Here is a 228,284-nt window from a genome sequence, read left to right as displayed (position 1 = left end):
GGCAACCGGGCACGCTAGCCTCGGGGTGTGGACGACGGGCTGCGGGTGACCGACCGGTGGGTGGTGCCCGCCGCCGAGCTGAGGGAGCGTTTCTCCCGGTCGTCCGGCCCGGGTGGGCAGGGCGTCAACACGGCCGACTCGCGGGTGGAGCTGAGCTTCGACGTCGCGGGCACGCCCAGCCTCCCGCCGGCGCTGCGGGCCCGGGCGCTGGACCGGCTGGCCGGCCGGCTGGTCGACGGGGTGCTCACCATCGCCGCCAGCGAGCACCGGGCCCAACTGGCCAACCGGGAGGCCGCCCGGGAGCGGCTCGTCGGGCTGCTGCGCGAAGCCGTCGCCCCGCCGCCCCCGCCCCGCCGGCCGACCCGTCCGTCCCGGGGGGCCAAGGAGCGCCGGCTCGCCGACAAGAAGCGCCAGTCGCAGCGCAAGCGCGACCGCCGGGTGGACGGCGACTGACCGCCGCAATTCCGGTGCCCGGCACCGGCTCGGCTGTCTAGGCTGCCAGCATGTCCGCCGACACCCTGGCCACCCTGCACGGCCGTACCCTGCTCGCCTGCGCCGTCGACGGTCCGACGCTCTGCTCGGCCGCCGACGCCACGGACGTGATCGGCGACGCGCTGGGCCACGGGGTCGACCTGGTGGTGCTGCCGGTGGGCCGGCTCGCGCCCGAGTTCTTCGTCCTGCGTACCGGGGTGGCCGGGGAAGTGGTGCAGAAGTTCGTCAACTACCGGTTGCAACTGGCCGTGGTCGGCGACATCTCCGCGCACGTCACCCGGAGCAACGCCCTGCGCGACTTCGTCGCCGAGGCCAACCGCGGTCGCCAGCTCTGGTTCGTCGACACCATGGCCGAGCTGGAGGAGCGGCTGCGCCAGCGGGCCACCGCGTAAACGGGTTGAGGGCGGCTCGGGCGGTGCCCAGAATCGCCCGGGTGACCCCCGACTTCGCCACCAAGCCCACGCTCACCGGCGACCTGGTGACGCTGCGCCCCTTCGTCGACGCCGACCTCGCCGTGTTCCGCGACATCCTGACCGACCCGGAGGCGGCGCGGCTGACCGGCAGCCCGCCCGACGAGATCGACGAGGAGCGGCTGCGCTCCTGGTACGGCAGCCGCAACGCGCAGACCGACCGGCTCGACCTGGCCGTGGTGGACAACGCCACCGGCGCGTGCGTCGGCGAGGTGGTGCTGAACGACTGGGACCGGCACCACGACAACTGCAACTTCCGGATCCTGCTCGCCGCCGCCGGCCGGGACCGCGGCCTCGGCACCGAGGCGGTACGCCTCATCGTCGGTCACGGCTTCGAGGGGCTCGGCCTGCACCGGATCTCGCTGGAGGTGTTCGCCTTCAACCCGCGCGCCCGCCGGGCGTACGAGAAGGTGGGCTTCGTCGCCGAGGGAGTGCTGCGGCAGGTGCTGCGCGACGGTGACGGGTGGGTCGACGCCACGGTCATGTCGATCCTCGCGCCGGAGTGGGCGGCGCACCGCGGCCACCCCGACCTTCCGTCCGGGGCGTCCCGGGGCTGACCGGGCCGGTCAGGCGGCCAGGGCGGCGTCCAGCGCCGCCACCAGCCGGGCCCGCAGCGCCCCGGCCCGTTCGGCGAAGCCGCGCTGGGCGGTGGCGTACTCGGCCCGGCCCTCCGGGGTCTCCACCGCGACCGGGGGGTACCCGAGGGCCGAGGCGACCAGCGGGGAGAGTTTGTACGACCACTTGTAGAAGTCAATGCGTATCCTCATCCCAGGCAACTTCGACCGGAGGGACGCAGGGATGGACGTCGTCATCTACGCACGGCTCAGCCTGGACAAGCTGGGTAACGAGCTGGGCGTTGATCGGCAGCTCGAAGCCTGCCGGGAGTTGGCGGCTCGTCAGGGCTGGACGGTGACGCGGGAGCTGATCGACAACAGCATCAGCGCTACGACCGGCCGTGTGCGGCCGGCGTTCGAGAAGCTGCTCACCCTGAGCCCGAAGCCGGACGCCATCATCGTTTGGCATCTCGACCGGCTCGTCCGCCTCACCCGTGAGCTGGACCGGGTGATCAGCTACGGCGTACCCGTCCACGCTGTCACCGCCGGGATGCTGGACCTAAGTAACCCGACAGGCGTCCTGATGGCCAACGTGGTCACCGCGTTCTCTCAGTTCGAGGGTCAGCAGAAGGCTGCTCGTCAGCGCCTGGCAGCCACGCAGCGCGCTTCTCAGGGCCGGCCCTGGTGGTCGGCTCGACCCTTCGGATACGAGCGTGACGGATCGCCTCGTGCTGGCGAAGCCGACGCCGTTCAGCGTGCGTACCAGGATCTGCTGGCGGGGCGCTCCCTGTTGTCGATCGCTGACGAGTGGAACCGCCAGGGCAAGCTCACCACCAGGGGGAGGAGCTGGACGGGCGCGACTGTTCGTCAGCTCCTCATGTCTGCCAGGAACTGCGCTATCCGTACATACGCAGGGGATGAGGTCGGCCCTGGGAACTGGGATGCCTTGGTGCCCGAGGAGATCTACCGTTCCGCTGTCCGTGTGCTCAACTCCCCTGCCCGCAAGACTGGTGGTGGCGGTCCCCGTCGCAGCCTGCTGACGGGTGTGGCTACCTGCGCCAAGTGTGGTGGCCCCATCCGCACGGCACGGCGTGGACGGAAGGGCGAGCAGGGTAGCTACGCCGTGTACGAGTGCAAGCTCAAGCATTGCGTATCCCACCGTCAGGACGAGGCTGACACCATGGTCAGCGAGCGTGTGATCCGCTTCCTGACCGCTCCCCAGTTCGCGGAAGCGTTCGAGCAGAGCGAGGATGACCTGCCTGTTCAGCAGACGAGGGACGAACTGGGGAGCCTGCGGTCACGGCTCGATGATCTGGCCACCGACTACGCCGCCGGGCTCGTTACGCGATCGCAGTTCCTGACTGCATCCCAGACCATGCGCAGTCGGGTGGATGAGTTGGAGGATCAGCTATCCCAACTGGGGAGTGACAGCGCGGTCAAGGGCGTCACCGGGATGACGGACGAGCAGGTACGCCGTCACTGGGATGGGTTGGATGTAGACCGCAGGCGGTCCCTGATCCTCGCGGTTGTCGTGAGCTGCCGTCTCCGCCAGAAGGGGCGTGGCGTCCGCCGCACCGATGAGCGGCATGTCGATGTGTCGTTCAGGGCGGGAGACGCTGCGAAGGTTGCGAGCATCTGACACAGGGGAGGAACCGAACCGGGGAGAGGCCCCGAAGGGGCCCATCTTCGGACTCCTGATCTTCAAGTTCTCCGCCGACGCATGAACACCAGGGAGCGCAGCGATCCTGTGGTGCGGACGCTTCGCGGCAGGGCCCCTGCATCCCAGCGCTACTGGTATCAGCTCTACAGCAAGAGACCCCTTCGGGGTCTATCCAGGGTCTACTGCCCACGAGCCTAGGGAGTGCAACGCCGTGACCATCATCGACAAGATCGCCTGGATCCATCTCGAGAACGGGGCGATCCTCAGCTCTCGCTCACGGGGCAAGGATGTGTACTACATCCCGGGCGGTAAGCGAGAGCCCGGCGAAGGCGACATCGACACCCTCGTTCGTGAGATCCGGGAAGAACTCAACGTCATCATCGCCGCAGACACCGTTCAACACCTCGGAACGTTCCACGCTCAAGCTCACGGACACCCCGATGGGACGCTGGTGCGCATGACCTGCTACACCGCCCGCTACCAAGGAGTTCTGCAACCGAATAGCGAAGTCGAGGAGATCATCTGGCTCACGCACTCCGACCGCCATCGAGTCTCCCCGGTCGATCAGATCATCTTCGATCACCTGCATGAGACGGCCCGTCTGCGTTGAGGCGCACGCCGACACCCGTCCACATGTCTTGGTATTCCTCGCCGTTCTTGGCGGGTCCCCAGCGGCCATCTCCACAGCTCAGAGGGGAGATCGCTGTCTCTGATCGACACCGGAACCGGGGCAAGATGGCGGACGCTATGACACAGCGGTGCGGAGGGAGTGCGTCAGGGGGTCATGCCCCCACCCGTGTCGATGGCTCCGCTTCCTCAAGCAGTTCCGCACAGACACCGATAAGTCGGGCGCGTAGATGGCCAGCACGCTGCGAGAACTCGCGTTGACGAGCCACGTACTCGGCCTTGCCCTCCGGTGTCTCGATAGCCACCGCCAGCTCCCCGTAGGAGGAGAAGTCGTACGGGGATGCCTGCATGTCGAGTAGCCGGATGTCCCTCGCCAACTCGAAGCAGTCGAGCGCCAAGTCCCCCGGAACCGCAGGGCCCAGCTTGGTTGCCCACTTGTGGCAGTCCATCGACGCATGCAAGCAGCCCGGCTGGTCAAGCACTACCTGGCTCTCCCTCGTGGGTTGGAGCCGGTTGAGGCTGACTGCGTCTGGGGTGAAGAACCGGAACGCATCGAAGTGTGTGCAGCGGATCTGGTGAGACTCGACTACCGCGTCAGTACCCTCTTGCCCAAGTCGCAAGGGGAGTGGATGCCGATGCTCACGTTGGCGGTACACCATCGCCCACTCGTGCAGGCCGAAGCAGCCAGTGAACGCCGGTCGCGACGCGATCGCGGACAACAGTCGATGGATGAAGCGCACCGACTCGGCCCGGTCGACGAGGAACGCTGCGACGTCGAAGCTCACGACCCCGTCCGCGTCCGTGGCGTACCAACGCCACTGTCGGTGCGGGGCAGAGCCGTTCGGGCCCGGCTCCAAGGAGATGCCCACGCCCGGGTGCCACCGTCGGAGCACGGAGGGCCTGGTGCCGTAGTAGTCGTACAAGAAGTCATCGATCGCGTGGCGTTCCCTCGTGGCCTTGCGGGCGCGGTGACCCGCCGTGAGGGAGTCTGAGCGCTTCTTGTGCGCTTCCAAGAGGGAAAGCCAGCTTGCGGCGGGGATGCTGGTCAACGGTTTGGGCCCTTGTTGTCCGCTTCGCGCCGCTTGCATACCCCCGGCCTCCGGAAGGTGCCTGAGTTGCGCATGCGCAGATCCTCCACCGGGTGCTTCCCGCCGACCTTGCGGCGGGCCAGGTGCGGCGCCAGCCAGGCGTCCACCCGGGCCTCGTGCGCGGCCCGCCGGGCCTGCCAGTCGGCCGCGTCCAGGGCGGCGGCGGGAGCGAGGGCGGCGGTCACGGACCCCAGGGTACGACCGCCGCCCGTCCCCGCCTCAGGGCACGTCCACCCGCACCCCGGCGGAGAAGACCCCGCTGCGCAGCTCCAGCTGCTTCGGCTTCTGCATGCCGTGGACCGTGAAGACCAGCGGCAGCACCACCCGGTTGCCTGCCGCCACCGGCTGGGCGAAGACGTCCCGCCCCAGGTTCGCCACCCGGGTGGCGTCCTCGTCGGCGCTCACCCAGTTGCCGCCCGGCAGGTAGGCCCGCTGGAGCTGGCCGTGCCAGGTCTGCTGCTCGGGCGTGACGTTGCGCACCCCCACGGTGGCCTGGCACTGCTGGCTGGCCGTCTTCGCCGTGGCGCAGGTGATCCGGTAGACGGTGAACTCGAAGGACTTCTCCCGCAGCGGCGTCCCGAGCGGCCCGCTGGCGGTCTTCCCCGTCCAGGCGCCGCTGCTGGGCTGCTTGGTGGTGTCGATCGCGGCCACCCGTTTGGTGCCCGTCCAGACCGCGGCGAAGACCACCCCGGCCAGCACGGCGGCGGCGACGCCGACGGTCAGCCAGACCGGTGGGGTGCGGCGCCGTGCCGCGGCGCCGGGCGTCGCCGGGCGTGGGTGGACGAGGCCCCCACCGGGCGCCTCGGGCCCTCCGGCGTACGCCGGCTGGCCGGCCGCCGTCGGCGCGGTACCGGTCGGTTCCACCCCGCCCCGCCGCCGGCGGGCCCGCTGCCACCACCAGATCCCGCCGGCGGCGAGCACCAGGAGCGCGGCCAGCGCGGCCGCCAGGACCGGCGTCCGGCGCCAGGTCGGCGTCGGGGTCACCTGGGCCGCCGGCGACGCCGGGGCGGCCTGCCAGGTCGCCGTCGCGCAGTCGTACGGACGGCTGCCGTCGCTGGTGAAGGCGCAGGCCGGTGCGGTGAGCGCCTGACCCGGGGCGGTGGCGGCGAGCGCCGTGTCCAGGGTGGTGGTGCTGCGGGCCGGCAGGGTCAGCCGCCAGGTCACCTCCCCGGTGCCGGTCCGGCCGGCGGGGCGGGTGGTGAGTCCGCCGGCGCTGACCGCCGTGGTCGACGCGCCGGGCGGCAGCTCCTGCCGGACCATCGCGCCGATCGGGGCGGTGCCGGTGTTGCGCACCTGGATCCGGTAGCCGGGCACCGGCGTCCCCGCCGGCGCGACGGTCACGGTCACGGGTGGGGCGGGCCGGGGAGCGCCCGGGTTGGCCGTGGTGGCCATCCCCGGGGCGGGGACCGCCGGTGTCACCGGGATCACCGCGCCGGTCGCCGCCGCTCCGGGCACCGCGGGTCTGCCGGGCGCCGCGGGTCTGCCGGGCTCCGCCGGTGCCGGTCTGCCGGGCTCCGCCGGTGCCGGGTGCCCCGCCGGTCCGGGAAGCGCCGCCGGCCGGGTGGCCGCCGCCTCCGCTCCCGGCGTGGCGGTGATCTCCGCGCGCGGCGTCGCGGCAGCGGCCCGGGTCGGCGGAGCGGTCGTGGGCAGCGCCGGTACGGCGGCGAGGACGCCCAGGCAGTTCACGAACACGGCCAGCGCCCTGTGGTGTCGTCTCGATGCAGGCATACGAACGAACCTCCGGAGCTGAAACTATGGGCGGGCACCCTCCGCGCGGGTACGAAGTGCCGAACCCGGCCCGGGCCGGCGGCCCACGGCGTACGCTGCGCCGACGCGGGGCAGCCGGTGTCCGCCGGCGGGGGAGGGATGCGCCGGCGGCGGGATAGATTGGCCCCGTGCGTATCGCTCGTTTTGCTCATGCCAAGGGAATGTCGTTCGGGGTCGTCGAGGGCGAGCCGGAGGCCGGGCCGCAGGGCCTGACCATCGCCGAGATCGAGGGCCACCCGTTCGGGCAGGTCACGTTCTCCGGCGCCCGGTGGGCGCTCTCCGACGTCCGCCTGCTCTCACCGATCCTGCCCAGCAAGGTGGTCTGCGTCGGCCGCAACTACGCCGAGCACGCCGCCGAGCACGGCAGCGAGGTGCCGAAGGAGCCGCTGCTGTTCTTGAAGCCCTCCACCTCGGTGATCGGCCCACGGGACGCGATCCGACTGCCGATCTTCTCCAAGCAGGTGGAGCACGAGGCGGAGCTGGCCGTGGTGATCGGGGCGCCGGGCGCGCGCCGGGCCGACCGGGCCGCCGCCGAGCGGGCCATCTTCGGCTACACCTGCGCCAACGACGTCACCGCGCGGGACCTGCAGCGCTCGGACGGGCAGTGGACCCGGGCCAAGGGCTTCGACTCGTTCTGCCCGATCGGGCCGTGGATCACCACCGGGCTGGACGTCTCCGACCTGGAGATCCGCTGTGAGGTGGGTCGCAACCCGGAGGAGATGGAGGTGCGCCAGCTCGGCCGGACCAGCGACATGGTCTTCGACGTGCCGGGCCTGGTGTCGTACATCTCGCACGTGATGACGCTGCTCCCCGGCGACGTGGTGCTGACCGGCACCCCGGCGGGGGTTAGCCCGCTCACCGAGGGGGATACGGTCACCGTCCGGATCGCGGGGATCGGTGAACTCACCAACCCGGTGGTTCCGGTCGCCTGATCCGTCCGAGCCCTGTTTCCGCAGCTCACGGGCGGTCTGGGGGGTTGGATTTGGCCTCGCGGCACCGGGAGGGTAAAGTTCATTCCCGGCGCCGCAAGGGGCCAATGGGGTATGGGGTAATTGGCAGCCCGACTGATTCTGGTTCAGTTAGTCTAGGTTCGAGTCCTGGTACCCCAGCGCAGCCGGGGATTCGCGAGAATCCCGGTCGCTGGATTCTGTCGGAGTTCGCTCCGCTTCCGTAAAAGGGGGCGGAGCGGATCTCTGGTAGAGTGCAGTCTTCCCGCCCGAGAGGGTCGGGGAGGCAGGTGAAGTTCTGGCCCCGTCGTCTAGCGGCCCAGGACGCCGCCCTCTCAAGGCGGTAGCGCCGGTTCGAATCCGGTCGGGGCTACAGCGCTGACAGCCCGTTCCACTCCGGTGGGGCGGGCTTCTTCGTGTCCCGGCTCGGTGTTCTCCCGCCGCCTCCCGGCCCGCTGGGCTGCCGGGCTCGGCGTCTCGCCCGCGCTCCGTGCCGGCCGTCAGACGGGCCGTACCGCCACCCGCCCCCGTCGTCGGGCCGGCAGCCGATGCCGCTAGACTATTCCCGCACCGCTCGTCAGGGCGGTGAAGCAGGAAAAGTGCCTGGCCCCGTCGTCTAGCGGCCCAGGACGCCGCCCTCTCAAGGCGGTAGCGCCGGTTCGAATCCGGTCGGGGCTACAGATCCGAACGGCCCGTCTCGCCCCGCGAGGCGGGCCGTCCGCCTTCCCAGGCCCGCCCCCCCGATCGCCCACCCCCACCCCCCCGTTGATCAAGAAGTTTGCGCACGGATCGGGGTCCGACCCGTACGCAAACTTCTTGATCAACTCGGGTCTGGCGGGTGGCTCGCTGCTCGGCGGGGGTTGTTGGGGGGCCGTGGGGAGGGTCAGAGGCCGGAGAGGCGTTGGCCGGCGCGGACGACGGCCATGGCGTGGCGTTCGCCGGGGCGGCGACCGAGGCGCTCGATCGGGCCGGAGATGCTGATCGAGGCGATCACCCGGCCGGTCCGGTCGCGGATCGGGGCCGAGACGCTCGCCACACCCGCCTCCCGCTCGGCGACGCTCTGCGCCCAGCCGCGGCGGCGCACCTCGGCCAGGGTGCGGCCGGTGAACTTGGAGCGCGGCAGCAGCGGCATCACCGCCTCCGGCGGCTCCCACGCGAGCAGGATCTGTGCCGCCGAACCGGCCGTCATCGGCAGCACCGAGCCGACCGGCACGGTGTCCCGCAGGCCGCTGGCCCGCTCGGCGGCGGCCACGCAGACCCGCTCGTCGGCGCGGCGCAGGTAGAGCTGGGCGCTCTCCCCGGTGGCGTCGCGCAGCGCGGCCAGCAGCGGCTCCGCAGCCGTGAGCAGCACGTCCGGTGCGGCGTTGGCCAGCTCCCCGAGCCGGGGCCCGGGACGCCAGCGCCCCTGGGTGTCCCGGACCAGCATCCGGTGGATCTCCAGCGCCTGCGCCAGCCGGTGCGCGGTGGCCCGGGGCAGCTTGGTGCGTTCAACGAGTTCGGCCAGGCTGGCGCCGTCGACACAGGCGGCCAGGATGACCACCGCCTTGTCGAGGACGCCGACACCGCTCATACTGTGTCCCACAAGCCGAAACTTACCTCCCAGAATTTAGGATGTCCAGATGGTGGGAGTCACTCCTGAGCCGAGGACCCTGGCCGAGAAGGTCTGGGACGCGCACGTCGTACGGACCGCCCAGGGCGAGCCCGACCTGCTCTACATCGACCTGCACCTGCTGCACGAGGTGACCAGCCCGCAGGCGTTCGACGGGTTGCGGCTGGCCGGCCGCCGGATCCGCCGTCCCGACCTCACGCTCGCGACCGAGGACCACAACACCCCGACCGGCTACGACGACCCGTCGTTCCGGTTGCGCCGCGGTGACCTGCTCACCATCGCGGACCCGACCTCCCGTACGCAGATCGAGACGTTGCGCCGCAACTGCGCCGAGTTCGGCGTCCGGCTGCACCCGCTCGGCGACGAGAACCAGGGCATCGTGCACGTCATCGGCCCGCAGCTGGGCGTCACCCAGCCCGGCATGACGATCGTCTGCGGCGACTCGCACACCGCCACCCACGGCGCCTTCGGCGCGCTGGCCTTCGGCATCGGCACCAGTGAGGTGGAACACGTCCTGGCCACCCAGACGCTGCCGCAGGCGCGCCCGAGGACGATGGCGGTGAACGTCACCGGGCAGCTCGCCCCCGGCGTCACCGCGAAGGACCTGGTCCTCGCGCTGATCGCCCAGGTGGGCACCGGCGGCGGGCGCGGCCACATCGTGGAGTACCGGGGCGAGGCGATCCGCGCGCTCTCCATGGAGGGGCGGATGACCGTCGCCAACATGTCCATCGAGTGGGGCGCCAAGGCCGGCCTGATCGCGCCGGACGAGACCACCTTCGCGTACCTCAAGGGGCGGCCGCACGCGCCGCAGGGCGCCGACTGGGACGCCGCGGTGGCGTACTGGCGGACGCTGCCCACCGACGAGGGGGCGACCTTCGACGCCGAGGTGACCCTCGACGCCAGCCGGATCACCCCGTTCGTCACCTGGGGCACCAATCCCGGTCAGGGCGCCCCGCTGGCCGCGGCCGTGCCGGACCCGGAGGAGTTCGTCACCGACTCCGAGCGGGCCGCCGCCCGTCGGGCCCTGGAGTACATGGCCCTGACCCCCGGCACCCCGCTGCGCGAGCTCGCCGTCGACGTGGTCTTCGTCGGCTCCTGCACCAACGGCCGGCTGGAGGACCTGCGGGCCGCCGCGGACGTGCTGCGCGGGCACAAGGTGGCCGACGGGGTGCGGATGCTCGTCGTCCCCGGCTCGGCCGCCGTGCGCGAGGCCGCCGAGGCGGAGGGGCTGGACAAGGTCTTCGCCGACGCCGGTGCCGAGTGGCGCTTCGCCGGCTGCTCGATGTGCCTGGGGATGAACCCCGACACGTTGCGGCCGGGCGAGCGCTCCGCGTCGACCTCCAACCGCAACTTCGAGGGCCGGCAGGGCCGGGGCGGACGTACCCATCTGGTCTCCCCGCCGGTCGCCGCCGCCACCGCCGTGGTCGGCCGGCTGGCCGCCCCCGCCGACCTGTAGAGAAGGGCAGCATGGACAGGTTCACCACCCACACCGGCGCGGCCGTGCCGCTGCGCCGCTCCAACGTGGACACCGATCAGATCATCCCGGCCGTGTACCTCAAGCGGGTGACCCGGACCGGTTTCGCCGACGGACTCTTCAACGCCTGGCGAGAGGACCCGACATTCGTCCTCAACGATCCCGCGTATTCCGGTGCGTCGATTCTCGTGGCCGGCCCCGAGTTCGGTACGGGATCCTCCCGGGAGCACGCTGTCTGGGCGCTGCGCGACTGGGGGTTCCGGGCGGTGATCTCCCCCCGGTTCGGTGACATCTTCCGCGGCAACGCGCTCAAGGAAGGGCTCCTTCCGGTCGAGCTGGAATTGAAGGCGGTGGAGGAGATCTGGGACCGGGTCGAGGCCGAGCCGACCACCCCCGTCACCGTCGACCTGACCGCCCGGGAGGTCCGGGTCGGTGAGTCCACCTGGTCGTTCCCGCTGGACGACCACAGCCGCTGGCGGCTGATGGAGGGCCTGGACGACATTGGACTCACCCTCCGGCACGACGCCGAGATCGGCGCGTACGAGACGACCCGGCCGCCGTTCCTGCCCGCCGTCGCATAGCCGTACGCCCGACCGTTGCACGGTTTTCGCCCCCACCGGACCACCCGGTGGGGGCGAATCCGTTACGACACAAGGGCTTTTTTCCATCGAATGTTTGTGTCCCGGCAGCACAGGGCATACCGTGCGCGCAGAATGGCTCGCGTCGAGTCAGTTGCACAATCGGGAGGAAGTCGTGAACAAGGCCGAGCTCATCGAGGCGCTCGCCGCTCGCCTGGGGGACCGGAAGACGGCGACGGCGGCGCTCGACGCGGTCCTCGCCGAGGTCCAGTCGGCGGTTACCAAGGGCGACAAGGTGGCGATCACCGGATTCGGATCGTTCGAAAAGCGCGCCCGGGCCGCCCGAACAGCGCGCAATCCGCGTACCGGTGAGGCGGTGAAGGTCAAGAAGACGTCCGTCCCGACCTTCCGTCCCGGCGCCGGGTTCAAGGAGATGGTGGCCAGCGGCAAGGTGCCGAAGGTCGCCGCCCCGGCGAAGAAGACCGCCGCCGCGGGCGCCGCCAAGACCACCGGCGCGAAGGCGGCCGGCGCGAAGGCGGCCGGCGCGAAGGCGACCGGGGCGAAGGCGGCCGGCGCGAAGGCCGCCGGAGCCAAGAAGACCACCGCCGCCGCCGCGAAGAAGACCACCGCGGCGAAGGCCACCAAGACCACCGCCGCCAAGGCCGCCACGGCCAAGGCCACCACCAAGAAGGCCGCCCCGGCGAAGAAGACCGCCGCGGCGACCAAGGCCGCCACGAAGACCACGGCGGCGAAGAAGACCACCGTCAGCAAGAGCACGGCGGCCAAGAAGGCGCCCGCCAAGAAGGCACCGGCCAAGAAGGCCACCGCCAAGCGCTGAACCACCGCGTACGACGAGAAGGGCGCCCACCGCGACGGTGGGCGCCCTTTCCGCGTGCCGGTGTTCAGAGCCGGTCGGCGGCGACCAGCCGGTCGGCGGCGAAGGCGAGCAGCCACCCGCCGCCCTTCGGGGTGGTGAAGTCGTCCGCCCGCCCGGTCAGCCGCTCCAGGGCCCCCGGGATCACCTTGCCCTGGCTGCACACCCCGACCGGTTCGCCGGTGGCGGCCAGGCCCGCCAGCCGGGCCGCGGCGGCCAGCGCGCACTCGTCGGCCTGCTGGCCCGGCGCCGGCTCGTCCAGGTCCCCGCAGATCTCGATCGGCAGGTCCAGCAGGGCGGCCGTCGGGTCGAGGGTCTGTACGCACCGGCGCGGCGACGCCGACAGCAGCCGGGTCGGGCGGACCAGCGCCACCAGCGGGGCCAGCGCAGCGGCCTGCGCCCAGCCCTCGGCGTCCAACGGGCGGCCGATGTCCGGGCCGGACCAGGTGGCCCGTCTGCCGGCGTGCGCGTGCCGGACCAGGGCGACCGTCCCGGTCACCCGCGGCAGCGCGGCGAACGCGGCCAGCACCTCCGCGTCGTGCGGATAGCTGACCAGCCGGATCGCCTCGTCGACGTCGAGCCAGCGCACGTCGTCGACCTCGGTGCCCGGCTGGAAGCCGCCCACGCCGACCGCCAGCATCGACCAGTAGTCGACCGTCTTCGGCAGCCCCTCGCTGCGGTAGCCGACGGTGGGGAGCCGGACCTGCGGCACCGCCCGCACGTCGGTCTCCTCGGCCACCTCGCGGACCGCCGCCAGCAGCGGGTGCTCCCCGCGTTCCAGCTTCCCCTTGGGCAGCGACCAGTCGCCGTAGCGGGGCCGGTGCACCAGGCAGACCTGCACCCCGTCGGCCGCCGGCCGCCAGACCACCCCGCCGGCCGCCCGGATGCCGACCGGTCCCTCGTCCACCATCTGGCCACCCTACGTCCGGGCGACCCGCCGTACGGGCCGCTCAGCCCCCTCGGCGCACCGCCCGACGGGGCCCGCCACGTCCGGTGGACCGCGCCGGCCGGCCGGTCAGCCGGCGGTGCCGCCGACCCGGCGCAGCAGCAGCTCCTGGAGGTGGCCCAGCGGCTCCTCCGGGGTGCCCGTACGGCGGGTCCAGGTGCCGTCGGCGGCCAGTTCGAACGCGTCCACGTCGGGCCCGAACGCGGTGCTCAGCGCGTGGTCCAGCTCGGCCCGGGCGACCGGGTCGCTCACCTGGACCAGCGCCTCCACCCGACGGTCCAGGTTGCGGTGCATCAGGTCCGCCGAGCCCATCCAGAACTCGGCGTCGCCGTTGTTGCCGAACCGGAAGACCCGCGAGTGTTCCAGGAACCGGCCGAGGATCGACCGGACCCGGATGTTCTCCGACAGCCCTGGCACCCCGGGTCGCAGCGTGCACATGCCCCGGATCAGCAGGTCCACGTGGACGCCGGCCCGGGACGCCCGGTACAGCGCGTCGGTGACCTCCTCGTCGACCAGCGAGTTCACCTTGAACTGCACCAGGCCGGGCATGCCCAGCCGGACGTGGGCGATCTCCCGTTCGATCCGCTCGACCAGGCCGCTGCGGATGCCCTGCGGCGCCACCAGCAGCCGCCGGAACGCGGTCTGCCGGCTGTACCCGGTGAGCACGTTGAACAGGTCGGTCAGGTCCGCGCCGATCTCCGGGTCGGCGGTGAGCACCCCGAAGTCCTCGTAGAGCCGGGCGGTCTTCGGGTGGTAGTTGCCGGTGCCGATGTGGCAGTACCGCCGGATCTGGTTGCCCTCCTGGCGTACCACCAGGGCGGTCTTGCAGTGCGTCTTGAGGCCCACCAGCCCGTAGACCACGTGGCAGCCGGCCCGTTCCAGGGTTCGCGCCCAGCCGATGTTGGCCACCTCGTCGAAGCGCGCCTTCAGCTCCACCAGCACCACGACCTGCTTGCCGGCGGCGGCCGCGTCGACCAGCGCGTCGACGATCGGGGAGTCGCCGGAGGTGCGGTAGAGGGTCTGCTTGATGGCGAGCACGTTCGGGTCGGCGGCAGCCTGCTCGATGAAGCGCTGCACGCTGGTCGCGAACGAGTGGTACGGGTGGTGCACCAGCACGTCGCCGTCGCGCAGGGTGGCGAAGACGCTGCGCGGCACCTCCCCCTCGGCGAGCCGGGGATGGGTGGCCGGTACGAACGGCGGGTCCTTCAGGTCGGGCCGGTCCGCCTCGCCGTAGAGCTGCCACATCGCGGAGAGGTCGAGCAGGCCGGGTACCCGCAGCACGTCCTGGTCGTCCATGTCCAGCTCGCGGACGAGCAGCTCCAGCATGTGGTCGGAGATGGAGGCGGCGACCTCCAGTCGTACCGGCGGGCCGAAGCGGCGCCGGGCCAGCTCCCGTTCCAGCGCCTGGAGCAGGTCCTCGTCCCGGTCCTCGTCGACCTCCACCTCGGCGTTGCGGGTGACCCGGAACAGGTGGCACTCCACCACCTGCATGCCGGAGAAGAGCTGGCCGAGGTGCACCGAGATGAGCTCCTCGACCGGCAGCATCCGCAGCCCCGGCTGGTCCCGGCCGACCCGGACGAAGCGGGGCACGTTGTTCGGCACCTTGACCCGGGCGAACAGCTCCGAACCGCCGTCCGGGTCGCGGACCGCCACGGCCAGGTTCAGCGATCGCCCGGAGATGTACGGGAACGGGTGCGCCGGGTCGACGGCGAGCGGGGTGAGCACCGGGAAGATGTGCTCCCGGAAGTACGTGCGCAGTCGCTCCCGCTCCGGGTCGTCCAGCTCGGCCCAGCGCAGGATCCGGATGTTCTCCTCGGCCAGCTTCGGCAGCACGTCGTCGACGAAGCAGGCGGCGTGCCGGCCGACCAGGTCGGCGGTCCGCTCGGAGATCAGCTCCAGCTGGGTGCGCAGCGGCAGCCGGTCGCCGCCCCGGACCGGCAGGCCGGCGGAGCGGCGGCGCTTCAGCCCGGCCACCCGGACCATGTAGAACTCGTCGAGGTTGCTGGCGAAGATGGCCAGGAACTTGGCCCGCTCCAGCAGCGGGGTGCGCCGGTCCTCGGCCAGCGACAGCACCCGGGCGTTGAAGTCGAGCCAGGAGAGCTCCCGGTTGAGGAAGCGGTCCTCCGGCAGCGGCGGGGCGGCCGGCGGCGCGTCCGGGCCGGTGGGCGGGGCCGGCCGGTCGCCCGGGTCGAGCACCTCGTCCAGCCCGGCGGAGGCGCCCGCGGCGCTCGCCCCGGGGCTGTCGGGGGCGGTGCCCACGGTGTCGTCGGGCGTACGGGGGGTGCGGAAACGGCCGTCGGAGCCGCGGCGTCGGCTGCCGTTGCGGGAACCGGTCGGGTCGGCGGCGTGGGGTGGGCTGGCGGGGTGTTCGCGAGGGGAGCTCACCCGCTCATAATCACCCGATTCCGGTGAACGCAAAATGAACTCGGGCCAGGTTGATCACGCCATGGTCGGCAACGTCACGCGGACGACCGCTCCGTCCGGATCGGTTTCCACCCGCAACCGCTGCCCGAGCCGGAGCAGGCGCAACCCGGAGGCGTCGAAGGCCGGCGCGGGGAAGGCCAGTTCGGTGCCGTCGTCCAGGAGCAGCACGCCGGTGCGGGTCGCCGCGTCGAAGGTCGCCACCGTGCCCTGCATGCCAGCACCGTACACCGGCAGGTCAGCCCGGGCGGCCCGCCGGCTGCCCGGCCAGGGCGGCGGTGCGCGGCCCGAGCCCGAGCCGGGCCGCGGCAGCCAGGTCGGCGGCGGTGTCCACGTCCCGGCGCAGGGTCGGCCAGTCACCGGTCAACGGCAGCGCGCCGCTGGCCCGGTGCGCCGCCGCCGAGCCGACGCCGAACCGGGGGTCCAGCGGCACGCCGGGCGGCGCGGCCAGCAGCACCGTGCCGGTCCCCGGGGCGTCGGCGACGAACCGGCGTACCCCCGGGCCGGCGGTGGCCGCGTGCAGCGCGGCGGCCAGCTCCGTGGGGCGCAGCGCCGGCAGGTCAGCGGTGAGGCCCGCCACCCGTACCCCGGCGCCGGCCGCCGTGGCGAGCCGGGCGCCGTGCCGGAAGGCGGCGTTGAGCCCGGCGTCCGGCGCGTCCGGCACCACCCGGGCGCCCGCGGCCGCCGCGGTGGCCGCCACCGCCGGGTCGTCGGTGACCACCAGGACCTCGGCGACCGCCGCGCACGCCCGCACCGCGCGGACCGTGTCGGCCACCAGGGCCAGCGCCAGCTCCTCGTGGGGTACGACCGGCAGCGCGCCCCGCAGCCGGCTCTTCGCCGCGCCGAGGCGCTTCACCGGCACCACCACGGTCCAGGTCGGCTGACGCACGCCGACAATCCTGCCAGCGTCCCCGGCGGTACCCTCACTGGCCGTACCCGGACCGAGCAGGCATGATTTCGGCTGCGGGCCGCACCGGCGGGTGCGGCGCGTGGGGGCGGGGCGACGAGGAGGCAGGGTGACACGGCGCAGGCTGGGGTTCTGGCCACGGTTCGCCGTGGCGCTGGTCAAGCCGGTGATGCTGCTCTGGACCCGGCGCACCTGGCACGGCGCGGAGCAGCTGCGCCGCGACGGCGGAATCATCATCGTGCCGAACCACCTGTCGCACGCCGACCCGCTGGTCTCCGCGCATTTCATCTACGACGCGGGCCGCTGGCCGCAGTTCCTCGGCAAGGCGAGTGTCTTCCGGGTCCCGGTGATCGGCTGGATCCTGCACCGCTGCCGGCAGATCCCGGTGGAACGGGGCTCGGTCGACGCGGTCAAGTCGCTCGACAAGCTGATCGCCGCCCTCGACGAGGGGGGCGCGGTGGTGATTTACCCGGAGGGCACCATCACCCGCGAGCCCGACCTGTGGCCGATGAAGGGCAAGACCGGGGCGGCCCGGCTGGCGCTGGCCACCGGCGCGCCGGTGATCCCGGTGGCGATGTGGGGGCCGGAGGAGTTGTTCGACCCCCGGACCACCCGGTTCGGACTGCGCCCGCGCACCCCGGTGACGGTGGTCGCCGGCCCGCCGATCGACCTGAGCCGGTGGGCGGGCGCCACACCGAGCCGGGCGGTCCTCGAGGAGATGACCGACGAGATCATGCTGACCCTGCGCGACCTGCTCGCCGGCATCCGAGGTGGCACGCCACCGCCGCTCTGGGAACGTCCCGCCCGTCCGCGTACTCCCGAGGTGACCGAATGAGCCATGTCGCGGTGCTGGGGGCCGGTTCCTGGGGGACCGCCTTCGCCAAGATCCTCGCCGACGCGGGACGGGACGTCACCGTCTGGGCCCGGCGCGAGTCGGTGGCCGAGGCGATCCGGACCCACCGGCGCAACCCCGACTACCTGCCCGACCTGCGGCTGCCGGAGCGGGTCACCGCGACCGGCGACGCCGGCAAGGCCATCGCCGGCGCGGAGCTGGTGGTGCTCTCCGTACCGTCGCAGACGCTGCGCGGCAACCTCGCCGAGTGGGCCGGGCACCTCGCCCCGGACGCCACCCTGGTCTCCCTGATGAAGGGCATCGAGCTGGGCACCACCCGGCGGATGAGCGAGGTCATCGTGGAGACCGCCGGGGTCACCCCGGACCGGGTGGTGGTGGTCTCCGGCCCCAACCTGGCCCCGGAGATCGCCGCCGAACAGCCCGCCGCGACGGTGGTCGCCGGCACCGACTCCCGCCGCGCGACGCTGGTCCAGTCGTCGATCCGGACGCCGTACTTCCGGCCGTACACCAACGACGACGTGATCGGCTGCGAGCTGGGCGGGGCGGTCAAGAACGTGATCGCCCTGGCGTACGGGATCGCCACCGCGATGGGCTTCGGCGACAACACCCGGGCGATGCTGATGACCCGCGGCCTGGCCGAGACCGCCCGGCTGGGCGTGGCGCTCGGCGCCGACCCGATCACCTTCGCCGGCCTGGCGGGGATGGGCGACCTGGTCGCCTCCTGCTCCTCGCCGCTGGCCCGTAACCGCACCTTCGGCGAGCACCTGGGCCGGGGGGAGACCCTGGAGCAGGCGCAGGCCGCGACCCGGCAGACCGCCGAGGGCGTGAAGAGCTGCCTGGCCATCCGGGACCTGGCCCGGGCGCACGGGGTGGAGATGCCGATCACCGAGCAGATCGAGCGGATCTGCCACGAGGGGATGGACCCCCGACTGGCGGTGGACGCCCTGATGAGCCGTACCGCGAAGCCGGAGTCGTACGAGTGAGCTCCGGCGAGTGGCACGACGGCACCCGGTGCGTGCACGCCGGGCTGCCCGAACCGACCCCCGGCGCGCCGTTCCTGCCCGGGCCGGTCTTCGCCGCGCCGTACCACCTCGACCCGTGGCAGGGGCCGGCCGGCGCGGTCAACGGCTACGGCCGGCCGGACAACCCCACCCGGCGTCTGCTGGAGGCGGCGATCGGCGAGCTGGAGGGGGGCGACTGCCGGGCCTTTGCCAGCGGGCAGGCGGCCATCACCGGCCTGCTGCTGGCCGTGCTGCGCCCCGGGGACACCATCGTCCTCCCCGCCGACGGGTACTTCCCGGTACGGGCCTTCGCCACCGCCACCCTGGAGGGGATCGGGGTCCGGGTCCGGTTCGTGCCGACCGCGGGGCCGTACCCGTCGTTCGACGGGGTGCGGATGGTGCTGCTGGAGACCCCGGCCAACCCTGGCCTGGACGTGGCCGACGTGGCCGCCCTCGCCGAGGCGGCGCACGCCGCCGGCGCGCTGGTGGCGGTCGACAACACCACCGCCACCCCGCTCGGGCAGCGCCCGCTGGACCTCGGTGCGGACCTGGTGGTCGCCTCCGGCACCAAGGCGCTGACCGGCCACTCCGACCTGCTGCTCGGCTACGTGGCGTCCCGCTCCGCCGAGCTGCTGGAGACGGTCACCGCGTGGCGCTCCACCACCGGCGCGGTCCCCGGCGCCTTCGACGCCTGGCTGGCGCACCGGTCACTGGCCACCCTGGACCTGCGGCTGGCCCGGCAGACCGCCAACGCGGCGGCCGTCGCCGAGCTGCTCGCCGGGCGGGCCGACGTGACCGGGCTGCGCTGGCCCGGCCGGCCGGAGGACCCGGCGTACCGGGTGGCCTCGACGCAGATGCGCCGGATGCCCGGGGTGCTCTCCTTCGACCTCGGCGACGCCGACCGGGTGGCCCGCTTCGTCGAGGCGTCCCGGCTGGTCGCCGCCGCGACGTCCTTCGGTGGCCTGCACACCACGGCCGACCGGCGGGCGCAGTGGGGCGACGACACCGCGCCGGGCTTCGTCCGGCTCTCCTGCGGGGTGGAGGACACCGCCGACCTGCTGGCCGATCTGACCGCCGCGCTGGACAGCGCGGCGCAGGGTCGTCGGTTATCGTGATCCCGGCCCGCGTGGGCCCTCGACCCGAGGAGGTGAGTCCGATCCGCCAGACACCAGGACGGGCGCTCCCCTCCGAGTCCCCGTCGCCACGGTAGCGACGGCGGGAGCGCCGACGAGCGTTCCCGAAGGGTTTGCCATGGCAACGTCACCGTTCCACCCCGACCGTCCCGCCCTCGTCCAGCGGCTGCGCGCCGCCGGCTGCGTCTACGCCGAGGACGAGGCGCAACTGCTCATCGCCGCCGCCGACTCGCCCGACGCGCTGACCACGCTGGTGCAGCGCCGGGTCGACGGCCTGCCGCTGGAACACGTGCTCGGCTGGGCCGAGTTCTGCGGGCTGCGGGTCGCCGTCGACCCCGGCGTGTTCGTACCCCGTGGTCGTACCGCCCTGCTGGTGGCGGCCGCGGCGGCGGTCACCGGGCCGGCGCCCGCGGTGGTCGACCTCTGCTGCGGGTCCGGCGCCACCACGGTGGCGCTGGCCGCCCGGCTCGCCCCGCGCTGGCTCGCCGCCGTCGACGTCGACCCCGCGGCGGTCGCCTGCGCCCGGCGCAACCTCGCCGGCCGCGACGTGCCGGTCCTGCACGGCGACCTGTACGACCCGCTGCCGCCGCGCTGGCGCGGCAAGCTCGACCTGGTGGTGGCGAACGCCCCGTACGTCCCGACGGCGGCCGTGGCGCTGCTGCCGCCGGAGGCGCGGCTGTACGAGGCGCCGGTGGCGCTGGACGGCGGGGTCGACGGGCTGGCCGTGCTGCGCCGGGTGGCGGCCGGCGCGGTGGACTGGCTGGCCCCCGGCGGTCACCTGGTGGTGGAGATCAGCGACAGCCAGGCGGAACCGCTCTGCGCGGCCATGACGGCGCTCGGCCTGGACCCGCGGGTGCAGCGCGCCGAGGAGTGGGAGGCGACCGTCGTCGCCGCCCGCCGGCCGGCACTCCGCCCGACTGGCGTGGCGGTGGCGTCGGGCGGGAACTAACCTCGCATCAGGCTCGGGCGGGAGGCGTCGGATGGGCAGCACGGATGTGCCGGTGGTGGTCGGCCTCGACAACGGCGGGACGAGCAACAACGCCACCGTGCTGACCCTGGACGGACGGTTCCTGGTCGACGGGCTGCTGGAGATCCCCAGCGAGGTGGGCGACGGCCCGGAGGCGGCGATCGAGGCGCTGGCCCGGGCCCTGGACGGGGTGCTGGCCCACACCGGGGTGCCGCGCGCGCTGGTCCGCGCCGTCGGGCTGGACACGCCGGGGCCGGCCAGCGCGACGGGGGTGATCTCGTCCCGGGGCTCGACCAACTTCTCCCAGCCGGCCTGGCACGGCTTCGACGTGCGGGGCGCGCTGGAGCGCCGGCTCGGCCTGCCCGTGGTCTACCACAACGACGGAAACGCCGCCGCGCTCTACGCGCACCACGTCCACTTCGGAGCGGACGCGATGAGCCGGTCGTCGGTGGCGGCGATCGTCGGCACCGGCCTGGGCGGCGGGGTGGTGGAGAACGGCCGAGTGGTCACCGGCGCGGCCGGGATGGCCGGCGAGTTCGGGCACGTCCACATCCCGCTGACCGGGCTGCTCGCCCTGGACCAGCCGGTGCCGACCTGCGCCTGCGGCTTCGCCGGGGACGCGGAGAGCGTCGCCTCGCTGACCGGCATCCGGCGCAGCCTGCTGCCGTACTGGTTGGGTCGGCACCCCGACCACCCGCTCGCCGCCGAGCCGGCCGACCGGGCCGCGAAGCTGCTGCGCGGGTACGCCGAGCGCGGCGACACGCTGGCCCGTGAGGTCTTCGCCCAGCAGGCGGCGGCGCTCGGCCGGCTCTTCACCATCGCGGCGAACTTCACCGACCCGCACGCGTACTTCGTGGGGGGCGGCGTGGTGGAGGCGGCGCCGGAGTTCCGGGAGTGGTTCCTGGCGACCGTGCGCGAGCACACCGTCCTCCGCGAGGAGCAGGCGGCGGTCGCCACCTTCGCCCTGGTGCCGGACCGGGACATGGCCGGCGCCCGGGGCGTGGCGATCGCGGCGCTGGAGGCGTTGCGCGCCGAGCCGCCGGCTCGGGCGGTGGTCGGCGCCTGACGGAGCCGACCCCGGCCCGCTCAGCGGCGGGGCGGCGCGGCGGCGAAGGCGGTCCAGGCGGCGGGCGGGAAGAGCAGCACCGGCCCGGTCGGGTCCTTGGAGTCGCGGACCGCGACCCGGCCCGGTAGGGCGGCCAGCTCGACGCAGGCACCCTGGTCCCCGCTGTGGCTGCTCTTGCGCCAGGCAGCCGCGGCCAGTGCCGCGCTGATCGTCGGTGTCATGGTCCTACCGTCCCTTCAACAGTTGCAGCAGCTGGTCGCGGCTGTCCGTCGGGCTGAGCGCGACGGTCCGCAGGTGTTCCATGATCTTGGTGCAGGTACGCAGGTCATGCGGCCGGTCGAGGACCATCTGCCCGGCGACGGTCTCCACCGAGGCGATGAGCGGGTCCTCCGGGTCGGCGAACTCCAGGATGTGCAGCGAGCCGCGGGTGCCCCGGTGGTAGCCGGCCGACAGCGGGATCACCTGGACGGTGACGTTCGGCAGCTCGGACATCTTGAGCAGGTGTCGCAGCTGGGCGTCCATCACCGTCCGGTCGCCGACCGGGCGGAGCAGCGCGCCCTCGTCGATGATCGCGTCGAAGATGGGCGGGTCGTCGGCGGTGATCCGGTGCTGGCGGTCCAGCCGGAGCTTGACCCGCTGCTCGACCTGGTCGTCGCCGAGGGTGTGCGGCCCGCCGCGCATCACCCCGCGGATGTAATCGGCGGTCTGGAGCAGGCCCGGCACCACCGAGGGCTCGAAGTTGGCGATGCCGGTCGCCTCCGCCTCCAGGGCGATGAAGTCGATGGTGCGCTTGTCCAGCAGGTGCGAGTACGGCACCCACCAACCCGGCTTGCGGGTGTCCTTGGCCAGCTGCACCGCGGCGGCGATGTCGTCCGGCCCCACGCCGTACAGGTTGAGCAGCGCGCGCACGGTGGCCGGGTTCACCAGGGTCTGCGCGTTCTCGTACCGGGACAGGGTGCTGCGGGTGCTGTTGATCTCGTCGGCGGCGGCCTCGAGGGTGAGGCCGGCCGCCTCTCGGTGGGTCCGCAGGGCGATGCCGAGTCGGCGGGCCCGGGCGGTCTTCGGAGCCATACGTTGATGGTGACATATGTCTGCGGGAACGTGTGCATGAGAGAACGTCGATGAGAATTGCATTCACGCGTGTCCACCTGTCAATCTGCGATGGCGTCCTCACCAGCGGTTGTCGTGGCGACGGCGAGGGTGAGCGACCGGAGGGGATGGGGCGCGTGGCGATCGGGATTTACTCCCCCGTACCCGATCGCCACGTGCCACCGCCACCGACCGTCGGGGAGGGGCTCGGGAATGAGGGTGACCGGATGTCGGGACGGGCGGCGATGACCCGCTTCCTGGTGGTGCTGACCGACGTCCGGCCCGCCGAGGGCGAATTCCGCGACGAGCGCAGCTGCCCCGAGCGGCGCCGCCAGGTGGTGGGCGCCAGCAGCCGCGAGGCCGCCGACCGGATCGCCGGCGCGTTCATGGCGCTGGGCATGGTCCGCGCCGGGCGGCAACGGGTGAAGGTCATCGCGGTGGGCCGGCGGCCCGGCCCCGCGGTTCCGGTCACCGACTGACCGTCACGCACCGTATCGGTACGGACGACCGTTTGCGAGGGACGCCCGCGTCCTCCCGGGTATCACCATCGGGTCGCGGCCACCCACAGTAAGGTCAACCGGGTGAGCCGCTGGCGGCTCCGCAGTCGCGTACCGAGAGGTGACCCAGTGACCACCCCAGGCAAGACCCGCGTGGCGATCGTCTTCGGCGGTCGCAGCCCCGAGCACGGCATCTCCTGCGTCAGCGCCGGCAGCGTGCTCGGCGCGCTCGACCCGGACGAGTTCGAGGTGGTGCCGGTCGGCATCACCCGCCAGGGGCAGTGGGTGCTGACCAGCGGTGACCCGGGGCAGCTCTCGATCCAGGCACGCAAGCTGCCGGAGATCACCGCAGGGTCGGGGGCCGAGGTGGTGCTCCGCGCCGACCCCACCGCCGGTGGGCTGATGGTGCTCGACCCGACCGAGGGTCCCCGGGCGCTGGCCGACGTGGACGTGGTCTTCCCGGTGCTGCACGGCGCGTACGGCGAGGACGGCACCATCCAGGGCATGCTGGAGATGGCCGACATCCCCTACGTCGGCGCCAACGTCTTCGCCTCCGCCGCGGCGATGGACAAGGAGTTCACCAAGAAGCTCTGCGCCGTCGAGGGCATCCCGGTCGGGCCGTACGCGGTGCTGCGCAACGGCATGACCCTGAGCGAGCAGGACAAGGAGCGTCTCGGCCTGCCGGTCTTCGTCAAGCCGTCCCGGGCCGGGTCGTCGTTCGGCATCACCAAGGTCGACGACTGGGCGCAGCTCGACGCCGCCGTCGCGACCGCCCGCGAGATCGACACGAAGGTGCTGGTGGAGGCCGCGATCGTCGGCCGGGAGATCGAGTGCGGCGTGCTGGAGGGCGAGGCCGGCGGTGCCCCCGAGGCGTCCGTCCTGGCCGAGGTGCGGGTCGTCTCCGGGCACGACTGGTACGACTTCGAGGCGAAGTACATCGACGACGCCTGCGAGTACGACATTCCCGCCGGGCTCCCCGAGCACGTCACCCGCCAGGTGCAGGAGTACGCCACCCGCGCCTTCACCGCGCTGGACTGCTCCGGCCTGGCCCGGGTCGACTTCTTCGTCACCCCGGAGCTGGACGTCTACCTCAACGAGATCAACACGATGCCCGGTTTCACCCCGACGTCGATGTTCCCGCGGATGTGGGCCGCCGCCGGCCTGGAGTACCCGAAGCTGGTCCACCGCCTCATCCGCACCGCCCTGCACCGCCCCGCCGGCCCCCGCTGACGCCCGCGACCATCACCACGCTCATTCACCGAAAGAGTGGCCTCCCGGGCCCGGGAAGCCACTCTTTCCGTGCAGGTGCACCCCGAAGGTGGGGTGGGGTGGGGTCAGGCGCGGCAGCCGGCGGGTGCGGTGCCGCCGGAGGGGACGGCGGCGATGATGGTGTCGGCGATCGGCGGCGCCCACTGCAGGGCCTGGCCGTACGAGCGCGGCACCCGCAGGGTGACCGGGGTCTCCCGGTCCACCGTGGTGAGGACCGTGGCGTCGGTCTCCTCCTTGGCGAACCAGCAGACCTTGTTGACCGTCCAGACGTCGTCGGTCGCCCCGACCGTGGGCGAGGCCCCGCCGCAGGAGACGGTCACCGCCGGGTCGCCGTACGCGACGTTCTGCTCGGGCCCCGCGCTGACCGGCCGCTGGCCCAGGTCCCGGATCGTGTCGGGGAGCTGCGAGACCAGCGCCCGGCACACCGTGGCGGGCCGCGCGGCCAGGGCCGGCGCGGCCATCTCGACCGGCCCGGTGGCCTGCGGGCGGGCCGAGGTCACGGTGGGGTTCGGCGCGGCGGACGGGGAATCCGGCGCCAGCTTCGCGAAGGCCACCGCGGCCACCGCCACGGTCACCGGGACCGCGACCAGGGTGGCCACCAGGGCGGCCCGACGGGTCGACCGGTCCCAGCCGGAAGCCTTGCCGGGCCGGCGGGCGGACGCCGTCGCGGCGTCGGGAGCGGGGGTGGAAGTCTTCTCGTCCATTTACAGGCGCACCACCGAACACGTGAGGGTGCGGGTGATCCCGGGCACCATCTGCACCTTGCTGACGATGAGTTTGCCGAGCTCGTCGACGGTGTTCGCCTCGGTGAGGACCACCACGTCGTACGGCCCGGTGACGGCGTCGACCCGTACCACGCCGGCGAGGTCCGAGATCAGCCCGGCCACGTCACGCGCCCGCCCGACCTCGGTCTGGATGAGGATGTACGCCTGTACCACGACTCGACCTCCGTCCGTCGCCGCCCCGGGGCGGCCCGAAGGGTGAAACTACCCTACGGAGCAGGCGTGATCCCTATCGGTGGTCGAGGGGAAGCAGTGAGCGAGCGTGGCGAGAGGATGACATGAGTGTCGCGGGTGTCGGCGAGTTCGGTCTGATCGACCGGGTGACCGCCCGACTGACGTACGGCCCGACCTGCCTGCTCGGCCCGGGCGACGACGGGGCCGTGGTGGCCGCCCCGGACCGACGGGTGGTCGCCTCCACCGACGTGCTGGTCGAGGGGCGGCACTTCCGCCGGGACTGGTCCAGCGCCACGGACGTGGGGCACCGGGCGGCGGCGGCCAACCTGGCCGACATCGCCGCGATGGGGGCCACCCCGACGGCGCTGCTGGTCGCCCTCTGCATGCCGGCGGAGCTGGAGACGAGCTGGGCCGAGGGGCTGGCCGACGGGCTGGGCGCGGAGGCGGGCGCGGTCGGGGCGAGCGTCGTCGGCGGGGACATGTCCGCCAGCCCGACCCTGACCATCGCGGTCACCGCCCTCGGCGACCTGGACGGGCACCCGCCGGTGGTCCGCTCGGGCGCCCGACCCGGGGACGTCCTCGCGCTGGCCGGCCGGACCGGGTGGGCCGCCGCCGGGCTGACCGTGCTCTCCCGCGGCTTCCGCACCCCCCGGGTGCTGGTCGAGGCGTACCGGCGGCCGGAGGTGCCGTACGCGGCCGGGCCGCACGCCGCCCGGCTCGGCGCCACCGCCATGATCGACGTCTCGGACGGGCTCCTGGCCGACCTGGGGCACGTGGCGAAGGCCAGCGGGGTCGGTCTCGACGTGCACCGGGACGCCTTCGAGGTGCCCCGGCAGATGGGCGACGCCGCGCAGGCGCTCGGCGTCGACCCGTACACCTGGATCCTCAGCGGGGGCGACGACCACGCGCTGGCCGCGACCTTCCCCCGGTCGGTGGCCCTGCCCGCCGAGTGGCGGCCGATCGGCCGGGTCGTCGAGGGCGCCGGGGTCACGGTCGACGGCGCGCCCTACGAGGGGCCGGCCGGCTGGGACCACTTCCGGTGAACCGGTGGCGTGCGCGCCGCCGTCTCGGCCAGGCGACACGCCGACGGTCCGCAGGAGGCGTCCGCCACGTCCGGCGACCGGCACCCGGGAGGCGGGCCGCGCCGGTCGTACCCTTCTCCGGTGAGTGAGATCGAGATCCGGCCGCTGGCGTTCGACTCGCCGGTGGCGCAGTCGCTGATCCGGGCCGCCCTGGCCGACCTGGGCGAGCGTTACGGCGGCAGCGGTGACGAGACGCCGGTGGACGCCGCCGAGTTCGTGCCGCCGCACGGCGCGTTCCTCGTCGCCCACCTCGACGGCGAGCCGGTCGGCTGCGGCGGCTGGCGCAGCCACGGCGACGACACCGCCGAGCTGAAGCGGATGTACACCGCCCCGGCCGCCCGTGGGCGGGGGGTCGCCCGCGCGGTGCTCGCCGCGGTGGAGGAGTCGGCCCGGCTGCACGGGCGCAAGCAGATCATCCTGGAGTGCGGCGACAGGCAGCCCGAGGCGATCGGGATGTACATCTCCGCCGGCTACGAGCGGATCCCGAACTTCGGCTTCTACGCCGACGAGCCGGGCTGCCTCTCCTTCGGTCGTACTCTCTGATCCCGCCGGGCCCGGAGCGGCGCCGGCCGCCCGTACCCGGACACGACAGAACCGGCGGACCGTGACGGCCCGCCGGTGCTGGCGAATCTTCGAGCTGGAGGCGCTACCGCGTCAGGCGCGGGTGACCTTGCCGGCCTTGATGCACGAGGTGCAGACCTGCAACTTCTTGGTGTTGCCGCCACCGGCCGGGGTACGCACCGACTGGATGTTCGGGTTCCAGCGGCGGTTGGTCCGCCGGTGCGAGTGGGACACGTTGTGGCCGAAGCCCGGCCCCTTGCCACAGACGTCGCACACGCTAGCCACGGGATACTCCTGGGATTGAAACGTTCATGAGGTCGCCGGCAGGCGCTGCCCGGGCAACCTGGTCAGGTTACCCGATGACCCGTGCGCCGGACCAACCGGCCCGGTCGGGCGGCTCCGGTGTGCGGCCGGTCACCGTCACGATCGCCACGGCCGGCCCGTCCCCGGTACGAAACTTCACGAAGGGACGCGACCATGAGAGTAGTTCTCGCCGGGGCCTCCGGTGCGATCGGGGGCCCGCTCATCCGCCACCTGCGCGGCGCCGGCCACGAGGTCGTCGGCCTCACCCGTTCCGAGGCCGCCGCGGCCCGGCTCGACGCGGCCGGCGTACGCCCGGTCGTCGCCGACGTCCTCGACCGGGACGCGCTGCTGCGGGCCTGCGCCAGCGTCACCGCCGACGCCGTGCTGCACGAGCTGACCGCGCTGCGCCGGCCGCCGGTCCGGCACGCCGACATGACGGCCACCAACCTGCTGCGCACCACCGGCACCGCCCACCTGCTCGCCCTCGCCCGCGAGGTGGGCGCCACCCGGTTCGTGGTGCAGTCGATGGTCTTCGGCTACGGCTACCGGGATCACGGCGAGCGCCCGCTGACCGAGGACGACCCGTTCGGCCGACCGGAGCCGGGCCCCACCGGGGCGCACGTCGCGGCGATGCGGGCCGCCGAGGAGCAGGCCTGCGGGGCGTCCGACCTGACCGGGGTGGCGCTGCGGTACGGGCTGTTCTACGGCGAGGACGCCAGCACCCGGTCCATCGCCCGGATGCTGCGCCGGCGGTGGTTCCCCGTCCCGCGTACCGGGGGTGGGCTGGTGAACCTGGTGACCATCGACGACGCCGCGACGGCGACCGTGGCGGCGCTGGAGCGGGGCCGGGCGGGCGCGGCGTACAACGTGGTCGACGGCGCGCCGGTGCGCTGGGGTGACTGGCTCGACGAGTTCGCCCGGACCGTCGGCGCGCCCCGCCCGCCCCGGGTGCCGGCCGCGCTGCTGCGCCCGCTGCCGTACGTGCACCGGATCCTGACCACCTCGATGCGGGTGTCGAACGCGCGGGCCCGCGCCGAACTGGACTGGGCGCCCGGCGCCTCCGACCATCGCGCCGGGCTGCGTCAGCTCGCCGGCGTGCTGGCCTGACCGGGGGGGTCGACGGACACGCCGGGGGAGGGCGGCCGACCCCGGCGGGTGTCGGTGCGCGCCAGTAGGCTTCTGGCCGTGCTGGACACCCTCGACGCCGCCGCGGTGCGCCGCTGGTGCGCGGGTGGGCTCACCGCGCTCCGCCGCCACCAGGGCGAGATCGACGACCTCAACGTCTACCCCGTCCCGGACGGCGACACCGGCACCAACATGGTCCTCACCCTCACCTCCGCCCAGCAGGCGCTGGCGATGGATCTGGGCACCCTTCCGGAGGACGGGCACACCGGGCACGGGCACGCCCTGCGGCTGATGGCCCGGGGCGCGCTGCTCGGCGCCCGCGGCAACTCCGGGGTGATCCTGTCGCAGATCCTGCGCGGCATGGCCGACGCGCTCGCCGCCGCGCCCGCGGTGCGCGGCCGGGAGCTGGCCGCCGGGCTGCGCGACGCCACCGTCGCCGCGTACGCCGCCGTCGCCCGGCCCGTGGAGGGCACCCTGCTCAGCGTGGTGGCGGCGGCCGCGACGGCGGCCGAGCAGGCCGACAGCGACAACCTGCGCACGGTGGCCCGGGCCGCGGCCGGCGAGGCCACCCGGGCCCTGGCCCGCACCCCCGAGCAACTCCCCGAGCTGGCCCGGGCCGGCGTGGTCGACGCCGGCGGGCGGGGGCTCTGCCTGCTGCTGGACGCCCTGGTCGAGGTGGTCACCGGGGAGAGCCCGCCCCGGCCGGCGCCGGTGACCCGCGCGGTCCGCGCGCCGCTCACCGCCGCCCGGGAGAGCGGCTCCGCCGAGTACGCCTACGAGGTGCAGTTCCTGCTCGACGCCGGGCACGAGGCGGTGGCCGCGATGCGGGCCGAGCTGGCCGCGCTGGGCGACTCGCTGGTGGTGGTCGGCGACGGGGCCTCGCCCGAGGCGTCCACCACCTGGAACGTGCACGTGCACGTCAACGACGTGGGCGCGGCGGTGGAGGCGGGGGTGACCGCCGGTCGGCCGTACCGGATCTCGGTGACCCGGTTCGCCGACCAGAACGTGCCGGCCCCGCGGCCCGGCCTCGCGCCGGACGGCCGGGCGGCCGTGGTGGTCGCCGCCGGCGCCGGCATCGCCGAGCTCTTCGCCGGCGAGGGGGCCACGGTGGTGCCGGGCAACCCGTCCACGGGTGAGCTGCTCGACGCGGTGCGGGCCACCGCCGCCGCCCGGGTGGTGGTGCTCCCCAACGACCCGAACACGCAGGCGGTGGCGAGCGCCGCGGCCCGCGAGGCGCACGGCTTCGGGGTCAAGGTCAGCGTGGTGCCCACCCGGTCGCCGGTGCAGGCGCTGGCCGCGATCGCGGTCCGCGACCCGAAGCGCCGTTTCGAGGACGACGTGATCGCGATGGCCGAGGCCGCCGGCGCCTGCCGGTACGCCGAGGTCTGCTGGGCCAGCCGGGAGGCGCTGACCGTCGCCGGCCCGTGCCGCCCCGGTGACGTGCTCGCGCTGGTGGAGGGGGAGGTGCACCTGATCGGCGCCGACCTCGTCGACACCTGCGCCGCCGTGGTCGACCGGATGCTCGGCGGCGGCGGTGAGCTGGTCACCCTGCTCACCGGCGCGGACGCCCCGGCGGGCCTGGCCGACGCGATCCGCGCCCACCTCGGCCGGCGCTGGCCGTTCGTGGAGGTGCAGGCGTATGCGGGCGGCCAACCGCACTATCCGCTCCTGGTGGGGGTCGAATGACGACGTCCGAGCCGGCCACGGTGGACACCGCGCTCAAGAAGCTGGTCGGGGAGAAGACCGCCAAGGCGCTGGCCAGCCACCTCGACCTGCACACCGCCGGCGATCTGATCTACCACTTCCCCCGCCGGTACGACGAGCGCGGCGAGCACACCGACATCCGCTCGCTCGACGTCGGCGAGCAGGTGACGGTACTGGCCCAGGTGCAGCGCACCGCGGTCCGGCCGATGCGCCAGCGCCGGGGCAACCTGCTGGAGGTGACCGTCGGCGACGGCTCCGGCGGAGTGCTCACCCTGACCTTCTTCGGCCAGGCCTGGCGGGAGCGGGAGCTGCGCCCCGGTCGGTGGGGGCTCTTCGCCGGCAAGGTCACCGAGTTCCGGGGCAAGCGGCAGCTCAACGCCCCGGAATACCAGCTGCTCGGGGATTCGACCGACGGCGAGGCGGCGGCCAGCGAGGAGATCGAGGAGTTCGCCGGCGCGCTGATCCCGGTCTACCCGGCCGCCGCAGCCGTGCCGACCTGGGTGATCGCCCGTTGCGTACGGGTGGTGCTGGACACCTTCACCCCGCCGGAGGATCCGCTGCCGGCCACCGTGCGGGCCGGCCGCAACCTGATCGGCATCGGCGCGGCGCTCCGCGAGATCCACCGGCCGTCCAGCAAGGAGGAGCTGTACCGGGCCCGCCGCCGACTGAAGTGGGACGAGGCGTTCGCCGTGCAGCTCACCCTGGTGCAGCGCAAGCAGCGGGCGGCGTCCTGGCCGGCCCGGCCCCGCCCGCCGAAGCCCGGTGGGCTGCTGGACGCGTTCGACGCCCGGCTGCCGTACGAGCTGACGACCGGCCAGCGGGACGTGGGCGTGGAGATCGCCGCCGACCTGGCCGCCCCGCACCCGATGCACCGGCTGCTGCAGGGCGAGGTCGGCTCCGGCAAGACGGTCGTGGCACTGCGGGCGATGCTCCAGGTGGTCGACGCGGGGGGTCAGGCGGCGCTGCTCGCCCCGACCGAGGTGCTCGCCGCTCAGCACCACCGGGGGATGCTCGACCTGCTCGGCCCCCTCGCCCGGGCCGGCGAGCTGGACGCCGCGGACGACGCCACCCGGGTCGAGCTGGTCACCGGTTCGCTCGGCGCGGCGGCCCGTCGCCGGGCGTTGGCCGAGGTCGCCGCCGGCCGGGCCGGCATCGTGCTGGGCACCCACGCCCTGCTCTACGAGGGGGTCGACTTCGCCGATCTGGGCCTGGTGGTCGTCGACGAGCAGCACCGGTTCGGGGTGGAGCAGCGCGACGCGCTGCGGTCCAAGGCAGACCAGCCGCCGCACGTGCTGGTGATGACGGCCACCCCGATCCCGCGCACGGTGGCGATGACGGTCTACGGCGACCTGGAGACGTCCACCCTGTCCCAGCTGCCGCAGGGGCGCTCCCCGATCGCCTCGCACGTGGTGCCGGCGGCCGAGAAGCCGGCCTTCCTGGACCGGGCGTGGCGCCGGCTGCGCGAGGAGGTCACCGCCGGCCATCAGGCGTACGTGGTCTGCCCGCGTATCGGTGAGGGCCCCGGCTCCGACGAGGAGGCGCCCCGGGAGGACGACAACGGCCGACGGCCGCCCGTGGCGGTGACGGAGGTGGCGCCGCTGTTGGCCGAGGGGCCGCTGCACGGGCTGCGGATCGGCGTCCTGCACGGTCGGCTGCCCGCCGACGAGAAGGACGCGGTGATGCGCTCCTTCGCCGACGGGCAGCTGGACGTGCTGGTCGCCACCACCGTCGTCGAGGTGGGCGTGAACGTGCCCAACGCCACCGTGATGATCGTGCTGGACGCGGACCGGTTCGGCGTCTCCCAGCTGCACCAGTTGCGCGGCCGGGTGGGCCGGGGCAGCGCGCCGGGGCTCTGCCTGCTGGTGAGTGAGGCGGCCGAGGGCTCGTCGGCCCGGGAGCGGCTCGACGCGGTCGCCTCCACCACGGACGGTTTCAAGCTGGCCGAGCTGGACCTGGAACAGCGCCGGGAGGGCGACGTGCTGGGCGCCACCCAGTCGGGCCGCCGCTCGCACCTGCGGCTGCTGTCGCTCAGACGCGACACCGACCTGATCCGGGACGCCCGGGCCGAGGCGATCACCCTGGTCGAGGAGGACCCGGAGCTGGCGCGGCACCCCGCTTTGGCCGCCTCGGTCGCGGCACTGGTCGACGAGGAACGGGCGGAGTACCTGGAGAAGGGCTGACCCGTCGGAGGATCCCCGCACAGCGCGAAGGGCGCGTCGACCGGTCGGTCGACGCGCCCTTCGGCGTCAGGCGGTTGACGCTCAGGCGGTGAAGCGGACCCGGCGGCGGCGGGCCACCACGAACAGGATCGCGCCCGCGGCGAGCAGCACGACGGCCCCGGCGGCGATGCCACCGGTGGCGACACCGGTGACCGGGAGGCCGCCGCCCTCACCCTTGTCGCACTTCTCCGGCTGGGTGTACTCGATGGTCTCCGAGCCCTCGACGATGTCGTAGGAGACGGTGACCTTCAGGCCCTGGTACGCGTCGAAGCTGACCGAGGTGGTCTTGCCCGGGGTGGACTCGAGCTTCTTGGTGACGCCCTTCTCGGTCTTCAGCGTGGCGGTGAAGGGGACGCCCTTCGCCGGGTTCTCCACGATGAAGGTCATCTCGTCGCAGGTCTCCTCGAGCCGGAACACCGGCTCCTCCGGCTCGGCCGGCGTGGTGGCCGCCGGGCTGGACGGGGTCGCCGCAGGGCTGGTCGGCGTGGCCGGGCTCGACTGGGTCGGGGTGGGCTCCGGGGAGCTGGTCGGCTCCGGGCTCGCGGTCGGCGAGGTCGGCGCGGTCGGCGAGGGCGACTCGGCCGGGGCGCAGTCGCCGGCCGGCTGGGCGCTGACGGTGCGCTCCTCGGTGATGATGCGGTCGTCGCGCGTCCACTTCGCCTCGACGGTCAGCTTCAGCTCCGGCAGCTCGCCGGTGAAGGTGTGCGTCTGGGTGGCGGTGGCCGGGCCGTCGCCCTTCTTCGGCAGCTCGCCGCCGAGCTTCAGGGTGCCGGTGAAGTCACCGGGCACGGTCGACTCGAGCTTGGTGACGGTGCCGGTGATGTCGCTCTCGCTGTTGCCGACGGTCCAGGTGACGGTGACCTCGCCGTCCTTGGCGGCGCAGTAGGTGCCCGAGGGCTCGGGGTGGTGGGCCAGGGCGGGGCTGGCGACGGTCGCGACGCCGGCGAGGCCGATCAGTGCGCCGGCGGCGACCGCCGCGACGCGCCGGAACTTCAGGCGGTTCACGTGTACTCCTGACGAGGGATGCGGGGTGTCCGGCCGGGAGGTGGGAGCCGACGCGACCGATCGGTCGCGGGCTCAGCACGGCCTCCCCGGCAGGCAGGCGCGTCCGCGTGGAGCGCGGGCGTGCCGGGTGACTGTACCGAGGGGCGGCGGGGCGTCCCGAACCGATCCCGGGTTGTTGCCGTTTCGAGATCATCAATCCACGGTGAGTCATCGAACGGTCGCGCGGATCCACTTCGGACGATCCGGAGACGAGGGCGCGCCGGCCGGAGTCGGCGCGCCCTCGCGGGTCGGGTGGATCAGGCGGTGAAGCGGATCCGGCGACGTCGGGCGACGACGAAGAGCACCGCGCCGGCCGTCAGCAGGGCGAGCGCGCCCGCGGCGATGCCGCCCCCGGCGACGCCGGTGACCGGCAGGCCGTCCTTGGGCTGGTCGCCGCCGCCGGTCCCGCCGGTCGGGCAGTCCTCCGGCTGCTCCCAGGCCAGCGGGCCGCCGGAGTCGAGGTCGCCGGTGACGGTGACGGTCAGGCCCTTGCTGGCGGCGAAGCGGACCGTCCCGGTGCGGCCCGGTTCGACGGTCAGCGTCTTCGGCTGCCCCTTGCTCGGGGTGAAGGTGGAGGTCAGCCGGGCACCGTTCTCGGGGTTGCTGATCCGGAAGGTCAGCGCGTCGCAGGTGGACTCGTACCCGGCGTCGGGCGCGCCGATCTCGGGCTGCTGGCAGTCCGCGGGCTTCTCCCAGCCACCGGTGAAGTCCTTCATGCCGGCGGCGGCCACGGTGATCTCCTGCGCCTCGCCGGAGCTGAGCTTCCGGGTCTCGATCTTGCGCATGGGGACGGTGACGGTCTCGGTGAAGCCGGCGCTGCCCGTGACGGTGAAGGTCGCCGGGGCGTTGCCGCTGCGGTTGACCAGGGTCAGCTCGACGTTGCCGTCGCAGTCGGACTCGGCGATCACCTCGGGCGCGGCGCTGCACGTGCCCGAACCGCCGTTGTACCAGGCCCGGGGGCCGGTGGAGCGGGCACCGGGGCCCGCGGCGCTGCCGACCTTGCGGTCGCCGTACCGGTCGCTGGTGTCGGTCAGCGGGTCGATGACCCTGCTGCCGAAGACGAAGTCCACCTGGGTGTGGCAGTTCGGCACCTCGACCGTGAAGTCCAGGGTGGCCACGCCCAGCTCGCCGGTGGTGACGCCGCTGAACTTCTTGACCGACGTGTCGAGCACGTACTGCGGCACGGCGAAGGTCGCCGACGGCGTCACGTAGGACACCAGCGCCAGTTCCTGCTCCTCGCCCGCGCAGAGCGGTCCGTTGGTCAGGGTGATGGAGGCCTTGCCCGCGGGCCCGTCGAACGTGTGGGTGTAGCGGGCGTCGGCCGCCTTGACGCAGGTGGGCGTCGGCTCGGCCGGGGTGCTGGGCGAGCCGGTCGCGGTCGGCGGGGCGGTCGGTGACGGCGAGCTGTCGGTCGCCGTCGCCGGCGCCGTGAAGACGAGCGCCGTGGCGAGGCCGGCCAGCGCGGCGGCGACCACGGCGAGCGGTCGCCGTGGCGGCAGGGTGCGGATCACGCGTACTCCCGGGGTGATGATGCGTCAGGGTGCGGCGTGGGGGGTGCTTTTCGTCCCGGTCGCGTTGCGGCACGTCCGTGACAGCGCCTTCCCCGGCACCGCACGGCCGGCGGGAAGCGCCGCCGGCACCGGGCAGACCCTAGCGGGCGGGCCACCGCCGTCACAGCGCTCGAAAACGGCCCACGACGATGTTACGCATCTGAGATCTTTGATATACGAGAAGTGATCATCTGCCCGGTCCGCCGGGACCCACCGTGTCCGCCGGTCCGGCTCGCGCGTCGCGTAGCGTCAGGGCCATGGACAGGGGGCAGCCGTGACCCGGATCGTCGCCGGCACGCTCGGCGGCCGGCGGATCGCCGCGCCGCCCGGCGCCGGCACCCGACCCACCTCCGACCGCGTGCGCGAGGCGTTGTTCAGCGCGGTGCAGGCCGAGGTGGACCTGGCCGGCGCCCGCTTCGCCGACCTGTACGCCGGCTCCGGCGCGGTCGGCCTGGAGGCGCTGTCCCGGGGTGCCCAGCACGTGCTGCTGGTCGAGTCCGATCCCCGGGCCGCCCGGGTGATCAGGGAGAACGTGGCGGCGCTGCGGGCCGCGCCGGCCGCCCGACTGGTCACCGGCAAGGTGGCCACCGTGCTCGCCGCCGGCCCGGACGGCGCCCCGTACGACGTGATCTTCGCCGACCCGCCGTACGCGGTGCCCGACGCCGAGATCGCCGCGCTGCTGACCGCGCTGGTCGACGGCGCCTGGCTGGCCCCGGACGCCCTGGTCGTGGTGGAGCGGTCCAGCCGCACCGGTCCGGTGCCGTGGGTGGAGGGCGTCACGGGGGAGCGCAGTCGCCGTTACGGCGAGACGACCCTTTGGTACGGTCGCCGATCATGAGACGTGCGGTCTGTCCCGGCTCGTTCGATCCGGTCACCAACGGACACCTCGACATCATCGGACGAGCCAGCCGGCTCTTCGACGAGGTGATCGTCGGCGTACTGGTGAACCAGTCGAAGAGCGGCCTGTTCACCGTCGCGGAGCGGATCGAGATGCTCCGCGAGGTGACCTCCTCGTACGACAACGTGCGGGTCGAGTCGTTCCGCGGCCTGCTGGTCGACTTCTGCCGCGCGCAGGAGGCGAGCGTCCTGATCAAGGGACTGCGGGCGGTCAGCGACTTCGACTACGAGTTGCAGATGGCGCAGATGAACATCGGCCTCGCCGGGGTCGAGACGCTCTTCATGCCCACCAACCCGCTCTACTCCTTCCTCTCCTCCAGCCTGGTCAAGGACGTGGCGAAGTGGGGTGGCGACATCTCCTCCCACGTCCCGGACGTGGTGCGCCACCAGCTGGTGGCCCGGCTGGGCCCGGAGCACCGGGCCTGACCCCCGCGGCCACCCCCGCCCGGCGCGCCGCGACGCGCCGGGCCGGGATGGATGGGGCGAGGCTCGCCCGCGCACGACATCATGTGTGGAGCGGGAACCCGGCCGTAACCCGCATCATGTAGGTCGGCCGACGAACGACAGGGAGTGAGGTACCGGTGGACCCGCTCGATCGCATCGACGAACTGATCGCCATGGTGGAGCAGGCCCGCTCCGTCCCGATGTCGCGCAACAACTGCATGGTCGACCGGGGCGAGATGATCGAGGCCCTGGACGAGCTGCGCGGTGAACTCCCGGCCGACCTGCGCCGCGCCGCCGCGCTCCTGGAGGAGCGGGACAAGATCATGGAGGCCGGCAAGCGGGAAGCCGACCGGATCATCAGCGAGGGTGAGGCAGAACACGCCCGCCTGGTGTCGGTGAACGAGATCACGGTCTCCGCGGAGCACGAGGGCGCCCGGATCATCGCGGAGGCCCGGGCGGAGGCGCAGCGGCTGCGGGACGAGGTGGACGACTACGTCGACACCGCCCTGGCCAACTTCGAGCAGTTCCTCACCAGGGCGTTGGCCTCGATAGAGCGTGGCCGGGACAAGATGCACGCGCTGCGGGAGATCGGCACCTTCGCTGGGGACGAGGCGGAACGCCCGCTACCCTTCTGAGCGGCACACCGGAAAGCCGACAGCCCGGTGGTGCGTGGCCCCCGGTTCGACTCGCGGGCCGCCGTCCAGGTAACCTTTTTTGTCGGCCTATCACCGGCCGGAGTCTGACTATGCCCAAGCACTCGCCTTCATCACTCAACCCCAGGGCGCCGCTGGTTCTCGACACGAGAGACCTGCCGCGTCGCCCTGGTGCGTTGCGTACGGTCAAGCGGGTCGTGCCGGCGCCGGCGGACCTCGGCGTGGAGATGATCGGCGTGCCGGAGGGCGCGGACCTCGACCTCGACCTGAGGATGGAGTCGGTGTCCGAGGGCGTACTCGTCTCCGGGACCGTCAGCGGTCCCGTCAAGGGCGAGTGCGGGCGCTGCCTGCGCGAGATCAACGACTCGATGGTCGTGAACGTCCAGGAGCTGTACGCGTACGAGAACAGCACCACGGACGAGACGACCGACGAGGACGAGGTGGGCCGGATGCAGGACGATCTGATCGACCTGGAACCGGCGCTGCGGGACGCGGTGGTGCTCACGCTGCCGACGAACCCGCTCTGCCGGGAGGACTGCCCAGGCTTGTGCCCCGAATGCGGGGTGCACTGGGACGATCTGCCGGCCGACCACAGCCACCAGCAGATCGACCCGCGTTGGGCGGGCCTGTCGCAACTGAACCGTACAGAGGAGTAGGAACCGTGGCCGTCCCGAAGCGCAAGATGTCGCGCAGCAACACCCGGTCCCGCCGGGCGAACTGGAAGGCGACCGTGGTCGCGACCGTGGCCTGCCCGCAGTGCAAGTCCCCCAAGCTGCCGCACGCGGCGTGCTCCGTCTGCGGCACGTACAACGGCCGCCAGGTTCTCGAGGTCTGACCTGGACGCCGAGTGACGCCCCCGACCACGGGTCGGGCGGCGCGCGCACCCAGGCGATCGCCCGGTGCCCCGGCTCCCTCCGACGCCGGCCGGCCTGTTCCGGCCGGCGTTCCGATGGAGCCGGGCACCGCGCGGATCGCCGTTGACCTCCTCGGCGGGGACGATGCTCCCGCCGTCGTGGTTGACGGCGCTCTGCGTGCCGTGCGTGCCGACCCCGACCTGCATCTGCTGCTCGTGGGCCCGACCGAGGTCGCGGCCTCGGTGACCGACGCCCTGACGCCGGTGCAGCGCGCCCGGATCACGGTCCGCCCGGTGCGGGCCGCCGCCGGCGCGACCCACCACGCGCCCCGCGCCGACAGCACCGTCCGTGCGGCCGTCGCGGCCATCCGCGACGGCGCCGCCGACGCCCTCGTCTCCGCCGGTTCCACCGGCGCCACCGTCTCCGCCGCCGCGCTCGGCTTCGGCCGGTGGACCGACGTCCGCCGCCCCGCCCTGGTGGCCACCCTGCCGGCCGTCGCCGGCCCGGTGGTGCTGCTCGACGTCGGCGGCTCCCTGGAACCCCGACCGGCCACCCTGGCCCGGCACGCCCTGCTCGGCGCGGCCTACGCCGCGGTCGCGCACGCCGTCGCCGCCCCCCGGGTCGGCCTGCTCTCCGTCGGCACCGAGGCGGGCAAGGGGGACCGCTGCCGGCGGGCCGCCGATCCGCTGCTGGCCGCCCTCGACCTGCCCTGCGCGGCCCGCTACGTCGGCCTGGTCGAGGGGTACGACGTCGCCCTCGGCGCGCGCGCCGACGTGGTGGTCACCGACGGGTTCACCGGTAACGTGCTGCTCAAGGCGATCGAGGGCGCGTACGCGATGGCCGGCGGACCGCCCGACCGCGGCGGCGCCCCCCGCGCGGCCGCCCTGCTCGGCGTGGCCGGCACCGTGGTGGTGTGCCACGGCGCGGCGTCGGCCGAGGACGTCGCCTCCGGAATCGCGCTCGCCGCCCACCTGTGGCGCCGGGACGCCGCCGACCGGGTCCGCGCGCTGCTCGACGGCACTGCCGACCAAATCCTGAACAGTGACAGCCCCGACACCGAGGTGTGCAAGTGAGCCCGAGGAGTGCGCTTGCCCGCCCTGAGGTCGCGAACGAAGAGGTAACAGCATGACGAACGACAGACGGCGGCGGGTCCACCTCGGTCACCTGGAGGCGGCGTTCGGCGTGACGCTCGATCCGGAGCTGCTGGAGCGCGCCCTCACCCACCGCTCGTTCGCGTACGAGAACGGCGGCCTGCCCACCAACGAGCGGCTGGAATTCCTCGGCGACTCGGTGCTGGGCGTGGTGATCACCACCGCGCTCTTCCGCAACCACCCGGACCTGCCCGAGGGGCAGCTGGCCAAGCTGCGGGCCAGCGTGGTCAACATGCGCGCGCTGGCCGACGTGGCCCGCGGTCTCGGGCCGGACGGCCTCGGCGCCTACCTGCTGCTCGGCAAGGGCGAGGAGAGCACCGGTGGCCGGGACAAGGCGAGCATCCTCGCCGACACCCTGGAGGCGCTGCTTGGCGCGATCTACCTCCAGTACGGCCTGGACACCGCCGCGCTGGTCATCCACCGGCTCTTCGACCCGTTGATGGCGGAGTCGGCGGGCCGGGGCGCCGCCCTGGACTGGAAGACCAGCCTCCAGGAGCTCACCGCCGCGCTGGGGCTGGGCGTCCCGGAGTACCGGATCGAGGGCACCGGCCCGGACCACCTGAAGACCTTCACCGCCTGGGTGGTGGTGGCCGGCAACCGCTACGGCGGGGCCGAGGGGCGCAGCAAGAAGGAGGCCGAGCAGCGGGCCGCCGAGTCGGCCTGGCGGGAGCTCACCGCCCAGGCCGAGCGGGACGCGCAGCCCGAGCCGGACGCGGCCGTCGCCCCGGAGGACACGGCCGCCGAGGCGGGCCTGGGTCGTGCCTGAGCTGCCCGAGGTGGAGACGGTCCGGCAGGGGCTGGCCCAGTGGGTCATCGGCCGCCGGATCTCCTCGGCGGAGGTGCGCCACCCGCGCGCCGTCCGCCGGCACGTCCCCGGCCCGGAGCACTTCGCCGACGTGCTGGCCGACCGGACGGTGACCGACGTCCGCCGCCGCGGCAAGTACCTCTGGCTGCCGCTGGACAGCGGCGACGCCCTGATCGGCCACCTGGGCATGTCCGGTCAGCTGCTGCTCCAGCCGGCCGAGGCCGCCGACGAGCTCCACCTGCGGGTCCGGTTCCGGTTCGCCGACGACGGTCCGCAACTGCGCTTCGTCGACCAGCGCACGTTCGGCGGCCTCTCGGTGAGCGAGGGCGGCGCCGAACTGCCGGCCGAGATCGCGCACATCGCCCGGGACCCGATGGACCCGGAGTTCTCCGATGCCGGCTTCGTCGCCGCGCTGCGCCGGCGGCGTACCGAGGTGAAGCGCGCGCTGCTCGACCAGACCCTGATCTCCGGGGTGGGCAACATCTACGCCGACGAGGCGCTCTGGCGGGCGAAGCTGCACGGCGCCCGGCCCACCGACGCGCTGACCGCGCCGGCCGCGACCCGGCTGCTCGGCCACGTCCGGGACGTGCTCGCCGAGGCGATCAAGCAGGGCGGCACCAGCTTCGACGACCTCTACGTCAACGTCAACGGCGAGAGCGGCTACTTCGACCGGTCGCTGAACGTGTACGGCCGGGAGGGCGAGCCGTGCCGGCGGTGCGGTGCGCCGATCCGGCGGGAGGCGTTCATGAACCGGTCGTCGTACAGTTGCCCGCGCTGTCAGCCGCGGCCCCGGGGTGCCCTGAGGGGATGACCCCGAGCCGGTTCGGGGTTGCGCCGGTGTGCCGACCCCGCGCCGCGCTGGGCAGGCCCCGGACATGCGCCTGATATTCCGCTGATTGTCCGGTTGGCCCACCCCGGCCGGCCCGCCCGGACGGGATCCGCCACGTCCGGGACGAGCCGGGGCCGTTCCCCGATGTCTCCGCCCGCCGTCCTCCCTAGCGTCAGATCGTCGGCAGGGAGCCGGCGTACGGAGGGGGGCCGAGGAGATGGGCAGGAGACCGGTGACGGTGCGGCTGGCGCGGTGGAGCGCCGAGCACCCGTGGCGGGCGATCGCGCTCTGGGTGGTGTTCGTGGCGGTGTGCTTCGTCGGTGGCAACGCCGCCGGGTTGAAGGAGGCCACCGACGCCGACATGGCGATCGGGGAGTCCGGGCGGGCCGACATCATCGTCACCGAGGGCGCCTTCGCCGATCCCGCAGTGGAGAACGTGCTGATCACGCCGCGGGGCGGGACGCTGGACCAGGCGGCGGCGCGGGCCGCCGCGACGGACGCGGCCGACCGGCTCCGGAAGGTGACCGGGGTGGCGTCGGTGGGGACGCCGGTGCCGTCGCGCGACGGCGGGGCGCTGCTGCTGCCGGTCACCATGTCGGGTGACGCGAAGACCGCGTCGGAGCGGGTGCAGCCGCTGCGCGACGCCACCGCCGAGGTGCAGCGGGCCCACCCGGGGCTGCGGGTCGAGGAGGTCGGCGGGCCGTCGATCAACAAGGCGCTCGACGACACCCTGGGCAAGGACTTCAAGCGGGCCGAGCTGCTGAGCCTGCCGGTCACCCTGGCCATCCTGATCGTCGCGTTCGGCGCGCTGATCGCCGCGGGCGTGCCGGTGCTGCTGGCGCTCTCCTCGGTGGCCGCCGCGATGGGCCTGTCCACCCTGGCCTCGCACCTGGTGCCGGCCACCGACACCACCGCCAGCGTGATCCTGCTGATCGGCATGGCGGTCGGGGTGGACTACTCGCTGTTCTACGTGCGCCGCGAACGGGAGGAACGGGCGAAGGGCCGGGCCGGGCTGGACGCCGTGGAGATCGCCGCGGAAACCTCCGGACACGCTGTGGTGGTCTCCGGCTTCGCGGTGATCATCTCGATGGCCGGTCTGCTGCTCGCCAACGACGCGGTCTTCTCCTCGCTCGCCGTCGGCTCGATCCTGGTGGTCGCGGTCGCGGTGACCGGCTCGCTGACCGTGCTGCCGGCGCTGCTGGCCAAGCTGGGCCGCTGGGTCGACCGGCCCCGGGTGCCGCTGCTCTGGCGGCTCACCGCGGCGCGTACCGGACGGCACGGCGAGCCGGCGAAGCCGCGGTTCTGGCCGGCGGTGCTGCGGCCCGCCCTGAAGGCGCCGCTGGCCACCCTAGTCGTCTCGGTCGGGCTGCTGCTCGCCCTGGCCGCCCCGGCGCTCGGCATGAAGCTGAAGTTCCCCGGCATGGAGGACCTGCCGCGCACCACGGCGGCGATGCAGGCGTACGACCGGCTCACCGCCGCCTTCCCGAGCACCGGCACCAGCCACACGGTGGCCGTCCGGGCGCCGGCCGAGCAGGCCGACCGGGTGCGCGGGGCGCTGACCGGGCTGGCCGGGCGGGCCGGCGCCGACCCGCTCTTCGCCCCCGTCGAGGCGGACGGCCCGAAGATCGAGGTGTCGGCGGACCGCCGGGTGTCGGTGCTGGAGATCGCCACCCCGTACGCCAGCCGGGACGACCGGGCGGTGCGCTCGCTGGACGAGCTCCGCGACGACCTGCTGCCGGCGGCGATGCGCGGCATCCCCGGCGTCGAGTACGCGGTCGGCGGCGGGGTGGCCGCCAGCGAGGACTACGCGCAGCACGTCGAGGAGAAGCTGCCGGTCGTGATGGCGTTCGTGCTGGCGCTGACGTTCCTGGTGATGACCTGGACGTTCCGGTCGGTGGTGGTCGCGTTCACCTCGATCCTGCTCAACCTGCTCTCCGCCGGCGCCGCGTACGGGCTGCTGGTGCTGGTCTTCCAGAACAGCTGGGCGGAGGGGCTGCTCGGCTTCACCTCGATGGGAGCGATCGTCTCCTGGCTGCCGCTCTTCCTCTTCGTGGTGCTCTTCGGGCTCTCCATGGACTACCACGTCTTCGTGGTCAGCCGGATCCGCGAGGGCATCCGCAACGGCATGTCGAACCGGGACGCGGTGGCGTACGGCATCACCTCCTCGGCCGGCGTGGTGACCAGCGCGGCCATCGTGATGGTCGGGGTGTTCGGCATCTTCGCCTCGCTGAGCACGATCGACATGAAGCAGCTCGGCGTCGGCCTGGCCGCGGCGATCCTGCTGGACGCCACGATCATCCGGGCGGTGGTGCTGCCGTCGCTGATGACGCTGCTCGGCGATGCCAACTGGTGGGCGCCGCGCTTCCTGCGGGCCCGGGCCGCCGACCCGGCCGACCCGCCGGCGCCGGCTCCGGAGCTGGTCGGCGCCCGCTGACCGGACCGACGGCGAGGGCCCGGACCGGCGACCGGTCCGGGCCCTCCGCGTCGATGCGACCTCGGTTCTCCGGGTCGCCCCGCCATCCGCCTGCCGGCGCGCTCATCCCCGGCTGGCTGACCGACCGGTTCCGCGTCCGCCGGGGCTCACGTCAGGCGGCAGGTCTCCCGCCAGGCGGCCAGGTCGCGGGTCTTGCGGATGGAGGAGAAGCCGTACCCGAGGGTGGTCACGCAGAAGCGCGCGGTCGCACCCGCGTACTCGACGTGGAAGACCGGCTTGTCGGCGTCGGCGAAGGGCAGCAGCTTGGCGCACTGCCGCAGCCGGATGCACTCCTCGTTGACCGCGAAGTCGAAGTCGGGCGCCAGCGCCGCTACCTGCCCCACGTCGTTCATCAGGCCGGGGGAGAGGTCGAGCGAGCGGGCCAGGGTGGCCACCCGCCGGTTGAACAGCAGCTGGTCGTCGTAGCCGAGCGGGAAGCCGGAGCGGTGGGCGTACCCGTCGGCGTCGGCCAGGGCCACCGCGCCGAACCCCTTGCCCCGGCAGAGCCGGAACCGGTCGGCCAGCACCGGTTCGAGGGCGTCCCAGCGGCGTACGTCCAGCCAGCGGCTCTGCGGCCGCCGGGCCGGGGCGCCACGGACCGCCGCCGGGAAGCGGCTGGCGTCCGGATCGCCGGCGGCGTACGAGCCGACGTGCACCTGGCAGACCAGCCGGCGGTCCCGGGAGCGCAGCGCGCCGGTCTCGGCGGCGGTCACCCGTACCGGGTCGAGGAGGAAGACGTCGGCGTCGACCGTGGTGTCGATCGGCCCACTGAGCTGCCACTGCCACTGCCACCGCTGCGCGTACGCGGCCGGCCACGGGGTCGGTGCGCCCGGCGGGACCAGCGGGGCGTGGCAGCCGTACACCGGGCTGAGCAGGGTGAGCGCGACGGCCGCCGGCAGCGCCCGACGGACCGCGCGTCGCCGGCGCCCCATCGGCCGCACGCGCGCCGCCGCCCGCCGCGGCCCGCTCCGTGGCGCGGATGCTGGCAGCCGGATCCGCATCGGCAGCTCCCGGGTCCCGGCCGGCGCCCCACCGCCGGCCTCACCCGGTCAAACGAGCGCCCCCCGACGACGACGCGGTCACGTCGGCGCCGGGGGGCGGCGGGTCCGTTCGGCTCAGCGCGGGGCGGCGAAGTCCTGGGTCCAGTACGGCCCGTTGCTGGTCGCCACGCCCACGCCGATCTCGGTGAAGGCGCAGTTCAGGATGTTGGCCCGGTGCCCGGAGCTGTTCATCCAGGCCTCCATGACCGCGGCCGGGGTCTGCTGGTTCCAGGCGACGTTCTCGCCGTAGGTGCGCCAGGAGTAGCCCACCCGGTCCAGCCGCTCACCGGCGTCGCTGCCGTCGCTGCCGGTGTGCGTCATGTCCTGGTGGTCGGCCTGGTCCTGGCTGTGCCGCTGGGCGGCGAGCATCAGCTTGTCGTCGACCTGCACCGCCCCGCAGCCGGCCCTGGCCCGCTCGGCGTTGACCAGGTCGACGACCTGCTGCACCTGGCTGCTCGCCCCGGCGCTCAGCGTGTTCCTCGTCGGGCTTGCGGTGGGGGCGGTGGTCCGCACGGTGCTCTGCCGGGAGGGCGCCTGGGTCCGCTTCGGCGCGGGTGCCGGCGCGACGCTCCGGCTGGGCGACGGGGTCGGCCGCGCGGTGGTCGGCGACGCGGTGGGCGCGGCGGTGGTCGGCGACCCGGTGGCGGCCAGGGCGTCGGCGGGAGCGCCGCCGAGCCCGGGCGCCACCGGGGCGGCGGCGACGGTGTCGTCGAAGGAGGCCTGGTCGGCGTCCTCGTCACCGCTGGGCAGCACCAACGCGCCCACCCCGAGGCTGACCACCAGGGTGGCCGCCGCGGCGGCGCCGCCGATCAGCAGGGGGCGGGGGAGGCGCCCCTTCTGCCGATGCCGACCCTGCCCGTCGGCCGCCGGCTCGGAGGCGGGCCGCAAGGCACCGGCGCGCGCGGCGAGGTCGACCACCGGGATCGAGCCGGTGGTCTCCGGGCGGGCGGTCAGGTCGACCGGCGGGGTGACCGAGGTGCGGTCCCGGTACGGGGTGGTCTCGGCGGGCGGGCGTCCGAAGCGGCCGGTCGGGGCGTCGGCCCACCGGTCGTCGCCCGGCTGCCCCGGCTCGTCGCCGAAGAGGTACGCCGACCGCGGCTCGGGACGGTCGGTGAGCCAGCTCGGGGGCTCGTCGGCCGGCGGTCGCGCACGCCGATAGGCGCCGTCCGGGTCATCTGCGTCGGTCCAGCCGTTCACGCCTGTCGCCTCCACGGGGTCGGTTGCGGGCCGGGCTGACGCTACGGCTGCGCTCTGAACTGCGGCAACGTGGCTAAGGAAGAGTTAAGGCGAGTGGGCCTCACGAGGTGACCCTACGCACATTCCGAGGCGTAGAGTTGAGGAGTCCGGACAGAGCGTGTCCGAGCCTTGCGGCCCCCGGCAAGTGGACAGGGCAGACGTGGAGATGATCTACGGCCTGCGGGAACTTGACGAAGGAGGGGGTATCGGCTCAATATATAGGTGTCGCCAGTCGCGCCCGGTCATGCCCACATATCGGTGGGAGGACAGCCGCGTACACGAATGGGCGCGCGTTGGCCGGCTCTTCCGGCAGCGCATATCAAGGAGTCAGCATGGCTAAGGCCCTGTACGGCCACGTAGGTGCAGCGCCCGACCGGCGTCTGCTCGACGAGGTCACCCGACTGCGTTCCAGGGTTCAGGCACTGGAGTTCGAGATCACGCGTTTGCGCGCCGACAATGATCGGCTCGCGGCGGCGGCGGCGGAGGCGGACGACCTCCTGCGGCTGGCCGAGCCCGCGCTGACCTGATCTTCCAGGGTCGGAAAACTGAATCGCACCATCACGAAATCGCGCGCCGACACTTTAGTGCCGGCGCGCAGCTCTGTCTCCGCACCATTCGGCGCCGCAATTTCGCGATCTTGTGGAAGTCGTCGTGGAACCGCTCCGTTCGGCCGCCCGTCCCCAATTCCGCCGTTGATCCGTTCCCGCTGGGGCGGCCCCGGGGCGGGTCGCGTGCCCTGCGGTCGCCGGCAACGCGTTAGTCTGCGGGTTCACCAGGTCCGCGCAGCCCGCGACGGTACGGCGGCCACCGGACGAGGATCGAGAAGGTGTATCTCAAGAGCCTGACGGTGAAGGGGTTCAAGTCCTTCGCCTCCGCGACGACGCTGAAGCTGGAGCCCGGGATCACCTGCGTGGTGGGCCCGAACGGCTCCGGCAAGTCCAACGTCGTCGACGCCATCGCCTGGGTCCTCGGCGAGCAGGGCGCCAAGGCGCTGCGCGGCGGCAAGATGGAGGACGTCATCTTCGCCGGCACCGCCGGGCGGGCGCCGCTGGGCCGGGCCGAGGTCACCCTCACCATCGACAACACCGACGGCGCGCTGCCGATCGAGTACACCGAGGTCTCCATCACCCGCCGGATGTTCCGCTCTGGCGAGAGCGAGTACGAGATCAACGGCGACACCTGCCGGCTGCTCGACATCCAGGAGCTGCTGTCGGACTCCGGCATCGGTCGGGAGATGCACATCATCGTCGGCCAGGGGCGGCTCGACGGCATGCTGCACGCCAAGCCGGAGGACCGGCGGGCGTTCATCGAGGAGGCGGCCGGCGTCCTCAAGCACCGCAAGCGCAAGGAAAAGGCGCTGCGCAAGCTCGACGCGATGCAGGTGAATCTCAACCGGCTCACCGACCTCACCGCCGAGCTGCGCCGCCAGCTCAAGCCGCTGGGCCGGCAGGCGGAGGTGGCCCGACGGGCCGCCGCGATCCAGGCGAACCTGCGCGACGCCCGGCTGCGGCTGCTCGCCGACGACCTGGCCACCCTGCGCGCCACCCTGGACAGGGAGATCGCCGACGAGACGGCGCTGCGGGAGCGACGCGAGCAGCTCGACGCCGAGCACACCGAGGTGCAGGGCCGCCTCGGCGAACTGGAGACGGCGCTGGCCGAGGACGCCCCGCTGCTCGCCGCCGCGCAGGACACCTGGTACAAGCTCTCCGCCCTCCAGGAGCGGTTCCGCTCCATCGAGCAGCTCGCCCGCGAGCGGCTGCGCCACCTCAGCGCCGCCGGGGACGACGAGCGCCCCGGCCGCGATCCCGACCAGCTGGAGGCCGAGTCGCAGCGGGTCCGCGAGCAGGAGGAGGAGCTGCGCGAGGCGCTGACCGACGACCAGATCCGGCTCGCCGAGGCGGTGGAGCACCGGCAGGAGCTGGAACGGCAGCTCGCCGCCGCCGAGCGGGAGCTGGTCGCCGCGGCCAAGGCGATCGCCGACCGGCGGGAGGGGTTGGCCCGGCTGACCGGCCAGGTGAACTCTGCCCGCGCCCGGACCACCAGCGCCGGCGAGGAGATCGACCGGCTCGCCGCCGCGCACGCCGACGCGCTGGCCCGGGCCGAGAAGGCCCAGGCCGAGGTGGACGCGGTGGCCGAACAGTCCACCGAGGCCGACCGGGACAACGCCGACCTCGACGAGCGGCACGCCGAGGCGGTCGCCGTGCAGGAGAAGGCGCAGGCGGCCGTCCGCTCGCTGGCCGACGCCGAGCGAACCGCCGAGAAGGACGCGGCGACCTGGAAGGCCCGCGAGGAGGCGCTCGCCATCGGCCTGCGCCGCAAGGACGGCGCCGGTGCGCTGCTCGCCCGCGCCGGCGAGGTGCCCGGGCTGCTGGGCAGCCTGGCCGGCCTGCTCACCGTGGCTCCCGGCCACGAGGCGGCGCTGGCCGCCGCGCTCGGCGGGCTCGCCGACGCGGTCGCGGTCAGCGGGGTGGACGAGGCCGTCGAGGCGATGCGGCTGCTGAAGATCTCCGACGCCGGCCGGGCCGGCCTGCTCGTCGGCAGCCCCGCCGGGCCGGGGATGACCGGGCCGGCCGACGCGCTGCGCCCCCAGCTGCCCGAGGGCGCGCGTTGGGCGCCCGACCTGGTCGAGTGCGCGGCCGAGATCCGTCCGGCCGTGCACCGGGCGCTGCGCGACGTGGTGCTGGTCGACGACCTCGCCGCCGCGGCCGAGCTGGTCGCCGAGAGCCCGGAGTTGCGCGCGGTCACCCCGGACGGGGACGTGGTCGGGGCGTACGCGGCGGCCGGTGGGTCGGCCAAGGCGCCCAGCTTCATCGAGGTCCAGGCGGCCGTGGAGGAGGCCCGCGCCAACCGGCTGACCGCCGAGCGGACGGGCGCCGAGCTTCGCGAACAGCTGGTCGACGCGCGCGCCGAGGTGGCCGCCGCCAAGGAGGCCGTGCAGCACGCCGCCGCCGCCAAGCGGGAGGCGGAGAGCCACCGCAACGCGGCCGCGCGGCGGCTGGCCGAGCTGGGCGCGGCGGCCCGTTCGGCGAAGGCGGAGACCGACCGGCTCGGCGAGTCCCGGTCCCGCGCCGAGGCGGCCCGGGAACGCGACCTGACCGCCCTGTCCGAGCTGGAGGAGCGGCTCCGGCTGGCCGAGGCCACCCCGATCGACGCGGAACCCTCCACCGAGGAACGCGACCAGCTCGCCGCGATGGTGCCCCGGGCCCGGCAGAACGAGATGGAGGTCCGGCTCGCGGTGCGTACCGCCGAGGAGCGGGTCTCCTCGATCGCCGGTCGGGCCGACTCGCTCGCCCGGCAGGCGGCCGCGGAGCGGTCGGCGCGGGAACGGGCCGCGGCCCGCCGGGCGGCGCGGACCCGAGGCGCGGCGATCGCCCGCGCCGTGGTCGGCGGCGCCCGCGAGGCGCTCACCCGGCTCACCGGGTCGATCGCCGCGGCCGAGGAGCACCGCGACGCCGTGGCGCGCGAACGCGCCGCCCGGGAGGCCGAGCTCCAGGAGGTACGCGGCGCGGCCAAGCGGCTCGGCGCGGAGCTGGAACGGCTGACCGGCCAGGTGCACCGGGACGAGGTGGCCCGGGCCGAGCAGCGGCTGCGCATCGAGCAGCTGGAGGCGAAGGCGGCCGAGGACTTCGGCCTGGACGTGGAGACCCTGGTCGCCGAGTACGGCCCGGCGCAGCCCGTCCCGCCCACCCAGGTGGACGTGGCGACGGCCGAACGCGACGGGCTGCCGGTGCCCGAGCCGGTCCGGTACGAGCGGCCGGTGCAGGAGAAGCGGGCGGCCAAGGCGGAGCGGGAACTGGCCCTGCTCGGCAAGGTCAACCCGCTGGCGCTGGAGGAGTTCGCCGCGCTGGAGGAGCGCTTCAAGTTCCTCTCCGAGCAGCTGGAGGACCTGAAGGCGACCCGCCGGGACCTGCTCACCGTGGTCAAGGACGTCGACGAGCGGATCCTGGAGGTCTTCGCCAGCGCGTTCGCCGACACCGCCCGGGAGTTCGAGCAGGTCTTCACGGTGCTCTTCCCCGGCGGTGAGGGACGGCTGATCCTCACCGACCCGGAGGACCTGCTGACCACCGGCGTGGAGGTGGAGGCCCGGCCGCCGGGCAAGAAGATCAAGCGGTTGTCGCTGCTCTCCGGCGGCGAGCGGTCGCTGACCGCGGTGGCGATGCTGGTGGCGATCTTCCGCGCCCGGCCCAGCCCGTTCTACATCATGGACGAGGTGGAGGCGGCCCTCGACGACGTGAACCTGGGGCGCCTGATCACGCTCCTGGCGCAGTTGCGGGAGAAGAGCCAGCTGATCGTCATCACGCACCAGAAGCGGACGATGGAGATCGCCGACGCCCTCTACGGGGTGACCATGCGCAGCGGGGTCACCCAGGTGATCAGCCAGCGGCTCAACCGGGCCGCGGACGACGAGCGGCCCGGCCGCGGCGAGGAGAATCAGTAGTGGCACGGGAACGGCCGACGGCACTCCTGCTGGACTTCGACGGCGTACTGCGCCGCTGGGACCCGGCGGTGGCCGCCGGCGTGGAGCGGGAGTACGGGCTCTCCGAGGGGATCCTCGGTGAGATCGCCATGTCCTGGGGGCTGCTCCGGCCGGTGCTCACCGGCAAGGTCAGCCACGCCGAGTGGATGACCAGCGTGGCCGACGCGCTGGCGCCGTCGCTGGGCAGCCCCGAGCGGGCCCGCGCCGCCGTGGACGAGTGGCAGCGCTACCGGGGCGAGGTCGACAGGGACGTGCTGGACTTCGTCCGGGAGGCCCGGGCGGCTGGCGTCCGGGTCGGGCTGGGCACCAACGCCACCGATGTGCTCGACGCGGACATCGCCGCGCTGGGCCTGGTGGACGAGTTGGACGTGATCGTCAACTCCTCGGTGATCGGCGTGCACAAGCCGGCCAAGGAGTATTTCGAGGCGGCCTGCGAGGCGCTGGAGACTCCGCCGTCGCGGGTGCTCTTCGTGGACGACGAGGCCCGGGCCGTCGCCGGTGCCCGCGTGGCCGGGCTGTCGGCGCACCGCTGGGACGGCCCGGGCGACCTGCGTTACCTCCGGGCGGCGCTGCGGACGAGTCCGGTCTAGTCGCCCTGCCGAGTCTCCGGACGCAGGTCGTCGGCGGCGTCCCGATCCCCGAGGCCTCACCCTGGTGCCGTCCCGCTTCGTGCCGCAGCCGTGCGTCCTGGAGGGTCCGGACGCCTCGCCGCTCGGCGACCCCCTCGCCGGCGTCCACCGGTCCGACCCCGCAACCGGGGGTCTGCTCGGCACGCTACGAACTTGATGACGTGGATGCATCGCCGGCCCGGCGGAGACCGATTCGTTGACGACATCAAGTTCGTAGCGCGGCAGGAAGGGACCCGGCACCCAGCGCCGGCGGGTGGGCGAGGCACTCCGACCGACCCGCACCCACGGCACTGAAGGGCCTCGGTCTCAGTCGCCGGTCACGCCGTCGATGCGTTCGCGGATCAGGTCGGCGTGGCCGTTGTGCCGCGCGTACTCCTCGATCATGTGGACGTAGACCCAGCGCAGGTTGAAGGTCCGCTTCTTCGGCCCGACCTCGGTGAACGTCTCGTCCAGGGAGTGCCCGGCCGCGGCGGCCCGGGCCAGCTCGACCTCCCGGTGGAAGGTGGCGAAGTCGGCCTCGGCGTCGGCGGTGCTGACGTCGTGGTCCGCGTCGGGGTTCTCCGGGGTGAAGTACGGGTAGTCGACCTTCTCCCCGGCGAAGTTCTCCCGGAACCACCAGGCCTCCACCTCGGCCAGGTGCCGGACCAGGCCGAGCAGGGTCAGCCCGGACGGTTCGACGCTCGGGGTACGCAGCTGCTCGGCGGTCAGCCCGGCGCACTTGAGCAGCAGGGTCTGCCGGTGGTAGTCGAGCCAGCCCTCCAGCATGGTGCGCTCGTCGCCGACGGTGGGCTCGGGGGTCCGGGTGATCTCCGGTGCTCTCCAGGTCATGCCGGGCATCCTGCCCGGCATGACTGACAACCCGCGACGGGTTATCAGGGCACCACGACGACGGGCCAGCGGCCGGTGCGGACCAGCCGGGCGGCGACCGAGCCGACCAGACGGTGCCCGGCCTGCTCGGACGACCCGACCACCACCAGGTCCGCGCGGGTCTCGTCGGCCGCCGCGCGTAACTCGGTGTACGCGTCCCCGCGCCGGCACAGGAAGGTCACCGGCACGCCGAGTTCCTCCGCCCCGCGCTGGAACTGCTGCCGCAGCTCGGCGGTGAGCTCGTCGTAGGTCTGCTGCACCGCCCCGGCCACCACGCCGGACATCAGCGCGGCGTACGAGGCGGGCGAGCTGACGAAGACCACCACGAGCACGGCGCCCTGCCGCCGGGCCAGGCCGGCGGCGTACGCAGCGGCGCGTAGCGACGTGCGGGTGCCGTCGACGCCGACCAGCACCACCCGCGGCCCGTCGGTGCCCCGCTCGAAGGGGAGCGGGCGGGCCTGCGGGCCGTACTCCTCACGGTCGTCCACCGGCGTGCTCATCGGTCAGTCCCGGATGCCGGTCCGGACCACGGCCGACCCGCCGCCGGCCGCGACGGTCGACTCGCGCTCCACCTCGGTGGCGATCGGGTCGTTGTTGTGCAGGCGCAGCGGGATCTCCTTGATGAAGCAGACCGCGATCAGGGCGACCAGCCCGAACGGCGCGGCCGCCAGGAAGATGTCGCCGGCGCCGTGGCCGTACGCGCTCTCCACGACCGCGCGGATCGGCGCGGGGAGGGTGTGCACGTTCGGCAGGGTGCCGCCGCTGCCCGAGCCGGCGGTCGGGACGCCGAGGGCGGTCAGCCCGTCGGCGATGTAGCCCTTCACCTTGTGCGAGAGGATCGCGCCGAGCGCGGAGACGCCGATCGCGCCGCCGAGGCTGCGGAAGAAGGCGACCACCGAGCTGGCCGCGCCGAGCTCGTGCGGGCCGACGGTGTTCTGCACGGCGAGCACGAGGTTCTGCATGGTCATGCCCAGCCCGGTGCCGATCAGCGCCATGTAGATGCTCATCTGCCAGTACGGGGTGTCCGCGCGCAGCGTGCCCATCAGCGCGAAGCCGACGGTGAGCAGGGCCGAGCCGGCGACGAGGTAACGCTTCCAGCGGCCGGTGTTGGTGATGATCCGGCCGACGACCGTGGAGGCGACCAGCAGGCCGCCGATCATCGGCAGCGTCATCAGACCGGACATGGTCGGGCTCTCGCCGCGGCTGATCTGGAAGTACTGGCCGAGGAAGACCGAGGCGCCGAACATGCCGACGCCGACCGCGATGCTGGCGATCACGGCGAGGGTGATGGTGCGGTTGCGGAACAGCCGCGGCGGGATCATCGGCTCGCTGGCCCGGTTCTCCACCCGGATGGCGAGCGCGCCGAGCAGCAGCGCGCCGACCACCATGACGCCGCTCTGCCAGGAGATCCAGTCGTACTTGTCGCCGGCCAGGGTGACCCAGATCAGCAGCAGCGAGACGGCCGCGGTGATCAGGGTGGCGCCCCACCAGTCGATCTTGACCGCGCGCCTGACCACGGGCAGGTGCAGGGTCTTCTGGAGCACGATCAGCGCCGCGATGGCGAACGGCACGCCGACGTAGAAGCACCAGCGCCAGCCGAGCTGGTCGGTGTCGACGATCACGCCGCCGATCAGCGGGCCGCCGATGGTGCCGACCGCCATCACCGCGCCGAGGTAGCCGCTGTAGCGGCCGCGTTCGCGCGGCGCGATCATCGTCGCCATGATCACCTGGGCGAGCGCGGTGAGGCCACCGGCGCCGACGCCCTGGAGCACCCGGCAGGCGATCAGCTGCCCGGTGGACTGGGAGAGGCCGGCCAGCACGGAGCCCAGCACGAAGATGGTCAGGGCCAGCTGGACCAGGAGCTTCTTGCTGGCCAGGTCGGAGAGCTTGCCCCAGATCGGAGTGGTCGCGGTGGTGGCCAGCAGCGTCGAGGTGACCACCCAGGTGTACGCGGACTGGCCGCCGTGCAGCTCGGTGATGATCCGCGGCAGCGCGTTGGAGACGACCGTGGAGGAGAGGATCGCGACGAACATGCCCAGCAGCAGGCCGGAGAGGGCCTCCAGGATCTGCCGGTGGGTCATGTCGACGGCGGTCGCCCGGGTGGGCGCTGTCGCCTGGGTCATCGTGGAGTGCCTCCGGTGCCTGTCGGTGAAAGGGTTGCCTCAGGCAACCGTAGGGGTTGGTTGCCTGAAGCAACAACCGGACGTGACGCGGCTCTATTCCGCCCCGACGGGTCAGAACGTGTCGTTGAACCGGTGCAGCAGCCGGGCGAAGTCCGCGACGTCCCGTTTCGGCCAGCTCTCCATCGTCCGCCGGATCTGCCCGAGGCGGGCGGCCCGGGCGGCGTCGAACCGCCGGGTGCCCTCCTCGGTGAGCCGCAGCTGGGACGCCCGCCGGTCGTCCGGGTCCGGATCCCGGCGGACCAGACCGAGCCCCTCCAGGCCGTGGATCTGCCGACTGAGCGTGCCCTTGCCGATGCCCAGCCGGGTGGCCAGGTCGGTCAGCCGGATCGACCCGGACCGGCGCAGCCAGAGCAGCAGCCCGTACGCGTTCGGCTCCAGGTTGGGGTGCACCTCCCGGGCGATCTCCCAGGACAGCGCCCGCCCCCGACGCAGCAGCGCCGCCAGCTCGTCCTCGACCGCGCGCAGCGTCTCCGGCAGGTGCTCGTCGGTGTCCACGCGAAGAGCGTACGGCGCGGGGGTCAGTCCACCGAGGCGAGTCGCTGCCGGGCCACCTCGCGCAGGTGACCGTCGCTGGTGGTGCCCTCGATCACCACCTCGGCGCCCCGGCCGCGGTGCTCCAGCGTGGCCACCGCGTTGCCGAAGTAGGGCCCGGCCAGCTTCTTCCACCGCACCGTCGGTCGGCGTACCCCGGCGGAGCGGGCCAGCGCACGGGTGGTCGAGGCCGGCCCCGGATTCCAGCCCAGCTTCATCAGCGGGCGCATCGCGGCCGGCACCTGGTTGTGGATCGGCGAACAGGTCAGCTGATGCACCGGGGTGCGCACCCCCGGGTCGTCGAACCGGGCCCGGGCCACGTACGAGTGGTGCACGTCCCCGGAGAGCACGCTGATCGAGGCCGGCGGCGCGTACGCCGGCCCGGCGCCCACCCGGTCGCCGGTGCCGCCCGGCTGGCCGCTGCCGAGCCGGGCGAAGAGCGCGCCGAGGGCGTCGAAGGAGCGCCGGAACGCGGCCCAGTGCTCCAGGTCCCAGGCGCGACGCATCTGCTCGGCCAGCCGGGCCACCCAGGCCCGGCGCGACTCGGCGAGCTTCTCGTTCCACGACTCGACGTGGTGGATGCCCGGCGGGAGCAGCCAGGGCAGCGAGGTGCCCACCACCAGATGGTCGTAGACGCCGTGCGCCCGGTCCAGGAACCAGGACCACTCGCCCGGCGGCAGCATCGCCCGGGCGCCCGGTTCGAGCACCCGGCTGCACCGGTTGTCGAGCATGACGAGGCGGGTCCGGCCCAGGTCGAGCGAGTAGCTCCACTGGTACTGCACGGCCCGCCAGCGCTCGGTGTCGTGCGCCTCGTCGGCCTCCCGGTCCACCCGCTCGCCGAACTCGCGCAGCACCTCGGTGGCGTCCCCGGCGGTGACCACCTTGGCGTAGAGCGGGTCCTCGGCGATCTCGTCCGGGGAGAGGTTGCCCAGGTGCTGGTAGACCCAGTAGGAGGCGAGCCCGCTGCGGATCCGCTCGGCCCACCACGCCTGGCCGCGCATGTCGGCCCGCCAGGAGGCCGAGGTGTTCCAGTCGTCGATCACCTCGTGGTCGTCGAAGATCATCGCGCTCGGCACGGTGGAGAGCAGCCAGCGGATCTCCGGGTCGCGCCACGACTCCAGGTAGAGCTTGGTGTACTCGTCGAAGCTGACCACCTGGTCGGTCGGGGCGTCCTTCGGCCGGCGCCGGCGCCGCTTGAGCAGCCGCTTCACCGTCGGCGAGGTGACGTCGGCGTAGACCTGGTCGCCGAGGAGCACCAGCAGGTCGGGCAGGGCCGCCGGGTCCGGGGCGGCGATCAACCGCCGGGCGTACGCGTCGAGCGCGTCGGGCGGCAGCCGCCGGGTGGTGGCGTGCTGGGTGGTCTCCCGGCAGGAGCCGAAGACCAGCCGCACCGGCTGATCGCGGTCGTCGACGGCCCGGGTCCGGATCACGCTGGGCGGGAAGCCGCTCTCCGGCACCGGCCAGGCCACCTCGTCGTCGACCAGCACCTCGTAGCTCGCCGCGCTGTCCGGGGTGAGCCCCTCCACCACCACGAGGGCGTAGTGGTGGTCGTACGCGGAGAAGGTCGGGGCCGTGCCCGTGGCGCCGTCGGTCGTGCGGACGGTGACCACCGCGGGCGCGCTGGTCTCCACCCAGACGGTGGCCCGGGTGCCGACCACCCTTCGCAGCAGGGGACCGATGAGCAGGCGTGCCGCGGGCATGGTGGACCTCCGAGTTGAGCGATCTTCATGTCTACTACCCGGCCGGCGGTCGCACCACTGCTGGCTGTGACCGAGGGTACCGCCGGATGCTGAGCGCCCCGGGGTCCCGTGGTGAAGACGCCGTCGCGGGCATCTGACAGGATTTCGGCATGAAGGAATACCTCCTCGTCGCACTCGCCCTGCTCGGTGTGCTGATCCTCGGCGGCCTCAGCCTGGTGGTGCCCCGGTTGCGCCGGCGCCCCGAGCCGCCGCTGCCGGAGACAGAGGTCGACACCCGGGCCGAGGAGGACCTGGCCGGTCCACCGGTGGAGGCCCGCGAGTCCGATCTGTCCACCGGCGTCCTGGTCGAACCGCCGGTGATCGAGGCGCCGCCGCTGGAGGTCCCGGAGCCCACCGCCGGCCGGCTCGTCCGCCTGCGCTCCCGGCTGTCCCGCTCGCAGAACGTCTTCGGCCAGAGCCTGCTCGGCCTGCTCAGCCGCGACCACCTCGACGAGGACGCCTGGGAGGAGATCGAGGACGCCCTGATCACCGCCGACGTCGGCATCGACGCCACCCGCGACATCGTCGACCGGCTCCGCGAGCGGACCCGGGTGCTCGGCACCCGCTCCGCCGGCGAGCTGCGCGCCCTGCTCGCCGCCGAGCTGGTCAACGCACTCGACCCGAGCCTGGACCGGTCCCTGAGGACCGAGCCCAAGGACGGCCGGCCCGCCGTCCTGCTGGTGGTCGGCGTGAACGGCGCCGGCAAGACCACCACCTGCGGCAAGATCGCCCGGGTGCTGATCGCCGACGGCCGCACGGTCACCCTCGGCGCCGCCGACACCTTCCGCGCCGCCGCCGCCGACCAGCTCGAGACCTGGGGCAGCCGGGTGGGCGCGATCACCGTCCGCGGCCCGGAGGGCGCCGACCCGGCGAGTGTCGCCTTCGACGCCGTCCGCGAGGGCATCCAGGCCGGCACCGACACCGTGCTCATCGACACCGCCGGCCGGTTGCAGAACAAGATCGGCCTGATGGACGAGCTGGGCAAGGTCAAGCGGGTGGTGGAGAAGCACGGCCCGATCGACGAGACCCTGCTGATCCTCGACGCCACCACCGGCCAGAACGGCCTGGAGCAGGCCCGGGTCTTCACCGAGGTGGTCAACGTGACCGGCGTGGTGCTGAGCAAGCTCGACGGCACCGCCAAGGGCGGCATCGTGATCGCCGTGCAGCGCAAGCTCGGCATCCCGGTCAAGCTGGTCGGCCTCGGCGAGGGCGCCGACGACCTGGCCCCGTTCGACCCGGCACAGTTCGTCGACGCGCTGCTCGGCACCGAGCCGCTCGCCCGGGACGCGTAATCTCGCAGTGACGACTGACGATCGCGCGTACGCCGGGTGGCGGGACCCTCGCGACGCGGCGCCGGGCCTCGGGAGGCCGTACGTGACTTCGCAGGAGATCCCGCTGCACGGCGGGAACGTGAGCACGGTGGTGCGGGTCGGCGACACCGTCCGGCGCAACGCCGGCCCGTGGACGCCGTCCGTGCACGCCCTGCTGCGGCACCTGGAGTACGTCGGGTTCTCCGGCGCCCCCCGCGCCCTCGGGATGGACGAGCGCAACCGTGAGGTGCTGTCGTACCTGGAGGGGGAGTGCGGGGAGTACCCGCTGGCCCGGCACTGGGTCACCGACGAGGCGCTGGTGACCGTGGCGACCATGCTGCGGATGTTCCACGACGCCCAGTACGGCTTCGCGCCGCCGCCGGGTGCGGTCTGGCGCTCGTTCGGCCCGCCCCCGCCGGACACCGAGGTGATCTGCCACCACGACGCCGCCCCGCACAACGTGATCTGGCGTCCCGACGGCACCCTCGGGCTGATCGACTTCGACCTCGCCTCGCCCGGCGCCCGGATCTACGACGTGGCGTACGCGGCCTGGACCTGGGTGCCGATCTTCTCCGACCGGGACTCGATCACCCTCGGTTGGAAGCGCCCCGACCGGCCGCGCCGGCTGCGTCTCTTCGCCGATGCGTACGGGCTGATCCCGCGGGACCGGCACCGGCTGATCCGGACCATCCGCAAGCGGATCGTCGACCACGTCGAGGGCATCCGCCGGATGGCCGCGGCCGGGGAGCCGGCCTTCGTGCGGATCGTGCACAAGGGCCACCTGCGCCGCCCGATGCGCGACCTGCGGCTGCTCGACTACGAGCGGCACCACCTGGAGTACGCCCTGCGCTGAGGCGCCCGCACCGCGAAAGAGTGGCCGTTGCGACACCGGACGGCCACTCTTTCCGTTTCCCCGGTCCATGATCGCGGTTCTTCACACGCCGGAAACAACCCGTCACGCGTCGGAAATCGAGCGGTGTCGGTGAAGGAAACAGCGGGCGGCCAGAGTTCCCGCCAACCGGCTGACGGGCGATGCTGCCAGTTCCAGTCGGATGAGGAGGACTTCCACACCGAGAGGAGGCAGCGTGGAGATCAACACCGGCAACACCGCCTGGTTGCTCCTGTCGTCTGCGCTCGTGCTGCTCATGACGCCGGGTCTGGCCCTGTTCTACGGGGGGCTCAACCGGTCCAAGGGCGTACTGAACATGATGATGATGAGCTTCTCAGCGATCGGGCTCATCTCCGTACTCTGGGTCATCTACGGCTTCAGCCTCGCGTTCGGCACCAACGACAGCGCGGGCGTCAACAACGTGATCGGCAGCTTCACCCAGTACTTCGGCACCGAGACGAGCTTCATCGGCGAGGAGTGGCTCTTCCTCGGGGCGGGGACCGGAATCCCCACGTACGTCTTCATGGTCTTCCAGATGATGTTCGCGATCATCACGGTGGCCCTGATCTCCGGCGCGGTCTCCGACCGGCTCAAGTTCTCCGGCTGGCTGCTCTTCGCCTTCGCCTGGTTCACCCTGGTCTACATCCCGGTCGCGCACTGGGTCTGGGGCGGTGGCTTCATCGGCTCCAAGATCAAGGCGCTGGACTTCGCCGGTGGCACCGCGGTCCACATCAACGCCGGCGCCGCCGCGCTCGGCCTGGTGCTCGTCCTCGGCAAGCGGATCGGCTGGCCCCGGGAGAGCTTCAAGCCGCACAACATCCCGTTCGTGGCGCTCGGCGCCGGCCTGCTCTGGTTCGGCTGGTTCGGCTTCAACGCCGGCTCCGAGCTGACCGTCGACGGCACCACCGCGGTGGCCTTCGTCAACACCCAGGTGGCTACGGCCGCCGGTGTGCTCGGCTGGGTCGTCGTCGAATGGGTACGCAGCAGGAAGCCCACCCTGGTGGGCGCCTCCTCCGGCGCCATCGCCGGCCTGGTCGCCATCACCCCGGCCTGTGGCTTCATCGCCCCGCTGCCGTCGGTGCTGCTCGGCCTGATCGCCGGCGCGGTCTGCGCGGTGGCGGTCAGCCTGAAGTACAAGCTCGGCTTCGACGACTCGCTCGACGTGGTCGGCGTGCACTTCGTCGCCGGCTGGATCGGCTCGCTGTTCATCGGCTTCTTCGCCACCCTCCAGGTCAACTCCGCCATCGAGGGCCTCGGCGCCAGCGAGGGCCTGTTCTACGGCGGCGGCCTGACCCAGCTCGGCCGGCAGGCCCTGGCCAGCGGCATCGTCTCGGTCTACTCCTTCGGGGTGGCCGTGCTGATCGCCCTCGCCGTCAAGGCCCTGATCGGCCTCCGGTCCGACCCCGACGACGAGGTCGCCGGCATCGACGTGGCCGAGCACGCGGAGAGCGCGTACGACCTGTCGCCGACCACCGGCAGCTTCGCCGGTGGGGCCTTCGCGATGGCCGGGCTCAGCCCGGGCGCCGCGAAGCCGGCCTCGGAGGAGGCCGCCCCGCCGGCCACCGCGCCGGTGGACGAGAAGGTCGCCGGTTAACGTTCCTGGAATGGAGGGCTTGGACATGAAGCTGGTGACCGCGGTCATCAAGCCGTACCAGCTGGACGCGGTGAAGGAGGCCCTGCACGCCCTCGGCGTGGCCGGCCTGACCGTCAGCGAGGTTCAGGGGTACGGGCGGCAGAAGGGGCACACCGAGGTCTACCGGGGTGCCGAGTACACGGTCGAGTTCCTGCCCAAGATCCGGGTCGAGGTGCTCACCGACGAGATGGACGTCGACAAGATCGTGGACGCGATCGTGGCGGCGGCCCGGACCGGCAAGATCGGCGACGGGAAGGTCTGGGTGACCGGCGTCGAGGAGGTCGTCCGGGTCCGGACCGGCGAACGCGGCCTCGACGCCCTGTAGGAGGCACCACCAGATGACCTCGTCGACCAGGAACGACGCGCCGGAGACCCCCATTTCCGCCGGCGCTGGCCTCCTGGTCGATGGGGTCGTCCGCGTACCGGCCGGGATCGGCGCGGCGGCCCGCCGGGAGCGGGCCGCGGCGTTCGACGACTGGCTCGCCGCGCTGCTGCCGCCCCGGCCCGGCATCGCCCTGATCGCCGTCGGTGGCCTCGGGCGGCGGCAGTGCGCCCCGCAGGGCGACCTGGACCTGGTCCTGCTGCACGCCGGGGTGCCCGGCGTGGACCAGCTGGCCGCGTCGCTGTGGTACCCGATCTGGGACGCCGGCGTGCGGCTGGACCACTCGGTGCGCACCCTCGCCGAGGCGCTCTCCGTGGCCCAGGACGACGTCAAGGTCGCCCTCGCCCTGCTCGACGCCCGCTTCGTCGCCGGGGACCGGGCGCTCGCCGACACCCTGCACCGGACCGCCACCGACCACTGGCGGCGTACCGCCGTGCGCCAGCTGCCCGGGCTGCGGGAGATCACCGCCGCCCGCTGGCGTACCCACGGGGAACTGGCCTTCCTGCTGGAGGGCGACCTCAAGGAGGCCGCCGGCGGGCTGCGCGACGTGGGAATCCTGCGGGGCATCGCCACCGCCGGCGTCACCGACGCGCTGCGCCCCGCCGTCCGCGCCGCCCACCTGCGCCTGCTGGACACCCGCGACGCCCTGCACGAGCAGGTCGGCCGCCGGGTCGACCGGCTGGTCGCCCAGGAACGCGACGGGGTCGCGGCCCTGCTCGGGATGGAGGACGGCGACGCGCTGCTGCGCCGGGTCGCCGGGGACGCCCGCACCGTCAGCCACGCCCTCGACGACGCCTGGCGGGCCGCCGACCGGCTCCGCTCCGGCCGCCGCCGGGGCGCCGACGGGCGCCCGCTGCGCCGCCCGGTGGCCCGGGACGTGGTGGAGCACGACGGCGAGCTGGTGCTGGCCCGCACCGCGATCGGCGCCCACCCCGACCCGAGCCTGTCGCTGCGGATCGCCGCCGCGGCGGCCACCACCCGGCTGCCGATCGCCCGGGCCACCTGCGAGTGGCTGGCCGCGTACTGCCCGCCGCTGCCCGCGCCGTGGCCGCCGGCCGCCCGGGCCGCGCTGACCACCCTGCTCGGCGCCGGCCCCGGTCTGGTGCCCGCCTGGGAGACCTGCGACCGGTACGGGCTGATCGACGGTTGGCTGCCCGAGTGGACCCGGCTGCGCAGCCTGCCCCAGCACAACCCCGTGCACCGGTACACCCTCGACCGGCACCTGGTGCAGACCGCGTACGAGGCGAGCCGGCACACCCGCGAGGTGGACCGGCCCGACCTGCTGCTGCTCGGCGCGTTCCTGCACGACATCGGCAAGGGGCTCCCCGGCGACCACAGCACCGTCGGGGCGCCGCTGGCCGAGGCGGTGGCCACCCGGATCGGCCTGCCCGAGCCGGAGGTGGCGCTGATCGGCACGCTGGTCCGGCTGCACCTGCTCCTGCCCGACGTGGCCACCCGCCGTGACCTGTCCGACCCGGTCACCATCGCCGGGGTGGCCGAGCGGGTCGGCGACACCACCACCCTCGACCTGCTGCACGGCCTGGTCCGCGCCGACGCGGCGGCCACCGGCCCGGCCGCCTGGTCGGACTGGAAGGGGCGGCTGGTCGGCGAGCTGGTCGCCCGGGTGCGCACCGCGCTGGACACCGGCGTGCTGCCCGCCCCGCCCGCCCCGGACCCGGCGCTGGTGGCCGGGCCGCTGCCGGTCGTACACCTGACGGAGGACCGGGTGGCGGTGGCCGCGGCGGACCGGCGGGGGCTGCTCGCGACGGTCGCCGGCTGCCTGGCCCTGCACCGGCTGGAGGTGCTCTCCGCGGACGCCGCCACGGTCGACGGCCGGGCCCTGGTGCAGTGCCGCGTGCAGCCGCGCTACGGCCTCACCCCCGACCCGATCGCGCTCAGCGCGGACCTGCGCCGGGCGGTCAACGGCGACGTCTCGGTCACCCAGCGGCTGCGCGGCCGGGCCCTGGCCGCTCGCGGGGAGGGCGCCGCGCCGCGGGTGGTCTGGCACCGGGAGGCCGCCACCGACGCGGTGCTGCTGGAGCTGCGCGCCGCCGACGCGGCCGGGCTGCTCTACCGGGTCACCTGCGCCCTCGACGAGGCCGGGGCGCAGGTTCGGGCCGCCCGGATCTCCACCCTCGGCGCCGACGTGGTGGACGCCTTCTACCTGGTCGGCGGCTGGCCCGACGACGCCGAGCGGGCCCGGCTGGAGGCCGCGGTGCTGGCCGCCGTCTGAGCGCGGTACGTCCGGCGACGTAGCCGCGGAGCCGCCCGTGGGGGCACGTCGAGGGGCCGGCCGACGGGCAGAATGACCGACGTGCCAGCGGTCGAGGATCCGGACGGGCGTCGCCAGCAGTCGGCGGGCGACCTCGCGCTGGCCCTGCTCCTGCTGCTGCTCGGGGTCTTCGCCACGGCCGCGGCCGGGCGCAACCAGCCCGGCGCCGTCGCCGTCGACGCCGGGGCCCTGGTTCTGGCCGGTGGCGCCGCCCTCGCGCTGGTCGGGCGGCGCCGCGCACCCCGGGTGACCCTCGCCCTGGTCAGCGTCGCGGTCTCCGCCTACCTGGTGCTCGGCTACCCGTACGGCCCGGTGCTGCTCAGCTTCATGGTGGCCGTCTACACGGTGGCGGTGCGGCTGCCGATCCGGGCGGCCGCCGTCGCGGCGGCGGGCGGGCTCGTGCTGATCCTGGTGCACGTCTTCTGGTCCCGGGGCGCCGAACCCGGTGCGGCCGCGGTGCTGCCCGGGTCGGCCTGGGTCGTGGTGCCGTTCGCGCTGGGCGTCGCGGTGCGGACCAACCGGGAGACGACCGCCCGGGCCCGCGCCGAGCAGGCCCGGGTGCTGGCCGACGGGGAGCGGCTGCGGGTGGCCCGGGAGGTGCACGACGTGGTGGGGCACGGCCTGGCGGCGATCCACATGCAGGCGGAGATCGCGCTGCACCTGCTGGCGAAGCGGCCGGAGCAGGCCGAGACGGCGCTGCGGGCGATCAGCCGGACCAGCAAGGAGGCGCTGGACGAGCTGCGGGTGACGCTGACCGTGGTCCGCCGGGACGAGGCGGACGCCCAGCGGGCCCCGGCGCCCGGGCTGGACCAGGTACCCCAGCTGCGGGACCGGCTGGCCGGGGCCGGGGTGCCGGTCACCGTGACGGTGGACGGGGAGCCGCGGCCGCTGCCCGTGGCGGTGGACCTGGCCGCCTACCGGGTGGTGCAGGAGTCGTTGACCAACGTGCTGCGGCACGCCGGGCCGGCCACTGCCGCCGTCCGGCTCCGGTACGCGCCCGCCGAGGTGGCCGTCGAGGTGACCGACACCGGCCGGGGCGCGCCGACGGGGGTCGGGCCGGGCGGCGGGTTCGGGCTGGCCGGAATGCGGGAGCGGGTCACCGCGCTGGGCGGGTCGTTCGCCGCCGGCCCGCACTCCGGCGGCGGTTTCCGGGTGTACGCGGCACTGCCGGTGGAGGAGGCTCAGTGATCACGGTGTTGCTCGCCGACGACCAGGACCTGGTGCGGATCGGGCTGCGGGCCCTGGTGGAGAGCGAGGACGACCTGAGCGTGGTCGGCGAGGCCGCCGACGGGCTGCGCGCGGTGGAGCTGGCCCGTGCGCAGCGCCCCGACGTGGTGCTGATGGACGTCCGGATGCCGGGCGTGGACGGCATCGAGGCGACCCGGCGGATCGTGGCCGACCCCGCGCTGGCCGGTACCCGGGTGGTCGTGCTGACCACCTTCGAGCTCGACGAGTACGTCTTCGACGCGCTGCGGTACGGGGCGAGCGGCTTCCTCACCAAGGACACCCCGCCGGCGGAGCTGCTGCGGGCCATCCGGGTGGTGGCCGAGGGGGAGGCGCTGCTGTCGCCCTCGGTGACCCGGCGGGTGGTCCGGGAGTACGCCGCCCGGCCGGCCCGGGTGCCCCGCCCGCACCCGCGCCTGGACGCCCTCACCGACCGGGAGCGGGAGGTGGTCGGGCTGGTCGGCGAGGGGTTGAGCAACGCCGAGATCGCCGGTCGGCTGGTGGTCAGCCCGGCCACCGCGCGTACCCACGTCAGCCGGGCGATGGTGAAGCTGGGCGCCCGGGACCGGGCCCAGCTGGTGGTCTTCGCGTACCAGTCGGGGCTGGTCGACTCGTGATCGTCGGGGGGTCGGCTGGAGCGGCCGGCGGGACGGCCGGCGGAGGCTACGGAGCTCGATCACGCCGGGCACGGCGGCTGCCGGCGGTGGCGGGGCCGGGCCGGAGCGCGGGTGCGGGCGGCGGGCTACCCTAGCGGTGGCTGGACTCCTGCCCAGCCGCGTTGTGCCCGCCGGAAAAACGACAAACGGGATGTTCGCGTGTTTGACACCTTGAGTGACCGCCTGTCCGGGATCTTCACCAAGCTCCGTGGCAAGGGTCGGCTCACCGACGCCGACATCGACGCCACCGCGCGCGAGATCCGCATGGCGCTGCTGGAGGCCGACGTCGCCCTGCCGGTGGTCAAGGGCTTCATCGCGAACGTCAAGGAGCGGGCCCGGAGCGCCGAGGTCTCCCAGGCGCTCAACCCGGCCCAGCAGATCATCAAGATCGTCAACGACGAGCTGGTCAACGTGCTCGGCGGCGAGGGGCGGCGGCTCCAGTTCGCCAAGCAGCCGCCGACCGTGATCATGCTGGCCGGCCTCCAGGGTTCCGGCAAGACCACCCTCGCCGGCAAACTGGCGCGCTGGCTCAAGGCCCAGGGGCACCAGCCGCTGCTGGTCGCTGCCGACCTCCAGCGCCCCAACGCCGTCGGGCAGCTCCAGGTGCTCGGTGGCCGCGCCGGCGTCGAGGTGTACGCCCCGGAGCCCGGCAACGGCACCGGCGACCCGGTGCAGGTGGCGCGCGCCTCGATCGAGCACGCCAAGCGGGCCGCCCGGGACATCGTCATCGTCGACACCGCCGGCCGCCTCGGCATCGACGCCGAGATGATGCAGCAGGCCGCCGACATCCGCGACGCGGTCGACCCCGACGAGGTCATCTTCGTCATCGACGCGATGGTCGGTCAGGACGCGGTCCGGACCGCCGAGGCGTTCCGCGACGGCGTCGGCATCACCGGCGTGGTCCTCTCCAAGCTCGACGGCGACGCCCGCGGTGGCGCCGCGCTGTCGGTCCGCGAGGTCACCGGGCAGCCGATCCTCTTCGCCTCCACCGGCGAGAAGCTGGAGGACTTCGACGTCTTCCACCCCGACCGGATGGCCAGCCGGATCCTCGGCATGGGCGACGTCCTCACTCTGATCGAGCAGGCCGAGCAGGCCTTCGACTCCGATCAGAAGGAGAAGATGACCGCCAAGCTGATGGGCGGCGAGCAGTTCACCCTGGAGGACTTCCTCGACCAGCTCATCGCGGTCCGCCGGATGGGCCCGATCGCCAACGTGCTGGCCATGATGCCCGGCATGGGGCAGATGAAGGACCAGCTCTCCGAGCTGGACGACAAGCACTTCGACCGGGTCACCGCGATCATCCGGTCGATGACCCCGGGCGAGCGGACCAACCCGAAGATCATCAACGGTTCCCGGCGGGCCCGGATCGCCAGCGGTTCCGGCGTCACCGTGATGGACGTCAACCAGCTGCTCAACCGCTTCGCCGACGCGCAGAAGATGATGAAGCAGATGGGCGGCATGATGGGCCTGCCCGGCGGTGGCCGGCGCAAGGCGACCAAGTCGCCGAAGAACAAGCGCAAGGGCACCAAGGGCGGCAACCGGCCGCGCACCGGGGCGGGCGCCGGGCTGCCGGGCGGCTTCCCGGGCGGCATGCCGCAGCTCCCGCCGGGCATGGACGCGGGCGACCTGGCCGGCGGTCAGGGCCTGCCGCCGGGCTTCAAGCTCCCGAACATCGACTTCAACAAGCTCGGCAAGGGCGACGGCAAGCGCTGACCACGGGTGGCCGGCGCGCGTCGCCGGCACCCCGGTCAGGTCGGGCCGCCCGGGTCGGCCGGGCGGCGGCCGTACCGGTTACCCGGCGCCGGGTCACCGTTCCCGCGACCGCTTCGGTGGGCGCTGACCCAGGAGGCTCTCCCGCCGCGCCTCCTTGTGCGCGGCGCGGCGCCGCTGCCGCGGCGTCAGCTCCGGCCGGCCACTCTGCCGCAGGTAGGTGGGCACCCGTCGGTCGTTCGGAATCGGCATGCTCATGGTGCGACCTCCTCGTCGGGGTGGACGGCCAGGGGGATGTCCCGCAGCGCCGGCACCTCCTGCCGTTGCGGCTCCCGGGTCAGGGGGACGTACCTTCGTCCGGACAGTCATCTTTCCGCCCTGACCTTCCGGGGTCCGACCACCGTCCACCGGCATCGGGTGAGGCCGCCCCACCCGATCCGGGTGAGCGTGCCGGTGACCGCCGCGCGGGGCAGCTCCGGCCCGGCGCGGCACGGCGGGCGGTGATCCGGTAGGACTGTGCACATGGCTCTGCATGTGCGCGGTGTGCTCCTACCGGACGACGAGGTCCGGGATCTCTGGCTGGTCGGCGACCGGGTCACCTTCGAACCGGTGCCCGGCGCCGAGACCGTGGTGGACGGCGGGTACGTGCTGCCCGGACTGGTCGACGCGCACTGCCACATCGGCATCGCCCGGGGCGGTTCCCCGATCACCTCGCTCGACCAGGCCCGCGAGCTGGCCCGGACCGACCGGGACGCCGGGGTACTCGCCATCCGGGACGCCGGCTCACCCTTCCCGTACCCGGAACTCGACGACGAGCCGGACCTGCCGCGCCTGGCCCGCGCCGGGCGGCACGTCGCCCCGCCGAAGCGCTACCTGCGCGACATCGGCGTGGAGGTCGGCGCGGCGGAGGTGGCCGCGACGGTCGCCGCGCAGGCCACCGCCGGCAACGGCTGGGTCAAACTCGTCGGCGACTGGATCGACCGGGGCGTCGGCGACCTGGCGCCGGCCTGGGACGCCGACACCATGACCGCGGCCGTCGCGGCCGCGCACGCCGCCGGGGTACGCGCCGCCGTGCACACCTTCTCCGAGTCGGCCGTGGAGATCATGGTGCGGGCCGGCGTGGACTCGGTGGAGCACGGCACCGGCCTGAGCCTCGACCTGATCGACCTGATGGCCCGGCAGGGCACCGCGCTGATCCCCACGATGATCAACATTCGGACCTTCGGCGGCATCGCCGACCAGGCCCGGGCCCGGTTCCCCGGGTACGCCGACCACATGCTCACCCTGCGCGACCGCTTCCCGGAGGTGGTCCGCGCCGCGTACGAGGCGGGGGTGCCGATCTACGTCGGGACCGACGCGGGCGGCGGCATCGACCACGGGCTGGCTGCCGAGGAGATGCTGCTCCTGCACGAGCAGGCCGGCATGTCCGCCGTGGACGTCCTCGCCGCCGCCTCCTGGGGCGCCCGCGCCTGGCTGGGCTTCCCCGGCCTGGTCGAGGGCGGCCTGGCGGACCTCACCGTCTACCCCGAGGACCCCCGCAAGGACCTCCGCGTGGTCCGCACCCCCTCCCGCACCATCCTCCGCGGCCGCCCCCTCCCCTAACCCCACCCCCACCCCACCCCGCGCCCCCCGCCGCGTTGATCAAGAAGTTTGGGGACGGGAAAGGGCCCGTGGAGGACCGAAACTTCTTGATCAACCCGTCGTCGGTGGGGTGGTGGCCGTGAGGAAGAGGTGGAGGGCCAGGTCGGCGAGGGCGGTGGCGGTGTCGTCGACCGGGGCCTGGGGGAGCACGATGTGGCTGACCACCAGGCGGACGATGGTGTCGGCGGCGAAGGCCAGCGCCGTCGGGTCGGCGTCGGGCAGGTGGTCGCCGGCCCACTCCAGCAGGGCGCCGGAGGCCTCGGTCAGCACCAGCTCGGCCCGGGTGGTCAGGAAGGGCAGCAGCTCGTCGGAGCCGCCCCGGGCGCTGGTCAGGATCGCCTTGATCAGCGGGTTGTCGGCCGCCCCGGCGAGGGTGTGCCGGATGGCCGCGTACGCGCCGGCCCGCACGTCGGCGCCGTGCGCGCGCAGCGCGGCGCGTACCTCGGCGACGAACCGGTCCACCTCGCGTCGGGCGAGGGCCTCGGCCAGCCCGGCCTTGCTGCCGAACTCGTTGTAGACGGTCTGCCGGCTCACCCCGGCGGCGGTGGCCACCCCGCCCATCCGTACCCCGTCCCAGCCGGACGCGACGGTCTGCGCGCGGGCGGCGTCGACGATCATGTCGCGCAGCCGCTGCCGGGCGGAATCCCTCAACTCACCCATCGTGGTCGAAGTCTACGGTCGGCGCGTCGGGCCGCCCACGCCGTCGGAGGGGGCGCGGCGCGACACGACGGACGCCTCCCGGACGCAGCGGCGAGCCGGACGCCGCCTAGGATGTGCGGTCATGGCACGCGTGCTCACTCCCCGTGCGGAGGATTTCCCCCGCTGGTACCAGGACCTGATCGCCAAGGCGAAGCTGGCCGACAACGGCCCGGTCCGCGGCACCATGGTCATCCGCCCCGCCGGCTACGCCATCTGGGAGCGGATGCAGGCCGAGATGGACGCCCGGATCAAGGCGGCCGGCGCGGAGAACGCGTACTTCCCGCTCTTCATCCCGGAGAGCTACCTCAAGCGCGAGGCCCAGCACGTCGAGGGCTTCTCGCCGGAGCTGGCGGTGGTCACCCACGGTGGCGGCAAGCAGCTCGCCGAGCCGGTGGTGGTGCGCCCCACCAGCGAGACGGTCATCGGCGAGTTCATGGCCAAGTGGATCGACTCGTACCGGGACCTGCCGCTGCTGCTCAACCAGTGGGCCAACGTGGTCCGCTGGGAGCTGCGCCCGCGGATCTTCCTGCGCACCAGCGAGTTCCTCTGGCAGGAGGGGCACACCGCGCACGCCACCCGGGAGGACGCCCGCGCCTACGCGCGGCGGATCCTGCACGAGGCGTACGAGGACCTGATGGTCAACGTGCTGGGCATTCCGGTGGTGGTCGGCCTGAAGACCGCCCGGGAGCGCTTCGCCGGGGCGACCGCCACCTACACCTGCGAAGGCATGATGGGTGACGGCAAGGCCCTTCAGCTCGGCACCAGCCACGAGCTGGGGCAGAACTTCGCCAAGGCGTTCGACATCAGCTACTCCTCGGCCGAGGGTGGCCGGGAGCACGCCTGGACGACCTCCTGGGGCACCTCCACCCGGATGCTCGGCGGCCTGATCATGGCCCACGGCGACGACAACGGCCTGCGCGTGCCGCCGAGGCTGGCGCCGATCCAGGCGTACGTGATGATCGTCAAGGACGGCGAGGGCGTCGCCGAGGCGGCGGCCAAGCTCCGTGACGGCCTGCGGGACGCCGGTGTCCGGGTCGCGCTCGACGACCGCACCGACACCGCGTTCGGCCGCCGGGCCGTCGACGCCGAGCTGCGCGGCTATCCGGTACGCGTCGAGGTCGGCCCCCGCGACCTGGCCGCCGGCAACGCGGTCGTGGTCCGGCGTACGGACGGCTCGAAGTCCCCGACCCCGGTCGCCGACGTGGTCGGCGCGGTGCTGGCCGCCCTGGAGGCCGACCAGCAGACGCTGCACGACCAGGCCCTGGCGCACCGGCAGTCCCGCACCGTCGAGGTGTCGACCCTCGCCGAGGCGATCGAGGCGGCGGCCACCGGCTGGGCCAAGGTGCCGTGGGCGGCGGTCGGCGTGCAGGGCGAGGCCGAGGCGAACGGCCAGGGCGTCACCGTGCGCTGCCTGCTCCGCGCCGACGGCTCCGTGCCCGACTCCGAGGACGAGCCCGACCTGGTGGCCATCCTGGCCCGCGCCTACTGAGCAGTCGTACCTCCGGAAGCCGGTCCCGCCCCGCGGGCCCGGCTTCCGTGCTTCCCCCGCACCCTGGCGAGTCGATCTCGGTGGGCGACAGCTGTCCCGGACCTGTGGAGCCCGGAGTGCTCGGTAGGGTCGGGGCATGAGGTTCGAGGCGGGGCGGCTGGTCATGCACCGCAACGTGCGGCGGGGTCGGATCGGGTGGGTGCGGCCGGCACGGGTGGTGGCCGACGACGAGCGTGGGCTGCTGCTCTGGATCGCCCGGGACACCCCGATCGCCAACGAGGTCACCGAGGCCGGGCTGGGCATGCGGGCCATGCCGTTCGTCGAGTGGATCTCCTCGTCGTACCGGCTGGCGCACGGCCGGTGGAACGGGCCGCCGCTGCTGAAGTTCCTGCCCAGCGGGGCCGCCCACTCCGTCTGGTGGTTCCGCGACGCCGCCGGCCGCTTCGCCAACTGGTACGTCAACCTTGAGGAGCCCGCCGTCCGCTGGGACGACGGCCCGGTCGCCGGGGTCGACGTGGTGGACCAGGACCTGGACGTGGTGGTCCACCCCGATCGCAGTTGGCGCTGGAAGGACGAGGAGGAGTTCGTCGAGCGGCTCGCCTTCCCCGACGACTACTGGGTGCCGGACGAGAAGGCGGTGCGAGCCGAGGGGGAGCGGGTGATCGCCCTGGCCGAGGCGGGGGAGTTCCCGTTCGACGGGACCTGGTGCGACTTCGAGCCGCCGGCGGACTGGGCCGTCCCGGACGCGCTCCCGCCGGGCTGGGACCGTCCGCCGGTGCGCTGACCGCGTGATCCCGGTCACGGCGCGCCCGTCCTGAGCGTGGTCTCCGGGTCCGGTGTGAGAGATCGGCGCCGGATCTGGCAGAATGGGTCGCTGGTATCCGGCACGCGTTCGGCGCCCTCTAACCCGGGCGCGTCGCCAGTCCACCGAGCAGTCTCCGGCCCAAACCCCACTGTGCCGGGTGGCTCTCACCCGTGCACCGCCCGTACCGGGTCGGTGAGATCGCAACAGGAGCGAAACAACTGTGGCCGTAAAGATCCGGCTCCTGCGGATGGGCAAGATCCGCAACCCGCAGTACCGCATCGTCATCGCCGACTCGCGCACCAAGCGTGACGGTCGCGCGATCGAGTTCGTCGGCGTGTACCAGCCGAAGGAAGACCCTTCGGTGATCGAGGTCAAGTCGGACCGGGTCCAGTACTGGCTCTCCGTCGGCGCGCAGCCGAGCGAGGCCGTGCAGCGTCTGCTGGAGCTGACCGGTGACTGGCAGAAGTACAAGGGCCTGCCGGCCCCGCCGCCGCTGAAGGTCGCCCCCGAGCGGGCCGACCGCAAGGCGGCGTACGAGGCCGAGGCGAAGGCCGCCGCCGGGCTGGCCCCGGAGGCCCCGGCCCGGCCGGCAAAGAAGGCCGCCAAGGCTGAGGCTCCGGCCAAGGCTGAGGCTCCGGCCAAGGCTGAGGCTCCGGCCGAGGCGGAGGCTCCGAAGACCGAGGCGCCGAAGACCGAGGCTCCGGCCGAGGCCCCGGCCGCTGCTGCCGACGCCGGTGAGCAGGCCTGACGTGGCACTGCGTCCCGCGCTGGAGCACCTGGTCAAGGGCATCGTGGACCACCCGGACGACGTGCGCGTCCGGTTGGTCGACTCCCGTCGGGGCAAGCGGCTTGAAGTCCGCGTGCACCCCGAGGACCTCGGTACGGTGATCGGGCGGTCCGGCCGGACCGCCAAGGCGCTGCGCCAGGTGATCGGCTCCATCGGTGGACGCGGCGTACGCGTCGACATCGTCGACTCGTACTGATGCTGCTCATCGTCGGCAGGATCGGCAAACCGCACGGGATCCGCGGTGAGGTCACCGTGGAGGTGCGGACCGACGAGCCCGAAGCGCGATTCGCCCCTGGTTCGGTGCTCCGCACCGAGCCGGGGGCGGCCGCTCCGGCCAACCCCGCCCCCGGCCCCGGCGTGCTCTTCCGGGTCCCGGCGGAGTTGAAGATCGAGGCGGCCCGCTGGCACCAGGGCCGGATGCTGGTCGCCTTCGAGGGCATCGAAGGCCGCGAGGTCGCCGAGGCGCTGCGCGGCACCCTGCTCGGCGTGGACAGCGCCGACGTCGCCTCGCCGGAGGACCCGGAGGAGTTCCACGACCACCAGCTGGTCGGGCTCGCCGTGGTCACCCCGTCCGGCGAGCGGCTGGGCGAGGTGGCCCGGATCGACCACGCCCCCGCCTCGGACCTGCTCGTCCTGCGCCGCCCCGAGGGGCGGACCGCGCTCATCCCGTTTGTCAAGGCGATCGTGCCCGAGGTCGACCTCGCCGGCGGTCGCGTCGTCGTCGACCCGCCGGCCGGTCTGCTCGACCTCTAGACCGAAAGCCGCCCCCATGCGCGTCGACATCGTGTCGATCTTTCCGGAGTACTTCGCCCCGCTGGACCTGTCGCTGATCGGCCGGGCCCGGGAGAACGGCACGCTCCGGCTGGCCGTACACGATCTGCGCGGCTGGACCCACGACGTGCACCGCACGGTCGACGACACCCCCTACGGCGGCGGACCCGGCATGGTGATGCGGCCCGAGCCGTGGGGCGACGCGCTCGACACCCTGGCCCCCGACGAGCTCAGCCCGGACGGCCTCACCCTGCCCCGGCTGCTGGTGCCCTCGCCGGCCGGGGTCCCGTTCACCCAGGCGATGGCCCACGAGCTGGCCGCCGAGTCGCACCTGCTCTTCGCCTGCGGCCGGTACGAGGGCATCGACCAGCGGGTGCTCGACCACGCCGCCACCCGGATGCGGGTCACCGAGGTCTCGCTCGGCGACTACGTGCTCTTCGGCGGCGAGGTCGCCGTGCTGGTGATCCTGGAGGCGGTCACCCGGCTGCTGCCCGGGGTGCTCGGTAACGCCGGCTCCCTGGACGAGGAGTCGCACGCGCACGGGCTGCTCGAGGCCCCGATGTACACCAAGCCGGCGAGCTGGCGCGGGCACGAGGTGCCGGAGGTGCTCCGCTCCGGCGACCACGGCCGGATCGCCCGCTGGCGGCGCGACGAGGCGCTGACCCGCACCGCCGCCCGGCGACCCGACATGATCGCCGCGCTGCCCCCGGAGAGCCTGGACAAACGGGACGTCGCCGCGTTGGACCGGGCCGGATTTCAGCTGCCGGCGGAGGATGTGGCAAAGTAGAGGGGTTGCCGCATCCGTCCGCGCCCGCGGGCGGCTGCGAGGATCCCCGACCGGGGTCGGCCCGCCGATCACCACCCGGGAATCAGAATCACCCATCCGCGCATCGAGTGACGGTGCGCCGTGAGCCTTACGAGGACGCAGCGATGAACATCCTGGACGCCCTTGACGCCCAGTCGAAGCGGACCGACCTTCCCGACTTCCGTGCCGGTGACACCGTCAAGGTGCACGCGCGGGTCGTCGAGGGCAACCGGTCCCGTGTCCAGATCTTCCAGGGCGTCGTCATCCGCCGCCAGGGTGACGGTCTGCGCGAGACCTTCTCGGTCCGCAAGGTGAGCTTCGGTGTCGGCGTCGAGCGGACCTACCCGCTCAACGGCCCGGGCATCGACCGGATCGAGATCGTGACCCGCGGTGACGTCCGGCGCGCGAAGCTCTACTACCTGCGCGAGCTGCGCGGCAAGAAGGCCAAGATCAAGGAGAAGCGGGAGAAGCTCCCCAGCTGACCTTCCGCTCGCCACGCCGGCTGAGCTGCCCGGGTGTCATATCGACCAGAGCGCATTACCCTGGTCGATACGGGCGCAGGAGGGCGGCGACGACGGTCGCGGCACAGCGAATGTCCACTACCGCCCGTGGGGCCTCGCCGAGGCTCCCGGGCGGTAGTGTCGTTTCTGCGGACCGGGGAGTGACGTGGTACGGGTGTTGGACGAGGGCGACACAGTCGATCCATGGCGCCGACGGGTCCGGCGCGGGCGCCGGCAGATGCCCCTCTGGCAGGAGTTGCCACTGCTCCTGGTGGTGGCGTTCTGCCTCGCGGTGCTGATCCGCACCTTCCTGCTCCAGGCGTTCTTCATCCCCTCCGGCTCGATGGAGGACACCCTCCTCATCGGCGACCGGGTGCTGGTCAACAAGGTCGTCTACGACGTCCGCGACCCGCTGCGCGGCGAGGTGGTGGTGTTCCGGGGCACCGACCGCTGGGTGGCCCAGGAGAGCCAGGAACCGGAGCCGGGCCTCGCCGGCAAGGTGGGCCGCACCTTCGGCGACCTGGTCGGGGTGAGCCGCCCCGGTGAGAAGGACTTCATCAAGCGCGTCATCGGCCTGCCCGGCGACCGGGTCAAGTGCTGCGACGACCAGGGGCGCGTGCTGGTCAACGGCATCCCGCTGGACGAGCCGTACGTGATCCGGAACTCCCCGCTGGACGTCCCGCCGAACCCGCGCGAGTGCCGGTCCCGCCGCTTCGACGAGGTGGCCGTCCCGCCCGGCCAGATCTTCGTGATGGGCGACCACCGGTTGGTCTCCCAGGATGCTCGCTGCCAGGGCCCGGTGCCGATCGAGAACGTGGTCGGGCGGGCCTTCGCCGTGGTCTGGCCCTCCTCGCGGTGGGCGTCGCTGCCGGTGCCGTCGACCTTCGACCCGGTGGCCGGGGCCGCCGCCGCTCCACCCGCCCCGGTGGCGCCGACCCCGGTGGGCGGAGTGGTCCTCGTCCTCCCGCTCACGGCCCTGACTACCGTTGTCGCGCGTTCCGGACGATCGTCGCGCGCCCGGCAACGTAGGCTCCTCCCGTGATTGACGAGCAGACCGAAAAGCCCCGCAGCTCCTTCTGGAAAGAGCTGCCCATCCTCCTGGGTGTCGCGATCCTGGTGGCGGTGCTGGTCCGCGCATTCGTGCTGCAGACCTTCTTCATTCCGTCCCCCTCGATGGAGAACACCCTCAAGATCGATGATCGGGTGCTGGTCAACAAGTTGGTCTACGACTTCCGCTCGCCGCACCGCGGCGAGGTGGTCGTGTTCAAGGCGCCGACCGAGTGGAGCGGCAACCCGGACGGCGAGGACTTCATCAAGCGGGTGATCGGCGTCGGCGGCGACCACGTGGTCTGCTGCGACGCCCAGGACCGGCTGACGATCAACGGCAGGGCCCTCGACGAGCCGTACATCTACTCGGCGAACGGCCAGCAGGACAAGCCGGCCGACCAGGAGTTCGACATCACCGTGCCGCAGGGGCGGCTCTGGGTGATGGGCGACCACCGCTCCGCCTCCGGCGACTCGCTGGAGCACTGGCAGCAGTCCGGTCGGAACATCGACAGCGCCACCATCCCGGAGGGCGAGGTGGTGGGGCGGGCGTTCACCGTCTTCTGGCCGTTCGACCGGGCCACCTGGCTGACCGTGCCGAAGCAGTTCGACGGGATCCCCAACCCGTAGGCCGGCCGCCGTCGCCCCCGGGGCGTGGTCGATCGTCACCCGCGTCTGGCAGGCTGGGGCGGTGACCGTCTACACCCCTCGCCGCGCGGCCCGGGTACTGCTCGTCGACGCGGGTGGCCGGGTGCTGCTGTTCCGGGGCAGCGATCCGGCCCGCCCGGAGCACCACTACTGGTTCACCCCCGGCGGCGGCCTCGACCCCGGGGAGACCCCGGCCCAGGGCGCGGCCCGCGAGCTGGCCGAGGAGACCGGGCTCCGGCTCGACCCGGCCGAGCTGGGCGACGCGGTCTTCGCGCAGACGATCGAGTTCCCCTTCGACGGGGTCTGGTACCGCCAGCAGCAGGAGTTCTTCCTGCTGCGGGTGCCCGACTGGGAGGTGGACACCGCGGGCTTCGACGAGATCGAGCGGGCCAGCGTCTCCGGGTACCGCTGGTGGCCGGTCGACGAGCTGGCGGGCTCCGGCGAGCGGTACTACCCGGAGGACCTGCCCGCCGTGCTGGACCGGGTCCTCGCAGCGTCCGCCGTCTTCGCCGCCGGCCCGGTGCCGCCCCGGGGCGGGGGTGGGTCGTGCTGACGCCGCCGCGCACCGTGGTGCGCCGCGAGGCTGGGCTCTACGCGCTGGAGCGGGCCCTGCAACGGCGGGGCTTCCGGCACGTCGCCGGCGCGGACGAGGCCGGCCGGGGGGCCTGCGCCGGCCCCCTGGTGGCCGCCGCCGCGGTGCTGCCCGAGGGGCGACGCGGTGAGATCGAGGGGCTGGCCGACTCGAAACTGCTCACCCCGGCCAGCCGGGAGCGGGTGTACGCCGAGGTGGTGGCCCAGGCCCTGGCCTACACGGTGGTGATCATCCCGGCCGAGGAGGTCGACGCCCGCGGTCTGCACGTGTGCAACGTGGCCGCGATGCGCCGGGCGCTCGCCTCGCTGACCACCCGGCCCGAGTACGTGCTGACCGACGGCTTCGGGGTGGACGGTCTGGACGTGCCCGGCCTGGCGGTGTGGAAGGGGGACCGGGTGGCGGCCTGCGTGGCGGCGGCCAGCGTGCTGGCCAAGGTCACCCGGGACCGGATCATGGTGGAGCTGGACGGGCGGTACCCGGGCTACGGCTTCGCCGAGCACAAGGGGTACATCACCGCCGAACACACCGAGGCGTTGCGCGAGCGTGGGCCGTGCGTGGAGCACCGCTTCTCGTACGTCAACGTGGCCACCGTCTCCGGCCGGGAGGGGGCCCCGCCCCGGTCCCGACGGCCGGCCGTCGGGCCCGCGCCCGAGCCGATGGAGCGCTCCGGCGCGTCAGGGGGTACCGTCGGCGTGGCGTTGGGCGAGCAGCCTCGGCCCCTGGCGCCGGTGGGGGAAGATGTGGTCATGGAAGGCGGAGTGCGATGAGCGCGGAAGATCTCGAAAAGTACGAGACCGAGATGGAGCTGCAGCTCTACCGGGAGTACCGCGACATTGTCCGCCAGTTCTCCTACGTGGTGGAGACGGAACGCCGCTTCTACCTCGCGAACCAGGTCGACCTGCACGTGCGTAACTCCGACGGCGAGGTCTACTTCGAGGTCGAGATGCACGACGCCTGGGTGTGGGACATGTACCGTCCGGCCCGCTTCGTGAAGAACGTCCGGGTGATGACGTTCAAGGACGTCAACGTCGAGGAGCTCGAGAAGCCGGACATCTCCCTGCCCGCCGACTCCGGCTTCGGCGGCTGAGCCGGCGCGTTCCCGCCCCGCCGGCGTCCCTCCGCCCGCCGGCGACGGCCCGTCCTGTCCGGGTCGCGGCGTCCGATGCTGCCGCCCGGGCCCGCCGCTCACTCGGCGAGCACCACGACCTCGACCCGCTGGACCAGGTTGTTGGCGAAGCCACCCCGGTTCCACGGCTGCTCCACCGGCTGGGTCCGCCCCGACGCGTCGGTCGCCCGGGCGCCGAGCGTGTGGCGGCCCGGCTCCGGTGACCACTCGAAGCGCCAACGCCGCCAGGACCACTCGCCGCCGGCCGGTTCGTCCAGGGTGGCCGGCGCCCAGCTCGCCCCGCCGTCGGTCGTCACCTCCACCGAGGTCACCGGCGCGTGCCCGGACCAGGCCCGACCGTCCACCGTGCACGCCCCCGGGCGCAGCACCCGGGTACGCGACATGAAGTCCGGGAAGCCCGGGGGCCGGACCAGGGCGCGCGGCTCGATCCGGCTGACCGGCACACCCGGGTCGTCGGCGTCCCGGCGCAGCCGGTAGGCCACCGCGTTCTGGTAGCCGTCGAACTCCTCGGTCAGCACGCTGATGCTCCGCAGCCACTTCACGTGCGCCATGCCGTACCAGCCGGGCACGATCAGCCGCAGTGGGGCGCCGTGCTGCGGCAGCAGCGGCGCGCCGTTCATCTCGTACGCCAGCAGGACCTCCTCGCGGAGCGCGTCGGCGGCCGGCAGGGCCCGCTGGTAGTCCTGCTCGACCCCGCGCTCCACCCCGTGGTCGGCGCCGGTGAAGACGATGTCGACCGCCTCCGGGTCGATCCCCGCCTCGCGCAGCAGCGGCGCCAGCGGCGTGCCGGTCCACTCGGCGTTACCCACCGCCTCGACCAGCCACGGCTGGCTCACCGGACGGGGGTGCAGCAGCGCCCGACCGTTGCCCGCGCACTCCAGCGTCACCCGCCGGGTCACCCGGGGACGCCCCCGCAGGTCGTCCATCCCCAGCACCATCGGCAGGCGGACCGCCCCGTCGAGGGTCAGCGTGTGGGTCACCGGGTCGGTGTCCGGGATGTCGTAGTGGATCAGCAGGTAGTGCAGGCCGGCGGGGGTGACGTCGTAGCGCAGCGCTTCCAGGGGGATGCCGTGGTTGCGGGCGGCGAGCTGGAGCTCCTCGGCGCTGATCGCCTCGTCCGGTCCGGCGAGCCGGGACGGTCCGCTCGCGTCGTCCACAGTGGTCATGGTGGTCTCCCTCTCGCCGACGCCGGCCCGGGCAAGTCTAGACGGCGGGGCGCCCCCGGTCGTCGAGCTCGCCACGGTGATCGCCCGGGCGCGCCTCGGTTGGCCGGGCCCGGGTGGTCGTCGGCGCGCCGCTCCTGAATCACCGGCTCGGCCGGATGACCGCGCATAGCAGATCGACCCGTCCGGCGGGCGTTTTCCACAGCCCGCCCGGCCGTCCACAGGGCCGGCGGACGGGGCGGTGCGCGGGCGGTGTTCGGCGGCAGGCTCCGGCCATGCGAGCAGAGTTGTGGCGGGTCATCGCCGGGTGCGCCGTCGTCCTCATCCTCGGCCCGTCGAGCGGTCCGCCGGCCGGGCGCGCGGCGCCGGCCACCGGGGCCGGCCCGTCGGCCCAGGCGTTCCGACGGCCGCCGACGGCCTCAGCGTTACGGTGGCCGCCGACGGCCCCGGCGTTCCGGTGGCCGCTGGACGGCGTACCCCGCCCGGTGCGGCGCTTCGACCCGCCGCCCCGACCATGGCTGCCCGGCCACCGGGGCGTCGACCTGGCCGCCCCCGCGGGGGCCACGGTCCGGGCGGCCGGCCGCGGCACGGTGCTCTTCGCCGGCATGGTCGCCGGCCGCCCGGTGGTCACCGTCGGCCACGCGGCCGGCCTGCGCACCACCTACGAGCCGGTCCTCCCCGGGGTACGCCCCGGCGACCCGGTCGCCGCCGGCACCCCGCTCGGCGAGCTGCTCGCCGGTCATCCGGGCTGCCCCGCGCCGGCGTGCCTGCACTGGGGGCTGCGGCGCAAAGCCGAGTACCTTCACCCGCTGGCGCTGGTCGGCCTCGGCCCGGTCCGGTTGCTGCCGGTCGACGGGTTCGCCGACGGTGCGTCCGGGCCGGTTGGTGCGACGGTCCACGGGTCGGGCCGGCGCTCCGGGCCGGCCTGCCGGTGCGGGCGCCGCGCTCCGGTGCCCGTCATGGACGAGCCGACCGGGGAGCTGGACGGATGGCCCCGGTCAGCCGCGGTCGAGCAGCGGCGGCAACCGGACGGCCAGCCGCTCGTACTCCTCGGGCGCGTTGTAGACCTGGCCGCAGACCCGCAGCCAGCCGCGCCCGTTCCACGCCATCACCGCCACCTCGGCGGCGAGCCGTTCGGCGATCCGGGTACGCAGCGCGCGGGCGGCGTCGATGGTGGTGGCGACCCCCGGCGGCAGCGGCACGATCCGCATCGCGACCGCCGGTCCACCCGGGTCGGGCAGCTCGGCCGGCGCCACCCCGAGCGCGTCCCCCAGCACCCGCTGCCCGTACGCGGCGAGCGCGGCGTTGTGCGCCCGGACCCGGTCCACGCCGAGGCTGCGCAGCGTGTAGAGCCCGGCCGGGGCGCTCAGCCAGCCGGTGTAGTCGAGGGTGGCCTGCCATTCCACGTTGCCGGGGAAGCCGGCCTCCTGCTCCCACGAGACCACCAGCGGCTCGATCCGCGCCCGCCAGGCGGGGGCGACGGCGAGGACGGCGGTGCCCCGCGGGGCGTAGCCCCACTTGTGCAGGTTCCCCACCCAGAAGTCGGCGCCGACGGTGTCCACGGCGACCGGCAGCATGCCCGGCGCGTGGGCGGCGTCCACCAGGACCGGCACGCCCTGCTCACGAGCGACCTGGACGATCGCTGCGGCCGGGAAGAGCCGTGCGGTGGCCGAGGTGAGCTGGTCGACCACGAGCAGCCGGGTACGACCGGGGCGCAACCCGACCCGGACGGCCTCGACGACCTCCTCGTCGGTGGCGGTCAACGGCACCGGCAGGACCCGGGAGACCGCCCCGGTGCGCCGGCACTCGCGGGCGATGGCGAGGCTGACCGCGCCGTACCCGTGGTCGGTGCTGAGCACCTCGTCGCCGGGGCGCAGGCCGAGTGACTGCAGGACCACGGCGACACCGGTGGTGGTGTTGCCGACCAGGGCGGTGCCCTCCGGGTCGGCGCCGAGGAAGGTGGCCAGGTGCCGTCGGGTGTGGGTGATCCGGTCGACCAGCCCCTGGGTGAAGAAGCGCAGCGGGTTGGCCTCCATCTCGTCGCGCAGCCGCTGCTGCGCCCGCTGCACGCCGATCGGCACCGCGCCGAACGACCCGTGGTTGAGGTGGCTGACGGACGGGTCGAGCGAGAAGAGCAGTCGGGCCCCGGGGATCGGCTCGGGCGGCCGGGCGACGGTCACCGGATGATCGTATCGGTTGCCGGATCACCGGCCCGGGCTTCGCGCCGCAGCGCCGGCGTCTGCGACGCGCTCGCTCGATGGGCGGCGGACCGGCGGGTTCAGGCGCGGGGATGTGCCTGCCGGTAGGCGGCGCGCAGCCGCTCGACCGAGACGTGGGTGTAGATCTGCGTGCTGCCCAGCGAGGAGTGGCCGAGCAACTCCTGCACCGCCCGCAGGTCCGCGCCGCCCTCCAGCAGGTGGGTCGCCGCCGAATGCCGTAGCGCGTGCGGCCCCACCCGGGGCAGGTGCAGCGACTCCGCGTAGTCGGCGACGATCCGCCGCGCGGTGGTCGGGTTCAACCGGCCGCCACGGGCACCGAGCAGCAGTGCGTCCCCCGATCCCGGCCCGGCCAGCGCCGGGCGGCCGGACCGCAGCCAGTCGTCGAGGGCGCGCTGCGCCGGCACCCCGTACGGCACCGACCGTTCCCGGCCGCCCTTGCCGAGGACCCGGACCACCCGCCGGCCCTGGTCCACGTCGGCGGTGTCCATCCCGCACGCCTCGCTGATCCGCACGCCGGTGCCGTAGAGCAGCTCGAGCAGCACCCGGTCCCGCAGCCGTACCGGGTCGGCGGCCGGGACTTCCTCGTCGTGCTGCCGGTCCGATGGGACCTCTCCCGCCGCCCCTCCGGTGGGCGGCGCCGGCTCCGACGGCGTCCCGGTGGCTGCTGCCGGCTCGGAGCGGGACGCCGTTCCGGTGGCTGGGGGGCCAGCTCGGGACGGCGTTCCGGTGGCCGCGGGCCCGGCTCGGGACGGCGTTCCGGTGGCGGGGAGCCCGGCTCGGGACGGCGCCTCGACCAGCGCGGCGGCCTGGTCGGCGCGGAGCACGGTGGGCAGTTCGCGGTGCGCCCGTGGGCTCGCCAGGGGTGCGGCCACGTCGCTGGCCAGCAGCCCGGCGCGGTGCGCCCAGGCGCTGAAGGTCCGTGCCGTCGCGGCCCGCCGGGCCAGCGACGTCCGCGCCGCGCCCAGGGTCCGCTGCTTCGCCAACCAGCTGCGCAGCACCGTCAGGTCCAGCTCCGCCGGGGTGGCACAGCCCATCCGTACGGCGTGGTCGAGCAGCGACACCAGGTCGGCCACGTACGCCCGGACGGTGTGCGCGGAGCGGTTGCGCACGGCCGCCAGGTGGTCGGCGAAGTCGTCCACCGCTTCGCGCATCGCGGGTGGCAGCGCCTGGTGGGCCGCGCGGGTCCCCGGGCGCCCCGCCGGCTCCTCACTACCCCTGCCTCGCACGTGCCCAGCGTAGGCGGGTCGGCCCGGCCCGGCACGACACCGCCGCGATTCGGCCGATGGCACGCCGTCGGACGCTGGTACAGACCCCTGTGGACAGGGAGACTGATCAGGGACGAGGTGCGCGCCGCCGCTGACGTCGCGGTGGACGTCGCCGATGGGAGGGGGACCGCTGATGGGCCTGGATGTCGTCCTCTACCGGCGGGTCCGCGGGGGCCCCGGTCATCGGCTCTCCTCCGTCGCCTCCCAGGTGGTGCCCGACCCCGACGACCAGCTCGTCGGGCTGCTGGCCCGGGTACGGGGCGGTGGTCGGACCCCCACCCTGGACCGGATCGACCCGCTGGGCGAGCTGGTGGTCGGTCCGGAGACGGCTTCCCGGCTGCTGAGCGAGCTGGGTTGCCTGGCCGAGGCCGCCCGCACCCCGGCCGAGACCGCGCAGGTGCGCCGGGTGGCGCTGCTCGTTCAGCGGTGTGTGCGGGAGCGGGACGTCGAGATCCGCTTCGAGGGGGACTGAACCGCCGCGTGTCACCGCCGCGGGGCCGGCGTCGGCGTCCCGGCGTCGGGGTCGGGGTCGCTCGGCCGCGTCGGGACCGCCGGTGGGCGCGCCGGTCGGGGCGGTCGGCCCAGCGCGTACCCGCCGTCGCGGCGGACCACCATGGACAGCTCCTCCAGCAGGGCGAGCTTGCGCATCGCGGTGCGCACGTCCACGCCCGCGCGGGCGGCCAGCGCGTCGATGCCCACCACGCCGCGCCGGGGCAGCGACTCCAGCACCACCGTCGCCTCGTCGTCGAGCAGGTCGACCGGACGGTCCGGCCCGCGCGCCGGCGGGGCCAGGTCGGCCCCGATCCGCCCCACCTCCTCCAGGACGTGCGGCACCCCGGTCACCAGCCGGGCGTCCGACTCCTCCCGCAGCACCTCGTGCGCGCCGACCGACATCGCCGAGGTGACCGGGCCCGGCACCACCATGGCCCGCTTGCCCATCGCGATCGCCCGGTTCAGCGTCTGGGTCGCCCCGCTGCGGGCCGAGGCCTCCACCAGCACCGTCCCCCGGGTCGCGGCGGCGATCACCCGGTTGCGGATGAGGAACCGGGGCCGCAGCGGGTCGGAGCCGGGCAACCATTCGCTCACCAGCAGCCCGGTCTCGGCGATCCGGTCGAACAGCGCGGCGTTGCCCATCGGGTAGGGGCGGTCCACCCCGCAGGCGACCACCGCCACCGTCAGCCCGCCGGCGGTCAACGCGCCCCGGTGCGCGGCGGCGTCGATGCCGAACGCGCCGCCGGAGACCACCGTCCAGTCCCGCTCGGCCATCCCGTACCCGAGTTCGGTGGCGACGTGGACGCCGTACGGGGTGGCCGCCCGCGCCCCGACCACGGCGACCGACCGATCCAGCGCCTCGCCGAGCGGCCAGCCGCCGCGTACCCAGAAGCAGAGCGGCGGCGCGGTCTCCAGGTCGACCCGGCGGCTCGCCCCGGGCAGCACCAGGCGGTGCAGGTCGTCGAGGCGGGCCGGCCACTCCCCGTCCTCCGGGGTGAGGATCCGGGCACCCACCCGTTCGGTGCGGTCCAGCGCTTCGGCGGCCGCGGCGCGCGCGTCCCCGGCGGTCGAGCGGGCCGTCACGGCGGCGCGCAGCCGCGAGTCCTGCGCCCCGCCGTCGAGCAGCAGGTCCAGGGTCGCCACCGGGCCGAGCTGCTCGACCAGCCGGTACACGGCCCAGGTCCCCGGCTCGGTCAGCCAGGTCAGCGCCACCCGGGCCAGCAGTCGTTCCTCGCTGGTGGTCATGTCCCTTCCCCCGTCCTCAGTTGGGTGGCTTCGCGGACGTCGTCGCGGTGCGGCCGGTCCCGGCCGTCCAGGTCGGCGACGGTCCAGGCCAGTCGGATGATCCGGTCGAAGCCCCGGGCCGAGATCGCGCCGGAGTCGAGCCGGCCGCGTAGCTCGGCGGTGTCCCGCGCGGGCAGCCGCCACGGCGGCCGGCGCAGGTGCGGGCCGGGGATCTCGGCGTTGAGCTTCCGCCCGACCGGGCCCCAGCGGGCGGCGGCCGCCTGCCGGGCCGCCGCCACCCGGGCCGCCACGGTCGCCGAGGATTCGCTGACCACGGCCGTCTCCATCAGCTCGGCCGCCCGGACCGGCAGCAGCTTCACCTGCACATCGATCCGGTCCAGCAACGGGCCGGAGAGACGGCCCAGGTAGCGGCGGCGGGCCAGCGGGCTGCACTCGCAGTACGCGTCGCCGGCCGGTTTGGCGCAGGGGCAGGGGTTGGCGGCCAGCACCAGTTGGCTGCGGGCCGGGTACTCGGTGGCGCCGCCGCTGCGGGTCAGCTGGACCTGGCCGTTTTCCAGCGGTTGCCGCAGCGCCTCCAGCGCGCCCTTGCTGAACTCGGGCGCCTCGTCGAGGAAGAGCACGCCCCGGTGGGCCAGCGACACCGCGCCCGGGCGGGCCAGCCCCGACCCGCCGCCGACCAGGGACGGCACGGTCGCGGTGTGGTGCGGCGCCTGGAAGGGCGGCCGGCGCAGCAGGCGCCCGCCGGGCGGGAGCAGCCCGGCGATGGAGTGCAGCGCGGTGACCTCCAGCGCCGCGTCGTCGTCCAGCTCCGGCAGGATCGAGGGGAGTCGCTCGGCGAGCATCGTCTTGCCCGCGCCGGGCGGCCCGACCAGGGCGAGGTGGTGCCCGCCGGCGGCGGAGACCTCCAGTGCCCGGCGGCCGAGCCCCTGCCCGGCCACGTCGGCGAGATCCGGGCCGTCCCGGGCCGGTGGTGGCGGGTCGGTGGGCGGTTCGAGCAGCGGGCTGCCGTCGCGGACGAACGAGACCAGCCGGTGCAGGGTGTCCACCGCCCGGACCCGGATCCCCGGGATGACCGCCGCCTCGGCGGCGTTGTCGAGCGGCACGATCACCCGGTCCCGGCCGGCCCGCGCGGCGGCGGCCACCATCGGGAGCACCCCGCGCACCGGGCGGACGGCGCCGTCCAGGCCCAGTTCGCCGAGGACCACCACATTCTCCAGCGGCGCCAGCGGCAGCTCACCGGAGCCGCCCAGCACCGCCACCGCGATGGCCAGGTCGAACGCCGAGCCGTACTTGGGCATCGTCGCGGGCAGCAGGTTGAGGGTGATCCGGCGGTTGGGCCAGCGCTGCCCGGAGTTGACGATGGCGGCGCGCACCCGGTCCCGGGCCTCGTGCAGCGCGGTGTCGGGCAGCCCGGAGATGACCACCGCGGGCAACCCCATCGCCAGGTCGGCCTCCACCTCGACCAGGTGCCCGGTCACCCCGACCAGGCCGACGCAGCACACCTTCGCGTAGCTCACGTCGCCGCCCCGGCGCTCGGCGCGCCCATCAGAAGGCGCCCTTGAGGTGCTCGACCCGGGCCGCGCCGACCACCGGCAGCCGGACCGACAGCACGTCGAAGCGCACCTCGTCGGCGGTCGTCCCGGTCTCGGCCAGCCAGCGGGCGGCCAGCCCGCGCAGCCGGCGCGCCTTGGCCGGTACGACCGCCTCGGCCGGGCTGCCGTAGTCCTCGCTGCGGCGGGTCTTCACCTCGCAGAAGGCGAGCACCGGGCCGTCCCAGGCGATGATGTCGATCTCGCCGTCCCGGCAGCGCCAGTTGCGGGCCACCGGGCGCAGCCCCGCCCCGATCAGGTGCCGGACGGCGCACCGCTCGCCGTACGCGCCGACCGCCTGGTTCCGCTTCGTCATGGCCGTCACGGTGGGGCACCGGCCGGCCGTCCCGCCGCTGCCGCCGGCGCGGCTGTGGACGACGGGCGGCCCTGTGGACGACCGGACGATCAAGGGTCCGGTGTGCTACCGCACCCACGGTCGCGGACTTCTCCCGCCGGCCTCAACGACGGGCGGCCGGACCGGGCGGGAGCCGCGACGCCGATCACTATCCGTATGTGCGTGATGACCCTTTTCGGTGTGGGCGGGTGCGAATGGCGCGGGTGGGGCCGGTCGCATACCGTGCCGGAGGTGGACGCACGACGCAGCTATCCCGAAGATCAGGAGCCGCGCTGGTACCCCGCCGGACGCGAGCGCGACTACGGCGAGTCCGACTGGCGCGGGGCGGGTGACCGCCCGCGCGACGACGAGTTCCGCGCGCCGGAGCCGCGAGTCGCCGAGGAGGGCCGGTACGCCGAGTCGACCGGTCGGTACGGCGATCCGGCACGGTTCGGTGGCGCCGACCCGCTGGCTGAGCCCCGCGGCGATGCCGAGGGATACCGCCGGACCCGTTCCCGCCGGTCGGAAACGGACGACCCGGACGTCTCCGGCGAGCTGCCCGGCGAGCGCGGTGGCCGCCGCGCGGCCCGCGAGCCGGGTGGCGCGGATGCGCTGGCCGTCCCCGCCGGCCCGCGGGGTGCCGGCGGCGTCGACCCGCTGGTGACCTCCGCCGCCGGTCCGCTGGGGGGTGGCCCGGCGGACCGCCCCGAGCCGGCCCGATCGGCCCCGCTGGGCGGGTACCCGATCGTGGAGCCGAGCCGGCCGGCCGAGCCGGCCCACCCGCTGGAGATGCCGACCGGCCCGATGCCCCCGGTGGTGCCCCGCCTGGACGGCGCGGCCGGCCCGGACGGGGCGTACCGTCCCGGCGGCGCGCCCTCCGACGGCGTCTACCGGACCCGGCGCCCGGCGCTCGCGGTGATCCTCGGCGTGCTGGTCGTCGTCTTCGAACTGCCCGCGCTGCGGGTGCTGCTGCACGGGCTCACCGGCGACCCGGTCTCCACCTCCCACGTCGTGGTGGGCACCTTCCTGGTCGCCGGGCTGCCGATCTTCGCGGCCGGGCTGTACGGGTTGCGCACCGGTGGGCTGGCGATGGCCGACGGTGGCCGGGGCTGGCTGCGCCCGCCGACGGCGTACCTGACCGTGGGTCTGGTCCTTTTCGTCGCCGCCGCGCTCGCCGCCGGCTGACGGCCCCTGCGCCGCCGGCCCGGCGGAGACTGCCGGGCCGGCGGTGACAGCGCCGGACGGTCCGGTGGGCGGGGTGACCAGGTCCGCCGGGCCGGGTCCGCGCACCCCTGGGCCAGGTGGCGGGACGAGGGCGTACACTGAGCGACTGGCGACCGCCTCGCGCGGTCGACCTCGCGCGCCCTCTCCACGTTTCCTCGTGGGGCGACGGCCTCCCTGGTCCCGATCTTGGTCGGGCCCACCCTGGCCGGCGACCAGGCGCCAGGACGCCCGGCCACCGGCCGGGCGTGACAACCAGGGATCTTGAGGAGTACCCCACCATGGCCGTCGTGACCATGCGTCAGCTGCTGGAGAGCGGTGTCCACTTCGGGCACCAGACCCGGCGCTGGAACCCGAAGATGAAGCGCTTCATCATGACGGAGCGCAACGGGATCTACATCATCGACCTGCGCCAGACCCTCGACTACATCGAGAAGGCGTACGACTACGTGCGGAACACCGTCGCCGAGGGTGGCAGCATCCTCTTCGTCGGCACGAAGAAGCAGGCCCAGGAGGCCATCGCCGAGCAGGCGACCCGGGTGGGCCAGCCGTACGTCAACCACCGCTGGCTCGGCGGCATGCTGACCAACTTCCAGACCGTGTACAAGCGCCTTCAGCGGATGAAGGAGCTGGAGGCCCTGGGTGACCTGAGCGGCACCGCCGCCGGTTACACCAAGAAGGAGACCCTGCAGCTCTCCCGCGAGAAGATCAAGCTCACCAAGACCCTCGGTGGTCTGCGGGACATGCAGAAGCTCCCGGCCGCGGTCTGGATCGTCGACACCAAGAAGGAGCACATCGCCGTCGACGAGGCCCGCAAGCTGGGCATCCCGGTGATCGCGGTGCTCGACACCAACTGCGACCCGGACGAGGTCGACTTCCCGATCCCGGGCAACGACGACGCGATCCGCTCGGCCGAGCTGCTGACCAGGGTCGTGGCCGCCGCCGTCGCCGACGGTCTGATCGCCCGCTCCGGCCGTCGCCGCGGTGGCGACGAGAAGCCCGAGCCGGGCCAGGTCGGCGCCGACGAGCCGCTGACCGAGTGGGAGCGCGAGCTGCTCGAGGAGCCGGCGAGGAAGGCCGGCGAGCAGAAGCCCGCCGCTGCCGCTGCCGCTGCCGAGCAGCCGGCCGTGACCGAGCAGCCGGCCGCCGCCGAGCAGCCGGCCGCCGCCGCCGCGGAGTGACCGCACGCCGTCTCCCCGCCGCCCGGATGACCCGGGCGGCGGGGAGCGGCGGGTACGCCGGGCACATTCGGCCGCGTTCCGGGTAACCGGCACCTCAGACCATCCACCGCAGTTCCGACATCGAAGAGAGAGTCATGTCCAACTTCACCGCCGCGGACGTCAAGAAGCTCCGCGACCTCACCGGCGCCGGCATGATGGACTGCAAGAAGGCGCTGACCGAGGCCGAGGGCGACTTCGACAAGGCCGTCGAGATCCTGCGTGTCAAGGGCGCCAAGGACGTCGGCAAGCGGGCCGGCCGCACCGCCGCCAACGGCCTCGTCGCCCACTCCGGCAAGGCCCTGCTGGAGCTCAACTGCGAGACCGACTTCGTCGCCAAGACCGAGGCGTTCGTCGCCCTGGCCCAGCAGCTGGTCGAGCACGGCGAGCGCAGCGGCGTCACCAACGCCGAGGAGCTGCTCGCCTCCGAGCTGGACGGCAAGACCATCGCCGACCTGGTCCAGGAGCAGTCCGCCAAGATCGGCGAGAAGCTGGTGCTCAACCGCTTCGCCAAGCTCGACGGCAACGTCGCGGTCTACCTGCACCGCAAGAGCCAGGACCTGCCGCCGGCCGTCGGCGTGCTGGTGGAGTACGCCGGCAAGACCGACGAGGCCGGTGACGCCGACGCTCGCGCCGCCGCCATGCAGATCGCCGCCATGCGGCCGAAGTACCTCACCCGCGACGAGGTGCCGGGCGAGGTCGTCGAGTCCGAGCGGCGCATCGCCGAGCAGACCGCCCGCGAGGAGAACAAGCCCGAGGCGGCGCTGCCGAAGATCGTCGAGGGCCGGGTCAACGCCTTCTTCAAGGACTACGTCCTGCTCGAGCAGTCGTCGGTGGCCGACAACAAGAAGACCGTGAAGCAGATGCTGGCCGAGGCCGGTATCGAGGTGACCCGCTTCCTGCGGTTCGAGGTCGGCCAGGCCTGAGCCGCCGGGCCGGGCGCCTGAGGCGCCCGGTGGGCACGCAACGGAGGACGAGGAGGTCGCTGGTGTACGTGACAGGCACCGCGGCCTCCTCGTCACATAGGGTCGGCAGCGGCAGGTACGCGGTACGCGGCACGCTGGACGTGCGCGGAGAGGGCGGGGCGGATGACGCAGGTTGTGAGTGACCGGAGCCTGGAATCGGACGACCCGACGGCGCCGCCCCCCGGGCGGGCCCGCCGGGTGGTGCTGAAGCTCTCCGGTGAGGTCTTCGGTGGCGGCGCGATCGGCGTCGACCCGGACGTCGTGCAGGCCATCGCCCGGCAGATCGCCACCGTGGTCCGCCGCGGCGTGCAGGTCTCCGTGGTGGTCGGCGGCGGCAACTTCTTCCGGGGCGCCGAGCTGCAGAAGCGTGGCATGGACCGGGCCCGGGCCGACTACATGGGCATGCTGGGCACGGTGATGAACTGCCTGGCGCTCCAGGACTTCCTGGAGAAGGAGGGCATCGAGACCCGCGTGCAGAGCGCGATCACGATGGCCCAGGTCGCCGAGCCGTACATCCCGCTGCGGGCGATCCGGCACCTGGAGAAGGGCCGCGTGGTGATCTTCGGCGCGGGCGCCGGGATGCCGTACTTCTCCACCGACACCGTGGCCGCCCAGCGGGCTCTGGAGATCCGTGCCGACGTGGTGCTGATGAGCAAGAACGGCGTGGACGGCGTCTACAGCGCCGACCCGCGGATCGACCCGACGGCGAGCAAGTTCGACTCGATCACCTTCTCCGAGGTGCTGCGCCGCAACCTGCGGGTGGCCGACGCCGCGGCGTTCAGCCTCTGCATGGAGAACGGCCTGCCGATGCTGGTCTTCGGCGCCCAGGGCGACGACACGATCATCCGGGCGGTCGGCGGCGAAAAGATCGGCACCCTGATCACCGCCTGACCGCCCCGCCGACCGCCGCAGCGGTCCTCCGACGACACCAGCAGAGCCCACGACGAGCACAGAAGGAGGCGAGGAGACCGGTGATCGACGACACCCTCCTCGAGGCCGAGGAGAAGATGGAGCGTGCCATCGAGCACGCCAAGGAAGAGTTCGGCGCCATCCGCACCGGTCGCGCCAACGCCGCCATGTTCTCCAAGGTCATCATCGACTACTACGGCACCCCCACCCCGCTGCCCCAGATGGCGTCCATCGGCGTACCCGAGCCCCGCATGGTGATCATCAAGCCGTACGACAACTCGCAGATCAACGCCATGGAAAAGGCGATCCGCGACTCGGACCTCGGGGTGAACCCGAACAACGAGGGCAACCAGCTCCGCATCCTGCTCCCGCAGATGACGGAGGAGCGGCGCCGCGAGATGATCAAGGTGGCCCGGCACAAGGGCGAGGAAGCCAAGGTCGCCGTCCGCAACATCCGGCGCAAGGGCAAGGAAGAGCTGGACCGCCTCGTCAAGGACGGGGAGGTCGGCGAGGACGACGGCCGCCGCGCGGAGAAGGAACTGGACGACGTGACCCAGCGCTACGTCGCCACCGTCGACGAGCTGGTCAAGCACAAGGAAGCCGAGCTGCTCGAGGTGTAGTCGACCGGACGGAGCGCTCCGTCGGGACGTCACGAGGCCCGCCCCCCCGGTCCGGGGAGCGGGCCTCGCGTCGTCGCGACCACCGATCTGGCCGGCGCCGGGCGCCGGTGCGCCATCGTCCGCCCTGCCGGGACGGCGGGTGCAGTAGGCTCGGCACGATTCCCGGCCACCGTGCGGTGAACGGCGGGGATCGGTCGGCCGACGGGCCGGTCAACCGGACGGAACAGTCACGCCTGTAGGGGATGGTCTTGGTCTTGCGTCATGTGGTGGAACTCGTACCGCTGCCGTTCGGTGCGTGATGTCCCACCTCGACCCCTACGGCGGCACCGAGCCTCGCGGCTGGGACCGGCCGGACCGTCCGGACCGGCCGCTGGCGCTGCCCTGGCCGGAGCATGACGCCGAGCCGTGGACCCGGCAGTCCGGCTCGGACCTCTACGCCGGGCCGCAGGCCCGCCCCCGCCCGCACGCGCACCGGCCCGACGTCGACCCGTACGACGGCCCGCGGTACGACGGCCCTCGGTACGACGGCCCTTCGGGACCGCACGACCGGTACGACCGGGCGCGGCCCCGCGACGACGACCGGTACGCCCGGGCTCGCGACGACGACCGGTACGACCGCGCTCCCGCGCGCCCCTTGCGGGACGACGAGGTAGCCACCTCGCAGTTCGCCCCGGCCCGCGACGACGACCTGCCGACCAGCCAGTTCCCCCCGGTCCGCGCGGAGCGTGAGCCGGAGCCGGAGCCGGAGCCGCCGACCGGCCGCCGGCAGCGCGGGCGACGCCGGGCCGGCGTCGACCGGCCCGCCACCCAGCAGGCCGCCACCGGCCGGGCCGGCCGGAACCTGCCCGCCGCGATCGGGGTGGGGGTCGGCCTCGGCGCCGCGATCCTGGTGCCGCTCTTCTTCTACCTGCCGGGCTTCCTCGCGGTGCTGACCGTCGCGGTCGCGGTGGGCATCTGGGAGATGGCCCGCGCGGTCCGCCGCAGCGGCGCTCACCCGCCGCTGGTCCCGCTGATCGCCGGTGGGGTGCTCACCGTCGGCCTGGCCTGGTTCGCCGGGCCGGACGCGCTCAGCCTCGGCCTGCTGGTCACCGTGCTCGGCACGATGATCTGGCGGTTGGGGGACGGGCCCGCCGGGTTCCAGCGGGACATGACCGCCGTCGCCCTGATCGCCGTCTACGTGCCGTTCCTCGCCGGGTTCGCGGCGCTGCTCGCGGCGGCCCCCGGCGACGGCCGGCTGCGGCTGCTGGTCACCCTGGTCGCGGTGGTGCTCTCGGACACCGGCGGGTACGCCGCCGGGGTGTCCTTCGGCAAGCACCCGATGGCCCCGTCGATCAGCCCGAAGAAGTCCTGGGAGGGCTTCGCCGGCTCGGTCACCGCGGCGGCCGTCGGCAGCGCCGTGCTGATCTGGCTGCTCTTCGACGTGGCGCCGTGGTGGGGCGCGCTGTTCGGGCTGGCGGTCTCGGTCGCGGCGGTCCTCGGCGACCTCGCCGAATCGATGATCAAGCGCGATCTCGGCGTGAAGGACATGAGCAACCTGCTTCCCGGGCACGGCGGCCTGATGGACCGGCTGGACTCGATCCTCTTCGCCGTCCCGACCGCCTATCTGCTGCTGGCGGTCTTCGTGCCGGTGGTGGGATGAGGCATGAATCACCGCCGGTCACCCGCCCGGTCCGCCCGGTGGCGGCCGATTCGGCACCTCCGGACAGCGGCGTCCGCCATTCGGCGTGACAGACTGGACCCGCCATGACGAGCCTGCCTGTGATCCCCGTAGACCCTGACGCCCCGGGGCGTCGGCCCGCGATGCCGCCGCGCCACCTCGCCGACCTGGACCTGACGGGCCGGCAGGCGCTCGTGACCGAGCTGGGCGAGCCCGCCTTCCGCGCGAAGCAGGTCTCCAACCACTACTTCGGGCGCCTGGTGCGGGATCCGGAGCAGATGACGGACCTGCCCGCGGCCACCCGCGAGCGGCTCGCCGGGGCGCTGCTGCCCACCCTGCTCAACCCGGTACGCGAGCTGGCCTGCGACGACGGCGCCACCCGCAAGGCGCTCTGGCGGCTGCACGACGGCGCGCTGGTGGAGAGCGTGCTGATGGGCTACCCGGATCGGGTCACCGTCTGCATCTCCAGCCAGGCCGGCTGCGGCATGGCCTGCCCGTTCTGCGCCACCGGCCAGGCCGGGCTGACCCGCAACCTGTCCACCGCCGAGATCGTCGACCAGGCGGTCTACCTCGCCGGCGTCGCCGCCTCCGGGGCGGTGGCCGGTTCCCCGCCGCGGTTGTCACACGTGGTCTTCATGGGCATGGGCGAGCCGCTGGCGAACTACGCGCGGGTCGTCGCGGCGATCCGTCGGCTGGTCACGCCGGCCCCCGAGGGGCTCGGCCTGTCGCAGCGGCACATCACCGTTTCCACGGTCGGCCTGGTTCCGGCCATCCGCCGACTGGCCAGCGAAGACCTCTCAGTGACCCTTGCGCTGTCGCTGCACGCGCCCGATGATGATCTGCGCGACGAACTCGTGCCGGTCAACCAGCGCTGGAAGGTAGCCGAGGTGCTGGACGCAGCGTGGGACTACGCAGCCCGGACGGGGCGCCGCGTGTCTATCGAGTACGCGATGATCAAGGACGTGAACGACCAGCCGTGGCGAGCCGACCTGCTCGGGCGGCTGCTGGCCGGGAGGTTGGCCCACGTGAACCTCATCCCGCTCAACCCGACACCCGGCAGCCGCTGGGACGCGAGCGCCAAGCCGGTCGAGCGGGAGTTCGTCCGGCGGCTGCGCGAGGCCGGGGTGTCCACCACGGTGCGTGACACCCGCGGGCGTGAGATCGATGGTGCGTGCGGGCAGTTGGCCGCCGCCACGGACAGGGACACCGAAGCGCCGCGCGGGCGTGACCGGGCGTAGCGAACGAGACCAGGAGACATAGTGGCGAGTCAGGGTCAGCGTTTCCGGCGTAAGGCGCTCCGCCGGGGATACAAGGTCGACGAGGTGGACGCCTTCCTGGACCGGGTCGAGGCGACACTCGCCGGCCAGCCGGTCGGCGCGCCCGTGGCCTCCCAGGAGGTCCACGATGTCGTCTTCCGGGTTCGCTTCAACGGTTACGACGAGTGGCAGGTCGACCTGCACCTGGACCGGGTCGAGCGGCAGCTCGCCGAGCTTGAGGAGCGCGGTGGCCTCGGTGGCCGCGGGGGCGACCCGCGCGGCGCCGACCGGCTCGGCCCGCCGATGCGCGACGACCACCGGGGGCTGTCTCCTGTGCCGCAGCCGCTCCCGCCGCGCGGGATGCCGGCCCAGGCCGGCCCGCCGGACCGCTACGGCAACCGCTACGACGAGCCCACCGGCGCGTTCGCCGGCGGGTACGACGCCCCCCGGGGTGGCTACGACGCGCCGCGCGGCCCGGCCGGGCCCGGCGGGCCTGGGCCGATGGGTCCGGGCGGGATGGGTCACGGTGGGCCGCAGCGCGGGCTGCCCGCCGGTCCGGGCGGCTACGGGCAGGAGCCCGGGGGCTACGGCCAGGAGCAGGGCGGCTACGGCCAGGAGGAGCCGCGGTTCGACGGCTTCGAGGCCGGCCGGCACGGTCGGACCGACATGACCGCCGAGATCCGGATGCCGGAGCGGGAGCGCGACATGCGTGGCCGTGGCCCGGCCGGTCCGCCGCCGCAGGCGCTGGGCGGTCCGGCGATGGGTGGTCCGCCGCCGATGGCCGGCCCGCCGGTCGGTGGCCCGCCGATGGTCGGCCCGCCGATGGCCGGTCCGCCCGGCAGTGAGCTCTACCGGGTCGACCAGATCCGCCGCAGCTTCCAGGTGCGCCGCTTCGGCAGCGGGTACGACCCGGACCAGGTCGACCGGTTCTTCGAGAGCCTGCTCGGCGGCATGCAGGGGCGCAACCCGATGCCGGTGAACCCGAAGGACCTGGACACCCTGCGCTTCGGCCTGGTGCCCGGCGGTTACTTCGAGGCCGAGGTCGACGCCGCGCTCAAGGACGTGCAGGACATCCTCTTCGGTCGCTGACCCCGTACGCACGAGGGCCCGCCCCCTGATCGGGGGCGGGCCCTCGTGCATGTCCCGCGCGGTGCGCCGGTCGGATCAGGAGCGCAGGCCGTTTCGGCGCAGCACCGCGTCGGCCCCGACGATGGTCAGCAGCACCACGGCGAACCCGATCAGCCAGATGTCCTCGACCCTGCCCTCGTGGTTGCCGCAGAGCGCCATGACCACCAACACCACCGCCGACAGCACCGCGCCGATGCGCCCCGACTTGCGGTGCCCGGGCTTGTGCTGATCTGGCGCGGTTACCGGCTCGCTTCCTGCCACTGTCGGTCCTTCCCTCGCGATCGGATCTCCGGTTAGTCTGGCACGCCCCGTGCCAGGCCCGGCGCAGGGTCCGACCGGATGGGGGAGCGCATGAGCCGCGCCGACGACCGTGAGCTGCTCAAGACGGCGTACGAGGCGTGGGAGGCGGAGGACTGGCCGGTCGCCGCCGAGCTGTTGGAACGGCTGGTGCGCCGGCACCCGGACCTGCCGCCATCCGGCGTGTGGTGGTATGACGCCGCGTTGGCCCACAAGTTCCTCCGCAACTGGCCGAAGGCGTACGAGCTGGGGCGGGAGGCGGCGGCCCGGGCGAAGGGGGACAGCCAGGATCCGGCGTTCTGGAACCTCGGCATCGCGGCGACGATCCTGGAGGACTGGGCCACCGCCCGGGACGCCTGGCGGAACTTCGGTCTCACCGTGCCCGACGGCGAGGGCGAGATCATGGCCGACTTCGGGGTCACCCCGGTCCGGCTGACCAACGGCGAGGTGGTCTGGGCGCGGCGGCTCTGCCCCACCCGGGCCCGGGTACTGAACGTGCCCACCCCGGATTCGGGCCGCCGGTTCGGTGAGGTCGTGGTGCACGACGGCGCACCCAACGGCGAGCGGACGGTGGACGGGCAGACCTTCCCGGTCTTCGACGAGCTGCTGCTGTTCCGCTCGTCGGACCTGCCGACCACGACCGTGGAGGTGGTGGCCGGAACGCGGGAGGACGTCCGGGCGCTGACGGAGCTCTTCGAGGCGCGGGGGTACGCGGCGGAGCCAGCCAGCGGGGTCCGCCTGCTCTGCGCCTGCTGCAGCGAGGGCACCGTGCACCAGGACCGGGAGCACCAGGTGGCCGGGGGGCAGCCGGTGCACCTCGCCGCCCCGGTAGCCGAGGTGGCCGCGCTGATGACCGAGTGGTGTGCCAGCGCGCCGCAGCGGCGGAGCTGGTCGGAGCTCAGCCGGGCCTGAGCGCCCGGGCCGTTGGACCTGTCTTCGGGTGGGCCGGAACGCTCTACCGGCGTCGCGGGGCGGTGGTCAGACTGCCTCCGGTAGCGTTCTGGCGTACACCTTGATTGTCGTTTTGAGGGGGACTGCGGTGCGAGTGACCGGTACGGGACATGCCAGCATGCGGATCGACACGGCCGCGGGCAGCATCCTGTGCGACCCGTGGGTCAATCCGGCCTACTTCGCCTCCTGGTTCCCGTTTCCCGACAACTCCCTGCTCGACTGGGAGGCGCTGGGCCAGGTCGACTACCTGTACGTGTCGCACCTGCACCGGGACCACTTCGACGCGAAGCAGCTGCGCGAGTTCGTCTCCAAGGACGCCACCGTCCTGCTCCCCGAGTTCCCCACCTCGGAGATGGAGGACGAGCTGCGGGAGCTGGGCTTCACGAAGTTCCTCAGGGCGCCGAACGAGCAGGTCGTGGAGCTGCCCGGCGGCCTGAAGATCATGATTCAGGCGCTGACCAGCCCGACCGACGGCCCGATCGGCGACTCCTCGCTCTGGGTGGAGTACGACGGGGTCCGGCTGCTCAACCAGAATGACGCCCGTCCGACCGACCTGAGCGTCTTCGCCGAGCTGGGCCACGTGCACGCGCACCTGCTCCAGTTCTCCGGCGCGATCTGGTACCCGATGGTCTACGAGCTGCCGCAGTCGGCGAAGACCGCGTTCGGCAAGCAGAAGCGGGAACGGCAGTTCGACCGCACCTGGCGCTACATCGACGACCTGAAGGCCGACCACGTCTTCCCGATCGCCGGCCCGCCCTGCTTCCTCGACGACGACCTGTGGCAGTTCAACGACATCCACGGCGACGAGGGGAACATCTTCCCCGACCAGTCGGTCTTCCTCGCCGAGTACGCGAAGGTCGGCGGCACCAACGGCATCGTGCTGCTGCCGGGCAGCGTCGCCGAGGTGACCACGGAGGGCGCGACCACCACCCACCCGGTGCCGGTGCAGGAGTTCTTCGCCAACAAGGTCGCGCACCTGGAGGAGATGCGGGAGCGCAAGCGCCCGATCATCGAGGCGGAGAAGGCGTCCTGGCGGCACCCCGAGGTGGACGTCCTCGGCGAGATGAAGCGCCGGATCGAGCCGCTGCTCGACGAGTCCATCTACCTGGCCAAGGGCGTCGGCGGCCCGGTCCGCTTCGACCTGGTCGGCTACGACGGCGAGAGCGTCGAGTCGATCGTGGTGGACTTCCCCGGCAAGGAGGTCCGGCCATACGCGGACGAGAAGGTCCGCTACCGGTTCCGGACCGAGCGGGCGCTGATCGAGCACCTGCTGCACATCGGCGAGGTGGACTGGGTCAACTCGCTCTTCCTGTCCTGCCGCTTCTCGGCGGCCCGGATCGGCCAGTACAACGAGTTCGTCTACGCCTTCTTCAAGTGCCTGTCCGAGGAGCGTCTCCAGTACGCCGAGGGCTGGTACGACGAGCACGAGCGGAGCAGCGACGCCGAGGACATCACCCTGGGCGACTGGGTGGTGCAGCGCCGCTGCCCGCACCTGAAGGCGGACCTGACCCGGTTCGGCATCGTCGACGGCGACCAGCTCACCTGCCAGCTGCACGGCTGGAAGTTCGACCTGCCCAGCGGCCGCTGCCTGACCAGCGTGGGCCACAAGGTCCGCGCCCACCGGGTGGACGCGGACACTCCGGCCCCCGCCGGGGAGGCGCTCAGCTGAGTTTCCTCACGCACGCCGTTCCCGCCGGGTGACCATGAGGTCGGAAGGGGGGTGGCGTGACGGGGGCGGGCGCGGGGGAGAAGGAGTACCGCTACGGGCGGGACCGGGAGATGACCCGGGGCGCCTCCCGGGTGGAGACGTTCAGCGACGGGGTCTTCGCGGTCGTGCTGACGGTGATGGCCGTCGAGCTGCTCCAAAACGGCCCGGCCCGGGAGAGCGGGAGGGAGCTCCCCGACGCCCTCGCCCACGCCTGGCCGTCCTACCTGGCGTACGTGATCACCTTCGGAATCGCCGGCCAGATCTGGCTCGGCCACCACAACATGTGGCGGTACGTGGTCCGGGTGGATCAGGTGCTGTTGGTGTTCAACCTGCTCGTGCTGCTCTTCGTGGCCGCGATCCCGTTCACCGCCGACCTGCTCTCGGACAACGTGCGCGGTAGCGCGACCGAGCAGCGGCTGACCGCCGCCCTCTACCTCGGCACCGTGCTCGGTGAGTCGCTCTTCTTCAACCTGAGCTGGTGGTGGGCTCGGCGGCGGCGTCTGCTCCACCCCGACCTGGATCCCCAGCTGGCCCGGGCGGTCTCGCGGCGACTGCTGGTGCGCCCGCTGCTCTACCTGATCGCCTTCGCCTTCGTCTTCGTCGACCCGATCCTCAGCCTGCTCCTCTACCTGCTGCTCGTCGGCCTCTCCCTCGTCCGCCGCCCCGGCGACCTGCCCCCCGCCGAGGCCGGCGGCGAGGTCAGCGACCGAGGTCGGTGAGGATGCGCCGGGCGGCGTTGTGGCCGGCGGCGCCGATGACGCTGCCGGCGGGGTGGCAGCCGGCGCTGCCCGCGTAGACGCCGTCGACGCCGGTGGCGTACGGCATCCGGTCGGTGAACGAGACCGTGTTGTCGACGTGGTGGATGTGCCCGCCGCTGATGCCGAAGTGCGCCTCGATGCCGGGCGGCGGCAGCGGTACCGCGTCGGCGATCAGGTCACCGGTGCCGGGGGCGTACCGCTCGCAGATCTCGATCAGGCGCGACACGTAGCCGGGGAGCGCCTCGTCCCAGGTGGTGCCCGCCAGCTCGTACGGGACCGACTGGACGAAGAGCGCCGACGAGTGGTGCCCGGCCGGGTCGGAGAGCGACGGGTCGACGGTGGTGTGCAGGTACCACTCGATGGTCGGCTCGTCGGGCAGCCGCCCGGCCTGCACGTCCGCCCACATGGCCCGCAGCGCGGCCATCGGCGACTCACCGCCGCCCGCCCCGACCAGCGAGGCCGAGCCGGGGAGCAGGTGGATGGTGGAGCCGAACGGGCTCGGCGCCCCCTCGGGCAGGCAGGAGAAGCGGGGCAGCCCGGTCAGCGCCAGGTTGAGCTTGAGCGTCGTGCCGGGGCGGCGGACCGCCGCCATCCGCTCGCCGAGCGGTGCCGGCAGCGCGCCATCGGGCAGCAGGTCCATCAGCCGGTACGGGTCGCACGCGCCCAGCACCACCCGGGCGGCCACCTCTCGCCCGTCCGCCAGCACCACGCCGCTCGCCGCACCGCCGTCCAGGGTGATCGCGCTGACCGGCGTACCCGTGAGGATTTTCGCCCCGGCGGACCGGGCGGCATCGGCGAAGGTCCGCGAGACGGTGCCCATGCCGCCCTCGGCGATCATCCAGGTGCCGTCCGCGCCCGGCAGCCGGCACATGTTGTGCACCAGGAAGTTGTGCCCGGTGCCGGGGTCGTCCGGGCCGGCGTTCAGCCCGGAGAGCCCGTCGGTGACCGCGTACATGCTGACCAGCAGCTCGGAGCGGAACTCGAAGCGGGCCAGGTAGTCGGCGACCGAACCGCGGACCAGGTCGACGAAGGCCTGCCGCAACTCCGGGCGGACGTACCGTTCGGCGGTCTGGTCCACCGGCAGCGGCTCGGCCAGCCAGGCCGGCGCCAGGTCCGCGCGGAGCTGCGCCAGCTCGGCCTGGAGCGCGTCGTCGGCGGCCGCGTCGGCGGGGGAGAAGAACTCCGCGAGCTGCCGCCGGGTGGCCGCGGTGTCGCTGCCGAAGAGGAGGTACGGCGAGCCGAGGCCGCCCGGGGTGGGCAGGAAGTAGTGCGGGTCGCGGCGCAGCACCGGGATGCGCACGTCGAGGGTGGCGAGCAGCTCCGGCGGCATCAGCCCGAGCAGGTACGACCCGGTGGAGTGGCGCAGCTCGGGCACCTTCGGGAACGGGTTCTCGGTGCGGGTCGCGCCGCCGATCACCTCCGCGGCCTCCAGCATCAGGACGTCCAGCCCCGCCCGGGCCAGCAGGATCGCGGACACCAGCCCGTTGTGCCCGGACCCGACGATCACCACGTCGGCGCGGGAGGGCAGCTCACTCGCTTCGCTCATGCCCGGGCAGCCTAGTGCCGCGGACCGTCCGGCGGGAGGGAGTCAGGCGCCGGCCGCCCGGATGGCCCGCCAGCGGGACAGGGCGAGGGTGGCGGAGTAGCCGGCGAGCACGATCACGTGGAACAGGTAGAGCCAGAGCAGCACCGCCACACCGCCGCCGATCGGGTCGAACCCGCCGAACGGGGCGCCGAGGTCCAGCGGCAGCGAGCAGAACAGCACGAACCCGTGCAGGAAGCCGGAGAGGTTCGCCGCGGTGAACGACCCCACCGCCAGCGTCGACAACCAGTCCGGCGAGGCGGGCCCGACCACCCGGAACACCCACATCAGCACCGGGGTGAGCACCAGCCACACCCCCAGGAACGACAGGACCACGCCGAGCGCGCCGATCCAGCCTCCCTGGCGGACCAGCCGGGTGGTGGTGGGCAGCGCGATCAGGATCGACAGCAGCAGCGCGGGCGCCGGGGCGAGGATCGGCAGCAGCAGCAACCGGCCCCGCCAGCCGATCATCGACTCGTCCGGGTTGGGCGGGGTGGCGACGGAGACGAACGCGCGACGCAGCCCCTCGCCGTAGAGCGACGCGGGCAGCAGCGAGGCGAGCGCCAACAGCGGGGTCAACTGCACCCCGGCGGCGACCAGCGCGTCCACCGCGCGGGGGGCGCCGATCGCGCTCGGCAGCGTGTCGACGGCGTACGAGGTGAGCCGGCGGACCCGCTCGCCGCCGGCCAACAGCGAGGTCAGCCAGATCGCCAGCAGTGCGACGGGCACCACGGCGATCGCCCCGTAGAAGGTGATCGCGGCGGCGTGCAGCGAGAGGTCCCGACCGCGTACCGGCCGGAGCGCGGCGCTGGTGATCCGCTTCGTGCGCTGCCATGCGTCGCCCATCGCGGTCTCCTTCCCCCTCCCGGGGCGGGGCACGCATTACGATCCCGCGACATGACCGTGCTCACCACCGAGCGGCTGCGGCTGCGGGACTGGACCGACTCGCCCGCCGACCTGGGCCGGATCTTCGACATCTACTCCCGTACCGAGATCACCCGCTGGCTGGCCGCGTCCGGCCTGCCGCTGACCGACCCGGCCCAGGCCCTGGACCGGCTGGCCATCTGGCGGAAACGGCACGCCGGCCAGGGCGGCCGGTACGGCACCTGGGCGATGGAGGTCCGGGAGACCGGCCAGGTCGCCGGAACCCTGATCCTCAAGCCGCTGCCCGGCGCGGACGGGGTGACCGAGACCGCCGACATCGAGGTGGGATGGCACCTGCACCCCGACTCCTGGGGCCACGGGTACGCCACCGAGGCGGCCCGGGCGGTGCTGGAGCGCGAGTTCGCCGCCGGCACCCCGCAGGTGTACGCGGTCGTCTCGCCCGGCAACGAACCGTCGATGGCGGTGGCCCGGCGGCTCGGCATGACCCACCTCGGCCGGCGCACCGAGTGGTACGGCGGAGAGGTGCTGGAGACCTTCGTCCGCCGGGCCGACGCCTGACGCCCGCCGCACTGCTGGTCCCGCTGATCCTGCGGGCGCGGGTCCGGCCAGCGTCCTGCCGGATGGTCACGGAGGGTAGTGCCCACCCCCCAGACATACGTCGTCGGCCATGCGGCACGCCGCGGCGTGGGCGAGAGCACGCGGCCGGGCGTATGTGTGCTGGACCTGAGCGTTCCGAGGGACGCACCGGGTGTGCGACGGCTGGCGGGGAGGGGCAGCGCGGCTAGGTGGTTGCCAGCAGGATGTTCCGCTGAGGGGGTGAGCCTGATGGCCCAAGCCGCTTTCGCGCCCGAGCCGCCGCCGCAGCCGGCCGAACCGTCGTTCGACGTGCTGCGCTGGCACGACGAGCCCTGGACCGCCCAGCTCGCCCTCGACTTGTTGCCGGAGACCAACGGTCCCAAGGTCGAGGTCCTGAGCGGAAGCGTGATCGTTACACCACATGCCGGTATCGACCACCAATCGGTTGAGCGGGAACTGCCGTATCTCTTGCACCGCGCTGCCAGACGGGCCGGTCTGTGGGTGTACCCGGAGATCAACCTGATCTCAGGAAAGGATCTCTTCATCCCGGACATCGCCGTGCTCCGGTCGTCGGGCGGCGGGCGGGCCGCGATCGACATCGGGCAGGCGGTGCTGCTCGGCGAGATCGTGTCGCCGGGCAACCGCCGCAAGGACGTGATCGACCGCCCTCGCGAGTACGCCGCGGCCGGCGTCCCGTTCTTCCTCCGGGTCGACCTGCGCAACCGGGTCCCCGCCATGGCCCTCTACGAGCTGGCCGAGGGGGAGTACCGCCCGGTTTCCGCGGCCGCAGCCGGCGCGACCTTCCTGATGAAGGAACCGTTCGAGTTCTCCGTCGACCCGGCCGATCTCCTCGACGAGGAGGCCCCCGCCGAGCAGGCGGGAGGCGAGGTGTGAGGCTCCCAGCGGGCGTACAGCGGGCGCGGGGCAGAATGGGCGCGTGACAGCTCCCCGCGACCTGGTTCTGCTCGGTTCCACTGGTTCGATCGGCACCCAGGCGATCGACATCGTGAAGCGCAACCCGGACCGGTTCCGGGTGGTGGCGCTCGGCGCCGGTGGCGGCAACGTCGAGCTGCTCGCCGCGCAGGCCCTCGAACTGGGCGTGGAGGCGGTCGGGGTGGCGAAGGCCACCGCCGCGCAGGACCTCCAGCTCGCCTTCTACGCCGAGGCGAGCCGGCGCGGCTGGGCCACCGGCGACTTCAAGCTGCCGAAGATCGTCGCCGGGCCGGACGCGATGACCGAGCTGGCGCAGTGGCCCTGTGACGTGGTGCTCAACGGGGTGGTGGGGTCGCTGGGGCTCGCGCCGACCCTCGCGGCGCTGCGCGCCGGTCGTACCCTCGCCCTGGCCAACAAGGAGTCCCTCGTCGCCGGCGGCCCGCTCGTGCGGGCCGCGGTGACGCGGCCGGGGCAGATCGTGCCGGTCGACTCCGAGCACTCGGCGCTGGCGCAGTGCCTGCGCGGCGGCACGCGCGGCGAGGTGCGCCGGCTGGTCGTGACCGCCAGTGGCGGGCCGTTCCGGGGTCGGCGACGCGACGAGCTGACCGCGGTCACCCCCGAGCAGGCGCTGGCCCACCCCACCTGGAACATGGGACCGGTCGTCACGATCAACTCCGCCACCATGGTCAACAAGGCGCTGGAGGTGATCGAGGCGCACGAGCTCTTCGACGTGCCCTACGCCGACATCACCGTGATGGTGCACCCGCAGTCGGTGATCCACTCGATGGTGGAGTTCGTCGACGGCTCCACCCTCGCCCAGGCCAGCCCGCCGGACATGCGGCTGCCCATCGCGCTCGGTCTCGGCTGGCCGGACCGGGTGGCCGACGCCGCCTCCGCCGTCGACTGGACCACCGCCCACACCTGGGAGTTCGCCCCGCTGGACGACGCCGCGTTCCCCGCCGTGGCGCTGGCCAAGGCGGCGGGCGAAACTGGTCGCTGCCGCCCGGCGATCTACAACGCGGCGAACGAGGAGTGCGTCGAGGCGTTCGTCGCCGGCCGGTTGCCGTTCCTGGGCATCGTCGACACCCTCGAGCGGGTGCTCGACGAGGCTCCCGATTTCGGCGAACCAGGTACCGTCGAGGACGTGCTCGCGGCGGAGTCGTGGGCGCGCGCACACGCGCAGGAGATCATCTCGGGGTCGGGGAAGGAAGCCTGATGCTCTATCTGCTCGGGGTGGTCGCGATCGCCCTGGCGATCCTCATCTCGGTGAGCCTGCACGAGGCGGGTCACATGCTGACCGCCAAGGCGTTCGGGATGAAGGTCACCCGTTACTTCGTCGGCTTCGGTCCGACGCTCTGGTCGTTCCGGCGCGGCGAGACCGAGTACGGCGTGAAGGCGATCCCGCTCGGCGGGTTCTGCAAGATCGTCGGGATGACGCCGCAGGACGACGACGTCGAGCCCGAGGACGAGCACCGGGCGATGTGGCGGTACCCGGTCTGGAAGCGGACGATCGTGATGTCCGCCGGCTCGGTCACCCACTTCGCGCTCGCGATCGTCGCCATCTGGCTCGTCGCGATGTTCGTGGGGATGCCGAACAAGGACATCCCCAACCCGCTGCCGGCGCACGTCAAGATCGTGGACTGCGTCATCCCCACCGACGCGCAGCGTGAGTGCGCCCCCGGTGACCCGGCCAGCCCCGCGAGGCAGGCCGGGCTGCGCGACGACGACAAGATCGTCGCGGTGAACGGGACGCCGGTGGCCGACTACACCGAGCTGGTCAAGAAGGTCCGCGACCTGCCCCCGGGCAAGGCCACTATCCGCTACGAGCGCGACGGCGTGCAGAACGACGCCCAGGTGACGCTGGCCGCTGTGCAGCGCAAGCCGCTGGACGACCCGAACGGCGCGCCGAAGACCGTCTCCGCCCTCGGCGTCGCCGGCCCGTCGCTGCCGCCGGGCGTGCCGGCCACCGTCACGTACGGCCCGGTCGAGGCGATCCCGGCCACCGCCGGCTACACCAAGGACCTCGCCGTCGGCACCTACGACGCGATGAAGCGGATCCCGGAGAAGGTGCCCGCCCTCTGGACCGCCGTCACCGGCGGCGAGCGGGACAAGGACACCCCGATCAGCGTGGTCGGCGCCAGCCGGCTCGGCGGCGAGGCGTTGGCGAACGGCTTCTGGCAGATGCTGCCCTTGCTGTTCATCTCGCTGAACTTCTTCGTCGGGGTGTTCAACCTGCTGCCGCTGCTGCCCCTGGACGGCGGCCACATCGCCATCGCCTGGTTCGAGCGGGCCCGTTCCTGGCTGTACGCCCGGATCGGCCGCCGCGACCCCGGTCGGGTGGACTACATGAAGCTCATGCCGCTCACGTACGCGGTGATCCTGGTCGGTGGCGCGTTCACGCTGCTCACCGCCACCGCGGACATCATCAATCCGATCACGCTCTTCTCAAGGTGAGTGCCTGAAGTGACCGCTGTCAGTCTCGGTATGCCCGCCGTACCGCCCCCGCCGCTCGCCCCGCGCCGGGCCAGCCGCCAGATCATGGTCGGCTCGGTGCCGGTCGGTGGGGGTGCCCCGGTCTCGGTGCAGTCGATGACCACCACCCTCACCTCCGACGTCAACGCCACCCTCCAGCAGATCGCCGAGCTGACCGCGTCCGGCTGCCAGATCGTCCGGGTCGCCGTGCCCAGCCAGGACGACGTGGAGGCGCTGCCGGCGATCGCGAGGAAGTCCCAGATCCCGGTCATCGCCGACATCCACTTCCAGCCGAAGTACGTCTTCGCCGCGATCGACGCCGGCTGCGCGGCCGTCCGGGTGAACCCGGGCAACATCCGCCAGTTCGACGACAAGGTCAAGGAGATCGCCAAGGCGGCCGGCGACGCGGGCGTGCCGATCCGGATCGGCGTCAACGCCGGCTCGCTGGACAAGCGGCTGCTCGCCAAGTACGGCAAGGCCACCGCCGAGGCGCTGGTCGAGTCGGCGCTCTGGGAGTGCTCGCTCTTCGAGGAGCACGGCTTCCGGGACATCAAGATCTCGGTCAAGCACAACGACCCGGTGGTGATGATCCGGGCGTACCGGCAGCTCGCCGAGCAGTGCGACTACCCGCTGCACCTGGGCGTGACCGAGGCCGGCCCGGCGTTCCAGGGCACCATCAAGTCGGCGGTCGCCTTCGGCGCGCTGCTGGCCGAGGGGATCGGCGACACCATCCGGGTGTCGCTGTCGGCCCCGCCGGTCGAGGAGATCAAGGTCGGCAACCAGATCCTGGAGTCGCTGGGCCTGCGCGAGCGCGGCCTGGAGATCGTCTCCTGCCCGTCCTGTGGTCGGGCCCAGGTCGACGTCTACAAGCTCGCCGAGGAGGTCACCGCCGGCCTGGAGGGGCTGCCGGTGCCGCTGCGCGTCGCCGTCATGGGTTGCGTGGTGAACGGTCCGGGTGAGGCCCGCGAGGCCGACCTCGGCGTCGCCTCCGGCAACGGCAAGGGCCAGATCTTCGTCAAGGGCCAGGTCGTCAAGACCGTCCCCGAGGCGCAGATCGTCGAGACGCTGATCGAGGAGGCGCTGCGGATCGCCGACGAGATGGGCGCGGAGATCCCCGAAGAACTCCGCGACCTCGTCCCCGGCGCCACCGTCACCGTCCACTGACCCCCACCGCCCGTGAGGGCGCGCATTCATGGAAAGAGTGGCCATTCCGCGTGGAATGGCCACTCTTTCCGTGTGCGAGGGCTGGTCGCGCTCGGGTCACTCGGATTCGGCGAGGATGGCGTAGAGCTTGCGGCGGGTCTCGTCGAGGACCTGGGCGGCGCGTTCGCGCTGGTCGTCGGTGCCGGTCATCATCACCTGCCGCAGCGCGTGCATCGCCTGGGCGCCGGCGTCGCGGATGTCGTGCCAGCTGTTGACGGTGCCCTCGGCGAACTCGGCCCAGGGCGGGGTCTGCGCCGCGGTGGCCGCCTCCTCCCGGCCGGCGTCGGTCAGGCCGAAGCGCTTCCGCCCGCCGCCGGACGGGTCGGTGCTCGCGGCGATGACCCCCTCGTCCTCCAGCAGTTGGAGGGTCGGGTAGATCGAGCCGGGGCTGGGCCGCCAGGCCCCGCCGGTCCGGGAGTCGATCTCCTGGATCATCTCGTAGCCGTGCATCGGCCGCTCGGTGAGCAGCGCCAGCACGGCGCCCCGGACGTTGGGCCGGCGCCCCCGGCCGCGCCCGCGTCCGCCCCGGCCGCCGCCCCAGCCGCCGGGCCCGTGCGGGCCCGGCGGTACGGGCGGGAAGCCGAAGCCGCGTCGACGGGCCTCGTGCATCGCGTGGAACTGGTGGTGGAATCCCATCTTCCGATCCTTCCTGGAACTGTCGCTGATGCATCAACGATATATCGGCAACGCATCACCGACAAGGAAGTTCTCGACCGGGGCAGAAAACCGTACGTACGTCTTGCTAGCGTGTCGGGGTGCGCCTGCTTCCTGAACCGGGCCCGGCCCGGACCCTCGCCCTGTCCACCCTGGTCAACACCGTCGGCCGGGGCACCTGGCTGACCGTCAGCGCGCTCTTCCTGACCCGCTCGGTCGGCCTGACCGTCGCCCAGGTCGGCCTCGGTCTCACCCTGACCGCGCTGGTCAGCCTGGTGGCGAGCGCGCCGATGGGCTACCTCGCCGACCGGTACGGCCCGCGTGGTCTCCAGCTCGCCGCCCTGCTCGCCTCCGGCGCCTTCACCGCCGCCCTGGTGCTGGTCCGGTCGTTCCCGACGTTCCTGGTGGTCGGGGTGCTGATGGCGGTCGCGGACGCGGCCAGCCGGGGCGCCCGGGGCGCGCTGATCGCCGGCGCCGTCCCCGCCGACCAGCGGGTACGCACCCGGGCCTGGCTGCGCGCTGTCACCAACGTCGGGATCTCGGTCGGCGCCGTGGTCGCCGGCGTCGGGCTGGCCGCGGACACCCGGGCCGGTTACGTCTCGCTCATCCTGCTCGACTGCGTCACCTACCTGGTGGCGGCCGCGATCCTGCTCCGGCTCACCCCGGTCCCGCCCGTGCCGGCGCCCGCGCACGGGCCCCGGCTGATCGCGCTGCGGGACCGCCCGTTCCTGGCCTTCACCGTGCTCGACGGGCTGATGTCGATGCACTTCGGGCTGATCAACATCGCCCTGCCGCTCTGGATCGCCGGGCACACCACCGCGCCGCGCTGGCTCGTCTCGGCGTGCCTGCTGGTCAACACGGTGATGGTGGTGGTCTTCCAGGTCCGCGCCTCGCGGGGTACCGAGGAGCTGACCGGGGCGGCGCGATCCGCTCGACGGGCCGGTGTGGTCATCGCGCTCGCCTGCGCGCTCTTCGCCGCCAGTGGCGGCGTGCCCACGCCGGTGGCGGTGGCGCTGCTGCTCGCCGGGGCGTTCGTGCACGTGGTCGGCGAGCTGTGGCACGCGGCGGCCGGGTGGGGAGTCTCCTTCGGCCTCGCCCCGGCGCACGCGCAGGGCCAGTACCAGGGGGCGTACGGAATGGGCATGCAGCTCGGCGGCATGATCGCCCCGGTGGTGGTGACCACCCTCGCGGTCGGCTGGGGCGCGCCGGGCTGGCTGCTGCTGGGCGGGCTGTTCCTGCTGCTCGGCATGCTGGTGCCCCCGGTCGTCCGCTGGGCGGCCCGGACCCGGTCGGCCGAGGCGGTGGCGGAACCGGTGGCCGTCTGACCCGGTCGGCCCGCGCACCCCGCCGCTCATCTGGCAGGCTGGTAGCCGTGCTGACGGTGCCGGTACGCCAACTGGGGGAGTCGGAGCGCCGTGCGGTCGAGCGGCTGCTCGACCTCGACCCCTTCGCGGGCGCGCAGGTCGCCGAGCGGGTCGCCGCCCGCGGGCTGGCCTGGTGGCGGGCCGAGGGGCGGATCCTCGGCTACGGGGCCCGCCGCAGCCTGGAGTCGATCTGCTGGCTCGGCGGCAACCTGACGCCGGTGCTCGCCACCGAGTCGGCCGTCGCCGCGTTCGCCGAGCAGCTCGCCACCGAGGAGCGGATCTGCTCCTCCATCGTCGGGCGGGCCGACGCGGTGCTGGGTCTCTGGGACCGGCTCGCCGACCACTGGGGCCCGGCCCGGGACGTCCGGGCCAACCAGCCGCTGCTGGCCGCCGACGCGCTGCCGCAGGTCGCCGCCGACCCCGAGGTGCGCCAGGTGCGCGCCGGCGAGGTCGACCGGCTCTTCCCGGCCGCGGTCGCCATGTACACCGAGGAGGTCGGCGTCTCACCGCTGACCGAGGACGGCGGCCGGGCATACCGGCGGCGAGTCGCCGACCTGGTCCGGGCCGGTCGGGCGTACGCCCGGTTCGTGGACGGCCGGGTGGTCTTCAAGGCCGAGCTGGCGGTGGTGACCCGGCGGACCGCGCAGATCCAGGGGGTCTGGGTGGCGCCGGAGTGGCGGGGCAAGGGGATCGCCACGGCGGCGATGGCAGGGGTGGTGCGCGACGCGCTGCTCCGGGTCGCCCCGACGGTCAGCCTCTACGTCAACGACTTCAACCTGCCCGCCCGGCGGGTCTACGAGCGCTGCGGCTTCCGCCCGGTCGGCACCCTGGCCACCGTGCTTTTCTGAGCCGCCGGCCCCGCCGGCCATGGCGGGGATCACGCCCCACAGCTGTCCCGAACCGGACGCCCGGCGCTATGCTGAGCATGTTTTTATACTGACCGGTCAGTTTAAGTAAGTCGGGATGGCGCATGGTGATCGTCGAGGCCAACGAGCTGGGTCTGCGGACCCGCCGGGGCTGGGTGTACCGGGACGTCGACCTGCTCGCCGAGGCGGGTGAGCTGCACGCGGTGACCGGGCCGCCCGGCAGCGGCCGGACCTCCCTGCTGCTGGCGCTGGCCGGCCGGTTCCCGCACAACACCGGCTCCCTGCGTACCCGGGGGCCGGCAGCGCTCGGCCAGGTCGCCGGGGTGCACGAGCCCGACCCCGCGCTCACCGTCGCCGAGCACATCCAGGAACGGCTGCTGCTGCTCGGGCCGGTGCCGCGTCGCCGCCGCCAGCTGGTGCCCGTGGCCGCCGTCCGGGCCCGCCGGGCCTACCGGCGGGACGCCTTCGCCGCCGCGATCGCCGGCGCCGGCTTCACCGAGGCACCCCTCGACCCGGACCTGCGTGGCCGGGACCTCACCCCGCAGCAGCGGCAGGTGCTCGGCCTGGTCCTCGCCACCCTCAGCGGGCCGGCGCTGATCGTCGCCGACGACGTCGACGCCGGCTCCGACGCCCCCGAGCGGGCCTGGCTCTGGGACGCCCTGGGCCGCCTCGCCGACCAGGGGTACGCGGTGGTCGTCAGCGCCCGCGCCGTCGAACCCGGCACCCGGGCGATCGTGCACCGGCTCGGCGACCCCAGCCTGCCGGCCCGCACCGATCTCACCCTCCCGGCCGCGCCGACCCCTCGCGCCGGCACCGACACCCGGACCGGGCCCGAGCCGGCCGTCACCCCCGCGCCCGCCGACCAGCGCCCGTCCGCCACCCCCGACACCGTCAACTCTGAGGTGACCCGATGAGCGTCTTCCGCCTCGCCCGCTTCGAGCTGCGCCGGATGACCCGGGGCCGGCTGCCCCGCGCCGCGCTCGCCGTGCTGACCGTCATCCCGCTGCTCTACGGCGCCCTCTACCTGTACGCCTTCTGGGATCCGTACGGGAACATGAACCGCATCCCGGTGGCGCTGGTCAACGCCGACCGGCCGGCCACCGCGAGCGACGGCAGCGTGGTGCACGCCGGGCAGGACCTCACCGACGAGCTGATCGACCGCAAGGTCTTCGGCTGGGCGGTGACCGACCCCGACGACGCCGACGCCGGCCTGCGCAGCGGCCGCTACCACCTGGTCTTCTCCATCCCGGCGAACTTCTCCGCCAACCTGGTGGCCAGCCCCGAGCCGGACCGGCCGGCCCGGCGCGGCGAGCTGAAGGTGGTCAACGACGACGCCACCAACTACCTCTCCGGGCTGCTGGCCCGCTCGGCGTTCAGCGAGATCCGGGCCGCCGCCGCGGAGAGCGCCGCCAGCGGGTACTTCGACAAGATGCTGGTCGGCTTCACCGACCTGAAGGCCGAGACCGGCCGGGCCGCCGACGGCGCCGGGCAGGTCGCCGACGGGGTGGGCCGGTCGCAGGACGGCGCCGACAAGCTCGCCGGTGGCCTCGACCAGGCCGAGGCCGGCGCCGGGCAGCTCGCGAACGGGCTGGACCGCACCGCCCAGGGCGCCGACAAGCTGGCCGACGGCCTCGACAAGCTCCGGACCGGCGCCACCCAGCTCGCCGACGGCAGCGCCCAGGCCGCCACCGCCACCCGCGCCGCCGCCAACAAGGTGGACGCCCTCGCCGACCGGGCCGAGCCGTTCCTGCGCAAGAACGCCGGCGAGATCGGCACGGCCGCCACCGTCATCGCCGAGGGCGCCGACGCGCTGGCCACCGGGCTCGACACCCTGCCCGAGCAGGCCGACGACGTCCTCGCCCAGGCCAGGAAGGTCTCCGACCGCCTCGACGCGCTCGTCGCGGCCCACCCCGAACTGGCCGACGACCCGAACGTCACCGCCGCCCGGGCGGCCGCCGACAAGGCCGTCGCCGCCGCCGAGGACGTGGTCGCCACCGTCGACCGCACCGACCTGGCCGCGCTGCAGAAGCAGATGCGGGACGTCGCCGCCGCCGCGCGCCAGGTGGCCGCCGCCGCGCCGCACCTCGCCGACGACGTGGCCGGCGCCAACGCCAAGGTGCACCAGCTCGCCGACGCCATCGACAGGATCGCGAAGGGCAACGCCCAACTGCGGGACGGGCTGGGCGGCGCCGCCGACGGAGCGGACCAGCTGCGCGGCGCGCTGTTCAAGCTCTCCACCGGCGCCCGCGACCTCGACGGTGGACTGGCCCGGCTCAGCGGCGGCGGCGACCAGCTCGCCGCCGGGCTGACCAAGCTGGAGGGCGGCGCCGGCCAGCTCGCCGACGGGCTCGTCGCGGGGGAGAAGAAGATCCCCGGGTACGACGACGCGGCCGCCCGCTCCGGCATCCTCGGTGACCCGGTCTCGCTGAACCGTCATTCGGACCACCCGGCCGCCTCGTACGGCGTGGGCTTCGCCCCGTACTTCCTCGCCCTGGCCCTCTGGGTCGGCGCGATGATCACGTACATGCTGTTGCGGCCGGTCAACCGGCGGCACGTGATGTCCGACGCGGCCGCCTGGCGGGTCGCGCTCGCCGGCTGGCTGCCCGCCGCGGCGATCGGCCTGGCCCAGGTCGGGGTGCTCTTCACCGTGGTGACCCTGGTGCTCGGCCTCGACCCGGTGCACCCCGCCACCACCCTCGGGCTGCTGGCGCTCACCTCGCTGGCCTTCACCGCCATCATGCAGTGGCTCGGGGCGCAGCTCGGCCCCGCCGGCCGGCTCGCCGCGCTGGCCCTGCTGATGCTGCAGCTCACCTCCTCCGGCGGCACCTACCCGGTGCAGACCTCGCCCGGCTTCTTCCAGGCCGTCCACCCCTGGCTGCCGATGTCGTACGTGGTGCAGGGGCTCCGGCACACCGTCAACGGCGGACCGACCACCACGGTGGTCACCGGCGCGCTGGTGCTGGTCGCCTTCGGGGTGGGCGCGCTGCTGCTGACCATCGGCGCGGCCCGCCGCTCCCGCCGGATGACCCCGGCGAAGCTGCACCCCGAACTGACCATGTGAGGATGCTGATGGGCCGAACGGCGGCACGGCAGCAGGCGACCCCCGGCACGCGCCCCACCGGCGCGTGCCGGACGGGCGGACGGGGAGGACGAGTGACGGACGGGCGGTCGCGGCGGCGGGAGGACACCCGGCAGCGTCTCTTCGTGGCGGCGGTGGAACTCATCGCCGAGCAGGGCTTCTCCGCCACCACCGTGGACGACATCGCGGCCCGGGCGGGGGTGGCCAAGGGCACCGTCTACTACAACTTCCAGTCCAAGACGGTGCTCTTCGAGGAGCTGCTGCGGCACGGGATCGGGCTGCTCACCGCCGACTTCCGGGCCGCCGTGGACGGGCTGCCCCCGCGCGAGGCGCTCGCCGCCCTGGTCCGGGCCGAGCTGGAGTACATCCGCCGCTACCGGGCCTTCGCCCAGCTGCTGCTCTCCGAGATGTGGCGGACCAACCGCGAGTGGCAGCAGACCCTGCGGCTGCTGCGCGGGGAGGCGATCGAGGTGATCGCGGAGACCGTCCGGGCCGGGGTGGACAGCGGCGACCTGCCGGCCGACCTGGACGTCCGGACCGCCTCCTCGGCGCTCTTCGGTGTCGGCCTGGTGGTGGCCGTGGACTGGCTGGTCTTCCAGCCGGAACGGCCGATCGAGGAAGTCCAGGAGGCGCTGCTCGGCATCGTCCGCCGGGTCGCCCAGACCTGACCCGGCCGGCGCCGGGCGGCGCGGTGGGACGCGCGTCACCCGTCGGAGCGCGGTAAATGCGTTGAGCGGTCGAGGCCGGAAGACCAGGCTGGAGGCACCGCCCCAGCCACCCGAGTCCGGAGGACCGTCCCAATGCGCCTGCTCCGAGATCTCTGGGCCACCGCGCCACACCGGATGGCGGTCGTGACCCTCCTGATCGTCCTCGCCGCCGGCGGCCAGGCCGCCGCCTCGGCGCTGGCCGGTCCCGTCCTGGTGCACCGGTCGGCCGGTTGGTTCGTGGCGCTGGTCGTGGCGCTGGTCATCGCGGTGGTCAGCGACCTCGTCATCGGGCTGCTGATGGCCGGCCTGACCGCCGACTGGTCCGCCGACGTGCGGCGCCGGCTCTGCCGCACGGCGCTCGGGCAGGACCTGCCCACCCTGGAGACCACCCCGGTCGGCGAACTGCTGGACCGGATCGACAACGACGTCTACCAGGTCGCCTCCGAGCTGCGGAACACCGGCGTACGGCTGGTCCAGGGGCTCGCCGTCTGCCTGCTCGCCACGGTCAGCGCGCTCGTCGTCTGGTGGCCGGCCGGCGTCGGCATGGTGCTGCTCACCGCGCTGCTCGGGGTGACGCTGCGCCGCCCCACCGCCCAGATCGGCCCGGCCCGGATGGCCGAGGAGGAGGCCTGGTCGGACCTCGCCGCGGTGATGGAGGAGGCCGTCCACGGGCAGGACGACGTCCGGACCAGCCTGGCCCGGCCGTACGTGCTGCGGCTCTACGCCCGGCGCGCCGCCGAGGTGATCGCCCGGTGCACCCGGGTGTTCCGGATGTCGGCCCGGGTCACCACCATCGCCGCGGGCGGCATCCGGCTCGGCATCGCCGGCGTGGTGCTCGGCGGCGCCTGGGCGCTGGCCACCGGCCGGGTGGACGGTGCCCGGCTGACCGCGATCTGGCTGCTCGCCGTCGCCTTCGGCGCCACCGTCGAACACATCGCCCGCTGGGTGCCGCACCTGCAGTACGCGCTCGGCGCGTGGGCCCGGGTGCAGCTGCTCTCCGACGCCCGGCAGGAACCCCGCGGCGGTGCCGCCCCGGCCGAGGGTGACCTGACCGTCCGCGGGCTGACCTTCCGCTACCCGTCCACCTCGGACGCCGAGCGGGGGCCCGCGCTGCGCGACGTCCGGCTCACCTTCGCCCGCGGCCGGTCGTACGCCCTGGTCGGGCGGACCGGGTCGGGCAAGTCGACGCTGGCCAAGGTGCTCACCCGGGCGGTGGACGTGCCACGCGGCACCGTCTTCCTCGGCGACAGCGACCTGGTCGACCTCGACGTGGAGCGGCTGCGCCGGTGGATCGCCGTGGTGCCGCAGCGCACCGAGATCCTGGCCGGCACCCTCGCCGAGAACGTCGCCCTCTTCGACCCCGACCTGCTCGACGACGCCGGCCGGGCGCTCGCGGAGCTGGGGCTGGCCGGCTGGATCGCCGAGCTGCCCGACGGGGTGGACACCCGGCTGGGCGACGGCGGGCACGTCCTCTCCGCCGGTCAGGAGCAGCTGGTGGCCTTCGCCCGGATCCTGGTCCGCGACCCGCACGTGGTGATCCTCGACGAGGCCACCGCCCGGCTCGACCCGGTCACCGAGGTGCGGGTCCGCCAGGCCACCGAACGGCTGCTCGCCGACCGGATCGGCATCGTCATCGCGCACCGGCTCTCCTCGGTGCGCCGCTGCGACGAGGTGGTGGTGATGGCCGACGGCGCGGTGCTGGAGGCCGGCCCGCTGCGCGAGTCGGAGCGCTTCGCCGAGCTGCTGGCCACCAGCCACGCGACCGCGTACGCCCCGGTGGGCGCGGGACGCGGCGGGGTGGAGCTGCTGCCCGCGCCGGGCGCGGAGTGGGACGCCGAGCCGGAGGCCGCGGCGCCGGTCGCCCGGCCGGTGGCCGTACCGAGGACGGACCCGCCGCCGCTGCCCCCCGCGCCGCCCGCGCGGACCATGCGGGAGATCCTGCGCCTGGCGCTGAACGACCCGCGCTACGGCCTGGTCGCGGTCGGCATGTTCGTCGTCATGCTGCTGCTCGGCCTGGACGGTTCGGTGCTGCCCTGGCTCTGGGCCGACGTGGTCGACGGCGGCAGCCCGTGGCTGCCCGCACTCGGCATCGTCGCCGCGCTGCTGGTGGTGCTGCCGCTGCCCTACTGCACCAACCTGTGGTTCCCGCAGTGGTGGATCCGGCAGATGCTGCGGATCAGCCTGCGGCTGGTGCACGGGCAGACCGGCCCGCGCCGGGTCAGTGAGCACACCCCGGCCGAGGTGGTCGCCCAGAGCGGCGACACCGAGCGGGTGGTGCAGCTCGCCGACAACCTGGTGGACCAGTTCATCGCGTTGGCGCTGCTGGTGAGCATGACCGCGGTGACCGGCAGCCTGGTGCCGGGGCTGTTCTTCGTCGGCACGATGGTGGTCTCCGGGCTGGCCGCGACGCTCTTCGGTCCCCGGCTGGAGCGCTCCGCCCGGGGCACGGTGAAGGCGCGGGCGGCGTTCGCCACCGCGCTGGTCTCCTCGCTCTCGGCGGCCCGGACGGTGAAGCTCGCCGGCGCCACCCGCCCGGTGCTGGACCACCTGGCCGGGCTGGACATCGTGCGCAGCGACCGGCAGCGCCGGGAGATCTCCATGCAGGTCTGGGCGCGGTCCACGCCGTCGCTGGTCAGCGGGCTGCTGCCGATCGGGGCGTGGGCGCTGTACCTGTCCGGTGGGCTCTCCGCGGGGGCGACGCTGGTGGCGGTCGCCACGCTCGGGGCGGCCCGCTGGTTCGCCTGGACCACGGCCTCGCTGGTCTCGCACTACCCGTCGGCGCGGGTCTGGACCCGGCGGACGGTGGCGATGTGCGGGGTCGGGGCGTACTCGGCGGAGGTGCCCGGGGTGGATCTCGCCGCCGGGACGGCGCCCGCGCCGGTGCCGGCCCCCCGGCACCCGCTGCGCCGGCTGGAGCTGGCCGGCTTCGGGGCGCTGCACACCGACGGCACCCTCGCCGTCCGGGACGTCGACCTGACCGTGGAACGTGGGCAGCTGGTGCTGGTGGTGGGGCCGGTCGGCTCCGGCAAGTCCTCGCTGCTGCGGGCCCTCGCGGGGATCGTGCACCACACCGGCACGCTGCGCTGGAACTCCGAGCCGGTCACCGAGCCGGAGATGTTCCTGCGCCCGCAGCAGGTCGGGTACGTCGGGCAGCTGCCCCGGGTGCTCTCCGGCACGGTGGTCGACAACATCGCGCTCGGGCACGACGTGGATGCCGTCGGGGCGGTCGCCACCGCCCAGCTGGAGCACGACCTGGCGGCGGCCGGGGGCGGGCTCGGGCTGCTGATCGGCCACAAGGGGACCCGGCTCTCCGGTGGCCAGTTGCAGCGGCTGGCGCTGGCCCGGGCGCTCGCGCCGCGTACCGAGCTGCTGGTGGCCGACGACGTGTCGTCCGCGCTGGACGTCACCACCGAGCTGGCGCTCTGGGCGGCGCTGCGCGAGCACGGGGTGACCGTGGTCGGCTCGACGTCGAAGCGGGCCGCGCTGGTCCGGGCCGACCACGTGGTGGTGCTCCGCGACGGCACGGTCGCCGCCCAGGGCCCCTGGCGCGACCTGGAGGACGACTGGGGGCACCTGGCCGGCTGAGCCCACCGCCCCGGCGGTTCCCGGCTCGCGCCGGGCCCCGCCGGGGCGGGTGGGTCAGAAGGCGCGGGCGTACTGGGCGGGCCAGTCCGGCTCGGCGCCGAGCTTGGCGGCGGCGCGGCGCGGCCAGTACGGGTCGCGCAGCAGCTCACGGCCCAGGAGCACCAGGTCCGCCTCGCCGCCCGCGACGATCTCCTCGGCCTGCTCCGGCTCGACGATCAGGCCGACCGCGCCGGTCAGCACGCCGGCGTCGCGGCGGATCCGGGCGGCCAGCGGCACCTGGTAGCCCGGGCCGACCGGGATCGACGCGGCGGCCGAGGCGCCGCCGGAGGAGGCGTCCACCAGGTCCACCCCGGCCCCGGCCAGCTCGGCGGCGAGCGCCACGCTGTCCTCCACCGTCCAGCCGCCCTCGACCCAGTCGGTCGCCGAGATCCGGGTCAGCACCGGCACGTCCTCGCCGACCGCCGCGCGGACCGCCCGGGCCACCTCCAGGGTCAGCCGCATCCGGGCGGTCCGGTCGCCGCCGTAGGAGTCGGTGCGGTGGTTGGTCAGCGGGGAGAGGAACTCGTGCAGCAGGTAGCCGTGCGCGGCGTGGATCTCCACCGCGGCGAAGCCGGCGTCCAGCGCCCGGCCGGCGGCGGTGGCGAACGCGGCGACCACCCGGGCGATGCCGGCCTCGTCCAGCGCGGCCGGCCGGCGGTAGTCCGGCAGGAACGGGTCCGCGCCCGGGCCGACCGGGGTCCAGCCGCCCTCGGCGTCCGGCACCCCGCCCCGCTGCCGCTCCCACGGCCGGAAGGTGGACGCCTTGAAACCGGCGTGCGCCAGCTGCACCGCCGGCACCGCGCCGTGGGCGGCGACGAACGAGGTGATCGGCCGCCAGGCGTCGACGTGCGCGTCGGACCAGAGGCCGGTGTCCTGGGGGCTGATGCGTCCCTCGGGGACCACCGCGCTGGCCTCCGTGATGATCAGGCCCGCGCCGCCGATCGCGCGCGAGCCCAGGTGCACCCGGTGCCAGTCGGTGGGCAGTCCGTCCGGGCCGGCGCTGTACTGGCACATCGGCGCCATGGCGACCCGGTTGGGCAGGGTGACCGCGCGCAGGGCGAGCGGCGAGAACAGGGCACTCATGGGGGTGATCCTCCGGGACGGCAGACGGGCGGGGTGGGGCGGGGCCTGGCGGGCGAACAGTTCCGGGTGCGTTTCTTGTCGCTCCCACGACAAGAAACGCACCCGGAGGGAGATCAGGCGGGGACCGGCTCCAGCCGCTCGGCCGGGCGGTCGGTCTGGTCGGCGTCGACCAGTTCGCGCCGGCCGGCGGAGTCGTACGCGGCCCGGTCCAGGGTGCCCTCGCGAGCGGCGACGATGGTCGGGACCAGCGCCTGACCGGCCACGTTGGTGGCGGTCCGGATCATGTCCAGGATCGGGTCGATGGCCAGCAGCAGACCGGCGCCGGCCAGCGGCAGGCCCAGCGTGCTCAGGGTCAGGGTGAGCATCACGATCGCGCCGGTCAGGCCGGCGGTCGCGGCCGAGCCGACCACCGAGACGAAGGCGATCAGCAGGTAGTCGGTGACGCCGAGGTCCACCCCGAAGACCTGGGCCACGAAGATCGCGGCCAGGGCGGGGTAGATCGCCGCGCAGCCGTCCATCTTCGTGGTGGCGCCGAACGGCACCGCGAAGGAGGCGTACTCGCGGGGGACGCCGAGCCGCTCGACCGAGCGCTGGGTCACCGGCATGGTGCCCACCGAGGAGCGGGAGACGAAGGCCAGCTCGATGGCCGGCCAGGCGCCGGCGAAGAAGCGCACCGGGTTGAGCCGGCCGGCCGCCACCAGCAGCACCGGGTAGACCACGAAGAGCACGATCGCGCAGCCGACGTAGACGGCGGTGGTGAACTTCGCGAGCGGGGCCAGCAGGTCCCAGCCGTACGAGGCGACGGCGTTGCCGATCAGGCCCAGGGTGCCGAGCGGGGCGAGCCGGATCACCCACCAGAGCGCCTTCTGCACGATGGTGAGCACCGAGCGGTTGAACTCGACGAACGGCTCGGCGGCCTGGCCGACGAGCAGCGCGGCGGCGCCGACCACCAGGGCCAGGAAGACGATCTGGAGCACGTTGCCCTCGACGAACGCGCCGACCGGGTTGGTCGGCACGATGCCGGTGAGGAAGTCGGTCCAGGAGCCGGTCTTCTTCGGCGCGGCGGCGCCGGCGACGTCCAGGGTGACGCCCTTGCCGGGGTCGGTGAGCAGGCCGAGGCCGATGCCGATGCTCACCGCGATCAGCGCGGTGATGCCGAACCAGAGCAGCGTCTTCAGCGCCAGCCGGGCGGCGTTGGCCACCCCGCGCAGGCTGACCACGCTGACGACGATGGCGGTGAAGACCAGCGGCGGGACGGCCAGCTTGAGCAGCTGGACGAAGAGGCCGCCGACGGTGTCGAGGGTGCTGGCCAGCCAGCTCAGGTCGTTGGCGCGGGCGAGGAAGCCGAGCGCCACGCCGAGGACGAGGCCGAGCAGGATCTGCACGGAAAAGGGGATCTTGCGCAGGGCGGAAGCCATGAGGATGCGTCCAAGGTCTGGGGGTCGGAACGGGGCAGCGGTCAGGAGAGCGGCTGCGCCGGACAGACGCCGCTGGCCTGCAGTCGAAGGTCGACGTACAGGCGCACGGTCAGGTGCCAGACATTGGTCATCGCGAGGCGACGCTACTCCCGGCCGACCCACAGCCGGAAGGACCGGAAGGCGTGAGGCTCCTTACAGGTCCCGTTTCCCGCCCGTTGACCGCTTCGTCACGCCCTGAGCCACGCCGAGCACGGTCGCCGTGGCCAGCCCCCAGCCGGCGACCACCGCCAGCAGCACCCGTTCCAGGCCACCCACCAGGCCGCCGCGCCCCACCGTCACCATCGCCAGCCCGATCGCGCCGGAGAGCGGCAGGGCCAGCGTCACGCCGAGGGCCGCGACCCGGCGCAGCGCGGGCGCCGCCGCCGGCGACAAGAGCAGCGCCAGCATCGCGAAGACCATCGCCGCCACCGCCGCGATGCTCGACCCGCCGTGCACCAGGTCCGCCACCGTGGCCGCCTCGAACGGCGGCAGCGGGCACCCCGCACTGCACGTCACCACCCCGGAGAGCAGGGTGCACAGGCCGGCCGCGCCGAGCAGTCCCGCGGCGACCCGCAGCGCCGGGGGCAGCGCGCCGGCGAGCAGCAGCAGCGCCGCGGCCAGCGCGAAGACCCCGATCCGGTACGTCGGGGCGTACCCGCTGCCGGTGATGCCGGCCTCGCTGACGTACCCGGTCAGACCCGGACCGGGACCGGCGACCACGGCGACGGTCACCGCGACCGTGCCGGACAGCACGCAGCCGGCGGCGGCCGACGCCGCGGCGGCCCGGGCGGTGGTGGCGGCCTCAGCCACGCCCGTGCGGCGTGGTCCAGCCGTGCAGGTCCGGGCCGAGCGGCACGATGCCGGTCGGGTTGATCTCGCGGTGGGTGCCGTAGTAGTGCCGCTTGATGTGGTCGAAGTCGACCGTGTCGCCGAAGCCCGGCGTCTGGAACAGGTCCCGGGCGTACGCCCAGAGCACCGGCAGCTCGGTCAGCTTCTGCCGGTTGCACTTGAAGTGCCCGTGGTACGCCACGTCGAAGCGGACCAGCGTGGTGAAGAGCCGCACGTCCGCCTCGGTGATCGCGTCCCCCATCAGGTAGCGCCGCCCGGCCAGCCGCTCCGACAGCGCGTCCAGCCGGTCGAAGAGCGCCGTGTACGCCTCGTCGTACGCCTCCTGCGAGGTGGCGAAGCCGCACCGGTAGACGCCGTTGTTGACGTCCCGGTGGATCTCCGCCATCAGCGCGTCCATCTCCGGGCGCAGCTCGACGGGGTAGAGGTCGGGCGCACCGGGCGAGTGGAACCGCCGCCACTCGGTGGAGAGGTCCAGGGTCAGCTGCGGATAGTCGTTGGTGACCACCCGGCCGGTGCGGGTGTCCACCAGCGCCGGCACGGTCACCCGGCCGGTGTAGTCCGGGTCGGTGGCCAGGTAGGCCTCGGAGAGGAAGCCGATGCCGAGCACCGGGTCGAAGCCGTCCGGGTCGAGGGCGAACCGCCAGCCCCGCTCGTCCCGGATCGGGTCGACGGTGCCCAGCGAGATGACGTCGTCCAGCCCGAGCAGGCTGCGCACGATCCGGGCCCGGTGCGCCCACGGGCAGGCGCGGCACCAGATCAGCCGGTACCGGCCGGCCTCCAGCGGCCAACGGTCCTGGTCGTCGGGGCCGCCGCCCTCCGGTGAGGTGGAGTGCGGGGTGACCCGACCGGTGAACCGGTTGGGTTGGCGGACGAACGCGCCGCTGCCGGCGGTCTCTGCGCTGAACTGGGCCCGGGCCATGCCCCCAACCTAACCGCTGCGAGCGCGGATATCCTGGCGCCGGACGTCCCCGTGACCCGGCGGGCGCCGCCAGCCCCTTCCCACCCCCGAAGGACAGCGCCGATGACCGTGGCATACCTCGTGGCCGGAGTTCGCACCCCGATCGGCCGGTACGCCGGCGCCCTCGCCGGGGTACGCCCCGACGACCTCGCCGCGCACGTGATCCGCGAACTGGTGGTCCGGCACCCGGGGGTCGACTGGGCCCGCACCGACGACGTGATCCTCGGCTGCGCCAACCAGGCCGGCGAGGACAACCGCAACGTGGCCCGGATGGCGGCGCTCCTGGCCGGCCTCCCCGAGGAGGTTCCGGGCAGCACGGTCAACCGGCTCTGCGGCAGCGGCCTGGACGCCCTCGCCACCGCCGCGCGTTCCATCGTGGCGGGCGAGGCCGACCTGGTCGTCGCGGGCGGGGTGGAGAGCATGAGCCGCGCCCCGTTCGTCATGCCCAAGGCGACCACGCCGTTCTCCCGCACCGCCGAGGTGTACGACACCACCCTCGGCTGGCGCCTGGTCAACCCGTTGATGCAGCAGGGGTGGGGCATCGACTCGATGCCGGAGACCGCGGAGAACGTCGCCGCCGAGTACGGCGTCGACCGGGCCGCCCAGGACGAGTTCGCGCTCCGCTCCCAGCAGCGGGCCGCCAAGGCGCAGGCCGACGGCCGGTTCGCCGAGGAGATCGTGCCGGTGACCGTGCCGGCCGGCCGGCGGGAGACGAAGCTGGTCGAGGTCGACGAGCACCCCCGCGAGACCTCGCTGGAGAAGCTCGCCGCGCTGCCCACCCCGTTCCGCGCCGGTGGCACGGTGACGGCCGGCAACTCGTCCGGCGTGAACGACGGCGCCGTCGCGCTGCTGGTCGCCTCCGAGGCCGCCGTGTCCCGGTACGGGCTGACCCCGCTCGCCCGGATCGGCGGTGCCGCGGCGGCCGGCGTACCGCCCCGGATCATGGGGATCGGGCCGGTGCCGGCCACCCGCAAGCTGCTCGACCGGCGCGGCCTGTCGGTCGGTGACATCGACGTGGTCGAGCTGAACGAGGCGTTCGCCGCGCAGGGCGTCGCGGTCCTACGCGAGCTGGGCCTGCCCGAGGACGCCGAGCACGTCAACCCCAACGGCGGCGCCATCGCGCTCGGCCACCCGCTCGGCGCCAGCGGCGCCCGGCTGGCGCTCACCGCCGCGCTGGAGCTGCGCCGCCGGGGCGGCCGGCGGGCGCTGGCCACCATGTGCGTCGGCGTCGGCCAGGGCATCTCGCTGCTGCTGGAGTCGGCGGTCTGAGCCGTTCCGGCGAGGCTGCGGTGTCCCGCTCATCGGGACACCGCCAGCCGCCGTACCGGTTCCCCGGCCCGGGCTCGAAAAGCTGATCTCCCGTGCCCGGGCGGACGGGCCTAGAGTGGTCACCACGACACGATCCGCGGGTCGGCCGGTGCGGCTTCCGCGTGCCCGCGCGCGCCCCGTTTCACCGGTCCCCTCCCACGGCGACGAACTGGGGCGAAGCAGATGCAGATGCCGGACGGAACTCCCGCCGAGATCGACCTGAGCCGGCCCAGCGCGGCCCGGGTCTACGACTACTTCCTCGGCGGTGCGCACAACTTCGAGATCGACCGGCAGCTCGCCGAACAGATCGCCAGCATGACGCCGAACCTGGCGGCCACCATGCGCTCCGGCCGGGAGTTCCTGCGCCGGGCGGTCCGCGTGCTGCTCGACGCCGGCATCGACCAGTTCCTCGACATCGGCTCCGGCATCCCCACCGTCGGCAACGTGCACGAGGTGGCCCAGGGCGCCAACCCGCAGGCCCGGATCGTCTACGTCGACATCGACCCGGTGGCCGTGGCGCACAGCCGGGAACTGCTGGCCGGCAACGACCGGGCCATCGCCATCCGGGCGGACCTGCGCGAGCCGAAGCTGATCCTCGACGAGGCCCGGTCCAGCGGCCTGATCGACTTCGACCGCCCGGTGGGCATCCTGCTCGCCGGGGTGGTGCACTTCATTCCGGACGTCGACCGGCCGGGCGACATCCTGGCCGCCCTGCGGGCCGCCGCCGTGCCGGGCAGCTTCCTGGTCATCTCACACTCCACCTTCGAGGACCAGCCGCAGGAGATGCTCGACGCGCAGCGGCTCTCGGCGCGTACCGCCACCGAGATCACGCTGCGCTCGCGCGCCGAGATCACCGGCTTCTTCGGCGACTGGACGGTCCTGGAGCCCGGGGTGGTGCACATGCCGCTGTGGCGGCCCGACTCGCCGTCCGACGTGGACGAGCACCCCGAGCGGTTCGGGGCGTTCGGCGGCGTCGCCCGGTACGACCGGTCCGCCGGCTGAGTCGACATGTCCGCCGTCCCGGATCCCGGTGGAGACGACTTCAGCCGTCCGGGCGCCCAGGGGTACGCCGCGGAGTGGGCCCGCGCGGTGCGCCAGCTCGGTTTCGTCCCGCTCAGCGCGGACGAGACCGAGCGGCTGCTGCTCGGGCACACCGTCCGGCTGGCCCAGGCCCTGCTGGCCGAGGAGTTCTCGGCCCAGCCGGGAGACGACGTGGGTCGGGCGCTGGTGCAGGCCCACCTGACCGAGCCCGGGGTGCTGGACTGGTCGGTCCGCGCCCTCGGTGAGCGGTTCCTGGCCCGGGTGCTGCCCGCCCGGGCCGACCTGCCCGAGGCCGTCGACCGGGTCGCCGCGTTGCAGGGCACCCTCGCGTCCGGATTCTCCCGCGCACTGCGGGACCGGACGTTCACCCAGCAGGAGCGGATCGCCCGGTCCGCCTGGCAGGCCCGGGACGCCGTCGAGCAGGCGCTGCGGGACAGCGAGGCCCGGTTCCGGGCCGTCTTCACCGGCGCGGCCATCGGGATCGGCATCGCCGGCATCGACGGGCAGATCATCGACGTCAACCAGGCCTTCGCCGACATGCTCGGGTACACGATCGAGGAGCTGCGGCAGACCAACGTCGCGGCGCTGTTCCACACCGACGACGCCGCCGGCATGTGGGAGCTCTACCAGGAGCTGATCGAGGGCAAGCACGACGCCGCCCGGGTGGAGAAGCGCTACCACCGCAAGGACGGCAGCATCGTCTGGACCGACCTGGCGGTGTCGCTGATCCGGCACGACGACGGCCGACCCCGGTTCACCGTGGCGATGATCGAGGACATCACCGAGCGGTACGAGCTCCAGCAACGGCTGCGGTTCCAGGCGCTGCACGACCCGCTCACCGGCCTGCCCAACCGCACCCTGTTCTTCGAGACGCTGGGGCAGCTCTTCGAGAGCGCCGGCCCCGAGCAACGGATCGGCGTCTGCTTCCTGGACCTGGACGGCTTCAAGGCGGTCAACGACAGCTTCGGCCACGACCTCGGTGACCGGCTGCTGGTCACCATCGCCCGCCGGCTCGCCGACTGCGTGGCCGGGCAGGGCCACCTGGTGGCGCGGATGGGCGGCGACGAGTTCGTCATCCTGGTCCGGGGCGGGGAGAGCATCGACGACGCGGTGGGGGTCGCCGAGCTGGCCCTCGCCGCGGTCTCCGCCCCGGTGCTCGTCGGCGACCAGCAGCTCGCCGTGTCCGCCAGCGTCGGGGTGGTCGAGTGCCCCGCGGTGGAGACCAACGTCTCCGAGCTCATGAAGGCCGCCGACACCACCCTCTACTGGGCGAAGGCGGAGGGCCGTGGCCGGTGGGCGGTGTACGACCCGGAGCGCAGCGCCGCCGACATCGCCCGCTCGGCGCTCGCCGCCGGCCTGCCGGCCGCCCTGGACCGGGGCGAGTTCGTGGTGCACTACCAGCCGATCGTGTCGCTGCTGGACGGCTCGATGCTGGCCGTGGAGGCGCTGGTCCGCTGGTGCCATCCGGAGCTGGGCCTGATCGGGCCGGACCAGTTCATCGGGCTGGCCGAGGAGACCGGCCTGATCGTCCGGCTCGGCGAGTGGGTGCTCGGGCAGGCCTGCTGGGACGCCCGGGCCTGGCATCGCGAGTTCCCCGAGGCGCGGCTGGTGGTGAGCGTCAACCTGGCCGCCCGGCAGGCCGACGATCCGGCCATCGTGGACACCGTCTCGTCGGTGTTGAGCCGTACCGGCCTGCCGGCCGAGCTGTTGCAGCTGGAGCTGACCGAGAGCGCGGTGATGGGCACCGCCGGGGAACCGTTGCGGTCGCTGCGACGCCTCGCCGGGCTGGGCGTACGGCTGGCCATCGACGACTTCGGCACCGGGTACTCGAACCTGGCGTACCTGCGCCGGTTGCCGATCCACTGCCTGAAGCTGGCCGGCCCGTTCGTGGAGGGGATCCGCGCCGACGACTCCGACGCCCCGGCCGACCACCGGGACGAGCGGATCGTGGACGCGCTGGTGCGGCTGGCGCACGCGCTGGAGCTCTGGGTCACCGCCGAGGCGGTGGAGACGCAGGCGCAGGCCGAGCGGCTGCGGGCGCTGCGCTGCGACACCGGTCAGGGCCGCTGGTTCGGCGCGCCCGTCCCGGCGGAGGAGATCACCGGCCGGCTGCGCGGGGAGGCGGCGGCGTGAGCGGCCCCCGGCCCGCCCGGCGGCGACGAAGGGTGGCGGTGTGAGCCTGACGGACTCTCAGGCGGCGGTCTCGGTGGTCGCCGCCCTGGCCATCCTGGCCGGGCTGGCCGGGGTGGTGGTGCCGGGCCTGCCGGCGCTGCCGCTGTGCTGGGGCGGGGTGCTGGTCTGGGCGCTCTTCGGCGGCGCCGGCCCGGGCCGCTGGGCGGTGCTCTTGCTGGCCACCGTGGTCGCGGCCGGCGGCACGGTGGTCAAGTACCTGTGGCCGGGGCGGCACCTGAAGCGGACCGGGGTGCCCACGTCGTCCCTGCTCGCCGGCGGGGTGCTGGGCCTGGTCGGGTTCTTCGTGATCCCGGTGGTGGGGCTGGTGCTGGGCTTCATCGGCGGGGTGTGGGGCGCGGAGCGGCTGCGGCTGGGCAGCAACCAGCTGGCCTGGCCGGCGACCGTGCAGGCGCTCAAGGCGGCCGGCCTGTCGATGCTGGTGGAGTTCCTCGCCGGCCTGACCGTGGCCGCCCTCTGGGTGGCCGGCCTGCTGCTCACCTGACCGCCGGCTCCGCCTCCCCGAGGCTGCCGTGGTGCAGCCAGTGCCGCAGGTCCGCCGGGGCCAGGGCGGCCAGCCGCCGCTGGTAGTGGGCCTCGTCGGCCGGGGTGAGGAGCTGGCGCCACTGCCCGGACGTGCCGCTGCGGAAGAACCGCCCGCTGTCGGCGAAAAGACCGAGCCGTTCGTCCGGGACGAGCTGGGCGGCCCGGTCGCGCATCCCGCCGAAGGTGGCCGCCCGGACCAGACCGGGCCAGCGCGCCTCCGGTACCTCGATGCCGAGTCGGGCGGCGACCAGCCGCATCCGACCGGCCAGGTCGCGGGAGAGGTCGGCGTAGTGCAGCAGCAGGACCTGCTCCTCGTGGCGCCGCGCCCAGGCGTCGGCCAGGTGCCGGACCGTGTCGGGCAGGTCCTCGTCGATCCATTCCAGCAGCCGCAGCCTCGGGTCGGCCGGGCGCGGCTGCCGGGGCCCGTCCGGCTCCGGTCCGGCCGCGGCGAAGAGCCGGGCGAGCACCGCGCCGTCCAGGTTGGCCCGGTGGTGGCTCATCGACACGGCGACGTCGCGCGGGTCGCGCCCCACCACGAGGTACGTCACGCCGGGCGCGGCGGGCAGGCCGTCGAGCGGGGTGTGCGTCTTGATGATCCGGCGGTGGGTCTGCCGGTCCAGGGCGTCGCGCACCTCCCGGGCCGGGCGCAGCCGCATGTCCAGCCAGGGGGACAGGACGGTGAGCGGGGCGGGCAGCTCGGCGCTGCCGTGCACCAGCAGCGCGCAGATCATCTGGGCCCAGGTGGTGCCGCACTTCGACGGGGTGCTCACCACGATGTCGTCCGGCCGGAACGTGAAGCCGTCCCACCAGCTGCTGTCGGTGAGTCCCGTGCGGTACCGGCGGAGGGGAGCGGTCATCGCCGCACGTTAGCGGAGAGGCGGCGGCGTGGGGCGTCCGTCGGGTACGGCAGAGCACGCCGTACGTGAGAGAGAGGTGGACGCCCCGCGCCGCCGCGGACCGGGCGTTGCCGAGCGCCCGGTGGAGACCCGTCGCGAGCGGGCCTGGTCACGGGCCAAAGCATGCGCCCACGGCGGATTGTCCGGCAACGCAATTTGCGAGTTCCGCCGTCGCGGTGGATTGACCGGCGTGATCGACGGGACGAGACTCGGGCGCACTCGTACCGGGGACCACCTCCAGGAGGTGTGCAGTGGCCACGACGCCCGCGCCGACCGCCGAGCAACCGATGGACGACGACGCCCGACGGCTCGCCGAACTCGGTTACCAGCAGGAGTTGCATCGCAAGTGGAGCGGCTTCTCCAACTTCGCCATCTCGTTCTCGATCATCTCGATCCTGGCCGGCTGCTTCACCACCTTCGGCCAGGCCTGGAACAACGGCGGCCCGGTCGCCGTCAGCTGGGGCTGGCCGCTGATCTCGCTGTTCATCCTGATCATCGGCTTCTGCCTGGCGGAACTGGTCTCGGCGTACCCGACCGCGGGCGGCATCTACTGGTGGGCGGCGAAGATGGGCCGCCCGGTGCACGGCTGGTTCACCGGCTGGCTCAACCTGATCGGACTGGTCGCGGTCACCGCGTCGGTCGACTACGGCTGCGCGACCTTCCTCAACCTCACCCTGTCGGCGCTCTTCGACGGCTGGGAAGGGACGCTGCGCCAGGCATTCCTGCTCTTCGTGATCATCCTGGCGCTGCACGGGCTGATCAACATCTTCGGGCACCGGATCATCGACGTACTCCAGAACGTCTCGGTCTGGTGGCACGTGGCCGGCGCGGCCGCCGTGGTGGCCATCCTGCTCCTCGTCCCGGACGACCACCAGAGCTTCCGGTTCGTCTTCACCGAGCGGTTCAACAACTCCGGGTTCGGCGACGGCGACACCGGCGGGCTCACCTTCTGGTTCTACGTGCTGCCGCTGGGCTTCCTGCTCACCCAGTACACGATCACCGGCTTCGACGCCTGCGCCCACGTCTCCGAGGAGACCCGGGGCGCCTCGAAGGCCGCCGCCCAGGGGCTCTGGCGGTCGATCTTCTACTCGGCGGTCGGCGGCTGGATTCTGCTGCTGGCCTTCCTCTTCGCCGCCACCGACGTGGAGGCGATCAACTCCGCCGGCGGGTTCTCCGGGGCGATCTTCGAGACGGCGCTCACCCCCTTCTTCTTCAAGGCCGTCATCATCATCTCCACCATCGGCCAGTTCTTCTGCGGGATGAGCTGCGTGACGTCGATGTCGCGGATGACGTACGCGTTCAGCCGGGACCGGGCCGTGCCGGGCTGGCGGCTCTGGTCGAAGGTCGACCGCAACGGCACCCCGGTCAACGCCATCATCGGCGCCACCGTGGCCGGTCTGGTGCTCACCCTTCCCGCCCTCTACGAGAGCCCCTCCGGCATCCCGGTCGCCTTCTACGCGGTGGTCTCGGTGGCGGTGATCGGGCTCTACCTGTCCTTCGTCATCCCGATCGCGCTGCGGCTGCGGATGGGGGACCGGTTCCAGCCCGGGCCGTGGACGCTCGGCCCGAAGTACAAGGTGCTCGGCTGGATCGCGGTCGTCGAGATCGCCGTCATCTCGGTCTACTTCGTGCTGCCGATCGTCCCCGCCGGGGTGCCCGGGCACGCCGACTTCAGCTGGTCGGCGGTGAACTACGCGCCGCTCGCCGTCGGCGGGCTGCTGCTCGGCGTCGCCGTCTGGTGGTACGCCTCGGCCCGGAAGTGGTTCACCGGTCCCCGCCGTACCGTCGACCTGCCGGCGCAACGCACCACGGACGCCGCACCCGCCGACGAGCCGGCCTGACCACGGCCCGCGGGCCCCGCGTTTGCCGGGGCCCGTCGGGCGGGCATTGACGGTGATCGGATCGACGAGTAGACCTTGGTGATGGAGGCGAGCCGATGAGGAAAGCTCCGCTCACGCTGGAACAACTCCGGGTCGCCGTCGCCGAGGGCGAGATCGACACGGTGGTGCTGGCCCTGGTCGACATGCAGGGCCGGTTGCAGGGCAAACGGTTCCACGCCCCCTTCTTCCTCGACCAGGTGGTCGCCGGCGGCAGCGAGGGGTGCAACTACCTGCTCGCCGTGGACGTCGACATGAACACCGTCGACGGGTACGCCATGTCGAGCTGGGAACGCGGCTACGGCGACTTCGCCATGGTCCCCGACTTCGACACCCTGCGCCGGGTGCCCTGGCAGCCGGGCAGCGCCCTGCTCATCGCCGACCTGGCCTGGCTGGACGACTCCGGCCCGGTGGTCGCCTCGCCCCGGCAGATCCTCCGTCGCCAGCTCGACCGGCTGGCCGCCCACGGCCTCACCGCGTACGCCGGCACCGAGCTGGAGTTCGTGCTCTTCCGTGACTCGTACGAGGAGGCCTGGCGGCGCGGCTACCGCGACCTCACCCCGGCCAACCAGTACAACGTGGACTACTCGCTGCTCGGCACCGCCCGGGTGGAGCCGTTGCTGCGCCGGATCCGCACCGAGATGGCCGGCGCCGGGTTGACCCCGGAGAGCGCCAAGGGGGAGTGCAATCTCGGCCAGCACGAAATCGCCTTCCGCTACGACGAGGCGGTGGCCTGCGCCGACCACCACGTCATCTACAAGAACGGGGCGAAGGAGATCGCCGCCCAGGAGGGCATGTCGATCACCTTCATGGCCAAGCCGAACGCCCGGGAGGGCAACTCCTGCCACATCCACTTCTCGCTGCGCGACGCCGACGGCCGCTCGGCCATGCTCGGTGACGGGCCGGCGCACCTGAGCGCGGTCGGGCAGCAGGTGCTGGCCGGGCTGCTCGACACCATGCGGGAGCTGAGCCTCTTCTTCGCCCCGAACGTCAACTCCTACAAGCGCTACCAGCCCGGCTCGTTCGCCCCGACCGCGCTGCGCTGGGGCACCGACAACCGCACCTGCGCGCTGCGGCTGGTCGGGCACGGGCAGGGCATGCGGGTGGAGAACCGGGTGCCCGGCGCCGACGTGAATCCCTACCTGGCGATCGCCGCCCTGGTGGCGGGGGCGGTGCACGGCATCGAGCGCAAGCTGAAGCTGGGCGAGGAGTGCACCGGCAATGCGTACGACGACCGGCGTGCCGCCCGGGTGCCGGCCACCCTGCGCGACGCCCTCACCCTCTGGGAGTCCTCGGAGGTCGCCCGCGCGGCCTTCGGCGACGAGGTCCAGGCCCACTACGCCAACCAGGCCCGCGTCGAGCTGGCCGCCTTCGACGCCGCGGTCACCGACTGGGAGCTGGTACGTGGCTTCGAACGCCTCTGATCCCGCCCCTCCTCGCCGATCTTGCACTTTCCGCCCCTGGTTCATGGCGATGAGCGGCTTCTGTCCGGGCAGCAACCGCGAGATCGGCGAGGGAAGGGTGGGTGGCGAGGGTGAGTGAGGTGCGGAGTCCGGCCACGGGGGAGGTCGTGGCGGAGGTGGCGGCCACGTCGGCCGGGGAGGCCGACGCGGCGATCGCGCGGGCGGGTGCTGCCTTCGAGACGTGGCGCGACGTGGCGCCGGGGGACCGGGCGCGGCTGCTGCGGCGGTTCGCCGGCGTGGTGGACGCGCACCTGGAGGAGTTGGCGCGGCTGGAGGTGCGCAACTCCGGACACACGATCGGCAACGCGCGCTGGGAGGCGGGCAACGTCCGGGACGTGCTCGACTACTACGCGGGCGCGCCGGAACGGCTGACCGGGCGGCAGATCCCGGTGCCCGGCGGGCTGGACGTGACCTTCCACGAGCCGCTGGGCGTGGTCGGGGTGATCGTGCCGTGGAACTTCCCGATGCCCATCGCCGGCTGGGGCTTCGCCCCCGCCCTCGCCGCCGGCAACACCGTGGTGCTCAAGCCCGCCGAGCTGACCCCGCTCACCGCGCTGCGCCTGGCCGAGCTGGCCCTGGAGGCCGGGCTGCCGGAGGGCGTGTTCACCGTCCTGCCCGGCGCCGGCAGCGTGGTCGGCGAGCGGTTCGTCACCCACCCGGCCGTCCGGAAGGTCTGCTTCACCGGCTCCACCGAGGTCGGCACCCGGATCATGGCCGGCTGCGCCGCCCAGGTGAAGCGGGTCACCCTGGAACTCGGCGGCAAGTCCGCCAACCTGGTCTTCGCCGACGCCGACCTGGAGAAGGCGGCCGCCACCGCGCCGTACGCGGTGTTCGACAACGCCGGCCAGGACTGCTGCGCCCGGTCCCGGATCCTGGTCCAGCGCCCGGTGTACGACTGCTTCCTGGAGTTGCTCGAACCGGCCGTGCGCGCCCTGCGGGTCGAGGACCCGGCCCGGGACACCGCCGAGATGGGCCCGCTCATCTCCGCCGCCCACCGCGACCGGGTCGGCGGCTACGTCGACGGCGCGAAGGTGGCCTTCACCGGCTCCCGCCCCGACGGCCCCGGCTTCTGGTACGCCCCGACCGTGCTGCTCGCCGAATCGCCGGCCGACCGGCACTGGCGGGAGGAGATCTTCGGCCCGGTCGTCTCGGTGCTCCCGTTCGACGACGAGGCCGACGCGGTCCGGCTCGCCAACGACACCGAGTACGGCCTCTCCGGCTCGATCTGGACCCGGGACGTCGGCCGGGCGCTGCGGATGGCGCGGGCCGTGGAGTCGGGCAACCTCAGCGTCAACTCGCACTCCTCCGTGCGCTACTGGACCCCGTTCGGTGGCATGAAGCGCTCCGGGCTGGGCCGGGAGCTGGGCCCGGACGCCCTGCACGCCTTCACCGATGTCAAGAACGTCTTCATCAGCACCGAGGAGTGAGCACCGTGCAGGGACGACTGACGGACCGGGTCGCCGTGGTGACCGGGGCGGGCAGCGGGATCGGGCTGGCCACCGTGCGGCGGTTCGCCGCCGAGGGGGCCCGGGTGGTCTGCGTCGACATCGACACCGAGGCCGGCCGGCGGGCCGCCGAGGAGGTGGGCGGGGAGTTCGTCCTCACCGACGTGGCCGACGAGGCGGCCGTCCGGGAACTCTTCGGCGGGGTCGTCGCCCGGCACGGACGGGTCGACGTGGCGTTCAACAACGCCGGCATCTCACCGCCGGACGACGACTCGATCCTGGAGACCGGGCTGGACGCCTGGGAGCGGGTGCTGCGGGTCAACACCACCAGCGTCTATCTCTGCTGCAAGCACGTCATCCCGCACATGCGGCGGCAGGGCAAGGGTTCGATCATCAACACCGCCTCGTTCGTGGCGTTGATGGGGGCGGCGACCTCGCAGATCGCGTACACCGCGAGCAAGGGCGGGGTGCTGGCGATGACCCGGGAGCTGGGCGTGCAGTTCGCCCGCGAGGGCATCCGGGTCAACGCGCTCTGCCCCGGCCCGGTCGCCACCCCGCTGCTGCTGGAGCTGTTCGCGAAGGATCCGGAGCGGGCCGTCCGCCGGCTGGTGCACGTGCCGATGGGCCGGTTCGGCGCACCCGAGGAGATCGCCGCCGCGGTGGCCTTCCTGGCCAGCGACGACTCGTCGTTCATGACCGCCGCGCAGTTCGTGGTGGACGGCGGCATCACCGGCGCGTACGTCACTCCACTGTGAGCGCGAGGAGTGAGCCGGGTCTGCGAGCCCCGCAGTCGCGAACGGTGCCGGCCCGGTGAGCGTCGGCCCGGTGCGTCGTCCGCTGATCGGCATCACCTCGTACGTCGAACCGGCCGGCTGGGCCGTGTGGCGGGACGTGCCGGCCGCGCTGGTGCCGCAGGCGTACGTCCGGGCGGTCGCCGCGGCCGGCGGTCGGGCGGTGGTGCTGCCCCCGGACGACGTGGACGCCGACGTGGTCGGGGTGCTCGACGGGCTGCTGCTGGCCGGCGGCGCCGACGTGGGCGCGGAGCGGTACGCCGCGTCGCCCGACCCGCGCACGGAGGCCCGGCCGGACCGGGACTCCGGTGAGCTGACCCTGCTGGCCGCCGCGCTCGCCGCCGACCTGCCGGTGCTCGGGGTGTGCCGGGGCATGCAGCTGCTCGCGGTGGCCCACGGCGGGCGGCTGCACCAGCACCTGCCCGACGTGGTCGGACACGAGGGCCACCGCCCCGCCCCCGGCGTCTACGGCGCTCATCCGGTCCGGTTCGCGGCGGGAAGCCGGGCCGGGACGGTGATGGCCGGGGTGTGCCGGGTCAACTCGTACCACCACCAGGGGGTGGCCGACCCGGGGCGGCTCACGGTCACCGGCTGGGCCGACGACGGCGTGGCCGAGGCGCTGGAGGACCCGTGCCGGCGGTTCCTGCTCGGCGTGCAGTGGCATCCGGAGAACGAGGCCGACCCGCGTCCGATCACCGCCCTGGTCCGGGCCGCCCGTTCCGGCTGACGGGAAAGGGCGTTCCGCCGGGCCGGCCGGGTCGGCAGGATGGCGGCATGGGAAAGCAGTATCCGGAGATCGACGGGCGGCTGCGGGAGTTCATCGAGGCCCAGCCGCTCTTCTTCGTGGCCACCGCGCCGTCCGGCGCCGACGGGCACGTCAACGTCTCGCCGAAGGGAATGCGGGGCACGTTCGTCGTCCTCGGCCCGCACCGGGTGGCCTGGCTGGATTACCACGGCAGCGGCGCGGAGACCATCGCCCACCTGCGCGACAACGGCCGGATCACGATGATGTTCTGCGCCTTCACCGGCCCGCCCAAGATCGTCCGGCTACACGGCCGGGGCGTCGCCACCCCGCTCACCGACCCGGGCTTCCCGGCGCTGCTCGCCGACTTCCCCGACCCGCCGGACCCGCACGCCGTCCGGGCCGTGGTCACGGTCGAGGTCGATCGGATCAGTGACTCCTGCGGGTACGCGGTGCCGTTGATGGACTACCGCGGCGAACGTGACCTGCTGATCGAGTGGGGCTCCCGACGCACCCCGGCGGACCTGGCGGCCTACCGGAGCAGGAAGAACGCCGCCAGCATCGACGGCCTGCCGGTCTTCTGAGCACGGCACCGGAGCGGCGCTGCCCCCTCCCGACGAGCGATGTCCGGCCGATGACGGCAGGATGAGACCCGGCTAACCAGCGCCCGAACCGGAAGATGCGTTACGTTGCTGATCCGTCGGGGTAGAAGGCGGGTCGCGGCCGGCGATCGCCGAGGCGTCGTGGCAACGGCCGGAGCGGGGAGGATTCATGAGCTCGGCCCAGGTGGGCGAGGACGGACGGGGTCGGTCCTCGCGTGCTGCGGACCGCGCCCTTCCGCCGCTGCTCGCCGCCGCCTTCGCCGCCGGCGGTGAGATGGGCCGGCGGCTGCGCGAGTTCGACTGGACCGCCTCCCCGATCGGCACTCCCGACACCTGGCCGCCAGCGCTCTGCCACGCGGTCAGCATGGTGCTCGCCTCGCGCTCCCAGATGGTGCTGTTCTGGGGCGAGGACCAGCTGGCCCTCTACAACGACGCCTACCGACCCACGATCGGCGACAAGCACCCCGACGTGATCGGCCAGCCCGCCCGGGAGCACTGGGTGGAGACCTGGGACGTGCTCCGTCCGCTGCTCGACGCCGTCCGGCTGACCGGCGAGCCGTACCGGGGCGAGAACCACCCGTTCCTGATCGAGCGGCAGGGCTTCCTGGAACAGGTCTACTTCGACGTCTCCTACGACCCGGTCCGGGGCGCCGACGGCACCGTCCAGGGCGTGTTCTGCCTCGTCAACGAGACCACCGGCCGGGTGGTCGGCGAGCGCCGCCTGCGGGCCCTGGCCGAGCTGGGCAGCCGACTCGTCGACGCGGGCAGCACGGCGGAGCTGGGCCGTACCGCGGCCGCGGTGCTGGACGGGCACCACGCCGACGTGCCGTTCGCCCTGATCCACCTCTACGACGACGACGGCCGGCTCCACCTTGCCGGGGCCAGCGGCGTCGACCCGGCGACCGTGCGCGCCGAGGCGCCGGCCATCCTCGACCGGGTCGCCGCCGGCGGGGGCGCCGACGACGTCGAGGTGACCGAACTCCTCGGCACGGTGCCGCCGCAGGCCGGCGGGCGGGCCCTGCTGCTGCCCCTCACCGCGACCAACGAGCCCGCCGGGGTGCTGGTGGTCGGCGTCTCCCGGCTGCTGCCGCTCGGCGACGACTACCGCGACTTCCTCCACCTGGTCGCCGCGCAGATCTCCCGCGCGGTCGGCCAGCAGCAGGTGTACGAGCAGGAACGGGCCCGCGCCGCCGAGCTGGCCGCGCTGGACCGCGCCAAGACCAACTTCTTCGCCAACGTCAGCCACGAGTTCCGCACCCCGCTGACGCTGGTCCTCGGCCCGCTGGAGGACATGCTCGCCGACCCCCAGCTGCCGCCGGCGTACACCGACCGGTTGACCGTGATGCACCGCAACGCGCTGCGCCTGCTGAAGCTGGTCAACACCGTGCTGGACTTCTCCCGGCTGGAATCGGGCCGGCTGGCCGCCCACTACGAGCCCACCGACCTGGCCGACTACACCGCCCGGCTGACCAGCACCTTCCGCTCGGCCATGGCACGGGCCGGGCTGCGCCTGGTGGTGGACTGCCCACCGCTGTCCGCGCCGGTCTTCGTCGACCGGGACATGTGGGAGAAGATCGTCCTCAACCTGGTGTCCAACGCGCTGAAGTTCACCTTCGACGGTGAGATCCGGGTCCGGATCCGCGCGGTGGACGGGATGGCCCGGCTGGAGGTCGCCGACACCGGCGTCGGCATCGTCCCCGAGGAGCTGCCGCACGTCTTCGAACGGTTCCACCGGGTGCCGGGGGTGCGCTCGCGCACCCACGAGGGCACCGGCATCGGGTTGGCGCTGGTCCGCGAGCTGGCCGAGATGCACGGCGGGCGGGTGGAGGCGCACAGCCGGGTCGACGAGGGCAGCCTCTTCGCGGTGACCGTCCCGTTCGGCTCCGCGCACCTGCCGTCCGACCGGGTGGCGCCCGCCGGTCCGGTGCCGCCCCGGCCGAGACAGGCGTCGCTCTACATGGCCGAGACCGCGCTCTGGACCTCCGCCGTCGACCCGGACACCGCGCCGCAGGTGGAGGGCGCGGGCGAGGGGGGTCGGATCCTGCTCGCCGACGACAACGCCGACCTGCGCGAACACGTCACCCGGCTGCTCGGCCCGTCGTACGAGGTGGTGGCGGTGCCGGACGGCGTCGCCGCCCTGGAACAGGCCGTCGACGCCCCGTTCGACCTGGTGCTGACCGACGTGATGATGCCCCGACTGGACGGCTTCGGCCTGGTCACCGCGCTGCGGGCCAACCCGCGCACCCGGCACGTGCCGATCGTGCTGCTCTCCGCGCGGGCCGGCTCCGCCGAGGCGGTCGCCGGGCTCTCGGTCGGCGCGGACGACTACCTCACCAAGCCCTTCTCCGGCCAGGAGCTGATCGCCCGGGTCCGGGCCAACGTCGAGCTGGGCCAGCTCCGCGGGCAGATCATCCGCCGGCTGCGGGCGCTGGCCGACGCGGCGGTCGCGGTCAACACCGCCCGGTCCACCGCCGACGTGGTGCAGGTCGCCGCCCAGCACGCGCTCAGCCTCGCCGAGGCGGCCCGGGTGGTGGTCAGCACCACCGGTGCCCGCTACGAGGCGGACGGCGGCGGGACGACCGGGCCCGAGCCCACGCACGTCCTGCCGCTGACCGGCACCACCGGCACGCAGCTCGGCGAGCTGCGGGTCTGGCGCCACGACGGCGACGGCACCGAGCAGGCCGCGCTCACCCAACTCGCCCGGCTGATCGGGGTACGGCTGGAGAACGCCCAGCTCTACGAGGCCGAACACCGGATCGCCACCACCCTCCAGCACAGCCTGCTGCCGCGCTCGCTGCCCCAGCTGCCCGGCGCGGTGGTGGCCAGCCGCTACCTGCCCGGCAGCACCGACGTCGAGGTCGGCGGCGACTGGTACGACGTGATCGGCGTGGCCGACGACGAGGTGGTGCTCGTCATCGGCGACGTGGTCGGCAAGGGCGTCCGGGCGGCGGCGGCCATGGGCCAGCTGCGCAACGCGCTGCGGGCGTACCTGCTGGAGGGCTTCGACCCCGGCCAGTCGCTGACCCGGCTGAACCGGCTGGTCGGCTCGACCGAGCGCCAGTCGTACGCCACGGTGGTGTGCCTGGCGTACTCCCCGCGCACCGGTCGGCTGCGCTACGCCAGCGCCGGGCACCCGTCCCCCCTGCTGATCCGAGGAGACGACGTGGCGTTCCTGCACGAGCGGGCGCTCGGGCCGCCGATCGGTGCGCTCAGCGGCACCACCTACCGCACCGTCGAGGGCGAGATCGCCCCCGGCTCCCGGTTGCTGCTCTACACCGACGGGCTGATCGAGGACCGGCACTCCGGCATCGACGCGGCACTGGCGCAGCTGCGGGCCGACGCGGGCACCGGGGGCGAGCACGTGGCCGACCTGATCGACGCGGTGGTCGAGCGGGTCGCCGAGCGGAATCGGCACGACGACGTGGCGGTGCTGGCGCTGGAGGCCGCCGAGCTGAACCGGTTCGCGCTGCGGCTGCCCGCCGACCCGACCCGGCTCAGCGTGCTGCGCAAGCGGCTGGAGGACTTCCTCGGCGGGCACGGCGTCGACGAGAACGACCTGTTCGACCTCACCGTGGCGGTCTCCGAGGCCGCCGCGAACGCCATCGAGCACCCGGTGTCACCGACCGAGCCGACCATCGGCGTGGAGGTGGTCATCGAGGACGGCACGGTGGTGGTGACGGTGCGCGACAGCGGGAAGTGGCGCGAGTCCACCGGGGCCGGCTTCCGGGGCCGGGGGCTGTCGCTGATCCGGGCGCTGGGCGAGCTGACGGTGACGCGTACCTCGTCGGGGACCGAGGTGACGCTGCGCCGGCGGCTGCGCGACTGAGCCCGCGGCCCCGACGCCCGGCGGCGGGGCGTGGTCAGTCGCGGTGCAGCCAGTCCTGCTCGGCCAGGCCGGAGATCTCCAGTACCCGGCTCACCTGGTGGGAGGGGAGCACGGTCAGCGTGGTGGGGAAACGCTGGGCGAGCTGGACCACGGCGTGGATCGCGGCCGAGTCGAAGAAGCTGACCGCGCGCAGGTCGAGGGTGACCTGGTCGGCCGGTTCGCGCAGCGCGGTGCGGAGCATCGTGTCGGCGGTGGCCATGTCGACCTCACCGGTGACCACGACGCGGAGGTGGCCTCCGTCGAGCTCGGAGCTCGCGGAGAAGACGGGAGGTGCGCCCCCTTGATCCACCAGGTCACAATGGCACAGCACACTTGCCACGGCAACAACCTCCGACGGCCGGGCCGTGGCGGGGGTCACCGGGGCATCGGCGATAGGCTGTCCGCATGAACGCCCGTGCGCCGCTGACCCCTGGCACGCTCTCCCCGTGGCGGGCGGTACCCGCCCACATCGCCCGACCGGAGTACGTGGGCAAGAAGCGCCCACAGGAGTGGCGCGGCTCGCACGTGCAGACTCCCGAGACCGTCGAGAAGATGCGGGTCGCCGGCCGACTGGCCGCCCAGGCGACCCAGCTGGCGGGTGAGCACTGCAAGCCCGGCGTGACGACCGACGAGATCGACCGGGTGGTGCACGAGTTCCTGGTCGACCACGGCGCCTACCCGTCGACGCTGGGCTACAAGGGCTTCCCCAAGTCCTGCTGCACCAGCCTCAACGAGGTGATCTGCCACGGCATCCCGGACACGACGGTGCTCCAGGACGGCGACATCATCAACGTCGACGTCACGGCGTACCTCGACGGGGTGCACGGCGACACCGACGCCACCTTCTGCGTCGGCGAGGTGGACGAGGAGGCGCGGCTGCTGGTCGAGCGCACCCACGAGGCGATGATGCGGGGCATCAAGGCGGTCAAGCCCGGCCGGCAGATCAACGTGATCGGCCGGGTCATCGAGTCGTACGCCAAGCGCTTCGGCTACGGGGTGGTCCGCGACTTCACCGGCCACGGCATCGGCGAGGCGTTCCACAGCGGTCTCTACGTGCCGCACTACGACAACCCGCGGCCGACGGAGGTGATGGAACCGGGGATGACCTTCACCATCGAGCCGATGATCACCCTCGGCACCTACCAGTACGACATGTGGGACGACGGCTGGACCGTGGTCACCAAGGACCGGAAGTGGACGGCCCAGTTCGAGCACACCATCGTCGTGACCGACGACGGCTACGAGATCCTCACTCTGCCGTGACCGAGACCCCGGCGGCGCTGCGCGAGGCGCACCACGCGGACGTGTCCGGCGGCTGGCTGCGGCCCGCCGTCTTCGGCGCGATGGACGGCCTGGTCACCAACATCGCCCTGATCGCCGGCGTCGGCGGCGGCGGGGTGTCGCCGCGCAGCATCGTGCTCACCGGCACCGCCGGCCTGGTCGCCGGCGCCATCTCGATGGGGCTGGGGGAGTACACCAGCGTCCGCTCGGCCAACGAGCAGGTCGCCGCCGAGGTGGCCAAGGAGCGGCGGGAGCTGGAACGGCACCCCGAGGCGGAGGCCCGCGAGCTGGCCGACGCCTGGGTGGCCCGGGGTCTGCCCCGCGACCTCGCCACGCAGGTCGCCGAGGCGGTCCGCCGCAACCCGGAGGAGGCGCTGCGGGTGCACGTGCGGGAGGAGCTGGGCGTCGACCCCGACGAGCAGCCGAGCCCGTGGGCGGCGGCCATCTCCTCGTTCCTCTGCTTCTCCATCGGGGCCCTGGTGCCCCTGGTGACCTACCTGCTCGGCTTCACCAGCCTCTGGCTGGCGCTCGGCCTGGGTGGGGTGGGGCTCTTCGTGGCCGGCGCGGTGGTCGCCAGGTTCACCTACCGCCCCTGGTGGACCAGCGGCCTGCGGCAGCTCCTGCTCGGTGCGGCCGCCGCTGCCGCCACCTACCTGGTGGGCGCCCTGATCGGCATCCAGGGCGGCATCGGCTGACCCGCCCCGGTCGCGGTTTCTGAGAAAGAGTGGCCATTCCGCCTCGGATGGCCACTCTTTTTCGTGCACGAGGGCGGTCAGCCGGGGGATGAGGGCGGTCAGTGGGTGAGGAGGTCGTCGACGGTGCCGTCGACGGGGCGGCCGCGGGCGGTCAGCTCGTCGGCCTGCCGGGCCAGCACGGCGCCCACCTCGGTCATGTCCGCCCCGGCCAGCCCGGTACGCCGGACCGCGTCGCCCGGGTCCCGGAAGTAGGTGCGGGTGAGCAACCCGGTCACCGTGGCCGCCGCCAGCCGGGCCTCCCCGAGCATCAGCAGCGCCTGGTCCGTCTCGTACCACTCGGCCAGCCGGGCGGCCCGGGCGTGCGCCGCGCAGCCCCGGTACCAGGCCTGCCGGGCCGCGGTGCTGAACTCCGCCGGCCGGGCCCGGGCCAGCCGGCCGAGGTGCGCGTCGCGCAGGGTGCGCAGCCAGCCGGTCGGGTCGTACAGGGCGGTGGTGGTGACGTACCGGTCGGCGGTCAGCGGCCAGAGCGCGGTGAGCGCGCGGGCCTGCCGCAGGTAGTCCTCGGCGCCGGCCACGGTGAGGTCGACCAGCACCCCGTCCACCCGCCGGGTCGACGGCGCCGGCCCGCCGCCCGGACGGTAGGTGACCAGCAGCAGCCCGACCTCACCGTCCCCGCCGCCGTCGTCGTCGCCGTGCGCCAGCGGACCGTGCACCGCGACCGCCAGGATGTCCGCCGGGAAGCGTTGCCGGGCCGCCTCGGCGACCCGCTCCGCGACCCGCCACCGCGGATCGCCGAGGTGCGGGTCGGTGCTCAGGTCCGTGCCGCTCCCGTCCACCGGGTACCACCCCTGTCCCGCGATCGCGTCGCCCGCCGGGCCGGGCCGCCCGTGGACGTCACCGCCCGCCACGCGCCGGCCGGGTCGCCGCCTCCCACCCTAGCCACGCCGGCCCGCCGGCCCGTCCCGCCGCGCCCGGCCGCCGGTCAGGAGCGCTCGGTGCCGGTGGGGACCAGCCGGAAGATGCGGATCTCCCGGCCGCCGGCCCGCTCGACGTACGTCCGGTACGCCGGCCACTCGGTGACCAGCAGCTGCCACAGCCGCTCCCGTTCGGCGCCGGAGGCGACCTCGGCGCGGACCGGGATCCGCCGCCCCTTGACGTCCACCTCCGCCTCCGGCTTGGCCAGCAGGTTCATCGCCCAGCCCGGCTGGTGCTGCTGGCCCCAGTTGGACCCGATCACCACGTAACCGTCACCGTCGGGGACGTAGAGCAGCGGGTTGCTGCGCGGCTGGCCGGACCGGCGGCCGGTGGTGGTGATGACCAGCGACGGCACCAGACCGAACGCCACCACCCGGCCCCGGGTGAGCCGGCCGACCGCCCGGTCGGCCGGGACCAGCAGGCGCATGGTGGCGCCGAACCAGGCGTGGTGGCCGAGTCGGCGGGTGAGGGATCCCAGAACGGACACGCCGACAGTCTGCCAATTCGCCGCCCCGAGGGGGACCCCCGATCGGCTCTGGTCGATCGGGGCGCGGTGTGCTCAGTCGAGCCGGCGTTCCACCGCCAGCCGGGAGCGGGTGAGCAGGCCGGCGCCGAGCATCGCCACCAGCGGCACCACCACCAGCACGCCGAGCGTCGTCCAGGGCACCACCACCGGGTACGGCGGCTCGACCGGCCAGCTGTCGGCGTACTGGCGGTTGACCGAGGTCAGGATGATCAGCGCGGAGGCCAGGCCGGCCACGATGCCCAGCACGGAGCCGAGCACCGCGATCACCCCGGACTGGCAGAGCGAGAGCATCCGGCGCAACCGGGGGCTGGCGCCCACGGCGGCCAGCGTGGAGAGGTCCCGCCGGCCCTCGGCGGCGGCGAGGCCGGTGGCTACCCCGGCCGCCCCGAGGGTGATCAGGCCGGAGCCGATGGCGAGCAGGAGCAGCAGCGGGCGTTGGTCGCCGTCCGGTCCGTCCGGTCCGACCTCGACCATGAGCGGGGCGAGCGGGCGCAGCGTGGCCGCCAGCCGGGTCCGCTGGACGGGTCCGGGCGCGACGGCGGTGTCGACGACGTACCCGACCTGGTCGGCGACCAGGCCGAGCCGCGCGGCGGCGGCGGGAGAGAGCACCAGCCGGTCGGCGGTGAGCCCGCCGCGCAGCACGTGACCGGGGACGGTGACCGTGGTCGGTACCGGCGCGGACAATTCGCCGGCCCGTCCGGCGGTGAGGGTGATCCGGCCGTCGACGACGTACCGCGGGTCGGTCACCACCGCCCCGCCGCCGCGCAGCACCGCCGCGGCCGACGCCGTCTCCGCCGGGGGAGCGCCGGTGAGCCCGGACAGGGCGGCCCCGTCGTCGACCGTCGCCGGCAGGTAGGGCTCGTCGGGGTTCGGGGTGGGACGCCGGCAGCGCGGATCGGCCAGCGCCCGGTGCCGGACGGCGGCCGAACTTAACCGGTCCGGCGGGTACGGGCAGGCCCGCTCGGGCGGCAGCACCGGGGTGACCGAGCAGACGTCCTCCTCCCGGCGGGGCGGTGCGCAGGCCGGTACGTCGTACCGAGCGACGGCGTCCATGGACAGCTCGGCGCGCACCCGCTCGGCGACCGCCGCCAGCGGAGGCAGCGGGCCGTGCCCGGGATCCCCGCGCAGCAGCAGGACGTGACCGGGGGGCAGGCCGGGCTGCCACTGCGCCTGGTTCCGGGCCTCGTCGCTGGCCACGTAGACCCCGACGGCCACGCTGCCGGCCACCGCCGCCATCACCGCCGAGATGGCCGGGGCGGCGGAGGACCGGTTGCGGCTGGCGTCGCGGACGGCGATCCTCGGCGCGAGCGGCAGCACCCGCCCGGCCCGGGCCAGCAGCCCCACCAGGGTGGGGGTGATGAACACCAGGCCCAGCTCGCCGAGGACCAGCCCGGCCAGGATCACCACCGATCCGGTCCGCTGCGCCCCCACGGCGGCGGTCGCCGTGCCCAGCAGGGTGAGGGCCACTCCGGCGACCAGCCACCGGCGGCGGTGCGGCGGCATGGTGCGCCGGCCGGCGAGCCCGGCCACCACGTCCTGCCGGGCGGCCGTCCAGGCCGGGGCGAGCGCGGCGAGCAGTCCGGCCAGCACGGCGACCGCCACGATCGCCGCCAGCGCCGCCGGGAAGAACCGGTACCCGCCCATCCGCGCGCCGATCACGTACTGCTCGACCAGCGGGCGGCCGGCGACGGCGGTGCCCACGCCGAGCAGCACGCCGAGCGCCGCGCCGGCGCCGCCCAGCAGCAGCCCGTCGGCGAGCACGATCCGGCGCAGGTGCCCGGCGTCGCCACCGGCCACCGCGACCAGCGCCAGGTCCCGGCGCCGCCGGCGTACGCCGACCGCGAAGGCGGGCCCGACCAGCAGCACCACCTCCAGCAGGCCCAGCCCGCCCACCAGCACCGCCGTGCCGGTCTGCTCCGCGTCGGGGAGGCCGGCGGTCCGGTCGAGGTCGGGCAGGGCGAGGCTCGCGCCGGGCACCGGGGCGCGGGCACTCACCGTGACCCCGTGCGCGTTGAGCCGGCCGACCAGCGCCTGGTCGGGCGGGCCCGGCAGGTCCACCAGCCAGCTCTGGTCCGACTCGACGACGGTGCGGGGTGCGGCGTCCGGATGCAGCGCGACGACGCCGCGCAGGTCGTCCGGGAACTCGAGCTCCCCGGTCACGGTGTACGTGCGGGAGCCGTCGGCGGTGCTCACCGTGCCGCCGATCCGGGCGCCCGTCAGGTCCAGGGCGTGCCGGTTGAGCCCGATCTCGGTCGGGCCGGCCGGCACCCGGCCGGCCCGCAGCCGTACCAGCGAGCGGGGCAGCGGCGCGGTCAGGTCCAGCGCCCGGCCGCCGAAGGACTCCACCCGGTCGCCGACCCTCAGGTCGACGGGGACCCACCAGCGCACCGGCTCGACCCGGCTGCCCGGCGGCAGCAGCGCGGTGAGCTCCGCCGCGGTCGCCGGCCGGACCCGCCCGTCCAGCTCGCCGCGGCGAGGGACCACGTTCTCCCCCCAGGCGTCCTGGACGACCGCGTCCTGCGCCACCCAGCGCAGCTCGGCGTCGGCGTCGCCGAGCCGCTGGCCGACGCGTTCCGCCCGGGTCAGGTCCGACATGTCGTAGCTGACCGCGACGAAGGTCAGCGCCAGCACCGGCAGGGCGATCATGGCCAGCACCAGCGCCGTACGCCCGCGCGCCCGGCGCGCCTCCCGGCGGGCGATCCGCAGCGCGGCCCGCCACGAGCCGAGTGTGGCGGCGAGCCGACGGTTCACCGGCCGCTGCCGGAGAGCAACTGTTCGACGCCGGCCAGCGGCGCCGTCGAGTCCACCATGACCCCGTCGCGGAGGAAGACCACCCGGTCCGCCCAGCCGGCGTGCCGCGCCTCGTGGGTGACCAGCACCCCGGCGGCGCCGGCGTCGACCCGGCGGCGCAGCAGGTGCAGCACCGCCTCGCCGGTCTGCGAGTCCAGCGCCCCGGTCGGCTCGTCGGCCAGCACCAGCCGCCGCTCGCCGACCAGCGCCCGGGCGATCGCCACCCGTTGCTGCTGGCCACCGGACATCTGGTCGGGGAAGCGCCCGCCCAGCCCGGTCAGCCCCACCTCGTCCAGCGCGGCGAGTGCCGCCCGCCGGGCCGGTCGTACCCGGACGCCGTCGAGTTCCAGCGGGAGTGCGACGTTCTCCGCCGCGGTGAGGCTGCCCAGCAGGTTGAGGTCCTGGAAGACGTAGCCGATCCGGCGGCGGCGCAGCCGGGCCAGCCCACGCCGGTCGAGCGAGCCGAGGGGCTCCCCCTCGACCAGCACCTCGCCGGCGGTCGGCCGGTCCAGCCCGCCGGCGAGGGTGAGCAGGGTGGACTTCCCCGAGCCGGAGGGGCCCATCACGGCCACCAGTTCGCCGGGGTGGACGGTGAGGCTCACCCCGCGCAGGGCGTGCACGGCGGCCGGTCCGCTGCCGTGGGTGCGGTGGACGTCGCGCAGGTCGAGCACCGCGCCCCCCGCTCCGGTCACCGCCGCGCTTCCTGGTCGGTGCGGGCCGTCGGGTCCGGCACGGCCGTCGGGTCCGGTCCCGCCCCGGCCGCCGGCGGGCCGGCCGGCCGGTGCCGGACCAGGGTGGTCTCGCAGTGGTCCAGCCACCGGATCTCCGCCTCGGTCTGGAAGAGCATCGCGTCCAGCACCAGCCGCCAGGGGAGGTCCTCCGGCCGGTCGCTGGCGTACTTCAACCGGGTCAACTCCTGCAGCGTGCGCATGGTGGCGCTGCGCTGGGTCTGCACCACGGCCCGGACGTCGACGCCGGGGGTGGTCAGCGCCAGGGCCAGCTTGATCGAAAGCTCGTCCCGGGGCCGGTCGTTGCGGCTGATCGGGGTGGCGAACCAGAGCGTGAGCTCCGCCCGCCCGGCGTCGGTGATCTCGTACGGCCGCTGGCCGCCCTCGTGCTCCGGCAGCGGACGGACCAGTCCGTCGCGCTCCAGCCGGTTGAGGGTGGTGTACACCTGCCCGATGTTCAGCGGCCAGGTCGAGCCGGTCGACTCCTCGAACGCGGCCCGCAGCTGGTAGCCGTACATCTGGCCACGCTCGAGCAGGGCGAGCAGGCCGTGACGGATGGACATGGCATCGGAGTATGCATACCTGGTATGCGTACCGCAACCGGAGCGGGCCGGCGGGCGCTCAGCTCGGTCGGCCCGGGAAGGCCACCGTGATCGGGGTGACCCCGGCCGTCCGCCGCCACCGGGTCGCGCGGAGGGCGCAGTCGGTCAGCGCATTGAGCGCCTTGGCCCGGTCGGCGCCGGTGGTGGCCGGCAGCGCCGCCCGCCAGTACGCCGCCGTCCGCTCCTCGACCTGTACGGCCAGCCGCAGCGCGCTGGCCCGGTCGGTGACCGGGAAGGGCAGCGCGTAGCCGGCCCGGTCGGCGGGCACCTGGCCGCCGCTTGCGCTGAGCTGGAGCACCAGCGCGTCCCGCCGGGCCCGGTGCGCGGCCTCGGCGGCGCGGGCGGCCCGCCGGTCGTCGTCGGTCAGGCGTACCCCGATCGGGCCGTAGGCGTAGATCGCCGCGTACTCGGCGGAGAGCGCGGCGGCGAGGGCGTCGCCGGGCGCGGAGCGGGCCGTCACTTCAACGCCTCCAGATGGGTCGCCCGGGCGGCGGCGATCGAGCCGAGCAGGGCGGCCCGCTCCCCGGGAGCGGTGGCGCAGGCCCGCACGGCGTTGTCCCGGCCGCGCTGCTCCGCCGCGCGGAGATCGGCGAGCAGGGTGTCCCGGTCGGCGGCGGTCGTGCTCGGGCCCGGCGCGGCGGAGCCCGACGGCGCGGGCCGGCCGATCAGCCGCCGCAGCTCGTCGGCGTGCGCGGCGTGCGCGTCGGCGATCGGGGTGAGCCGGTCGGCCAGGCCCGGGTCGGCGGCGACCGCCGCGCGGTGCCGGGCGGCCAGCTCGCCGGACTCGCCGGCCAGCGGCTCGAGCGGGTCGGGTGGCGGGGCCGGCTCGTCGCCGTCGAAAAGATCACAGCCGGTCAGCGGTACGGCGGCGCCGCCCACCGCCAGCAGCGCCCCCGCGCGCAGCACCGAACGCCTGGATCGTCCCGATCCGTCGGGGTGCCTGGTCGTTCTGCCCATCGCCACCGGACAAGTCAACACCATCCACCCCGGTACGTGGGTCACCGCGTCGGTGCGCCGCCCGGGCCGCTGCCCGTGCGGCGCGTTACGCTCTGCGCAGCCACCGGCGGGTCCGCCCCGGTGGCGTGCCGGCGTGCAGGCCTTCCGGGCCGTCGCCGATCCAGGAGAAGGGTGCGCAGATGACGCAGCGTGGCCGTGCCACCAGGCCGACGGGGCCGGCGGGTCGACCCCGTCGTACCGACGGCCCGCGGGGCGGGGACCGTGCGGGCGCACCCCGGAACGACCTCGCCGCGCGGCGGAACCGGCTGCGCGAGGTCATCGAACCGGTGATCACCCAGGCGGGCTACGACCTGGAGGACCTCTCCGTCTCCCGGGCCGGCCGGCGGCACGTCGTACGCGTGATCGTCGACGCCGACGGCGGGATCAACCTGGACGCCGTCGCGGACGTCTCCCGGGCGGTCTCCGCGGCGCTGGACGCGGCGGAGGAGGCCGGCGGCGACCTCGTGGCCGGCGAGTACCAGCTCGAGGTCAGCTCGCCGGGCGTGGACCGGCCGCTGACCCTGCCCCGGCACTGGCGGCGCAACGTCGGCCGGCTGGTCAAGGTGACCGTCCGGGGCGGCGCCGGCCTGCCGGCGCAGCGCGACGCGCAGCCGACGGGCGACCGCCAGGTCACCGGCCGGATCATCGAGGCCGACGACGAACGCGTGGTGCTGGAGATCGATTCCGGCCGCGCAGAGCTTTCCCACGCCGAACTGGGCCCCGGTCGGGTTCAGGTCGAGTTCAGCCGCCTCGACGAGATCGACGAGGCGGACGAGTTCGACGGCGCGGACGAGGCCGGCGAAGCCGGCGAAGACACCGACGACGACGAAGATGATGTGGAGGACGAGGAGAGGTGAACATCGACCTCGCGGCGCTGCGCGCACTCGAGCGCGAGCGGGAGATCCCGTTCGACACGATCCTCGCGGCGATCGAGACCGCGTTGCTGACCGCCTACCGGCACACCGACGGCGCCGAGTCGCACGCCCGGGTGGAGATCGACCGCAAGACCGGGGCCGCCCTGGTCTACGCGCAGGAACTGGACGACGACGGCACCGTGGTGCGGGAGTGGGACGACACCCCGCACGACTTCGGCCGGATCGCGGCGATGACCGCCAAGCAGGTGATCCTCCAGCGACTGCGGGAGGCCACCGACGAGGTGCACTTCGGCGAGTACGTCGGCCGCGAGGGTGACCTGGTCACCGGGGTGGTGCAGGCGCACGAGGCGCGGGTCGAGAAGGGCATCGTCAGCGTCGACCTCGGCAAGCTGGAGGGCGTCCTGCCGCAGTCGGAGCAGGTGCCCGGCGAGCGGTACGCGCACGGCGAGCGGATCCGCTGCGTCGTGGTGCACGTGGCCAAGGGGATGCGCGGCCCGCAGATCACCCTGTCCCGGTCCCACCCGGCGCTGGTCAAGAAGCTCTTCGCGCTGGAGGTGCCGGAGATCGCCGACGGCACGGTCGAGATCGGCGCGATCGCGCGTGAGGCAGGTCACCGTACGAAGATCGCGGTGCGTTCCACCACCCAGGGCGTGAACGCCAAGGGCGCCTGCATCGGCCCGATGGGCCAGCGGGTTCGCGCGGTGATGAGCGAGCTGCACGGCGAGAAGATCGACATCATCGACTGGTCGGACGACCCGGCGACCTTCGTCGGCAACGCCCTCTCCCCGGCCAAGGCGCTGCGGGTCGAGGTGGTCGACCTGGCCAGCCGGACGGCCAGGGTGACCGTTCCGGACTTCCAGCTCTCGCTCGCCATCGGTCGGGAAGGGCAGAACGCCCGACTTGCTGCCCGCTTGACCGGTTGGCGAATCGACATCCGGTCGGACGCGGAGCAGACGAGCACGGCCGGCCGGGGCGGAGCTGATCACGTCCCGGAGCCGGGCGGCGCGATCTCGGGCAGCTAGGGGTAGACTTTCTCCAGTGGTACGACGCGCGCTGCCGGAGCGCACCTGTGTGGGTTGCCGGCGACGTGCGCCGGCCAGCGAATTGTTGCGGGTCGTCGCGGTCGGTGAAGAGGCTGGTCACAGCCTCCGCCCCGATCCGACCCGCAGCCTGCCGGGTCGGGGAGCGAACATGCACCCGGATCCGGCCTGCTTCGCGCTGGCGGTTCGGCGTCGCGCCTTCGGGCGTGCGCTGCGCATCACCGGGGTCCCCGACCACGGCGCCGTCGCGGAGTACGTCGACGCGCCAACCACTACGTCCGGTCAACCCGACCGGGCGAGGGTCGCTAGCAGGGTAGGACGACCGACATGAGCACACGATGAAGTCCCTGAAATGACCAGGCTTCAAGTGCAGGAGTGAGGTCGCTGCGGGTACTGCCCGCACGACCTCGGAGTGAGGAGTGCAGTGGCAGGTAAGGCCCGCGTACACGAGCTTGCGAAAGAGCTCGGGGTCGAGAGCAAGACAGTGCTCGCCAAGCTGAAGGAAATGGGCGAGTTCGTGAAGTCCGCGTCCAGCACCGTCGAGGCGCCCGTCGCCCGACGTCTGCGTGGCGCTTTCGTCGCGTCCGCCGGTGGTTCCTCGGCACCGACCGCCCCTCCGGCGGCCGCCCCGAGCCCGGCACCGACCCCGACGCCGTCCCCGACCCCGGGTGCCCCCCGGGTCTCGGCGAAGCCGATGCCGCCCCGGCGGCCGACCGCGCCGACCCCTGGACCGAAGCCCAAGGGCCCGGTCCCCGGCCCGCCGCAGCCGGCGACTCCGGTCGCCAAGCCGGCGAGCGCGCACGACATCGAGGTGGCGGCGGCCGAGGCCCGCGCCGCCGCGCTGAAGGCTGAGCAGGAGGCCGCGGTCAAGGCCGCGCAGGCCGCCCGCCAGCAGCAGCGCGAGAACGTCCGCCGGGAGCCCCCGACCGAGGGCGGTCCCCGTCCCGGTCCGGCTCCGCGTCCCGGCCCGAACGCCGCCCCGGTCCGTCCGGGCCCGGCCGCCGGTCGTCCCGGTGGCCCGACCCCGGGTCCGGGTGCCCGACCGGGCGGTCGTCCGCCGGCGCGCGGCGCCGGTAACAACCCGTTCGGTATCCAGGGTGGCCAGCAGCAGCGGCCCCCGGCCGCCGGTGCGGGCGGTCCGCGGCCCAGCCCGGCGGGTATGCCGCCGCGGCCGAGCCCGGCCTCCATGCCGCCGCGTCCCAGCCCGGCGTCCATGCCGAGCCAGCGGCCGACCACGGGTCGCCCCGGCGGCCCCGGTGGCGGTCGTGGTGGTCCCGGTGGCGGCGCCGGTCGTCCCGGTGGCGGCGGCGGTGGTTTCCGCGGCGGTCCCGGTGGCGGTGCCGGCGGTGGCGGTGGCTTCCGCGGCGGTCCCGGTGGCGGTGCCGGCGGTGGCGGTGGCTACCGCGGTGGCCCCGGTGGCGGCGGCACTGGTGCTCCGGGTGGCGGTTTCCGTCCGGGTGCCCCGGCCGGTGGCGGTGGTCGTCCCGGTGGCGGCGGTCGTGGCCGTGGCGGTGGCGCCGCGGGTGCCTTCGGGCGTCCGGGTGGCCGGCCGACGCGCGGTCGCAAGTCCAAGAAGCAGCGCAGACAGGAGTTCGACAACCTGTCGGCTCCGACCATGAGCTCGGGTGCTCCCCGGGGTCAGGGTCAGGTCGTCCGGCTCTCCCGTGGCGCCTCGCTGTCGGACTTCGCCGACAAGATCAACGCCAACCCGGGTTCGCTGGTCCAGGAGATGTTCAACCTGGGCGAGATGGTCACCGCGACCCAGTCCTGCTCTGACGAGACCCTGCAGCTGCTGGGTGAGCACCTCGGTTTCGACGTGCAGATCGTCAGCCCGGAGGACGAGGACCGCGAGCTGCTCGCGCAGTTCAACATCGACCTCGACGCGGAGGTGGCCGAGGAGCGTCTGGTCAGCCGTGCGCCGGTGGTGACCGTCATGGGTCACGTCGACCACGGTAAGACCAAGCTGCTCGACGCCATCCGTAAGGCGAACGTGGTGGCCGGCGAGGCGGGTGGCATCACCCAGCACATCGGCGCCTACCAGGTCCACGTCCCGCACGAGGGCGAGGACCGGGCGGTCACCTTCATCGACACCCCGGGTCACGAGGCGTTCACCGCCATGCGTGCCCGTGGTGCCCAGGTCACGGACATCGTGATCCTGGTCGTCGCGGCCGACGACGGTGTCATGCCGCAGACGATCGAGGCGTTGAACCACGCCAAGGCGGCCGACGTGCCGATCGTGGTCGCGGTCAACAAGGTCGACAAGCCGGAGGCGAACCCGGACAAGGTCCGCCAGCAGCTGACCGAGTACGGCCTGGTCGCCGAGGAGTACGGCGGCGAGACCATGTTCGTCAACGTGGCCGCGAAGCCGGGCATCGGTATCGAGGAGCTCCTCGAGGCCGTCCTGCTGACCGCCGACGCGTCGCTGGAGCTGACCGCTCCGATCGACGGGCCGGCGCAGGGTGTGGCCATCGAGGCGCACCTGGACAAGGGTCGCGGTGCGGTGGCGACGGTGCTGGTCCAGAAGGGCACCCTGCGGGCGGGCGACTCGATCGTCGCCGGTGGGGCGCACGGACGGGTCCGGGCCATGCTCGACGAGAACGGCAACCAGCTCAGCGAGGCCGGTCCGGCGCGTCCGGTCATGGTGCTGGGTCTGACCGCGCCGCCCGGCGCGGGTGACACGTTCCTCGCCGCGGCGGACGACCGTACGGTGCGGCAGATCGCCGAGCAGCGCCAGGCACGGCGGCGGGCGGCGTCCTTCGCCAACTCCCGCGGTCGGGCCACCCTCGAGACGCTCATGGAGCAGCTCAAGGAGGGCGAGAAGACGTCGCTCAACCTCATCCTCAAGGGCGATGTCTCCGGTTCGGTGGAGGCACTCGAGGACGCGCTGTTCAACCTCGACATCCCCGAGGAGGTCCAGCTCAAGGTCCTCGACCGGGGCGTCGGCGCGATCACCGAGAGCAACGTCATGCTCGCGAGCGCGTCGTCCGAGCCGGTCACGATCATCGGCTTCAACGTGCGGGCCTCCAACAAGGTCCGCGAGATGGCCGACCGCGAGGGCGTGGAGATCCGGTACTACACCGTCATCTACCAGGCCATCGAGGAGATCGAGGCGGCGCTCAAGGGCCTGCTCAAGCCGGAGTACGAGGAGGTCGAGCTCGGCACCGCGGAGATCCGCGACGTGTTCCGCTCGTCCAAGATCGGCAACATCTCCGGTTGTATCGTCCGCTCGGGCATCATCCGCCGCAACGCAAAGGCGCGGCTGCTGCGAGACGGGACGGTCGTGGCGGACAACCTCACGATCAGCTCGCTCAAGCGGTTCAAGGACGATGCCACGGAGGTCCGCGAGGGCTTCGAGTGTGGTCTGACCCTGGCTGGTTACAACAACGTCCAGGCCGGCGACATCATCGAGACCTTCGAGATGCGGGAGAAGACGCGCGCCTGATCCTGAGGTGACACGCTGATCAAGGGGTTTACGCCGAACGGCGTAAACCCCTTGATCATGTCCGGGGCTGTCCGTAACGTCCGGGGTGATGTTCACCGGAACCGCGGTCTTCGACCTGCTGCTGCCGGGCGACTCCCGGTCGCTCAAGGCCAAGAGATCATATGTACGGCCGATCGTGGCGGCGCTGCGCCGCTTCGAGGTGTCGGCCGCCGAGGTGGGAGCGCTCGACCTGCATGGTCGGGCCGAGATCGGGGTGGCCGTGGTGGCCGCCGAGGCGGCGCACGTCCGCGAGGTGCTGGATGCCTGCGAACGCCTGGTGGCCGCCCGCCCCGAGGCCGAGCTGTTGTCGGTCCGCCGCCGGCTCCATGGCGAGGACGACTGAGGGGCGTCGGCGGACACCGGCGACGGGTGGTGTCGACCGCCACCGGCAGCGACGCGCGACCCGCCAGGGGGCCCGGGTAATGTTCGAGTTGTTGGGCGGTCGGACCCGGCGGCGCCCCGCGCCCGCCGTTCCGGCCGGGAGCAGGATGCCCTGGAGGTGGGGGAGATGACGGATCCGGCCAAGGTACGCCGGCACGCGGAACGCATCCGTGAACTGGTTGCGTCGGTGGTGCGGAGCCAGATCAAGGACCCCCGGCTCGGGATGATCACCATCACCGACGCCCGGATCACGGCCGATCTGCGCGACGCCACGGTGTTCTACACGGTGCTCGGTGACGCGACCGCGCAAGCCAGCACCGCCGCCGCGCTGGAGAGCGCCAAGGGCATGCTGCGCAGCACGGTCGGCAAGGCCCTCGGGCTGCGCCACTCGCCATCGCTGACCTTCGTCCTCGACGACGTCCAGGACCAGGTCAAGCAGATCGACGACCTGCTCGCTCAGGCCCGGCACGCCGATGCGGAGGTGCAGCGGCTGGCCGCCCAGGCCAAGTACGCGGGCGAGGCCCAGCCGTACAAGCTGGACGAGGACGAGGACACCGAGGACGACGCCGACACCGGCGAGGACGTCCCGCCCGCGACGGACCGGCGGTGACCGGCGCCCCGGGCGTTACCGGCGGGCTGCTCGACGGGTCGGCCCCGGCCGGCCCCACCGAGGCCGACTGGGCCGCCGCGGTCGCGGCGGTACGCGGGCTGCCCGCCGACGCCCGGGTGCTGCTGATCTGCCATGTCAACCCGGACGGCGACGCACTGGGCAGCATGCTCGGCTTCGGCCTCGGCCTGCGCCGGCTCGGGATGCGACAGCTCCACGCCACCTTCCCGGGGCCGCCGGAGCTGCCGGAGAGCCTGGGCTGGCTGCCGGGGCTCGACCTGCTGGTGCCGGCGACCGTGGCGTACCCGGATCCGGATCTGGTGGTCTGCTTCGACGCGGCCAGCGAGTCGCGGCTGGGTGAGCTGGTCGACCGGCTGGACGCCGGCGTGCCGGTGCTGGTGCTCGACCACCACGCCTCGAACACCGGTTTCGGCGGCGTCCACCTGGTCGACCCGGCGGCCGCCGCGACCTCGGTGGTCGCCGAGGAGCTCCTCGCCCGGCTCGACGTGCCGCTGGACGCGGAGATCGCCACCTGCCTCTACGTCGCGTTGACCACGGACACCGGCTCGTTCCGGTTCGCGGTCACCACCCCGGCGGTGCACCAGCTCGCGGCGCGGCTGCTGGCCACCGGCATCCGGCCGGGCGACATCTCCCGCCGGGTCTTCGACACCCGGCCGTTCGGCGCGGTCCGGCTCTTCGGCGAGGTGCTGGGCCGGGCCACCCTGGAACCGGCGGCCGCCGCCGGACACGGCCTGGTCTGGACGTACGCGACCCTGGACGACCTGGCCCGGCACGACCAGCGGCCGTACGTGCTGGAGGCGCTGATCGACTCGGTCCGGTGCACAGCCGAGGCGGACGTCGCCTGCGTGCTGAAGCAGGTCGCCGCCGACGAGTGGGCGGTCTCCATGCGCAGCAAGGGCGCGGTCGACGTCAGCCGGGTGGCGATGGCGCTGGGCGGCGGCGGGCACCGCTTCGCCGCCGGCTTCACCGGTCGGGGCGGCCGGGACGACGTGGCCGGGCAGATCCGGGACGAGCTCGACGGCGCGCTGATCCGGGGCTGAGCCGGGCCCGGCGGGTGTGGGTCTTCCCGCGCCCGGGTGGGCGCGGGCAGAATCGGAGGATGGAGCAGCCGCACGAGCTCGTCGTCGAGGCCCCGCGGGCGTGGGACCGGCCGATCGTCACCGTGCCGGTGCTGGCCTGCCTCTCCCTGGTCGGCGGGCAGTTGCCGTCGTTCTCGGCGCAGGCGAACCTCTGGACGCTGGGCACCGGCGGGGCGCTGATCTGGCTCGGCTCCGGCAACCGGGTACCCCGGCGACCGCCGCCACGTCGGTTGAGCCCCGGCGCGATCTGGTGGGTGCTCCCGGTGGCGGTCTTCGGCGTCCTCGAGGGCGCCACGTTCGTGCTCTCGGCGGGTGACGAGTTCCCGACCTTCTCCCGGCTGGTCGATCCGATGCTGGAGGACGAGCTGGTCCGCTCGGCGGCCTGGTTGGGCTGGCTGACCGCGTTCTGGGGGTTGGTACGCCGATGATGCGGGTCCTCGCCGTCGGCGGCTTCCTCACCGCGCTGGCGCTCTTCGCGGTGGTCGAGTGGGCGTCCCGCCGTCCCGGCTCCCGGGTCCCGTCGCTCGGCGACGTCTGCGCCTACGTCATGCGCTACGAGGTCGGCCCGGTGCCGGTGGGGCGGATCGGGCTGTTCGGCTTCTGGTGGTGGCTGGGCTGGCACTTCCTGGCCCGCTGAACGCTCGTTCGCCCATATTTCGGGAACAGTGGGCAGCATGTGGAAAGTGAACGTTAACTTGGGAATCGGCCCGCGACGCGACGCGACGCAGGTCGTGGGCGGTGGTGCCACACCCGGTGCCGCCTCCCTCCAGGGTCAGACCGACCCGGGCTCACGCTGCCAGGCGAGCCGCTCCGGTAATCCCGGACCGCACGCCGGGCGCACAGCAGGACCGCCCGTAGGGCCACCGCTGACGGTGGCTCGCACCCTGGAAGGGACCGAAGATGGCGACCAAGCCCAAGACCGAGAGCACCGACGAGGCGCGCGAGCAGATGCGGCGCGCCCTGCAGACCTCGATGGACACCCGTCAGTGACGCTGGCCGACCGGCGGTGACGCCGCCGTCGTCCGCGTCGACGACGTCGACGACGTCACCGCCCCTCGGATCGCACGACGACGTCACCGCCTGACGGGACGACGTCACCGGATCGGCGCCCCGTCCTCCGGCCGTCGCCGCACCGGCCAGGGGTCACCGCCCGACGAATCGCACCGCCGAGCGGACCGGCCTCCCGCCGGGTGCCCAAGTGCCGCCGCCGACCGCTGGCGTGTCGGGCACGGGCTCCGGAAGGTCGGAGGAGCCGTATGACGCAGCGTCATGAATATGACGCAGCGTCATGTCGCTCTCGGGGACTTCGCCTTCCGGCGGATGTCCGAGCGCCCAGGCAGGCGGGCGTGCCCGGTACCGTCGCCCGGTGCGCAGGATCCTGATCGTCGGTAGCTCCGGCGCCGGTAAGAGCACGCTGGCCCGCGCCGTCGCCCGCCGGCTCGACCTCCCGCTGATCCACCTCGACCGGCACTACTGGCGGCCGGGCTGGGCGGCCCCTGCCGAGGCGGACTTCCGGGCCGAGGTGGCCGCGCTCGCCGCCCGCCCGAGCTGGGTGATGGACGGCAACTACGGCGCCACCCTCGACCTGCGGCTGCCCCGGGCCGACCTGCTGGTGCTGGTGGACCTGCCCTGGCCGCTCTGCCTCGCCCGGGTGCTGCGGCGCCGGTGGGACCCACGCGCCGCCGGCCGCGACGACCTCCCCGACGGCTGCCCCGAGCGCCTCGACCTGGACTTCCTGCGGTACCTGCGGCGCTATCCCCGGGACTCCCGCCCCCGGGTCCTCGCGGCCCGCGCCGCGCACGCGCCACACCTGCCGCTGGTCCGGCTGCGCAGCCGCGCAGAGGTGCACCGGTGGCCGCGCACGCTGTCGGCGCGCTGACCGCCGCCCCAGCCGCGCACCGCGCACCGCGCAGCCGCCCCCATGCCGACCGGTTGCCGGTGGTCCGCTATGCCGACCGGTTGCCGGTGGTCCGCCGTTGCCGTGGCGACGGGACGCGTACCGAGGCCATGCCGGCGGCGGTGGCGGCCTGGATGCCGAGGTCGGCGTCCTCGAAGACCAGGCAGGACCGCGCCGGCACGTCGAGGAGCCGGGCCGCGAGCAGGAACGCCTCCGGGTGTGGCTTGGCGCGCGCGTAGTCCTCCGCGCAGACCAGCACGTCGAACCGGTCGAGCAGGCCGAGGGCGGTCAGGCAGGCGGTGACCGACGCCCGGGCGCCGCCGGAGACCACCGCGAAGGGCAGTCGGCCGTGGGCGTCCTCAATGTGCGCCAGTACCTCCGGCACGGCGGTGACCTGCGGCAGGAACTCCTGGAACAGCTCCTCCCGGCGGTGGTCGACCGTCGCTACCGGCATGGTCAGCCCGTGCCGCTCGTTGAGGGTGGCGATGATCTCGGCGGGGGGCCGGCCGCCCCAGGCGTAGAAGAGTTCCTCGGGCAGCTCGCAGCCCCACTCGCCGAGGGCCTGCTGCCAGGCGACGTGGTGCAGGGGCATCGAGTCGGCGATGGTGCCGTCGCAGTCGAAGAGGTAGGCCTTGAACTCGCCGTCGGGCAGGAGGAGGGTCACCGGCCCAGGGTACGACCGGGCGGTGCCGTCGCGCTGCCCCCAAGGTAAGCGCCCAAGGTAAGCGCCCAAGGGTATTGCGATCCTTACCGGCACCGTGCCAGGATCGGCGGCGATGAGCCAGCCCGCCACCGCCGAAACCACCGCGATCGCGCCACCGCGCCGGATCGCCGCCCTCGCCCTGCCCGCCCTCGTGGTGCTCGCCGCCGAACCGCTCTACGTGCTGGTCGACACCGCCGTGGTCGGGCACCTCGGCCGGGTGCCGCTCGCCGCGCTGGCCGTCGGCGGCACCGTGATGACCCTGACCGCCTGGCTCGGCACCGTCCTCGCGTACGGGATCACCGGGCGGGCCGCCCGGCGCTTCGGCTCCGGCGACCGGGCCGCCGCAGTGGCCGAGGGCGTCCAGGCATCCTGGCTCGCCCTCGGCGCCGGGGTGCTGGTGGCGGTCGGCATGCAACTCGGTGGCGGGGTGTTGGCGCGTACCCTCGCCGGTGGTGGCGACGACGTGGCCGGCGCCGCCGCGCAGTGGCTGCGGATCGCGGCCCTCGGCGCTCCCGGTCTGCTGCTGGCCGCCGCCGGCAACGGCTGGCTGCGCGGCATCCAGGACACCCGCCGGCCGCTGGTCTTCGTGCTCGCGCCCAACCTGCTCTCCGCGCTGCTCTGCCCGCTGCTGGTCTACCCCGCCGGGCTCGGCCTGGTCGGCTCGGCGGTCGCCAACGCGGTCGCGCAGACCCTCTCCGGCGGGCTCTTCGCCGCCGCGCTGGTGCGCGAACGGGTCTCCCTGCGACCCCGGCCGCGGCTGATCCGCCAGCAACTCGTACTCAGCCGGGACCTGCTGGTGCGCGGCGTCGCCTTCCAGGCCAGCTTCCTCTCCGCCACCGCGGTCGCCGCCCGCTTCGGCGCCGCCGCCGTCGGCGCCCACCAGATCGCCCTGCAACTGTGGTTCTTCACCGCCCTGGTGCTCGACGCCCTGGCCATCGCCGCGCAGGCGCTCATCGGCGCGGCGCTCGGCGCGGGCGACGACGCCGGCGCCCGCGCCCTGGCCCGCCGGTTCGCGCTGCTCGGCGGCGTCTGCGGGGTGGGCTTCGCGGTGCTGATCGCGGCCGGTGCGGGCGTGGTGCCGTCCTGGTTCAGCTCCGACCCGCAGGTACGCGACCAGGCGATGATCGCCTGGCCCTGGTTCGTGGCGATGCAGCCGCTGGCCGGGGTGGTGTTCGCCCTCGACGGGGTGCTGATCGGCGCCGGCGACGTGCGCTACCTGCGCAACCTCACCATCGTCGCGGCGCTCGGCGGCTTCCTGCCGGCGGTCTGGCTGGCGTACGGGCTGGGCCTCGGGCTCGGCGGGATCTGGGCCGGGCTCACCCTGTTCATCGTGATCCGGCTGGTCGCCCTGCTGCTGCGGCTGCGCTCCGGCGGGTGGGCGGTGGTCGGCGCGGTCCGTTGACCGTCCGGGGCGGGGACGATCCGACCCGCGCCGGCCCGGCGGAGCTCAGCAGGACTCGGTGGCGCGGCTGGGCCGTTCCGGGTCGAAGATCTCCTCCAGCCCTGGTGACGTGTCCGAACCCCGCCGGCCATTACCCGGGAACCAGCGTTTCAGGTCGATGAAGCCGTCCTTGATCTTCGAGCAGTCGGCGTTCCAGGAACTGGCCTCGGCGGAGTCCAGCCACAGGCCACGCGCGGACGCCCGAACGTCGTCGGGATGGGGCAGGGCCCAGACCTGCGTGTCGCGGATGACCACCAGGTGGGCTCCCGGCGGCACGGCCTTGCCGAGGTAGATGTCGAAGGCGTATACCCAGGCGAAGCGCGTGGTCACCTCGAGGGTGCGGACCCCGTCCGCGTCCTCGGTGGCGCGGTAGGTGATCGTGCCGGAGACCCGGACCTCGCGTTCCCAGTCGGTTCGGGAGTCCATTCGGGTCGCGTAGCTCAAGAAGGTGCTGTCGGCGAACTGCGGCAGTAGGCCCGCGCGGGCGTCCTTCGCCAGCAGGGCCAGGAACGGTTCGTTGTCGCCGACCAGCATCGCGGTTTCCAGCCGGGCTTCGATCAGCGCCCGCCGGACCCCTTCCAAGGTGCTGCGCACCTGCCCGGCAGTGAACGGGCCCGTGGCCCGGGCCGGTGGCAGCACGATGCCCTTCGCGCCGACGGGGAAGTCGGCGGCGGGGGTGTCCGCGAAGTGATCCTGCGGCTCGCCGATCGTGCTGGTGGGCACCGGCGAGGGCGACGGTGGCGTGGCGGTGCGGACACTCTCCACGAGGGCGTGGCCGCCCAAACCCAGCAGCACGACCAGCGCCAGGGCCATCACCGCGACGAGGCCGACGAGCACCTTTCCGCGGTGCCGCGCCCAGTTGAGCCGGCGCCGTTCGGCGGGGGTCAGCTCCTGGGGGGTGTCGAGCTCCCGCATCCAGGACGGCAGGCGCACCGGCTCGCCGGTGGCCACCGCGGACGGTTCCGGTGTGGTGGGCGGCTGTTCGTCAGTCACTGTGCGGTCCCGGAGCCGGGCGGAATGGGGGGCGCATGATCCTCGCACCCGGTACGTTCGTGCGCTGTCCCGTTCCGGGTGACCGCCGTCGTCCGCGCCCCCGCGGGGTCAGAGATCCCCGGCCAGCATTCGGCCGAACAGGTACAGGGCGCCGCCGACCAGCAGCGTGGCCACCACGGCGACCACGATGAACGACACGATCGCGGAGACGACCGGGTGCTTCTCGCTGAACCGGGTGTGGTCCCGCCACCGCCACACCGCACGCCGCGCGTCCCGCAGCGCCGGCGCGGCGTCCACCAGCTCCGACAGCCGGCGCCCGAGCGTCCGCCGGGGCGGCTCGGGGTTCCGCATCCAGTCGGGCAGGTCGACCCGGGCGCGGTGTTCGGGGGACGGCGGGGTGGTCATCGGGGACTCCGGAGGCTCGGGTGACGACGGCGGTCGGCGTGATCTTCGCACCCGATCGTCCCGAGCGGGAGCCCTGTCACGGACGAACACCGGGTCTGGCAGGCTTGGCGCACGTGAGCACTGACGGTCTGATCGTGGTGGACAAGCCCGGCGGCATGACGTCGCACGACGTGGTGGCGCGGATCCGCCGGCTGGCGAAGACCCGCCGGGTCGGCCACGGCGGCACCCTCGACCCGATGGCGACCGGTGTGCTGGTCATCGGCGTCGGCCGGGCCACCCGGTTGCTGACCTACGTGATCGGCGCCGGCAAGAGCTACACCGGCACCGTCCGGCTCGGGCAGGCCACCGTCACCGACGACGCCGAGGGCGACGTGATCGCCACCACCCCGGCCGGCACGGTCACCGACGAGTCGATCCACCGGGCGTTCGCCGCGCTGACCGGCGAGATCGACCAGGTGCCGAGCGCGGTCAGCGCCATCAAGGTCAACGGTGAGCGGGCGTACAAGCGGGTCCGCGAGGGGGAGAGCGTCGAGCTTCCCGCCCGGCGGGTCACCGTCTCCCGCCTCGACGTGCTGGCGATCCGGCGGGACCAGCCCGACGTGGTCGACGTCGACGTCGACGTGACCTGCTCGTCCGGGACGTACATCCGGGCGCTGGCGCGGGACGCGGGCCTGGCGCTCGGGGTGGGCGGGCACCTGACCGCGCTGCGGCGGACCGCGGTGGGCAACTTCACCCTCGGTGAGGCGGCCACCCTCGACGAGCTGGAACAGCGCGCGCCCGAGGTGGTCAACCTGCCGCTCGACGCGGCCGCCGACCGGTACTTCCCGCGCCGGGACGCCACCGCCGACGAGGCGAAGGTGCTCTCCCACGGCGGCCCGCTCGACCCGGCCGGCATCGCCGGGCCGTACGCCGTCTTCGGTCCGGCCGGCGGCGTGATCGCTATCGTCAGCGAGCGGGACGGCCGGGCCCGCGCGGAGATCGTGCTCGCCCCGGCCTGACGGCGGGGCGGGGTTCCGCCGGCCGCGCGGCCGGGTGGAGGAGCCCGCGGGCGACGCGGGAGAGCAGGGGAGGAGCGGCATGCAGCGGTGGCGGGGGTACGACGCGGCGCCCGGTGGCTGGGGGCGGTCGGTCGTCACCATCGGCGTCTTCGACGGCGTGCACAAGGGGCATCAGGCGACCATCGGGCACGCCGTGTCCCGGGCCCGGGAGCTGGGCGTGAAGTCGGTGGTGGTCACCTTCGACCCGCACCCGGCCGAGGTGGTCCGCCCCGGTTCGCACCCGGCCGTGCTCACCGAGCCGGCCCGCAAGGCCGAGCTGATCGAGGCGCTCGGTGTGGACGTGCTCTGCGTGGTGCCGTTCACCCCGGAGTTCTCCCGGCTGCCCGCCGAGGCGTTCGTGCACGACATCCTGGTCGAGCACCTGCACGCCACCCTGGTCGTGGTGGGGGACAACTTCCGCTTCGGGCACCGGGCGGCCGGGGACGTGGCCCTGCTGGAGCGGCTCGGCCGCACCTTCGGCTTCGGGGTGGAGGGCGCGCCGCTGGTCGCCGAGGCCGGCACGGTCTTCTCCTCCACGTACATCCGGTCCTGCGTCGACGCCGGGGACGTGGGTGCCGCGGCCGGCGCGCTGGGCCGCCCGCACCGGGTCGAGGGTGTGGTGGTCCGGGGCGACCAGCGCGGCCGTGAGCTGGGTTACCCCACCGCCAACCTGCTCTGCCACCGGTACGCGGCGGTCCCGGCCGACGGGGTGTACGCGGCCCGGCTGGTCCGGCGGGGCCACCCGGCGCCGCTGGCCGCCGCGGTGTCGATCGGCACCAACCCCACCTTCTCCGGGCGGGAGCGCCGGGTGGAGGCGTACGCGCTGGACTTCACCGGCGACCTGTACGGCGAGCGGCTGGCCCTGGACTTCGTCGCGCACCTGCGGGAGCAGCGTCGCTACGACGCGATCGAGCCGCTGGTGGCGCAGATCGCCGAGGACGTGGAGCGGACCCGGCGCGCGGTCGGCTGAGCGCGGCACGGGCCGTATCGCCGCCCTTGACCGGGCGTACCGGTGTGGGCTGGTAGTCTGGCGGAGACGTCGGCTGACCGACGTGGGGCCTCGCGTGCCTGCACGACGCCGCGGGTGCGAGGTGCCGGTCCGTTCCGGTCTCCTGACCGGTCCGACGGACACCAGTGATCAACCCATCGAAACAGGGAGAACATGGCGCTCGACCAGGAAGCCAAGGCCAAGATCCGCACGGAGTACGCGACCGCCGAGGGCGACACCGGTTCGCCGGAGGTCCAGGTCGCGGTCCTCACCAAGCGGATCGCGGAGCTCACCGAGCACCTGAAGGTGCACAAGCACGACCACCACAGCCGCCGTGGGCTGCTGCTGCTGGTCGGCCGTCGCCGCCGGCTGCTCAACTACGTCCAGAAGAAGGACATCAACCGCTACCGGTCGCTCATCGAGCGGCTCGGCCTGCGCCGATGACGTGACGGGGGAGTGGCCGACCGGCCGCTCCCCCGCTTCGGTACCACAGAAAAACAGGGCCGCGCGACCACCCGAGAGGGAGCCGGTCAGCGTACCGGTCTCCGGTAGTGGCCCCCGGGAATCCCGGCCTCGTGCCGGTCACCCGGGCGCTTCGATCGAAGACCGGCCGTCTGAGCAGCTCCGGTGTCGTGGGCCCACGACGCGAAGGAGCACCACCGCACATGACCGAGACCAACCTCGGCACCGAATCCCGTACCGCTGTGATCGACAACGGGTCCTTCGGTACCCGTGAGATCACCTTCTCGACCGGCCGGCTGGCCCGCCAGGCCGCCGGTTCCGTCATCGCCCAGCTGGGCGAGACGGTGGTCCTCTCCGCCACCACCGCCGGCAAGCAGCCGAAGGAGCAGTTCGACTTCTTCCCGCTGACCGTCGACGTCGAGGAGCGGATGTACGCCGCGGGCCGGATCCCCGGCTCGTTCTTCCGCCGCGAGGGTCGTCCCAGCGAGGACGCCATCCTCACCTGCCGGCTGATCGACCGGCCGCTGCGCCCGTCGTTCGTCAAGGGCCTGCGCAACGAGGTCCAGGTCGTCGAGACCGTCCTCGCGCTCGACCCGCAGCACCCGTACGACGTCGTGGCGATCAACGCCGCCTCGATGTCGACCAAGCTCTCCGGCCTGCCGTTCTCCGGCCCGATCGGGGCCACCCGGGTCGCGCACGTCGACGGCCAGTGGGTCGCCTTCCCGACCCTGGAGGAGCTGGCCCGGGCCACCTTCGACATGGTCGTGGCCGGCCGCACCCTGCCGGACGGCGACGTCGCGATCATGATGGTCGAGGCCGAGGCCACGCCGAACGCGGTCGCCCTGATCGCGGGCGGCGCCACCGCGCCGACCGAGGAGATCGTGGCCAGCGGCCTGGAGGCCGCGAAGCCGGCGATCCGTGAGCTGTGCCGCGCGCAGAGCGAGCTGGCCGAGGTGGCCGCGAAGCCGGTCACCGAGTTCCCGGTCTTCCTCGACTACCAGGACGACGTCTACCAGGCGGTGGCCGACCTGGCCCGCGCCGAGGTGGCCGAGGCCCTGCAGATCGCCGGCAAGGCGGACCGCGAGGAGGCCCTGGACCGGATCAAGGCCAAGGTCGCCGAGGAGCTCGGCGGCCGGTTCGAGGGCCGCGAGAAGGAGCTCAGCGCCGCCTTCCGGTCGCTGACCAAGTCCGAGGTCCGCACCCGGGTGCTGCGCGAGCAGGTCCGGATCGACGGCCGCGGCCCGCGGGACATCCGTCCGCTGACCGCCGAGGTCGGCGTGCTGCCGCGGGTGCACGGCTCGGCGCTGTTCGAGCGGGGCGAGACCCAGATCCTCGGCGTCACCACGCTGAACATGCTGCGCATGGAGCAGATGGTGGACACCCTCTCCCCGGAGAACCGCAAGCGCTACATGCACAACTACAACTTCCCGCCGTACTCGACCGGTGAGACCGGCCGGGTGGGCTCGCCGAAGCGGCGCGAGATCGGCCACGGCGCGCTCGCCGAGCGGGCCCTGATCCCGGTGCTGCCGTCGCGCGAGGAGTTCCCGTACGCGATCCGTCAGGTCTCCGAGGCGCTCGGCTCGAACGGCTCGACCTCGATGGGTTCGGTCTGCGCCTCGACCCTGGCGCTGCTCTCCGCCGGTGTGCCGCTCAAGGCGCCGGTGGCCGGCATCGCGATGGGGCTCATCTCCGACGAGGTGGACGGCAAGACCCAGTACGTGACGCTGACCGACATCCTCGGTGCCGAGGACGCGTTCGGTGACATGGACTTCAAGGTCGCCGGCACGCCGGAGTTCGTCACCGCGCTGCAGCTCGACACCAAGCTGAACGGCATCCCGTCGGACGTGCTCGCCGCCGCGCTCCAGCAGGCGAACGAGGCCCGGCAGACCATCCTCGGCGTCATGAAGCAGGCGATCGAGTCGCCGGCGGAGATGTCGGAGTACGCGCCGCGGGTCACCACCGTCAAGATCCCGGTGGACAAGATCGGCATGGTGATCGGCCCGAAGGGCCAGACCATCAACGCCATCCAGGACGAGACCGGCGCCGAGATCTCCATCGAGGACGACGGCACGATCTACGTCGGCGCCACCAACGGCCCCTCGGCCCAGGCGGCGGTGGACCGGATCAACGGCATCGCCAACCCGACGCTGCCGAAGCAGGGCGAGCGGTTCCTCGGCACGGTGGTCAAGACCGCCGCGTTCGGCGCGTTCATCTCGCTCCTGCCGGGCCGCGACGGGCTGCTGCACATCTCCAAGGTGGGCGACGGCAAGCGGGTCGAGCGCGTTGAGGACTTCCTCAACGTCGGCGACCGGGTCGAGGTCGAGATCGCCGACATCGACGCCCGCGGCAAGATCTACCTGGACAAGGTCCGGCCGGAGGGCGCCGAGGCGCCGGCCGCCGGTGAGGCCGCCGCCGAGGGCGGCGAGCGTCGGGGCGGCGACCGCGGTCCGCGTGACCGTGGTGACCGCGAGCGCGGCGGCGACCGGGGCGGTCGTGGCCCGGGCGGCGGCGACCGCGCCCCGGGCGGCGGCGAGGGTGGCGAGGGCGGCGAGCGTCCGCGCCGCCGGACCCGACACAGCTGAGCAGCACCCGGCCGGGTGACGACCTCGTCGTCACCCGGCCGGTTCGTCCCACCCCACCCCTCGTAGATGTGAGAGCAGGTTTCCGTGAGTCGGGCCCAGCGTTCGTCTTTCCCTGCGCGTCGACGGGGGGTGGCGTCGTCCGACGCCGTCCGGCACGCCACCGGGTCCGCCCGGTCCGCCGGCGGCGCGGCCCGGGCGGTCACCCGCACCCTGAGTGACGACCCGCTGGGCGGCACCGTCCGGCGTACCGTGCTGCCCAGCGGCCTGCGGGTGCTCACCGAGGCGATTCCGGCGATGCGCAGCGTCTCCTTCGGCATCTGGGTGGCGGTCGGCTCGCGGGACGAGACCGGCCCGCAGGCCGGCGCCGCGCACTTCCTGGAGCACCTGCTCTTCAAGGGCACCCACAAGCGCGGCGCGCTGGAGATCTCCTCCGAGATCGAGGCGGTGGGCGGCGAGACCAACGCCTTCACCACCAAGGAATACACCTGCTACTACGCCCGCGTGCTGGACGAGGATCTGCCGCTGGCCATCGACGTCATGTGCGACGCGGTCGCCGACTCGGTGCTCGAACCGGCCGACGTGGAGACCGAGCGCGGCGTCATCCTCGAAGAGATCGCGATGCACGACGACGAGCCCGGTGACGAGGTGCACGACCTCTTCGCCCGCGCCGTCTACGGCGACCACCCCCTGGGCCGGCTGATCTCCGGCACCGAGGAGACGGTCACCCCGATGACCCGGCGGCAGATCCAGAGCTTCTACCGCGGCCGCTACACCCCGCCGCAGATCGTCATCGCCGCCGCCGGCAACCTCGACCACGCCGCCGTGGTCAAGCTGGTCCGCCAGGCGCTGCGCGGCACCCCGCTGGACACCGACCCGGCCGCGCCGGGCACGCACCGGTCGGCCACCCCGGAGGTACGCACCAAGCCGGCGGCCGTCCTGGTCGAGCCGAAGGAGACCGAGCAGGCGCACGTCATCCTCGGCTGCCGCGGCATCGACCGCACCGACGAGCGGCGCTTCGCCCTCGGGGTGCTCAACAACGTCCTCGGCGGCGGCATGTCCAGCCGGCTGTTCCAGGAGATCCGCGAGCGGCGGGGCCTGGCCTACTCGGTCTACTCCTACGCCAGCCAGTACGCCGACAGCGGCCTCTTCGCCGTCTACGCCGGCTGTGCGCCGGGCAAGGTGGACGAGGTGCTGGCGCTGACCCGCGCCGAGCTGACCCGGGTGGCCGCCGAGGGGCTCACCGAGGCCGAGGTGGCCCGGGGCAAGGGGATGAGCAAGGGCTCGTTCGTGCTGGGCCTGGAGGACACCGGCTCCCGGATGAGCCGGCTGGCCAAGGGGGAGCTGCTCTACGGCGACCTGATGCCCGTCGACGAGCTGCTGGCCCGGGTGGACGCGGTCACCGTGGCGGACGTCAACACCCTCGCCGCCGAACTGCTCAGCCGTCCGATGTCCCTGGCCGTGGTCGGCCCGTTCGGCGAGAGCGACTTCTCCGTCTGACCGCTGCCCCGCAACTGGGGACGGTGGGTGGTCCGCCGGGGTGACGGCGTCCCGATTGGGATAGGTTGTGCCCCGTGACTGACGAGCAGGAGAAGGGCCCGGACGAGCCGATCCGGGTCGGCGTGCTGGGTGCCCGGGGCCGGATGGGCGCCGAGGTGTGCAAGGCGGTCGACGCCGCCCCCGACATGGACCTGGTGGCCATGGTCGACCAGGGCGACTGGCTGTTCAACGCCTCCGACGCGGGCGCCGAGGTGGTCGTCGACTTCACTACGCCGGACGTCGTCATGGACAACCTGCACTGGTGCATCGACCAGGGCATCAACGCGGTGGTCGGCACCACCGGCTTCACCGAGCAGCGGCTCGACCGGGTGCGCGGCTGGCTGGAGCGCAAGCCGGGCGTCGGCGTGGTGATCGCCCCGAACTTCGGCATCGGCGCGGTGCTGATGATGCAGTTCGCCGCCCGGGCCGCCCGGCACTTCGAATCTGTGGAGATCGTCGAGCAGCACCACCCGCGCAAGCTGGACGCCCCCAGCGGCACCGCCACGCACACCGCGCGGCTGATCGCCCGGGCGCGCGCCGAGGCCGGTCTCGGCCCGGTGCCGGACGCCACCAAGGACGAGGTCGCCGGCGCCCGTGGCGCCGACATCGACGGGGTACGCGTGCACGCCGTTCGGGCCACCGGCCTGGTCGCCCACCAGGAGGTGCTCTTCGGCACCGTCGGGGAGACGCTGACCATCCGGCACGACTCGTACGACCGGGCCTCGTTCATGCCCGGCGTGCTGCTGGCGGTGCGCGCGGTGCGCACCCGGCCCGGCCTGACCATCGGCCTGGACGCCCTGCTCGACTGAGCTCCGCCGGCCCGGGACCCGGGCCGGTCACCGGCAGGTCCGCAACGGCGGTCAAGCGCCGCCGACGTCCCCGGGTGCAGGCTGTTCCCATGACGACGACGGACGGCCTGACCAGCATCCTGCACTGGGTGCAGGCCGGGCTGGACGATCCCACTGCCAGCCCGGTCGACCTGGCGGCGCGGGCGCACCTGTCCCGGTTCCACTTCGACCGGTTGGTCGCCGCGGCCACCGGCGAGCCACCGGGCGCCTTGCGCCGTCGGCTGCTGCTGGAGCGCGCCGCGTACCGGCTCACCAGCACCGACCTCACGGTCCTCGACGTCGCCGTCGAGGCCGGCTACGGCTCGCACGAGGCGTTCACCCGCGCCTTCCTGCGCGCCTACGGCGTGCCGCCGACGGACGTCCGGCGTCGCAGGCCGCTCACCTTCCACGAGCTGGAGCTGCCCTGCCCCAGCGGCGTCCACTTCCAGCCGCCCGGTGGCCTGCGGCTGCCGGCATCCCGCGAGGAGACCGCGATGAACGTGCTGCAACATCTCGTCGACCACCACGTCGACACCCTGACCGCCATCATCGACCGGGCCGCCACCCTCGACGACGAGGCGCTCGACCGGCCCGTGACCGTCTCGGTGGAGACCATCGACGAGGGGCCGACCCTGCGCCTGCTGATCAACGCGATGGTCACCCAGGAGGAGCACTGGCTGTCCGCGCTGCGCGGCGGCGACTGGCCCGACGAGAGCGACCGGTCGGTCGCCGGCCTGGCCGCCCGCCACGCAGTGGCCGGCCGGGACTGGCGGGCGTTCGTGGCGCGGACCCTGGCCGCCGGCACGCTGGCCGACACCTTCGTCGACACCACCTGTTCGCCGCCGGCCACCCACACCCTGGGCGGGACGATCGGCCACGTGATCACCTTTGCCGCGGTGCGCCGGACGATGGCGATCGGCGCCCTGCGCACCGCCGGAATCACCGATCTCGGCGCCGGTGATCCACGGCCCTTCCTCGACGCCCGGGCGGGCTGAACCGGTCGACGCCCGGGCGGGCTGAACCGGTCGACGCCCGGGCGGCGGTCGGTGGCGTCCGGCGGGCGGTGATGTCGGGCGGTGGGCGGAATGTGGTCGCCGGCGGTGGGGCCGCCGCCTAGGCTCGGCTCCATGATCGATTCTGGGTTGCGCGACCGGGCCGGCCGTCACGTCACCGTGCGCCCGGTCGACGACGACAACTGGCGGGCGGTGGCCGACGTCGCCCCCCGTGACGACCAGCGTGGCTGGGTCCCGGCCCTGGCGGCCCGCTACCTGGTGCTGACCATGCGCTCCGATGTCTGGACCTCGCTGGCGGTGTACGCCGACGAGACCGTGGTCGGGCACGTGATGTGGGGCGTGGACGACGACGGCTCCCGGTGGATCGGGGGCCTGGTGGTCGACGCCGATGAGCAGGACCGGGGGGTCGGCCGGGCCGCCGTCCGTACCCTCGCCGACTGGCTGGCGAGCCAGGACGGCGGCCACCCGGTCCGCCTCTCGTACCACCCGGACAACACCCCGGCCGCCCGCCTCTACACCTCCCTCGGCTTCACCCCCACCGGCGCGATGGAGGACGACGAACTCATCGCCGAACTCCGCCTCTGACCTCGTTGATCATGAGGTTGACGGCACAAACCGCGATCGACTTCGCCGCCAACCTCATGATCAACGGGGTTCTGGTGCGGGGGTTCGGGCCGGGGGGCGGGGGGTGGGGATCTGCGGGGTGAGGTGGAGGGTGTCGGGGAGGCCGGTGATCGTGGGGGTGCCTTCGTGGTCTACGTGGACGTCGACGGGGGTGCCGGCGATGCGGAAGCCTCGGACGGTCAGCGCGCCGAACTCCGGGCCGGCCAGCGGACGCAGGGTGACCCGGCCGTTCGGCACGTCGGGGTGCAGGCCCGCCCCGGCCTGGAGCAGCAGCACCGCGGCCGCCGCTGACCAGGCCTGCGGACGGCAGGCCGCCGGGTACGGGCTCGGCCGACCGAGCAGGCCCCGGTCGTCACCGCTGTACAGCTCGGGGAGCCGGTAGTCGAACGCCTCGGCGGCGCCGAGCAGCCCCTCGGCCAGGCCGAGCGCCGCCTCGCGGAAGCCGGCCCGGGCCAGTCCGGCCAGCACGATCGCGGTGTCGTGCGCCCAGATCGACCCGCAGTGGTACGACAGCGGGCTGAACCCGGCGTCGTCGGTGGACATGGTGCGCAGCCCGAAGCCACCGGCCAGCGCGTCGGCGGTGAGCAGCGTGGCGACCCGGGCCTCCTCCTCGGCGGAGAGCAGGCCGGTTCCGAGCAGGTGGCCGATGTTGCTGGTCAGCGAGTCGACCGGGCGCTTGTCCCGGTCCAGCGCGAGCGCCGGGCGGGGGCCGTCGGGGCCGCCGTCGACCCAGAACGAGGCCCGGAACCGCTCGGCCAGCCGGGCCGCGTACCCGCGCCACCGGTCGGCGCCGGGCCGGCCGAACGCGTCCAGCAGGTCGGCGCCGTTCACCGCCGCCTGGTACGCGTACCCCTGCACCTCGGCCAGCACGATCGGTGCGGCGGCGAGCCGGCCGTCACGGAACCGGACGGCGTCACCGGAGTCCTTCCAACCCTGGTTGGCCAGGCCGTGCCCGGTGGTGTCGACGTACTCGACCAGGCCGTCGGAGTCGGCGTCGGCGTGGTCGCCGAGCCAGCCCAGCGCGGCCTCCAGGTGCGGCAGCAGCGGCTCGACCTGGTCGGCCGGCAGCCCCCAGCGCCAGGCGTCGTGCAGCAGCGCCACCCAGAGCATGGTGGCGTCGACCGTGCCGTAGTACGCCGGCGGTAGCCGCAGCCCGTCGTCGAGGGTGAACTCGTGCCGGCGCAGCTCGTGCAGGATCTTGCCGGGGGCCTCGCCGGTGGTCGGGTCGACCCGGGTGCCCTGCCGGCGGGCGAGCACCCGCAGCGTGCTGGCGGCCAGCCCGGTGCCGAGCGGCAGCATCATCCGGGCGGCCCAGAGGCTGTCCCGGCCGAACAGGGTGAGGAACCAGGGCACCCCGGCGCCGAGGAAGACGTCCCCGGGGGTGGTGGCGTCGGTGAGCCGGAGCCCGCGCAGGTCGTCCAGGGAGCGGTCGAGCAGCCGGACCAGCCGGCGGTCGTCGGCGCGTACCTCGGGGCGGGACCAGTCCGGCTCGCCGGTCGGGGCGGCCACCGCGGCGCGGGGATCGTCCACCCGCAGCCGCCAGCGCAGCGTCACCGACTCGCGGGGGCCGAGCGCGACCGGCCAGGCGAGCCGGGGCGCGGTGGTGCGGTCGCCCTCGGCGTGCACCGCCGCGCCGTCGCCGGTGACGGTCACCGTGACGCCGTCGCCGGCCCAGCTGAGCTGGCCGGGCTGGCCGCACTTCGCCTCGACCGGCACGGTGGCGCCGCCGGACTTGACCACCTCGATCGGGGCCAGGTCGCAGCCCAGGTCGACGGCGACGGTGGCCTGGACCGGCACGCCGGCGGTGGAGACGACGCGTACCTCCTCGTCGAGGCCGTGCGGGCCGACCCGGCGGGTGCGCTCGACCCGGACGGTGGGGTCGGGGCCGGGGTCGCCGAGCCAGCGGGCGAGGCCGAGGAAGCGGGCGCCGTGCGGGCCGTCCGGGCCGTGGCTGAGCGCCTCGGGTTCCCGCTCGTCGATCCGCAGCTCGGCCCGGGAGAGCACCCGGGCGTCGGCGTGGAAGACGCCCTGGACGCCGGCCGGGCGGATCTGCCCGGCCCGGTCACCCAGCGCGCTGGTGGGGGCGAGGACCACCCCGACCAGATCGTGCAGCAGGGGTTGCAGGTGGCGTTCGATCACGGCTTCGGCTCCAGATCCTGTGGGGTGCGGACGACGTCTTGACAAGCCGTCCGGGGCGGTGCAAAGTGCGAAACATTCCAGAAACTTGAACGATCTAATCCTGCCTCATCCGAATTGGATCGTTCAAGATGGCGAGAGGGGTCAAGTGGCCGAAAAGGTGACCATCGCGACGGTGGCCCGACACGCCCAGGTCAGCCGGCAGACGGTGTCCAATGTGATCAACGCGCCGCACATCGTGCGCGAGGAGACCCGCCAGCGGGTGCAGGACGCCATCGTCGCCCTCGGCTACCGGGCCAACCAGGCCGCCCGTCAGATGCGCACCGGCCGCTCCCGGCTGATCGCCGTCCGGATCGAGCCCACCCGCGACGGGATCAACGGCTCGGTGCTCGACCGCTTCCTGCACGGCCTGACCGTCACCGCCGAGACGGCCGGCTACCGCACCCTGCTCTACACCGCCACCGACGCCGAGCGGGAGATCACCAGCTACGACGACCTGCTCGGCTCGTACGACCTCGACGGGTTCGTGCTGACCGGCACCGACCACGGCGACCCGCGTACCGCCTGGCTGGCCGAGCGGGGCGTGCCGTTCGTGACCTTCGGCCGGCCCTGGGACGACCTCGACGCGCACTGCTGGGTCGACGTGGACGGCGCCGCCGGCACCGCCCAGGCCACCCGGCACCTGCTGGCCGCTGGCCACCGCAGGATCGGCTGGATCGGCTGGCCGGCCGGCTCCGGCGTCGGCGACGACCGGCGCGCCGGCTGGCGGGAGACGCTGCGCGAGGCCGCCGTGGACCCGACCGGGCTGGACCGGGAGACCGTGGACGGCATCGCGGAGGGGGAGCGGTGCGCCCACGAGCTGCTCGCCCTGCCGACGCCGCCGACCGCCCTGGTCTGCGCCAGCGACTCCCTCGCGCTGGGCGCCCTCCAGGCCGCCCGCGCCGCCGACCCGCCCGTGCCGGTGATCGGCTTCGACGACACCCCGGTCGCCGCCGCGATCGGCCTGACCAGCGTCAGTCAACCCCTCGGTGACGCTGCCGCCCGCTGCGTCGACCTGCTCACCGCGGTGCTCGACGGGCCGCGGCACACCCCTGTACCCGTGCTGCTCCAGCCCTCACTGGTGCGGCGCCACACCGCGTGACACCCGTTTCGCACCACTTCCCCCACCCAGGAGAAAAGATGGCACCTCGATCTCTCACCCGCGCGGCGGTGGCCGGCCTCGCTGCCGTCGCGCTCTTCGGCTCCGCCGCCTGCGGCAGCGGCTTCGACGACGACAAGTCGGACACCACGCAGTCCAGCGGCCCGGCCAACCTGCAGATCCTGATCGGCTCCTCCGGAGACGCCGAGACCAAGGCGGTGCAGGACGCCGCCGCGAAGTGGGCGAGCGGCTCGGGCAACCAGGCCACCGTCACCCCGGCCCAGGACCTCACCCAGCAGCTCGGCCAGGCCCTCGCCGGCGGCACCCCGCCGGACGTCTTCTACGTCGACGCGGCCCGGTTCGCCGACTACGCCAGCGTCGGCGCCCTGGAGCCGTACGGCGACAAGATCAGCAACCCGGACGACTTCTACGAGAGCCTGCGCACCACGTTCACCTACGACGGCAAGTTCTACTGCGCGCCGAAGGACTTCTCCACCCTCGCCCTGCAGATCAACACCGACCTCTGGACCAAGGCCGGCCTGACCGACGCGGACGTGCCGACCAGCTGGGAGCAGCTCACCGCCACCGCCCGCAAGATCAAGGCCAAGGGTCAGGTGCCGCTGGCGCTCGGCGACACCCGGGACCGGATCGGCGCCTTCCTGGTGCAGAACGGCGGCTGGCTGATCAGCAAGGACGGCAAGCAGCCCACCGCCGACACCCCGGAGAACGAGGCCGCCCTCACGTACGTCAGGTCGCTGCTCACCGAGGGGCTGGCCCGCTACCCGAAGCAGCTCGACGCCGGCTGGTCCGGTGAGGCGTTCGGCAAGGGCAAGGCCGTGATGACCATCGAGGGCAACTGGATCAAGGGCGCCCTGCAGAACGACTTCCCCAACGTGAAGTACAAGGTCGTCGAGCTGCCCGCCGGGCCGAAGGGCAAGGGGACGCTCTCCTTCACCAACTGCTGGGGGATCGCGGCCAAGAGCAAGTTCAAGGACCAGGCGATCAAGTTCGTCGAGGCGATGACGGCCGGCGACCAGCAGATGACCTTCGCCAAGGCGTTCGGCGTGATGCCGTCCCGGCAGTCGGTGCGCGACCAGTACAGCAGCGAGTTCCCGGCGGACAAGCCGTTCATCGACGGCGCCGAGTACGCCCAGGGCCCGGTGAACGCCCCGAAGATGGACAGCGTCCTCGGTGACCTGGACACCGGCCTGCAGGGCCTGTCCAACGGCAACCCGAAGACCATCCTCGGCAACTTCGACAAGAACGCCAAGGCGGCGCTCGGCGGCTGACGTGACCGACAGGGGGCGCCGCCGACCGGCGGCGCCCCACCGGCCACGCGCGAGTCGAAGGAGGGGAGATGGCAACCGAAGCACTGGCGGCGCCGGCCACCGCGAGCGGCCGCCCGCCGCGCCGCACCGGAAGCGGCATCCGGAGCAACGAGAACGTCGCCGGCTGGCTCTTCGTCGCCCCGGTGATCGTGATCCTCGGCCTGTTCCTGCTGCTGCCGATCCTGATGGCGCTCTGGGTGAGCCTCACCGACTGGAACGGCCAGGGCAGCCCGTTCACCGCGGAGGTGCCGTTCGTCGGCGCCGACAACTACACGAAGCTGTTCAGCGAGGAGGGGCTCGCCCGCCGCGACTTCATGACCAGCATCCGCAACAACATCTACTACGTGGCGCTGGTCGTGCCGACGCAGACGGTGCTCGCCCTCGGCCTCGCGCTGATCGTCAACAACCGGATGCTCAAGGGGAAGGCCTTCTTCCGTAGCGCCTTCTACTTCCCCTCGGTGACCAGCTCGGTGGCGATCAGCGTGGTCTTCCTCTTCCTCTTCGCCAACTCCGGGGCGGTCAACCAGCTGCTCGGTGTCTTCGGCGTCGACGGGCCGCAGTGGTTCGCCGACTCCCGTGGGGTGCTGCACCTGCTGCTCGGCGCGGTCGGGGTGGACACCGCGCCGGCCGGGCTCGCCGACGGCGGGCCGTTCGGGCTGAGCTGGTGGGACTGGCTCTCCGGACCGAGCGTCGCGATGATCTCGATCATCGCGCTGGTCGTCTGGACCACCTCCGGCACCTTCATGCTGATGTTCCTGGCCGCGCTCCAGAGCGTCCCGGTGGCGCTGGACGAGGCGAGCACCCTGGACGGCGCGAGCCGCTGGCAGCGGCTCCGGCACGTCACCCTGCCGATGATCAAGCCGACCATGTTCCTGGTGGTCACCCTCGGTCTGATCGGCTCCTGGCAGGTCTTCGACCAGGTGTACGTGATGAGCCAGGGCGAGCCGGCCAAGACCACGCTCACCCCGGCGTACCTGTCGTACCGGACCGCGTTCCGGGACTTCGACTACGGCTCCGGGGCGGCCATCTCGTTCGTGCTGTTCCTCATCATCATCGTGTTCACCCTGGTGCAGCGCCGGGTGATGGCCGACCGGGACACCGACGCGTCCGCCACCGGTAACCGGTGGTGGCGTCGGCGGGTACGAGGGGGGTCGCCGTCATGACCGCACTCACCGACCGTCCGCCGGTGGCGGCGGCGCCCGCCCGCCGCGGCCGCCGCGGCGCCCGCACCCTGGTCAGCCGGATTCTCGGGTACGCCGTGCTGATCTTCTTCGGGCTGGTCTTCCTCTACCCGTTCGTCATCCAGCTCGGCAACTCGCTGAAGACCGAGCCGGACGCGGCGGCGAACCCGCTGTCGCCGTTCCCGAACCCGGTCACCACCGCCGGCTTCGAGCGGATCTTCGAGGGCACCAACTTCCCGCTCTGGCTCGGCAACTCGCTGCTGGTCACCGTGCTGGTCACCCTCGGCCGGGTCTTCTTCGACTCGCTCGCCGGCTATGCCCTGGCCCGGCTGCGGTTCAAGGGCCGTTCCGGGCTCTTCGCCGCGGTCATCGCGGTGATGGCGGTGCCCGGCGTGGTGCTGCTGATCCCGAAGTTCCTGGTGCTCAACCAGCTCGGCATCTACAACAGCTACGCCGGGCTGGTCGTGCCGCTGCTCGCCGACGCGGCCGGGGTCTTCATCATGAAGCAGTTCTTCGAGTCCATCCCGGTGAGCATGGAGGAGGCGGCCCGGATCGACGGCGCCGGCGTCTTCCGCACCTACTGGTCGGTGGTGCTGCCGATGGCGAGGCCGGCGCTGATCACCCTGACCATCCTGTCGTTCCAGGGCTCCTGGAACGAGTTCCCGCACAGCCTCGTCTCGGTCCAGGACCCGGACCTGTTCACCCTGCCGCGCGGGCTGGCCGACCTGGTCAGCGGCTCGCTCGGCAAGGGCACCCAGTATCCGCTCAAGCTCGGCGCGGCGCTGCTGGCGACCATCCCGGTCGCGGTGCTCTTCGTGATCTTCCAGCGCTACTTCGTCCGCGGCGGCAACGAGGGCGCGGAGAAGGGCTGACCCGGCACGTGGCGGTTCCCGGCGGAGTCGTCGGGAACCGCCACGTGTCACTGCCGCGCGATGACCGACATGATGTTGCCGGCCGGGTCGGTGAACCAGGCGATCGTCGGCCCGTTGTCGCGCATGATCCCCTTCTCGTCCTGCGGCATCCCGTCGTAGCGCTCGAACCGCACCCCGCGCGCGGTCAGCTCGTCGACGGCGGTGTCGACGTCGTCCACCGGGAAGTTGAGCACCGTGAAGGACGCCGGGGTGTGGCCCGCCTTGGGATAGACCACGACGTCCCGGTCGCCGGCGAGGTGCAGCGTGAGCAGCCCGCCCGGGCCGCCCTGCTGTGACACCCGCAGGCCGAGCGTCTCGGCGTAGAACCGCTGCGCGCGGTCGGTGTCGTCCACCGAGAACCCGCTGAACGCCGGAGTGTCCCTGAACATGGTGATCTCCTCACTCTCCTCGCCGTTGCCAGGGCGACGCGGGCGTCCGGAGTTCGTCGTGGCCGCACGGACCGAGCCGGGCCGGCAGGCCGAACAGGGGGAAGAGCCGGGGCTCGAGGAAGTGGGTGAGCCCGGTGATCCGGCCGCCGGCGATCGCCAGCAGCTGGATCGAGAACGGCCGGTGGCCGCCGGCCGGGTCCGGCCGGTACTGCGCCAGCGCCGGCCCGCCGTTGGCCGCCACCTCGACCAGCCGGGAACCCCGGCAGCCCGCGCCGGGCCCGGCCAACCAGCGGCCGATGTCCGCCGCCCCGCGCAGCCACATCGGGTACGGCGGCATGCTGTGCACCGCGTCCTCCCGCAGCAGACCCACCAGGGCGTCGATGTCGTAGCGCTCGAAGACCCGCACGTAACGGTCGAGCAGGTCGCGGTGCTCCCGGTCCAGCGCCGGGCCGGGGGAGGTGGGGTCGCGGTCGCCCATCGTGGCCCGGGCCCGTTGCAGCGCGCTGTTGACCGCCGGCACGCTGCTGCCGAGCAGGATGGCCACCTCGTCGGCCCGCCAGCGCAGCACGTCCCGCAGGATCAGCACAGCCCGCTGCCGCGGCGGCAGGTGCTGCAACGCCGCCACGAAGGCCAGCCGGACCGACTCCCGGGTCACCGTCGCCTCGGCCGGGTCGCCCCCGCCGGGAAGCACCGCCGCGTCCGGCGCCGGCTCCAGCCACCCGCCGGCCGGCGACCCGAGCGCGGCCGGCTCCGGTGCGGACGGGGCGCCGAGATCCATCGGCAGGGCCCGCCGCTCGCGCCCCCGGAGCTGGTCCAGGCAGACGTTGGTGGCGATCCGGTAGAGCCAGGTGCGCAGGCTGGACCGCCCGTCGAAGCCGTCGAGGCCGCGCCACGCCCGCAGCAGGGTCTCCTGCACGGCGTCCTCGGCGTCGAACACGGAGCCGAGCATGCGGTAGGCGTAGCCGGTCAGCTCGACCCGGAACCCGTCCAACTCCGCCACTGCTTTCGGGCCTGGCGGGGTTGCCTCCGAGCCCTCCTTGCGCGCCGTTGCTGCCGTCATGGGGTCACCCTAGGTCGACCCTGGGACAGTCGGGCGGATGTCGCGCGGACCGCACGTCGGGTCGCCCGGGTCGGTGGCCAGCAGTCCCGTCAGCAGGCTGCGCAGGGTGCGGTCGAACAGGTCGCGGCGGGGTGGCGGAGCCTGGGGCTCTGCGAACGCGGCGGCCAGGTGCGGGTACGCCGTGACGTCGAAACGGGGGAAGGTGACCGCCGCGGACGTCGCCTCGCTGCGCGCGAAGAGCGTGACGACGCCGGTCGTCATCGCGATGGCCTCGAACTTCGCGGTGATCGCGCAGTCCACCGGCGTCATGACCCTCAGGCAGGCGTCGAACCAGGCCAGGCTCTCCGGCCCGATCGCCGGCGGCCGGTGCATCACGTCGATCAGCCACGGGTGGCGCCGGTACAGGGCCAGCTGCCTGCGGGCCAGTTCCAGCATCCCGTCCAGCCAGTCGCCGCCCGCCTCCGGATACGGCCGCAGCTCGCCGACCACCCGGTCGGTCATCAGGTCCAGCAGGTCGTCCCGGGACGACAGGTACCGGTAGAGCGAACCGGCGCCGGTGCCCAGCGCAGTGGCCAGGGCCCGCATCGATACCGCCGGCAGCCCCGCCGCGTCCGCCAGCGCGATTGCGGCCGTGACGATGTCGTCCCGGCTGTGGGCCGGGGCGGGTCCCCGGGCGCCGCGTTCAGGTCGGCTCCAGATCGGCTGCCGGCCGCTGCCGGCGGAATTCGTGGGTGCATCGCTCACCGATCAACTGTAAACTGCAAACAGCGTTCGCGGTTATGGGCGTGAGCGCCATCCTCGACTGACGGAGGTGACAGGGGATGGAACGGATCATCGCACCGGACGGCGCGGGCATCGTGCTGCACACCACGGGCAGCGGACCGGGCATCGTGGTGGTGCACGGAGGCGGCGTCACCATCGAGGTGTACCGCCGGCTGGCCGCGTCGCTGGCCGACCGGTTCACCGTGCACCTGTACAACCGCCGTGGCCGGGCGGACGCCCCGGCGCGGCGCGAGCCGTACACCGTGGAGCAGGACATCGACGACCTCGGCGCGGTGCTGGCCGCCACCGGTGCCCGCAACGTCATCGGCCACAGCTCGGGCGGCCTGATCGCGCTACGGGCGGCACTGCGGCTGCCGATCGACCGACTGGCGCTCTACGATCCCGCGATCTCGGTGGACGGTGGCTTTCCGGGTGGGTGGCTCGACGCCGCGCGGGCGGCGCTGCGCGATGGCGACACCGCCCGGGCCATGGCGATCACGACCGCCGGGATCAACACCCACTCGGCGGCGACGAAGCTGCCCCTCGGTCTCCAGGTCGCGATCTGCCGACTCTTCCTGCGGACCCGGATCGGAGGCCAGATGGGCGACCTGTTGGCGATGACGCTGGACGAGACCGCCCAGGTGGTGGCCCACGACTGCCCGGCCGACCGCTACGCGGGCGTCACCGCCGAAGTGCTGCTGGCGTACGGGGCCGCCGGTCCGCCGTACTACGCCCCGATGGCCGACGCGCTGGCGCGCGCACTGCCGCGGGCCCGGGTGCTGCCGCTGGCGCGGGGCGGGCACGACGCCGTCAACCGCGCACCCGCCCGGCTGGTCGACCCGCTTGCCGCGTTCTTCGCGGCTTCCGTCCCGCCGGAGCGGACCGCTCGGGTGTGACGGCGGAGCCGTGGGGCGGTCCCGGTACGGAGTCCGGCCGGGCAGCTCAGTCCCTGTCGACCGGCTCCGTGGGCACCGCGACGTGCAGGCGGACCTGGGGGACCAGCATGTCGTCGACGTCCAGGGCGCGGGCCGCCCCGTCCGGCTCCCAGCCGGTGCTGGTGAGGAACTTCCGGGTCGCCTCGTCGCCCTCGAACGCCCAGGCCACCGCCCGGTCGAAGCCGTCGGAGCGCCACAGGTCCACGGCGGCGGCGAGCAGCCGGCTGCCGTGCCCGCGTCGGCCCCAGCGCGGCTCCACCAGCAGGTCGGTCACCGCGGCCACGCCCTCGCCGAGCGCCTCGGCCGGCTCCTCGGGGGCGAGCGCCTCGGCGTCCGCCGGTCCGGAAGCCGCGAACCCCACCAGATAGGATTGCTCGGCCTGTTCGACGGCGACCAGCACGCGGTGGGCGCCGGAGGGCGGCTCCTGCACCGCCGCGCTCCACCGCCGGGCCAGCCACGCCTCGTCCAGGTTGTCGAGCACGTGCCGGGGCAGGATCCGGCGATAGGCGACCCGCCAGGTCGCGAGCTGGATGCGTGCGATCTCACCGGCGTCCTCGGGACGCGCCGGGCGGACGTACCCCATGGCCATGGCACGGAAGCCTACGCAGGGCGGGAGAGACGATGGTGGCGCAGGGTGCCAGGCGAACGGCGTGGCAGGTCACCGGGGTCGTCGCGCTCGCCGTCGCGGTGGCCGCCTTCCTCACGGTGGCGGCGGTGCGACACGGCTTCTTCGACCTGAAGGTCTACTACGGGGCGTTGACCTTCTGGGTCCACGACGGCGGCGAGATCTACGACTACCTCAAGCTCGGCACCCAGTACGGCTTCACCTACCCGCCCTTCGCCGCCCTGGTGATGCTGCCGATGGCGTACCTGCCGTGGCCGGCGGCGATCACCGTCAGCGTGGTCGCCAGCGTGGTGGTGAGCAGCGTGGTGATCTGGTGGCTGCTCGACCCGGTCGCCCGCCGCGCCGGCTGGACCCGCTGGTTCGCCCTCGCGGTCGCGCTCTGCCTGGCCGCCGCCTTCGAGCCGATGCGCGAGACGATCAACTTCGGCCAGGTCAACATGCTGCTGCTCTTCCTGGTCGCGCTGGACCTGCTCCGGCTGCTGCCGGCCGGCAACCGGTGGGCCGGGGTGGGCATCGGCCTGGCCACCGCGATCAAGCTGACCCCCGGCGTCTTCATCATCTACCTGCTGATCACCGGCCGCTGGCGGGCCGCGGTCACCGCCATGGCCGCCGCGGCCGCCGCCACGCTGGCCGCCGCCGCGCTCTTCCCGGACGCCTCCCGGGAGTTCTGGACCTCGGCGCTGTGGAACACCAACCGGGTCGGTGAGCTGGCGTTCGTCTCCAACCAGTCGCTGCGCGGGGTGGTGGCCCGGCTGCACCCGGAACACCCGAGCACCCTCGCCTGGCTGGTGCTGGTCCTGGCCACCCTGGCCGTCTGGGGCTGGCGGGCCCGGGCCGCCGTGGCGAACGGCGACGAGGCGACCGGGCTGGCGCTGACCGGCGCGATGATGTGCCTGGTCAGCCCGGTCACCTGGGTGCACCACCTGGTCTGGCTCATCCCGGCGCTGATCCTGCTGGTCGACAACGCGGTCGCCGCGCCCGCCCGCAGCAGCCGCCGCCGCGCGCTGGTGGCCTTCGTGGTGGTCGCGTACGGGCTGCTGATCAGCCGGATCGTCTGGGCCTGGGAGAAGGACTTCAGCGGCGTGGACGGCTTCCTGGGCAGCAACACCTACGTCTGGATCAGCCTCGCGCTGCTGCTCCTGCTGCCGATCCGGCACGGGGCCGCCCCGCTGCGCGGCGACGGCCCGGCCCGTGGCGGGCCCGGCGGGTCAGCCGTCGAGCCGGCCGGCGTACCGCAGCTCGTCGAGGTGGACCGGGGGACGCCCACCGGCGAGCGGCACCGGGTAGGTGCACCGCTCACCGTCGGGTGACAGGCCGGCCCGCTCCCAGAAACGGCGGGCCCGGCTGTTCTCCGCGAGCACCCAGAGCCGGTACTCCCGCCAGCCCCGCGCCGCCAGGCCGTCCCGGGCGGCGGACAGCAGGGTCCGCGCGGTGCCGTCGCCCCAGTGCGCCGGCTCGACGTACACCGCCACCACTTCGCCCCGGGTCTCGTCCAGGTCGTCCCGGTCCTGGTTGTTGCGGTACGGCCCGAACGTGGTGAAGCCGGCCGGCACCCCGTCGACCTCGGCGAGCAGCGTGGTGAACGGGTGCTCCGGGTCGGCGGTGCCGAGGTCCCGGCGGCGCTGCGCCCAGGCCGCCGGGTTGAGCCGGCGCAGCACCTCGTCGGGCATGATCCCGGCGTAGCCGGCCTGCCAGCCGTGGATGTGCACCCGGGCGATCGCCTCGGCGTCCTCGGGGTCCTCGCGACGGATGGTCAGCATGTGTCCGTTCTATGCCTCTACCGGCGGCCGGTCCAGCGTCCGCTCCGTACGACGACTTCAGCTCGGCGTGTCTGACGCCGCGCCCCGACCTGAAGCCGTCGGTCGCAGGCGTGGATTAGGGTGCCGACGATGGCCGTACCGGAATCGCTCTCCCTCGCCCAGGCCCGGCGGGTGGCGCTGGCCGCCCAGGGCTTCGCCGACCCGGCGCCCACCGGGGTGCCCACCCGCCGCCACCTGCGGCGGGTGCTCGACCGGGTCGGCCTGATCCAGATGGACTCGGTCAACGTGCTGCAGCGCGCGCACTACCTGCCGCTCTACAGCCGGCTCGGGCCCTACCCGACCACCCTGCTGGACACCGCCGCCTACCGCCGGCCCCGGGAGCTCTTCGAGTACTGGGGCCACGAGGCGTCACTGGTGCCGGTGGCGCTGCACGCCGCGCTGCGCTGGCGGATGGCCAAGGCCCGGGACGACGCCTGGGGCGGGATGCGCCGCATCGCGCAGGAGCAGCCCGAACTGGTCGCCTGGGTCCGCGACGAGGTGGCCGCCCGGGGCCCGCTGACCGTCGCCGAGATCGAGCACGACGCGCCCCGGGAGACCGGCAACTGGGGGTGGAACTGGTCGGCGGTGAAGCGGGCGCTGGAGTTCCTCTTCTGGGCCGGCGAGGTCACCGCCGCCGAGCGCACCACCTCCTTCGCCCGCCGCTACGACCTCCCCGAGCGGGTGCTGCCGGCCGCCGCTCTGGACGCGCCCACCCCGACCGACGCCGAGGCGTACCGGACGCTGGTGGCGGTGGCCGCCCGGTCGCTCGGGGTGGCCGCCGAGCCGGAGCTGCGCGACTACTTCCGGCTGCCGCTGGCCGGCGCCCGGCAGGCGATCGCCGAGCTGGTCGAGGCCGGCGAGCTGCTCCCGGTCGCCGTGCAGGGCTGGCGGCAGCCGGCCTGGCTGCACGCCGACGCCCGGCTGCCCCGCTGGGTCCGGGGCAACACCCTGGTCAGTCCGTTCGACCCGGTGGTCTGGGAGCGGGCCCGCACCGAGCGGCTCTTCGGCTTCAGCTACCGGATCGAGATCTACGTGCCGGCGCCGCAGCGGGTGCACGGCTACTACGTGCTGCCGTTCCTGCAGGGGGAGCGGTTCACCGCCCGGGTCGACCTGAAGGCCGACCGTCGGGCCGGGGTGCTGCTGGTGCCGGCGGCCTGGCGGGAACCGGCCGCCGACGCGGGGGAGACCGCCGTGGCGCTCGCCGCCGAGCTGTACCGGCTCGCCGGCTGGCTCGGCCTGTCGGCCGTCGCCCCGCCCGCCGCCGGTGACCTGGCAACCCCGCTGGCCGCCGCGCTGGCGGGCGTGGCCGGTGTACCGTGAGCGCGTGACGAGCGTGGACGGGCCGGCCGGTTCGGGCGTGCAGGGAATCGACGGCGCGGCGTACGGCCCCGGCGACGGGCCGCACCCCGGCGGCGATCCGGCGGGGCCGTGGCCGCCGGTGGCCTACCAACCGGTCGAGCCGGATCGCCTCACCCGACTCGTGCTCCGCGTGTACGACCGGTCCCCGCGCTGGGCCGTCCCGCTGGCCGCCGTCGGCTGCGTCGGCCTCGGCATGGCCTACGCGCTGGTCAGCGATCCCACCCGGAGCGACCCGGACGCCGCCCCGAGCTGCCTGCTCAAGCTCACCACCGGGCTGGACTGCCCGGGCTGCGGCGGCACCCGCGCCCTCTGGTACGTGCTGCACGGCGACATCCCCGCCGCCGCCCGGCACCACTTCCTCTTCGTCTTCGCGCTGCCCTTCCTGGCGTACCTCTTCGTGGCCTGGGCCGGTGAGCGGGCCTTCGGCTGGCGGCTGCCGCAGCTGCGGATCAGCTCGCCGGTGATCGCCGGGTTCCTCGTCGCCTGGCTGGCGTTCTCGGTGGTCCGCAACCTGCCCTGGGCCCCGTTCACCTCGCTCTACGTCTGACGGTCCCGCACCGCCGGTTCGCCCCGCCGCGAGGTGCGGTCTGCGAGATCTTGGACACTTGTCGTTCCCGCGGAACGGAAACTGTCCAAGATTCGCAGCTCAAGTCCGGTGTCGAAGCCGGCAGGCCAACTTTCGCGCACGGGTGCGGGGCAACTACAGTCCCAGGAATGCCGGAGATGGTGCAGCCCCAGGTCAAGCTGATCGCGTGGACCCAGTTCCAGGCCCCGGACGACGTGCCGTGGTCGACCGACGCCGAGGGCGGCCAGGCGCTGGCCGAGTTCGCCGGGCGGGCCTGCTACCAGAGCTGGAAGAAGCCGAACCCGGCGACCGCGACCAACGCCGGCTACCTGGCGCACATCCTCGAGGTCGGGCACCTGTCGGTGCTGGAGCACGGGTCGGTGAGCTTCTACTTCACCGGCGTCTCCCGCTCGTTCACCCATGAGCTGATCCGGCACCGGCACTTCTCGTACTCCCAGCTCTCCCAGCGGTACGTCCCGGAGCGGGACGCGGCCATGGTCGAGCCCTCGGTGATCGCCGACGACCCGGAGCTGCACAAGAAGTTCGTCGAGGCGGCCGAGGCGAGCGTCCGGGCGTACACCGAGCTGCTGGAGGGGCTGGAGCAGCGCTTCTCCGACGAGCCCAACCCGACGCTGCGCCGCAAGCAGGCCCGGCAGGCGGCCCGCGCGGTGCTGCCCAACGCCACCGAGACCCGGATCGTGGTCACCGGCAACTACCGGGCCTGGCGGCACTTCATCGCGATGCGCGCCACCGAGCACGCCGACGTGGAGATCCGCGAGCTGGCCGTGGAGTGCCTGCGCCAGCTCCAGGGGGTCGCGCCGAACGTCTTCGCGGACTTCGTCATCACCACGCTGCCGGACGGCACCGAGGTGGCGACCAGCCCGCACGGCGAGTGAGTCCTGGGCCCTTCCCCACCAGTCGTCCGGTGGCCGTCCGCTAGGTTGTGAGCATGACGCACGACCACCCTGCCGCCCCCGACCGGGGCGTGTCCCGCCCGTTCGGGCGACTGCTCACGGCCATGGTGACCCCGTTCACCGCCGACGGCTCCCTCGACCTCGACGGCGCCGTACGGCTGGCGAACCACCTCGTCGACGAGCAGGGCAACGACGCGCTCGTGCTCAACGGCACCACCGGCGAGTCGCCCACCACCACGGACGCGGAGAAGGAGCGCCTGATCCGCGCGGTGGTCGAGGCGGTCGGCGACCGGGCCCGGATCGTCGCCGGAGTGGGCACCAACGACACCCGGCACACCATCGAACTGGCCGCGTCGGCCGAGAAGGCCGGCGCGCACGGTCTGCTGGTGGTGACCCCGTACTACAGCAAGCCGCCGCAGAGCGGTCTGCTGCGGCACTTCACCGCGGTCGCCGACGCGACCGGGCTGCCGGTGATGCTCTACGACATCCCGCACCGCGCCGGGGTGGCCATCGCCACCGACACGCTGGTGCGCCTCGCCGAGCACGGCCGGATCGTCGCAGTGAAGGACGCCAAGGGTGACCTGGCCGCCACCAGCTGGGTGACCAGCCGGAGCAACCTGGCGGTATACAGCGGGGAGGACGCGCTCACCCTGCCCGGGCTCGCCGTCGGCGGGGTCGGCGTGGTGGGCACCTCGACGCACTTCACCGGCGCCCTGACCAAGCAGATGATCGAGGCGTACGACGCCGGCGACAACCACACCGCGCTGGCCCTGCACCGGCGGCTCATGCCACTGTTCACCGGGATCTTCCGCACCCAGGGCGTGATCCTGGTGAAGGCGGGGCTGGCGGCCAAGGGCCTGCCGGCCGGCCCGGTGCGGCCCCCGCTGGTGGACGCGACCGACGACGAGATCGCCCAGCTGCGCGCGGACTGCGCCGCAGCGGGCCTGGAGCTGCCCGAATGATCGAACGACACGATGGACGCCGGGTTACGGCGTCGCAGAATGAGGTGGACGCGTGACCGAGGCGCACATGGAGGGCGAACTGCCCCCGCCGCTGCCGGAGGGCGGCCTTCGGATCATCCCGCTCGGCGGGCTCGGCGCCATCGGCCGGAACATGACCGTCTTCGAGTTCGACGGCAAGTTGCTGATCGTGGACTGCGGGGTGCTCTTCCCCGACGTCGAGCAGCCGGGCGTGGACCTGATCCTGCCCGACTTCGGCCCGATCCTGGACCGGCTGGCTGACGTCCAGGCGATCGTGCTGACCCACGGCCACGAGGACCACATCGGCGCGGTGCCGTACCTGCTCGCCCACAAGCCCGACATTCCGCTGGTCGGCTCCCAGTTCACCCTGGCCCTGGTCGAGGCGAAGCTGGCCGAGCGGCGGATCCAGCCGTACACGCTGACCGTGCGGGAGGGCGGCCGGGAGCGGCTCGGGCCGTTCGAGTGCGAGTTCTTCGCGGTCAACCACTCGATCCCGGACGCGCTCGCGGTGGCCATCCGCACCCCGGCCGGCCTGGTGCTGCACACCGGCGACTTCAAGATGGACCAGCTCCCGCTGGACGGCCGGATCACCGACCTGGCCGGCTTCGCCCGGCTCGGCGCCGAGGGTGTGGACCTGCTGCTGTCGGACTCCACCAACGCAGAGATCCCCGGCTTCGTCACCCCGGAGCGGGAGATCGGGCCGGTGCTCGACTCGATCTTCGTGAAGGCGAAGGGGCGGATCATCGTCGCCTCGTTCGCCTCGCACGTGCACCGGGTGCAGCAGGTCTTCGACTCGGCGGCCGAGCACGGCCGCAAGGTGGCGCTGATCGGCCGGTCGATGGTCCGCAACATGGGCATCGCCCGCGACCTGGGCCTGCTCAACATCCCGGCCGGCCTGGTGATCGGGATCGAGGAGGCCACCACCCTGCCGCCCGAGCAGATCGTGCTGATGTCCACCGGGTCGCAGGGCGAGCCGATGAGCGCACTGGGCCGGATGGCCAGCGGCGACCACCGGCACATCACCATCGCCCCCGGCGACACGGTGGTGCTGGCCAGCTCACTGGTGCCCGGCAACGAGACCTCCGTCTACCGGGTGATCAACCGGCTGGCCCGGGCCGGCGCGGTGGTCGTGCACAAGGACGTGGCGAAGGTGCACGTCTCCGGCCACGCCCCCGCCGGCGAGCTGCTCTACCTGCTCAACGTGACCCGTCCCAGCAACCTGATGCCGGTGCACGGCGAGTGGCGGCACCTGCGCGCGCACGCCCGGCTCGGCATCGAGTCCGGGGTCGCCCCGGACCGGGTGGTGCTCTGCGAGGACGGCGACGTGGTCGACCTGGTCGAGGGGCGCGCCAAGCTGGTCGGGCACGTGAAGAGCCGCTACGTCTACGTCGACGGCCTGGCCGTCGGTGACGTCAGCGAGTCGCTGCTCACCGAGCGGCGGATCCTCGGCGACGGCGGCTTCATCGCCACCACCGTGGTGGTCGACTCGGTCACCGGCAAGGTGGTCGCCGGCCCGACCCTGTCGGCGAAGGGCTTCTCCGAGGACCCGGAGGCGTTCAACCCGGTCGTCCCGCTGGTCACCGAGGCGCTCAACCGGGCCGCGGCGGACGGCATCACCGACCCGCACCAGCTCCAGCAGATCGTCCGGCGTACCGTCGGGCGCTGGGTCAACGACAAGTACCGCCGGCGTCCGATGATCGTCCCGACGGTCGTCGAGGTCTGACCCCACCGGCTCCGCACGCCGGTCCACCGTCCGCGGTGGACCGGCGTCGCCGTTCCGGGGTACGTCGACGGTAGGTGGCCGGACGGACACGCTGCGGTGAAAGATCCGGATCGACCTCAACCGATCGGCGGTTCTCTGCGTACTCCGGTCCGGCAGGCGTACCCCGCGCTGGCCGGGAGGAGCATGGCGGATGGACCGCAGACGGATGACAGCCATCGGCGTGGTGCTGGCGGCGGCCGGCCTGACGGCGGCGGTGACCCTGCCGTCGTTCGCCGGGGAGAACGCCGCCCCACGGGCCGGTGTGCCGGCCGGCGCGACCGGGACGGGCGGCGCCGCCCCCGAGGTGCTGGACGCGATGAGCCGGGATCTCTCGCTCACCCGCGAGCAGGCGGCGAAGCGGCTGGCCAGCGAGCGGCGGGCCGCCGGCACGCTGGGCCGGCTGCGGACCCAGCTCGGCGACGCCTATGCCGGTAGCTGGCTCAGCACCGACGGCGGCACGCTGACCGTCGCGGTGGCCGACCCGGCGCAGGCGGCCCGGGTACGCGCCGCCGGGGCGGTGCCGAAGCAGGTCGACCGGGGCGTCGACGAGCTGGACGCGGTGAAGACCCGGCTCGACTCGGCCGGTCGGCAGGCCACCCCGGACATCGCCGGCTGGTACGTCGACGTCACCAGCAACGCGGTGGTGGTGCTGGCCCGGCCGGGCGCCGAGGACGCCGGCCGCCGGTTCGCCGCGGCGACCGGGGTGCCGGCCGGGGCCGTCCGGGTGGAGGCCTCCGCCGAGACGCCACGCCCGCTGTTCGACGTACGCGGCGGTGACGCCTTCTTCATCAACAACGCGGGTCGCTGCTCGGTCGGCTTCGCCGTGGTGGGCGGGTTCGTCACCGCCGGGCACTGCGGCCAGCCGGGCGACCGCACCACCGGCGCGAACCGGGTCGCCCAGGGCACCTTCAAGGCCTCGTCCTTCCCCGGCGACGACTGGGCGTTCGTCGAGGTGAACGCCCAGTGGACGCCGCAGGGCGTGGTGAACGACTTCAACGGTGGCACGGTGCCGGTGAACGGCTCCGCCGAGGCCCCGGTCGGCGCCTCCATCTGCCGTTCCGGCTCCACCACCGGCACCCGCTGCGGGGTGGTCCAGGCCAAGAACGCCACGGTGAACTACCCGGAGGGAACGGTCACCGGGCTGACCCGGACGAACGTCTGCGCCGAGCCGGGCGACTCCGGCGGTGCGTGGCTCTCCGGCGACCAGGCGCAGGGCGTCACCTCCGGCGGCTCCGGCGACTGCACCCAGGGCGGAGTGACCTTCTTCCAGCCGGTCACCGAGATCCTCCAGCGCAACAACCTGACCCTGGTGACCGCGAACGCCCAGTCGGCCCCGGCCGAGCCGCCGGCCGGCGGTGAGGCCACCGCCCCGCCGGCCACCGTCGCCCCGACCGCCCCGCCGGCCGGTGGCGGGGAGGCGTCGGTGTGCACCGGTGCGGTGAGCCGTACCGGCGAGATCACCGCCGGCCGGTCGCAGGCCCAGCCCGACGGCCGCTGGTTCGTCGCCCAGGATGGCGGGCAGAGCGCCTGCCTGGAGGCTCCCGACGGCGCGCAGCTGGTGCTGGAACTCCAGCGTTGGACGGGCACCGGCTTCCGCACGGTGGCCCGGGCCGGCACCCAGGACGGCGTCGCGACGCTCGAGGCCGACGGCGCCGCCGGCGCCTACCGCTACCGGGTCACCGCGCTGAGCGGGTCCGGCGAGTACACCCTGGCGTTCTCCGCCAGCTGATCCGGCGGCACACCGCGGGCACCCGCCCGCCGCTGTCGCGGACCGCGGCCTTCGACCACCACCGCCCGGTGGTCGGGGGCCGCTCCGCGTCCGCGCTCACCGTCGCGTCCCGGTCAGGGCAGCGCGGCGACCGCCTCGGCGTACGCGACGCCGGTGGCCACCGCCGCGTCGACCAGGACGCCGAGCTGGACCGGGGCGACCCCGTGCTCCAGGTCGGTGGTGACGTCCCCGGCCAGCACGAGCTCGTCGGAGTCCAACTCGTGCACGTACGCCTTGGGCAGCAGCCGGTCGTGGTTCCAGGCGTTGCAGAACTCGTACGCCTCGGCAAGCCGGTGCGCCGGCAGCCGCCGGGCGGCCACCACCCGGGCGTGCAGGATCTCCCCGTGCCGGCCGACCTGGCGGAACTGGATGACCGCCTCGTCCCACCGGCCGACCACGACCCCGGCCGCGTCGACGGCGTACACGTCGCCCCGCCGGTCGAGCACCGAGGTGATCATCGACAGGGCGAGCGGCGCCGGCTCGTCGGCCGACGGCAGGAACGGCTCGTCCGCCGGGTCGTCGCCGGGCCGGTCGTCGGGGAGCGGCACGGGCGGGCCGAGGGGGCGTTCGGCCAGCCAGGAGGCGATCCGGCCGGACTGGTGGCCGGTGCCGTTGCGGGCGTCGAAGCTGCCGGCCAGCCGGGTGGCCAGGGCGAGCAGGTCGGCGCCGAGGGTCGCCACGTTCGGGTCGGCGGCGGGCCGGTCGCCGTACGCCGGTCTGCGCACCCGCCGCCCGCCCAGCCCCGCCTCGACGGCGAGGGCGCAGACCAGCGCCCCGGCGGCGGCGAACTCCATCGCGGACAGGTCGTCGTACGGGTGGTCCAGCCGGGGCAGCTGCTCGGTGAGCACGTCCAGCCCCCGGTCGAGGTGCCCGGCCAACGCGCAGAACCGCAGGTGGGTCGCGAGGTACGGGAAGGCGCCCCGCTCCCGCCGGTGCCGCCGGTACGCCCGTACGTGCGCCTGCGCGGCCCGCTCGGCCCGACCGGTACGCAGCCACGGCAGCAGCGCCCCGGCCAGCGCGCGTTCCGGCTGGTCGGTGCAGTCGAGCACGCCGTCGAGCAGCGGGCGCAGCGCGTCCAGCGCCGCCGCGTCGTCGCCCCACCCGGCGAGCAGCTCGGCCCGGCGGGCCGGCAGGCAGCCCGGGCAGCCGGCCGTCGGGTCGGGGTCGGCGGCCGCCCAGTCGTCGTACCAGCGCCGGGCGGCCGGCTCGTCGCCGAGGTGGTCGGCGAGCCGGCAGCGCAGCTGGGCGACCAGCCCGCTCCGCTCGCCGGCCCGAAGGGCCAGGTCGTCGAGGAGCGCCCGGGCCTGGTCCAGCCCGATCCTGGGCGTGCCGATCGCGGCCTCGACCGCGTACCGCTGGTGGCGGCGGAGCCGCTCGGCGTCGCCGGGCCGCTCGTCGAGCAGCCCGGGGAACCGGTCCACGGTGGCCAGGGCGCGCCGCACCGGCTCGGCCACCCGCCAGCGCTCCCCGTCCGACAGGTACGCCTCGACCAGCGCGATCCGGGCGTCCAGTGCGGACCGCCCGTCGCCGACGGCGTCGGCCCGGGCGGCGATGCGGTCCAGCTCGGCGAAGCGCGGCTCGCCGTCGGGCAGGTCGCGGGCGTCGGCGAGCGCGGTGATCAGCTCCGGGTCGGGTCCGCCCGGACCGGTCGACGGGTCGGGCCCGCCCCGGTCGGTCGACCGGTCGGACCGTCCACCCTGGCCGGACCAGCGGCGGCCCGGGCGGGGCACGGAGTCGCCGCCGGTCACGGGGTCGCCCCGCCGGGTAGCCGGCCGACGGCCTCGGCGAGCTGGCAGCCGGTCGAGATGGCGCAGTCGAGGAGCTGGTCGAGCTGGTGCGGGGTGACCCCGCGTTCCAGGTCGGTGATGACCTCGCCGCAGACCCGGGCCCGCCCGTCGTCGTCGACGTGGACGAACGCCTTGGGCCAGAGCCGGTCGTGGTTCCAGGAGTTGCAGAACGCGTAGAGCGCCGGCACGTACTCGATGCCGAAGGTCGGCGCGGCCAGGGTGCGGACCTGGAGCAGCTCCCCGGCGACGCCCGGGCGCAGGAACCAGATCAGGCTGTCGGCCCAACGGCCGACCAGATCACCGTCGTTGTCGGTGGAGAACGCGTAGCCCCGGTTCGTCAGCACCGCGGCGATCAGCGACCCGGTCAACGGTTGCAGGGCCTGCGGGTGCCCGGCCAGGGGGTCCGGACCGTCCTCGAAAGCAGGCGACGCCATCGGGCATCCCTTCCTGAGGCAAATAACACGTCTGGAGGCGTGGTCCGCGTTGCGACGCGCGGACACGACCCGGAAAAGCGGCGATCTCCCGGGTCACGCCGTTACGGTGACTGTATGGCGGGCCGTACCTCTCAGGCGAGCCGGCGGCGCGGCGCGTCGCCGCGCGGCACCACGAACAGTCGTGCCCGCCAGCCGGCGAAGAAGACCACCCGGGCCCCGGCCCGGCGGCGCACCGCGTCCCGTCCCGGGCCGGCGGTCCTCGTCGGCCGGGCCGTCGGTGCACTGTGGCTGGGGCTGGCGCACGGCGTCGGCTGGGCGGTGCGCGGCGCCGGCCGGCAGGTCGCCTCCGCCCGCGACCTCGATCCGGAGCACCGCCGCGACGGCGGCGGCCTGCTGCTGTTCGGCCTCGCCATCCTCAGCGGGGTGGCCATCTGGTTCTCCGGCGCGGGTCCGCTCGGCGCCCGGCTGGCCGACACCGTGCGACTCTTCCTCGGCGCGATCGCGATCGTCGTGCCGGTGCTGCTGATGATCGGCGCCTGGCGGCTGATGCGTACCCCGGCCGACCCGGCGCATCGCGGCCGTGGCCTGGTGGGCTGGGGTTCGATGCTGATCGCCACCGCGGCGATGCTGCACATCGGACAGGACCCGGTCGACCCGGTGCAGCGTGACTACGCCGGCGGCCTGGTCGGTGCCGGGGTGGGCGACCTGCTGAAGGCGGCGGTGACGGCCTGGGTGGCGGTGCCGCTGCTGATTCTGCTGCTGGTCTTCGGCCTGTTGGTGGTCACCGCCACCCCGATCAACAAGATCCCCGAGCGGCTGGGGCTGCTGGCCGGCACGCTGGTCGCCCCGCCCGGGGCGCCCGAGGAGGGGGAGGAGTCGGCCGCGAAGCCGGCCCGCCGCCGCCCGGCGAAGAAGACCGCGCCGCCGCCGCTGGACCCGGACGACCTCGACGACGACTACGAGGGTGTCGACCTCCAGGACACCATCGTGCTGCCGCGCAAGCCTCCGGGCAAGGTGCCCGCCAGCCGCAAGCCGGTCGAGCCGCCGGAGCACTCGCCGCCGCCGACCCGCGCCGAGCAGCTCGCGCTCAGCGCGATGGACGGCGACTACACCCTGCCCCCGGCCAACATGCTCAGCAGCGGCAGCGCGCCGAAGACCCGGAGCAAGGCCAACGACGAGGTGATCGCCGCGCTGACCGGCGTGTTCGACCAGTTCGACGTGGACGCCGCGGTCACCGGGTTCACCCGCGGGCCGACCGTCACCCGGTACGAGGTGGAACTCGGCCACGGCGTGAAGGTCGAGCGGATCACCCAGCTCTCCCGCAACATCGCGTACGCGGTGAAGTCGCCCGACGTGCGGATCCTCAGCCCGATCCCGGGCAAGAGCGCGGTCGGCGTGGAGATCCCGAACACCGACCCGGAGAACGTCGCGCTCGGCGACGTGCTGCGCTCACGGGCGGCCACCAGCGACCACCACCCGATGGTGGTGGCGCTCGGCAAGGACATCGAGGGCGGCTTCGTGGTGGCCAACCTGGCCAAGATGCCGCACATCCTGATCGCCGGGGCGACCGGCGCCGGCAAGTCGTCCTGCCTGAACTCGCTGCTGGTGTCGGTCCTGACCCGGGCCACCCCGGACGAGGTCCGGCTGCTGCTGATCGACCCGAAGCGGGTCGAGATGACCGGCTACGAGGGAATCCCGCACCTGGTCACGCCGATCGTGACGAACGCGAAGAAGGCGGCCGACTCGCTGGAGTGGGTCGTCCGCGAGATGGATATGCGCTACGACGACCTCGCCGCCAACGGGGTCCGGCACATCGACGACTTCAACCGCAAGGTCCGCAACGGCGAGATCAAGGCCCCGCCGGGCAGCGAGCGGGAGATGCGGCCCTACCCGTACCTCCTGGTGATCGTGGACGAGTTGGCCGACCTGATGATGGTCGCCCCACGCGACGTGGAGGACTCGGTCGTCCGGATCACCCAGCTGGCCCGGGCCGCCGGCATCCACCTGGTGCTGGCCACCCAGCGCCCCTCGGTCGACGTGGTCACCGGCCTGATCAAGGCGAACGTGCCGTCCCGGCTGGCGTTCGCCACCTCCTCGCTGGCCGACTCCCGGGTCATCCTGGACCAGCCCGGCGCGGAGAAGCTGCTCGGCCGGGGTGACGGGCTCTTCCTGCCGATGGGCGCGTCCAAGCCGGTCCGGATCCAGGGCGCCTGGGTGACCGAGCGCGAAATCGCCGACGTGGTGAAGTTCTGCAAGGACCAGCGTGAGCCGGAGTTCCGCCCGGACGTGCTCGCCCCGGCGCAGGAGAGCAAGAAGAAGACCGACGAGGACATCGGCGACGACCTGGACCTGCTGGTGCAGGCGGTGGAGCTGGTGGTGACCTCGCAGTTCGGCTCGACCTCGATGCTCCAGCGCAAGCTGCGGGTCGGCTTCGCCAAGGCGGGGCGGCTGATGGACCTGATGGAGACCCGCGGCGTGGTCGGCCCCTCCGAGGGTTCCAAGGCCCGCGACGTGCTGGTCAAGCCGGACGAACTGGAGGAGGTCCTGGTCGGCCTCCGCGGCGGCGGGGACTGACCGCCGATCCGCCGGCCGCGATCGACCGGCGGTCACTTTGCGTGCTCCCGCGACGACAGTCGGCCGCCTCCCTCGCACGCTTTGCTCTGCTGCACCCCACGCAACAGTCACTCAGCGTCCCGGTCTCGCGTCGAGAAGCGCGGCGTCCTTCCCGGACGTTCCGCAGCTCAGTGCAGTGTTGCGGATAGGGCAGCAGAGCAAAGCCTCAAGAGGTGGTGGTCGGTCTCGGGTCCGTGATGACGCTGAGTGGCGAAGCCGATGGGCAACGCAGGGTGATCCAAGCCGATGAGCCCATCGCGCGTGGCGCCGCATTCCTGTGGCTCAGTGGAAGAGCTTGAGGCCGATCACGCCGGCGACCACCAGGAGCAGGGACAGCAGGCGGGGGAGACTGGCGGACTCGCCGAGGGCGAGCATCCCGACCAGCGCGGTGCCGACCGCGCCGATGCCGACCCAGACCGCGTAGCCGGTGCCGACCGGGATCTCCCGCAGCGCGTACGCCAGGCCGAGCATGCTGAGCACCAGGGTCACCACGAAGACGACCGTGGGAAGCGGGCGGCTGAAGCCGGCACTGCGGTCGAGGGAGACCGCCCACGCGGTCTCCAGCAGTCCGGAGACCACCAGCACGATCCAGGCCATCGGGCATCACCTCGTTCGGGACGGCTGGGGCCGCCCCGGCCGACGCTAGCAGCGGGGTGCGCGGCGGAGGGTGATCTCTCCCACCCTGGGTGGAGCTGAAGTCAGCTTCAGGTTGCAACATGGGCCCATGACCCTGCTTGTCACCGACCGGGAGGTCGCCGCCGCGCTCGACGCCGCCACGACCGTCGAGGCGATGCGGGACGCGCTGCTGGCCGCGCACGCCGGGCGACTGGTCGCCCCGCCCCGGGTGGCCGCCCCGCTCGGCGGCGGTCGGATGGTGCTCACCGCCGGCCACCACACCGGCGACTGGTACGGCTACCGCTCCTACGACACCTTCGGGCACCCGCGGGGCGAGCAGGTGGTGGTGCTGCACGACGGGCGTACCGGGGCGGTGCGGGCGGTGGCCGTGGGCGAGGAGCTGGGCTCCCGGCGTACCGGAGGGCTGGGCGGGGTGGCGGTCGACGTCCTCGCCCGGCCCGAGGCGGCCACCCTCGGGGTGATCGGCTCCGGCGGGCAGGCGTGGACCCAGGTCTGGGCCGCCGCCGCCGTGCGCCCGCTGCGCGAGGTGACCGTGCACAGCCGCTCCGCCGCCCGGCGGGAGGCGTTCGCCGCCCGGGTCCGCGCCGAGCTCGGCGTGCCGGCCCGCGCCGTGGGCAGCGCCCGGGAGGCGGTCCGCGACCGCGACGTGGTGGTGGTCGCCACCACCGCCACCAGCCCGGTGCTCGACGCCGCCGACCTCGCCCCGGGCACCCACGTCAACACCGTCGGCTTCAAGCAGGTCGACCGGCACGAGTTCGGCACCGACCTGCTCGACGCCGCCGAGCTGCTGGTCACCGACTCGCCGGCCCAGGCGGCCGGGTACGTCCCGCCGATGCTGGCGGCGCTCCCGCCGTACGCGGAACGGCTGCGCGACCTGGGCGCGGTGCTGGCCGGCGCGGTCCCGGGCCGGACCGGCGCGGGCCAGATCTCGGTCTTCTGCTCCACCGGCCTGGCCGGCACCGAGGTAGCCCTGCTCGACCGGCTGGTCCGGGTCGGCGCGGCGGCCGTCTGACGCGGCCCGCGGCGGCCGGCGCGGCCGGGCGGGGCGGCCCGGGGATGTGAGCCGGCCTATGCCGCGGCCCGCCGTTGCCGGCCCGCGCCGGCCGGCCCGGTACCCTCGGATGGTGTCTGCCACCTCCGCTTCCGCCGCCGACGGCCGCCGTGTCGCCCTGCTGACCCTGGGCTGTGCCCGCAACGAGGTCGACTCGGAGGAGCTGGCCGCCCGGCTGCACGCCGACGGCTGGCAGGTGACCACCGACGGTGAGGGCGCCGACGTGGTGGTCGTCAACACCTGCGGCTTCGTCGAGAAGGCCAAGCAGGACTCCATCCAGACCCTGCTCGCGGCGGCCGACACCGGGGCGAAGGTGGTCGCCGCCGGCTGCATGGCCGAGCGGTACGGGCGCCAGCTCGCCGACAGCCTCCCCGAGGCGCAGGCGGTGCTCAGCTTCGACGACTACCCGGACATCTCCGCCCGGCTCGACGCGGTCGTCGCCGGCGAGGCGGTCGTCGCGCACACCCCGCGGGACCGGCGCGAGCTGCTCCCGCTGACCCCGGTCTCCCGCCGCGACCAGGCGGTCTCGCTGCCCGGGCACGGCACCCCGACCCGGGGCACGATGGAGACCGACGAGCACACCCCGGCCCACCTGCGCCAGGTGCTGCGCCGCCGGCTCGACACCGGTCCGGTCGCCTCGCTCAAGCTGGCCAGCGGCTGCGACCGGCGCTGCGCGTTCTGCGCCATCCCCGCCTTCCGCGGCGCCTTCGTCTCCCGTACCCCCGACGAGCTGCTCGCCGAGGCGGAGTGGCTGGCCAAGACCGGCGTCCGGGAGCTGGTGCTGGTCAGCGAGAACTCGACCTCCTACGGCAAGGACCTGGGCGACCCGCGGGCGTTGGAGAAGCTGCTGCCGCAGCTCGCCGCGATCGACGGCATCGTCCGGGTCCGGGCCAGCTACCTCCAGCCCGCCGAGACCCGGCCCGGCCTGGTCGAGGCGATCGCCAGCACGCCGGGCGTGGCTCCCTACTTCGACCTGTCCTTCCAGCACTCCAGCGAGCCGGTGCTGCGCCGGATGCGCCGTTTCGGCTCGACCGACCGGTTCCTGGAGCTGCTGGCCGGTGCCCGCGCCCTGGCCCCGCAGGCGGGCGCGCGGAGCAACTTCATCGTCGGGTTCCCCGGTGAGACCCGGGCCGACGTGGACGAGCTGGTCCGGTTCCTGACCGAGGCCCGGCTCGACGCGATCGGCATGTTCGACTACAGCGACGAGGACGGCACCGAGGCCGCCGGGTTGCCCGGCAAGGTCTCCGCCGCCACCATCAAGCGCCGCTACGACAAGCTCAGCGCGCTCGCCGACGAGCTCTGCTCGCAGCGGGCCGAGGAGCGGCTGGGCTCGACGGTCGAGGTGCTGGTCGACACGGTCGACGGCGGCGTGGCCGAGGGGCGGGCGGCCCACCAGGCGCCCGAGGTCGACGGTTCGACCACCCTGGTCGCGCCGGTCGGCGGCGGGGTCGACCTGGCCGCGCTGCGCCCGGGCGACCTGGTGCGGGCCACGGTCACCGCGACCGAGGGCGTCGACCTGATCGCCGTGCCGGATGAGATGATCTCGGCGGCGCCCGGCGCGGAGCGGTGACGGCGGGTCCGGAGGGAGCGAGGGAGCCACGTGGTGCGGTGCCAGGTACGCCACGACGGCCGGAACGGGGTGCGGCCGTGACCGGGGCGACGGAGTCGGCGCCGGTGGTCCCCCGGGTGCCGGTGCGCAACGCGGCCAACGCGCTGACCCTGCTGCGGCTGGTGCTGGTGCCGGTCTTCGCGGCGTCGGTGATCGTCTCCGGGATGATCCACGCCGGCTGGCAGCTCGCCGCCTGTCTGATCTTCGTGGTCGCCTCGGTGACCGACCTGGTGGACGGCTGGATCGCCCGCCGGTTCGGTCTGGTCACCTCGGTCGGCAAGGTCGCCGACCCGATCGCCGACAAGGCGCTCACCGGCGCCGCCCTGGTGCTGCTCTCCTGGTACGACCGGCTGCCCTGGTGGGTCACCGCGGTGATCGTCGCCCGTGAGCTGGGCATCACCGCGCTGCGGTTCTGGGTGATCCGGCACGGGGTGATCGCGGCCAGCCGTGGCGGCAAGATCAAGACTGCGCTCCAGATCCTGGCGATCACCTGGTACCTCTGGCCGATGCCGGCCGCCCTGGCCGTCGTCGGCCCCTGGATCATGGCCGCCGCCGTCATCGTCACGGTGGTCACCGGCTTCGACTACATCGCCCAGGCCCTGCGCCTCCGTCGCCCCCGCCCCTGACCGTCCACCGCGTCCACCGCGTCGTCGGCTCGTTGATCACGAAGTTGCCGCCGCCCGGCCCGGCGGGTCGGGGGGATCACCCCATGATCGACCGATCCGGGCGCAGGATGAGTAGGGCGGGGTGGGCGGGGAAGGGAAGCGGGGCATGGGAACGGACGCGAAGCACGAGCGGCCCGCCGGGAGCCCGGCGGCGGCGGTGGTGCACAGCCTGCACGAGCGGCACGAGACGCTGGCCACGGTCGAGTCGTTGACCGGTGGCCTCCTCTCGGCCTCGATCGTCGAGATCGCCGGGGTCAGCGGCGTCTACCGGGGTGGCCTGGTCACTTACGCCACCGAGCTGAAGTCGCAGCTCGCCGGTGTGCCGGCGGAGCTGCTGGCCGAGCGCGGGCCGGTCGACCCGGACGTGGCGGTGGCGCTCGCCGAGGGCGGACGGCGGCGCTGCGGGGCCGACTGGGGGCTGGCCACCACCGGCGTGGCCGGGCCGGAACCGCAGGATGGCAAGCCGGTCGGCCTGGTCTACGTCGCGACGGCCGGTCCGACCGGCGCGGTGGTCCGCCGGCTCGACCTCGACGGTGGCCGGGACCACATCCGCGCCGCCGCGGTGATCGAGGCGCTGCGCCTGCTCGCCGAGCGGATCCACGCCGCCGACGAGGAGACGCCGGCCGGTCCCGCTGCCGCTGCGGCGGTCAGCCGGTGACCGGGCCGACCGGATCCGACGGCCGGGGTGGGATGTCGCGGGGCCGGGCAACGGGTACGGTTGCGGGAAGGCTCCGGCGTTCGACGTCGGCGCCGGAGCGGATCCCCGCGTCCGGCGCGGGCGACCGGCCGCCGGCAGAGGTTTCCCGTCAGGGGGAGGTGCGATGGTCCTGCTACGCCGGGTGATCGGTGACGCACTACGGGCGCGCCGCCAGGGTCAGCACCGCACCCTGCGCGAGGTCTCCACCGCCGCCAACGTCAGCCTCGGCTACCTGTCCGAGATCGAGCGCGGCCAGAAGGAGCCCTCCAGCGAGCTGCTGGCCGCCATCTGCGACGCCTTGGGCGCCCGCCTCTCCGAGCTGCTGCGCGAGGTGAGCGACACCGTCGCCCTCGCCGAGCAGATGCCGGGCGTGCTGATGCCGATGCAGGAGGAGCCGGCCGAGGCCACGCCGGTGCCGGCCGGGGCCGCGGTGCGCAAGGCTACCAACCGGGGCGTACGCCAGGTGACCTCCGACGGCAAGGTGGCCGTCTCGGTCCGCCAGGACTCGCCGCTGAAGGCCACCCTGCGCAGCACCCGGGTCCGCGCGGGCGAGCGGGACGTGGTCTGCGCCGCCTGAGCGCGCAGGGGCTGCGGCCCATGGCCGGGGTGGCCCCCGCCGCGTAGGGTTGATCGCAGGCTGTGCGGAGGCACTCCCGTGGTACGGCTCGCCGCCCTGGCGTCCGGCTGCGACGATGGGAGCACGCTCCGCGTGGCCGACGGTTGGTCGAGGCGCAGCGACGCTACTGAGGGGATACTTCGGAGATGGCGAACCCGTTCGTCAAGGGCTGGCACTACCTGATGGCGCTCTTCGGTGCCAAGATCGACGAGCACGCCGATCCGAAGGTGCAGATCCAGCAGGCCATCGAGGAGGCGCAGCGCCAGCACCAGGCGCTGGTCCAGCAGGCGGCCGCCGTGATCGGCAACCAGCGCCAGCTGGAGATGAAGCTCTCCCGGCAGATGTCGGAGGTCGAGCGGCTCCAGGGCAACGCCCGGCAGGCACTGGTCCTCGCCGACCAGTCCCGGGCCCGCGGCGACGAGACCGAGGCCGGCCGCTACGAGCAGTCCGCCCAGGTGCTCGCCACCCAGCTGGTCTCCGCCGAGCAGGCCACCGAGGATCTCAAGACCCTGCACGACCAGGCGCTCGGCGCCGCCGCCCAGGCCCGCCGGGCGGTCGAGAACAACTCGATGATCCTCCAGCAGAAGCTCGCCGAGCGCACCAAGCTGCTCAGCCAGCTGGAGCAGGCCAAGATGCAGGAGAGCGTGGCCCGCTCGCTGGAGTCGATGTCCGCGGTCACCGCTCCCGGCAACACCCCGTCGCTGGACGAGGTCCGCGACCGGATCGAGCGCCGTTACGCCAACGCGATGGGCCGGGCCGAGCTGGCCGGCAACTCCGTCGAGGGGCGGATGCTGGAGATCCAGAAGTCGACCCTCGACAGCGCCGGGTCGTCCCGGCTCGAGCAGATCCGCGCGAGCATGGCCGGCGAGCAGCTCGCCGGCCCGCAGGAGCGACCGGCGGTGCAGCAGCAGCCGGCCCAGCAGGCGGCGCCGGCCGCCGACCCGGCCGCCACCGCGCGGCTGGACGAGATCCGGGCCAGCCTGACCCGGGACCGCGGCACGGGGGACACCACCGCCGCCGGTTGAGCGGACGGTTCGAGGAGGTACGCGGGTGGCGGACGAGCGAACACGACACTTCCGGCGGTTGCGCCGGCTGCGGCGTTCCGCCCGACGGTGGAGCGTCCTGGCCGGTGGCCTGGGCGGGGCGGCCGCCGTGCTGACCCCGTACGCGGGGCTCGGTCTGCCCGACGCGGCCTGGGCGGGCGCCGCGGGCAGCGCGGTGGCCCTGGCCGCCTGGCGCTGGATCGACCTGCGGGCCCTCGCCGCCCGGCCGGCCCCACCGGCCCTCGACCCCGCGGAGGCCGCCGCCCGTTCCCGGGCCCGGCTGGTGGCCGCCGTGGAACGTCTCCCGGTCGGCCCGGGGGTGCTGGCCGAGGCGCGTCGGCTCCGGTCCCGGCTGGCCCTGCGCGGCACCACCGCCGCCGAGGCGTGGGCCCGGCTGGACCGGGCGGCGCTCACCCTGGCCGGGATGGCCGGTCGGCTCACCGGGCTGGCCGAGCCGGCGGTGCTGGAGGCCGCCGCCGCGGACCGTTCCCTGCGTGACCTGGCCGGCCGGGTGGCCAGCGTGGAACGCGCCGTCCGGCTCGCCCCCGCCGAGTCCCGGGCCCGGCTCGCCGAGGCGCACCGCGCCCTGCTCGACCAGCTGGAGACCGGGGTGACCGCCTACGAGGGGCTGGTCGTCGCGGCGGCCGGCTACATCGCCGAGGACGCCCACCCGGGCAGCACCGACCCGGCCGCCTCGCGGCTGACCGAGGCGACCGACCTGCTGCACGGGGTGGCCTCGGCGCTGGCCGAGCTGCGCGCCGTGGGCGACCCGCTGCGCAGCCCGGCCCGCTGAACGTCCGCCCCTCACGGGGTGGCGACCGGGACCTGCCCGCTCCACGGCGAGCTGCCCACCACGTTGAACGCGCGGACCCGGTAGTGGTACGTCACGCCCCGGGCCAGCCCGGTGTTGGTGAAGCCCCGGCCGGTCACCGTGAAGGTGGCCGGCTCCCGGCGGAACGCCGGGTCCAGGGCCCGCTGGACGACGAATCCGGAACCCGGCCCGGTCGGCACGACCGCCGCCCAGCTCAGCACCACTGTCGCGGTGTCCGGACCCGCCGCGCTGGGAGCGGCGGAGATCGAGGTGGGGGTGGCCGGCACCGGCGGCGTGGTCACCGCGGCCACCGTCGACCAGGGTGACGCCGCCCCCAGGTAGGTGGTGCGCACCCGGTAGTAGTACGTGGTGTCCGGGGCGACAGCCGGGTCCAGGTGGTTGTCCGCCACCCCGACCGCGGTGGTGCCCGGCCCGCTGGTGAAGGTCGGGTTGGTGGCCCGCTGCACGTCGATGCCGGTGGCGAAGGAACGGTTCACCCAACGCAGCGCGACCCGCAGCGGGGCGGCCGGCGGGACCACCGCGGCGAGCCCGCTCGGCGCAGTCAGCCGGACCGACGCCGGGACGCTGTTCGACCAGGCCGAGCAGCTCACCGCGTTCTCCGCCCGGATCCGGTAGTGGTACGTCACGCCCGGGGTCACCGACGCGTCGGTGTACCGGGTCGCGGCGGCCGCCACGGTGATCGCGGTGACCCCCTCGGTGAACCCGGCGTCGGTGGCGCGCTGGAGCAGGTGACTGGTGGCCGGCGGGCGGGCGCCGTTGCCGGTCCAGGCCAGCGCGATCCCCGGCAGCGCGGTCGCCGAACCCGGCACCGGCGTGGCGGTCAGCCCGGTCGGCGCCTTCGGGGCGACCCGGACCACCAGCGGACGGCTCATCCCCAGGTCGCGCAGGCCGGCCGCGCCGCTGGACCAGCGGTACTCCCAGCCGAGGTTGACCAGGTGGTTCACCACCGCCGCCGGGCGCCCGTCCAGCGGGCTGATCGGGGTGGAGCCGACCCGGACGCCGGCCGGCCGGGTCGGGTCGAGCAGCCGCACGCTGTCACCGATCTTGAAGGGCAGCGGCGGGACCACCGGCCGCAGCGCCACCACCACGTCCTCCGCCGGGTCGACCCGGACGGTCTCCTTCCAGCCCAGCTCGCCGCCGTCCGGCGGCCGGACCGTGCCGTCCCAGCCCACCCGGTTGACCAGCTGCACATCGCAGCCCTCGATCCGGACCGGGTGGCTCTGCCGGCCGGTCCCGCTGATCCGCCACAGCCGGGTGCCGTCCGCCGGCGCGCCGACCGGCACCGCCGGGTCGGTCGCCACCAGGATCTCCGTCGCCGGGTCCGCCGGACCCAGCGGCAGCGAGGACGGGCCGAGCGGGCCCGCGTACGGGTGGGCGACGCCGAGCCGCCCGGCCAGCCGCCCGTGCTCCGGTTCGAAGACGTGGCCGACCGTCTTCACCTCGATCGGCAGGGTCACCGGGGCGGCCGCCCCGATCGGGGTGAAGCTGACGGAGGTGGCGTGCGCCGGCACCACCGTCCGGCGGGCGGTGCGGGTGCCGAACGCCTCGTCGTACTCGGGTTGCGGCACGATCGGCGGGCGCTGGCTGGCCGCGTACGCGTCGGGCAGGCGCTCGGCCAGCCGGGCCAGGTCGTACGGCGGGGCAGGTGTGCCGGCCACCCGGATCTGGAGCAGGGTGCGGGTGTTCGGGCCGTACCCGGGGCGGCTGGCGGGCAGCCCGCCCTCGGCGGTGCGGTCCGGCGCTTCGCTGTGGTGGTCGTACCGGGGGTCGAAGCAGGGCAGCGGCGCCGGGCAGTCGTTGTAGAGGATCAGCACCGAGCCCGGCGGCACGGTGGAGAAGTCGACGACCACGTCGGCCCGTTCGCCGGGGGCGAGCAGCAGGGCGTGCCCGTCCACGTTGAGCACGGTGGGGTCGCGGCGGTCGTACCGGAAACCCACCGGCCGGTTGCGCACCACCACCGGCGCGGGGAGCAGCCCGCCGTCGTTGCCGATCCGGATCATGCGCGGCCCGGCGGCCCGCGGGTCCGGCACCCCGCCGTCGCGGCCGTCGACGGGCCAGTCGGCCGGCCGTCCCGGGGCGCGGACCGCCTCGACCACCGGCACCTCCCCGGCGCCGGCGTCGGCCAGGGCGCCGTCGGGGCGCCACATCGGACCGTCCGAGCGGGCCCGGTAGAGCTGGAGGTTGAGGCTGCGGTCCGCGCACGCGTTCAGGATCCGGAACCGGTACGCCTTCGGCGCCACCGTCAGGTACGGGTACGCGGTGCCGTTGACCAGCGGGGTGTCTCCGTACGCGTCGGGCACCGCGGCCGGGTGCGGCACGCCGGGGGTGTACGGCGGCTCCTCCGGCGTGGCCACCGGGTCGTGGTGCGGGTTCTCCACCGGGCCGGATCCGTCGGCGGCGTCCCGTCCGGGCAGCCACGGGCCGTAGTCCCAGCGGCCGGTGGGGTTGCGCCCCGACTCCCGGTACGGGTTCTGCCGGGGCTGGTAGACGTGCGGGTGCCAGAGGTTGCCCCGGGCGCCCCACCGGACCCGGTCCCAGGTCGGGTCCTGGGCGGCGAGCTGGGCGTCGTCCGGGACGAAGGTACGGTCCTGGATCACCAGCGGGACCTGCTCGCTGGGGATCACCCCGTCGGCGGCGAGCCGTTCCTCGGCCGGGTCGGTGAGCAGGTAGGGGGCGAGCTGACCGGAGTAGACGGTCAGCCGGGACAGGCCGAGGGTGTTGTCGTGCAGCCACATCAGCCGGCCGCTCTGCTCGTTCGGGTAGTAGAGCGTGGTGGCCCCGGCGCCCGGGTGCGGCATGTCCGGCACGTGCTGCAGCCCCACGCCCGTCGGGTACGGGGTGATCTCGCCGGCCGGTGTGATCCACTGCCACGGGTTGCCGGCGCTGATCCAGCCGGTCTGCGCCCCGGCCAGGTGCAGCACGGCCCGGTTCTGCGGGTACGGCGCCGGCCCGTCCAGCGGGCCGATGCCCGCCCCGGCGACGGTGGGGTCGACCGGCAGGAAGAGCTCGCCGGCCCGGCCGGTGGGAAGCTGGTTGATGAACTTGATCCGGACCGGGCGGCCCCGACGCGCGACGATCATCGGCCCGAGGTGGTACGGCCGCTCCGGCGGGGCGACGGTGTTGTGCCCGTCCGGGTCGGTGCCGAGGTTGAGCTGCCGGTAGCCGCGCAGCCGGGTGGTCGGCAGGTCCCGGTGCAGCCGCTGGTGGTACTCGCGTACCCCGATCTCGTAGTAGTCGCAGCCCGGGTAGCTGATCGTGTCCGGGACGGCGACCGGCAGGTGGCCGCCGAGCTGGTTGCGGCCCAGCGGGCCGGGCAGCGGCAGCGCGTCGACGAACTTGCGCAGCCCGCTGCCGGGGACCACCCGTCCGTGCACGTCGCGCACCGGCAGTGGGCTGCTGGCGAAGTTCGGCACCGGGCCGAAGCAGCGCGGCACGGCGGCCGGGTCCAGGCTCGCCGGGGTGGGGACGGTCACCTCGGCGGCCCGCGCCGCCGGGATGGTCGGTCCCTCGACGCGATCGGCGCGGACCGCGCGGTCCGCCCAGCTGGGGCGCAGTCTGCGGAACAGGGCCATGGCTCTCCCCGGGATCGGGGCACGACGACCACCACCCCGGCGTGGCGGGTGGTCGCGCCCGTCGGTGACGAACGGTGAGCACTCAACCGCAGCATGCGACCTGTGGCGATGGATGGGAATTACCCAATCGTCCGTATCTCCGGTGCCGTCCCGGCAGTCCGACGGCGTCGGGTCAGACCGACGTCGTGGCTGGTGAGGACCGTTCGGGTTGGCACACCGGGCACCAGTAGGTGACCCGCTCGCCCAACTCCTCCTTGCGGATCGCCGTGCCGCAGCGGCGGCAGGGCTGGGCGCGCCGGCCGTACACGTAGCTGGTCTGCCCGCGGTGCAGCGAGCCGGTGGTGCTCTGCGTCCAGCGGCCCCGGTTGGCGGCGAGCAGTCGCTGCGCCAGGGCCACCGTGCCGGCGAGGTCGGGCACCGCGCCGACCGGTGTCCACGGGGAGACGCCGCGCAGGAAGAGCACCTCGCACTTGTAGAGGTTGCCCACCCCGGCCAGGTTGCGCTGGTCCAGCAGCGCCTCGCCGATGGTGGCCTCGGGGTGCGCGGCGAGCCGGCGGACCGCCTCGGCCAGGTCCCAGTCCGCGCCGAGCAGGTCGGGACCGAGGTGCCCGACCAGCGACTCCTCCTGGTCCGTCGGAATCAACGCCAGCTCGTGCAGGTGGTAGCCGACGGCGACCGCGCCGGCGGAGCGGAGAACCACCCGGATCAGGTGCGCCGGTCGGGCAGCCCACCGCTCACCGGGCGCATACGCCCGCCACGCGCCGTCCATCCGCAGGTGCGAGTGCAGCGTCCAGTCCCGTCCGCGGTCGGGCGTGCCGTGGAGGCCGGACGCGCCGGCCGGGGCGGTGAGCCGGAGCAGCAGGTGCTTGCCGCGGCTGGCCGACTCGCGGACGGTCCAGCCGGTCAGGTCGGTCGCGGCGAGCTGCGGCGCCCGGAAGTCGGAGCCGGTCAGCCGGGCGCCGGCCAACGCGCGTTGCAGGACGCGGGCGGTGTTCCAGACAGTGTCGCCTTCGGGCACCCCTCTATCCTCCCTCGCCCGAGCGGTATGCACATGTGTCGCAATTTGTAGTGACGTTCCCTTGGTCCGCGCTGACCGCGCGACCCCCGCTCCGGCCGCGCCCACGACCGCCGCCGCCGGCCGGCGCTCGCCGCCAGCGGCGCCCCGTCGGCCCCGCGCCTGCGTTCGGCAGGCTGACGCCGTGGGCCGGGGTCCGGTTCCGCAGTACGCCGGTAGGCATTCCCCCCTACCAGGTGGAAACCTGATATTTCTTCACTAAACCGGCACTCGGTTCGCATCCTCGTGGAAGGGTTTCTGCGGGTGCCCAACGACTCGAGACGGCGAAAGGCTCCGCAAACTTCCCTCTCCGAAGCCAGCTGTGGCTCCCGTGCCCGCGCCTGCGCCAGTACCCGGCTCGTCGGCGGACGCAGGCCCCCTTGTCAGTCGACGAAAAGGAGCAGAAATGGCGACGAAGATCGCGCGGCTGGTGGCGATCGGAGCGGTGGCGGCGGCTACCGCGGTAGGCAGTCCGGCGATGGCGGACGACGGAGGCCACGGTGAACACGGAGCGCCTCGCTTCGACGTGATAAACCAGGTGTCAGATCAGGCTTCACGAGATCCGGCCGTCGTCGACCCGGACGCGGTCAACTCCTGGGGGTTGGCCCTGGGGCCGAAGACGCCGCTGTGGGTGTCCAACAACGGCACGAACACGGCCACCGTCTATCGCGGGGGTGTGGACGGCGAGCCCGTCGAGAAGGTGGATCTCACCGTCACCATTCCCGGTGGCGCGCCGACGGGAGCGGCGTTCAATGACACGGACGGCTTCGAGGTGCCGGGGCGGGGTGACAACGAACCGGCCCGGTTCATCTTCGTGAGCGAGGGCGGTGACGTCACGGCCTGGAACCCGGACGCGGGCACCAAGGCGGTCGTCGTCGCCCACACGGACGATGCGATCTACAAGGGAGTCGCCCTGCTGAAGACGGGCTTCGGCGACTTTCTGCTCGCCACCGACTTCCACAACGCCCGCATCGACGTGTTCGATGAGAACTTCGACAGGGTCGAGCTGCCGGAATGCGTCTTCCAGGACGAGGACATCCCCGAGGGGTTCGCGCCGTTCAACGTGTTGACGGTCGATGAGCGGGTCTACGTCACCTACGCGAAGCAGGACGCGGACGCCGAGGACGACGTGGCCGGTGAAGGGCTCGGCTTCGTGAACCTCTTCACCCACGCCGGCAGGCACGTGCGCCGGATCGCCAGCGAGGGGACCCTGAACGCACCGTGGGGCCTGGCCATCGCGCCGGACAGCTTCGGCAGGTTCGCCGGCGACCTGCTGGTCGGCAACTTCGGCGACGGCCGGATCAACGTCTTCGATCGTGACGAGTTCGAGGGCCAGTTGCGAGACGACGACGGTGACACGATCACCATCGACGGCCTGTGGGCGCTGCTGCCCGGCACCGAGAAGACCGGCGGCGAGGGAACGCTCTGGTTCAGCGCGGGGCCGGACGACGAGCAGCACGGCCTGGTGGGTCAGTTGATCCCGACGAACTGACGATCGGCTGACACCCGCCGCGTCCCCGGGGCTACCCGGGGGCGCGGCGGCAGTGTTTCCCCGGCGCCGCCCCCGCCGGTCAGCGCCGCCCCGGCGGGTGCCTCAGGGTCGCTCGTCGGGGTGCGCCGGACGCACCATCTCCTGGTAGCGGGGATGGCTGGCCCCGTAGACGGCGAAGTTCAGCCGCGCGTCGGCAAGACTCATGTCGCCGTTCGGGCCGCCCCGCACCACCTCGGCGTCGGCGTCGCCCTGCCCGTCGTCGGTCCAGAAGCAGACCGGACAGGTGCCACCACCGGTCCGGGACGCGCAGCAGGGACAGACGACGGGAACCCAGACCTCACCCACCGCAGCAGCATTCCACACCCGACGGGTTCCGGCAGCTGCCGCTTTCACCGAACCCGGACGGTCACCGGGTCGCCCGGCGCCACGCCGAGCAGGTCCACCGCCCGGCCCCCGTTCACCGCTACCGCCAGCAGACCCGCGGAGTCGACGATGAGCACCAGCGCCCCGGCCGGGGCGTCGCCGAAGGTCCGCCCGCGGACGGCCGGCCGCCCGGCCACCGTCAGCTCCCCGTCCAGCAGGTCCAGCAGCTCCGGACCGGCGGCGAGCTGGACGTTGCCGAAGTGGTCCACCGTGGACACCTCGGCGGTGAAGCCGCCCGCCTCCCGCCGCAGCATCGGGGGCGGCAGCGCGACCAGGTCGGCCGGGTCGGCCGGCGATCCCGCCTCGGCGGGCGGGGCGCCGAGGGCGAGCCGGGCCGCGACCGGTGCGAAGACGTCCCGGCCGTGGAAGGTGCGGGACACCTCCGGCGCCCACCACTGCGGATTGTCCAGCGTGACCGCCGCGGTCACCCCGCCCAACGCGGCCGCGGCGGGCAGCAGCAGGCCGTTGTCCGGCCCCACCAGCAGCCCGCCCGGGCTGACTATCGCGATCCCGCGCCGTTCGGTGCCGACGCCCGGGTCGACCACGGCGACGTGCACCCCGTACGGCAGGTGCGGCACGGTCTGGGCGAGCACCGCGGCGCCCCGCCGCACGTCGGCCGGGGGCACCAGGTGGGTCACGTCGATGACCCGGACCGCCGGGGCCAACCGGGCGATCACCCCGTGGCAGGCGGCCACGAAACCGTCGGCGAGGCCGTAGTCGGTGGTCAGCGAGATCCAGGCGGTCGGGGCCATGCCGGAAGGCTAGCCGGCGTACCGCTACCGCTGACCGGGGATCGCGATCGACCGACCGGCCGGTGCCGCCACCGGAGCGGGTTCCGGCAGACTGCCGGGGTGACGACACGCCTTCGTATCCTCGCGACCGCAGCCGCCGTTCTCATCGCTGCCGGGCTCGCCGGCTGCGGCAGCGATTCCGCCGACGAGAAGGATGGCGGAGCGTGGGCCGACGGCGGCCGGTCGAATGCCCCGGCCACCAGCGCGGCCGCCCCGCCCGAGGAGCCCGCCGCCGCCGCCACCAGCGGCAGCGGCAAGCGGCCCACTCCGTCGGAGAGCCCGTCCACCCCGCCGTTCGTGATGCCCACCAAGGCCACCGGAACGCCCGCCGCGCAGAAGGTGGTCGACGCGTTCAAGGCCGCCGGCCTGAAGGTGCCGAACCTGCGCGACCGGTCCCGGGACTGCGGGCCGAACGGCCTCGGCGTCGGCTGCGCCCAGCTGCTGGTCACCGACGCCGTCTCGGTGTACGTCTTCCCGGACGAGGCCACCGCGAGCAACCAGACCGACATCTGGGGCGCCGACGCGTACCGCAAGGGCGCGGTGGTGCTCAACTACCTGGGCACCCGGACGGCGGTCGCGGAGCAGAAGCGCTACAACGACGTCCTCGCCAAGCTGACCTGACCTGAACCGGCGGCCTGCGGGCCACGGAGGCGCTGGCCGGGGAAGCGGCTGCCCACCACTGGATCCGGCAGGTCCGGCGACACGCCCGTCCCGGCGGTGGTCAGCCGCGCAGGCGCAGCCCGCGTGGGGTGGCCCGGAATCCGGCGGCGGTCAACGCGTCCCGCAGCGGTGAGGAGCGCACCGCCTCGCCGTCGGCCCGCTCCACCGAGATGGCACCCAGCGCACCGGAGTGGACCGCGTCGGCCAGCGCCTTGCCCGCCGCGGTGAGCGCGTCGCCGTCGTCGGTGAACGAGAGGATGGTCCGACCGCCCCGCTCGACGTAGAGCACCAGGTCGCCGCCGACCAGCACGACCAGCGCGCCGGCCTTGCGCCCGGCCCGGTGCCCGGTCGCCGGGGCGGCGCCGTCACCCGAGTCGACGACCCGTTCCGGCCAGGGCAGCGCCGCGCCGTACGGGTTCGCCGGATCGGTCGCCGCGAGCACCACCGTGGGGCCGCCCCGCCCCCGGGCCCCGTCGGCGGGGTCGGCGAGCGCCCGGATCCGGTCCACGGCACCGGGCACGGCGAACTGGGCGGCCCCCAGCCCCTCCACGAAGTAGCCGCGCCGGGCGACCCCGCGTTCCTCCAGCGCGGAGAGCACCGGGTAGACCGCGGCGAAACCACCGGTCACCTGCTCGCCGACGACCGCGCCCCGGGTCACCACCCCGTGCCGTTCCAGCAGCACGTCGGCGAGGGCGGCGGCCCGCCGGGTCGGGTCGGTGTCCCGCTCAGGGAGGCGGGACCAGCGCCCGGCCACGGTGGGCGGACCGCCCCGGGTCGGCAGCGCGACCCGGCCGGGCCGGCGGTAGCGGGTCCGCGGTGCGGTGGGCCGGGACCGGTGCGCCCCGCCACCGCCCAGCGCCGCGCGCAGCGGAGCGAGCGTGTCGTTGGTGAGCTGGCCGGCCCAGACCAGATCCCAGACCACCGCGCTCAGCGCGGCGTCGTCGGTCGAGCCGACCCGGTCGGCCAGGGAGCGGAAGAAGAGCGCCTGCCCCTCGCCGAGCGCGTCGAGGACCGCCTCGTGCAACGGGGTGAGGGCCAGCGCGTCGTCCGGCGGGGGCAGCAGCAGCGGCGCGGCGTCCGCGTACGCCAGGGTGACCCAGCCGTCCCCACCGGAGATCGCTCCCGAGCCGGCCCAGACCACCTCCCCGCTGGCGCAGAGCTCGTCGAGCTGGGCGGGGGAGTAGTCGGCCACCCGGGCGGGCAGGACCAGGCGCTCCAGCGCCGAAGCGGGCACCGCAGCGCCCTGGAGCTGCTCGACCGTCGCGGCGAGCGCCTCCACGCCCCGGGCCGACGAGCCGACCTGCTGCCAGCGGGGCAGGAACGCGGCGAGGGCCTTCGGCGGCACCGGCTCGATCTCCCGGCGCAGCGCGGCCAGCGAGCGGCGGCGCAGCAGCCGCAGCACCTCCGCGTCGCACCACTGGGTGCCCACACTGTCCGGTGCGAACTCACCGGAGACGACCCGGCCGGTGGCGGCGAGCCGACGCAACGCCTGCTCCACCACGAAGACGCCGAGCCCGAAGCGGGCCGCGCAGGTCGCCGCGGTGAACGGGCCGTGGGTGCGGGCGTACCGGGCGACCAGGTCGCCGAGCGGGTCGGCCACCGGCGTCAGGTACGCCTCGGCCACCCCGACCGGCAGGGCCACGCCCAGCGCGTCGCGCAGCCGGCCGGCGTCCTCGACACCCACCCAGCGCTCCTCGCCGGCGATCCGGACCCGCAGCGCCCGGCGGGCCGCTTCCAGCTCGGTCAGCCAGTCCACCGGCGCGCCCCGCTCGGCCAGCTCCGCCTCGGTGAGGTCGCCGACCACCCGGAGCAGCTCGACCACGTCCTCCGCGTCCCGCGGGCGGCGCTGCTCGGTGCGCCAGCGCAGTTGCCGCTCGGTCTCGGCGAGCACCGCCGGGTCGAGCAGCTCGCGCAGGTCCACCCGGCCGAGCAGCTCACCGAGCAGGGTGGAGTCCAGCGCCAGCGCGGCGGCCCGGCGCTCGGCCAGCGGGGCGTCCCCCTCGTAGAGGAACGCGCCGACGTACCCGAAGAGCAGCGAGCGGGCGAACGGCGAGGGGCGTTCGGTCTCCACCTCGACCAGGCGGACCTTGCGGCTGCCCAGGTCGCGCATCAGCTCGGCCAGGGCGGGCTGGTCGAAGACGTCCTGGAGGCACTCCCGGGCCGCCTCCAGGGTGACCGGGAAGTCGGCGTACTCCCGGGCGACGTCGAGCAGTTGGGCGGCGCGCTGCCGCTGCTGCCAGAGCGGCTGGCGGCGGCGCGGGTCGCGGCGGGGCAGCAGCAGCGAGCGGGCGGCGCACTCGCGGAACCGGGAGGCGAAGAGCGCGGAGGTGCCCACCGACTCCTCGACCAGCTGGGCGATCTCGTCGGGTTCGAAGACCACCACGTCGGCGCCGGGCGGATCCTCCGCGATGTCCGGCAGCCGTACCACGATGCCGTCGTCGGAGGGCATTACCTGCGCGTCGACGCCGTACCGCTCGGCGAGCCGACGGCCGATCGCCAGCGCCCACGGCCCGTTGACCCGGGCGCCGAGCACGCTGTGCACGGCCATCCGCCAGTCGCCCAGCTCGTCGCGGAACCGCTCGACGAGCACGGTGCGGTCGTCCGGCAGGGAGCGGGTGGCGGACTTCTGCTCGCGCAGGTAGGCCATCAGGTTGCCAGCGGCCCAGTCGTCCAGCCCGCCGGCGCGCAGCGCGGCGACGGCGGCCTCGTCGCTCTGCCGGATCAGGGCGCGGATCCGGGCGCCGATGGCCCGGCCCAGCTCCACCGGGCGGCCCAGCTGGTCGCCCTTCCAGAACGGCATCCGGGCGGCCTGGCCGGGGGCGGGGGAGACCAGGACCCGGTCGGGGGTGATCTCCTCGATCCGCCAGGAGGACGAGCCGAGCAGGAACACGTCGCCCACCCGGGATTCGTAGACCATCTCCTCGTCCAGCTCGCCGACCCGCGCGGCGCGTTCCGCGCCGGCCAGGAAGACGCCGAAGAGACCCCGGTCCGGGATGGTGCCGCCGCTGGTCACCGCGAGACGCTGCGCGCCGGGCCGGCCGGTGAGCACGTCGGTGGCGCGATCCCAGACCAGCCGGGGGCGCAGCTCGGCGAAGGCGGTGGACGGGTAGCGGCCGGAGAGCATGTCGAGCACCGCGTGCAGGGCGGACTCGGGCAGCTCGGCGAAGGGCGCGGCCCGGCGGACCAGCACGGCCAGGTCGCCGACCCGCCACGGCTCCAGGGCCACCATCGCGACGACCTGCTGGGCGAGCACGTCCAGCGGGTTGCGCGGGTAGTGCAGCTCCTCGATCGCGCCCTCGGCCATCCGTTCGGCGACCACGGTGCAGGAGAGCAGGTCGCCGCGGTGCTTGGGGAACACCACACCGCGGGAGACCGCGCCGACCTGGTGCCCGGCCCGGCCGACCCGTTGCAGGCCGGCCGCCACGCTGGGCGGCGCCTCGATCTGCACCACCAGGTCGACCGCGCCCATGTCGATGCCGAGCTCCAGGCTGGAGGTGGCCACCACGGCGGGGAGCTGGCCGGACTTGAGCGCCTCCTCGATGTGCTTGCGTTCCTCCCGGGAGACGCTGCCGTGGTGGGCCCGGGCGATCACCGGCGCGGCGCCCGCCGCCGCGCCCGACTGGGCCATCACCTCGGCCGGGGGCCGGGGGGCCCGGACCGGACCGATCGGTCCACCCCAGGCGTCCGCGCCACGCTCGGCGTCGGGGCCGCCCGGTGGCGCGGTCGCGGCGGCCAGCTCCTCGGCGGCCAGCTCGTTGAGCCGGGCGCAGAGCCGTTCGGCGCTGCGCCGGGAGTTGGTGAAGACGATGGTGGAGCGGTGCGCCCTGATCAGCGAGAAAACCCGCTCCTCGACGGCCGGCCAGATCGACGCCCGGCGCGGGCCGGGGCCGCCGAGGTCGTCCTCCCGGGGCTGCTCCTGCTCGTCCAGGCGGGTCATGTCCTCCACCGGGACCTGGACGCTCACCTCGATCGTCTTGGGGGTGGCCGGCTGGACCACGTCCACCGGGCGGGCGCCGCCGAGGAAGCGCGCGCAGGCGTCGATCGGCCGGACCGTCGCGGAGAGGCCGATCCGCTGGGCGGGGGTGGTGAGCAGCTCGTCGAGCCGTTCCAGGGAGAGCGCCAGGTGGGCCCCGCGCTTCGTGCCGGCCACCGCGTGCACCTCGTCGAGGATCACCGTCTCGACGCCGCGCAGCGAATCCCGGGCGGCGGAGGTGAGCAGCAGGAACAGCGACTCGGGCGTGGTGATGAGAATGTCCGGCGGGGTACGGGCGAACGCCCGGCGTTCGTCGGCGGGGGTGTCGCCGGTGCGCATCCCGACGGTGATGTTCGGCGGCGCGACGCCGAGCCGGGTGGCCGCCTGCCGGATGCCGGCGAGCGGGGCGCGCAGGTTGCGTTCGACGTCGACCGCCAGCGCCTTGAGCGGGCTGACGTAGAGCACCCGGCAGCGCTGGCGGGCCTCGGCCGGCGGCGGCTCCTTGGCCAGCCGGTCGAGCGACCAGAGGAACGCGGCGAGGGTCTTGCCGGAGCCGGTCGGCGCCACCACCAGCGCGTTGCGCCCGGCGGCGACGGACCGCCAGGCACCGGTCTGGGCGGCGGTGGGGGCGGCGAAGGCGGCGCGGAACCACTCCCGGGTCGCCGCGCCGAAGCCGGCCATCACCTCGGCCGCCGCCGACCCGCTCGCCCGATCCGTCACCCCCCCATCCTGCCCCGTCGGTGTGACATCCGGTCGGGGCGGAACGGGGTTCTGTCCGGCTGCGGGTCTTACGCGGCTGGAAGTGGCACTTGACGTGTTAAGTCTTACTTAACTGCTTGCTTGCGCAGCGCAACATAAAGTAACTTCACTCGGAACGCAGCGTCGGGTGAAGGGGATCGGATGACCGTGGAGGAGCCCGGCTTCGCGCCCGCCACCGACGTGCTCATCCGCAAGGTCGACAGTCATCTCGCCGCGCTCCGGGCCAGTCTGCGCGGCCCCGAGCTGGAGCTGGCCGAGCAGCTCGCCGGCTGCCTGCGGGAGCTGGTCGTCTCCACCGCCCAGGCCAGCGCCGCCGACCGGGGGCAGGTGCGGGCCGCGGTGCACTACTTCGTGCTCCGCCGGGAGAGCCGGGGCAACCTGCTCTCGGTGCGCTCGCTCGCCGCGGCCCAACGGGTGGTCAACAAGGTCGCCCTCCAGCTCGGCCGCCCCGACCTGCAGGTCGAGACCCGCCGCGACCGCCCGGCCCGGGGGGCGGCGGTTCCCGCCGGCGACATCGCGCTGCGCTGACCCCGCTCGTCAGGCCGTGCCCCAGCCCGGCCTGACGAGGTGATTTCCGGAAAAGCACCCCTCGCGCGGCGATCTGGCGTGTGATCGGTGCTGACCGGGACATTCCACCCGGTCGCGCGCCGCCAGATCGACCGGGGGAGGACGCGTGCTCGCCCTGCTGCTCCTCCACCTGTCGGCGGCGCTCGTCGCGCCCCTGCTGGTCCGGTGGTGGGGCCCGCGCGCCTGCTACCTGCTCGCCCTCGTGCCGGCCGCCGCGGTCGGCTGGGCGTTGGCGCGTACCCCGGCGGTCCGCGACGGCGGCGCGGTCGTCGAGACGTACGACTGGATCGGCCAACTGGGCCTCGACGTGGCGCTGCGGATGACCACCCTGTCCTGGCTGATGACCCTGCTGGTCGGCGGCGTCGGGGCGCTGGTGCTCGTCTACTGCGGCCGGTACTTCCACCGCGGCGCCAGCGGGCTGGCCCGGTTCGTGGCGGTGCTGGTGGCCTTCGCCGGGGCCATGCTCGGCCTGGTCCTCGCCGACGACCTGCTGCTGCTCTACGTGTTCTGGGAACTCACCACGGTCTTCTCCTACCTGCTGATCGGGCACAGCACGGAGCGGCGCGCCAGCCGGTGGGCCGCCGCCCAGGCGCTCACCGTCACCACCCTGGGCGGGCTGGCGATGCTGCTCGGTTTCCTGATCCTCGGCGGGCACGCCGGGACGTACCGCTGGTCCGAGATCGCCGGCGCGCCGCTGCCCGGGGGCGGTGCACTGGTCGCCGCGGTGCTGTTGATCCTGACCGGCGCGCTGGCCAAGTCGGCGATCGTGCCGTTCAACGCCTGGCTGCCGGTGGCGATGGCCGCGCCCACCCCGGTCAGCGCCTACCTGCACGCCGCCGCGATGGTGAAGGCGGGCGTCTACCTGATCGGGCTGCTCGCCCCGGTGCTCGCCGACACCACCGGCTGGCGGCCGGTGCTGCTCACCCTGGGCCTGGTCACCATGCTCGCCGGCGGCTGGGCGGCGCTGCGCCAGTGCGACCTGAAGCTGCTGCTCGCGTACGGCACGGTGAGCCAGCTCGGCCTGCTCGCCGTGGTGCTCGGGGCTGGCACCGCCGACGCCGCGCTGGCCGGGGTGTTGATGCTCGCCGCACACGCCCTGTTCAAGGCGGCACTGTTCCTGGTCGTCGGCATCATCGACCACGACGTCGGCACCCGTGACCTGCGGGAACTCTCCGGGGTCGGGCGGCGTGCGCCGGTGCTGGCCGCAGTGGCCACCCTCGCTGCGGCGTCCATGGCGGGAGTGCCGCCCCTGCTCGGCTTCGTGGCCAAGGAGGCGGTCTTCGCCGCGCTGGCGTACCGGCCGCTGGTCCTGGCCGGGCTGGTCGCCGGCACCGCGCTCACCGTCGCGTACAGCATCCGGTTCCTCTGGGGCGCCTTCGGCACCCGGGCCGGGACGGCGCCCACCGAGGTGGAACCGGCGCCGCTGCCGATGCTCCTGCCGCCGGCCCTGCTCGCCCTCGGTGGGCTGGCCGCCGGCCCCGCGGCGGCCGGGGTGGACGGGCTGCTGCGCCCGTACGCCGAGCTCTTCGGCGCCCCGCACGAGAAGCTGGCGCTCTGGCACGGCGTCACCCCCGCGCTCGGCCTGTCGGCGCTGGCGCTCGCCGCCGGCTTCGTGCTGCACGCGGTGCGCGGCCCGCTCTCCCCGGCCCTGGCCCGGCTCCGCTCGCCGGTCGGCGGCAACCAGGGGTACGAGTGGGCGACCCACCAGTTCGACCGGATGGCGATCGAGGTCACCGGCGCCACCCAGCGCGGCTCGCTGCCGCAGTACCTCGGCACCGTACTGCTGGTCCTCGTGCTGGTGCCCGGCGCCGCGCTGCTCAGCACCCGGCCATGGCAGGCCCGGATCGCCCTCTGGGACACCCCGGTGCAGCTGGTGGTGGGCCTGGTGATCGCCGTGGCGGCGCTGCTCGCGCTCGGCGCCCGGCGGCGGCTGACGGCGATGCTGCTGGTCGGGGTGACCGGCTACGGCAGCGCGATGCTCTTCGTGCTGCACGGCGCGCCGGACCTGGCGCTGACCCAGTTCCTGGTGGAGACGGCCACCATCGCGGTCTTCGTGCTGGTGCTGCGCCGGCTCCCGGAACGCTTCTCGGCCCGCCCGCTGCGCCGCAGCCGGTGGGTACGGCGGCTGATCGGCGCCGGCGTGGGCGTCGTCCTCGCCGGACTCGCCCTGGTCGCGGCCGACTCCCGCACCGCCGTGCCGATCTCCACCGCCTTCGCAGACCTCGCGGTCCTCCAGGGGTACGGCCGCAACGTGGTCAACGTGACCCTGGTGGACATCCGGGCCTGGGACACCATGGGCGAGATCTCGGTGCTGGTGGTGGCCGCCACCGGGGTGGCCAGCCTGATCTTCGAGCGGTCCCGGACCGGGCCCCGGCCACGGCGGGCGGAGCCGGAGACGGACCGGCCCGACGCCCGGCCGATCTGGCTGCGCGGCGGCGCGACCCTCAGCGAGCGGCGCCGCTCCATCGTCTTCGAGGTGGTCACCCGGCTGATCTTCCACACCGTCGTGCTCTTCTCGCTCTTCCTCCTCTTCTCCGGCCACAACGCCCCCGGCGGCGGGTTCTCCGGCGGCCTGGTAGCGGGCCTGGCACTGGCCGTGCGCTACCTGGCCGGCGGCCGGTACGAGCTGGCCGAGTCCGCACCCGTCGGCGCCGGCACGGTGCTCGGCGCCGGGCTGGCCGTCTCGGTCGGTTCCGCCGCGGTGGCCCTGCTGACCACCGGGACGGTGCTGGAGAGCACCCGGGTGGACCTGCCGCTGCCCGGCCTCGGCGAGCCCTACCTGGTGACGTCGCTCTTCTTCGACATCGGCGTGTACCTGATCGTGGTCGGGCTGGTGCTGGACATCCTGCGCAGTCTCGGCGCGGAGGTGGACCGGCACATCGAGGCGGCCGGCAAGTCCGAGCGGGGCCTGGTCGTCGACCGCGAGGAGGACCGGCGGTGAGGGTGGCCGGGGCGGGACCGACGCTGGTGCTGGTGGTCGTCATCGGCGTGCTCGCCGCGACCGGGGTCATCCTGCTGCTGGAGCGGAGCCTGACCCGGATCCTGCTCGGCGTGATCCTGCTCGGTAACGGGGTGAACCTGCTCATCCTGCTCGGCGGCCGATCGGGCGGCGCGCCGGTGGTGGGGACCGGGCCGGTCGAGGACTTCAGCGACCCGCTGCCGCAGGCGATGGTGCTCACCGCCATCGTGATCACCTTCGGGATCACCGCGTTCCTGGCCGCCGTGGCGTACCGCAGCTGGCATCTGACCGGCGACGACGAGGTGCAGGACGACCTCGAGGACCGGCAGATCATCCGGCTGGCCGAGGAGAACGAGGTGGCCAGTCGGGACCTCGGCGGGGAGGGTCCGGACGGCGACCCGGAACAGGTCGATCCGGAGCCGGCGCGACGCCGGCTGCGCCGGCCCGGCGGTGAGCAGTGACCGAACTCGTCGCGCTGCCGGTGGTGGTGCCGCTGCTCGGCGCCGCGCTGACCCTGCTCCTGGCCACCTGGCCCCGGGTGCAGCGGACGGTCAGCGTCGTCTGCCTCGCCGCGAACCTGCTCGTGGCGGTGCTGCTGCTGGTCGAGGCGTACCGGCACGGACCGGTGGTGGTGCAGGTGGGCGGCTGGCGGGCGCCGGTGGGGATCGTGCTCGTCGCCGACCAGCTCGCCGCGCTGATGCTGGTGGTCTCCTCGGCGGTGACCCTCTGCGTGCTGTTCTACTCCATCGGCCAGGGGCGCGGGGAGACCAGCGAGTCGGCCCCGGTGAGCATCTTCCACCCGACCTATCTGGTGCTGGTCGCCGGCATCACCAACGCCTTCCTCGCCGGGGACCTGTTCAACCTCTTCGTCGGCTTCGAGATCCTGCTCGCGGCGAGCTTCGTGCTGATCACCCTCGGCAGCACCGAGACGCGGATCCGCACCGGCTCGACGTACGTGGTGGTCAGCCTCCTCTCCTCGATGATCTTTCTGGCCGCGGTGGGGTTGGTGTACGCGGCCACCGGCACCCTCAACATGGCCCAGCTCGCCACCCGGCTCGACGCGCTCCCCGACGGCCTCCGCCTGGGCCTGCAGCTGATGCTGCTGCTCGCCTTCGGCGTGAAGGCGGCGGTCTTCCCGGTCTCCGCCTGGCTGCCGGACAGCTACCCGACCGCGCCCGCCCCGGTGACCGCCGTCTTCGCCGGCCTGCTCACCAAGGTCGGCGTGTACGCGATCATCCGGACCGAGACGCTGCTCTTCCCCGGCGGCCAGGTCTCCGGACCGCTGATGGTGGTGGCCGGGCTGACCATGCTGGTCGGGGTCCTCGGCGCGGTGGCCCAGTCCGACATGAAGCGGCTCTTCTCGTTCACCCTGGTCAGCCACATCGGCTACATGATCTTCGGGGTGGCGTTGAGCACCGCCACCGGGCTCTCCGGCGCGATCTTCTACGTCGTGCACCACATCACCATCCAGACCACCCTCTTCCTCGTCGCCGGGCTGGTCGAGGAGCGGGCCGGCAGCACCGACCTGCGCCGGCTCGGCGGCCTGGCCCGGGTGGCCCCGCTGCTGGCGGTGCTCTTCTTCGTGCCTGCGATGAACCTGGCCGGAATCCCGCCCTTCTCCGGCTTCCTCGGCAAGCTCGGCCTGCTCCAGGCCGGGGTGGCCAGCGGCGGCGGGCTGCCGTGGGTGCTGGTGGTCGCCGGCACGGTGACCAGCCTGCTCACCCTCTACGCCGCCTCCCGGGTGTGGAACATCGCGTTCTGGCGGGCCCCGCGACTGGCCACCGCCGAACCGCTGGTCCGGCTGCCCGCGCTGATGGTGGGCGCCACCGCCGCCCTGGTGGTGCTCGGCCTTGCGCTCACCCTCGCCGCCGGGCCGCTGTTCCGGGTCACCGCCGACGCCGCGGCCGACCTGCGCCAGCGCACCCCGTACGTGCGAGCGGTCTACCCGGACGGTGTGCCGTGACCGGGCCGGCAACCGGCCGCTTCGGGCGCTGGCGGGACCAGCTGATCGCGCTCGGCTGGCTGGTCGTCGTCTGGAACCTGCTCTGGGGGCGGTTCTCCTGGGGCAACCTGGTCGGCGGCGTGCTGGTCGGCTCGGCGGTGCTGCTGTTCTTCCCGCTGCCGCCGGTCTCCTTCGGCGGCCGGGTGCGCCCCCGCGCGCTGCTGGCACTGGCCGGCAGCTTCGTCGCCGAGCTGGTCAGCGCCAGCATCCACGTCGCCGCGATCGCGGTACGCCCCGGCTGCCGGCCGCGCGGCGCGATCATCGCGGTGCCGATGCGGATCCGCACCGACCTCAACCTGGCGCTCACCGCCGAACTGCTCTCGCTGGTCCCGGGCACCCTGATCATCGAGGTGGACCGGGACGACGGCGTGCTCTACGTGCACGTGCTCGACGTCCGCCGGCCGGAGGACCTGACCGACAGCCGGGACCGGGTCCTCGCCGTGGAGGAACGGATCGTCCGCGCGGTCGGCTCCGCCGCCGAACTGCGTCAGCTCACCGACCCACCCGCCGACCGGAGGTAGCCGTGACCACCGCCCTCGCCGTCGTGCTGACCGTGCTCCTCTCGGTCACGGCGCTGCTCGCCCTGGCCCGCATCTACCGCGGCCCGTCGCTGCTCGACCGGGTGATTGCCGCCGACCTGCTGCTCGCCACCATGCTCGGCGCGGTCGGCGCGGAGGCCGCGGTGAACAGGCACGCCACCACGCTGCCCGTGCTGGTGGTGCTCTCCCTGCTCGGCTTCGTCGGCTCGGTAGCCCTGGTCCGCTTCGCCGTTCGGGAGGAGTCGTGAGCGCGGGCACGGTCGCCGACTGGCTGGGCGGGCTGGCGCTGGTCGCCGGCGCGCTGCTCAGCCTCGCCGCCGGGATCGGGGTGCTGCGCTTCCCGGACGTGCTGGACCGGATGCACGCGGCCACCAAGCCGCAGGTGCTCGGGGTGCTGCTCCTGCTGCTCGGGCTGGCGCTGCGGCTGCGTACCCCGGCGGATCTCGGCATGATCGCGCTGGTCGGGATCTTCCAGCTCGCGACCGCCCCGGTAGCCGCGCAGATGATCGGCCGGGCCGCCTACCGCTCCGGCCGGGTCAACCGTGAGCTGCTCGACGTCGACCAGCTCGCCGATCCGCGCCGATAGGGGACGAGCAGGTCCTTTGTCTCCACCTCCAGCGGGCGTTCAGCAAGCACCGATACAATTGCCGCATGATCGACTCCTCTGCCCAGGAGGGCAGCAGTAGCCAGCCGGGTCGTGCCCGGCATCCCTCAACCACGACGTCCCCGGGAGCCCTGAGCGACCCGTGTTGATCGTCGTCGGTCTCCTACTCATCATCGTTCTCACCGCCGCCACCGGCTATTTCGTGGCCCAGGAGTTCGGCTACGTCGCCGTGGACCGCGGCAAGCTCAAGCAGCAGGCCGACGCCGGCGACCAGGCGGCCGTCCGGGCCCTCGAGGTCACCGGCCGGCTGTCGTTCATGCTCTCCGGCGCCCAGCTCGGCATCACCGTGACCGCCCTGCTTGTCGGTTACGTCGCCGAGCCCTACCTGGGCGCCGGGCTCTCCGAACTGCTCGGCGGCGTGGGCGTCTCCACCGCCGTCAGCCTGCCGGTGTCGGTCGTCCTCGCCCTCGTCATCGCCACCGTGGTGCAGATGGTCCTCGGCGAACTGGCACCCAAGAACCTGGCCATCGCCCGCGCCGAACCCCTGGCCCGGGCGCTGAGCCGGTCCACGCTGATCTACCTCCGGCTGGCCGGGCCGCTGATCACCCTCTTCGACCGGGCCGCCGTCCGGCTGCTGCGCCGGCTCGGCATCGAGCCGATCGAGGAGCTGCCCAGCGGGGCCACCCCGGAGGACCTCGAGCAGATCATCGCCGAGTCCCGCGAGGAGGGGCGCCTCGATGCCGAGATGTCCGACCTGCTCGACCGGGGGCTCGACTTCCGTGAGCTCACCGCCGGGGAGGCCATGGTGCCCCGGGTCGACGTGCACACCGTACGGGCCCACGAGCCGGTCAGCCGGGTGGTTGAGCTGCTCGACACCGGCCACTCCCGCTTCCCGGTACGCGGCGCCGAGGGCGTCGACGACCTGATCGGCGTGGTCGGCATCTCCGACGTGCTCGGCGTACCCCCGGCGGAGCGCGCGACCACCCCGGTCACCGCGGTGGCCGTACCCCCGTTGCTGGTGCCCGAGACGCTGCCGCTGCCGACGGTGCTGGACCGGCTCCGGTCCGGGCACCGGCAGCTGGCCTGCGTGGTCGACGAGTACGGCGGCTTCGCCGGCGTCATCACGCTGGAGGACATCGCCGAGGAGCTGGTCGGCCCGATCCGCGACGAGGACGACCCGCCGGAGCGCGCCGCCGCCCGGCAGGAGGACGGCTCCTGGGTGGTGCCGGCCCGCTGGCGAATCGACGAGGTCGCCGACAGCACCGGCATCGAACTGCCCGAGGCCCCCGAGTACGACACCCTCTCCGGGCTGGTCATGCGGGAGCTGGGCCGGGTGCCGGAGATCGGCGACCGGTTGGAGATCAGCCTGACCGCCGACGGCGAGGAGCCGGACGACCGGCCGAAAGCCCTGGTCGAGGTGCTCGCGGTGGATCGGCACGTGGCCGACTCGGTGCGGCTGAGCATGGCCGGTGCCGCGCGGGACGGGAAGGAGGCCGCATGAGCCCCCTGCTCGCCCTGCTGATCTCGGTGCTGCTCCTCGCCCTCAACGGCTTCTTCGTGGCCGCCGAGTTCGCCCTGGTGGCTTCCAAGCGCTACCGACTGGAGCACGCGGCGACCGGCGGCGGCCGGGCGGCCCGAGCCGCGCTGGACGGCGTCCGGGAACTCTCCCTGATGCTCGCCGGCGCGCAGCTCGGCATCACGCTGTGCACCCTGGGGCTCGGGGCGCTCGCCGAACCCGCGATCGAGCACCTGCTCAGCCCCCTGCTGAACGTGGTCGGGCTGCCGGACGCGGCCAGCCACGTCATCGCGCTGGTCTTCGCGCTGGCGCTGGTGACGTTCCTGCACCTGGTGGTCGGCGAGATGGCCCCGAAGTCGTGGGCGATCACCGACGCCGAGCGCTCGGCGACGCTGCTGGCCCTGCCGTTCCGGGCCTTCGCCCGGGTCGCCCGGCCCGTGCTGTCGGCGCTCAACGCGCTCGCCAACGGCATCCTGCGACTGGTCGGGGTGCACCAGCAGGACCAGCTCGCCCAGGTGCACGGTCCCGACGAGCTGCGCATCCTGCTGGAACAGTCCCGCGAGCACGGGCTGCTCGGGGCGGAGCAGCACGAGCTGCTGACCAGCATGCTGGAGTTGCAGGGCACCACGGTGGCCGACGTGATGGAACCGTTCGACCGGATCGTCACGGTTCACCGCGGCGACTCCGCCGAGCGGATCGAGCAGGTCAGCCGGGACAGCGGTCGGTCCCGGCTGGCGGTGGTCGACACCGGCGGCGAGGTCTGCGGGCTGGTGCACGTCCGCGAGGCGGTCCGCGCGGTCACCACCGGCCGGGCGGCGACCGCCGGTGACCTGATGACCCGGTCGTTCACCCTGCCCGGGACCTCGTCGGTCACCGAGGCGGTGGCCGCGATGCGGGCCGACCAGGCCCAGTTGGCGTTGGTACGCAACGGCGGCGGCCCCACCCGGCCGATCGGTTTCGTGGCGCTGGAGGATCTCCTCGAGGAGGTCATCGGCGAGTTCGACGACGAGACAGACCCGGTGCCCCGGGGGCGGCGCCTGCGGTGACGTGATCGTCCGGCCGCCGGGTCCCCCACGACCCGGCGGCCGGTCCGTGTTCCCGGGGCTCGAGTGCGGGGAGGAGTGCCGGGGCGGTCGCCGGGAAAGCCGGTCCCGACAGCCGACGGCACGGGGAGCGGGCGGATGTGGTTGACCGGGGTGTCGCGGGAGTCCGGCTGGACCGGGCTCTCGGTGAGCACCACGCTGACCAACCCGAGCACCCGTCCGGGTCTGCGCCTGCCGGGTCGGGTGACGCTCGCCGCCGGCCCGGACGACGTGCCGGTCCGGCACATCCGGCTCGGGCTGGTCGCCACCGCCGAACCGGAGGATCCGGGCAGTCCGCGTCGACTGGTGCAGTACCACCAGGTGCCGATCGGGGGTCGGTTCGTCGTACCGGCCGGGCGGCGGCGGGCGGTCGACTTCGCCCTGCCGCTGCCCTGGGAGACCCCGGTGACGATCTTCGGCGGGGTGCCGTTGATGAGCCTGCGCACCGGGCTGCGGACCGAGGTGTCCGTGGATCCGGAGCTGGACCAGGGGGCGATGGTGCCGCTCTTCGTCCACCCGCTCCCCACCCAGCAGCACATCCTGGCCGCGTTGGACACCCTCGGCTTCGTGATGCGCCAGGCGGGCCTGGTCCAGGGCCGGCTGCCCGGGGTGGAGCAGACCCTGCCCGTGCACCAGCGGCTCGGTTACTGGGTGGGGCCGCTCTACGCCGGCCCGATCGTCGAGCTGGAGGTGATCTTCGTGGCCAACGCGGCCGGCCTGGAACTGCTCCTCTGGCTGGACCGCCGGCTCTCGCTGACCGGGATCAGCCACCAGAGCATCAGCCGGTTCCGGATCTGGCACGCCGGCACCGACCAGCGGGACTGGGTCGCGGTGGTGGACGGCTGGCTGCGGGAGGCGATCAACCGGCACGCGGCGGCCGCCTCGAACGCCCACTGGTCGGCCCGGATCACCGAGTCCGCCCACGTCAGCCGCCCGCCCGACGAGCCGGTCGCCCCCGGCTACGGCCTCGGCGGCACGGCCGGGGGCGGCGGCATCGGCGGTGGTGGCGGCGACGGCACCTGACCCGCGCTCAGACGGAGGCGGTGGCGAGTTTCAGGCTGAAGCCGAGGAAGAGCACCGCGACACCGGTGGTCGCCCCGGCGGCCAGCCGCCGCCGGCGCCGGAACTGGGCGGCCAGGAAGGTGCCGGCGAAGATCAGCGCGGTCAGGTAGAGCGCGCTGGTGATCTGTGCGATCAACCCGAGGAGCAGGAACGACAGCGCCGGCCACGCGTACCCCGGGTCGACGAACTGGATGAAGAACGAGATGAAGAAGAGGATCGCCTTCGGGTTGAGCAGGCTGATCACCAGCGCCCGGCGGAACGGGCTGCGCATCGCCGCCGGCTCCGCCGCGTCGATCAGCCGCGGCGCCTCCGGGTCGTTGCGGTCGCGCCAGCGTCGCCAGGCGCCGCGCAGCATCATCACCCCGACGTACCCGAGGTACGCCGCGCCCGCGTACTTGATCACCAGGAAGAGCGGCGGGAACGCCTTGAGCAGCGACGCCACCCCGGCGGCGGAGAGGATCATCAGCGCGGCGTCGCCGACGAACACCCCGCCCGCGGCCCGGTAGCCGGCCCCCACGCCGCGCTTGGCGGCGGTGGAGAGCACGAAGAGCGAGTTGGGCCCGGGCAGCAGGATGATCGCCACGGTCCCCAGTACGTACGTCCAGATGTCGGTGATGCCCAGCACGCCCGCCATCCTCACCCCACCGGTGCCGTACGACGAAGCCTTTCCCGGAGCCTGACCTGTGCGTTCGGCCACTCGTCGACGGTCATCGCGTACTGGACGGTGTCCCGCCAGGAGCCGTCGGGCCGCTGCCGGTGCATCCGCAGCACGCCCTCCCGGGTCGCCCCGAGCCGGGCGATGGCCTCCTGCGAGCGGGTGTTGCGGATGTCGGTGTGCCAGACCACCCGGACCGCACCGAGCTCGTCGAAGGCGCGGGCGAGCAGGAGGAGCTTCGCCTCGGTGTTTATCCCGCTGCGCCACCAGGGCCGGCCGAGCCAGGTGTGCCCGATGGCCACCGCCCGCCGCTCCGGGTCGATCTCGTAGAACGAGGTGGTGCCGACCACCGCGCCGGTCCGGGCGCAGCGCTGCACCCAGGGCACCCGCTCGCCCCGGTGCTGGTCGGCCAGGGCGGTGGCGACGATGGCCACCATGGCGGCCGGGTCGGCCGGCAGCGGGTTGCCCAGGTGCGCCCAGACCTCCGGCTCGGCGGTGGCGGCGAAGAGCTCGTCGGCGTGCGCCAGGTCGAGCGGCTCCAGCAGCACGTGCTCGCCCCGCATGGTGGCCGCCTCCCGCCAGGCGGACCCGGCCGCCCGCAGGTACGCCGGCACCGGCACGGTCACCCCCGCGTCCGGTTCGGGCCGCCCCGGGGTGAGCCGCAACGGCACCACCCCCGCCCAGTACGGCAGGTCGAGGTCGGCCGGGTCGTCGCGGACGCCGCCGGTGCGGGAACGCACCGACACCTCGCGCAGCGGCAGCGCCAGCACGGCCGTCTCGGCCAGCTCGCGGCGGCTCGGGGGCCGGCTGTCCGCGCTGCGCCCCGCGGCCACCTTCTCCACCAGCGCGGTGAGCACCCGGATCTTCTCGGCGTCGTCGGCGACCAGGTGCGCGGTCCCGTGCGCGACCACCGACCGGTAGTTGGCGCTGTGGTGGAACTGGGACCGGCCGTAGACCAGCCCGTCGAGCAGCGTCACCGTGACGCAGATCGGCAGGCCGGCGTCGCCCCGGGCGGCGAGCAGGGGCCGGCTGCCGGTGGAGCCGTGCAGGTAGAGGGTGTCGCCGACCCGCACGTGCAGGGTGGGCAGCAGGCGGGGCTCGCCGTCGACGGTGAAGCCGAGCACGCAGTGGTATGCCTCGTCGAGCACCGCGTGCGCGGCGGCCCGGTCGTAGCTCATCCGCTCCCGGGAGCGGCTGGCGGTGGTCCGTGCGGTCGGGGGGTACATGCGACATCCCGCCTTTGTTCTAGTACAATACCGAAACTGTGGCAGCACATTATCAGATCAGCGGAACGACGTCGGCCGCGATTTCGGCGAGCGTGGAAACCGGCATCCGCACCGGCGCGCTCGCGGCGGGCGCCCCGCTGCCCGCGGTCCGGGCCCTCGCCGCCGAGCTGGCGGTCAGCCCCGCGACCGTCGCCCGGGCCTACCAGGAGCTGCGCCAGCGCGGCCTGGTCGCCACCGCGGGCCGGCACGGCACCCGGGTGCGACCCCGGCCGCCGGTCGTCGGCCGCCGTTCCGCGTGGCACCCGGCGCCGGCGACCGGCACCCGCGACCTCTCCCAGGGTCAACCCGACCCCCGGCTGCTGCCACCACTCGGTCCGCACCTGGCCGCCCTCGCCGCCGAGATCGGCCCGCCCACGGGGTACGCCACGACGGCCGTGCTCCCGGCGCTCGCCGCGGCGGCCCGGGAGCGCCTGACCGCCGACGGGGTGCCCGACGGTGAGATCACCGTGACCGGGGGCGCGCTCGACGGGATCGAGCGGCTGCTCACCGCCCACCTGCGCCCCGGCGACGCGGTTGCGGTGGAGGACCCGGGCTGGGCCAACCTGCTCGACCTGGTCGCCGCGCTGGGCCTGCGCCCGATCGGGGTGCCGGTCGACGACGAGGGCCCCACCGAGGCCGGGGTGCGCGACGCCCTGGCACTGGGGGCGCGGGCGCTGGTGGTGACCAGTCGCGCGCAGAACCCCACCGGTGCCGCGATCTCCGCCGACCGGGCCGGCGCGCTGCGCGAGCTGCTCGCCGGCCGTTCCGACCTGCTGCTGATCGAGGACGACCACGCCGCCGAGCTGGCCCGGGTGCCGCTGCACCCGCTCGCCGCGGCCACCGGGGCCTGGGCCTTCGTCCGGTCGGCGAGCAAGCCCTACGGGCCGGACCTGCGACTGGCGGTGCTCGCCGGCGACGAGGCCACGGTGGCCCGGGTGGCCGGCCGGGCCCGGCTCGGCGCCGGTTGGGTCTCCACCGTGCTGCAACGTCTCGTCCTGGCGCTCTGGCACGACCCGGCCACCGCCGCGCTGGTGCAGCGGGCGGGGGAGAGCTACGAGCGGCGCCGGGACGGGCTGGGGGCTGCCCTGGCCGCCCGCGGCGTACCCGCCCACGGCCGTACCGGGATCAACGTCTGGGTTCCCGTGCCGGACGAGACCGTGGTGGTCACGGGGCTACGCGACGCCGGCTGGTCGGTCGCTCCCGGGGCGCTCTACCGGATCGGCGCCGCGCCTGGCGTGCGGATCACCGTCAGCGCGCTCGACGAGGCCGAGATCGCCCGGGTGGCCGACGCGGTGGCCCGCGCGGTGCATCCCGCTGCGCCGGGTGGTTTCACCGCATGACCGCGGCCCGGCATGGCCCTGGCGCTCCGGGGTAAGCCCGGCCGGGAGGTGGGTGACCATGGCTGCGCCCAGGTCGAAGACGGGTCTGTGGATCGCGATCGCCGTTGCGGTGATCGTGGTGATCGTGTTGATCGCGCTCGCGCGCGGTGACGGTGGTGGCGGAGGATACTGACGCCGCCGCCGGGCGGCGGTTACGGCGGGGCCGGATCCGACGGCACCGATGAAACCGGTATATAACAATCGACATGGCCGAAACCGAAAACGCACCCGGTGCTCAGCAGTTCATTCCGCCCCAGGCCGACACCCTGGACGCGCTGCGCGCCGCGGCCACCGGCTGCCGGGGCTGCGAGCTCTACCGGGACGCCACCCAGACCGTCTTCGGGCGGGGCGACGAGAGCGCCCGGGTGGTATTCGTCGGCGAGCAGCCCGGTGACCTGGAGGACCAGAAGGGCCTGCCCTTCGTCGGCCCGGCCGGCCGGCTGCTGCGCAAGGCGGTCGACGACGCCGGGATCGACCCGGGGCAGCTGTACATCACGAACGCCGTGAAGCACTTCCGGCACGAGTTGCGGGGCAAGCGACGCATCCACCAGAGCCCCGACCGGGTGCACATCACCGCCTGCCGGCCGTGGCTGGTCGCCGAGTTCGCCCGGCTCCGACCCGACGTGGTGGTGGTGCTCGGCGCGACCGCCGCCAAGGCGCTGCTCGGCCCCGCGTTCCGGGTCACCCGCCAGCGTGGCGAGCTGCTGCCGTGGCCGGCGTCCGCCCAGCATCCGGAGGACTTCGCCGGGGTGCCGGTGGACAGCGCCGGGAAGGTCGCCGACGCCCCCGCGGCCCGGCTGCTGGCCACCATCCACCCGTCCGCGGTGCTCCGCGCCGACGACCAGGACAAGGCGTACGACGGGCTGGTCGCCGACCTGACCGTGGCCGCCCGCGGCCTGGCCGCCTGACGGCGTTCCCGCCCGCGCCTGGTGGCGCTCGGACCGACGCCGGGCCAGCCAGGCGGCGCTTCAGGCCGGTGCGGTGATCTTGCCGTACACGTCCTTGGTGACGATCAGGCCGCCGCGGACCCGGTAGACGTCCAGCCCGCGCAGCACCGAGCCGTCCTCGGCCGGCGCCCAGGCCCACTCGACGCACACCCGCTCGGTGCCGGCCGGGAAGGTGGGCGACCCGGGCCCCTGGGCAGCGCGGGTGAGCGGTGCCACACTGGCCGCCATGGAGCAGCATCTCTACGAACCCGTCCACGAGGAGTTCCGCGACCTGTGCCGGGAGTTCCTGGCCCGCGAGGCGGTGCCGTACCACGAGCGGTGGGAGGCCGACGGCATCGTCGACCGGGAGGTGTGGCGCAAGGCCGGGGCGACCGGGCTGCTCGGGATGGACGTCGACACCGATCTCGGCGGCGGCGGGCAGCGCGACTTCCGGTTCAACGCGGTGCTGGACGAGGAGATCGTCGCTTCGGGTTGCTCGGGCCTCGGCTTCGGCCTGCACAACGACGTGGTGGCGCCGTACCTGACCGAGCTGGCCAGCGACGAGCAGCGTAAGCGCTGGTTGCCGGGCTTCTGCTCCGGCGATCTGGTCACCGCGATCGCGATGAGCGAACCGGGCGCCGGCAGCGACCTGGCGGGGATCCGCACCAGCGCGGTCCGCGACGGCGACGAGTGGGTGCTCAACGGGCAGAAGACGTTCATCACCAACGGGGAGATGGCCGACCTGGTGATCGTGGTGGTGCGGACCGCGCCGGACCAGGGCGCGCACGGCGTCAGCCTGGTCGCGGTGGAGACCGGCACCCCCGGGTTCAGCCGGGGCCGGCGGCTGGCCAAGGTGGGCCTGAAGGCGAACGACACGGCCGAGCTCTTCTTCGACGACTGCCGGGTGCCGGCGGAGAACCTGATCGGCACCGAGAACCACGGCTTCTACCACCTGATGGCGAACCTGCCCCGGGAGCGGCTCAGCATCGCCGTCGCCGCGGTGGCCGCGGCGGAGAAGCTGCTCGCGGTGACCCTCGACTACGCCCGCTCGCGCGAGGCGTTCGGCCGGCCGATCGGGAAGTTCCAGCACAACCGGTTCCTCCTGGCCGAGCTGGACACGGAGGTCACCATCGCGCGGACCTTCGTCAACCACTGCGTCGCCGAGTTCAACGCCGGCCGGCTGTCGGTGACCGACGCGGCGAAGGCCAAGTGGTGGACCACCGAACTGCAGAACAAGGTCGCCGACCGCTGCGTGCAGCTGCACGGCGGCTACGGCTTCATGCTGGAGTACCCGGTGGCGAAGGCCTGGCTGGACGGGCGGGTGCAGACCATCTACGGCGGCACCACCGAGATCATGAAGGAGATCATCGGCCGGGGGCTCGGCCTGTAGCGAAACCGGGTGCCGGCATGTCGGTCGGGTGCGCAAGGATGGGTCACCCCTTACCGAGGAGTCGCCGATGGCCACCGACCTGACCGTCCCGGTCGCCGCGCCCGACATCGCGTCGATCCAGCGGCGGACCCTGCGACTGCTCTTCACCACCCAGATCATCGGCGGGATCGGCGTCACCATCGGGATCTCCGTGGGGGCGCTGCTGGCCGCCCGGGTCGCGGGTACCGCGGTGGCCGGGCTCGCGCAGAGCTGCGCCGTGGTCGGGGCCGCGCTGCTCGCCGTCCCGGTCACCCGGATCATGACCGGGCACGGCCGCCGGCCCGGTCTCGCCGTGGCGTACGCCGTCGGGGCCGTCGGCGGGGCGCTCGTGGTGCTCTCTGCGGTCACCCGGTTCGTGCCGTTGCTCTTCCTCGGCATGCTGCTCTTCGGCGGCGGCACCGCGGCGAACCTCCAGGCCCGCTACACCGCGGTGGACCTCGCCGAGCCGGCCCGTCGGGGGCGGCAACTGTCGCTGATCGTCTGGGCGACCACCATCGGGGCGGTCTCCGCGCCGAACTTCGCCGCGCTCGCCGACCAGGTCACCCGGAGCTGGGGGCTGCCCCCGCTGGCCGGCCCGTTCGCGTTCAGCGCGGCCGCGTTCGTGCTCGCCGCCGGCGTACTCCTGGTCCTGCTGCGGCCCGACCCGCTGCTCACCGCGCGCCGGGTGGCGGCGGCCGCGGCCCCGCCGGTCGCCGCCGGGCCGGACCTCACCCCGCCGGCGGAGGCGGTGGCCGCAGTGG

General features: G+C 73.8%; 211 protein-coding genes, 3 tRNA genes and 4 pseudogenes (1 of these 218 running past the window's edge). 150 read left to right on the top strand and 68 right to left on the bottom strand.

Going from position 1 to position 228,284, the window contains the following annotated elements:
- The 4 genes in view from V6U81_RS01090 to V6U81_RS01075 are tightly spaced (at most 50 nt apart) and all read left to right on the top strand, a layout consistent with a single transcriptional unit that may run on beyond the window.
- Nucleotides 1–18, top strand: the 3' end of a protein-coding gene (locus V6U81_RS01090; protein ID WP_334482978.1) for a hypothetical protein. 291 nt of this gene lie to the left of the window's left edge; the window shows 18 of its 309 coding nt (coding positions 292–309); its start codon lies off the left edge, out of view; the stop codon is at nt 16–18.
- A gap of 9 nt (nt 19–27) precedes the next feature.
- A complete protein-coding gene (arfB, locus tag V6U81_RS01085; RefSeq protein ID WP_334482976.1) occupies nt 28–453 on the top strand; it encodes an alternative ribosome rescue aminoacyl-tRNA hydrolase ArfB in 426 nt (141 codons plus the stop codon).
- 50 nt (nt 454–503) lie between these two features.
- Nucleotides 504–884, top strand: coding sequence for a DUF4180 domain-containing protein (locus tag V6U81_RS01080; RefSeq protein WP_334482973.1), 381 nt, complete (start codon nt 504–506; stop codon nt 882–884).
- Nucleotides 885–925: 41 nt separating this feature from the next.
- Nucleotides 926–1,519, top strand: a complete 594-nt coding sequence (locus V6U81_RS01075) for a GNAT family N-acetyltransferase (protein WP_334482970.1) — start codon at nt 926–928, stop codon at nt 1,517–1,519.
- Nucleotides 1,520–1,528: 9 nt separating this feature from the next.
- Here V6U81_RS01075 and V6U81_RS01070 read toward each other — a convergent pair.
- Nucleotides 1,529–1,735, bottom strand: a pseudogene (locus V6U81_RS01070) (3-methyladenine DNA glycosylase); the annotation flags it as partial.
- A gap of 25 nt (nt 1,736–1,760) precedes the next feature.
- On the opposite strand from V6U81_RS01070, the gene V6U81_RS01065 reads away from it, so the two are divergent.
- Together V6U81_RS01065 and V6U81_RS01060 are read left to right on the top strand one after the other, a co-directional pair.
- On the top strand, nt 1,761–3,155 hold the full coding sequence (locus V6U81_RS01065) for a recombinase family protein (RefSeq protein WP_334482968.1): 1,395 nt from the start codon (nt 1,761–1,763) through the stop codon (nt 3,153–3,155).
- Between the two features lie 232 nt (nt 3,156–3,387).
- Nucleotides 3,388–3,786, top strand: a complete 399-nt coding sequence (locus V6U81_RS01060; protein WP_334482965.1) for an NUDIX hydrolase — start codon at nt 3,388–3,390, stop codon at nt 3,784–3,786.
- A 172-nt stretch (nt 3,787–3,958) separates the two neighbouring features.
- On the opposite strand, the gene V6U81_RS01055 is transcribed toward V6U81_RS01060, so the two are convergent.
- The 3 genes from V6U81_RS01055 to V6U81_RS01045 are packed head-to-tail and all read right to left on the bottom strand — an operon-like array spanning nt 3,959 to nt 6,619.
- Complete coding sequence (locus tag V6U81_RS01055; RefSeq protein WP_334482963.1) at nt 3,959–4,891, bottom strand: 3-methyladenine DNA glycosylase; 933 nt, start codon at nt 4,889–4,891, stop codon at nt 3,959–3,961.
- Nucleotides 4,849–5,076, bottom strand: a complete 228-nt coding sequence (locus V6U81_RS29070) for a hypothetical protein (RefSeq protein WP_420883945.1) — start codon at nt 5,074–5,076, stop codon at nt 4,849–4,851. The genes V6U81_RS01055 and V6U81_RS29070 overlap by 43 nt, the downstream gene beginning before the upstream one ends.
- A 34-nt stretch (nt 5,077–5,110) precedes the next feature.
- A complete protein-coding gene (locus V6U81_RS01045) occupies nt 5,111–6,619 on the bottom strand; it encodes a hypothetical protein (RefSeq protein WP_334482960.1) in 1,509 nt (502 codons plus the stop codon).
- 167 nt (nt 6,620–6,786) lie between these two features.
- Here V6U81_RS01045 and V6U81_RS01040 point away from each other — a divergent pair, with 167 nt between their 5' ends.
- The 4 genes from V6U81_RS01040 (at nt 6,787) to V6U81_RS01025 (ending at nt 8,283) form a co-directional block, all read left to right on the top strand.
- Nucleotides 6,787–7,590 carry a fumarylacetoacetate hydrolase family protein gene (locus V6U81_RS01040; RefSeq protein ID WP_334482958.1) on the top strand — a complete coding sequence of 268 codons (804 nt, stop codon included), beginning with the start codon at nt 6,787–6,789 and terminating at the stop codon, nt 7,588–7,590.
- A 105-nt stretch (nt 7,591–7,695) separates the two neighbouring features.
- Nucleotides 7,696–7,767: transfer RNA gene (locus V6U81_RS01035), tRNA-Gln, on the top strand.
- 138 nt (nt 7,768–7,905) lie between these two features.
- Nucleotides 7,906–7,978 (top strand) — tRNA-Glu (locus V6U81_RS01030).
- Between the two features lie 232 nt (nt 7,979–8,210).
- Nucleotides 8,211–8,283 (top strand) — tRNA-Glu (locus V6U81_RS01025).
- 205 nt (nt 8,284–8,488) lie between these two features.
- Here V6U81_RS01025 and V6U81_RS01020 read toward each other — a convergent pair.
- Nucleotides 8,489–9,175: an IclR family transcriptional regulator gene (locus V6U81_RS01020; protein ID WP_088646078.1), complete on the bottom strand. Its 687-nt coding sequence runs from the start codon at nt 9,173–9,175 to the stop codon at nt 8,489–8,491.
- A gap of 49 nt (nt 9,176–9,224) precedes the next feature.
- Here V6U81_RS01020 and leuC point away from each other — a divergent pair, with 49 nt between their 5' ends.
- From leuC to V6U81_RS01005, 3 genes are all read left to right on the top strand, one after another.
- Nucleotides 9,225–10,670 (top strand): 3-isopropylmalate dehydratase large subunit, encoded by a 1,446-nt coding sequence (leuC, locus tag V6U81_RS01015; RefSeq protein WP_334482951.1) that lies wholly within the window; start codon nt 9,225–9,227, stop codon nt 10,668–10,670.
- 11 nt (nt 10,671–10,681) lie between these two features.
- The gene (leuD, locus tag V6U81_RS01010) at nt 10,682–11,269 is read left to right on the top strand and encodes a 3-isopropylmalate dehydratase small subunit (RefSeq protein ID WP_334482949.1); all 588 of its coding nucleotides are present in this window, start codon (nt 10,682–10,684) and stop codon (nt 11,267–11,269) included.
- A 172-nt stretch (nt 11,270–11,441) separates the two neighbouring features.
- Nucleotides 11,442–12,104, top strand: coding sequence for an HU family DNA-binding protein (locus V6U81_RS01005; RefSeq protein ID WP_334482947.1), 663 nt, complete (start codon nt 11,442–11,444; stop codon nt 12,102–12,104).
- A gap of 64 nt (nt 12,105–12,168) precedes the next feature.
- Here the strand turns inward: V6U81_RS01005 and V6U81_RS01000 are convergent, their stop codons facing one another.
- The 4 genes from V6U81_RS01000 to cofC form a co-directional block, all read right to left on the bottom strand.
- The gene (locus V6U81_RS01000; protein WP_334482945.1) at nt 12,169–13,050 is read right to left on the bottom strand and encodes an NUDIX domain-containing protein; all 882 of its coding nucleotides are present in this window, start codon (nt 13,048–13,050) and stop codon (nt 12,169–12,171) included.
- A gap of 105 nt (nt 13,051–13,155) precedes the next feature.
- Entirely contained in the window at nt 13,156–15,471 is a 2,316-nt protein-coding gene (locus V6U81_RS00995; RefSeq protein ID WP_334482944.1) for an RNA degradosome polyphosphate kinase, read from the bottom strand.
- A 54-nt stretch (nt 15,472–15,525) separates the two neighbouring features.
- Nucleotides 15,526–15,723, bottom strand: coding sequence for a cold-shock protein (locus V6U81_RS00990; RefSeq protein WP_334482942.1), 198 nt, complete (start codon nt 15,721–15,723; stop codon nt 15,526–15,528).
- 22 nt (nt 15,724–15,745) lie between these two features.
- Nucleotides 15,746–16,396 (bottom strand): 2-phospho-L-lactate guanylyltransferase, encoded by a 651-nt coding sequence (gene cofC / locus V6U81_RS00985; RefSeq protein WP_334482940.1) that lies wholly within the window; start codon nt 16,394–16,396, stop codon nt 15,746–15,748.
- Between the two features lie 127 nt (nt 16,397–16,523).
- On the opposite strand from cofC, the gene V6U81_RS00980 reads away from it, so the two are divergent.
- The 5 genes from V6U81_RS00980 to V6U81_RS00960 all read left to right on the top strand — a co-directional run bounded on the left by V6U81_RS00980 (nt 16,524) and on the right by V6U81_RS00960 (nt 21,434).
- A complete protein-coding gene (locus V6U81_RS00980) occupies nt 16,524–17,249 on the top strand; it encodes a lysophospholipid acyltransferase family protein (protein WP_334482938.1) in 726 nt (241 codons plus the stop codon).
- Nucleotides 17,246–18,250: an NAD(P)H-dependent glycerol-3-phosphate dehydrogenase gene (locus V6U81_RS00975; protein ID WP_334482936.1), complete on the top strand. Its 1,005-nt coding sequence runs from the start codon at nt 17,246–17,248 to the stop codon at nt 18,248–18,250. Before V6U81_RS00980 ends, V6U81_RS00975 begins: the two co-directional genes overlap by 4 nt.
- Complete coding sequence (locus V6U81_RS00970; RefSeq protein WP_334482934.1) at nt 18,247–19,383, top strand: cystathionine gamma-lyase; 1,137 nt, start codon at nt 18,247–18,249, stop codon at nt 19,381–19,383. The genes V6U81_RS00975 and V6U81_RS00970 overlap by 4 nt, the downstream gene beginning before the upstream one ends.
- A 136-nt stretch (nt 19,384–19,519) precedes the next feature.
- Nucleotides 19,520–20,350, top strand: coding sequence for a putative protein N(5)-glutamine methyltransferase (locus V6U81_RS00965; RefSeq protein WP_334482932.1), 831 nt, complete (start codon nt 19,520–19,522; stop codon nt 20,348–20,350).
- A gap of 31 nt (nt 20,351–20,381) precedes the next feature.
- On the top strand, nt 20,382–21,434 hold the full coding sequence (locus tag V6U81_RS00960) for an ROK family protein (RefSeq protein ID WP_334482930.1): 1,053 nt from the start codon (nt 20,382–20,384) through the stop codon (nt 21,432–21,434).
- Nucleotides 21,435–21,454: 20 nt separating this feature from the next.
- Here the strand turns inward: V6U81_RS00960 and V6U81_RS00955 are convergent, their stop codons facing one another.
- Both V6U81_RS00955 and V6U81_RS00950 read right to left on the bottom strand, forming a co-directional pair.
- Nucleotides 21,455–21,655: a DUF397 domain-containing protein gene (locus tag V6U81_RS00955; protein WP_334482928.1), complete on the bottom strand. Its 201-nt coding sequence runs from the start codon at nt 21,653–21,655 to the stop codon at nt 21,455–21,457.
- 4 nt (nt 21,656–21,659) lie between these two features.
- Nucleotides 21,660–22,505: a helix-turn-helix domain-containing protein gene (locus V6U81_RS00950; protein ID WP_334482925.1), complete on the bottom strand. Its 846-nt coding sequence runs from the start codon at nt 22,503–22,505 to the stop codon at nt 21,660–21,662.
- A 263-nt stretch (nt 22,506–22,768) separates the two neighbouring features.
- Here V6U81_RS00950 and V6U81_RS00945 point away from each other — a divergent pair, with 263 nt between their 5' ends.
- Both V6U81_RS00945 and V6U81_RS00940 read left to right on the top strand, forming a co-directional pair.
- Nucleotides 22,769–23,002: a hypothetical protein gene (locus V6U81_RS00945; RefSeq protein ID WP_420883946.1), complete on the top strand. Its 234-nt coding sequence runs from the start codon at nt 22,769–22,771 to the stop codon at nt 23,000–23,002.
- Between the two features lie 147 nt (nt 23,003–23,149).
- Nucleotides 23,150–24,250 (top strand): D-alanine--D-alanine ligase family protein, encoded by a 1,101-nt coding sequence (locus tag V6U81_RS00940; protein ID WP_334482919.1) that lies wholly within the window; start codon nt 23,150–23,152, stop codon nt 24,248–24,250.
- Between the two features lie 104 nt (nt 24,251–24,354).
- Here V6U81_RS00940 and V6U81_RS00935 read toward each other — a convergent pair whose 3' ends face one another.
- Nucleotides 24,355–24,993: a DUF3515 family protein gene (locus V6U81_RS00935; protein WP_334482916.1), complete on the bottom strand. Its 639-nt coding sequence runs from the start codon at nt 24,991–24,993 to the stop codon at nt 24,355–24,357.
- On the bottom strand, nt 24,994–25,227 hold the full coding sequence (locus tag V6U81_RS00930; protein WP_089001579.1) for an Lrp/AsnC ligand binding domain-containing protein: 234 nt from the start codon (nt 25,225–25,227) through the stop codon (nt 24,994–24,996).
- 122 nt (nt 25,228–25,349) lie between these two features.
- Between V6U81_RS00930 and V6U81_RS00925 the strand changes: the two genes are divergently transcribed.
- Nucleotides 25,350–26,288 carry a thiamine-phosphate kinase gene (locus V6U81_RS00925; RefSeq protein WP_334482910.1) on the top strand — a complete coding sequence of 313 codons (939 nt, stop codon included), beginning with the start codon at nt 25,350–25,352 and terminating at the stop codon, nt 26,286–26,288.
- A 120-nt stretch (nt 26,289–26,408) separates the two neighbouring features.
- Entirely contained in the window at nt 26,409–26,870 is a 462-nt protein-coding gene (locus V6U81_RS00920; protein ID WP_334482907.1) for a GNAT family N-acetyltransferase, read from the top strand.
- A 111-nt stretch (nt 26,871–26,981) separates the two neighbouring features.
- Here V6U81_RS00920 and rpmB read toward each other — a convergent pair whose 3' ends face one another.
- Nucleotides 26,982–27,173 (bottom strand): 50S ribosomal protein L28, encoded by a 192-nt coding sequence (rpmB, locus tag V6U81_RS00915; protein WP_007456456.1) that lies wholly within the window; start codon nt 27,171–27,173, stop codon nt 26,982–26,984.
- A gap of 192 nt (nt 27,174–27,365) precedes the next feature.
- Here rpmB and V6U81_RS00910 point away from each other — a divergent pair, with 192 nt between their 5' ends.
- The 3 genes from V6U81_RS00910 (at nt 27,366) to recG (ending at nt 32,200) form a co-directional block, all read left to right on the top strand.
- Nucleotides 27,366–28,298 carry an NAD-dependent epimerase/dehydratase family protein gene (locus V6U81_RS00910; protein ID WP_334482893.1) on the top strand — a complete coding sequence of 311 codons (933 nt, stop codon included), beginning with the start codon at nt 27,366–27,368 and terminating at the stop codon, nt 28,296–28,298.
- Nucleotides 28,299–28,376: 78 nt separating this feature from the next.
- Entirely contained in the window at nt 28,377–30,002 is a 1,626-nt protein-coding gene (locus V6U81_RS00905) for a DAK2 domain-containing protein (protein WP_334482891.1), read from the top strand.
- Complete coding sequence (recG, locus tag V6U81_RS00900; RefSeq protein WP_334482889.1) at nt 29,999–32,200, top strand: ATP-dependent DNA helicase RecG; 2,202 nt, start codon at nt 29,999–30,001, stop codon at nt 32,198–32,200. Before V6U81_RS00905 ends, recG begins: the two co-directional genes overlap by 4 nt.
- Before the next feature lie 81 nt (nt 32,201–32,281).
- Here the strand turns inward: recG and V6U81_RS00895 are convergent, their stop codons facing one another.
- Together V6U81_RS00895 and V6U81_RS00890 are read right to left on the bottom strand one after the other, a co-directional pair.
- Nucleotides 32,282–33,244, bottom strand: a complete 963-nt coding sequence (locus V6U81_RS00895; protein WP_334482887.1) for a cell wall anchor protein — start codon at nt 33,242–33,244, stop codon at nt 32,282–32,284.
- A 296-nt stretch (nt 33,245–33,540) separates the two neighbouring features.
- Nucleotides 33,541–34,794 (bottom strand): cell wall anchor protein, encoded by a 1,254-nt coding sequence (locus tag V6U81_RS00890; RefSeq protein ID WP_334482884.1) that lies wholly within the window; start codon nt 34,792–34,794, stop codon nt 33,541–33,543.
- A gap of 313 nt (nt 34,795–35,107) precedes the next feature.
- Between V6U81_RS00890 and rsmD the strand changes: the two genes are divergently transcribed.
- The 9 genes from rsmD to V6U81_RS00845 all read left to right on the top strand — a co-directional run bounded on the left by rsmD (nt 35,108) and on the right by V6U81_RS00845 (nt 42,900).
- On the top strand, nt 35,108–35,671 hold the full coding sequence (rsmD, locus tag V6U81_RS00885; protein ID WP_334482881.1) for a 16S rRNA (guanine(966)-N(2))-methyltransferase RsmD: 564 nt from the start codon (nt 35,108–35,110) through the stop codon (nt 35,669–35,671).
- Complete coding sequence (coaD, locus tag V6U81_RS00880; protein ID WP_334482878.1) at nt 35,668–36,156, top strand: pantetheine-phosphate adenylyltransferase; 489 nt, start codon at nt 35,668–35,670, stop codon at nt 36,154–36,156. Before rsmD ends, coaD begins: the two co-directional genes overlap by 4 nt.
- Nucleotides 36,157–36,311: 155 nt before the next feature.
- Nucleotides 36,312–36,809 carry a hypothetical protein gene (locus V6U81_RS00875; RefSeq protein ID WP_334482875.1) on the top strand — a complete coding sequence of 166 codons (498 nt, stop codon included), beginning with the start codon at nt 36,312–36,314 and terminating at the stop codon, nt 36,807–36,809.
- Between the two features lie 110 nt (nt 36,810–36,919).
- Entirely contained in the window at nt 36,920–37,483 is a 564-nt protein-coding gene (locus V6U81_RS00870; RefSeq protein WP_334482872.1) for a YceD family protein, read from the top strand.
- Nucleotides 37,484–37,488: 5 nt separating this feature from the next.
- Complete coding sequence (gene rpmF, locus V6U81_RS00865) at nt 37,489–37,662, top strand: 50S ribosomal protein L32 (RefSeq protein ID WP_030335284.1); 174 nt, start codon at nt 37,489–37,491, stop codon at nt 37,660–37,662.
- Between the two features lie 114 nt (nt 37,663–37,776).
- Nucleotides 37,777–38,754 (top strand): phosphate acyltransferase PlsX, encoded by a 978-nt coding sequence (locus V6U81_RS00860; protein WP_334482858.1) that lies wholly within the window; start codon nt 37,777–37,779, stop codon nt 38,752–38,754.
- Nucleotides 38,755–38,806: 52 nt separating this feature from the next.
- Nucleotides 38,807–39,598, top strand: coding sequence for a ribonuclease III (rnc, locus tag V6U81_RS00855; RefSeq protein WP_334482855.1), 792 nt, complete (start codon nt 38,807–38,809; stop codon nt 39,596–39,598).
- Nucleotides 39,591–40,448, top strand: a complete 858-nt coding sequence (gene mutM / locus V6U81_RS00850) for a bifunctional DNA-formamidopyrimidine glycosylase/DNA-(apurinic or apyrimidinic site) lyase (protein WP_334482852.1) — start codon at nt 39,591–39,593, stop codon at nt 40,446–40,448. The genes rnc and mutM overlap by 8 nt, the downstream gene beginning before the upstream one ends.
- 235 nt (nt 40,449–40,683) lie before the next feature.
- Nucleotides 40,684–42,900, top strand: a complete 2,217-nt coding sequence (locus V6U81_RS00845; RefSeq protein ID WP_334482849.1) for an MMPL family transporter — start codon at nt 40,684–40,686, stop codon at nt 42,898–42,900.
- 146 nt (nt 42,901–43,046) lie between these two features.
- Here the strand turns inward: V6U81_RS00845 and V6U81_RS00840 are convergent, their stop codons facing one another.
- Nucleotides 43,047–43,871, bottom strand: a complete 825-nt coding sequence (locus V6U81_RS00840; protein ID WP_334482847.1) for an endo alpha-1,4 polygalactosaminidase — start codon at nt 43,869–43,871, stop codon at nt 43,047–43,049.
- Nucleotides 43,872–44,054: 183 nt separating this feature from the next.
- Nucleotides 44,055–45,176 (bottom strand): CAP domain-containing protein, encoded by a 1,122-nt coding sequence (locus V6U81_RS00835; protein WP_334482845.1) that lies wholly within the window; start codon nt 45,174–45,176, stop codon nt 44,055–44,057.
- A gap of 371 nt (nt 45,177–45,547) precedes the next feature.
- Between V6U81_RS00835 and V6U81_RS00830 the strand changes: the two genes are divergently transcribed.
- The 3 genes from V6U81_RS00830 (at nt 45,548) to V6U81_RS00820 (ending at nt 50,282) form a co-directional block, all read left to right on the top strand.
- On the top strand, nt 45,548–45,742 hold the full coding sequence (locus V6U81_RS00830; RefSeq protein ID WP_030487463.1) for a hypothetical protein: 195 nt from the start codon (nt 45,548–45,550) through the stop codon (nt 45,740–45,742).
- 299 nt (nt 45,743–46,041) lie between these two features.
- Nucleotides 46,042–49,653, top strand: coding sequence for a chromosome segregation protein SMC (gene smc / locus V6U81_RS00825; RefSeq protein ID WP_334482843.1), 3,612 nt, complete (start codon nt 46,042–46,044; stop codon nt 49,651–49,653).
- On the top strand, nt 49,653–50,282 hold the full coding sequence (locus V6U81_RS00820; protein ID WP_334482841.1) for an HAD family hydrolase: 630 nt from the start codon (nt 49,653–49,655) through the stop codon (nt 50,280–50,282). The genes smc and V6U81_RS00820 overlap by 1 nt, the downstream gene beginning before the upstream one ends.
- A 345-nt stretch (nt 50,283–50,627) precedes the next feature.
- On the opposite strand, the gene V6U81_RS00815 is transcribed toward V6U81_RS00820, so the two are convergent.
- From V6U81_RS00815 to V6U81_RS00795, 5 genes are all read right to left on the bottom strand, one after another.
- Nucleotides 50,628–51,149 carry a DinB family protein gene (locus tag V6U81_RS00815; RefSeq protein ID WP_334482838.1) on the bottom strand — a complete coding sequence of 174 codons (522 nt, stop codon included), beginning with the start codon at nt 51,147–51,149 and terminating at the stop codon, nt 50,628–50,630.
- A gap of 44 nt (nt 51,150–51,193) precedes the next feature.
- Nucleotides 51,194–51,688, bottom strand: coding sequence for a universal stress protein (locus V6U81_RS00810; RefSeq protein WP_334482836.1), 495 nt, complete (start codon nt 51,686–51,688; stop codon nt 51,194–51,196).
- A gap of 3 nt (nt 51,689–51,691) precedes the next feature.
- Nucleotides 51,692–53,311, bottom strand: coding sequence for an MDR family MFS transporter (locus V6U81_RS00805; protein WP_334482833.1), 1,620 nt, complete (start codon nt 53,309–53,311; stop codon nt 51,692–51,694).
- 111 nt (nt 53,312–53,422) lie between these two features.
- Entirely contained in the window at nt 53,423–53,866 is a 444-nt protein-coding gene (locus V6U81_RS00800) for a MarR family winged helix-turn-helix transcriptional regulator (protein WP_334482830.1), read from the bottom strand.
- Nucleotides 53,867–53,889: 23 nt separating this feature from the next.
- Nucleotides 53,890–55,602, bottom strand: coding sequence for an alkaline phosphatase D family protein (locus V6U81_RS00795; RefSeq protein WP_334482828.1), 1,713 nt, complete (start codon nt 55,600–55,602; stop codon nt 53,890–53,892).
- A 149-nt stretch (nt 55,603–55,751) separates the two neighbouring features.
- Here V6U81_RS00795 and ftsY point away from each other — a divergent pair, with 149 nt between their 5' ends.
- The 8 genes from ftsY to ffh all read left to right on the top strand — a co-directional run bounded on the left by ftsY (nt 55,752) and on the right by ffh (nt 65,720).
- Nucleotides 55,752–56,933: a signal recognition particle-docking protein FtsY gene (ftsY, locus tag V6U81_RS00790; protein ID WP_334482825.1), complete on the top strand. Its 1,182-nt coding sequence runs from the start codon at nt 55,752–55,754 to the stop codon at nt 56,931–56,933.
- A 7-nt stretch (nt 56,934–56,940) separates the two neighbouring features.
- The gene (locus V6U81_RS00785; RefSeq protein WP_334482822.1) at nt 56,941–57,804 is read left to right on the top strand and encodes an aminoglycoside phosphotransferase family protein; all 864 of its coding nucleotides are present in this window, start codon (nt 56,941–56,943) and stop codon (nt 57,802–57,804) included.
- A gap of 232 nt (nt 57,805–58,036) precedes the next feature.
- Nucleotides 58,037–59,434: an ammonium transporter gene (locus V6U81_RS00780; RefSeq protein ID WP_334482820.1), complete on the top strand. Its 1,398-nt coding sequence runs from the start codon at nt 58,037–58,039 to the stop codon at nt 59,432–59,434.
- Nucleotides 59,435–59,459: 25 nt separating this feature from the next.
- Nucleotides 59,460–59,798, top strand: a complete 339-nt coding sequence (locus V6U81_RS00775; RefSeq protein WP_170285500.1) for a P-II family nitrogen regulator — start codon at nt 59,460–59,462, stop codon at nt 59,796–59,798.
- A gap of 13 nt (nt 59,799–59,811) precedes the next feature.
- Nucleotides 59,812–62,088, top strand: coding sequence for a [protein-PII] uridylyltransferase (locus V6U81_RS00770; protein WP_334482817.1), 2,277 nt, complete (start codon nt 59,812–59,814; stop codon nt 62,086–62,088).
- Nucleotides 62,089–62,169: 81 nt separating this feature from the next.
- Nucleotides 62,170–63,315, top strand: coding sequence for a sensor histidine kinase (locus V6U81_RS00765; protein ID WP_334482813.1), 1,146 nt, complete (start codon nt 62,170–62,172; stop codon nt 63,313–63,315).
- Nucleotides 63,312–63,968, top strand: a complete 657-nt coding sequence (locus V6U81_RS00760) for a response regulator transcription factor (RefSeq protein WP_334482812.1) — start codon at nt 63,312–63,314, stop codon at nt 63,966–63,968. The genes V6U81_RS00765 and V6U81_RS00760 overlap by 4 nt, the downstream gene beginning before the upstream one ends.
- Nucleotides 63,969–64,166: 198 nt before the next feature.
- Nucleotides 64,167–65,720 (top strand): signal recognition particle protein, encoded by a 1,554-nt coding sequence (gene ffh, locus V6U81_RS00755; RefSeq protein WP_334482810.1) that lies wholly within the window; start codon nt 64,167–64,169, stop codon nt 65,718–65,720.
- 93 nt (nt 65,721–65,813) lie between these two features.
- On the opposite strand, the gene V6U81_RS00750 is transcribed toward ffh, so the two are convergent.
- Nucleotides 65,814–65,975, bottom strand: a complete 162-nt coding sequence (locus V6U81_RS00750) for a hypothetical protein (protein ID WP_334482807.1) — start codon at nt 65,973–65,975, stop codon at nt 65,814–65,816.
- Between the two features lie 264 nt (nt 65,976–66,239).
- On the opposite strand from V6U81_RS00750, the gene V6U81_RS00745 reads away from it, so the two are divergent.
- Nucleotides 66,240–67,319, top strand: coding sequence for an amidohydrolase family protein (locus V6U81_RS00745; RefSeq protein WP_334482805.1), 1,080 nt, complete (start codon nt 66,240–66,242; stop codon nt 67,317–67,319).
- Nucleotides 67,320–67,409: 90 nt separating this feature from the next.
- On the opposite strand, the gene V6U81_RS00740 is transcribed toward V6U81_RS00745, so the two are convergent.
- Nucleotides 67,410–68,018 carry a TetR/AcrR family transcriptional regulator gene (locus V6U81_RS00740; RefSeq protein WP_334482802.1) on the bottom strand — a complete coding sequence of 203 codons (609 nt, stop codon included), beginning with the start codon at nt 68,016–68,018 and terminating at the stop codon, nt 67,410–67,412.
- Between the two features lie 121 nt (nt 68,019–68,139).
- Here V6U81_RS00740 and proS point away from each other — a divergent pair, with 121 nt between their 5' ends.
- The 12 genes and pseudogenes from proS to V6U81_RS00680 all read left to right on the top strand — a co-directional run bounded on the left by proS (nt 68,140) and on the right by V6U81_RS00680 (nt 76,585).
- Nucleotides 68,140–69,546, top strand: coding sequence for a proline--tRNA ligase (gene proS, locus V6U81_RS00735; RefSeq protein WP_334482800.1), 1,407 nt, complete (start codon nt 68,140–68,142; stop codon nt 69,544–69,546).
- 136 nt (nt 69,547–69,682) lie between these two features.
- A complete protein-coding gene (locus V6U81_RS00730) occupies nt 69,683–70,330 on the top strand; it encodes a ribonuclease FAU-1 family protein (RefSeq protein WP_334482798.1) in 648 nt (215 codons plus the stop codon).
- Between the two features lie 241 nt (nt 70,331–70,571).
- Nucleotides 70,572–71,099 carry a 30S ribosomal protein S16 gene (gene rpsP / locus V6U81_RS00725; protein WP_334482795.1) on the top strand — a complete coding sequence of 176 codons (528 nt, stop codon included), beginning with the start codon at nt 70,572–70,574 and terminating at the stop codon, nt 71,097–71,099.
- A complete protein-coding gene (locus V6U81_RS00720) occupies nt 71,074–71,334 on the top strand; it encodes an RNA-binding protein (RefSeq protein ID WP_334483172.1) in 261 nt (86 codons plus the stop codon). The genes rpsP and V6U81_RS00720 overlap by 26 nt, the downstream gene beginning before the upstream one ends.
- 2 nt (nt 71,335–71,336) lie before the next feature.
- The gene (gene rimM, locus V6U81_RS00715) at nt 71,337–71,891 is read left to right on the top strand and encodes a ribosome maturation factor RimM (RefSeq protein WP_334483169.1); all 555 of its coding nucleotides are present in this window, start codon (nt 71,337–71,339) and stop codon (nt 71,889–71,891) included.
- 16 nt (nt 71,892–71,907) lie between these two features.
- Nucleotides 71,908–72,696, top strand: coding sequence for a tRNA (guanosine(37)-N1)-methyltransferase TrmD (gene trmD, locus V6U81_RS00710; RefSeq protein ID WP_334482792.1), 789 nt, complete (start codon nt 71,908–71,910; stop codon nt 72,694–72,696).
- A 143-nt stretch (nt 72,697–72,839) separates the two neighbouring features.
- On the top strand, nt 72,840–73,196 hold the full coding sequence (gene rplS, locus V6U81_RS00705; protein ID WP_184182400.1) for a 50S ribosomal protein L19: 357 nt from the start codon (nt 72,840–72,842) through the stop codon (nt 73,194–73,196).
- Nucleotides 73,197–73,380: 184 nt separating this feature from the next.
- A pseudogene (lepB, locus tag V6U81_RS00700) lies at nt 73,381–74,243 on the top strand (signal peptidase I).
- A 9-nt stretch (nt 74,244–74,252) separates the two neighbouring features.
- Nucleotides 74,253–74,888, top strand: coding sequence for a signal peptidase I (gene lepB, locus V6U81_RS00695; protein WP_334482783.1), 636 nt, complete (start codon nt 74,253–74,255; stop codon nt 74,886–74,888).
- 61 nt (nt 74,889–74,949) lie between these two features.
- Nucleotides 74,950–75,459, top strand: coding sequence for an NUDIX hydrolase (locus V6U81_RS00690; RefSeq protein ID WP_334482781.1), 510 nt, complete (start codon nt 74,950–74,952; stop codon nt 75,457–75,459).
- On the top strand, nt 75,453–76,265 hold the full coding sequence (locus tag V6U81_RS00685) for a ribonuclease HII (protein ID WP_334482780.1): 813 nt from the start codon (nt 75,453–75,455) through the stop codon (nt 76,263–76,265). Before V6U81_RS00690 ends, V6U81_RS00685 begins: the two co-directional genes overlap by 7 nt.
- Entirely contained in the window at nt 76,262–76,585 is a 324-nt protein-coding gene (locus V6U81_RS00680) for a DUF2469 domain-containing protein (RefSeq protein WP_007075222.1), read from the top strand. Before V6U81_RS00685 ends, V6U81_RS00680 begins: the two co-directional genes overlap by 4 nt.
- A gap of 98 nt (nt 76,586–76,683) precedes the next feature.
- Here the strand turns inward: V6U81_RS00680 and V6U81_RS00675 are convergent, their stop codons facing one another.
- Entirely contained in the window at nt 76,684–77,790 is a 1,107-nt protein-coding gene (locus V6U81_RS00675; RefSeq protein ID WP_334482777.1) for a sulfite oxidase, read from the bottom strand.
- Between the two features lie 272 nt (nt 77,791–78,062).
- On the opposite strand from V6U81_RS00675, the pseudogene V6U81_RS00670 reads away from it, so the two are divergent.
- A pseudogene (locus V6U81_RS00670) lies at nt 78,063–78,644 on the top strand (murein hydrolase activator EnvC family protein); the annotation flags it as partial.
- A gap of 141 nt (nt 78,645–78,785) precedes the next feature.
- On the opposite strand, the gene V6U81_RS00665 reads toward V6U81_RS00670, so the two are convergent.
- Nucleotides 78,786–79,967 (bottom strand): aminotransferase class V-fold PLP-dependent enzyme, encoded by a 1,182-nt coding sequence (locus V6U81_RS00665; protein WP_334482775.1) that lies wholly within the window; start codon nt 79,965–79,967, stop codon nt 78,786–78,788.
- Nucleotides 79,968–80,065: 98 nt separating this feature from the next.
- Entirely contained in the window at nt 80,066–81,157 is a 1,092-nt protein-coding gene (locus tag V6U81_RS00660) for a tyrosine recombinase XerC (protein ID WP_334483166.1), read from the bottom strand.
- Between the two features lie 247 nt (nt 81,158–81,404).
- On the opposite strand from V6U81_RS00660, the gene V6U81_RS00655 reads away from it, so the two are divergent.
- A complete protein-coding gene (locus tag V6U81_RS00655) occupies nt 81,405–81,743 on the top strand; it encodes a hypothetical protein (RefSeq protein WP_334482772.1) in 339 nt (112 codons plus the stop codon).
- A gap of 11 nt (nt 81,744–81,754) precedes the next feature.
- Here V6U81_RS00655 and V6U81_RS00650 read toward each other — a convergent pair whose 3' ends face one another.
- From V6U81_RS00650 to V6U81_RS00640, 3 genes are read right to left on the bottom strand one after another with little or no spacing between them, the layout of a single operon-like run.
- Nucleotides 81,755–83,008 carry a DNA-processing protein DprA gene (locus tag V6U81_RS00650; RefSeq protein ID WP_334482770.1) on the bottom strand — a complete coding sequence of 418 codons (1,254 nt, stop codon included), beginning with the start codon at nt 83,006–83,008 and terminating at the stop codon, nt 81,755–81,757.
- On the bottom strand, nt 83,005–84,525 hold the full coding sequence (locus tag V6U81_RS00645) for a YifB family Mg chelatase-like AAA ATPase (protein ID WP_334482768.1): 1,521 nt from the start codon (nt 84,523–84,525) through the stop codon (nt 83,005–83,007). The genes V6U81_RS00650 and V6U81_RS00645 overlap by 4 nt, the downstream gene beginning before the upstream one ends.
- 28 nt (nt 84,526–84,553) lie before the next feature.
- Complete coding sequence (locus V6U81_RS00640) at nt 84,554–84,913, bottom strand: YraN family protein (RefSeq protein ID WP_334482765.1); 360 nt, start codon at nt 84,911–84,913, stop codon at nt 84,554–84,556.
- Nucleotides 84,914–85,174: 261 nt separating this feature from the next.
- On the opposite strand from V6U81_RS00640, the gene V6U81_RS00635 reads away from it, so the two are divergent.
- The 8 genes from V6U81_RS00635 (at nt 85,175) to V6U81_RS00600 (ending at nt 93,865) form a co-directional block, all read left to right on the top strand.
- Nucleotides 85,175–86,116, top strand: a complete 942-nt coding sequence (locus V6U81_RS00635; protein ID WP_420883944.1) for a hypothetical protein — start codon at nt 85,175–85,177, stop codon at nt 86,114–86,116.
- Nucleotides 86,117–86,433: 317 nt separating this feature from the next.
- Entirely contained in the window at nt 86,434–87,333 is a 900-nt protein-coding gene (gene rpsB / locus V6U81_RS00630; protein WP_334482760.1) for a 30S ribosomal protein S2, read from the top strand.
- Between the two features lie 134 nt (nt 87,334–87,467).
- The gene (gene tsf / locus V6U81_RS00625; RefSeq protein WP_334482758.1) at nt 87,468–88,295 is read left to right on the top strand and encodes a translation elongation factor Ts; all 828 of its coding nucleotides are present in this window, start codon (nt 87,468–87,470) and stop codon (nt 88,293–88,295) included.
- 162 nt (nt 88,296–88,457) lie between these two features.
- Nucleotides 88,458–89,225: a UMP kinase gene (gene pyrH / locus V6U81_RS00620; RefSeq protein WP_334482755.1), complete on the top strand. Its 768-nt coding sequence runs from the start codon at nt 88,458–88,460 to the stop codon at nt 89,223–89,225.
- A gap of 80 nt (nt 89,226–89,305) precedes the next feature.
- Nucleotides 89,306–89,863, top strand: a complete 558-nt coding sequence (gene frr / locus V6U81_RS00615) for a ribosome recycling factor (protein ID WP_334482752.1) — start codon at nt 89,306–89,308, stop codon at nt 89,861–89,863.
- 298 nt (nt 89,864–90,161) lie between these two features.
- Nucleotides 90,162–91,502, top strand: a complete 1,341-nt coding sequence (locus V6U81_RS00610) for a phosphatidate cytidylyltransferase (protein ID WP_334483163.1) — start codon at nt 90,162–90,164, stop codon at nt 91,500–91,502.
- A 104-nt stretch (nt 91,503–91,606) separates the two neighbouring features.
- Nucleotides 91,607–92,758 carry a dual-specificity RNA methyltransferase RlmN gene (gene rlmN / locus V6U81_RS00605; protein WP_334482749.1) on the top strand — a complete coding sequence of 384 codons (1,152 nt, stop codon included), beginning with the start codon at nt 91,607–91,609 and terminating at the stop codon, nt 92,756–92,758.
- 21 nt (nt 92,759–92,779) lie between these two features.
- Entirely contained in the window at nt 92,780–93,865 is a 1,086-nt protein-coding gene (locus V6U81_RS00600; RefSeq protein ID WP_334482747.1) for a DivIVA domain-containing protein, read from the top strand.
- A 75-nt stretch (nt 93,866–93,940) separates the two neighbouring features.
- Here V6U81_RS00600 and V6U81_RS00595 read toward each other — a convergent pair whose 3' ends face one another.
- Entirely contained in the window at nt 93,941–94,165 is a 225-nt protein-coding gene (locus tag V6U81_RS00595; RefSeq protein ID WP_334482744.1) for a DUF2631 domain-containing protein, read from the bottom strand.
- 78 nt (nt 94,166–94,243) lie between these two features.
- Between V6U81_RS00595 and V6U81_RS00590 the strand changes: the two genes are divergently transcribed.
- From V6U81_RS00590 to V6U81_RS00580, 3 genes are all read left to right on the top strand, one after another.
- Entirely contained in the window at nt 94,244–95,113 is an 870-nt protein-coding gene (locus V6U81_RS00590) for a tetratricopeptide repeat protein (RefSeq protein WP_334482742.1), read from the top strand.
- Nucleotides 95,114–95,240: 127 nt separating this feature from the next.
- On the top strand, nt 95,241–96,821 hold the full coding sequence (locus tag V6U81_RS00585; protein WP_334482740.1) for a Rieske 2Fe-2S domain-containing protein: 1,581 nt from the start codon (nt 95,241–95,243) through the stop codon (nt 96,819–96,821).
- Nucleotides 96,822–96,931: 110 nt separating this feature from the next.
- Entirely contained in the window at nt 96,932–97,579 is a 648-nt protein-coding gene (locus tag V6U81_RS00580) for a TMEM175 family protein (protein ID WP_334483160.1), read from the top strand.
- On the opposite strand, the gene V6U81_RS00575 is transcribed toward V6U81_RS00580, so the two are convergent.
- The gene (locus V6U81_RS00575) at nt 97,560–99,164 is read right to left on the bottom strand and encodes a phytoene desaturase family protein (protein WP_334482738.1); all 1,605 of its coding nucleotides are present in this window, start codon (nt 99,162–99,164) and stop codon (nt 97,560–97,562) included. The genes V6U81_RS00580 and V6U81_RS00575 overlap by 20 nt on opposite strands.
- Before the next feature lie 42 nt (nt 99,165–99,206).
- A complete protein-coding gene (locus V6U81_RS00570) occupies nt 99,207–100,046 on the bottom strand; it encodes a YhjD/YihY/BrkB family envelope integrity protein (protein ID WP_334482736.1) in 840 nt (279 codons plus the stop codon).
- 51 nt (nt 100,047–100,097) lie between these two features.
- Between V6U81_RS00570 and V6U81_RS00565 the strand changes: the two genes are divergently transcribed.
- From V6U81_RS00565 to ispG, 5 genes are all read left to right on the top strand, one after another.
- Nucleotides 100,098–100,643 (top strand): GNAT family N-acetyltransferase, encoded by a 546-nt coding sequence (locus tag V6U81_RS00565; protein ID WP_334482733.1) that lies wholly within the window; start codon nt 100,098–100,100, stop codon nt 100,641–100,643.
- 267 nt (nt 100,644–100,910) lie between these two features.
- Nucleotides 100,911–101,555, top strand: coding sequence for a Uma2 family endonuclease (locus tag V6U81_RS00560; protein ID WP_334483157.1), 645 nt, complete (start codon nt 100,911–100,913; stop codon nt 101,553–101,555).
- A 43-nt stretch (nt 101,556–101,598) separates the two neighbouring features.
- Complete coding sequence (dxr, locus tag V6U81_RS00555; RefSeq protein ID WP_334482730.1) at nt 101,599–102,810, top strand: 1-deoxy-D-xylulose-5-phosphate reductoisomerase; 1,212 nt, start codon at nt 101,599–101,601, stop codon at nt 102,808–102,810.
- On the top strand, nt 102,810–104,048 hold the full coding sequence (locus V6U81_RS00550) for a M50 family metallopeptidase (protein WP_334482727.1): 1,239 nt from the start codon (nt 102,810–102,812) through the stop codon (nt 104,046–104,048). Before dxr ends, V6U81_RS00550 begins: the two co-directional genes overlap by 1 nt.
- 9 nt (nt 104,049–104,057) lie before the next feature.
- Nucleotides 104,058–105,230, top strand: a complete 1,173-nt coding sequence (ispG, locus tag V6U81_RS00545) for a flavodoxin-dependent (E)-4-hydroxy-3-methylbut-2-enyl-diphosphate synthase (protein ID WP_334482724.1) — start codon at nt 104,058–104,060, stop codon at nt 105,228–105,230.
- Between the two features lie 96 nt (nt 105,231–105,326).
- Here the strand turns inward: ispG and V6U81_RS00540 are convergent, their stop codons facing one another.
- Nucleotides 105,327–105,905 carry a PadR family transcriptional regulator gene (locus tag V6U81_RS00540; RefSeq protein WP_334482722.1) on the bottom strand — a complete coding sequence of 193 codons (579 nt, stop codon included), beginning with the start codon at nt 105,903–105,905 and terminating at the stop codon, nt 105,327–105,329.
- 119 nt (nt 105,906–106,024) lie between these two features.
- Here V6U81_RS00540 and V6U81_RS00535 point away from each other — a divergent pair, with 119 nt between their 5' ends.
- From V6U81_RS00535 to V6U81_RS00510, 6 genes are all read left to right on the top strand, one after another.
- On the top strand, nt 106,025–107,248 hold the full coding sequence (locus V6U81_RS00535; protein ID WP_334482719.1) for an MFS transporter: 1,224 nt from the start codon (nt 106,025–106,027) through the stop codon (nt 107,246–107,248).
- 47 nt (nt 107,249–107,295) lie between these two features.
- A complete protein-coding gene (locus tag V6U81_RS00530; protein WP_334482716.1) occupies nt 107,296–108,135 on the top strand; it encodes a GNAT family N-acetyltransferase in 840 nt (279 codons plus the stop codon).
- A 122-nt stretch (nt 108,136–108,257) separates the two neighbouring features.
- Nucleotides 108,258–109,067, top strand: coding sequence for an ATP-binding cassette domain-containing protein (locus tag V6U81_RS00525; RefSeq protein ID WP_334482713.1), 810 nt, complete (start codon nt 108,258–108,260; stop codon nt 109,065–109,067).
- Nucleotides 109,064–111,214, top strand: coding sequence for a YhgE/Pip family protein (locus tag V6U81_RS00520; protein WP_334482710.1), 2,151 nt, complete (start codon nt 109,064–109,066; stop codon nt 111,212–111,214). Before V6U81_RS00525 ends, V6U81_RS00520 begins: the two co-directional genes overlap by 4 nt.
- Before the next feature lie 92 nt (nt 111,215–111,306).
- Entirely contained in the window at nt 111,307–111,900 is a 594-nt protein-coding gene (locus V6U81_RS00515) for a TetR/AcrR family transcriptional regulator (RefSeq protein WP_334482707.1), read from the top strand.
- A gap of 132 nt (nt 111,901–112,032) precedes the next feature.
- A complete protein-coding gene (locus tag V6U81_RS00510; RefSeq protein WP_334482704.1) occupies nt 112,033–115,524 on the top strand; it encodes an ATP-binding cassette domain-containing protein in 3,492 nt (1,163 codons plus the stop codon).
- Between the two features lie 54 nt (nt 115,525–115,578).
- On the opposite strand, the gene V6U81_RS00505 is transcribed toward V6U81_RS00510, so the two are convergent.
- From V6U81_RS00505 to V6U81_RS00490, 4 genes are all read right to left on the bottom strand, one after another.
- Nucleotides 115,579–116,646: an NADH:flavin oxidoreductase/NADH oxidase gene (locus tag V6U81_RS00505; RefSeq protein ID WP_334482701.1), complete on the bottom strand. Its 1,068-nt coding sequence runs from the start codon at nt 116,644–116,646 to the stop codon at nt 115,579–115,581.
- A gap of 113 nt (nt 116,647–116,759) precedes the next feature.
- Entirely contained in the window at nt 116,760–118,052 is a 1,293-nt protein-coding gene (locus tag V6U81_RS00500) for a dicarboxylate/amino acid:cation symporter (RefSeq protein ID WP_334483154.1), read from the bottom strand.
- Between the two features lie 204 nt (nt 118,053–118,256).
- Complete coding sequence (locus tag V6U81_RS00495) at nt 118,257–118,913, bottom strand: DUF998 domain-containing protein (RefSeq protein WP_334482699.1); 657 nt, start codon at nt 118,911–118,913, stop codon at nt 118,257–118,259.
- Nucleotides 118,906–119,871, bottom strand: coding sequence for a glutathione S-transferase family protein (locus V6U81_RS00490; RefSeq protein ID WP_334482697.1), 966 nt, complete (start codon nt 119,869–119,871; stop codon nt 118,906–118,908). The genes V6U81_RS00495 and V6U81_RS00490 overlap by 8 nt, the downstream gene beginning before the upstream one ends.
- Nucleotides 119,872–119,973: 102 nt before the next feature.
- Between V6U81_RS00490 and pcaF the strand changes: the two genes are divergently transcribed.
- The 4 genes from pcaF (at nt 119,974) to V6U81_RS00470 (ending at nt 124,933) form a co-directional block, all read left to right on the top strand.
- Complete coding sequence (gene pcaF, locus V6U81_RS00485) at nt 119,974–121,179, top strand: 3-oxoadipyl-CoA thiolase (RefSeq protein WP_334482694.1); 1,206 nt, start codon at nt 119,974–119,976, stop codon at nt 121,177–121,179.
- A 222-nt stretch (nt 121,180–121,401) separates the two neighbouring features.
- Nucleotides 121,402–122,220, top strand: a complete 819-nt coding sequence (locus tag V6U81_RS00480) for an SAM-dependent methyltransferase (RefSeq protein ID WP_334482692.1) — start codon at nt 121,402–121,404, stop codon at nt 122,218–122,220.
- 6 nt (nt 122,221–122,226) lie between these two features.
- Nucleotides 122,227–124,392 (top strand): putative bifunctional diguanylate cyclase/phosphodiesterase, encoded by a 2,166-nt coding sequence (locus V6U81_RS00475; RefSeq protein WP_334482689.1) that lies wholly within the window; start codon nt 122,227–122,229, stop codon nt 124,390–124,392.
- 40 nt (nt 124,393–124,432) lie between these two features.
- Nucleotides 124,433–124,933 (top strand): DUF456 domain-containing protein, encoded by a 501-nt coding sequence (locus V6U81_RS00470; RefSeq protein ID WP_334482687.1) that lies wholly within the window; start codon nt 124,433–124,435, stop codon nt 124,931–124,933.
- On the opposite strand, the gene V6U81_RS00465 is transcribed toward V6U81_RS00470, so the two are convergent.
- Entirely contained in the window at nt 124,926–125,831 is a 906-nt protein-coding gene (locus V6U81_RS00465; RefSeq protein WP_334482684.1) for a sulfotransferase domain-containing protein, read from the bottom strand. The genes V6U81_RS00470 and V6U81_RS00465 overlap by 8 nt on opposite strands.
- Before the next feature lie 290 nt (nt 125,832–126,121).
- On the opposite strand from V6U81_RS00465, the gene V6U81_RS00460 reads away from it, so the two are divergent.
- From V6U81_RS00460 to V6U81_RS00430, 7 genes are all read left to right on the top strand, one after another.
- Nucleotides 126,122–127,711 carry an amino acid permease gene (locus V6U81_RS00460; RefSeq protein ID WP_334482681.1) on the top strand — a complete coding sequence of 530 codons (1,590 nt, stop codon included), beginning with the start codon at nt 126,122–126,124 and terminating at the stop codon, nt 127,709–127,711.
- 95 nt (nt 127,712–127,806) lie between these two features.
- Nucleotides 127,807–129,171 carry a glutamine synthetase family protein gene (locus tag V6U81_RS00455; RefSeq protein ID WP_334482678.1) on the top strand — a complete coding sequence of 455 codons (1,365 nt, stop codon included), beginning with the start codon at nt 127,807–127,809 and terminating at the stop codon, nt 129,169–129,171.
- A gap of 110 nt (nt 129,172–129,281) precedes the next feature.
- Nucleotides 129,282–130,637, top strand: coding sequence for an aldehyde dehydrogenase family protein (locus tag V6U81_RS00450; protein WP_334482675.1), 1,356 nt, complete (start codon nt 129,282–129,284; stop codon nt 130,635–130,637).
- A 5-nt stretch (nt 130,638–130,642) separates the two neighbouring features.
- Nucleotides 130,643–131,410: a 3-oxoacyl-ACP reductase gene (locus tag V6U81_RS00445; protein WP_334482672.1), complete on the top strand. Its 768-nt coding sequence runs from the start codon at nt 130,643–130,645 to the stop codon at nt 131,408–131,410.
- 55 nt (nt 131,411–131,465) lie between these two features.
- Nucleotides 131,466–132,173 carry a gamma-glutamyl-gamma-aminobutyrate hydrolase family protein gene (locus tag V6U81_RS00440; protein WP_334482669.1) on the top strand — a complete coding sequence of 236 codons (708 nt, stop codon included), beginning with the start codon at nt 131,466–131,468 and terminating at the stop codon, nt 132,171–132,173.
- 47 nt (nt 132,174–132,220) lie between these two features.
- Nucleotides 132,221–132,772 carry a pyridoxamine 5'-phosphate oxidase family protein gene (locus V6U81_RS00435; protein ID WP_334482666.1) on the top strand — a complete coding sequence of 184 codons (552 nt, stop codon included), beginning with the start codon at nt 132,221–132,223 and terminating at the stop codon, nt 132,770–132,772.
- A 187-nt stretch (nt 132,773–132,959) separates the two neighbouring features.
- Nucleotides 132,960–136,616 (top strand): SpoIIE family protein phosphatase, encoded by a 3,657-nt coding sequence (locus tag V6U81_RS00430; RefSeq protein WP_334482664.1) that lies wholly within the window; start codon nt 132,960–132,962, stop codon nt 136,614–136,616.
- Between the two features lie 34 nt (nt 136,617–136,650).
- Here the strand turns inward: V6U81_RS00430 and V6U81_RS00425 are convergent, their stop codons facing one another.
- Complete coding sequence (locus tag V6U81_RS00425) at nt 136,651–136,896, bottom strand: STAS domain-containing protein (RefSeq protein WP_334482661.1); 246 nt, start codon at nt 136,894–136,896, stop codon at nt 136,651–136,653.
- Between the two features lie 164 nt (nt 136,897–137,060).
- Here V6U81_RS00425 and map point away from each other — a divergent pair, with 164 nt between their 5' ends.
- On the top strand, nt 137,061–137,918 hold the full coding sequence (map, locus tag V6U81_RS00420; RefSeq protein WP_334482658.1) for a type I methionyl aminopeptidase: 858 nt from the start codon (nt 137,061–137,063) through the stop codon (nt 137,916–137,918).
- Nucleotides 137,915–138,631 (top strand): VIT1/CCC1 transporter family protein, encoded by a 717-nt coding sequence (locus V6U81_RS00415; protein ID WP_334482656.1) that lies wholly within the window; start codon nt 137,915–137,917, stop codon nt 138,629–138,631. The genes map and V6U81_RS00415 overlap by 4 nt, the downstream gene beginning before the upstream one ends.
- A 98-nt stretch (nt 138,632–138,729) precedes the next feature.
- Here the strand turns inward: V6U81_RS00415 and V6U81_RS00410 are convergent, their stop codons facing one another.
- The 7 genes from V6U81_RS00410 to V6U81_RS00380 form a co-directional block, all read right to left on the bottom strand.
- Nucleotides 138,730–139,467 (bottom strand): nucleotidyltransferase domain-containing protein, encoded by a 738-nt coding sequence (locus V6U81_RS00410; protein WP_334482653.1) that lies wholly within the window; start codon nt 139,465–139,467, stop codon nt 138,730–138,732.
- A 146-nt stretch (nt 139,468–139,613) separates the two neighbouring features.
- Nucleotides 139,614–140,093 (bottom strand): nitroreductase family deazaflavin-dependent oxidoreductase, encoded by a 480-nt coding sequence (locus tag V6U81_RS00405; protein ID WP_334482651.1) that lies wholly within the window; start codon nt 140,091–140,093, stop codon nt 139,614–139,616.
- Nucleotides 140,094–140,165: 72 nt separating this feature from the next.
- Entirely contained in the window at nt 140,166–142,883 is a 2,718-nt protein-coding gene (locus tag V6U81_RS00400) for an FtsX-like permease family protein (RefSeq protein WP_334482648.1), read from the bottom strand.
- Nucleotides 142,880–143,614 carry an ABC transporter ATP-binding protein gene (locus V6U81_RS00395; protein ID WP_334482645.1) on the bottom strand — a complete coding sequence of 245 codons (735 nt, stop codon included), beginning with the start codon at nt 143,612–143,614 and terminating at the stop codon, nt 142,880–142,882. The genes V6U81_RS00400 and V6U81_RS00395 overlap by 4 nt, the downstream gene beginning before the upstream one ends.
- Nucleotides 143,611–144,213 carry a PadR family transcriptional regulator gene (locus tag V6U81_RS00390; protein WP_334482643.1) on the bottom strand — a complete coding sequence of 201 codons (603 nt, stop codon included), beginning with the start codon at nt 144,211–144,213 and terminating at the stop codon, nt 143,611–143,613. Before V6U81_RS00390 ends, V6U81_RS00395 begins: the two co-directional genes overlap by 4 nt.
- Nucleotides 144,214–144,271: 58 nt before the next feature.
- Nucleotides 144,272–144,712, bottom strand: coding sequence for a ferritin-like domain-containing protein (locus V6U81_RS00385; RefSeq protein WP_334482641.1), 441 nt, complete (start codon nt 144,710–144,712; stop codon nt 144,272–144,274).
- Entirely contained in the window at nt 144,709–145,158 is a 450-nt protein-coding gene (locus tag V6U81_RS00380; protein ID WP_334482638.1) for a hypothetical protein, read from the bottom strand. The genes V6U81_RS00385 and V6U81_RS00380 overlap by 4 nt, the downstream gene beginning before the upstream one ends.
- 230 nt (nt 145,159–145,388) lie before the next feature.
- Between V6U81_RS00380 and rimP the strand changes: the two genes are divergently transcribed.
- From rimP to V6U81_RS00330, 10 genes are all read left to right on the top strand, one after another.
- Nucleotides 145,389–146,105, top strand: a complete 717-nt coding sequence (gene rimP / locus V6U81_RS00375; protein WP_334482635.1) for a ribosome maturation factor RimP — start codon at nt 145,389–145,391, stop codon at nt 146,103–146,105.
- Nucleotides 146,102–147,145, top strand: coding sequence for a transcription termination factor NusA (gene nusA / locus V6U81_RS00370; RefSeq protein ID WP_334482633.1), 1,044 nt, complete (start codon nt 146,102–146,104; stop codon nt 147,143–147,145). Before rimP ends, nusA begins: the two co-directional genes overlap by 4 nt.
- Before the next feature lie 16 nt (nt 147,146–147,161).
- Complete coding sequence (locus V6U81_RS00365) at nt 147,162–147,494, top strand: YlxR family protein (protein WP_334482631.1); 333 nt, start codon at nt 147,162–147,164, stop codon at nt 147,492–147,494.
- A 93-nt stretch (nt 147,495–147,587) separates the two neighbouring features.
- Nucleotides 147,588–150,605, top strand: a complete 3,018-nt coding sequence (gene infB, locus V6U81_RS00360; RefSeq protein ID WP_334482629.1) for a translation initiation factor IF-2 — start codon at nt 147,588–147,590, stop codon at nt 150,603–150,605.
- A gap of 88 nt (nt 150,606–150,693) precedes the next feature.
- Nucleotides 150,694–150,987 carry a DUF503 domain-containing protein gene (locus tag V6U81_RS00355; RefSeq protein WP_334482627.1) on the top strand — a complete coding sequence of 98 codons (294 nt, stop codon included), beginning with the start codon at nt 150,694–150,696 and terminating at the stop codon, nt 150,985–150,987.
- A 165-nt stretch (nt 150,988–151,152) separates the two neighbouring features.
- Nucleotides 151,153–151,635, top strand: a complete 483-nt coding sequence (gene rbfA, locus V6U81_RS00350) for a 30S ribosome-binding factor RbfA (protein WP_334482625.1) — start codon at nt 151,153–151,155, stop codon at nt 151,633–151,635.
- Between the two features lie 26 nt (nt 151,636–151,661).
- Entirely contained in the window at nt 151,662–152,693 is a 1,032-nt protein-coding gene (locus tag V6U81_RS00345) for a DHH family phosphoesterase (protein WP_334483151.1), read from the top strand.
- Nucleotides 152,694–152,752: 59 nt separating this feature from the next.
- On the top strand, nt 152,753–153,160 hold the full coding sequence (locus V6U81_RS00340) for a hypothetical protein (RefSeq protein WP_334482624.1): 408 nt from the start codon (nt 152,753–152,755) through the stop codon (nt 153,158–153,160).
- Nucleotides 153,160–153,369, top strand: coding sequence for a DUF6186 family protein (locus V6U81_RS00335; protein WP_334483149.1), 210 nt, complete (start codon nt 153,160–153,162; stop codon nt 153,367–153,369). Before V6U81_RS00340 ends, V6U81_RS00335 begins: the two co-directional genes overlap by 1 nt.
- Nucleotides 153,370–154,098: 729 nt before the next feature.
- On the top strand, nt 154,099–154,611 hold the full coding sequence (locus V6U81_RS00330) for an AAA family ATPase (protein ID WP_334482623.1): 513 nt from the start codon (nt 154,099–154,101) through the stop codon (nt 154,609–154,611).
- A 67-nt stretch (nt 154,612–154,678) separates the two neighbouring features.
- Here V6U81_RS00330 and V6U81_RS00325 read toward each other — a convergent pair whose 3' ends face one another.
- Complete coding sequence (locus V6U81_RS00325) at nt 154,679–155,293, bottom strand: HAD family hydrolase (protein WP_334482622.1); 615 nt, start codon at nt 155,291–155,293, stop codon at nt 154,679–154,681.
- Nucleotides 155,294–155,405: 112 nt separating this feature from the next.
- Here V6U81_RS00325 and V6U81_RS00320 point away from each other — a divergent pair, with 112 nt between their 5' ends.
- Nucleotides 155,406–156,734 (top strand): MATE family efflux transporter, encoded by a 1,329-nt coding sequence (locus V6U81_RS00320; RefSeq protein ID WP_334482621.1) that lies wholly within the window; start codon nt 155,406–155,408, stop codon nt 156,732–156,734.
- Between the two features lie 45 nt (nt 156,735–156,779).
- Here V6U81_RS00320 and V6U81_RS00315 read toward each other — a convergent pair whose 3' ends face one another.
- Nucleotides 156,780–157,766, bottom strand: coding sequence for a hypothetical protein (locus V6U81_RS00315; protein ID WP_334482620.1), 987 nt, complete (start codon nt 157,764–157,766; stop codon nt 156,780–156,782).
- A gap of 108 nt (nt 157,767–157,874) precedes the next feature.
- Nucleotides 157,875–158,171 (bottom strand): hypothetical protein, encoded by a 297-nt coding sequence (locus V6U81_RS00310; protein ID WP_334482619.1) that lies wholly within the window; start codon nt 158,169–158,171, stop codon nt 157,875–157,877.
- A 113-nt stretch (nt 158,172–158,284) separates the two neighbouring features.
- On the opposite strand from V6U81_RS00310, the gene truB reads away from it, so the two are divergent.
- From truB to V6U81_RS00270, 8 genes are all read left to right on the top strand, one after another.
- Nucleotides 158,285–159,169 carry a tRNA pseudouridine(55) synthase TruB gene (truB, locus tag V6U81_RS00305; RefSeq protein WP_334482603.1) on the top strand — a complete coding sequence of 295 codons (885 nt, stop codon included), beginning with the start codon at nt 158,285–158,287 and terminating at the stop codon, nt 159,167–159,169.
- Nucleotides 159,170–159,248: 79 nt separating this feature from the next.
- Nucleotides 159,249–160,178, top strand: a complete 930-nt coding sequence (locus V6U81_RS00300) for a bifunctional riboflavin kinase/FAD synthetase (protein ID WP_334482600.1) — start codon at nt 159,249–159,251, stop codon at nt 160,176–160,178.
- A 192-nt stretch (nt 160,179–160,370) separates the two neighbouring features.
- Nucleotides 160,371–160,640, top strand: coding sequence for a 30S ribosomal protein S15 (gene rpsO, locus V6U81_RS00295; protein WP_109804764.1), 270 nt, complete (start codon nt 160,371–160,373; stop codon nt 160,638–160,640).
- A gap of 221 nt (nt 160,641–160,861) precedes the next feature.
- The gene (locus V6U81_RS00290; protein WP_334482594.1) at nt 160,862–163,240 is read left to right on the top strand and encodes a polyribonucleotide nucleotidyltransferase; all 2,379 of its coding nucleotides are present in this window, start codon (nt 160,862–160,864) and stop codon (nt 163,238–163,240) included.
- Nucleotides 163,241–163,369: 129 nt separating this feature from the next.
- Nucleotides 163,370–164,737, top strand: a complete 1,368-nt coding sequence (locus tag V6U81_RS00285) for a M16 family metallopeptidase (RefSeq protein ID WP_420883943.1) — start codon at nt 163,370–163,372, stop codon at nt 164,735–164,737.
- A gap of 74 nt (nt 164,738–164,811) precedes the next feature.
- Entirely contained in the window at nt 164,812–165,585 is a 774-nt protein-coding gene (dapB, locus tag V6U81_RS00280; RefSeq protein ID WP_334482591.1) for a 4-hydroxy-tetrahydrodipicolinate reductase, read from the top strand.
- 89 nt (nt 165,586–165,674) lie between these two features.
- On the top strand, nt 165,675–166,598 hold the full coding sequence (locus V6U81_RS00275; RefSeq protein ID WP_334482589.1) for a helix-turn-helix domain-containing protein: 924 nt from the start codon (nt 165,675–165,677) through the stop codon (nt 166,596–166,598).
- A gap of 132 nt (nt 166,599–166,730) precedes the next feature.
- The gene (locus V6U81_RS00270; RefSeq protein ID WP_334482587.1) at nt 166,731–167,201 is read left to right on the top strand and encodes a GNAT family N-acetyltransferase; all 471 of its coding nucleotides are present in this window, start codon (nt 166,731–166,733) and stop codon (nt 167,199–167,201) included.
- Nucleotides 167,202–167,261: 60 nt separating this feature from the next.
- On the opposite strand, the gene V6U81_RS00265 is transcribed toward V6U81_RS00270, so the two are convergent.
- Nucleotides 167,262–169,379 carry an amylo-alpha-1,6-glucosidase gene (locus tag V6U81_RS00265; protein ID WP_334482585.1) on the bottom strand — a complete coding sequence of 706 codons (2,118 nt, stop codon included), beginning with the start codon at nt 169,377–169,379 and terminating at the stop codon, nt 167,262–167,264.
- Between the two features lie 145 nt (nt 169,380–169,524).
- Here V6U81_RS00265 and V6U81_RS00260 point away from each other — a divergent pair, with 145 nt between their 5' ends.
- The 4 genes from V6U81_RS00260 (at nt 169,525) to V6U81_RS00245 (ending at nt 173,895) form a co-directional block, all read left to right on the top strand.
- Nucleotides 169,525–170,517, top strand: a complete 993-nt coding sequence (locus V6U81_RS00260; protein ID WP_334482583.1) for a LacI family DNA-binding transcriptional regulator — start codon at nt 169,525–169,527, stop codon at nt 170,515–170,517.
- A 38-nt stretch (nt 170,518–170,555) separates the two neighbouring features.
- Nucleotides 170,556–171,803 (top strand): sugar ABC transporter substrate-binding protein, encoded by a 1,248-nt coding sequence (locus V6U81_RS00255; RefSeq protein ID WP_334482580.1) that lies wholly within the window; start codon nt 170,556–170,558, stop codon nt 171,801–171,803.
- Nucleotides 171,804–171,871: 68 nt separating this feature from the next.
- Complete coding sequence (locus V6U81_RS00250; protein WP_334482577.1) at nt 171,872–173,005, top strand: carbohydrate ABC transporter permease; 1,134 nt, start codon at nt 171,872–171,874, stop codon at nt 173,003–173,005.
- Nucleotides 173,002–173,895 carry a carbohydrate ABC transporter permease gene (locus V6U81_RS00245; protein WP_334482575.1) on the top strand — a complete coding sequence of 298 codons (894 nt, stop codon included), beginning with the start codon at nt 173,002–173,004 and terminating at the stop codon, nt 173,893–173,895. Before V6U81_RS00250 ends, V6U81_RS00245 begins: the two co-directional genes overlap by 4 nt.
- Before the next feature lie 47 nt (nt 173,896–173,942).
- On the opposite strand, the gene V6U81_RS00240 is transcribed toward V6U81_RS00245, so the two are convergent.
- The 3 genes from V6U81_RS00240 to V6U81_RS00230 are packed head-to-tail and all read right to left on the bottom strand — an operon-like array spanning nt 173,943 to nt 176,127.
- Nucleotides 173,943–174,323, bottom strand: coding sequence for a VOC family protein (locus tag V6U81_RS00240; protein ID WP_334482573.1), 381 nt, complete (start codon nt 174,321–174,323; stop codon nt 173,943–173,945).
- A 10-nt stretch (nt 174,324–174,333) separates the two neighbouring features.
- Nucleotides 174,334–175,383: a sigma-70 family RNA polymerase sigma factor gene (locus V6U81_RS00235; RefSeq protein WP_334482570.1), complete on the bottom strand. Its 1,050-nt coding sequence runs from the start codon at nt 175,381–175,383 to the stop codon at nt 174,334–174,336.
- A gap of 9 nt (nt 175,384–175,392) precedes the next feature.
- On the bottom strand, nt 175,393–176,127 hold the full coding sequence (locus V6U81_RS00230) for a TetR/AcrR family transcriptional regulator (RefSeq protein WP_334482567.1): 735 nt from the start codon (nt 176,125–176,127) through the stop codon (nt 175,393–175,395).
- A gap of 77 nt (nt 176,128–176,204) precedes the next feature.
- Between V6U81_RS00230 and V6U81_RS00225 the strand changes: the two genes are divergently transcribed.
- Nucleotides 176,205–177,041, top strand: coding sequence for an alpha/beta fold hydrolase (locus V6U81_RS00225; RefSeq protein WP_334482564.1), 837 nt, complete (start codon nt 176,205–176,207; stop codon nt 177,039–177,041).
- A 46-nt stretch (nt 177,042–177,087) separates the two neighbouring features.
- Here the strand turns inward: V6U81_RS00225 and V6U81_RS00220 are convergent, their stop codons facing one another.
- Nucleotides 177,088–177,669, bottom strand: coding sequence for a GNAT family N-acetyltransferase (locus tag V6U81_RS00220; protein ID WP_334482562.1), 582 nt, complete (start codon nt 177,667–177,669; stop codon nt 177,088–177,090).
- A gap of 35 nt (nt 177,670–177,704) precedes the next feature.
- Here V6U81_RS00220 and V6U81_RS00215 point away from each other — a divergent pair, with 35 nt between their 5' ends.
- On the top strand, nt 177,705–179,015 hold the full coding sequence (locus tag V6U81_RS00215; protein WP_334483143.1) for a glycosyltransferase family 87 protein: 1,311 nt from the start codon (nt 177,705–177,707) through the stop codon (nt 179,013–179,015).
- On the opposite strand, the gene V6U81_RS00210 is transcribed toward V6U81_RS00215, so the two are convergent.
- Nucleotides 178,914–179,465 carry a GNAT family N-acetyltransferase gene (locus V6U81_RS00210; RefSeq protein ID WP_334482559.1) on the bottom strand — a complete coding sequence of 184 codons (552 nt, stop codon included), beginning with the start codon at nt 179,463–179,465 and terminating at the stop codon, nt 178,914–178,916. The two genes, V6U81_RS00215 and V6U81_RS00210, sit on opposite strands and share 102 nt — an antisense overlap.
- 129 nt (nt 179,466–179,594) lie before the next feature.
- On the opposite strand from V6U81_RS00210, the gene V6U81_RS00205 reads away from it, so the two are divergent.
- The 6 genes from V6U81_RS00205 (at nt 179,595) to V6U81_RS00180 (ending at nt 186,813) form a co-directional block, all read left to right on the top strand.
- Nucleotides 179,595–180,824: a winged helix-turn-helix domain-containing protein gene (locus V6U81_RS00205; RefSeq protein ID WP_334482557.1), complete on the top strand. Its 1,230-nt coding sequence runs from the start codon at nt 179,595–179,597 to the stop codon at nt 180,822–180,824.
- Nucleotides 180,825–180,828: 4 nt separating this feature from the next.
- Complete coding sequence (locus V6U81_RS00200) at nt 180,829–181,410, top strand: DUF2752 domain-containing protein (protein ID WP_334482554.1); 582 nt, start codon at nt 180,829–180,831, stop codon at nt 181,408–181,410.
- A gap of 176 nt (nt 181,411–181,586) precedes the next feature.
- Nucleotides 181,587–182,324 (top strand): FAD-dependent thymidylate synthase, encoded by a 738-nt coding sequence (gene thyX, locus V6U81_RS00195; RefSeq protein ID WP_334483140.1) that lies wholly within the window; start codon nt 181,587–181,589, stop codon nt 182,322–182,324.
- Between the two features lie 53 nt (nt 182,325–182,377).
- Complete coding sequence (dapA, locus tag V6U81_RS00190; protein ID WP_334482551.1) at nt 182,378–183,304, top strand: 4-hydroxy-tetrahydrodipicolinate synthase; 927 nt, start codon at nt 182,378–182,380, stop codon at nt 183,302–183,304.
- Nucleotides 183,305–183,356: 52 nt separating this feature from the next.
- Nucleotides 183,357–185,045, top strand: a complete 1,689-nt coding sequence (locus V6U81_RS00185; RefSeq protein WP_334482548.1) for a ribonuclease J — start codon at nt 183,357–183,359, stop codon at nt 185,043–185,045.
- 190 nt (nt 185,046–185,235) lie between these two features.
- Nucleotides 185,236–186,813: a S1 family peptidase gene (locus tag V6U81_RS00180; RefSeq protein ID WP_334482545.1), complete on the top strand. Its 1,578-nt coding sequence runs from the start codon at nt 185,236–185,238 to the stop codon at nt 186,811–186,813.
- A 113-nt stretch (nt 186,814–186,926) separates the two neighbouring features.
- Here the strand turns inward: V6U81_RS00180 and V6U81_RS00175 are convergent, their stop codons facing one another.
- Nucleotides 186,927–188,600, bottom strand: coding sequence for a type III secretion system chaperone family protein (locus tag V6U81_RS00175; protein ID WP_420883942.1), 1,674 nt, complete (start codon nt 188,598–188,600; stop codon nt 186,927–186,929).
- Complete coding sequence (locus V6U81_RS00170; protein ID WP_334482542.1) at nt 188,597–189,073, bottom strand: type III secretion system chaperone family protein; 477 nt, start codon at nt 189,071–189,073, stop codon at nt 188,597–188,599. Before V6U81_RS00170 ends, V6U81_RS00175 begins: the two co-directional genes overlap by 4 nt.
- A 114-nt stretch (nt 189,074–189,187) precedes the next feature.
- Between V6U81_RS00170 and V6U81_RS00165 the strand changes: the two genes are divergently transcribed.
- Entirely contained in the window at nt 189,188–191,647 is a 2,460-nt protein-coding gene (locus V6U81_RS00165) for a DNA translocase FtsK (protein WP_334482539.1), read from the top strand.
- Nucleotides 191,648–191,968: 321 nt separating this feature from the next.
- Here the strand turns inward: V6U81_RS00165 and V6U81_RS00160 are convergent, their stop codons facing one another.
- Nucleotides 191,969–192,283: a DMT family transporter gene (locus V6U81_RS00160; RefSeq protein ID WP_334482537.1), complete on the bottom strand. Its 315-nt coding sequence runs from the start codon at nt 192,281–192,283 to the stop codon at nt 191,969–191,971.
- 127 nt (nt 192,284–192,410) lie between these two features.
- Between V6U81_RS00160 and V6U81_RS00155 the strand changes: the two genes are divergently transcribed.
- From V6U81_RS00155 to pspM, 7 genes are all read left to right on the top strand, one after another.
- Complete coding sequence (locus tag V6U81_RS00155) at nt 192,411–193,334, top strand: ornithine cyclodeaminase family protein (protein ID WP_334482534.1); 924 nt, start codon at nt 192,411–192,413, stop codon at nt 193,332–193,334.
- Between the two features lie 109 nt (nt 193,335–193,443).
- Nucleotides 193,444–194,943, top strand: coding sequence for a 30S ribosomal protein S12 methylthiotransferase RimO (gene rimO, locus V6U81_RS00150; RefSeq protein ID WP_334482532.1), 1,500 nt, complete (start codon nt 193,444–193,446; stop codon nt 194,941–194,943).
- A 77-nt stretch (nt 194,944–195,020) separates the two neighbouring features.
- Nucleotides 195,021–195,608 (top strand): CDP-diacylglycerol--glycerol-3-phosphate 3-phosphatidyltransferase, encoded by a 588-nt coding sequence (pgsA, locus tag V6U81_RS00145; protein WP_334482530.1) that lies wholly within the window; start codon nt 195,021–195,023, stop codon nt 195,606–195,608.
- Between the two features lie 145 nt (nt 195,609–195,753).
- Nucleotides 195,754–196,305 (top strand): CinA family protein, encoded by a 552-nt coding sequence (locus V6U81_RS00140; RefSeq protein ID WP_334482527.1) that lies wholly within the window; start codon nt 195,754–195,756, stop codon nt 196,303–196,305.
- 163 nt (nt 196,306–196,468) lie between these two features.
- Nucleotides 196,469–196,921, top strand: coding sequence for a helix-turn-helix domain-containing protein (locus tag V6U81_RS00135; protein ID WP_334482524.1), 453 nt, complete (start codon nt 196,469–196,471; stop codon nt 196,919–196,921).
- Nucleotides 196,922–197,106: 185 nt separating this feature from the next.
- Nucleotides 197,107–197,985, top strand: coding sequence for a PspA/IM30 family protein (locus V6U81_RS00130; protein WP_334482522.1), 879 nt, complete (start codon nt 197,107–197,109; stop codon nt 197,983–197,985).
- Nucleotides 197,986–198,010: 25 nt separating this feature from the next.
- Nucleotides 198,011–198,796 (top strand): phage shock envelope stress response protein PspM, encoded by a 786-nt coding sequence (gene pspM, locus V6U81_RS00125; protein ID WP_334482520.1) that lies wholly within the window; start codon nt 198,011–198,013, stop codon nt 198,794–198,796.
- Between the two features lie 11 nt (nt 198,797–198,807).
- Here the strand turns inward: pspM and V6U81_RS00120 are convergent, their stop codons facing one another.
- A complete protein-coding gene (locus tag V6U81_RS00120; protein WP_334482518.1) occupies nt 198,808–202,407 on the bottom strand; it encodes a hypothetical protein in 3,600 nt (1,199 codons plus the stop codon).
- A gap of 172 nt (nt 202,408–202,579) precedes the next feature.
- Nucleotides 202,580–203,425 (bottom strand): DNA-formamidopyrimidine glycosylase family protein, encoded by an 846-nt coding sequence (locus V6U81_RS00115; protein WP_334482516.1) that lies wholly within the window; start codon nt 203,423–203,425, stop codon nt 202,580–202,582.
- A 367-nt stretch (nt 203,426–203,792) separates the two neighbouring features.
- Here V6U81_RS00115 and V6U81_RS00110 point away from each other — a divergent pair, with 367 nt between their 5' ends.
- Complete coding sequence (locus V6U81_RS00110; protein WP_334482514.1) at nt 203,793–204,953, top strand: TIGR03118 family protein; 1,161 nt, start codon at nt 203,793–203,795, stop codon at nt 204,951–204,953.
- 102 nt (nt 204,954–205,055) lie between these two features.
- On the opposite strand, the gene V6U81_RS00105 is transcribed toward V6U81_RS00110, so the two are convergent.
- Both V6U81_RS00105 and V6U81_RS00100 read right to left on the bottom strand, forming a co-directional pair.
- The gene (locus tag V6U81_RS00105) at nt 205,056–205,298 is read right to left on the bottom strand and encodes a CPCC family cysteine-rich protein (protein WP_334482512.1); all 243 of its coding nucleotides are present in this window, start codon (nt 205,296–205,298) and stop codon (nt 205,056–205,058) included.
- Between the two features lie 44 nt (nt 205,299–205,342).
- Complete coding sequence (locus V6U81_RS00100) at nt 205,343–206,128, bottom strand: SAM hydrolase/SAM-dependent halogenase family protein (protein ID WP_334482510.1); 786 nt, start codon at nt 206,126–206,128, stop codon at nt 205,343–205,345.
- Nucleotides 206,129–206,227: 99 nt separating this feature from the next.
- Here V6U81_RS00100 and V6U81_RS00095 point away from each other — a divergent pair, with 99 nt between their 5' ends.
- The gene (locus tag V6U81_RS00095) at nt 206,228–206,788 is read left to right on the top strand and encodes a hypothetical protein (RefSeq protein ID WP_334482508.1); all 561 of its coding nucleotides are present in this window, start codon (nt 206,228–206,230) and stop codon (nt 206,786–206,788) included.
- A 100-nt stretch (nt 206,789–206,888) separates the two neighbouring features.
- On the opposite strand, the gene V6U81_RS00090 is transcribed toward V6U81_RS00095, so the two are convergent.
- Nucleotides 206,889–211,481, bottom strand: coding sequence for an ATP-dependent helicase (locus V6U81_RS00090; protein WP_334483133.1), 4,593 nt, complete (start codon nt 211,479–211,481; stop codon nt 206,889–206,891).
- 219 nt (nt 211,482–211,700) lie between these two features.
- Here V6U81_RS00090 and V6U81_RS00085 point away from each other — a divergent pair, with 219 nt between their 5' ends.
- The 10 genes from V6U81_RS00085 (at nt 211,701) to V6U81_RS00040 (ending at nt 221,851) form a co-directional block, all read left to right on the top strand.
- The gene (locus V6U81_RS00085; protein ID WP_334482505.1) at nt 211,701–212,087 is read left to right on the top strand and encodes a hypothetical protein; all 387 of its coding nucleotides are present in this window, start codon (nt 211,701–211,703) and stop codon (nt 212,085–212,087) included.
- Between the two features lie 145 nt (nt 212,088–212,232).
- Complete coding sequence (locus V6U81_RS00080) at nt 212,233–215,067, top strand: Na+/H+ antiporter subunit A (protein ID WP_334482502.1); 2,835 nt, start codon at nt 212,233–212,235, stop codon at nt 215,065–215,067.
- Nucleotides 215,068–215,069: 2 nt separating this feature from the next.
- Complete coding sequence (locus V6U81_RS00075; RefSeq protein ID WP_334483130.1) at nt 215,070–215,546, top strand: Na(+)/H(+) antiporter subunit C; 477 nt, start codon at nt 215,070–215,072, stop codon at nt 215,544–215,546.
- Complete coding sequence (locus tag V6U81_RS00070; RefSeq protein WP_334482499.1) at nt 215,543–217,048, top strand: Na+/H+ antiporter subunit D; 1,506 nt, start codon at nt 215,543–215,545, stop codon at nt 217,046–217,048. The genes V6U81_RS00075 and V6U81_RS00070 overlap by 4 nt, the downstream gene beginning before the upstream one ends.
- The gene (locus tag V6U81_RS00065; protein WP_334482497.1) at nt 217,045–217,608 is read left to right on the top strand and encodes a Na+/H+ antiporter subunit E; all 564 of its coding nucleotides are present in this window, start codon (nt 217,045–217,047) and stop codon (nt 217,606–217,608) included. The genes V6U81_RS00070 and V6U81_RS00065 overlap by 4 nt, the downstream gene beginning before the upstream one ends.
- A gap of 2 nt (nt 217,609–217,610) precedes the next feature.
- Nucleotides 217,611–217,874, top strand: a complete 264-nt coding sequence (locus tag V6U81_RS00060) for an MrpF/PhaF family protein (protein ID WP_334482495.1) — start codon at nt 217,611–217,613, stop codon at nt 217,872–217,874.
- Nucleotides 217,871–218,212 carry a monovalent cation/H(+) antiporter subunit G gene (gene mnhG / locus V6U81_RS00055; RefSeq protein ID WP_334482492.1) on the top strand — a complete coding sequence of 114 codons (342 nt, stop codon included), beginning with the start codon at nt 217,871–217,873 and terminating at the stop codon, nt 218,210–218,212. Before V6U81_RS00060 ends, mnhG begins: the two co-directional genes overlap by 4 nt.
- Nucleotides 218,213–218,372: 160 nt before the next feature.
- Nucleotides 218,373–219,731, top strand: a complete 1,359-nt coding sequence (locus V6U81_RS00050) for a hemolysin family protein (protein WP_334482489.1) — start codon at nt 218,373–218,375, stop codon at nt 219,729–219,731.
- Nucleotides 219,728–220,792, top strand: coding sequence for a hemolysin family protein (locus V6U81_RS00045; RefSeq protein WP_334482486.1), 1,065 nt, complete (start codon nt 219,728–219,730; stop codon nt 220,790–220,792). The genes V6U81_RS00050 and V6U81_RS00045 overlap by 4 nt, the downstream gene beginning before the upstream one ends.
- A 135-nt stretch (nt 220,793–220,927) precedes the next feature.
- A complete protein-coding gene (locus V6U81_RS00040; RefSeq protein WP_334482484.1) occupies nt 220,928–221,851 on the top strand; it encodes a sporulation protein in 924 nt (307 codons plus the stop codon).
- A gap of 7 nt (nt 221,852–221,858) precedes the next feature.
- On the opposite strand, the gene leuE is transcribed toward V6U81_RS00040, so the two are convergent.
- Nucleotides 221,859–222,524 carry a leucine efflux protein LeuE gene (leuE, locus tag V6U81_RS00035; protein ID WP_334482481.1) on the bottom strand — a complete coding sequence of 222 codons (666 nt, stop codon included), beginning with the start codon at nt 222,522–222,524 and terminating at the stop codon, nt 221,859–221,861.
- A 2-nt stretch (nt 222,525–222,526) separates the two neighbouring features.
- On the bottom strand, nt 222,527–223,771 hold the full coding sequence (locus V6U81_RS00030) for a bifunctional pyridoxamine 5'-phosphate oxidase family protein/GNAT family N-acetyltransferase (RefSeq protein WP_334482479.1): 1,245 nt from the start codon (nt 223,769–223,771) through the stop codon (nt 222,527–222,529).
- Between the two features lie 38 nt (nt 223,772–223,809).
- Here V6U81_RS00030 and V6U81_RS00025 point away from each other — a divergent pair, with 38 nt between their 5' ends.
- Together V6U81_RS00025 and V6U81_RS00020 are read left to right on the top strand one after the other, a co-directional pair.
- Complete coding sequence (locus V6U81_RS00025) at nt 223,810–225,150, top strand: aminotransferase class I/II-fold pyridoxal phosphate-dependent enzyme (protein ID WP_334482476.1); 1,341 nt, start codon at nt 223,810–223,812, stop codon at nt 225,148–225,150.
- A gap of 245 nt (nt 225,151–225,395) precedes the next feature.
- Entirely contained in the window at nt 225,396–226,097 is a 702-nt protein-coding gene (locus tag V6U81_RS00020) for a UdgX family uracil-DNA binding protein (protein WP_334482473.1), read from the top strand.
- A gap of 60 nt (nt 226,098–226,157) precedes the next feature.
- On the opposite strand, the gene V6U81_RS00015 is transcribed toward V6U81_RS00020, so the two are convergent.
- The gene (locus tag V6U81_RS00015) at nt 226,158–226,364 is read right to left on the bottom strand and encodes a hypothetical protein (RefSeq protein WP_334482470.1); all 207 of its coding nucleotides are present in this window, start codon (nt 226,362–226,364) and stop codon (nt 226,158–226,160) included.
- On the opposite strand from V6U81_RS00015, the gene V6U81_RS00010 reads away from it, so the two are divergent.
- Nucleotides 226,363–227,505: an acyl-CoA dehydrogenase family protein gene (locus tag V6U81_RS00010; RefSeq protein ID WP_334482467.1), complete on the top strand. Its 1,143-nt coding sequence runs from the start codon at nt 226,363–226,365 to the stop codon at nt 227,503–227,505. The two genes, V6U81_RS00015 and V6U81_RS00010, sit on opposite strands and share 2 nt — an antisense overlap.
- A gap of 67 nt (nt 227,506–227,572) precedes the next feature.
- Nucleotides 227,573–228,284: pseudogene (locus V6U81_RS00005) on the top strand (MFS transporter); the annotation flags it as partial.

The sequence above is a fragment of the Micromonospora lacuserhaii genome (assembly GCF_036902735.1).
In the GTDB taxonomy this organism is placed as follows: domain Bacteria; phylum Actinomycetota; class Actinomycetes; order Mycobacteriales; family Micromonosporaceae; genus Micromonospora.
Note: the sequence above shows the minus strand (reverse complement) of the source record. Positions and strands in the feature narration are given on the sequence as shown.

Excerpts from the sequence above, each read along its gene's own strand:
- rbfA (WP_334482625.1), top strand. The coding sequence starts at position 151,153 with ATGACGGATCCGGCCAAGGTACGCCGGCACGCGGAACGCATCCGTGAA.
- recG (WP_334482889.1), top strand. The coding sequence starts at position 29,999 with ATGACGACGTCCGAGCCGGCCACGGTGGACACCGCGCTCAAGAAGCTG.
- V6U81_RS00120 (WP_334482518.1), bottom strand. The coding sequence starts at position 202,407 with ATGGCCCTGTTCCGCAGACTGCGCCCCAGCTGGGCGGACCGCGCGGTC.
- rpsB (WP_334482760.1), top strand. The coding sequence starts at position 86,434 with ATGGCCGTCGTGACCATGCGTCAGCTGCTGGAGAGCGGTGTCCACTTC.
- V6U81_RS00430 (WP_334482664.1), top strand. The coding sequence starts at position 132,960 with ATGAGCTCGGCCCAGGTGGGCGAGGACGGACGGGGTCGGTCCTCGCGT.
- V6U81_RS00085 (WP_334482505.1), top strand. The coding sequence starts at position 211,701 with ATGACCGTGGAGGAGCCCGGCTTCGCGCCCGCCACCGACGTGCTCATC.
- V6U81_RS00640 (WP_334482765.1), bottom strand. The coding sequence starts at position 84,913 with ATGACGAAGCGGAACCAGGCGGTCGGCGCGTACGGCGAGCGGTGCGCC.
- V6U81_RS00510 (WP_334482704.1), top strand. The coding sequence starts at position 112,033 with ATGCGCCTGCTCCGAGATCTCTGGGCCACCGCGCCACACCGGATGGCG.
- V6U81_RS00975 (WP_334482936.1), top strand. The coding sequence starts at position 17,246 with ATGAGCCATGTCGCGGTGCTGGGGGCCGGTTCCTGGGGGACCGCCTTC.
- V6U81_RS00435 (WP_334482666.1), top strand. The coding sequence starts at position 132,221 with ATGGGAAAGCAGTATCCGGAGATCGACGGGCGGCTGCGGGAGTTCATC.
- proS (WP_334482800.1), top strand. The coding sequence starts at position 68,140 with ATGGCACGCGTGCTCACTCCCCGTGCGGAGGATTTCCCCCGCTGGTAC.
- V6U81_RS00845 (WP_334482849.1), top strand. The coding sequence starts at position 40,684 with ATGGGCAGGAGACCGGTGACGGTGCGGCTGGCGCGGTGGAGCGCCGAG.
- V6U81_RS00575 (WP_334482738.1), bottom strand. The coding sequence starts at position 99,164 with ATGAGCGAAGCGAGTGAGCTGCCCTCCCGCGCCGACGTGGTGATCGTC.
- V6U81_RS00210 (WP_334482559.1), bottom strand. The coding sequence starts at position 179,465 with ATGCTGACCATCCGTCGCGAGGACCCCGAGGACGCCGAGGCGATCGCC.
- V6U81_RS00320 (WP_334482621.1), top strand. The coding sequence starts at position 155,406 with ATGAGCCAGCCCGCCACCGCCGAAACCACCGCGATCGCGCCACCGCGC.
- V6U81_RS00455 (WP_334482678.1), top strand. The coding sequence starts at position 127,807 with ATGAGGAAAGCTCCGCTCACGCTGGAACAACTCCGGGTCGCCGTCGCC.
- V6U81_RS00580 (WP_334483160.1), top strand. The coding sequence starts at position 96,932 with ATGACCCGGGGCGCCTCCCGGGTGGAGACGTTCAGCGACGGGGTCTTC.
- V6U81_RS00165 (WP_334482539.1), top strand. The coding sequence starts at position 189,188 with ATGGCGGGCCGTACCTCTCAGGCGAGCCGGCGGCGCGGCGCGTCGCCG.
- rpsO (WP_109804764.1), top strand. The coding sequence starts at position 160,371 with ATGGCGCTCGACCAGGAAGCCAAGGCCAAGATCCGCACGGAGTACGCG.
- V6U81_RS00955 (WP_334482928.1), bottom strand. The coding sequence starts at position 21,655 with ATGACACCGACGATCAGCGCGGCACTGGCCGCGGCTGCCTGGCGCAAG.
- tsf (WP_334482758.1), top strand. The coding sequence starts at position 87,468 with ATGTCCAACTTCACCGCCGCGGACGTCAAGAAGCTCCGCGACCTCACC.
- V6U81_RS01065 (WP_334482968.1), top strand. The coding sequence starts at position 1,761 with ATGGACGTCGTCATCTACGCACGGCTCAGCCTGGACAAGCTGGGTAAC.
- V6U81_RS00860 (WP_334482858.1), top strand. The coding sequence starts at position 37,777 with ATGGAGCCGGGCACCGCGCGGATCGCCGTTGACCTCCTCGGCGGGGAC.
- V6U81_RS00180 (WP_334482545.1), top strand. The coding sequence starts at position 185,236 with ATGGACCGCAGACGGATGACAGCCATCGGCGTGGTGCTGGCGGCGGCC.
- V6U81_RS00255 (WP_334482580.1), top strand. The coding sequence starts at position 170,556 with ATGGCACCTCGATCTCTCACCCGCGCGGCGGTGGCCGGCCTCGCTGCC.
- trmD (WP_334482792.1), top strand. The coding sequence starts at position 71,908 with ATGCGCGTCGACATCGTGTCGATCTTTCCGGAGTACTTCGCCCCGCTG.
- V6U81_RS00225 (WP_334482564.1), top strand. The coding sequence starts at position 176,205 with ATGGAACGGATCATCGCACCGGACGGCGCGGGCATCGTGCTGCACACC.
- V6U81_RS00100 (WP_334482510.1), bottom strand. The coding sequence starts at position 206,128 with ATGGCCCCGACCGCCTGGATCTCGCTGACCACCGACTACGGCCTCGCC.
- V6U81_RS00245 (WP_334482575.1), top strand. The coding sequence starts at position 173,002 with ATGACCGCACTCACCGACCGTCCGCCGGTGGCGGCGGCGCCCGCCCGC.
- V6U81_RS00135 (WP_334482524.1), top strand. The coding sequence starts at position 196,469 with ATGGTCCTGCTACGCCGGGTGATCGGTGACGCACTACGGGCGCGCCGC.
- V6U81_RS00250 (WP_334482577.1), top strand. The coding sequence starts at position 171,872 with ATGGCAACCGAAGCACTGGCGGCGCCGGCCACCGCGAGCGGCCGCCCG.
- leuE (WP_334482481.1), bottom strand. The coding sequence starts at position 222,524 with ATGGCGGGCGTGCTGGGCATCACCGACATCTGGACGTACGTACTGGGG.
- ftsY (WP_334482825.1), top strand. The coding sequence starts at position 55,752 with ATGAAGGAATACCTCCTCGTCGCACTCGCCCTGCTCGGTGTGCTGATC.
- V6U81_RS00745 (WP_334482805.1), top strand. The coding sequence starts at position 66,240 with ATGGCTCTGCATGTGCGCGGTGTGCTCCTACCGGACGACGAGGTCCGG.
- V6U81_RS00550 (WP_334482727.1), top strand. The coding sequence starts at position 102,810 with ATGCTCTATCTGCTCGGGGTGGTCGCGATCGCCCTGGCGATCCTCATC.
- V6U81_RS00220 (WP_334482562.1), bottom strand. The coding sequence starts at position 177,669 with ATGGCCATGGGGTACGTCCGCCCGGCGCGTCCCGAGGACGCCGGTGAG.
- V6U81_RS00010 (WP_334482467.1), top strand. The coding sequence starts at position 226,363 with ATGGAGCAGCATCTCTACGAACCCGTCCACGAGGAGTTCCGCGACCTG.
- V6U81_RS00525 (WP_334482713.1), top strand. The coding sequence starts at position 108,258 with ATGGTGATCGTCGAGGCCAACGAGCTGGGTCTGCGGACCCGCCGGGGC.
- V6U81_RS00505 (WP_334482701.1), bottom strand. The coding sequence starts at position 116,646 with ATGAGTGCCCTGTTCTCGCCGCTCGCCCTGCGCGCGGTCACCCTGCCC.
- V6U81_RS00045 (WP_334482486.1), top strand. The coding sequence starts at position 219,728 with ATGAGCCCCCTGCTCGCCCTGCTGATCTCGGTGCTGCTCCTCGCCCTC.
- V6U81_RS00805 (WP_334482833.1), bottom strand. The coding sequence starts at position 53,311 with ATGACCCAGGCGACAGCGCCCACCCGGGCGACCGCCGTCGACATGACC.
- V6U81_RS00815 (WP_334482838.1), bottom strand. The coding sequence starts at position 51,149 with ATGACCTGGAGAGCACCGGAGATCACCCGGACCCCCGAGCCCACCGTC.
- V6U81_RS00590 (WP_334482742.1), top strand. The coding sequence starts at position 94,244 with ATGGGGGAGCGCATGAGCCGCGCCGACGACCGTGAGCTGCTCAAGACG.
- map (WP_334482658.1), top strand. The coding sequence starts at position 137,061 with ATGAACGCCCGTGCGCCGCTGACCCCTGGCACGCTCTCCCCGTGGCGG.
- V6U81_RS00130 (WP_334482522.1), top strand. The coding sequence starts at position 197,107 with ATGGCGAACCCGTTCGTCAAGGGCTGGCACTACCTGATGGCGCTCTTC.
- thyX (WP_334483140.1), top strand. The coding sequence starts at position 181,587 with ATGGTGCAGCCCCAGGTCAAGCTGATCGCGTGGACCCAGTTCCAGGCC.
- V6U81_RS01055 (WP_334482963.1), bottom strand. The coding sequence starts at position 4,891 with ATGCAAGCGGCGCGAAGCGGACAACAAGGGCCCAAACCGTTGACCAGC.
- V6U81_RS00565 (WP_334482733.1), top strand. The coding sequence starts at position 100,098 with ATGACCGTGCTCACCACCGAGCGGCTGCGGCTGCGGGACTGGACCGAC.
- V6U81_RS00155 (WP_334482534.1), top strand. The coding sequence starts at position 192,411 with ATGACCCTGCTTGTCACCGACCGGGAGGTCGCCGCCGCGCTCGACGCC.
- V6U81_RS00310 (WP_334482619.1), bottom strand. The coding sequence starts at position 158,171 with ATGACCACCCCGCCGTCCCCCGAACACCGCGCCCGGGTCGACCTGCCC.
- V6U81_RS00540 (WP_334482722.1), bottom strand. The coding sequence starts at position 105,905 with ATGGGATTCCACCACCAGTTCCACGCGATGCACGAGGCCCGTCGACGC.
- V6U81_RS00965 (WP_334482932.1), top strand. The coding sequence starts at position 19,520 with ATGGCAACGTCACCGTTCCACCCCGACCGTCCCGCCCTCGTCCAGCGG.
- V6U81_RS00290 (WP_334482594.1), top strand. The coding sequence starts at position 160,862 with ATGACCGAGACCAACCTCGGCACCGAATCCCGTACCGCTGTGATCGAC.
- V6U81_RS00925 (WP_334482910.1), top strand. The coding sequence starts at position 25,350 with ATGAGTGTCGCGGGTGTCGGCGAGTTCGGTCTGATCGACCGGGTGACC.
- V6U81_RS00650 (WP_334482770.1), bottom strand. The coding sequence starts at position 83,008 with ATGACCACCAGCGAGGAACGACTGCTGGCCCGGGTGGCGCTGACCTGG.
- V6U81_RS00660 (WP_334483166.1), bottom strand. The coding sequence starts at position 81,157 with ATGCGCGAAGCGGTGGACGACTTCGCCGACCACCTGGCGGCCGTGCGC.
- rnc (WP_334482855.1), top strand. The coding sequence starts at position 38,807 with ATGACGAACGACAGACGGCGGCGGGTCCACCTCGGTCACCTGGAGGCG.
- V6U81_RS00235 (WP_334482570.1), bottom strand. The coding sequence starts at position 175,383 with ATGACGGCAGCAACGGCGCGCAAGGAGGGCTCGGAGGCAACCCCGCCA.
- V6U81_RS01020 (WP_088646078.1), bottom strand. The coding sequence starts at position 9,175 with ATGAGCGGTGTCGGCGTCCTCGACAAGGCGGTGGTCATCCTGGCCGCC.
- V6U81_RS00750 (WP_334482807.1), bottom strand. The coding sequence starts at position 65,975 with ATGAGCATGCCGATTCCGAACGACCGACGGGTGCCCACCTACCTGCGG.
- V6U81_RS00680 (WP_007075222.1), top strand. The coding sequence starts at position 76,262 with ATGAGCGCGGAAGATCTCGAAAAGTACGAGACCGAGATGGAGCTGCAG.
- V6U81_RS00950 (WP_334482925.1), bottom strand. The coding sequence starts at position 22,505 with ATGGCTCCGAAGACCGCCCGGGCCCGCCGACTCGGCATCGCCCTGCGG.
- V6U81_RS00870 (WP_334482872.1), top strand. The coding sequence starts at position 36,920 with ATGCCCAAGCACTCGCCTTCATCACTCAACCCCAGGGCGCCGCTGGTT.
- V6U81_RS00490 (WP_334482697.1), bottom strand. The coding sequence starts at position 119,871 with ATGGCCCGGGCCCAGTTCAGCGCAGAGACCGCCGGCAGCGGCGCGTTC.
- rlmN (WP_334482749.1), top strand. The coding sequence starts at position 91,607 with ATGACGAGCCTGCCTGTGATCCCCGTAGACCCTGACGCCCCGGGGCGT.
- leuC (WP_334482951.1), top strand. The coding sequence starts at position 9,225 with ATGGTGGGAGTCACTCCTGAGCCGAGGACCCTGGCCGAGAAGGTCTGG.
- V6U81_RS00020 (WP_334482473.1), top strand. The coding sequence starts at position 225,396 with ATGGCCGAAACCGAAAACGCACCCGGTGCTCAGCAGTTCATTCCGCCC.
- rimP (WP_334482635.1), top strand. The coding sequence starts at position 145,389 with ATGACGCAGCGTGGCCGTGCCACCAGGCCGACGGGGCCGGCGGGTCGA.
- V6U81_RS00570 (WP_334482736.1), bottom strand. The coding sequence starts at position 100,046 with ATGGGCGACGCATGGCAGCGCACGAAGCGGATCACCAGCGCCGCGCTC.
- V6U81_RS00390 (WP_334482643.1), bottom strand. The coding sequence starts at position 144,213 with ATGTCCATCCGTCACGGCCTGCTCGCCCTGCTCGAGCGTGGCCAGATG.
- rimO (WP_334482532.1), top strand. The coding sequence starts at position 193,444 with ATGGTGTCTGCCACCTCCGCTTCCGCCGCCGACGGCCGCCGTGTCGCC.
- V6U81_RS00935 (WP_334482916.1), bottom strand. The coding sequence starts at position 24,993 with ATGGACGAGAAGACTTCCACCCCCGCTCCCGACGCCGCGACGGCGTCC.
- V6U81_RS00730 (WP_334482798.1), top strand. The coding sequence starts at position 69,683 with ATGAGGTTCGAGGCGGGGCGGCTGGTCATGCACCGCAACGTGCGGCGG.
- V6U81_RS00960 (WP_334482930.1), top strand. The coding sequence starts at position 20,382 with ATGGGCAGCACGGATGTGCCGGTGGTGGTCGGCCTCGACAACGGCGGG.
- V6U81_RS00520 (WP_334482710.1), top strand. The coding sequence starts at position 109,064 with ATGAGCGTCTTCCGCCTCGCCCGCTTCGAGCTGCGCCGGATGACCCGG.
- V6U81_RS00040 (WP_334482484.1), top strand. The coding sequence starts at position 220,928 with ATGTGGTTGACCGGGGTGTCGCGGGAGTCCGGCTGGACCGGGCTCTCG.
- V6U81_RS00830 (WP_030487463.1), top strand. The coding sequence starts at position 45,548 with ATGGCTAAGGCCCTGTACGGCCACGTAGGTGCAGCGCCCGACCGGCGT.
- V6U81_RS01045 (WP_334482960.1), bottom strand. The coding sequence starts at position 6,619 with ATGCCTGCATCGAGACGACACCACAGGGCGCTGGCCGTGTTCGTGAAC.
- V6U81_RS00300 (WP_334482600.1), top strand. The coding sequence starts at position 159,249 with ATGCAGCGGTGGCGGGGGTACGACGCGGCGCCCGGTGGCTGGGGGCGG.
- V6U81_RS01080 (WP_334482973.1), top strand. The coding sequence starts at position 504 with ATGTCCGCCGACACCCTGGCCACCCTGCACGGCCGTACCCTGCTCGCC.
- V6U81_RS00795 (WP_334482828.1), bottom strand. The coding sequence starts at position 55,602 with ATGCCCGCGGCACGCCTGCTCATCGGTCCCCTGCTGCGAAGGGTGGTC.
- dapA (WP_334482551.1), top strand. The coding sequence starts at position 182,378 with ATGACGCACGACCACCCTGCCGCCCCCGACCGGGGCGTGTCCCGCCCG.
- V6U81_RS00945 (WP_420883946.1), top strand. The coding sequence starts at position 22,769 with ATGACCCGCTTCCTGGTGGTGCTGACCGACGTCCGGCCCGCCGAGGGC.
- V6U81_RS00340 (WP_334482624.1), top strand. The coding sequence starts at position 152,753 with ATGGAGCAGCCGCACGAGCTCGTCGTCGAGGCCCCGCGGGCGTGGGAC.
- rplS (WP_184182400.1), top strand. The coding sequence starts at position 72,840 with ATGAACATCCTGGACGCCCTTGACGCCCAGTCGAAGCGGACCGACCTT.
- V6U81_RS00170 (WP_334482542.1), bottom strand. The coding sequence starts at position 189,073 with ATGGCGTCGCCTGCTTTCGAGGACGGTCCGGACCCCCTGGCCGGGCAC.
- pyrH (WP_334482755.1), top strand. The coding sequence starts at position 88,458 with ATGACGCAGGTTGTGAGTGACCGGAGCCTGGAATCGGACGACCCGACG.
- V6U81_RS00560 (WP_334483157.1), top strand. The coding sequence starts at position 100,911 with ATGGCCCAAGCCGCTTTCGCGCCCGAGCCGCCGCCGCAGCCGGCCGAA.
- V6U81_RS00610 (WP_334483163.1), top strand. The coding sequence starts at position 90,162 with ATGTCCCACCTCGACCCCTACGGCGGCACCGAGCCTCGCGGCTGGGAC.
- V6U81_RS00275 (WP_334482589.1), top strand. The coding sequence starts at position 165,675 with ATGACGACGACGGACGGCCTGACCAGCATCCTGCACTGGGTGCAGGCC.
- V6U81_RS00205 (WP_334482557.1), top strand. The coding sequence starts at position 179,595 with ATGGCCGTACCGGAATCGCTCTCCCTCGCCCAGGCCCGGCGGGTGGCG.
- V6U81_RS00840 (WP_334482847.1), bottom strand. The coding sequence starts at position 43,871 with ATGGGGCGCCGGCGACGCGCGGTCCGTCGGGCGCTGCCGGCGGCCGTC.
- leuD (WP_334482949.1), top strand. The coding sequence starts at position 10,682 with ATGGACAGGTTCACCACCCACACCGGCGCGGCCGTGCCGCTGCGCCGC.
- V6U81_RS00910 (WP_334482893.1), top strand. The coding sequence starts at position 27,366 with ATGAGAGTAGTTCTCGCCGGGGCCTCCGGTGCGATCGGGGGCCCGCTC.
- V6U81_RS00090 (WP_334483133.1), bottom strand. The coding sequence starts at position 211,481 with ATGGCCGGCTTCGGCGCGGCGACCCGGGAGTGGTTCCGCGCCGCCTTC.
- V6U81_RS00475 (WP_334482689.1), top strand. The coding sequence starts at position 122,227 with ATGTCCGCCGTCCCGGATCCCGGTGGAGACGACTTCAGCCGTCCGGGC.
- V6U81_RS00775 (WP_170285500.1), top strand. The coding sequence starts at position 59,460 with ATGAAGCTGGTGACCGCGGTCATCAAGCCGTACCAGCTGGACGCGGTG.
- V6U81_RS00465 (WP_334482684.1), bottom strand. The coding sequence starts at position 125,831 with ATGACCGCTCCCCTCCGCCGGTACCGCACGGGACTCACCGACAGCAGC.
- V6U81_RS00810 (WP_334482836.1), bottom strand. The coding sequence starts at position 51,688 with ATGAGCACGCCGGTGGACGACCGTGAGGAGTACGGCCCGCAGGCCCGC.
- pcaF (WP_334482694.1), top strand. The coding sequence starts at position 119,974 with ATGACCGTGGCATACCTCGTGGCCGGAGTTCGCACCCCGATCGGCCGG.
- V6U81_RS00140 (WP_334482527.1), top strand. The coding sequence starts at position 195,754 with ATGGGAACGGACGCGAAGCACGAGCGGCCCGCCGGGAGCCCGGCGGCG.
- coaD (WP_334482878.1), top strand. The coding sequence starts at position 35,668 with ATGAGACGTGCGGTCTGTCCCGGCTCGTTCGATCCGGTCACCAACGGA.
- V6U81_RS00335 (WP_334483149.1), top strand. The coding sequence starts at position 153,160 with ATGCGGGTCCTCGCCGTCGGCGGCTTCCTCACCGCGCTGGCGCTCTTC.
- V6U81_RS00015 (WP_334482470.1), bottom strand. The coding sequence starts at position 226,364 with ATGGCGGCCAGTGTGGCACCGCTCACCCGCGCTGCCCAGGGGCCCGGG.
- V6U81_RS00770 (WP_334482817.1), top strand. The coding sequence starts at position 59,812 with ATGACCTCGTCGACCAGGAACGACGCGCCGGAGACCCCCATTTCCGCC.
- V6U81_RS00160 (WP_334482537.1), bottom strand. The coding sequence starts at position 192,283 with ATGGCCTGGATCGTGCTGGTGGTCTCCGGACTGCTGGAGACCGCGTGG.
- V6U81_RS00240 (WP_334482573.1), bottom strand. The coding sequence starts at position 174,323 with ATGTTCAGGGACACTCCGGCGTTCAGCGGGTTCTCGGTGGACGACACC.
- V6U81_RS00355 (WP_334482627.1), top strand. The coding sequence starts at position 150,694 with ATGTTCACCGGAACCGCGGTCTTCGACCTGCTGCTGCCGGGCGACTCC.
- V6U81_RS00675 (WP_334482777.1), bottom strand. The coding sequence starts at position 77,790 with ATGACCACTGTGGACGACGCGAGCGGACCGTCCCGGCTCGCCGGACCG.
- V6U81_RS00990 (WP_334482942.1), bottom strand. The coding sequence starts at position 15,723 with ATGCAGGGCACGGTGGCGACCTTCGACGCGGCGACCCGCACCGGCGTG.
- V6U81_RS00030 (WP_334482479.1), bottom strand. The coding sequence starts at position 223,771 with ATGTACCCCCCGACCGCACGGACCACCGCCAGCCGCTCCCGGGAGCGG.
- V6U81_RS00740 (WP_334482802.1), bottom strand. The coding sequence starts at position 68,018 with ATGGGTGAGTTGAGGGATTCCGCCCGGCAGCGGCTGCGCGACATGATC.
- V6U81_RS01000 (WP_334482945.1), bottom strand. The coding sequence starts at position 13,050 with ATGGTGGACGAGGGACCGGTCGGCATCCGGGCGGCCGGCGGGGTGGTC.
- V6U81_RS00655 (WP_334482772.1), top strand. The coding sequence starts at position 81,405 with ATGGGCCTGGATGTCGTCCTCTACCGGCGGGTCCGCGGGGGCCCCGGT.
- V6U81_RS00270 (WP_334482587.1), top strand. The coding sequence starts at position 166,731 with ATGATCGATTCTGGGTTGCGCGACCGGGCCGGCCGTCACGTCACCGTG.
- V6U81_RS00480 (WP_334482692.1), top strand. The coding sequence starts at position 121,402 with ATGCAGATGCCGGACGGAACTCCCGCCGAGATCGACCTGAGCCGGCCC.